The following is a 225,654-nucleotide window of genomic DNA, read 5'->3' on the forward strand; positions in this document are numbered from 1 at the left end:
GCTGGCCCGCCCGGACTCGGTCATCCCGCTGGCCGCCGACGACCAGCACCCGGTCTCCGCCTGGGCGGACGGTGTCGAGCTGCAGGTGCACGCCTTCGCCGACGGCGCCGAGCACACCGTGGTCATCCCGAGCACCGACGGCCCCGGTGAGACGGCCCGCTTCCACCTGAGCCGCCGGGGCGACCGCCTGCACGTGACCACCGACAGCCCGCACCCGTGGCAGCTGCGGGTCGGCGGCCCGGACGCAGCCGTGCACACCCAGCCCGCCGGCACCAAGGATGCCGACGTGCCGTACCCGGCCTGAATCGGACAGCCAGGGCGGGGTCCCGCGTCCGGTGCACGTCCGGGCGGCGGGGGTCCCTGACGGCGGACGCACCCGCCGAGGCCGGTGGCTCTCCCGTACGGGCGGGGGCCACCGGTCAGGCGGATCTCGGCGTCGTCGGGCGGCGGCGCCCGCCGGGACGCGCCGTGGGACGCGCGGTGGGTGCTTCGGCGGAACGCAGGTGTTCCCGCAGCCACCTCTCCGTGTTGCTGACGTGCAGCAGAGCGGCCGCCTGGCTCAGGGCCGCGTCGCGATTGGACAGCGCCGTGAAGATCGCCTCGTGCTCGGCGAGCGTGCGGTCCGCGACCAGATCGTCGCCCCGGCCCCGCCAGATGCGGGCGCGCAGGGTGCGCCCGGAGACGCCTTCCAGGAGCGTGAGCAGCGACTCGTTGCCGGTGGCCGAGACGACGGCTCGGTGGAACGCGGCGTCATGTGCGTTGAGCAGCTCGACGTTCTCCCGGGCCGCACGCATCGCGTCCAAGTGCCGCTCGACCTCGGCCAGTTGACCGTCCGAGATCCGGGTGGCGGCGAGCGCGGTGGCGACCGGTTCGAGCAGCCGCCGCACCTCCATCAGGTCCAACAGCGCGCCAGGGTCGCTCTGCAGGAGTTCCACCGCGCCGCCGAGCCCCTCGAACAGCAGACTCGGCGCGAGGCTGGTCACGTACGTGTGGAACCGTCGACAACGAGCCAGTCCCCGGCGGCCCCGTCCACAAGTCCTCCCGACCGGCCCGGGCACGACGTAACGCCACCCGCATCGCTGAGCAGGCGCTCACGACACTCGCCGGAGACCACGACGGAGACATAGCCGCGCAGCTCGTCGGAGTCGGTGAGCTCCTCGACGCCGTCGCCCAGACGGCTCCGGCCTCCACCCGCAAGGAACTCTCCGAAGCGGCCCGCTCCTTCGAGCGCGCCACCCGCTCCCACGTCCGTGCCGAGCACGCCGACCATCGCGCTCTACAGCGCGCAGGTGTTGGGCAGCTTGCCGGGCGGCAGCGGCCTGTTGAGCGTGTCCGCGGGCGGAGTGCCAGCGGATGGCGGCGATGGTGTCGAGGACCATGGTGGACAAGAGCGGCCCGCTCATGACCGAGCGAGCCGGAGAGTGCGCGGATCGCTTCGCACACTGCCGGCCGCCCTTCTCAAGACGGGAGCGGTGGCCCATTCGGTGAGTGCGACATCTTCCTCGGCGCGATGTGACGTCCCCGGCCGAGCAGCCGGCGGTGTCCACCCGCCAGCCGCGGCGCGCCCCGTCCACGAGCCACCCGGGAACGTGCTGGGCCAAGTTGAGCGTCAGCCATGCCTTTCGGTCTCTCCTCGCCCGCCCTCGGTGAGGCCCGCTTGCGGCGGGCCAGAGGTCACCGCCAACACCAACACGGGTGAGCGGGCGGCAATGATGCTGTACGGGTTGCTCCGCCACCAGCATGCGAAAGGCGCCCGGTACCCGGATTGACCGAGGTCCCCTCCGCTAACCGCTCCCCGCGCTCGTACGGCCCGCTACCCAAAGGGGGGCGGGCCGGGGGCGCCGGGGGCCGGTTCTTCGTCACGGGCAGGGCTCTCGGACGAGTACGGGGAAGCTGCTGCGGAACGTCCCCTGCCGGGCGCGGGAGTGTCGGCGAAGACGCCGGGTGGCGGCATCGCGGCCGGTGACCTCCTCAGCGATCAGCAGCCGCAGGACCTCGGCGGGATCCCAGCGTTGCGCGCGGGCGGTGGCCAGCGCGTCGGGGGCGGCTTTGTGCATATAGGGCAGGCGCCTCCGGCGCATCAGTCTGTCCAACTCCTCGGGCAGAGCTGGGGCCTGGGGAACGTCACGGTCGTATATTCCTTCGCTGGTCGGGGTGCTCGCCGATAGGCTCGGCGGGTGATCAATCTGGCGGTGCGTGGTGACAGCGGGGACGTCGTGGCTCGCGCTGAGGCCGGTGTGGAGTGGACCGCTGCCTTCGCGGATCTGGACCCGATGGGCTTCGCGATGCTCTGGGCGCTGACTCCGTATGGGGACGCGGTGTTCAACCAGCGGCAGGTGCCGCTGCTGCTGGCGGAACTCGACCGGCTTCCCGCCGCCTGTGGTGGTGACTGGGTCGCGCAGGCCCGCGAGTTGTGCCAGGTCGTCCAGCGGGGGATTCATCTGTATCTGTGGTTTATCGGCGACTGACCGCGCCTGGTCGGCCATCACCTTCGGTGGACTCGCTACTGGCCCAGGGCCTGCCAGCCGATGGTGCCGCTCTGGACGGAGTGGGCCTCATCGGCCCGCACTACCTCGCCTGCGGGCTTGCTCGCGGCGACGCGCTCCAGGATGGAGAGCAGATCGTCGTCGGCGAAGCGTCCGGCCGCGGCGGCCAGTCCCAGGGCGTGGTCGACCCTGCCGCTGCCCAGGACGGTGGCCAGCTCGACCGCGCGCGCCATCTTGGCGCGGATGCGGACCGCGCCGGCGGGTCCGGCCTCCTTGAGCCAGCGCCCAGCTTCGGGGCCGATGTCCACAAACGGGATCTCGGCTTCCGAGCGCGGTTGCAGTCGGGGCTGGTGGACGCCGCGGCCGTCCGGGTATTGCGTATCGATGATCTGCGGAACCCCTGGGACCGACAGCTGGTGGCGCCAGATCTCAGACAGGTCACCGGAGTTGGTGCGAGCGGTGATGGACAGTTCCTCGCCGACCACCCGGCACCAGACCCGGGCGCCGGTATAGCCCGGCGGGCTCGAGTAGCGCACCGCGTTGAAGCTGATCGTGCGGTCCCGTTGACCTCAACCACGGCGGCGTTCAGCGAGTCTCGAGCCGATACGATCCGGATACCAGCACGATGGGCTGGCCGGCCTTGCGGTGCTTAGCGAGAGCCGGCCCGCCCGCGCGCCGGGGCTTCGCTGCCGGTCGGACGCTTGCGAGCTGCGGGTGCTGCAGGTGTTCGTGGGCACCTCGTCGTTCCGGTCCGGCGCTGGACTACTCCCGCACCGAGGACCCGGCTGCATGGTGATCGCCGAGGCGCCCGGCAACTCGTCCTGTTCGCAACCCTCGACATCCGGGGCACCCAGGACCACGTCGCCCGAGCCGTACGACGTCCTGGTCGTCGGGGCCGGACTTTCCGCAGCAGCTCAGTCCGGTGTGTCTGCCGCAGAACGAGACCGAGCGGATCCTGCACCAGACGGCGAGGTTGGGACGTAGGTACCCGAACGGCCGCCTCGCTCGGCAGCTGATGAGTGGCCGGGGCCGGCAGAGCGTGCCTACGTTCGTCTCATGGGTACCGAAGGATCGACCGATGCGCGGACCACGGCAGCGGTGGAAGATGTCGCGCACCTGTTGGTGCGCTGTCTGCGGGCCGAAGGCGTGGACTACGTCTTCGGAATCCCCGGTGAGGAGAACATCCGGTTCGTCGACGCGCTGAACGACTCCGGGATCCGGTACGTCCTGGTGCGCCACGAGCAGGCTGCCTCGTTCATGGCGGAGATCTACGGCCGGCTGACCGGCCGCGCCGGGGTGTGCTCAGCCACGCTGGGACCCGGCGCAATCAATCTGCTCCTCGGTACCGCGGACGCCATGACCAACAGCGCGCCGATGGTGGCCCTGGCCGCCCAGGGGTCGCTGCGGCGCACCCACAAGGAGTCACACCAGATCATCGACCTGGTGTCCATGTTCGCTCCCGTCACCCAGTGGGCGGCCCAGATCGAGTGTCCGGACGCGGTGCCGGAGATGACGCGCAAGGCCTTCAAGACCGCTCAGAGCGAGCGTCCCGGCGCCGTGTTCCTGGCGGTGCCGGAGGACATCGAAGCGGAGCGTCCCACCGAGCCGCTGGCACCCCTACAGATCGATGCGGTGCGCGCCGACGCGCCGTCCCCCTCCCAGATCGCGCGGGCGGTCGAGGTGCTCACCGCCGCGCGGCACCCCGTGGTGCTGGCGGGCCACGGCGCCGCCAGAGCCGGGGCCTCGGCCGCCCTGGTGCGGTTCGCCGAACGGCTGGACATCCCGGTCGCGACCACGTTCCACGGCAAGGGCGTCTTCCCCGACGACCACCCGAATGCCCTCGGCACCGTCGGCTTCATGCGCCACGACTACGGCAATTTCGGCTTCGACGCGGCCGACGTACTGATCTGCGTGGGCTACGAGATCCAGGAGTTCGACCCGGCCAAGATCAACCCGAACGGCGACAAGCGGATCCTTCACCTGCACCGCTTCCCCGCTGAGGTCGACGCCCACTACCCGGTGGCAGTGGGTGTCAAAGGGGACCCCTCACAGGCCCTGGACGCGCTGGCCGCAGCACTGCCCGACGGACTCACCTACGACTCGGGAAGCAGCGAGAAGATCCGTACACTGCTCGACGAAGAATTCCAGTACGGACGCGACAACGACGCTTTCCCCCTGGTGCCGCAGCGCGTGGTGCACGATGTCCGCACCGCGCTGGACCGCGACGACATCGTGCTCGCCGACACCGGCGCCGGAAAGATGTGGATGGCCCGCCTCTACCCGACCTACGAACCGGACACCTGCCTGGTCTCCAACGGCCTGTCCACCATGGGCTTCGCGCTGCCGGGTGCCATCGCCGCCAAGCTGGCCCGGCCGGACCGGCGAGTCCTGGCGATGATGGGCGACGGCTCGTTCCTGATGAACTCCCAGGAACTGGAGACCGCCGTCCGCGAGCGCGTCCCGCTGGTCGTCCTCGTCCTGCTGGACCAGGAATACGGCCTGATCACCTGGAAGATGGAACTCGAACTCGGCCGCCACAGCCACACCCGGTTCACCAACCCGGACCTGGTCGCCTACGCCGCAAGCTTCGGCGCACGCGGCTACGCGATCGAAGCCGCCGACCAGCTGCTGCCCGTACTGCGCCGCGCCCTCGACGACGACACGGTTTCCGTGATCGCATGTCCCGTCGACTACTCCGAGAACCTGCGCCTGACCGACAGACTCGGCAGTCTCCACGGCCCCTTCTGACGCATCATCACGTGCAGTCGTCACCCTCTTTCCATCCGTCCCAGACGCCGGGCGAGTTCGATCAGCCGACTGAGTCCCCGAAGGCGGGTGTACATCAGCAACCTGACCAGGTCGACCATGTGGTGCCAGTCACCGTAGACGTTCAGCGATCCCGTCACCGGCAGGTAGCGCACCGCGACGTCCTCGTGGCGGGCCAGGCCGATGACTTCAGCATCGCCTCCTCCAGACGGCCACCCGACGCTCCCCGGACAAAGGGCCTAGAACCGCAGACGGGGCGGGCCGGCATGCCACGCATGGCGTAATAAGCCACTGCGGTGACTTCCCAGGTCACCTTGTGCGGAGGCGGTGACCGGCACGGGGCGGGAAAGAGGTGACGAGCCGGGCCATGGGCGAGGAGATTACGGAGGATCGGTCGGAGGTTTCGGCGTACACATACGCGCCTTCCTCCACGGCGAGGCGCCCGTAGTACTTCTGCTTCGCGCTGGTCTCGGGATCCTGCTCCATCACCTTCTTCGCGCACCCGGCGAGGTCCTTGCGCAGCAGCGCTGCGAACGCCTTGGCGCGCAGGACACTGCGCTCGACGACCGTCACCTGCAGCGCGCCGGTGTCGTAGTCGGTGCGGTACGTGCGGTGCACCGAGGTCGACGGCAGTGCCTCGCGCACACACATGGGCAGCGGGTCCGGCGGCAACTCGAATGGTGCCAATATGCGCGGGGTACCGGCCGCGGCGGCCGGCGAAGTCGCTCTGGCCTGCGGTGCTCGCGCAGCCGCGGTTCAGGAGACCACCTTGTCGAAGACCTCGTTGAGGGCTTCGGTGGAACTCGGGTGGGTGTAGATCGAATCGCGCAGTTCCGTTGCCGTGACGTGATGCCGGATGGCCAGTGCGACGGTGTTGATGATCTCCTGCGCGTCGATGCTCAGCAGTGCGGCCCCGAGGATGAGGTCGGTGTCCGCGTCCACGATGAATTTCATGACGCCGCGGGTCTCCTCGACCGTGTAGGCACGAGGCATGGCGATGATGTCGGCGACCGTCTCCCGCGCGACTTTGATGTTCAGTCCCTGGGCGCGTGCCCGGCTCTCGGTCAGCCCGACGGTGGCGAGCGGCGGCGTGATGAACAGGGTGTGGGGCACGCCCGTGCGGTCGGTCGTGGTGCGCTTGCCTTCGCCCAGGAGCTGGTCCAGCACGATGCGCGCGTCGTCGAGGGAGATGTAGGTGAACTGCTCTCCGCCGTTGACGTCGCCGAGGGCGTAGATGTGCGGCTGGCTGCTGCGGAGGTACTCGTCCACCTCGATCGCACCGTTCAGCGCGGTCTGGACACCGGCGGCGTCGAGCCGGAGGTTGGCGGTCACGGGCCGGCGTCCGGTGGCGGGCAGCAGGGCGCCGGCTTCGACGGTGTGGGTCTGTCCGTCCTTCTCGTACACGATCGTCGAGACGGCACCGCTGTCCCGCACCTCGGTGATCTTTGCGCCGGTGATGATGCGGATACCGTCGCCGGCGAGGACCTCCGTGACGACCTCGGCGATGTCTTCGTCTTCCCTCGCAAGTAGCCGATCGGCTGCTTCGAGGACGGTGACGTGCGTACCGAAGCGCTGGTAGATGGCCGCGAATTCGAGTCCGAGGTACCCGCCGCCGAGGACCACGAGACGCTCGGGCAGATTGACCGTGCGGGTGAGCTCCGTGCTGCTGACCAGGTGTGAGCTCTTGGCGAGACCGGGAATCGCCGGCACGACCGGCTCGGAGCCGGTGTTGATCAGGATCGTCGGGGCAGTGAGGGTGATGCAGTCGCTTCCTTCGCCGACGGCGACGGTGTGCGGATCGATGAAGCGGGCGGCACCGGTAATGACCGTCGCGGTGTCCTTGCCGTCCAGTGCCTCGAAGTTGCCGGCCCGGAAAGCACTGGTAAGGGCGCGGACGCCGGCGGTCGAGTTGGCGAAGAACTCCTGCGCGTCGTCCTCGAGGCGCCTGGAGTTCGCGTAGTGGACGAGCATCTTGGTCGGAACACAGCCGACGTTCGGGCAGGTTCCGCCGTACATGTTCTCGGACTGCTCGATCAGGACGACCCGCTTGCCGGCATCGGTGAGCGCGTGCGCGGCGGTCTTACCGCCCTTGCCGAAGCCGACGACCAGGACATCCGCGGTAAGAGCTGTGGTGGTTTCCATGCACTGAAGTGTGCGGAATCGCGAGTGATACAACTAGACTTGCCAGTCTCATTTTCCAGCCCGAAAGTCTCACGATGGACTCGGTCAGTCGTCTGCTGCGCATGGCGCAGCTCAGGGCCAGTCTCGACAGGCGCTGCCTGCTGGGCGGGTCCACCGGCATGGAGGTCGCCCGGCACCGCGAGCTGGAGGCGCCTTTCCATGTCCTGCTGGAGGGCGAGTGCCAGCTGCAGGTCGGCACGGTCCTGCTCGACCTGGGACCCGGAGACGTCGTGATGATCCCGAGCGGGGCTCCGCACCGGGTGATCACGTCCGGGCGAGGCAGCCCACGGGGCACGACAGAGACCGCCGGTGATGCGTTCGTGACCACGCGCAGCGAGCGTGGCGGAGCCGCAGTCATCGACCTGTTCTGCGGGCACTACACGTTCGATGCGGGCGCAGGCTCGCTGCTGTTCAGGAGCTTGCCCGATCCGGTGCACGTCTCTTTCGGGCAGTCGGCCGAAAGCGACGAGGTGCTGCGGATGTTGAGCGCCCTGATGCGCGGCGAGGCGCGACGCGAGGGGGAAGGCACCGCGGCAATCCTTTCGGCCCTGTGCACGGTGCTGCTGGCGATGGTGCTGCGGACCTCGCGGGGCGACACCACGACGACCACTTTGTGGACCGCGGCGACCGACGGCCGCATCGCGGAGGCCATCGAAGGCGTGCTGAACGACCCCGGAGCCGACTGGACAATCGACCGGCTTTGTCGCGCGGCGGCCATGTCGCGTGCGACCTTCCTGCGGCATTTCGGCCAGGACACGGGGATGACCGTGGGCGCCTTCCTCGCCCGGGCCCGGCTCATGGCTGCGGCGGAACTGCTCGGCTCCACCGACTCGACGGTTGCCACCATCGCCGGCCAGGTCGGCTACCAGTCCGAGTCCGCTTTCTCACGGGCGTTCCGAGCCGAGGTAGGCACGACACCAGCCCGCTTCCGGCGCGATCAGGCACAGCGAAGGAAAGCGGGCACCCCGGCAGACGGCGGACCCCACGACTGAACTCGCATGCGTGTTCAGGCTCTGTCGCGGCGCGGAATGCCACGACGAGGACGGTCAGTGCCGAGGACAGGGCGACGACCGCCCCTGTGATCGCCTGCCACCCCGGCACGGGCACAACGCTCACCCAAAGGGGACTTCACCAACCGCTCGTGCACGTGACGACGACATCGCGATGGTGTGGGCGACATACGATTTCCTCGTTGACGGCCGGGTGCATCACTGGGTGACCAACATCCTTGGTCTGCTGTAGCAGGAAGGCAGTTGGCGGATCTCCGCGATCGCGGACAACGGCCGCATCGGCTGGCGACCCGACGGGTGGGGAAGGCTGCGACGGTCGCCGACTCGGGCGTGTTGTGAGAGTGGATCATGATCGTTGATGAGCAAGGGCTGTGGGGCGTGGAGATCTGACGGATGGTCAGTGGGATCGGCTTGAGCGGTTGCTACCGGTCGGCATGAAGCCGGGCCGACTGCCGGTGCGGACGCGGCGGCAGCTGATCGACGGGCATACGCCGGCGGACCAGGACTGGTGCGCGGTGGCGGGATGTGCCCGAGGGGTACGGGCCCCTGAGGCCGGGTCTACGGCTTGTTTCGGCGCTGGCGGCGCGAGCACGTGGGAGCGGATTTTTCGGCAGTTGCAGGCCCAGGCCGATGAAAAGGGCCTGCTCACGTGGGATGTCGGCGTGGATTCCACCATTGCCCGGGCCCACCGGCACGCAGCCGGGGCGCGGGGAAAGAGGCGCTGCAGAAGGAGCCTCCCGGTGCGTCGAGGTCGAACCCGACGACCACGGCCTCGGACGATCGCGCGCCGGGCTGGCCACCAAGTTGCACCTGGCGGTCGAGCAGGGGCAAAGCCCGCGGTCCGATACGAAGCGACCGTGCTGGGCGCAGCCATAGTGGAGGAATCACGGCCGGGAATTCAAGCCCGGAGTCCGCGAAGAACTCCTGGGCGTCATCGGTCTTTTCCTTCGCTCGGCTCGCGTCGAGGCGAGCCTCGATGAGCGCTGTCTCGTGGGAGCTGTGTGCGTCAGTTCTTCGGGAGGCCGGGTTGCGCGGCCAGCCCGTCTGTAGCCCCGGTCGGTGTCTTGCAGGCGGCAGGTCCCGCCGCCTGCGCTGCGCCGGCGAAGTGTGACCACACCACCTTGCCTATGGGAGATGGAACGACGCCCCAGTCGTCCGACAGGAGTTGAACTATGAGCATTCCCCGTCCGTCCGTCGCGTCGGCGTCCTGATGGTCCGCCAGTACGGGTGCCGTGTCGCGGGCCTGGTCGTGAACTTCCAGGCGGACGCATCCGTGCTGGTCGGTCGAGATCCGGACGACGAAGGGGCTGCCGCTGTCTCCGGTATGAAGGATGGCGTTGCTGGCCAGCTCGGAGACACAGCTGCGGATGTCGTCGCATCGCGGGGGGTCCACATGGCAGCCGATGGCGAAGGTGACAAACCCCCGTGCCTGGCCGACGGATTGCGGTATCGGATCGAAAGTGCGCTGCAGGTGGTACATGTCCTGTCCTGGACAGTGGGCTGGAAATGCTGTGGGGTGGCGGACCGGCCAGTGACTCACCTGCTGACCGGCCGCCGGGGCCACGCGGATCGGGTGTGTCAGGAGGTGACGCGGGCGAGGAAGTCGCGGATGTAGCCGGTGATCTCCTCCAGGTGGCTCTCCAGGGCGAAGTGCCCGGAGTCGAGGAGGTGGATCTCGGCGTCGGGCAGGTCGCGCTGGAAGGCGCGGGCTCCGTCGGGGCCGAAGATCTCGTCGTTGGCTCCCCACACGGCCAGCAGCGGCACCTGGCTGTCGCGGAAGTACTGCTGCAGCTCGGGGTAGAGAGCGACGTTGGTCGGATAGTTGCGGAACAGTGCGAGCTGGATGTCGTCGTTGCCCGCGCGGTCGAGCAGCGCCTGGTCGATGGTCCAGTTGTCCGGGCTGACGATGCTCGGATCTGCGACCCCGTTCAGGTACTGCCAGCGGGTCACGTCGAGGCTCAGGGCTCCACGGACGGGGGCTTCGGTCTCGGGCGTCGGGTTCTCGGTGTAGGCGAACAGCCCGTCCCAGAAGGCCTTGACGAACCCGTCGGTGTAGGCGTTGCCGTTCTGCGTGATGATCGCGGTGATGCTCTGCGGAGAGCGCGTGGCGAGCCGCCAGGCGATGGGCGCTCCGTAGTCCTGCGCGTAGACCGCGAACCGGTCGACACCGAGCTGCTCCAGCAGGCCGGCAGTCACGTCGGTGAGGGCGTCGAAGGTGTAGTCGAACTCGTCGACCGTCGGCATGGCCGACTGCCCGAATCCGATCATGTCAGGCGCGATGACGCGGTAGGTGTCTGCGAGTGCCGGGATGAGGTTCCGGAACATGTGCGAGCTCGTGGGGAAGCCGTGCAGCAGCACGAGCGCCGGTGCCTGCGGGGCTCCGGCCTCCCGATAGAAGACATTCATGCCGTTGACCGTGGCCGTGCGGTGATGCACAACGCTGCTCATGCCAACCTCCAAGATTGCTTTGAGCGGTTAGTTACAGTCCAGCACGCGGGAACTAACCTGTCAAGTCAGTTTTAATGGTTAGGTTTGCTCGATGGCTGCCCGCAAACTGCCGAGCCCGCATGTATGCCTGTGGGCTCGGCAGGCGGCAGGCGGCAGGCGGACCGGATCCCGGGGTATGGGACGGCTGTCCGCCTCGCGTAGCCGGCCTTGGGATCCCGGCGTGCCCGGACCGTCTCTCCTGCTTGTCCGGTCTGGGTACTCCGGCTTCCCCGGGGGCTCATCCCGCGAAGGGCTTGTCGGTCATGGGGGCGACGGGTCTTGCGGCCTTTTCGCGCCGGCCCCGGCGGAAGAAGGTGCAATGGACGGGATCCGCAGCCGTATGCGTGCGGATCTACGAGCGAAAGCGAAGCCCCCTCTCTCAGAAGGTCTGCAATACCGCCATCGCCGTTACCGGGATCGTTGCGAAACGTCGCACTGCCCGGCCATGACGGGGCCCGACCGTGTGGCTGGCTTCCCCCTCGCGCAGGCTTCCGCAGCTGCCGTACTCCTGCCCTCGGCCGCTTCACCGGCCGGGAAGGTGCTTCGTGGCACTGTGTGTGCAGCCTGACGCAGAATCACGCGCGAGTGCGCAAGTGCCGCATGACATCGAGCTGCTGGGGCGGCGGGGTGGTGCGCGTGCCGGGCCTCCTCGATCGCCTCGGACAGGGCTTCCGCGCCATAAGGCCCGTGATGCCGCTTGCCGTTGAGGAAGAACGTGGGGGTGCCGGTGACGCCGTTGGTGTCGGCGGACGTGATGTGGTGGTCGACCGACGCCCGGTGGGTGCCGCTGAGAAGCTCGCGTTCGAAGCGGTCGGTGTCGAGCCCCAGTTCGTCGGCATGAGCGAGCAGGTCTGGGAGGTCCAACCGGTCCTGGCGTTCCAGCAGGAGCGTGTGCATGGGCCAGAACGCGCCCTGAGATGCTGCTGCTTCGGCTGCTTCGGCAGCGAGCCGGGCATGGGGATGCACATCGCTGAGGGGCAGATGCCGCCAGACATAACGGACATCGGGATGCGATGCCAGCAGTTCGCGGGTGGCGGGCTCGGTCTGGCTGCAGTAGGGGCATTCGAAGTCGCCGTACTCGACGATTGTGATGGGTGCGTGCAGCGGTCCCTGGATGTGGTCCCGTGCGGGGTCCACCGCATCGACCAGATCGTGCAACTGTGTGCTGTCGCCGAGCAGGGCGCGCCGGCGTCGGGCGCTGGGCAGCAGTGCGATGCCCCGGTAGACCGCCCAGCTGGTCACGGTCGAGATCACGGCGGCGCCGAGAATGCCGATCTTGGCCTGGTCGAGCTGATGCCCGCTGAAGGCGAGAGTGGCGATCAGCAGCGAGACGGTGAAGCCGACGCCGGCCAGGGTGCCGCTGCCCAGAACGGCCCCCCAGCCCACCGGCGCGCGTAGGCGGCCGCGGCTGGAGCGTGCGACAGCCCAGGATCCCGCCAGGACAGCGAGGGGCTTGCCGAGAACGTAGCCGAGGAAGATGCCGATGGTCACCGGGGCCGCCGCTGCGTGCGTGAGCAGATCCGCGTTGATGCGGATACCCGCGTTGGCGAGGGCGAACAGCGGCACGATCAGGAACGTGGTCCACGGATGAAGCAGGTGCTGCAGACGTGCGTTGGCCGACAGTGACGCACTCAGCCCCACGGTCGCCGACCGGGCCCGCGCGGGGCTCGGCTGTTCGCGGAAGAGCCGCACCAGGCCGGTGGCGTGCTCCAGGTCGGAGCGCAGCGGAGCACGGGCCGTCGTGGCCAGCCCAATGGCCAGACCGGCCACACCCGGCTCGATCCCGCTGAACATCAGCGCGCCCCACGTGCCCACCCCGAACACGACGTCGGTCGTACGGCTGCCCGTCGGCCGCCTGCTGCGTGCGACCAGCAGCGCGCCGAACGAGGCGAGGGCGAAGGCCAGCGGGCCTAGGCTGACGTGCTCTCCGTAGGCGAAGGCGACCACCACGAGCGCCACCAGGTCGTCGGCCACGAACAAGGCGAGAAGGAACGCCCTGACCCGAACCGGCACCCCACGGGCCACCATGGCGAATGCTCCCAGCGCCAGCGCACTGTCCGTTGACATCGCCACCCCCCAGCCGTGGACGGCCGGGCTTCCCTGGTTCACGGCGAGATAGATCCCCACCGGTACGGCCATGGCGATGAGACTTGCCGTGACGGGCAGAACCAGTCGGCGCCGTTCGCGCAGGTCGCCGAGATCGAACTCCTTGCGCGCCTCCAGTCCGACCACCAGGAAGAACAGCGTCATCAGGCCACTGTCCACCCAGGTCCGCAGGCTCCATCCCACGTGGAGAGCGCCGAGTCCGACCTCCAGCTGCGTCTCCCAGAACCCCTCGTACGACGCAGGCTGCGCGTTCGACCAGATCAGCGCCCCCAGCACGGCGAGGACGGTGACTACGGCGCCGCCCGAGGGGCCGTGCAGGATGGCGCGCACCCTGCCCGTCGCCGGGCTCCGCCTCGCGGCCGAGGGCGCGGACTTAGGCCTCGCCCTCCGGGGACGGGTCTGTCCCGGGGGTGCCGTGCGTGTGCACTGGGGTGCTGCTGTCTGCATGGAACTCCGCCTGTCTGTGGCCGATGGACGCGAAAGTCGTCCGGGGGAGGCGAGTGGCCGATGGACGCTGGGGCGGGAGCGGGGTGCCCCGCCACTCGCGCATAACCTATATGGCGACTTTTGATGGTTAGATTAGACAGTGAGGTGAGGTAACCTGTCAACAGCGGAAAAAAGGTTAGGAGCCGGGTGTGGTGATAGACAGGATTCAAGAAGACACGCTGCTGGAGCTGCTCAACACGACCCCCGTGGTCGAGGGCTCGACGCGCGATGCTCTCGGCACGCTTTCCGCAGGCCGCGCGTGGGCGCGCCAGCACGGGGGGAGCGGGTCGAGCGAGGAACTCAGCTGCCTCGTTGCCGCACGCGACGCCCTTCAGGACGTCGTGAGAGGAGAGCGGGAACCGGCGTGCCTGGGTGAATTCCTCAACGGGGTCAGCAGTGTTCCCGACGTCTCGGGAGGGAAGCTCGAATGGTCCCTGGAGGTACCCGCTACGCGACGCATGGCCGTTGAGTCGGTGCTGACCTGGGCCGGCCTCCAGGAGACCAGGCCGGGACGGCTCAGGCCCTGCGCGAACCCGCAGTGCCAACGCTTCCTTCTCGACCGAAGCAAGCCCAACAGCGCCCGATGGTGCTCCATGGCCGAGTGCGGCAACCGGATGAAGGCCCGACGCCACTATCAGCGCACAAAAGAAGCCCAAAACTCCTAGTAGACCGTCGTAGCTAATTTTTGGGATAAAGGTGACGTAGTTTGGTGCGTGCGTCGTGGGTGGTGAACTGCCAGTTCACCTGGCGTTGGTCGGTGTTGGTGGCGTTCTGCCAGGCTGTGAGTTCGGTGTTGAGGATGTCGAGGTCGTTGATGCGGCGGTCGAGGCATTGGCGGGTCAGCGCGGAGAGTTCGATTTCGGCGATGTTGAGCCATGACCCGTGCTTGGGCGTGTGGTGGATCTCGAGGCGCTGGGCCAGGGCGAAGGCTTTGTCGGGGGTGAATGCCTCGTTGAAGTTCCCCCAAGGCCGGGTAGTTAGCGTTTCCGCTGGTCACGCAAGGGGGGCGGCATCGTGATTGCCGCGTAGCGGCCCGTGCGGACTCTCTTGATCATTCCTCTCTCGGCCCAGCGGGCGAGTTGGCGATAGGTGGCGACGAGGGTGACGTCGCCGAGGAGCTCGGCGATCTCTCTTGATCGCCACAGCCGTTCGGGCTCTGCCTGCAGGATGGTCAGGACACGTGCCATGCGGTTGCCGGTGTTCTCCCGGTCGGTCGTCGCGGGCAGTGCGGGCTGTGGCGGTGGGGGCGGCAGGAGAGTGATCGTCGTCGAGGTCACGACCTTGCTGCCGTCGGGTCGGCCGTCCAGTTTTCTTTCCGCGTAACGGGAGATGGGGGACTTCACCTTGCGGGTGCTGACACGGGACCGCCGCGCGGGCGACAGCGCCGACAGGACTCGTCGGCCGATCTCCCCGATGCCCTGCTCGAAGACTCCTTCCGCGCATACCAGCAGGTCGCGAGCGGTTTGGAAGGCGACGGTGAAGCCACAGCGGTCTGGGTCGGTGCCTGGCCTGGACTCCGCTGCCTCGACCATGGTGCGGCGCAGAAGCTGGTAGAGAGTGAGCAGAGCCCACATCTCCTGCTCGACGCCGGCCGGATCGTGAGAGCGCAGGACCCGTGCGTGCAGGATGGTGTGGCGGAGCGCGTAGTAGGCGCTCTCGTGCTCCCAACGCTCGTGATAGAGGTGCACGAGGCGGTCGGCGGGGTAGCGGCGGGCATCCAGCAACGTGGTTGCCAGACGGTAGGAGCCCTCGAAGGTGCTGCCGTCCGTGCAGATGACGCTCACTCGGGCCTCGATGATGCGTACCCGGACGCCGCCGATGACCGAGAGGTAGGAAGAGTCGGCGAGTGCCTTCAGAACCGGTGGACGGCGGCGCTGATTGATGCGGCCCAAGACCCGTGCGCCGGTGGCGTGCACGGCGGCGAGGAAGTCGTTGCTGTCGAAGCCCCGGTCCCACAAGACAAGCATTTCGGGGACCAGATGCGGCAACAACCTGGTGGCGTACGAGGTCTCGCCCTCCCGGGTAGGGCCGAAGACCGCCCCGACCACGGCCCGGGTACCGGTCTCCACCAGCGTCATCAGCTCGACCTGGGGATAACCGCCGTGCGGGCACCGCCGCAGCCAGCTCCGATTGCGCTCACTGTCGGGCACTTTGATCGAGCTGCAGCCGTCGAACGACACCGTCCGATACGGGCCGAACCGTACCCCCGGCGTGGTTGGCTGGGCCAACGGCCCGGCCAGCACCTCGAACAACGCCCGCACCGGCGCGCTGCCGAGCCGGCGACGCAGATCACGTAACGCTTTCGTGCTCGGGCAGACGATCGGCATCCCCGACAGGCCGGCGGTCAGCTTGTCCCAGACCAGCCGGTAGCCGACCTCGGGGAACAAGCACATCGCCAGGAGGAAGTAGACGCCGACCCGCGAGGGCAGATCACGCAACCGCCGCTGCACGGTCCCGGTCTCCGACAAGACCGCGTCGACCAGCTCGAACGGCATGATCGGCGTCAGTTCCCCCAGATGTCCGGGAGCGAACCGGCCCGCGGCCACCGTGACCGTTCGGGTGATGGCCGTCAGTGCAGGCGGCAGGACACAATGAGAAGGCAACGGAGCTCCTTGCGGGACAAGCTGTCTTGGACGACTGCCTGTACCAACGAGCTCCGTTGCTCCATATCGGAAACTCGTCAACACCCCTTGCATGACCTGCGAGTTCGCTAACTACCCGGCCTTGGAAGTTCCCCCTCTGAGCTGGACAGCCTGATACTGGGACGACAGGTCCCGGAGGAAGCAGTTCCAGGTAGTGAGTAAGAAGAGCAACACGAGTAAGCGGTACACGGTCGAGTTCAAGCGGGACGCGGTCGCGCTGGTCTCCTCGTCGGGGAAGACGGTGACCCAGGTCGCCCGGGAGCTCGGGGTGAGCCCGGAGGGTCTGCGGAACTGGGTGAACCAGGACAAGGCCGACCGGGGCGAGGGGCCGGCTGGTGCGCTGACCAGCGACGAGAAGGAAGAACTGCGTCGTCTGCGGCGGGAGAACAGGGAACAGCAGCAGACGATCGAGGTCCTGAAAAAAGCCGCGGCCTTCTTCGCGAGGGAGTCGACGAAGTAGCCGTGCGCTACGCATTCATCGATGCGGAGAGGGCCGCCGAGACGAACCCCGGTGGTCACAGTGTCGCCCTGCTGTGCCGGGTGCTGGGCGTGTCCCGCTCGGGCTATTACGCCTATCTGTCCGGGCGTTTGGCAGCCGAGAAACGAGCCTGCCACGAGGAGCGGCTGATCGCCGAGATCCGGCACGTCCACGACGTGTCGCGGCGGGCCTACGGAGCCCCGAGGGTCACAGCCGCGCTCCGCAGGGGCGGGCACCGTGTCAATCACAAGCGTGTCGAGCGGCTGATGCGTGAGCACGGCATCAGCGGCATCACCCGCAGACGGCGTCGCGGCCTGACCCGGGCGGACCGCAACGCGATCGCGTCGCCGGATCTGGTGGGCCGGGACTTCACGGCCGCTGAGCCGGGCACGAAGCTGGTCGGCGACATCACCTACCTGCCCACGCTGGCCGGCTGGTGGTATCTGGCCACGGTGATCGACCTGGCTACCCGCGAGGTCGTCGGCTACGCGATGGCCGACCACCACCGGGCCGGCCTCGTCGTCGACGCCCTGCGGATGGCCGCCGGACGGGGCGCCCTGAAGGAGGGCTGCATCACACACTCGGACCGCGGAGCGGAATACACCTCACGTGAATACCGCGCCGTCATAAAGGAGTTGGGTCTGCGGCAGAGTATGGGCAGAACGGGCTCCTGCTACGATAACGCCGCAGCTGAGAGCTTCTTCGGGCTGCTGAAGGCGGAGATCGGGACCACGGTCTGGGAATCCCACGAGGCGGCTCGCGCTGATGTCTTTCGCTTCATCGAGGTCGAGTACAACCGCACCCGCCTGCGGAAGCATCCCGTCTACGGATACGTCACCCCGATCGAAACCCGGGCCCTGACGGCACAAGCTCTCGCCCCCGCAGCGTAACCACACGCTGTCCATGCTCAGGGGGGAACTTCCAAGGCCGGGTAGTTAGCGAACTCGCAGGTCATGCAAGGGGTGTTGACGAGTTTCCGATATGGAGCAACGGAGCTCGTTGGTACAGGCAGTCGTCCAAGACAGCTTGTCCCGCAAGGAGCTCCGTTGCCTTCTCATTGTGTCCTGCCGCCTGCACTGACGGCCATCACCCGAACGGTCACGGTGGCCGCGGGCCGGTTCGCTCCCGGACATCTGGGGGAACTGACGCCGATCATGCCGTTCGAGCTGGTCGACGCGGTCTTGTCGGAGACCGGGACCGTGCAGCGGCGGTTGCGTGATCTGCCCTCGCGGGTCGGCGTCTACTTCCTCCTGGCGATGTGCTTGTTCCCCGAGGTCGGCTACCGGCTGGTCTGGGACAAGCTGACCGCCGGCCTGTCGGGGATGCCGATCGTCTGCCCGAGCACGAAAGCGTTACGTGATCTGCGTCGCCGGCTCGGCAGCGCGCCGGTGCGGGCGTTGTTCGAGGTGCTGGCCGGGCCGTTGGCCCAGCCAACCACGCCGGGGGTACGGTTCGGCCCGTATCGGACGGTGTCGTTCGACGGCTGCAGCTCGATCAAAGTGCCCGACAGTGAGCGCAATCGGAGCTGGCTGCGGCGGTGCCCGCACGGCGGTTATCCCCAGGTCGAGCTGATGACGCTGGTGGAGACCGGTACCCGGGCCGTGGTCGGGGCGGTCTTCGGCCCTACCCGGGAGGGCGAGACCTCGTACGCCACCAGGTTGTTGCCGCATCTGGTCCCCGAAATGCTTGTCTTGTGGGACCGGGGCTTCGACAGCAACGACTTCCTCGCCGCCGTGCACGCCACCGGCGCACGGGTCTTGGGCCGCATCAATCAGCGCCGCCGTCCACCGGTTCTGAAGGCACTCGCCGACTCTTCCTACCTCTCGGTCATCGGCGGCGTCCGGGTACGCATCATCGAGGCCCGAGTGAGCGTCATCTGCACGGACGGCAGCACCTTCGAGGGCTCCTACCGTCTGGCAACCACGTTGCTGGATGCCCGCCGCTACCCCGCCGACCGCCTCGTGCACCTCTATCACGAGCGTTGGGAGCACGAGAGCGCCTACTACGCGCTCCGCCACACCATCCTGCACGCACGGGTCCTGCGCTCTCACGATCCGGCCGGCGTCGAGCAGGAGATGTGGGCTCTGCTCACTCTCTACCAGCTTCTGCGCCGCACCATGGTCGAGGCAGCGGAGTCCAGGCCAGGCACCGACCCAGACCGCTGTGGCTTCACCGTCGCCTTCCAAACCGCTCGCGACCTGCTGGTATGCGCGGAAGGAGTCTTCGAGCAGGGCATCGGGGAGATCGGCCGACGAGTCCTGTCGGCGCTGTCGCCCGCGCGGCGGTCCCGTGTCAGCACCCGCAAGGTGAAGTCCCCCATCTCCCGTTACGCGGAAAGAAAACTGGACGGCCGACCCGACGGCAGCAAGGTCGTGACCTCGACGACGATCACTCTCCTGCCGCCCCCACCGCCACAGCCCGCACTGCCCGCGACGACCGACCGGGAGAACACCGGCAACCGCATGGCACGTGTCCTGACCATCCTGCAGGCAGAGCCCGAACGGCTGTGGCGATCAAGAGAGATCGCCGAGCTCCTCGGCGACGTCACCCTCGTCGCCACCTATCGCCAACTCGCCCGCTGGGCCGAGAGAGGAATGATCAAGAGAGTCCGCACGGGCCGCTACGCGGCAATCACGATGCCGCCCCCCTTGCGTGACCAGCGGAAACGCTAACTACCCGGCCTTGGGGGAACTTCATGTGCCCTGGGGGCCGAGCGGTTGGTGAGCGTGTCCCTGCCCGTGGCGGACTCGGTTTCAGCGGGAGAGGACCTCATCGGTCCCCAGGCCCCGGTCGACCCCGTGGGGCACGACCTGCTGGCCCGGTTCGAGGTGCAGCCGCTCACCGTCGAGGTAGATCTCGACCTTGTCGGGTTCAAAGGAGACCAGGTCGTCAACCCTCCCGACCTCGGTGTAGGCCTCGTGGTAGTACCAGGCCGCCTTCTTGGACTCGCCGATGTCGTAGTAGCTGGCCAGCCCCTTGTAGGGGCAGAACGTCTGGCCCTCGACCGGCGTCAGTTCCTTCTCCTGGATGTCCTCGCGCGGCACGTACCACCGCGGTGCGAACCCGGATTCGTAGAGCACCACCGGCCGAGTGGTCCGCGCGATCACCGTGTCCCCCGAGCGCACCTCCAGCGTGCGGGACGTGTCGCGGATGTCGATGCGGTGATAGGGGTCCGCCGCGTGCCCGAGAATCCGCTCGTCCTCCTCGTAGAAGGCGTCCATGGCCCGCCATGCGAAGGCGACACGCCCCTCCAGCTCGCCGGCGTACGAGGGGAGCCCCGTGAGCTGCCACGCCGCGCGTTCAGTGCGATGGCCTGCGGCGTCCACGGTGAACCAGGACGTCTCGCCGAGCTCGCGGTGCTGGGTGGTGCGCCCGCTGGCTTCGAGAACGTCGGGACGTACCGACGAGAGTGGGAAGTAGGCGACCGGATAGCGTCCCGGCTCGTGCAGCAGCACGATGTCCTCGCTGTCCGCGATCCATTCCCCGCCGAACTTCACTTTCATCCGGCGGCGCAGCCGCTCCGCGAAGAGCAGCCTTTCCGGCAGGGGCTCGGGGGTGAGGAACCTTCCGAGCGCAGTAGAGGAGAGCGGTCCCTGCTGCCATGACAGTCCCATGGCCGGTTCCTTTCATCGAACGCGGGGTGAACTGCGTAGGCGTCAGCTGGATCCAGTGTGATCCAGACTTCCTCGAGCCGAACCCGCGATTAATGGGTAATGCGAGCGTAGGGCCATTAGGGGTAGTCCGCAAGGGGTCGCCTGTATCCCTGTACACGCAACCTATCTGTCGGCTGGACCACGGTGTTCTTCTGGGATGCTAATGGGTATAGTGGCATCGTGCGCATTCGAATTGGTGTAGATGAGCTACAGGAGGCGGGCTTCCCCATGGGGGGTGAGCCCCTTGTTGCGCTGGACCTGGCCGACACGCTGATCACGGTCACCGAACCGGCCACAGATCTCATTGGCACACAAGACGCTTCCGCAACATGGTGGGCCCTGCAATCCGGAAGCCTGCCGTCCGGGCCCGTTCCCGACATCACGGCCATGCGCCGACTGCGCGTGGCGATCCGGGACGTCCTGGACGCTCATCTGGAGGGTCGGGACGTCCGGCCCACCTCGCTGGACGACATCAATGCCGCCGCGGCCTCGGCCCCCATGAGCCCTCGGCTGGTCATGACGGCCGGTGGTATCCGCAGCGAGGAACGCTGGCACACCGAACACGGCGGGAATGCGGCGCTGGCCGCCATCGCTGCGGAGGCCATCGGCCTGCTCGCCGACCCCGAACGCCTGGGGCTCCTGCGCCGCTGCGCCAACCCGGCCTGCTCGATGCTCTTCCTTGCCGAGAACAAGCGGCGCAAGTGGTGCACCAGCAATATCTGCGGCAACCGCACACGGGTCGCCCGCCATTACGAACGAACGCACACCGACCGAACCGGCGACACCTGACACGCCGGCCGACCGCCGCAAGGCGCACGGCGGGCGCGGACGGAAATGACCCGACAGGAGCGACGATGAGCAGCGTGGGATTTCACGAAGGCGAACGCGACGTCCAGCAGCGGGCGGGAGTCGAGGTCGAAGCGGCCCGGCTCGAAGGCATGCTCCTGCCTCCGCGACTGGACGGAGGCATCACCCGGTTCCTCGCTGAACGCACCCTCGCCGTTCTGACCGCCCGTGACGGCACGGGCCGCCTGTGGACCTCCCCATTGCAGGGAGAGGCAGGCTTCCTGGATGCACACGGCACCACCCTCACGGTCCACACAGCCCCGCAGGAGGGCGACCCGCTCCAGAACATGCCCGCCGGACAGGAAGCCGGTCTGCTCACCATCGACTTCGCCATCCGGCGAAGGGTCCGCGTCAACGGAACACTTACCGCCGGCGGGCGCCACACACTGCAGATCGACGCCGATCAGGCATTCGGGAACTGCCCCTCCTACATCCAGCAGCGCACTCTCACCCCGGCCCCGGCCGATCCAGCCGCAGCGAGCGGAGAAGCCTCGGGGGACGGGCTCCTCACCGCCGGGCATGAGCGCATGATCCGGCAGGCTGACACGTTCTTCCTCGGCACCACCCACCCCACCCGGGGAACCGACACGTCACACAAGGGCGGCAACCCTGGATTCGTCCGGGTCGAGGACGGCGTGATCTGGTGGCCCGACTACGCGGGCAACAACCTCTTCAACAGCCTGGGCAACATCGCCGTCGACCCAGAAGCCGCCCTGCTCTTCGTCGACTTCGCCACCGGCACCCTGGTACAGCTGTCGGGCGTGGCTCAGCTGGAATGGGTCACCCCCGGATCGTGCGGTGACGACGGCGGCACAGGCCGCCGCGTCCGGTTCCGCCCCCAGCAGATCCGCACCGGCAGGATGCCCCTGCGCGCCCAGGCCGTGAACTTCTCGCCCCACAACCCCGAACTCGCCGCATGACGCCGGCAGGCCCTGGCATGATGCCGGCACAACCAGCTGCCGCGCGCATCAGGGTGCGGGGACGTGCGAGCAGATCATCGTGCGCCAGGTCCTGACCGGCGCAGCGCGGGACGACGCCCAGGTGGTCGCCGTCCGCCCACTAGCCGGCTCAGGGGGCACGGTCAGCTCCCTGTATTTCCGCGTCCAGCCGGCATGAGGGAACGCTGCCACCTGGCCCAGGACACAGACGCGGTGACCACAAGCGTGACGCTCATGACGATGCCCCAGTTGAGCGGGTAACTCAGCGGCAGCACGGTCGCGTTGGCGGACTTCCCCGCACGCAGCACCATCGGCAACGCGATCAGTGACAGGCAGCCTGCGCTCAGGAGTCCGCCGCGCAGCACCGTACGGGCGGCCGAGTCGGCGAGGGGCTGTCCCGCAACCAGGACCGCGGGGACCAGGAACCCGTCGTGCACAACGACGGCACCGGCCAGCCACTCCAGGACCTCGGCCACGTCTCCCGGGCCGGGAGCCGTGCGGTCGACGAACTGGAACACGCCGAAGCCGCACAGCCCAAGCCCCAGCACGACCAGGAGTATTCGCAGGGCAGTCAGGGATCTCATGCCAGCACCTCCAGCCGGGTGACCCACTTGGTCTGCAGAACGCCAGGCCTGTTCGGTGCGATGATGCGGGCCGGGTAGCCGTGGTCCGGCGCCAGCACCTCACCATTGAGGCGCAGCGCGAGCAGGGTGAGGTCGTCCCGTGTGTAAGGGCGGTCCATCTCACTCACGCCGTAGCCGCCGTGGCGTTGCAGGGACACGATGCGCAGGCGGGCGCCGTCTTCGACGCCGGCGCGGGCCAGGAGGTCTTTGATCCGCACCCCGTCCCAGTGCGCCGACTTCGACCACCCCTCTACACAGGCGATCGGCAGTTCCACCCGATGCTGAGGCATCGTCCTCAGCTCGTCCAGGGTCAACGTGTAGGGCCGCGGTCCGTGCACCTGCAGCTTCCAGTTGCTGACGGCGTGAGTCGTGATGCCCGCGGCCTTCGCCGTCCGGTTGACCGGAAGTCCCTGGGGTCCGACATCGGGATCCCGGGGAGCCAGCAGGTCGGCATCCTTCAGCGGGGCCACGGACTGTCCCGCCGTGACGACGGTGACCGCTCCGACGGCGACGGCCACCCCTCGCAGCAGCGAACGCCTGTCCAGCTCGTCGCGCCCGGCAACGGTCGCACTTACGGCCTGGTCGGGCTTGAGCCCAGGCTGCGGCCTCGTGGGTCGGCGCCAATGCTCAATGATCAGGGGGGCCTTCACCGCGAGGTGGACCAGCAAGGAGCCGATGATGATCCACGCCAAGGCCCAGTGGACTTGGCGGAAGGAGAACGGCCATACGTACCACTGCACGGTGTTCAACAGTCCCATGAACACTTCGAGCAGCGTGCAGGACACCAGCGCGGCGATCGACAGCCGCTCCGCGGCGTGGGCGGGGGACTTGACGGGCGGCCACACGAACAGCTGCGGATAGACGGTCCACAGTTTCACCAGGAGCAGCGGCACCGCGGCGATTCCGCTGATTACATGTAGTCCCTGGCTGAACCGGTATCCCCAGACGGGCCGCGTCGGCAGGTGCCCGGACAGCCACCTGGGGGGCTCTTGCAGGTAGTGGCTGAGCACGCCCGTCACGAAGCAGACGAAGACCGCCAGGCCCAGCAGGCGCCCGACCATGGTGGCGGTTCTCGGATCGTGGAGTCTGCCGCCGAAGCGCGGCCGAAAAAGCGCAATTCGCATACGCCTATTCCATGGTCATCGCTCCTTCGCGGGGAAGGCTTTCCCGCCTTACGAAACCCTGACGTCCCGGCCCCGGAACGCTTGAACGGCGCACACCGGCTACCTGCCGGGGTCAGCGGCGCGCAGCCGGTGCTGGGCCGCCTTGGCGCTGTTGCCGCAGCGCTGCATCGAGCACCATTTGCGGGGCTTGCCGTGCGCGGAGTCGAGATAGATCATCCGGCAGCTCTCGGAGTCGCAGGCCCGCAGACACCCCCGCAGCCTCGTCACTCATGATGGCGATCAGGTCCCGCGCGACGAGAGCCCGCAGCCCGGCCCCCGAGAGCTGACGGCCTGCCTCTGCCGCCTCCACACCGGTGGGAGTCAGCCGCAGTTGGGTTACTGGGGGTTCGACCAGGGCCACCCGGTTGAGCAGTTCCACCGCCTCTGCCGACGGGCGCCGGGCGTACACGGCCGCGGCAGCGATCTCGTAGGCCGCATCGCGCAGTTCGTGCAGCAACGCCAGGACCTCGGCCAGATCCTCGCCGCCGTCCAGAGCGGTTCCTACGCCTCGGCACCAGGCCTGCAGCCGCTCCACATTGCCGAGCCGTTCGATGGGCGTGTCGGGGCGGCGGCCGACGGTGGCCACCCACCGGGCGGCGCGCGCAGCGATCGGTACCACGATCGAGCGATCACGAACTGAGGAAGGGATCGGGCTTAACGCCCTCTCAGGGCCGACTGCTCGCGTCGGTTGCGCACCGGAGCGGTGCGCAACCGACGCGAGGCGGCCGGATCAGCTGTTCACGGTGATGTTGGAACTGCCGCTGCTCTGGTACCCCTCGGTCGCCAGCATCATGTAGTAACTGAAGCTGCCCAGAGGCATGCCGGCGCGTGCCCACGCGTCAAAGTGGTTTCCGGTGGTGATGGCACCGCCGGTGCGCTTCGACTGCCGCACGCTCCAGTACTGGTTGAAGGTCTTTGTGCCCTCGACGGACGGCGCGTTGTACCGCGTCGTCTGGTAGATGTCGTAGGTGCCGCCGTCGCTGGTCACCGCTCCCTTGTAGGTGCCGGTGGGCCGGTAGGTGCCCCAGTTGTCGACGATGTAGTACTCGACGAGCGGGTTCGACGTCCAGCCGTAGAGGGCCAGGTAGCCGTTGCCGGACGGGCTGAAGCTCCCCGAGTACTGGACGGTCCTGCGGCTGCCGTTGCTCCAGCCCTTTCCACAGACGAAGTTGCCGCAATTCGTCCAGGACGTGCGGTAGTTGCCGCCTGAGGCCAGGGTCATGGAGACGGAGCCGCCGCCGTCGGTCCAGAACGAGTAGTAGAACCCGTTGTTGGTGCCGGTCTGGTTCGTCGTGATGGTCGTGTCCGCATGTGCCGAAGCGGGGAGCAGCAGGCCGGACGCGGCGCCGAGCGCCAGTGCGCCGACGCCGCCGATGACGCCTCTGCGGCTGATCCGGGTGCGGGTGTCGTCCTCGTGCACGCATCCTCCTCGTGAAGGTGATGGCCGAGCACAGGAGAGCACAGGGCCATCTGTTGCCGGGATCGGTGCGGCACATGCTGGCCTTGAGGTTCGGTCGAGTCAATAGTTTCGGAACTTGACGCGAAAGATTTTGCTGTCATGGGTGAGTGGAAAAGGCGCCGTGACCTCGGGAAGTAACTGCCTGACCCAGGTTCTCGCGCCATCGGTTGTTAGCTGTGAGGGAGTTGGGGCTTCCAGGTGAACCGGGGCGACTGAAAAGTTTCGGTCTGTCGGATCTATGGTTCGACAGTGAACGCGAAGTGCGCGTGAAGGCGGCGCCCTGGTAGATCAGCGTGTGCAGCGGCGTGAACTGCCAGGTGCTGACGAAGACGAGGACGCCGATGGCGCTGGCCTGATGCCCGAACAGGTTGCCGTCGCCGAACAGCCAGGGGGCCTGACACCGAGCGCGGTCAGCAGGACGCTCAGCCAGAGGCTCTCGATCAGCACGGGGTCGTCGAAGAGCTTCTTCCAGTTGTCGAGCCCGGTGAACTCCGGGTCGCTCAGGCCGTTCCACGTCGCGAACGACAGAACGGCGACCAGCACGAGGGGCACGAGGGCGAACAGGCCGAAGAAGACCGCGGCGGGGACCGCCCAGCCGACGCCGGGACGGGCCCACGCCCACGCCCACGCCGGCGCCGCGCCCGCGGCGATCGGCGGGCTTCGCGGGCGCGGCGGCCCGGTCGCGCTTGACGAGGGTCTCGGTGCTCATGAGGTCGGCAGGGCCTGCATCACCTTGATGAAACCGCCCTCGTCCAGCTGCCCGTTGAAGAACTGCTGGACCGCCTGGTACATCGAGGTCGCCGCGGACTGCGGGTAGGCCTGGTCCCACGACAGCTGGAACGAGGGCGCCTTCTTCACCAGGTCGTACTGGAACTTCGCGAAGCCGGGGCTCGCCGCCTCGTCCAGGAAGTCCTGGGTGTTGGTCGTGGTGGGCAGATTGCCGATACCGAGCTGCGCCTTCACGAACTCGTCGGAGTACTGGAGCTTCAGGAAGTCGCGACGGCCTCGGGGCGCGCGGTCTTTTTCAGGACCGAGTAGAAGTTGTTGGTGTTGCCGACGAGGTCGCCCGCGTCGCCCTTGCCGCCTGCGACGGTCGGGAAGTCGCTGTAGCCGAAGTCCTCCTTCGCGGAATCGGGGTGTGCGTCCTGCTGCGTCGCGTACTCCCACGAACCCATCAGCTCGAAGCCGGGCTTGCCGGTGGCGAGCAGCGTGGGGGAGCCCCGGTCGGTGAACTTCACGCAGTCGAAGTTCGAACCGAACGCGCCCGCGTCCACCAGGTCCCTGATCACGCCGAGCGCCTTCTTGCTGTCGGTGCTCTCCCAGGCGGACTTGTCCCCGTCGAGGGCCTTCTGGAACAGGCCCGGCCCGGCGACACGGTCGAAGAGGTACTCGAACCACATCAGGGTCGGCCACCGGTCCCCGCCGCCGAGCGCGATGGGCGTGACGCCCGTCGCCTTCAACGCCTTGACCGCGTCGAGGAGTTCATCCCAGGTCTTCGGCGGCTGCACACCAGCGTCGGCGAGGACCTTCTCGTTGTGAAAGAACAGCACCGGCCGGAGGGCAGGAACTTCGACTTCAGGGCGGGATCGTCGGCGATGAAGTCGTCCAGCGGCATCAGCAGGTCCGCGTCGACGAACGGCTTGATGCTGCCACCGCCCCAGTTGAAGAACACGTCGGGCGCCTGCTTGCTGTTGATGATCGTCTGCAGCTTCGCCTGGTAGTCCGCGCCGGGGATGGTGTCCAGGGCCGCCTTCAGCTTCGACTGCTTGTTGAAGGTGGCGATCAGCTGCTTCTCGACCTTGTTCGCCGCGTCCCCATAGACCAGGACGTGGATCTTCCCGTCGTCGCCGCCTGCCGCGGATGAGCCGCCGCCGCACCCGGACAGGGACAGCAGCAGGGCCAGGGCAGCACCGCCAGCTGCGACCGATCTCGGCAACCGTGCGCGTAGAGTCATCGCCTCGGTGCTCTCGAAACTGTTTCGGTACTATCGCCGAAAGTTCACGAGTCGGGCTAGGTTGCGCCCGGCGGGCGGTCAAGCCCGATTCGTCGAGTTATCAAAGCGTTACGATGCCGAGGGGTCTGACCGTGCCTTATGCTCCAAGACATGCGTGATGACGAGGACTTGGGCCGCATCACCCTCGCCGAGGTGGCCCAAAAGGCAGGCGTCTCCATTTCGACAGTTTCGAAGGTGCTCAACGGGCGGCAGGATGTGGCCGCCCCGACCCGGGTCAAGGTGGAGCGCCTTCTGGAGACGCACTCCTACCGGCGCACGACGCGGGCCGCCCGCGAGGCGCCCCTCATCGAGTTGGTCTTCCACGAGCTGGACAGCATCTGGGCGATGGAGCTGATCCGTGGCGTGGAGAACGTCGCCAAGGCGCACCAGGCAAGCGTCGTGCTGACCGAGAGCGGCACCCGCCACGCACCCGCCCCCGACTGGATCGAAGGCGTCATGCAGCGCAGGCCGCGCGGCGTGGTGCTCGTCTTCTCTGCGCTGCCCGCCGAGGTCAAGCAGCGGCTGCAGTCGCGCTCCATCCCGTTCGTCATCGTCGACCCGGCCGGCGACCCCGACCCGGACGTACCCTCGGTCGGCTCGGCGAACTGGACCGGGGGGCGGGTCGCCACCCGGCACCTGGTGGAACTCGGCCATCGCCGCATCGGGATCATCACGGGGCCAGACGACATGCTCTGCTCCCACGCCCGCCTCGACGGCTACCGCTCCGCGCTCGGCATGGCGGGCATCGAAGCCGACCCCGCCCTCGTCCGCTACGGCGACTTCCATGTCGAGGGCGGCTTCGAGCGCGCCCTCGAACTCCTCGATCTGTCCGAGCCGCCCACCGCGATCTTCGCGGGCAGCGACCTGCAGGCACTCGGCGTCCTGGAGGCGGCCCGAGTCCGCGGTCTCCGGGTGCCGCAGGACCTGTCGGTGGTCGGCTACGACGACGTGCCGGTGGCTCGCTGGTCGAGCCCGGCCCTGACGACGGTGCACCAGCCATTGCGGGAGATGGCCGAGGAAGCGGTGCAGATGATCATGCGGTTGCGTGACCAGGAACCGGTGACCACGCGTCTCGAACTGGCGACGAGCCTCGTCGTCCGCAAGAGCACGGCGGCACCTGCTTCTTGAGGGGCGCCGCCGTGCGGCACCGCTCACGGTTGACCTTGGCGACATCGTTTTGGGCTCGCCGCGCCTGACGCACGGCAGCGGTGCCGTCCACGCCACGGTGGAGCGAGGGTGGTCCCGAAGCGCCCGGTGCTTGTCCTGATCTCGTTGGCCGGTCTCCAGGACGCGCCGCGCGAGCTCCTTCAAGCCGCCCGAGTCGGGGGTGTGATCCCGATGCTGTCGCGCGTTCTGGCTTTTCGTTCCGCCAGCTCTTCGCCGGGCTGCCCCGCGACCTGGAGGAGGCGGTCCATGTACGTCGTCCCGATGCCGCCTTCCTGGTGGCGCGGCGCGACTTCATCGCGGGGACGTGGGCATCCGGGCCCAAGCGGCGTGGTGACGCGAGCGTCCACGGCAGCGACTGTCGTGCCGTCCGTCAGCCCCGGATCGCGCGGGGGCGCAGTCCAGCCGGAATCCCGCGAAGTCGGCGGTGAACGCCGCGTCCACGAGGTCGTCCGCGTGGATCCCGGTAAGCGATCCGGTGAAGCGGAGCCGCCCGCCGTGGTCGTCGGAGAGGCGGCTGAAGTACAGCGCGGGGCCGACGCGGACTCGTACTCCGTCGGCAGCCCGGAACCAGACCTGTGCCGACGCGCGGTCGATGTCCGCGCCCAGGACCACAGGCGTGTCAGGGTCGAGCGGCACGAGGGCGACCTGATGGGTGCCGTCGAGGGTGCGCTCCACGAGGCTGAGCACACGGCGGCCCGAGCCCTGCCACTGCTGGCCGCGCTGCGGTTCGCCCTCGGGTTCGGCCCAGGTCACGTCCAGAGTGAGGTAGGAGAGGGAGCCGTAGCGCAGGACCAGCCCGGCGGACTGGGTGAACGTGGCCGGGCGCGCGTTGACGGTTACCTCGACGCGCGCCCGGTGCTCCGTGATCCGCTGCGCCAACAGGCTGTGCTCCCAGAGGGATTCAGGACCCTGACGGCCGCGCAGCCTGATCCGTCCGGGGCGGCTCGTGGTGTCCGCCCACGAGGAGTCGACCGGTGCGCGCAGGGTGCTCTAGGGCTACCCCAACGGTCCTGAGTTCAGAGGGGGTTGGGGCAGCGCGGCGGCATCCGGGACCTCGACCTCGACGGCCGGACGGTGTCCTCCGTGCCGCAACCGCGGCCATCCGTCCGCGTCCCAGGCCACCGCCTGGAGCGCCGTCTCCCGGCCCAGCGTGCAGCGCGGCCCGTCCGGTAGCCGATGCCGTGCCAGGTCAGCAGGTTGCCGATGGACGGCCACACCATGGACGGCGCGAAGAAGTCCCAGGCGAAGCCGAAGGCGTCACCGATCGAGGTGAGCGGGCCGACCGCCGGGCTGTAGAGGTTGATCCAGACGATGGCGGCGACCACGCCCGGGATCATGTACGAGACCAGGAGCAGGAGGCGGAACCGGTTCGCAGCGCGCGCTGTGGCCGCGTCGAGGAGCAGCGCGAGGACCAGGCTGATGCAGAGCATGACGGGGATCTGCTGCACGCGAACAGGAACACCCGCAGTACGGAGCCCGTGAACACGCCGTCCGTCAGGCCCTGTTGGTAGTTGTCGAGGCCGACGAACTTCTGCGTCGCACCGCCGAGACCGAGACCGGACTGCTGCTCGTGGAAGAGGGACTGGTAGACGGCGTAGCCGATCGGCACCACGAACAGGAAGAGGAAACCGAGCTGGAAGGGCACCGTGAACGCGGCACCCTTCCAGCGCTGGGAGCGGATCATCGCGGCAGCCTCAGCCCTTCACCTTGATGCCGCGGGACTTGAGGTCCTTGACCGTCCACTCCTGCATGTGCGCGAGCAGATCCGACAAGTACGCGCGACCAGGCACCTTCACGGTCGCCGGCACCGCGGCCGGACGCGCGGTGAAGGCAACGGTCACCGTGGTCCGTCCCCACGAACAACCTCATCGAGGGCATGGGCCTGCGCACCGTCTCCACCAAGGCGCAAACGTCTCAGGCGGACCGGGGACGGATGGCGGAACCACATCAGAGGGACTCCTTGAGGGGCGAGGGCGAGGTGGCCCCCGATGAACCGCGGAGCGGCCACGCCGGGGGTAGGGGGACAGGGGCGATCCCGAAAACTTTTCGGAAAGTTCCCGGATTCATTGACGCCACAAGCTAGGAATGAGAGGCCCTCCGGTCAAGGCCTGTCGCCGATCTGTCTACAAACGGCGCCACCCCGTTGGGCTCGACAGGCTGTCGTGCCGACTGAAAATACCGTGCACAACACCCCGAACCGGCCTTACGGCGTCCACCGGTCGTGGCGTCAGGAGTTCGCCGCTGACTCGCTGGGATTTCGGAAAGTTTCGGGCGAGGAACGGAAACTTCTTCTGCGGGGAGTATTGACGAGCCATCGTCAATACCTCAATCATCCCTGTCTGAGACACCGGCCATAGTCCGGGATTCGAACCATGTTGACCCTGGAGGCTCTGTTCTGCACGGCAGATCCACGTCCACGCACAGCCGCGCGGCAGATCCGCGCACCACAGCACCTGCGCCACCCCGTTTCGTTCCGGTGAGGTTCGCACCCACGCATCCTGGCTCTTCGCGTAGTTGGAGAGGTACGCGACGCCGCGTGGTGGTTCCCCGGCTGAGCCGCGATGGAGTCCTTTCGTGCCGGTCGACCCCTGCGCTTCAGTCCTTCCGTGATTTCTACCTTGGAGGCACAGTCATGGGCTCGTACGCCCTTTCCAGACCCGATATCCGCCGGAAGACCCGCGGGCTGCTGTTGGCGCTGGTCGTCGGCGTCCTCGGTGCGGCCGGCGCACTGGTCGCGCCGCCGACCGCACACGCCGCCGAGAGCACGCTCGGCGCCGCGGCGGCGCAGAGCGGCCGCTACTTCGGCACCGCCATCGCCTCCGGCAGACTGGGCGACTCGGCGTACACGTCGTTAGCGGGCCGTGAGTTCAACATGGTGACGCCCGAGAACGAGATGAAGATCGACGCCACCGAACCGCAGCGCGGCCAGTTCAACTTCACCGCCGGTGACCGCGTCTACAACTGGGCGGTGCAGAACGGCAAGAAGGTGCGCGGCCACACCCTGGCCTGGCACTCCCAGCAGCCCGGCTGGATGCAGAGCCTCAGTGGCAGCACACTGCGCCAGGCGATGATCGACCACATCAACGGAGTGATGGGCCACTACAAGGGCAAGATCGCCCAGTGGGACGTCGTGAACGAGGCCTTCGCCGACGGCAGTTCGGGGGCCCGGCGCGACTCCAACCTGCAGCGCACCGGCAACGACTGGATCGAGGTCGCCTTCCGCACCGCGCGCGCCGCCGACCCGGCCGCCAAGCTCTGCTACAACGACTACAACGTCGAGAACTGGACCTGGGCCAAGACCCAGGCCATGTACGCCATGGTCAAGGACTTCAAGCAGCGCGGTGTGCCGATCGACTGCGTCGGCTTCCAGTCGCACTTCAACAGCGGCAGCCCCTACAACAGCAACTTCCGCACCACCCTGCAGAACTTCGCCGCCCTCGGCGTCGACGTGGCCATCACCGAACTCGACATCCAGGGCGCTCCGTCCTCGACCTACGCCAACGTGACGAACGACTGCCTGGCCGTCGCGCGCTGCCTCGGCATCACCGTCTGGGGTGTACGCGACACCGACTCCTGGCGCTCGCAGGACACGCCGCTTCTGTTCAACGGCGACGGCAGCAAGAAGCCCGCCTACACCGCCGTCCTCAACGCGCTCAACGGCGGCTCCACCACGCCCCCTTCGGACGGCGGACAGATCAAGGGCGTCGGGTCGGGCCGCTGCCTGGACGTACCCAATTCCAGCACCACCGACGGCACCCAGGTCCAGCTGTGGGACTGCTCGGGCGGCACCAACCAGCAGTGGACGTACACCTCCGCCGGTGAGCTCAGGGTCTATGGCAACAAGTGCCTGGACGCCGCGGGCACCGGTAACGGCGCCAAGGTCCAGATCTACAGCTGCTGGGGCGGCGACAACCAGAAATGGCGCCTCAACTCCGACGGCTCCATCGTCGGCGTCCAGTCCGGCCTCTGCCTCGACGCCGTCTCGGCCGGTACTGCCAACGGCACCCTGATCCAGCTCTACACCTGCTCGAACGGCAGCAACCAACGCTGGACCCGCACCTGATGAAGACCTACGGTGCGGCTCCCGCCCCTCCACGAAGACATCGCTGATGGTCCCGGGTCGCCGCCATGGTGGTGACGACCCTCGGGATCGGCCTGCTCACCGCGGTCAACGCCGGCCGCCACGCGTTTCACCCGAGTGTCAGGCTCACTTGCACCGGCAGGTGATCGCTGGGGTACTGGCCGCGCGGCTCGTACGTGTTGATGGTGGCGGAGTGCACGGTCACGCCGGCCGTGGCGACTGCGCGTCCCACAGGACTTGAGCGTGGTCGGCTTCGACGACCTGCCGGTCGCGGTCTGGGCCGATCCCCCGCTGACGACGGTGCATCAGCCGTTCAGTGAAATGGCCGCCTCCGCCACTGAGTTGGCCCTCGCACTCGGCCGCGGCGAGAGGGTGCCGCAGCTTGGCCTGGAGATCGCCACGCAACTCGTGGTCCGCCAGAGCACGGCCCCGCCGAAGAGCTGAGCACAGCGCCACCAAGGGCTGAGCGCGGCTCCACCGGCGAACCGAGCGCGGCCTCAGGCGCGCCCACGTGTGCCCCGGAGCCCTCTAAGTCGCCAGCTCACCGCAGGTGTTGAAATTTTCGCGCAAGACTTTCAAGTAAAGGGCGAAAGTATTGCGCACTGAGCATTGACCGGGCTCCGTCAAGCGCCCCATCATTCCCACGTCCGACGATCCGGCTGCCGTTCGGTATATCGACCAAGCCTCGGGCTGGTCCGGCCTGGGCCGGGCAGTCGGCCGACATCAGCCACGGCGAGCTGATCCGCGCCACCAACGACCAGACCATGACCATCGACCCCTGCCGGCTCCGGCTCCTCTACCAGGGCCGGAACCCCAACTCCAGCGGTGAGTACTCGCAGTTGCCCTACCGGCTCGGCCTGGCCACCCAGACCAACCCCACCTGCTGAGACCTCCCTTTCCCCCACGCAAGGAGTCACACATGTCGTTCAGTCGACGCACCTTCCTCGGACTGACCGCGGCCGCGACAGCGGGTCTGAGCACCCCCCTGCTCAGCTCCGCACTGCACCCCGCCTCCGGTGCCGAACTGTCGGCGCCCGCCGGTGAGTTCGCCGTCGGAGTACGCCAGTTCAACTGGAACCGCGGCGCCCGCTCACTGTTCACCAAAGTCTTCTACCCCACCCCTGGTACCCCCGGCGGCGCCCCCATTCCCGACGCCCCGCTCGCCGACGGTGTGTTCCCCGTCGCCGAGTGGAGCCACGGCATGGGCGGCAACTCCGACTCGTACGCCTCGCAGACCCACGCGATAGCCTCCGCCGGTTTCATCTGCCCGGCCCCCTCGTTCTCCGACAACACCAACCTCGGCTCCGTGTACGGAGGCGAATGGTCGAGGGACGTCTCCGAGGTCATCACTCGGACCCTGGCGCTGAACGCGGGCGGCCCGTTCGCCGGGCACATCGACACCGCGGCCGGCGTCGGCGTCTCCGGGCACTCGATGGGCGGCATGACCACCCACGGACTGGTGACCGCCTGGCCCGACGACCGCATCGTCGCCGCGGTCCCCGTCGCCTGCGTGGACATGGGCACCCCCGCCGCCTCGGTCCATGCCGGCGTGCTGTTCATCCACGGCGACAAGGACCCGACCTGCCGATACGACCTGGCCCGGCAGGCGTACGCGGAACTGCCCGCGCCCAAGGCGTTCCTCACCCACGTCGGCGCGGACCACGCCGCGTACCTGAATCCGGGGTACCCCACCTTCGGCCAGACCCAGAACACCCTCGTGGACTGGTTCCGCTGGCGTCTCTACGACGACACCGCCGCCCGCGACCGCCTCCCCGCCGACGCCACCGGCGCCGGCACCCGCTGGGAAGCCGCCCTGGCCTGACGGTCGACGGCCGCAGCAGTCCTGGCCCTGTACTGCCACCCGCACCCATCAGAGAGAGACACACAATGACCGACAGGTCCTCCAGCAGGCGCACCCCGCAACGCACTCGCTCGGCGATCACCGTCGCGGCGACCGGCGCCCTGGCGGCAGCGACCGTCCTGGCGTTTTCACCCACCGCTCAGGCCGCCGACACCCTCGGAGGCGCGGCAGCCCAGAGCGGCCGGTACTTCGGCGCCGCGGTCGCCCCCCACTACGGTGAGACGGACTACGAGTCCACTCTCAACCGGGAGTTCTCCAGCGTCGTCGCCGAGAACGCGATGAAGTGGGACGCCACCGAGCCGAGCCCGAACCAGTTCAACTTCAGCGGCGGCGACCAACTCGTCGCCTATGCCCAGCAGCGCAGCAAGTGGATACGCGGCCACGCCCTGGTCTGGCACGCACAGCAGCCCGGCTGGGTACAGGGGCTGACCGGCGACGCCCTGCGCCAGGCGATGCGCAACCACATCACCAAGGTCGCCGGCCACTACGTGGGCAAGATCGACTCCTGGGACGTGGTCAACGAGGCGTTCGAGTGGGACGGCAGCCGGCGCCAGTCCAACCTCCAGAAGCAGCTCGGCAACGGCTGGATCGAGGACGCCTTCCGCACCGCGAGGGCAGCCGACCCCAAGGCCAAGCTCTGCTACAACGACTACGGCACCGACGGCATCAACGCCAAGAGCGACGCCATCTACCGGATGGTCCAGGACTTCCGCTCCCGGGGCGTACCGATCGACTGCGTCGGCTTCCAGAGCCACCTGGCCTCGAACGAAAACCTCAGCACCTACCGGCAGAACCTCCAGCGCTTCGCCGACCTCGGCGTGAACGTGCAGATCACCGAGCTCGACGTCGGCGGCTCCGGCGCGGCACAGGCCAATGTGTACCGGCAGGTCACCCAGGCGTGCGTGGCCGTCGCCCGGTGCAACGGCATCACCGTGTGGGGCGTCACCGACAAGTACTCCTGGCGCGCTCAGGAGACCCCGCTGCTCTTCAACGGCAGCTACCAGAAGAAGGAGGCATACGGCGCGGTCCTCGCGGTGCTGAACAGCGCGGCGAGCTGAAACCGGCCGGGGCCCGGCGACCCTTTTGCCGGGCCCCGCATCCGTACGCAACGCGCGGCCGTTCGTGGTCCGCACACGATCGATGGCACCCACGGGGTGCCATCGGCACGCGGGCGGGGCCCGGCAAAAGGGCCCCGGCCGGTCGGCCGAGCTGTCATCCCACAGCCCGCCGACAGGTCGGACACCGGCTGCGGCGAGGAGGTACGGGAGGACGTCCACCAGGCTTTGACTCCGAGAAGTACAAGCAGTGCAACACAGTTGAGCGGTGCATCAATCGCATCAAGCAGTGGCGCGGCCGGGCCATGCGACCGGCACCTCGGTGCTGCCGTCGTCGTGCACCCTTCGGCCGCCCTCGCCCAGCGGGTCCTGGTTCACCGCCAGTTCAGACGCGGGTTGCGCAGGATCGCGCTCACGTCGCCGGACATGGTGCGGATGTCGTTGCCGGCCATGAGCGGGGCGCCCAGCAGTGCCCAGAGGGCGAAGTGGGAGCGGGACTCGGTTGGAGGAACACCAGTCGTACCTGAGGTAGTCCAGACCCCACGAGGCGAACGTGGCGGCGTCCTGATCTGCGTGCCCTCTGCTGCCGGTGGACCACGGGTAGCCGCCCGTGGCCTGCGCGCAGGTGCGCTCGCCCGGCACCTGGTAGATGCCGAACTTCAGGCCCTTGCCGTGGATGTACTCCCCGAGCGCCTTCATCCCGCTGGGGAACTTGGCCGGATTGGCCCGCAGGTTGCCCGCCGCGTCACGCTGCGGGTCGAACCAGCAGTTGTGACGCGAAGATCGATATCGCGGCCATGACACTGACAGAAGATGGAAAAGGATTCGAAAGATTTTATCAGTCATTCGGAAGCTATCGGAAATCAAGGGCCTCACGGAGACTAGGGAAGCGATCGAACATGTCAACACCCATCGTCGAGCCGCCACCACGATGCAGCCGCGCAGATCGCAGTAGATGGCTGATCTGCGTCATTCGGGCAACTGGCCTGTGGGGACACGGAATCAGGTCTATGAAAGTTTCGTAGATACGAGCGATTCTTGCGAGAGGTATTGACGGGGTTCACCGTCCCTCTATCATCCAGAATGCTCGACAAGCCGATCGATGTTCGGTATTTCGCACACGGCAGTCGCTCAGCGCGAACCGAGCAGGGCACCCCCGGGCAACTCCAACCACCAACGGCTGGGCCACAGAAGGGGAACACCACACGTGCATATGTCATGGACCCATCACGCCCAGTCCCGTCGCCGCGTACTGACGGGCGCCACCGGCCTAGCCGCCGGTGCCCTGCTTTCTCCGACAACGGTCCCCGCCTCCGCCTCCGTCCAGGGATCGGCCCTCGCCGCCGCGGCGACCTACACGAACCCGGTGATCTGGCAGGACTTCGCGGACATCGACGTCATCCGCGTCGGTGACACCTTCTATGCCTCGGCCTCAACCATGCACTATTCGCCGGGCGCGCCCGTCCTGCGGTCGTACGACCTCGTGAACTGGGAGATCGCCGGTCACTCCGTGCCCGTGCTCGACTTCGGAGCCAAGTACGACCTGAACGGTGCCCGCGGTTATGTCAGAGGTATCTGGGCGTCGTCGCTGGCCTACCGGCCGAGCAACAGGACGTTCTACTGGCTCGGCCAGATCGACTTCGCCAGGACGTACGTCTACACGGCCACCGCCGTCGAGGGGCCGTGGAGCAGGCTTACGACGATCAGCACCCCTTACTACGACGCGGGGCTGCTCGTCGACAGCGACGACACCCTGTACGTGGCGTACGGGAACACCACGATCAACGTGGCCCAGCTCTCGCCCGACGGCCGCAACCAGGTCCGCACGCAGCAGGTGTTCACGACACCGTCGAGCGTGGGCACCCTCGAGGGCTCCCGCTTCTACAAGATCAACGGGCATTACTACATCTTCCTGACCCGCCCCGCGAACGGGCAGTACATCCTGAAGTCGTCGAGCGGCCCCTTCGGTCCGTACACGATGCGGCAGGTCCTTCTCGACCTGCGCGGGCCGATCCCCGGCGGCGGGGTCCCACACCAGGGCGGCCTTGTACAGACGCAGAGCGGTGCCTGGTACTACCTGGCCTTCGTGGACGCGTACCCCGGTGGCCGGATGCCCGCCCTGGCCCCGGTGACCTGGACCGCGGACGGCTGGCCCGTCGTGCAACTCGTGGACGGCGCATGGGGCACCTCGTATCCCGGCCCGGCCGTCCCGCCTCCGCCCCGCCAGGTCACCCCCATGATCGGTGTCGACACCTTCGACGGCACGGCCCTCAAACCGAGATGGGAGTGGAACCACAACCCGGACAACACCAAGTGGTCGGTCGGCGACGGGCTGACCCTGAGGACAGCGACCGTCACCAACGACCTCTACTCGGCCCGCAACACCCTCACGCACCGCATCCAGGGGCCCACCTCCACCGCCACGGTCCAGCTCGACCACTCCGCGATGCGCGACGGCGACCGGGCAGGACTCGCACTGCTGCGCGACTCCTCCGCCTGGATCGGCGTCAAGCGCGACGGCGGTACGACGCGGGTGGTGATGGTCAACGGGCTGACCATGGACGGCAACTGGAACACCACCGGCACCGGCACCGAGGTCGCTAGCGCGGCCATCTCCGGCGGCCGCGTCTGGCTGCGCGCGGCCGCAGACATCCGCCCCGGCGCGGCACGCCCCGCAACCTTCTCCTACAGCACCGACGGCACCACCTTCGCCCGCCTCGGACCCGCCATCTCCCTGGGCAACGACTGGCGGTTCTTCATGGGCTACCGATTCGCCCTCTTCAACCACGCCACGCAGGCACTCGGCGGCGCGGTCCGCGTCCCGCGGTTCGAGCTGACCACGCCCTGAAGAGGTCCACCGATCGCACCACGCAACCCCCCACCCACCGCCCCCAAGGAGAACCATGAACCCAATCAAACGGTTCGGCCGCGGCCGAGCCTCGCTCATGGGTCTGCTGGCCGCGACCGTCCTCGTGACAGGCGGGATCGCGACCGGCGCGCCCGATGCCGACGCCGTCCAGGCCACCACCCTGGGCGCTCAGGCGGCCCAGTCCGGGCGCTACTTCGGAACCGCCGTGGCCGCCGGAAAGCTCGGGGACGGCACGTACACCGGCATCCTGGGCCGAGAGTTCAACTCGGTCACGCCCGAGAACGAGATGAAGTGGGACGCGACCGAGCCGTCCCGCGGCTCGTTCAACTTCGGCCCTGCCGACCAGATCGTCAACGGCGCCACGGCACGCGGCCAGAAGGTGCGCGGCCACACCCTGGTCTGGCACTCCCAACTGCCTGGCTGGGTCAGCTCCATCAGGGACGCGAACACCCTGCGCGGCGTGATGAACAACCACATCAGCACCGTGATGAACCGCTACAAGGGCAAGATCCACTCCTGGGACGTGGTGAACGAGGCGTTCGCCGACGGCACCAGCGGCCAGCTTCGCAGCTCGGTCTTCCGGGACGTGCTCGGCGACGGCTTCATCGAGCAGGCGTTCCGGACCGCCCGGTCCACCGACCCGTCGGCCAAGCTCTGCTACAACGACTACAACATCGAGGACTGGAACGTCGCGAAGACCCAGGGCGCCTACCGCATGGTGCGCGACTTCAAGGCGCGGGGCGTACCCATCGACTGCGTGGGCCTCCAGGCCCACTTCGGCGCCGGCGGCCCGCCCGCCAGTTTCCAGACGACGCTGGCGAACTTCGCCGCCCTCGGCGTGGACGTACAGATCACCGAACTGGACATCGCGCAGGCCTCGCCGACCGCGTACGCGAACACGGTCAGGGCCTGCATGAACGTCGCACGCTGCACCGGCATCACCGTCTGGGGCATCCGTGACGGCGACTCCTGGCGCGCCTCGGAGAACCCGCTGCTCTTCGACCGCAACGGCAACAAGAAGCCGGCGTACAACGCGGTCCTGACGACGCTGGGCGGCGCGCCCGCCACCACCCGCGGCGCCCCCTGACATCGCCGCCCTGACCAGCAGTCACTCGTGGGCTGAGCCCCAACGGCCGCGCGCCGCACAACTTCTGCTCGTCGATGCCGGACATCATCCGGCAGAACATCGGCAACGGCTACTGGGTCGACATGTGGGTGAACTGCGACAGCGCCAACTGCCTCCTGTTCTCCTCCGACGACCCCTCCCGTGGCGGCTCTGCCCCCTGTTCCAGACCAACTCGACCTGCTGACTGACCATGCAGTGGGGAGCGCTTCCTGTGGGAGCGCTCCCCACACTCACCGCCGACCATCCGACGCATCCCTGTCAGAAATCTGAGGTACCGTCATGCGCCGCAGACTGCTCACCCTGGTGGCAGCGCTCTCCTGGCTGCCGCTGGCGCTCGCCGCCGCACCGTCCGCCCACGCGGCGGACCCGACGACCATGACCAACGGGTTCTACGTGGACCCCGACTCCAGCGCGAAGCGGTGGGTCGCCGCCAACCCCGGTGACGGACGGGCACCCGCGATCAACGCCTCCATCGCCAACACCCCGACGGCCCGCTGGTTCGGCTCCTGGAGCGGCACCATCGGCACCGCCACCGGCGCGTACGTGGGCGCCGCGGACGCCCGGGACAAGCTGCCCGTCCTCGTCGCCTACAACATCTACAACCGCGACTACTGCGGCGGGCACTCCGCGGGCGGAGCCTCCTCGCCGTCCGCCTACACGGACTGGATCGCCCAGTTCGCGGGCGGGATCGCCGACCGCCCGGCGGTAGTCGTCCTCGAACCGGACTCCCTCGGGGACTACGACTGCATGACCCAGGACCAGATCGACGAACGCGAAGGCATGCTCACCGGCGCGCTCGCAGAGTTCAACCGCCAGGCTCCCAACACCTGGGTCTATCTCGACGCCGGCAACCCGGCCTGGACGAGCGCGGCGACCATGGCCCGGCGCCTCCACGAAGCCGGTCTCCGACAGGCCCACGGCTTCTCGCTCAACGTCTCCAACTACCTGACCACGGCCGAGAACACCGCGTACGGCAATGCCGTCAAGAGCGAACTCAACGCCCGGTACGGCTACACCAAGCCGTTTGTCGTGGACACCAGCCGCAACGGCAATGGTTCCAATGGCCAGTGGTGCAATCCCTCAGGCCGCCGAATCGGCACCCCCACTCAGCTGGGCGGAGGCGCCGAGATGCTCCTGTGGATCAAGGTCCCGGGTGAGTCCGACGGCGACTGCGGTGCCGGAACCGGCACCTCGGCAGGACAGTTCCTCCCCGAGCTCGCCTACAAGATGATCTACGGCTACTGATCCAGGTGCCGGATCGTGCCGTAATCGACCGTGGTTCTCCACCTTGACGGGAACGCCTGGGGCACGGCACCGCGAAGCGCGAGGGACCGTGACACTCGTACGGACGATGCCCACTTTTCGGAGCCCGCGGGATGTCCTGGGCGAACATCCCGCGGGCCTGCCGTAAGGGGGCCTGCGCCACGGCGGCGCTACTCGGCCGTGTGGCCCACCCGTGCGAACGGTTCGGTGAAGGTGTCGTAGTCCTCCTTCTCGGCCGAGGTGGACGTGTCCGCGCTGTACGGCTCGGTCGCGTTGTCGATCACCGTCGGGTCCTGCGGGAGTGCGCCGATGGCCGACTGGCCGAAGGTCGAGACGAGCATGACGCCCAGGCCCTGGCTCTCCAGGGTGTCCTGGGTGATCCCCAGCGTCGTGAGCGGGATGCCGATCTCGTACGTCGTGTCCTGCGCGCTGTCGTGTCCTGCCGCGAGGAGATCCTCGTAGAGGTCTTCGTTCTCGAGGTCCGCGGGTACGTAACCGGCGTTTCCGGTGTCGTTGATTCCGACGACCTCGGAGGCGGTGAGGCCGTCGGCGTACGCGTAGGTGATGCCGCTCGCCGCGAAGCCGTGGACGTTCTCCGTCTCGTAGTCGAAGGCGCCCTCCGAGTTCAGGGTGAACAGCGCGGGTTGGCCCACCCCCGGTTTGCTGGAGAACATGGCCAGATGGTCGACCTCGGCGTTGCCGAACGTGTCGCGTATGCCCCAGACCCCGTCCGGGGCGTCGGCCTCGACGACTCCGTCGCTGCCCGCCGCGGGGTCCACGTCCAGGGCGATGGACATCGGGATGTCGGCGTTGTACGGCTTGCCGTTGTCGCTGGTCGGGTACCCCTGGGCGGGGTCGGTCACGTCCGTGACGTTGGTGAACTGCCACATCAGGTAGAGGTTCTCGTCGTCCCACGCGGCGGACAGCGAGTACAGGTCGTAGACCGGTCCCTCGTGACTGCCCCGGAAGATCCGCGGATCGTCGTTGGCCACGCCCTGCGCGACGATCAGATTCTGCGCCCACTCCGTGGCGTCCCCGTCGACGGTGATGGCCGCGGCCGCTCCCAGTTGGCCGCTCGGGTTGGTCGCGTAGTACGAACTCGGGGCCGCTGAAGTTGAAGCCGTTGCCGCGGGGTCCGCGGCGCTCGCGTACCCGGGGGCGAGGACGAGGGCGGCGCCGAGACAGCCGGCCGCGAGCGTCAGCGTGGCTGTACGGGGGCGAACTCGGAGGTGGGGGTGGGGCGTTGGGGGTGCTCGCATGAAGATTGATCCCTTCCTGGTGCGCATTACCGGCGAGGAACGCGCCACCCGCGACCGGGACTTGCGCAAGAATCGGAAATGTCTTGCTGATGCCGGGCCCCGTTGGGGGGAGGCTCGCCGGGCCCGGCATCAACGCGGGGGGCCGGTCAGCCGGCCTGCGCCCCGGTGTGCAGCGCCAGCGCGCTGCGGGCGGGCAGGGTGGTCTCGATCTTCCCGTCGTCTCCGACGGTGACCGTGTTGCCGTCGCAGCTGTCCGCAGGGGCCGCGGCGACATTGCAGTACGTACCGCCGGGCAGGGAAGTCGCGAACGTCTGGGCCAGTTCGCCGTCGCCGTTGTTGAGGGCGACGAACCCTGCCTGGCCACGGCCGAAGGCGATGGCGCTGCCGCCGTTGTCCCACCAGTCGGTCAGCTCCGCGGAGCCCACCTCGTTGCGGAACCCGACAAGGCCGGTGATCGCCTGCTCGGCGTGCATGTCGGTCCAGCCGTCGGTGCCGCTGGGCGGCCCCGCGTCCGTGTCGGAGAACTCGTAGCCGGAGTACACGTTCGGCGAGCCGTAGGGCGAGGCGAGCATGAAGACGTTGGCGAGTGTGTAGAGGTCGCCGTCCTTGTAGGTGAGCGTCGAGCCGTTGCGCTCGGTGTCCCAGTTGTCGACGAACGTACGGGCCGATCCGCTGCTCAGCTTGCCGTCCGCGATCGACTCCAACTGGGCGATGTCGCCGCCCTGGAAGGCGCTCTTGAGGTGCCCGCCGTAACGGAACTCGTCGACGTCGCCGATGCCGGTGTACTCGTCGGGCTGAACGGCCTCGCCGCCGCCGTAGATGACCTCCGACACCCAGAAGCCGGGGTCGCTCATCTTGCCCTTGATGGCGGCGATGTCGTCGGCCGCCATGTGCTTGGCGCCGTCGATACGGAAGCCGTCCACGCCCAGCGACCGCAGATCGCTGAGATAGGCGGCGATGGTGGTGCGTACCGAGTCGCTGCCGGTGTCGAGGTCGGCCAGGCCCACCAGTTCGCAGTTCTGGACGTTGTCACGGCTGGTGTAGTCACTGATGCTGGTGCGGCAGGTGTGGAAGTCCGCGTCCTGGAAGTAGCCCGGGTAGTTGTACTTGGTGTACTCCGTGCCGCCCGTGCCCGTGCCCGTCCCCGAGCCGGCCGACATGTGGTTGATGACGGCGTCCGCGATGACCTGGACGCCCGCCGCGTGGCAGGCGTCGACCATGGCGGCGAACGCGTCGCGGTCGCCGAGTCGGCCCGCGATCTGGTAGCTGACGGGCTGGTACGAGGTCCACCACTGGTCGCCCTGGATGTGCTCGGAGGCGGGCGACACCTCGACATAGCCGTAACCGGCCGGGCCGAGCTGGTCGGTGCAGGCCGTGGCCACATCGGCGTACTGCCGCTCGAACATGGTGACGGTGACGGCCTTCTCGCCGGGCGGTGTCGCCTGCGACTGCGCGGGCGCGAACGTGGCGAGGCCGGCCGCGGTCAGAACTCCGGCCAACGTCCCGCCCAGTAAACGGAATCGGTGTTGCATGGTGCGGCTCCTTCGGCATTTGGGCACCTCTGCGCCCAAGAAGGCAGCTACTCGTGGGGGGGAAAGCTGCCGTGGGGGGATTCCGCGTCGGAGCCTGCCGTCCATCCATGTACGCGTCAAGACTTCCTGCAAGAGTTTTCAATTTCTTGCGCAAGGCTGTGCCGGAGCTGTGTTGCGGCAGCGGCCTTTGCACAGGCGACTTGACTGAAGCTGCTCGCAAGTCGGTCGGTGACGGCGCAGATCACGTGGTTTACCCCACTGAGAGGCCGGATGTGCCGCAGCCGCACCTCGTAGTCGTGGGCCTCGTGCGTGCAGCTCGGCGCGTGGTGGCAGCAGTCCGGCCGCGTGGCGACGAAAGGTGCGTGCGTGAGGGGGCGCCGGGGCGCGGCAGGCTCCCCTTCGGGTGCGTCCTTCCCGCGCTGCCCGACGAGACGACGTGAGCTGTACTTCCCCGTCCTCGAAGTGCTGTTCCGCGGTCCGCGGAAAGTCCTCGACAACGTGTCCGGCGGTCAGCGTCGGTCGGACATGACTCCTGGCCGCGGGAGCGGCCTTTCTTGGTGTGCTCACGGTAATCCTGACAAACCTCAAAGTGGTTCGACGTCGGCGGCGAGTAGCGGCAAGCGGCCTGTCACGTTGATTGGCTTGCCTGTCAATCAAGCTGGTGGGCCCAAAGGTGGCCAACGGTCGTTGCTTCGCTACTGGCGTTCGTCCTCATCAGGGCAGAACTCCCCGAGCCTGCGGCCGTCGTCATTGCCGCACACCAGCCTCAACCGGCTGCTGGAGACAACGCATAGAGCGTTCACCGATCCCGGAGCGGTTCCAGCCGCGTAAGAGACCATGACCCGAGAGATGACGACCGCCGCCAGTGCCGCCCCGGCGATCCTGATCGATATCGGCGGGGTACTCGTCCCGGACCACTTGACCACAGCCGCCGCCGAGTGGAGCAACCGGCTCGGCGTTTCTCAACGCGCCTTCATGGCTGCTCTGTTCGGTGGGCATGACGATCAGGTACTCATTGGCCGTACCAGCGAAGCGGCCTGGTGGAGGATCGTCCAAGCCCGGCTCCGGATCAGCCGGGATCTGATGGCGGAGATCCGCTGCGACCTGGCGACCAGGGAGACCTGGGACAACGCCCTCGTGACGTGCCTGCGCCGCCTCCGTGGTTCGGCGAAGACCGCCATCGTCAGCAACACATGGCCGCAGATGCGCACCAGAATGGCGAACGCCGGGCTTCTGGACATCGTGGACGCCATTGTGCTGTCCTGCGAAGTTGGATGCGCCAAACCCGACGCTCGCATCTACGCGGCCGCGCTCCACCTCATCGATGCCGACCCCACCGGCGCCCTGTTCATCGACGACACCCCGGGCCACGTCTCCGCGGCCCGATCACTCGGCATGACCGGTCACGTCCATACGAATACTGAGGACACCCTCATCCGAATCGAGGGTTTCCTGCGGCTTCCGGACTGAGAACGACACGCGCCCACGCGGCTTCATCGGCCCCCGCCAACGCAGATCTTGGTCCACAAGTCTCTCTATTGCTCATCGCCGCGGCCCTGCTGCTGCACTGGTCCACCTGGCGCAGACACCACCAGGCAACAGCCCGACGCAGCCACTGCCGACGACGCTCCGTCGGCGAACCCACCGGATAGAAAGAGTGGTCAGGACGCTGAGGCGGTATATGGAGACATCCGCGCTACCACTTCTCCGGACGTCCTACCGGTCGATCGGGAAGCGGTAGACCGTCGAATGCCGGGCCTGGAAGCCGAGCCCTTCATAGAGGCGGTTTGCTGCCGCACGATCCGGCCGGGATGTGAGATCAATCGTCCGGGCGCCTGCCTCACTGGCAATCCGCAAGGCCTCCTGCATGAGGAGGCCCGCGATTCCCCGGCCGCGCGCGTCACTGTGAACGACCACGTCTTCGATACGGGCCCGCAGTCCGGACGGCAACGGCAACAGCACCAGAGTCAAGGTGCCGACGATCGCATCGGACGCCCGAGCGACGAGCACCGTGTTCGCATCCCACGTCACCATCCGCTCGACCGCTTCGTAGTCGAGGGGCTTCGCCGTCGAAGACAGCTGCGGCAGCAGTCGACTGAAGGCGTCGACGAGTTCGTGACTCGCTTCCCGGGCGATCTCTACATGGACGTCCATGTAGAGATCCTATTCATCGCCCGGGTACACGTCGGGCTCGAATTTGGGCGGCTACTCCTCGGTGGCCTCCGGCGCAGGGGCGATACCCGTGGGGCACGACGCCCCCCAGTTCGTCTCGAACGGGGTACTTAGCTTGACCCTCGTCCCCTGCTGCACTACAAGGGCCAGGGCGCCGTCGAGCGCCGATACAGCCACGTCAAGGGCCCCTTCGCGATCGCGCCGAGGTTCCTGCAGAACAACCGCCGCATCGCCGCCCTGATCGCCGTGATCTGCCTGGCCCTGCTGGTCTTCTCCCTGATCGAGCGCCAGGTCCGCCAGGCCCTGGGCGGCCAGCGCACCATGCGCGGACTCCAGCCCGGCAGCAACCAGGCCCTGCGGCCCGCCGGCGAACTGATCCTGACCGCCCTGTCCGACCTACGGATGCGCAGCGGCACCGCCACCAGCCCACCGGTCGTCCTGGTCACCGAGGGCATCCAAGCCCGACTCCTCGACATACTCGAAGTCGACCCAACCCGCCCCCGCTGGCTCGACACACGTTTCCCCATGTGCGAAGGACACTGCTAGGCCATCGCGAGTACGTCGTGGACCAGTCGATCCGCGTAGTCCCGGTCGGCGGCGAGGCCGAAGACGACGTGGTGGTACATCGGTGCGATCACATGATCGAGGACCTGTTGCTCGGTCGGCGCCCGCTCCCCGCGCGCCCTTGCCCGGTCCAGCATCGCCTGGGCCTGCGTGCGGCGCTGCTCCCAGCACGGGCAGGTGATCACCTCGTCCCGGGCGGCGGTCATGGCGCGCAGATAGCGGGTCCGGCGCGGTTGGGTGATGTCGTCGATCACGATCCGGGCCCACGCCGACAGGTCACCGCGCAATGACCCGGTGTCGGGCAGTTCGTCGCCGTCCTTGGTGAGCGCGGCGACAGCGACCTCCTCCAGCAGCGTGTCCAGGTCGCCCCAGCGGCGATAGATGCTGGTCGGATTGACGCCTGCCCGGTTGGCCAGCAGGGGGATGGTGATGCGGTCCGCCTTGCCCTCGCCCATGAGCTGGCCGACGGCGGTGTAGACGGCGTCCCGGACCTTCGCGCTGCGCCCGCCCGGCCGCCGGGCTGGTGTGGTCGACATACGTCCATTATTGCAGAAGCCTTTGCTTTAAGGCCCGCCCCCGCGTACCGTTAGCTAAAGCAGCAGTCTTTGCTTTAATTGATGTGGGGGTACTCCATGCTGATGGCTCCGGCCACCCGGCGCATGTCGTCCGGGCTGGCCACCGTCCTGCCCGCGGCGACCATGCTGACGTTTCTCGCCGCGTCCAGCGCGCCGACCCCGCTCTACCGCGTCTACCAGGCGCGCTGGGCGTTCTCCTCGGGCATGCTGACGGTGATCTTCGGCGTCTACGCGGTGTGCCTGTTGCTGGCGCTGCTGACCGTCGGATCGCTCTCCGACCACGTGGGACGCCGCCCGGTGATTCTCGGCGCCATCGCGCTCGACGCGGTGGCCATGGTGGTGTTCACCGCCGCGGACGGCGTTCCGTTGCTGATCGCGGCGCGCATGGTGCAGGGCATCGCGACCGGCGCGGCAACCGGCGCGCTGGCCGCCGCGATCCTGGATGCGGAGCGACCACACGGCCCGATCGTGAACAGCGTCGCTCCGGTGGCGGGTCTCGCCGTCGGCGGACTTGGAGCCGCGGTGCTCGTCCAGTTCCTGCCGTGGCCGCGCCAGAGCGTGTACCTGGTGCTGATCGTGTTGTTCGCCCTCGAAGCGATCGGCGCGATCGTGGGGAGCGAGACCTCGCCGATGATGCCCGGCGCGCGGCAGGCGATCCGGCCGCATGTCGGCGTCCCGGCCGCGGCGCGCTCCGCGTTCGCCGCCATCGCGATGCTGGACATCGCGGCGTGGGCGCTGGGCGGCTTCTACCTCTCGCTCGGCCCGAGCCTGGTCCGTGTAGTCACCGGCTCGGACTCGATCCTGCGCGGCGGGTTGCTGGTGTTCGCCCTGGCCGGGGCGGGTGCGGCGGCGATCTGGCTGCTGCGCACGGTCGCGGCGGGCCGGGTGATGCGCTTCGGCGCGGCCGCGCTGGCCATCGGGGTCGCGGTGACCATCGCGGCCGCCCAGGCCGGCTCGCAGACGCTGCTGTTCGTGGGCACGGTGATCGCCGGGACCGGCTTCGGTGCGAGCTTTCAGGGCGTCACCCGCACCGTCTTCCCGCTCGCACCGGCCACCGAACGCGGCAAGCTCGTCGCCGCGTTCTACGTGCTCAGCTACCTCGCGTTCTGCATCCCGGCCGTCGCGGCGGGCGTCATCGCGACCAGCGTCAGCCTGCTGACCACCGCGACCGGCTACGGCGTCGTCCTGATCGCGCTCGCGCTCACGGCGCTGATTCCCCGGCGTTCGCGGTGAAGAAGGCGAAAGAAGAAAGGTGAAGAAGGGCGCGGGCCTACGGCCAGGACACCACGCACGCGCGGTCGTTCACCTCGATGCCCCGCCGTGCGGCGCGCCGGCTCGCCGCAACCGCCCCACGGGCCCCACCGACGACCACCCCTACGTCAAACTGGTCGCGCTGTGCTGCTCGGCGGACGTCGGCGAGTCCGTGATCACCGTGTCGAGCACCGTACCGACGCACTCGACCCGGATCGCGCCCGATTCTTCACCCGCCTCCTGCACACGCACGGCCTCGACGAGGCCGCCACGTGAAGTTCGACCACGTGGCGATGAAGCCGACCCACCCGGCGCTCACTACCGAGCAGCAGCAGCCTGTATGTGAACTCCTGGAGCAAATCGAGGAGTTGAACCGCACGTCGGCCGCCACCTTCGAGGCGCGCACCCGGCAGCTGCTCGACCCGTTCCTGCTGGCCGTCGGCCTGCTCATGCTCGTCGGAGTCCAGCAGGCACTGGGCGAGTCCCGCGTCCTCGCCGGCCATGTGCCGCTCGGCACGGCCATCTTCGGTATCGGCGCCGCCTTGACGTACTGGTCCTTCTCGTAGGCCCATCAGGGAGACCCCAAGTGACGTCACGGCGCTGGGGGTTGGGCCTGATGGCGGGCGGCGCGGCGGGTCTCGCGGTGCCCGCGGGCGCGGCCGCGTACGCCCACTGGACCGGCGAGAGCACCGGCCGACTGCTGACCAGCCGGATCGCCCTGCCGAAGCCTTTCACGGTCCCGCTGCCGACCCCGCCCCGCGCCCGCCCGGCGCGCAGCACCCGCACCGCCGACCACTACGAGCTGACACAGCGCGAGGCCGCGGTGGAGATCCTGCCCGGCACGAGGACGACCAATCTGGGGCTACGGCGGGACCTTCCCCGGCCCCACGGTCGCCGCCCGCTCAGAACTCCTGACGAAAAGCTTTCTCGGTGTCTTCTGGTTCCTCGTGCCTCGGTCCGGCGGCATAGGCAAGCGGGGGTGCGATTGCTTGGGCATCGGCCCCCTCGCCGATCCACAGCCCGATGAAGAGCGCGGCGGTCGCTTCCAGGAGTCCCGCTCGTTCGAGACCGCCGCCGGCCACGGGCTCGCAGCCGGCATGCCGCACCAACTGGTGTACAAGCGCGAGGGTCGTTTCGTCGTCTCCGCAGACCGGAACGGCCAGTGGCCGCCCGTCGAAGATGGGCGGCGACATGCGCCACACGTCCTCATGGCAGAGATTGAACGCCTTGACCACATGAGTTCCCGGTGCCGCCGCGGCCAATTGCTGTGCGGCCGAGAGGCCGCTCTGCGTCAGCAGCAGGAAGCCCGGACCAACGGGATTGGAACAGTCGATCAACACCTTGCCGTCCAGGACCGCGTGGCGGCGGGCACGGCCCCATGGCGAACGCGCTCGGCGGGTGGCATTGCCGAGCCGCCGCCCTCACCACCTCAACGTACATACGTCCCGAAGTGTCGATACAGCCTCCCCGTGCCCCCGAACTCCTTGAGCACCGGCGCCCAGACCGCCTCGATGTGGGCGACCGCCTGGTCCTCTGTGAGCCACTCGGAGAAGCTCAGCACCTTTGTGCCGTCCATGCTGATGTGAAGATGCGCGGCCACCGCACCCGGGTAGGCGCGGTCCTCGCCCTCCGCGCGTTCCTCCGATGCGAGCAGACCGTCGAGCCAGGTGCGGGCCGCGTCCTCGTCCGCGGTGTCGAAGAACGCGACGGGGAACGACTCGGGTACGGGGGCCGGTTCGGTCAGCGCGGTGCCCCGCACCGTGCGGTAGTGGCGGAAGGGCGTCACCGTTGCCTCTCCCGATCCGACGGCTCCGTCATCGGCGCCGAGTTCGACGCCGATCGGCCACGGAGCCTCGTCCAGGTCCAGGTCCAGGTCCAGGTCCAGGTCCTGTTCCGATGACCATTGCGTGTAGATCAGGACCGTGTCGCCCTGGCTGTCGAGGTAGACCGTCAGGGATGTCAGGCCCCGCGGCCAGGCGTCGGTGTCCTCCCCGTGGCGGGCCACCGCCTCCGCCACGGCCCGCTGTCGCTCGGGTCCGGCGACGGGCACGGTAGTGACGAGCGCGACCGCGCTGTCGGGGCTGTCAAGGACGGGCCGGGCAGCGGCAGCGGCAGTGGTGGGCGACGACGGGTGCGGCATCGGGAATCTGTCTCCTCAGTGCGAGCGAGGCGGAGGGTGGGGTGCGCGACGGATCAAGTCTCCGTGGTCGGACGGTCGCACCCCAAGGGCCGCTGTTTCAGGATTCCGTAAGATCCTCGGAAGCTTCGAAAGGTCTTCGGCAGGATGGCGGCAGGTCTGAGGAAGGCGTCCGGGGGGCGTCAACTCCTCTTCAGGTACTGCTCGGTGAGCGACTCCAGACGGGCGGCCGCCGCGCCGTCGAAGCCGCGCGAGCCGACCCCGATCCGGTGGCCCTCCACGAAGGCGCTCAGTGGTTCGGTGGGCGGGTCGTCGAGGGCGGCGACGATCGGCGGCAGCGCTGCCGAGACGGGTTTCGCGTGGCGCTGCATCGACTTGATGTGCTCCAGCGTCGCGGCGTCGTACTCGCCGGAGAAGCCGGTCGCCGTGACCCCGGGGTGGATGAGCACGTACCGGATGCCGGTGGTGGCGCCGTACCGGTCCGCGAACGCCACCCCCAGCAGGTCGTTGAGCTTTCCGCCCTGGCCGAGCGCGACACCCCCGTGGTAGTCGTGCCGCAATTGCAGGTCGTCCCAGCGCACCACGCCCAGGTCGGCGCCCGGGCCCGCGACGTTCACGACGACGGGCCGCTCGGCCTTGCGCAGCGGCTCCACCAGTCGGTGCCCGAGGAGGTACCGGCTCAGGTAGAAGAGGGCGAAGTTCTCCTCGTACCCTTCCGAGGTCAGGGTGCGGCTCGACCGGTAGTGGCGCGCGCAGAGCACCAGCGCGTCGACCGAGGGTGCCTGGCGCGTGATCTCGTCGATCGCCGCGGAGGTCTGTGCCAGCAGGCTCAGGTCGGCCGTGACGAATCGCGCCCGGTCGCCGACACCGCGCCTGCCGGCCCACTCCAGGTATTCCTCGCCCTTGGCCGGGTCGCGACCGATGACGAAGACTGTGTTGCCCTGCTCCAAGTACCGTTCGGCCAGGGCTTTTCCGATGCCGTCCGTGCCGCCTGCGATGACCAAAGTGCTCACTGCTTCTCTCCTTGCGTCGCCACGGTGGGCCTGGCTTCGTCCGCGTCCTGTACGTCGCCGGGGTGGGAGGCCTGCTTCGCGCGGATCGGCGCCGGGCGGCCGGGCAGTTGCGTGGAGGCGGCCAGGGTCACGACGAGCGCGATGGTCACCGTCCAGGCCGCCGCGTGGAATCCGCGCACGGCGTCGCCGTCACCGCCGGTCTGCACGACGAGCGCGACGGTCGCGATGCCGATCGAGGCGCCGAGCTGGTTGAGCATGTAGAGGACTGAACTGCCCTGTGGCACCAAGGCGGTTGGGAGCGTTCGGTAGAGGGAGGCGATCGTCGGGGCGCCGACCGAGCCGAGCCCGAGGCCCAACGTGAATGCCGCGAGGGCCGTCAGCGCCTCGGGCGTGTGCGCACCGGCCCGGGTGAAGGCGAAGGCGCTCAGGGCGGCCACGCCGGCGCCCGTCAGGACCAGCGAGCGCGACCCGAGACGGTCGGACAGCCGGCCGGTGAGCGGCATGGAGATGGCCGAGCCGACGCCGAGCGGGGCGAGCAGCAGGGCCGCCGCGAACGTGCCGTGCCCGCGGGCCTGTTGGTAGTACAGCGGCAGTGCGAAGAGGCTGGCGAAGGTGGCGAGCCCGACGAGCGCGCCGACCGTGACGCTCGCCGAGAAGCTGCGCCGGGTGAACAGGCGCAGGTCGATGAGGGGAGCCGTGCGCCGGTTGCCGAGGGCGTGCACCGCGTACCCGGCGAGCAGCAGGGCCGCCGCGGCGAGCGGGACGAGGACCTGCCACACGGCGAACGCCGCGCGCTCGGCGGTCTGCGAGAGGGCGAGGACACCGGCGGCGACGCCGGGGCCGATGAGGGCGAGTCCGGTGACGTCGAGGCGTTCGGTCCCGTCCGTGGTGTCCGGCGCGTCCTTCGGTACGACCCGCAGGGCGAGCACGAGGGCGACGATGCCGATCGGGATGTTGACCAGGAACATCCAGCGCCAGGCCAGGCCTTGCAGGATGATGCCGCCGACGACGGGGCCGAGCACGGGACCGCTGGAGCCGACCACGCCCATGAGGCCCATGACGCGTCCGGCCCGCTCCGGGCCCGACGCGCGGGCGAGCAGCGTGAGCATCAGCGGGTCGAGCAGTCCCGCTCCCAGGCCCTGGACGACTCGGAAGACGATGAGGCTCGGCGCGTCCCAGGCGAGGCCCGAACCGATCGACCCGGCGAGGAAGACGACGAGGCCGAGCAGCCACAGGCGCCGGCCGCCGAACCGGTCGACGGCCCAGGTGGTGACGGGGATGGAGACGGTAAGGGCCAGTAAGTAGCTGGTGGAGACCCAGCTGATCGTGGCCAGCGATGTGCCCAGGTCCCGGGCCAGGGTGTCGGCGGCGACGGCGATCATCGAGCCGTCGAGGATCCCCATGATCCCGCCCAGCAGGATGACGCCGATCAGTCGCCGCAGCGCGGGATCGAGGCGTCCGTCGGGTGATTGCGCCATGAAACCTCTCCGAAGGGTCGAGCGGTGAGCGGTGGCCGTCATGCCTGCCCGGACGAGCCCTGGGCAAGTCGGCGGCCAAACTGCACTGGCTGGTGCACTTTAGGGCCCTCTCCGGTTCGATTGCAATGAAGCGACTCATGAATTGCACTTGTTGGTGCAGTCTTCGGGCCGTCCCAGTACTATGGCCAGGTGACCGGAACGAGGGCAGTGACCAAGGCGACCGAAGCGACCAAGGCGGCGAAGCCGTCCGGGCGGGCGACGTCCCGCGGTCGTATCGACAAGCGGGAGGCGATCCTTGGCGCCGCGTTCACGGTGTTCGCCCACCGGGGCTACGCGCGTGCGTGCATGGAGGAGATCGCCGAGGTGGCGGGCGTCGCGAAGCACACCGTCTACAACCACCTCGGCGACAAGGAGAACGTCTTCCGCAGCGCCCTGGAGGCTGCCGCGGACACCGTCATGGCCGAAAACCTCGCTGTGGTCGAGCGGTTGACCGCGGAGGGACCGACCGCGGACGGGAGCGGCGGTCCGTTCGGGCCCGACCAGTTGCGCGAGACGCTGGAGGATGTCGCCCACCGCCTGCTCCTGCAGTGTTGCGACGACCGCTCATGGTCGCTGCGGCGCCTGCTGTACGCGGAGATCGCCCAGTTCCCCGATCTGCTCGAGGTCGTCTGGGGGCGCGGCGCCTGCCGCCTCAAGCAGTCCCTCGCCGACCGGCTCGCCCGCCTGTCCCTCGCCGGGCATCTGCGTTCGTGCGATCCCGCCGAGGCGGCGGAACAGCTGCTCGCGCTCCTGACCGGCCCCATGGAAGCGCGCTCGCGCCTGGGCACCCACCGGGTGACCGAGACCGAACTGCGGGCCGTGGGCGGCTCCGCCGTACGCACCTTCCTCGCGGCGTACGGGCCAACCGCCTGAACTCGCCCTGCGTGCACGGTGTTTGTGAACGCGAGTGAACGCTCCTTTAAAGACAGCCGTCGCACCCTGCCGCGTCCCGGTTTTCGGTGAATCATCAATCAGGCTCAACACGAGCGAGTCGAGCAGGGAGGCGTCGTGCACGTCTTGATGGTGGGGACCCCGGCGGACGGCTCCGGCTCGCCGGCCGCGCGCCTCGAACGGCTCGGCCACGACATCACCTGTGTCGCGACGGGCGGCGAGGCCCTCGGCGTGTACCAGGACGCGGACCTCGTCCTGCTCGACCTGGACCTGCCGGACCTCGACGGCCTGGAGGTGTGCCGGCGGATCCGTGCCTTCACCCGGATCCCGGTGATCGCGTTCACCGACAGCGGCACCGAGCTGGACCGGGTCCTTGGACTACGGGCCGGTGCCGACGACTGCCTCGACAAGCCTTATGAATTCCGGGAATTGGTCGCCCGCATCGAGGCCGTGACCCGCCGAATGCGTCCACGGGAGGTGGCACGGGAATCCCTGACCGTGGTCACCATAGGCGGCCTTCGCGTCGATGCGGCCTCTCGCGAAGTGCTGGTGCGCGGGCAGCCGGTCGATCTGACGCGCAAGGAATTCGACCTCCTCTACTATCTCGCCCGGCACTCCGAGAAGGTGGTCAGCCGGCAGCGCCTGATGAAGGAGATATGGGGTGACCCGCGCTCGCAGGAGATCGGCTCACGCGCCAGCCGTACCGTCGACACCCATGTCAGCTCGCTGCGCGGCAAGTTGGGCGACAGTGCCTGGATCCGAACGGTGCGCGGGGTCGGCTTCCGGCTCGGGCACGGGTGAACGGCCCCCCGCGCGTTTCCGCAATTCCATGTCTGTTGCCTGACCGATTTCTTGACAGTGAATTGTGAATAAGTGGTTGTTCCTCTGACGATCGGCCGGTCCCATTCCGTCTAGAGTCGAGAGACCAGCGTCCGCTCAATTCAGCGACGGAGACCGTCAGATGACGTCCACTGATTCCCGTTCGTCGGCCCGTTCCTCCTGCCCCTTTCTCGCCTCGGACTTCACCTCGCAGCGCCTTGACCTCGACCCGGTGTACACACAGCTGCGGCGCACCGAGCCGGTCAGCCGCGTCACCATGCCGCACGGCGGCGACGCCTGGCTGGTGACCCGCTACGACGACGTCCGCGCGGCACTGTCGGATCCGCGGCTGAGCCGGGCCGCCGCCGTCGGCAAGGACGTGCCCCGCTCCAGCCCGCTCATCCAGCACCCCGAGTCGCTGCTCAGCATGGACCCGCCGGAGCACACCCGGCTGCGACGGCTGGCCGCCAAGGCGTTCACTGTGCGGCAGGTCGACTCCGTACGCCCCCGGGTTCAGGCGATCGTCGACGGTCTCGTCGACCGCCTGGTGGAGACCGGAGCGCCGGGCGACCTGGCCGGCGGACTCGCCTGGCCGATGGGGATCACGGTGATCTGCGAGACGTTCGGTATTCCGGAGGAGGATCGGGCCGACTTCCGGTCCTGGACCGACCGGATGATGGCGCTCACCGTGGCCGATCCGACCGCGATCCAGGACGCGCGGGCCAGTCTCGACGCGTATCTGCGCGAGCTGATAGCCCGGCGCATCGCCGCGCCGGGCGACGATCTGCTCAGCCGCCTGGTCACGGCGCGCGAGGGAGAGGACCAGCTCACCGAGGACGAACTGGCCATCTTCGCCGTGGACTTGCTCACGGCAGGCCACGAGACCACGGCCAACCAGACGAGCAACTTCCTGTTCACGCTGCTGTCCAGGCCCACGCTGTGGGACAGCCTGGTCAAGGACCCGGAGCTGGTGCCCGCAGCCGTGGAGGAACTGCTGCGCATCACACCGCTCGCCACCAGTGTCGCCCCGTTCTCGCGGATCGCCGTCGAGGACTTCGAGTTCGGCGGGGAGCTGATCCGCTCCGGTGACGCCGTCGTCGCGCAGAACGACTCCGCCAACCGCGACGAGAGCATCTTCGAGCGGCCTGAGGAGATCGACTTCACCCGCGACCACAACCCGCACCTCGCCTTCGGACACGGCGCCCACCACTGCCCCGCGGCACCGCTCGCACGCCTCGAACTGCGCATCGCCATCAGCACGTTGGTCCGCAGGCTGCCCGGACTGCGCCTCGCGGTGCCGGTCGACGAGGTGGTGTGGCAGCGCAACCGCGTGATGCGCGGCGTGAAGGAACTGCCCGTGACGTGGTGACCCCGGCGCAGGGAAAACGACGGCGCGGTGCCCCTCTCGCCCGAGGGGCACCGCGCCGTCGCCGTCACTCAGCGGAACGCCGCCGCATGCTCCCGCGCCCACTGCGCGAACGGGACCGCGTCCCGCCCGAGCACCCGCTCCACATCAGGCAGCGGCGCCTGCGGGCGGCCGTCCCGGTCCTTCTGGTAGTCGAGCAGGATGTCCGCGATCGCCTCCGGCAGCACGGCGGTCAGCTGGGCGCGGTGCTCCGCGCGGTCCACCCGCTCCACGGGCACGGGCACCCCGGCGGCCGCCGCGATCAACTCCGCCTGCCGCCGTGCCGACAGCGACTGAGGGCCGGTGATCCGCAGGACCGCCCCGCGATGGGCGCCGTCGAGCAGCGCCCGCGTGCTCACCGCGGCGACATCTGCCTCGTGGACGGGCTCGCTGTAGGTGTCGGGGTAGGCGAGCCGCACGCCCTGACCTGCGCGGATCGGCGCGGCCCACTGCAGCGCGTTGGTGGCGAGCGCACCCGCCCGTACGAACGTCCAGCCGAGCCCCGATGCCCGCAGGACGTCCTCCACGGCCTGGTGCTGCCGGGCGATGGGGCTGTGCTCGGCGCCATCCGCGTCGATCGCCAGAGACGAGAAAAGCACCACCTGCTCGACGCCCGCGGCTGCGGCCTCCTGGACGAACCGCTCGGCGGTGTCGGGCCGCGCGTACAGGAACACCTTGCGGATCGCCTTCAGGGCGTCGGCGAAGGTGTCGGGAGCGGCCAGGTCGAGGTGGGCAGGCGGTTCGCCAGGGAGCGCTCCGGACGTTACGGGGCCGGCGCTGGCGGGCCGCACTTCCTCGCCCGCGTCGTGGAGTCGGCGTACCACGGCGGCTCCGACGCGGCCGCGTACTCCGGTCACCAGGATGGTCATGAGGCGCTCCTGCCATGGTCGGCGACGGACTGTCGCGGGTCGATGCTGTGGTGCAGGTGGAACCGCTTGAAGCCGATCGGGCGCACACCGGGGGTGGCTCCGGTCGCCGCCAGGGTCGCCCGCCGGGTGGCGCCCTCCAAGAACGCCTCGTGGGCGGCGTCGTCCGTCCACTGGGCGTAGTTGAGGACGCGGGTGCCGTCGGTACTGGCGTGGAAGTGGGCGCTCAGCATGCCGCGGTGCTGGCCGACGGGGGCGCCCTCCAGCGCCCCGACCACGGACTCGATGATGCGCTCCTGCCGGTCGGCGCCGTCCACGTCGAAGCTCGCCACCACCCAGCAACCAGCGGGTGCAGCCAGGGAGTTGAGGTGCACGCTGCGGCGCAGCCGGTACTCGACGGGTTCGGCGCGGGCCGCGCCCCGCAGCGTCCGAACGAAGTGCCGGTACGTGTCCGGGCGCTCCGCCTGTACGTAGGTGAGGACCGTGTCGTCGTCGGTGTTGAGGTAGGCGTGGAAGGCGATGACGCCGTCGGGCAGCCCGGCGGCGCGCCACTGGCCCGCGACCTCGTCGAGCAGTCGGGTCCCCTGGGCGCGGTCGGGCACGTACCACTGGGTGACAAAAACGGTGTGTGCGTCGGGGCGGTCGATGTCCGGGCCGGTGGGCACGGGCAGTGTGTCACGTCCCATAGGGGTGCTCCTGCCGCGCGGCCCGCAACGCCCGGCCCCACCAGACGAGTTGGTCGAGCAGCGTCTTCGCCGCAGCGCCCGCCGCGGCATCCTCCCGGACGTCCGACGCGGCGTCGAAATGCTCCCACGCCGCGTGGAAGCTGACAGTCTCGCGCACCGTCACCGCGTGCAGTTCGGCGAAGACCTGGCGCAGATGCTCCACGGCGCGCAGCCCGCCGCCCAGACCTCCGTACGAGACGAACCCGACGGGCTTGGCCGCCCACTCGGTGAGGAACCAGTCGAGGACGTTCTTCAGCGAGGCCGGGAAGCTGTGGTTGTACTCGGGGGTCACCACCACATACGCGTCGGTCCGGTCCAGCACGGCGCGCAGGGCGTCGCGGACGGCGGCAGTCTCCGGAGGCGGCTCGTGGCCCGGTTCGGGCAGTGTCACCGGGAGCGGCACCTCGCGCAGGTCGACGGTGTGCACGGTCAGGTCGGGGCGGGTGCGTGCCCGGGCGGTGAACCAGTCGGCGACGGCCGGGCCGAGCCGTCCGTCGCGGACGCTTGCCGTGATGACGGCCAGGGAGAGGGGCGGGTGCGGTGCGGTCACGTTCGAACCTTTCGTGAGGCGGTGAGCAATCCGGGCAGGGCCGCCGCGAGCCCGACGGCGGCGACGGCGGTGAGCAGGGCGAGCGCGGGCCGGACGCCGTGCCCGTCGGCGATCAGCCGGCCGGTCAGCGGTAGCAGCACCACGGCGCCGAGCTGCACGGCCGCCTGATAGGCGCGGACGGCGGCCGGCCGGTCCTCGGCGGCCGCCGCTGCGGCGGCGCGCATGTTGAGCGCGGCGAAGGACAGTACGAATCCGGCGCCGACGAGCAGGAGCACCGGCAGGACCCCGGTGACGTACGACGTGAAGCGGGGGCGGGCCAGGAGCAGGGCATATCCGGCGAGCGGCGCCGCGGCGCCGAGCGCGATCAGCCGCTCGATGCCCCAGCGTGCCGTCAGCCGCGCGGCGAACGGCACGGTCACGGCGAGCGGCACACACGCGGGCAGCAGCGCGACCGCGTTGAGCCACGGCGACCAGCCGAGGCGCTCCTGCACCTGAAGCGTGATCAGGAACAGCACGCTGTGGTACGTGCCGTTCAGCGTCGCCGCGCCGACCGCCGTCCGCAGTAGTACGCCGCCGCACAGCAGCCGCAGCGCCGGACGGGCGGGCGCCCGTGGGCCCCGGTCGAGCGGCAGCACCCGCAGGCCGAGCACCAGCAGAAGCAGCGCGAGCGGCGCCGGGAACCACAGCGTCCAGCGCCAACTTCCCTGCAGCAGCGCCCCGGACAGGAGCAGGCCCGCGGTGAACCCGGCCGCCCCGCACAACGAGTACACGGACACCGCACGGCGCTGACGGGGCCCGTCCGGGAACGCCGTGGCGATGATGGACAACCCGGCCGGTGCGGTCATCGCCGCGCAGACACCCTTGACGACCCGCGTGGCGATGAGCAGGGCAGGACCGTCGGCCAGCCCGCCGGCCACGGACGCCACGGCGAACCCGAGCATCGCCGCCAGATACACGCGACGCGTCCCGAGCCGCGCGACGAGCCGCGCCCCCAGGACCAGCGCGGCGGCGAACCCGAGGGCGAAACCGCTCATCAGCCACTGCACGGTCCACGCCGACAGGCCCAGATCCGCTCGGATGACCGGCAGGGCCACCAGGACGACCGAGACCTCGATCGCGTCGAGGATCATGTTGGCGGACAGGATCAGCAGGACGGCCCTGTTCCGGACGTCCCAGGCGCCCTGTACCGCCGAAGGGTTGATGGGCGGTGTCGTGATGTCGCCGCTCATCAGGGCGTGGGGGCGAGGAGCGGCGGCAGCTTCTCCGTGATCAGCTCGATGTTCTCGGCGACCAGGTCGTCCGGCATCCCCGCGATGCTCGCCCAGAAGATGAGATGCCGTACCGGCAGCCCCGCCGTGAGCTCCTTGATCCGGACGGCGGCGTTCTCGGGGGTGAGGATGTCGAGCAGGCCGCGAGTGTCCTCGGCGTCCGGGTCGCGCAGATCGTCCAGGGTCAGCGGCGGCGGCCCGTCCTGCCCGGTCCCTTGCAGGGCGCCCTGCCGATAGGAGTTGACCTGGTGCAGCAGGTGAGGGCCGACGCGCCGCCAGGCGGCCTCCGGGTCGTTGGAGAGGATGATCGGCAGCAGGTCGCTGACCTGTGCGGTCTCGGGCGGATGTCCGCCCTCCGCCAGTCCTCGCAGATAGTGTCCGTGGATCGTGCGTGAGATGTGCAGCAGGCCAAGACCGAGCCGCCCGGCGATGCGCGCGCCGCGCGGCCCGTAGAACCCGCCCCACACCGGCGGCGGGTCCTGGATCGGCCCAGGGGTGATCGCCCGCTCCCGCCACAGCCGCAGGATCTCGGCGATGTTCCGCTCGGTGTGATGGAAGCGGCGCCCGAACTCTGCGCCGAACAAGGAGTATTCGGGACGCCGGTACCCTGCCCCGAGACCGAGCTCGAGGCGCCCGCCGCTGATCAGGTCGACCAGCGCGGCCTGTTCGGCGAGGTCCACCGGGTGGTGCAGCGCCGGCAGCACGACGGACGTGCCGATCCGGGCGCGGCGGGTGCGGGCCGCGACCGCGGCAGCGAACGTCAGAGGCTGCGGCAGATAGCCGTCGTCGAAGCGGTGGTGCTCGGTGAACCAGAGACCGCCGACGCCGCGCCGGTCGGCCTCCTCGCACAGCTCCAGGGTGTGCGCGTAGTGATCGGCCCAAGGGCGTTGCCACGCCTGGGGGTTGCGCAGGTCGAAGAGGAGTCCGACGTCCACGGTGTGTGGCTCTTCCTGTGAGGGTTCGGGCGGCGGGGTCATCCGAGGAGGGTCCCGCCGCTGGCGTCGATGAAGGACCCGGTGATCCAGCGGGCCTCGTCGGTGGCGAGGAACGTCACCACGTCGGCGACGTCCCCGGCCTCGCCGACCCGGTTGAACGCGGAGAGCGCCGCCATCTGCTCGACCGCCTCGGGGATGTCGAACACCGCGCTGCCGTTGTTGGTGATGCCGGGCGCCACGCTGTTGATGGTGATGCCGCGCGGCGCCAGATGGCGGGCCAGGTGCAGGGTCAGCTGCTCGATGGCGCCCTTCGTCATCGCGTAGGCGACCTGGTCGGGGTTGGCGACGCGGGTGAGGCCGGAGGAGATGTTGATGACACGGCCACCCTGGGGTATCTGCGGCAGGGCGCGCTGCAGCAGGAAGTAGGGGGCCTTGGCGTTGACGGCGAAGAACCGGTCGAACTGCTCCGGGGTGACGTCTTGCGGGGCGATGCCGCTCTGAGTGGTCTCGCCCGCGTTGTTGACGACGATGTCGAGCGTGGTGGCGCCTGTGCGTTCCTTGAGGCCCGCTTCCAGGCCGAGGAAGAGTTCGTGCACGTCGCCGGGCACGCCGAGTTCGGCGCGGACGGTGAAGCCGCGGCCGCCGTCCTTCTCGATCCGTTGGAGGGTCTCCTCGGCGGCGGCCTCATTGCCGGCGTAGTGCACGGCGACGAGGGCGCCCTCGCGGGCCAGGCGCAGGGCGATGGCGCGGCCGATGCCGCGGCTGGAGCCGGTGACGAGCGCGGTCTTGCCGGTGAGGCGGGTCATGCGGCAACTCCTCGGTCAGTGGAGGTGGTTGGGGGATTCAGGACATCGGCTTCGGCGTCGACGCCGCTGATGGTGCGGGCGAGGTGGCCGATCGCTGTGTCGAGGCCGAGCAGTTCGGCGAGGACCGCTCGCAGCCCTTCCACCTCCGGGCCGCCGAGCAGCAGCCGGGACTGGGCGCGGATGCCGGTGAGGGTGCGGGCGCCGACGCGGTGGCGCAGCCGGTCGTAGTCGTCGAGTGCGGGGCTGTCGGCCCGGCCGGTGAGGTGGTCGGCGAGCCGGTGGCCGAGGGCGGCGGCGTCCTGCAGGCCGAGGTTGAGGGCCTGGCCGCCCACCGGCATCTGGACGTGGGCTGCGTCGCCCGCGAGGATCACGCGGCCCTTGACGTAGCGGGCGGCCTGGCGGCTGGTGTCGTCGAAGGCGTTCAGCCACACGGGTGTGCCGTGCCCGATGTCCTCGCCGGTGACCTTCGCCCAGGCGGCGACGACCTCGTCGAAGGACGGTGGTCCGGTGCGCGGGGCGGGCTCGGCGCCGTGGACGTGCACCATGATGCGGGTCGTGCCGTCGGGCCAGCGGTGGGCGGTGGCGAGGCCGTGGGGGTGGCGCTCGAAGCGGCGGTTGGGTACGCCGATTCCCGCGACGTCGGCGCGGAGCATCTCCACGGTGGGGTCGTCGCCGGGGAAGTCGAACCCGGCCAGCTGGCGCACGGTGCTGCGCTCGCCGTCGCAGCCCACGACGTAAAAGGCCGCCAACTGCCTCGGTCCACCGTCCAGTTCGATGCCGGTGACGACGACCCGGTCCGCGTACTGGCGTAATCCGGTGACCGCGTGGCCGCGCCGGACCCGCGCGCCGAGGTCGGTCGCCCAGGTGTGCAGGGCCGCTTCGAGGCGGGTCTGCGGGCACTTGAACTGGCCGGCGTAGCGGTGGGAGGGGGCGGCGGCCCGCAGGTCGAGCGGGAGGCCGCCGAAGTGTCCGGGGCCGCCGTCGGGGAGCGGACCGAGCCGGGACAGGAGGCCGCGCTCGGCGAGGAGTTCCATGGTGCGGGTGTGCAGCGTGGAGGCTCGTGACTCGGTGGTAGGCGCGGTGAGCTGTTCGAGGACGGTCACCTGGACGCCGGCGCGGCGCAGGTCACCGGCGAGCAGCAGGCCCACCGGTCCGGCGCCGACCACGATCACGTCGGTCCGGTCCGGTGTGCCAGTCGGTAGGGGCGTGACGGCCGTCATGGTCAACGCCGCTCTTCCGCATAGCGCTTGGCGTGGCCGAGCGTGGCGCGGCTGTTGCCCCCGAGGGCCTCGCGGATGAACGCGCGGGCCTCGGGGACGCCGGCGTCGGGGCCGAGCACCTGGGTGATGGCGTCGGCGTTGAGAACGACGGTGTGCTGGGAGGTGGCGGTGGTGGTGCCGTCGGGGGCCTCGTCGAGCTGCCAGTAGCCGGTGTGCAGGGCGAGGAGGGCGGGCAGCGTCGTCTGCTTGTAGGCGATCTTGTGGTGGGGGAAGGCGACGCGTACCGACTCGGTGGTGTGGGTGGAGCCGTCCTTGGCGCGGGTGTCCATGCGCAGGGTCTGCAGTCCCGGCGTGTCCTCGGTGAATTCGACGGAGACGACGTGCGGCAGCCGCTCGGTCCACCGGTCGGCCTCGTTGAGAAAGTCGAACACGTCCTTGGCCGAGCCCTCGACGCGGACGCTGTCCTCGAAGGAGAGGGTGAGCTCGTCCGCGTGCGAAGCCCGCTCCAAGTTGTCTTTGAGGGCGGGCAGTTCGGCCTGGCTGTTGCGGTCGACGGCCTGGTCGATCCAGGCGAGGGAGTCGGGGTCGTCGTCGATGGCCCGGTAGGTGTGAAGGAGGCGCACGCGGGTCTCGTCCGCGGCGGCGGCCTCCAGGATCCAGGTTCCGGTCATCTCCGCGATCGGTGGTGAGGAGACCTCCTGCCAGAAGCGGATGCGCAGCGCGTCGGGGTCGAGGACGCGGCGCGACGTCCAGTTCTTGGCCTCGCCGTTGGCGGTGGCCCAGATCCGGATCCGCTCCTCGTCGCCGTCACGCTCCAGATGGTCGACGTACACGGACGGCGGGAACAGCCGCGGCCAGTTCTCCACCTCGGCCAGCAGCCGGTACACGTCCGCCGCCGCGGCCTGCACGGTGATCTCGTGTTCGGCCTCTCGTACGGTCATGGTGAACTCCTAGGGGAAGTGGGGGTCAGAAGTTGCCGAGGCCGCCGCAGACGTTGAGGGCCTGCGCGGTGATGGAGGCGGCGGTGTCGGAGGCGAGGTAGCCGACGAGGCCGGCGACCTCCTCGGGGGTGGAGTAGCGGCCGAGCGGGATCTTGGCCTGGAACTTGGTGAGGATCGCGTCCTCGCTGGTGTCGTAGGCGGCGGCGTAGCCCTGGCGCACGCGCTGGGCCAGGGGTGTCTCGACGTAGCCGGGGCAGACCGCGTTGACGGTGATGCCGGTCGGCGCGAGTTCGTTGCCGAGGGCTTTGGTGAAGCCGACGACGCCGTGCTTGGAGGCGGAGTAGGGGGCGCCGAGGACGACGCCCTGCTTGCCCGCCGTGGAGGCGATGTTGATGATGCGGCCGCGGTCCTTGGCGCGCAGGCCGCCCGCGTTGAGGACTTCGCGGGTGACGCGGAAGACGCTGTTCAGGTTGGTGTCGATGACGTCGTCCCACAGCTCGTCGGCGAGGTCGGCGGTGACGCCGCCGCCGCTGCGGCCGGCGTTGTTGACCAGCACGTCGACGGGCCCGAAGCGGTCGACCGCGGCGCGCACGAACTCCCGGACGTCGTCGGCGGAGCGCACGTCGAGGACGGTGCCGTCGACGTCGAGGCCGTCGGCGCGCAGTTCCTTGACGGTGGCGCTCACGTTCTCGCCGCTGCGCGCCCCGATGAACACCTGGTGGCCCTGGTCGGCGAGCAGCCGGGCCACGGCGAGGCCGATGCCGCTGGTCGCCCCGGTCACCACGGCCACGCGGGGGCTTGTGGTCTGCTGGGTCATGTCCCGGCCCCCGGTCAGGCGGCCTGGACGGCGGACAGGTGGGCGTTGACGGCGTCGATGAGCGCGCCCGGGGTGCGGGCCTCGGCGAGGGTGTCGTCGTCGAGGGTGATGCCCCACTCGCGTTCGATGCGCCCGCCGGTCTCCAGGAGGGCCAGGGACTCGTAGCCGAGCGCCTCGAAGTCGGCGTCGATGATGTCGCCGTCGAGGTCGACGCCCTCGTCGGCGCCGGCCGCTTCGCGCAGGACACGGCGCAGGTCGTCGAGGGTGAAGGCGGTGGAATGCGTGGACATGGGTGGTGCCTTTCGTGTGGGTGGTGGTGCGGATGCGTCGGGTCAGGTGCTCGCCGCGCGGACGACGAGTGCGGAGTTGAAGCCGCCCTGGCCGCGGGCCAGGACGAGGGCGGTGCGCAGTCGTGCGGGGCGCGGGGATTCGGTGACCAGGTCGATGGCGTGGTCCTCGGCGGGCCGGGTGGCGACGGTGGGCGGGATGACGCCGTCGCGCAGGGCGAGCAGGGCGGCGGCCAGGTCGAGGGGCGCGGCGCCGGAGTAGAGGCGGCCGGTCATCGTCTTGGGCGCGGTGACCGGGACGCCGCGCGGGCCGAACACCTCGGCCAGCGTCTGCGCCTCGATCCGGTCGAGGTCGGGCACGGCGGCAGCGTCGGCGAAGACGACGTCGACATCGTCCGGCTCCAACTCGGCGTCTTTGAGGGCGAGTTCTATGGCGCGGCGCAGGCCGGTGGCGCGGTCGCTGCCCGGCCGGGGATCCATGGTCGAGGCGTGTCCGGCGATCTCCCCGTACACATGCGGGGCTCCACGGCGCTGGGCGTGCTCCGCGTCCTCGACGACGAGCAGCGCGCCGCCCTCGCCCGGAACGTGCCCACTGGCCTCGGCGTCGAACGGCACATAGGCCCGGCCCGGGTCGTCGCGCGTGGTCAGCCGCCCGCCCGCCTGCTGGGCGACCCAGCCCCAGGAGCAGATGGACGCGTCGACGGCGCCGGAGACCACCAGCGAGGTGCCCTTGCGTACCTGGCGGCGGGCCTGCGCCACGGCGTCCAGGCCGCCCGCTTGGTCGCTGACGACGACGCTGCTGGGGCCGCGCAGGCCGTTGCGGATGGAGATCTGGCCGCTGTTGACGGCGTAGAACCAGGCGAAGGACTGGTAGGCGGAGACGTACTGGCCTCCCTTGCTCCACAGTGCCTTCAGCTCGTTCTGGCCGAACTCGAAGCCGCCCGAGTGGCTGGCCGTGATCACGCCCGCGGCGTAGTCGGGGAGTTCGCCGGGCTTCACGCCGGCGTCGGCGAGCGCCCAGTCGGCGCTCACCAGGGCGATCCTGGTCATCCGGTCGGTCTGCGGCAGCAGCCGGCTGGGCAGGTGGTCGGCTGCCTCGAATCCGCTGATCTCGCCCGCGAGCCGTGACGGATAGGACGAGGCGTCGAAGCGGGTGACTTCCTTGATGGCGCTGCGCCCGGCCAGGGTGTTGCGCCAGTACTCCTCGAGGCCGAGCCCGTTGGGCGCGGCGACGCCGAGGCCGGTCACCACGGTGCGTACGCTCATCGCTCGCTCCGATCCGGCCGCGCGAGGACCACGGCGCTCTGGAACCCGCCGAATCCGCTGCCCACCGACAGGACGGCGTCGGTGAGCTGGTCGCGGGCGGTCAGCGGCACGTAGTCCAGGTCGCACTCCGGGTCGGGCGTGTGCAGGTTCGCCGTCGGCGGTACGACGTGGTGCTCCATGGCGAGCGCGGAAGCGGCGATCTCGATCGAACCGATGGCGCCGAGCGAGTGCCCGACCATCGACTTGATGGAGCTGATGGGCGTGCGGTGAGCCTGCTCGCCCAGGCTCGCCTTGAACGCGGCGGTCTCGTGCCGGTCGTTCTGTTTGGTGCCGGAGCCGTGCGCGTTGATGTAGTCGATGTCCTGCGGGTCGAGGCGGGCCTCGTCGAGGGCCACCCGGATCGCCTCGGCCATCTCCTTGCCGTCCGGGCGCAGTCCGGTCATGTGGAAGGCGTTGGAGCGGGTGGCGTACCCCGCGACCTCGGCGTAGATGTGGGCGCCGCGGGCGCGGGCGCGGTCGAGGCGTTCCAGGACGAAGACGGCGCAGCCTTCGCCGAGGACGAAGCCGTTGCGGCTGGCGTCGAAGGGGCGTGAGGCGTGCTCGGGGTCGTCGTTGCGCGCGGTGGTGGCCTTGATGGCGTCGAAGCAGGCCACGGTGATGGGGGAGATGGGGGCGTCGGTCGCGCCGGCGACCATGACGTCGGCGAGCCCGTCGCGGATGACTTCGGTGGCGTAGCCGACGGCGTCGAGCCCGGAGGTGCAGCCGGTGGAGATCACGGTGCTGGGGCCCTCGGCGCCGGCCGCCCAGGCGACCTCGGTGGCGAAGGAGCTGGGGACGAGGAAGTTGTACAGGTGCGGCACCGCGTAGGTGTCGTCCACCACGTCGAGGCGGCCGCCGTCGCTGACCGTGCGGTACTCCTGGTCGAGGCCGGTGGTCGCGCCGACGGCGCTGCCGATGGTGACGCCGGTCCGGGCCGGGTCGAGTGCGTCGAGTTCGAGGCCGCTGTCCTGTACGGCTTCGCGGGCGGTGACGATCGCGAACTGCGCGGCCCGGTCCGTGCGCCGGATCTCGTGCGGGGTCAGACCGGCCAGTTCGGCGTCGAAATCGACCTCGGCGGCGACCTGGGAGCGGAACGGGGAGGGGTCGAAGAAGGAGATGCGGCGGGTCGCGGTGCGGCCGTCGGTGAGCAGCTGCCAGAAGTTCTTGGTGCCGATCGAGCCGGGGGCCGTGACGCCGATGCCGGTGATCACGACCCGGCGGTCCGGGCTGCGGCTCACCGGGCGCTCCAGTCGTAGAAGCGGCGGGCCATGGCGTCGGCGGGGGAGCGCCAGGTGGCCGGGTCGTACGCCTCGATGTGCGGCTTGAGGTCGTCGCTGATGGCAACGAAGCGCGGGTTCGTTTTGGCCTCCTCTATGCGCTCGCCGCCGTCGGCGTCGTCGAAGTCCTGGAGGTGGAAGTACAGGCCGCGGTAGGCGAAGAGCTGGCGCCTGCGGGTGCCCATGAGGTGGGGCATCTCCGTGGAGTCGAACGCGCCGAAGAGCCGGGCGACTTCGTCGTCCGAGCCCGGGTGGATCCGGGCGACGATCAGGGTGCTGTGCATCGTTTACCTCTCTCGGGAACCGGTGCGGTGCTTCGGCCCGAACCAGCGGGCCAGGGCGGTGGGCAGGTCGTCGTGGCTGCCGGGCGCGGCCCATGCCACGTAGCCGTCGGGACGCAGCAGTACGGCGGCGCTGCCGTACGGGACGGGGCCGGCGGGGTCTGCCGTGACCACGTCGACGCGGTCGCGCCAGGGGGCGGAACGGCGGCGCAGCCAGGGGTTGTCGTCGAGGTCGAGCAGGACGCCGCGGCCCTGCCGCAGGAGCGCGGCGCTGCTGGTGGGCCGTCCTGCCACGGTCAGCGGCAGGGCGGGCAGCCGGGCGCCGAGCAGCGGGTGGGGACCCGCGCCGACGTCGTAGCGGATCTCCACGCCGCTCACCTTCGCGGCGAGGTGGCGGGCGACCTGCTCGTACGAGAGGAGCTCCGCCAGCACCTCGCGCAGCGGTTGCACCTCGGCGCCGCCGAGGATGAGCAGGCTCTGCGCCTGGGTGTTGGCGAGCAACTGCCGGCCCACGTGGTGGCGTTCGCGGTGGTAGGTGTCGAGCAGGGTGGCGGGCGCGCGGCCGTGCAGGACGGCGGCCAGCTTCCAGCCGAGGTTCACCGAGTCCTGGATGCCGGTGTTCATGCCCTGGCCGCCGGCCGGCAGATGGATGTGCGCCGCGTCGCCGGTGAGCAGCACCCGGCCCCGCCGGTACTCGGTGACCTGCCGGGCGGCGTCCGTGAAGGCGCTGACCCAGACCGGTTGCGCGTGCGCGATGTCGTGACCGGTCAGGCGCTTGTAGGTGTCGGCGATCTCCTCGAAGCGGGGTGGGCCGGTGCGGCGGCGTGGCGGCGTGCCCCGCTCTCCGACGATGACGCGGTCCACGCCGTCGCCGAGCGGTGCGGACATGACCATGCCGCCGGAGACCAGTTCGCCGGTGGCCCGGGGCGCCACGTCGACGCCCCGCACGTCGGCCAGCAGCAGCTCCGTGGTCGCGTCCGTGCCGGGGAAGTCGAACCCGGCCGCCTTGCGCACGGCACTGCGGCCGCCGTCCGCCCCGACGAGATGCCGCGCCGTCAACGTGCGGTGCCCGTCCGGTCCTTCGGTACGCACCCGGATCGCGCCCTCGTCCTCGTCGAACCCGAGGAACGTGTGCCCGCGCCGGATGTCGGCGCCCAACTCGCCTGCCCACGCCTCCAATACGGTCTCGGTGAGCGACTGCGGGACGGCCTTGGCCGCCTTGTGCGCGCCGTCCAGGACGGCGAAGTCGAGCGGGATGCCGCCGAAGTGGCCCTGGGCGCTCGTCACCGGATCGCCGAAGCGGGGCAGCAGCCCGCGCTGGTCGAACGTCTCCATCGTGCGGATCGTGAGCCCCAGGCCCCGAGACTCGCCGGTGCGCTCCGCCAGCCGCTCCAGCACGACAACGCCGATTCCGGCCAGCCGCAGTTCTCCGGCGAGCATCAGGCCCGCCGGACCCGCTCCCACAATGACGACCGATGCGTCCATACAGCTCTCCTCTCCCGACTGATGAGGATTGGATTGACCAACCGCAAATATCCTCGGCTCGACCGCTTCGCGTTTTCAACCCGTCAATTGCAGGACCCGCAAAAGGTGTTGTGAGGCGATCGTCAACATGACGCGCTCCGCAAGGGATTCGACAAGCGAATGTCAGAGAAAGTGCAAATCTCGAAGATCGGCCGGGGAAATGACCGCCGACCGGGCTTCTTGTGACTCGGGTCACTGCCAGGCCGCACGATGCCTGCCTAGCCTCCACACCTGTGCCCTTCCGGGCCACGGAGCGCCGCCGACGTCGCTCCCCATCGTCTTTACAGGCTTGTGAATTATCCAGGCCCGGGGTTGTAGCGACTTGTCAGGCTCCGACAGACTGCACCGGTCGTACGGCCACGGCATGGAATCGGGGGAATTGATGCATGCGTTGGTGGTCGATTCCGACCTTACCGAAAGCTCTTTCATCACCGCCGAGTTGCAGCGCCACGGGTTCGATGCAATGGAATGCGTGACAGGGGCCGAGGCGCTGGATATCCATGAAAAATTCGACCTGCTGCTGCTCGATCTGCGGTTACCCGACATCGACGGCCTGGAGGTGTGCCGGGCCGTGCGCGCCGCGAGCGACATCCCGCTGATCGCGTTCGCCTCCGCCGATCGTGGCCTCGACCGGGTCCTGTGCCTGCAGGCCGGCGCCGACGACTGCCTCGCGAAGCCGTACGGCCTGCGCGAACTCATCGCCCGCATCGAGGCGGTGCTGCGCCGGTCACAGCCCGCGCAGACCTCGCCCCGCCCGGCGCCCGCCCCACTGGCCCGCGGCTCGCTGTGCATCGACCCGGCCACCCGGGAAGTGCGGCTCAACGGCCGCCTCGTCAAGCTGACCCGCAAGGAGTTCGACCTGCTGCACCGCCTGGCCGCAGAGCCGCACACCGTGCACTCGCGAGCCCGCCTGATGGAAGACCTGTGGGGCTACGGCAGCGGCGGTTACGCGCCGGGCGTACGGGCGAGCCGCACCATCGACACCCATGTCAGCGCGATCCGGGCCAAGTTGGGGGCGCCCGACTGGATCGTGACCGTACGCGGCGTCGGCTTCCGGTTCGGCCGTGCCTGACGCCCCCGCGCGCCGAAATGCGCGCCGCCCCGTGCTCACCCGGCGCCGGCACATCGATCTGCAGCGTGTCGCCGGCGGGCTCTGTCCGCGCTGACCCCTCGCACCTCACGTACGACACGTCGGGCAGGACCGCCCTGGCCCGCCCCGCCACCCGCTCACCCCATCTCCCGCCCACACGACCGGAGTTGCCTCGCCATGTCCGACTTCCGCAAGCCCGCCGACCGCAGACGCCCCGCCGTGCTGGCCTCCTCCGTGCTCTGCCTCGCCCTGCCCCTCACGGCCTGCTCCGCCGCCGGGTCCGACGACGACGGCGCCGCCACGGCGCGCTCCGGAGGGCGGCTCACCTTCGCCCTGTCCTCCGACCCGACCTGCGTCGACCCGCAGCAGGCCGCCACGAACGACGCCATGTACGCGGCGCGCGGGCTCGTGGACTCCCTCACCGACCAGGACCCGAAGACCGGGAAGATCGTGCCCTGGCTCGCCAAGACCTGGGACGTCAGCAAGGACGCCTCCCGCTTCACCTTCCACTTGCGCACCGGCGCCACCTTCAGCGACAAGACCCCCCTGGACGCGCAGGCCGTCAAGAAGAACCTCGACGCCGTCCACGCCCTGGGCGCCCGCTCGATCCTCGGCGCCGGGTACCTCGAGGGCTACCAGGGCACCGAAGTCCTCGACGCCCACACAGCCGAGGTACGGTTCGCCGGGCCCAACGCCCAGTTCCTGCAGGCGACATCGACGCCCACCCTCGGGCTGCTGAGCCCCGCCACTCTGCGCCGCACCGCCGAACAGCGGTGCACCGGACCGCTCGCCGGCTCGGGCCCGTTCACGCTCAAGAACTACACGCCGGACAAGTCCGTCGAGCTGAGCAGGCGGCCGGACTACGCGTGGGGCTCGTCGCTGTGGAAGAGCCGCGGCGCGGCCCGCCTCGACGGCATCACCTTCCAGGTCGTGCCCGAGTCGGGGGTGCGCTCCGGCAGCCTGGCCTCGGGGCAGGTCGACGCCATCGGGGGTGTTGCACCGCAGGACGAGGCGAACCTCAAGGCGCAGCAGGTGTCCGTCGTCGGCCGCGCCAACCCCGGTGTGCCCGTGGCGTTGAGCGTCAACACCGCGAGCCCGGTCGCCAAGGACCTCGCCGTACGGCGAGCGCTGCAGGTCGCCGTCGACCGCAAGGAGGTCGTCGACACTGTCCTGAGCCCCGGCTACCGACCGGCCACCAGCTCCCTCGCCAGCACCACCGACGACTACCGCAACAACGCACGCCTCCTCGTACACGACACCGCGCGCACCAAGTCCCTTCTGAGCAAAGCGGGTTGGCGTATCGGCGCGGACGGCCTCCGTGCCAAGGGCGGCCGAAAGCTCAACCTCAAGGTGATCCTCGGCACGAACTTCGGCCCCAACCAGTCCGCCCTCGAACTCATCCAGCAGCAGGTCAAGAAGGCAGGGATCGGGCTGACCCTCAAGGTTCTGTCCGTCGCCGACTACCAGAAGGCCAGGGGCGCCGGCGACTACGACCTCGCGTGGGGCAACGGCACCCGCCCCGACCCCGACGTCCTGCGCACCGCGTTCTCCTCGAAACTCCTCAACCTCTCCCGCATCCACGACACCACGCTGCAGCGGGAACTCGACGCCCAGGCGTCCGAGGCCGACCCCGTCCGGCGCGCCGGCCACGTCGCCACGGCGCAGCGCCGCGTCCTCGAGCAGGCCTACCAGATTCCGGTCTTCGAGATGACCAGCGTTTTCGCGCTGTCCAAGCGCGTGCACGACGTGAAGTTCGACGCCGCCTCCAGCCTCCAGTTCCACGACACGTGGCTGTCGTGACGGCGCGGCGCGAGGACAGGGGGACGCGGTGAGGAACTACCTCCTGCGCAGAGCGGCCCAGGCGCTGTTCGTCCTGTGGGCCGCGTACACGGTCTCCTTCGGAGTGCTGTACCTGCTGCCGGGCGACCCCGTGACGATCATGGCCGCGGGCGGCGGCGACGCGAGCTCTGTCAGCCCCGCCCAGGTCGCCGAACTGCGCGCCCACTACGGCCTGGACCGGCCGGTGCCCGAGCAGTACGCGACCGGGCTGTGGCACGCCGTGCGCGGCGACTTCGGCGCGTCGGTGCACAGCGGGCAGCCGGTCACCCGGATGATCGCCGACGCGCTGCCCGCGACGATCCAACTCGCGGCGGGCGCCCTGCTGTTGGGCGTGCCGGTCGGCTGCGCCGTGGCCGTGCTCGGCACCTACACACGCCGCCGCTGGCTGCGTCAGCTGGTGCTGTCCCTGCCCGCCGCAGGGGTGTCGGCACCCACCTTCTGGGTCGGGTTGCTCCTCGTTCAACTGGTGTCGTTCCGCTGGGGGTTGCTGCCCGCGTTCGGGAACGAGGGCTGGCGCTCCCTGGTCCTGCCGTCCGTGACCCTGGCCCTGCCCGCCGCCGGGCTCGTCGCGCAGGTCTCGGCGAAGAGCCTGCAGACGGCGCTCGCCGAGCCGTACATCGACGTGGCGCGGGCCAAGGGTGCGGGCCGCGCCCGCGTGCACTTCGGGCATGCGGCGCGCAACGCGCTGGCCCCGCCGCTGACGGTGGCCGGGGTCCTCACGGGCGGGGTGCTGGCCGGTTCGGTAGTGGTGGAAACCGTGTTCTCGCGGACCGGCGTGGGCCGGCTGACGGCGACCGCGGTCACCACGCAGGACATCCCCGTCGTCCAGGGACTCGTGGTCCTGGGCGCCTGTGTGTACGTCGCGGCGAACCTCGCCGTCGATCTCGTCCACCCGCTGCTCGACCCACGGATCGCGGCGGCGGCCCGCCCGGCGGTGGCGTCATGACGGACCTCGCCACCGAAGGGGGGACCGACCCCGAAACGGCCACCCCTTTGGCTGGAGCCCCTGCCTTCAGTCGCCCCACGACCGGTGCACGCGCCCGCCGCGCGGCCGTCTTCTGGCTGAGCAGGCCAGGACTGGCCCTCTCCGTCGCACTGCTCGCACTGGTGATCCTGGCCGCGCTGTTCCCCGCCCTGCTCACGTCCCGCGACCCGCTGGCGGGCATCGCCGGACAGCGCCTCCAACCGCCGGGCACCGCCCACCTGTTCGGCACCGACCAGCTCGGCCGCGACCTGTTCGCGCGCGTCGTGCACGGCTGCGCCCTCACTCTGCGGGCCACCGGTCTCGCGGTCGCCGTGGGACTCGTCGCCGGCTCGCTCGTGGGGCTCCTCGCCGGCTATCTCGGCGGGCGGGCGGACGACGCCCTGATGCGTCTGACCGATGTGCTGCTCGCCGTACCAGGACTGCTCCTGTCCCTGGCCCTGGTGACCGCGCTCGGCTTCGGCACCGTCGAGGTCGCGATCGCCGTCGGCGTCACCAGCGTCGCCATGTTCGCCCGGATCATGCGCACGGAGGTCCAGCGAGTCGCCCGCGCACCGTACGTCGAGGCGGCGCGGGCGGGCGGTGTGCGCTGGTACGCGGTACTGCTGCGACACGTCGTGCCGAACGCGGCCGGCCCCGTCCTCGTCTACGCGGCCGTGGACTTCGGGGCCGTGGTGCTCCAGGTGTCCTCCCTGTCCTTCCTCGGCTACGGGGCCCGCCCGCCCCAGCCCGAGTGGGGCGCGCTGGTCGCCGGAGGACGCGACTACCTGGCATCGGCCTGGTGGCTGACCACGCTGCCCGGCCTCACCATCGCGGCCACCGTCCTGGCCGCCAACCGCATCGCCCGCGCCCTCGACGGCGAGGCGAGGGAGACACCATGACACTCCGCGAGAACCCGCCCCCGCCCAGGGACACACTCCTCGACATCCGCGACCTGACCATCTCGTACGGCACCCGGGCCGGCCCCGTCCCCACGGTACGCGGCATCGACCTGAGCGTGCGCCCCGGCGACGTACTCGCCCTGGTCGGCGAGTCCGGCTCCGGCAAGAGCACCACGGCCCACGCCGTCCTCGGTCTGCTGCCGCCCGGCGCACGGATCGAGCGCGGCACGATCCGCTACGCCGGAACCGATCTCGCGGGCGCCGACGAGGCCGTGCTGCGCGCCCACCGCGGACGCGCGATCGGACTGATCCCGCAGGACCCCATGGTGTCCCTCAACCCGGTGCAGCGCGTGGGCCACCAGGTCGCCGAGGTACTCCTCCTGCACAGACTCGCGACCGACCGGGGCGCCGCCCTCGCACGGGCGGCCGAACTCCTCGGCGAGGCGGGCCTGGACCGGCCCCGGCAGCGGGCCCGCCAGTACCCGCACGAACTGTCCGGCGGCATGCGCCAGCGTGTCCTCATCGCGATCGCCCTCGCCGCACGCCCCCGCCTGCTGGTCGCGGACGAGCCGACCAGCGCGCTGGACGTCACTGTGCAGCGCGCCATCCTCGACCACCTCGACACCCTCACCCGTACGTCCGGCACCGCCGTCCTGCTGATCACCCACGACCTGGGCGTGGCCGCGGACCGGGCCCAGCGGATCGCCGTGATGGCGCAGGGCCGCATCGTGGAGACCGGCGCCGCGCGCGAGGTGCTGACCGCGCCCCGGCACCCGTACACCAAAAGCCTGCTGGAGGCGGCGCCCGCGTCCACCCCGAGGCGCCCCGTGCCGCGTCGCCGCACCGCGGCCCCCGACCTTCTGGTGGCCGAGAACCTGGTCAAGGAGTACGCGCCGCACAGGACCCGGTCCCAGGGCCCGCTGCCGCGCGCCGTGGACGGCGTCAGCCTGCGCATCGCACGCGGTGAAACCCTGGCCCTGGTCGGCGAGTCCGGCTCCGGCAAGTCCACGACGGCCCGGCTGCTTCTGCGCCTGACCACCGCCACGCAAGGCCGGATCACCTTCGACGGCAAGGACATCACGCGGCTACGCGGCCCGGCTCTACGCACTCTGCGCCGCCACCTGCAGATCATCTACCAGAACCCGTACACCTCCCTTGACCCCCGCATGCCGGTCGCCGAGATTGTCGCGGAGCCCCTGCGTGCCTTCCGCGTCGCGGGCCGCGCCGAACGAGCCCGGCGAGCGGCCGTACTCCTGGACCGCGTGCACCTGCCGGCGACCGTGGCCCGTCGCCGCCCCGCGGAACTCTCCGGCGGCCAGCGCCAACGCGTCGCCATCGCCCGCGCCCTGGCCCTGCGCCCGGACCTGGTGGTGTGCGACGAACCGGTCTCCGCCCTCGACGTCTCGGCCCAGGCCCGCGTCCTCGACGTCCTCGCGGAACTCCAGCGCGAGGACGGCGTGAGCTATCTGTTCATCTCCCACGACCTGGCCGTCGTACGACAAGTGGCCCATCGGGTCGCCGTGATGCGCCAGGGCCGAGTCATCGAGTCGGGCCCGGTGGAGTCGGTCTTCACGTCGCCTGAAGACCCCTGGACGCAGCAGCTGCTGGCCGCGATACCGGGCAAGCGCCTTTCACTGTACGAAAGTTGAATCCGACCGACCAAGCGCCGCTGACGGTGGCACCGCACGCACGGTGACCCTATGCGTCCCGTCGGCGGCGCGCAGCGCCGTCGCCGCGGCGTAGCCGGACGGGGCTGCCACGTCGTGCACGCTCCAGCCCGCCGGCCGGGTCGCGACGGTCGCCTCGCCCAGGTAGTCGGCGCGCGGCGGACGGGACAGTCCGGTGCCGAGCCCCTTGAGGTACGCCTCCTTGCGCGCCCAGAGCCGGGTGAACACTTCCGCCCGTTCCTCCGGCACGAGGGCCTCCAGCTCGGCTCGCTCGTACGGGTGGAGGCGCGGCAGACACGCCTCCACCGTGCCCGGCGGGCACAACCGCTGCACGTCGACGCCCACCATGTCCGACGCCACGGCCACAGCGACCAGGCCGTGACTGTGCGACAGCGAGAAGTGCGGAGGCACCGCCAGACCGCGCAGCACCGGACGGCCCTGCGGGCGCTCCCGGCCGAAGCGGAGATCGGCCGCGTCCCGGCCGGTGTACCGGGCAAGGACGAGGCGCAGCGCCAGATGCGCCCGCACGTAGCGGCCGCGCCCGCCCGGTGTCGCGAAGCCCCGGGCCCGGCGCCGCTCGGTATCGTCGAGCACCGCGTACGCCCACGTCGGCACCGGCGCCGCCGCCCGGGGCGGCACAGTCAGCAGCCACAGGTCCACGGTCCGCTGCCTGGGCAGTTCCCTCACGGCCACGCTCGCCTTCCGGACGGCTCCCGGCCCCGCGCCGCCGGCGCCACCGGCGCGGCCCGCGTCCCGCTCCGCCGCCCGACGGCCGCGGCCACGAGCCCCGCGGCGAGCGACACCAGGCCGCCGACCACGAACCCGGACTGAGCGCCCCAGCGCTCGGTGAGCCAGCCGACCAGCAGCGCTCCCAGCGGCGTGGACCCCTGCAGGATCAGCGTGTACAGAGCGAGAACCCGACCGCGAAACTCGGGTGAACTGCCCAACTGAATACGGTGGTTGGCGGCCTGAACGAAGAAGATCGACGTCCCACCGGTGAGGAACAGGAGCACGACCGACGCCGCGTACGACGACGCATGTCCCACCCCCGCCTCCAGCCCCCCGAAGACCACGGCGGCCCCGGCCACCAGCCGCGCCGAGGGACGCCCGCGCCGCGCCGTCGTCACCAGAGCGGCCGTCAGCGACCCCGCCGCGAACACGGTCGTCACCAGTCCGAACGACGACGCGTCTGCGCGCAGGACCTGCTTCGCCAGCAGGGGAAGCGTCAGCTGGAAGTTGAGGCCGAACAGCCCGACGACCGCGACCAGCCCCATCGGCACCAGCAGGTCGGGCCGGCTTGCCGTGTGCCGCAGCCCGTCCACGACCCGGGCCCGGTCGTCACCCTCTCGCCTCCGCCGGGACCCGCCGCTCCGCATCAGGCGCAGCGCGACCACGGTGGCGGCATAGCTCACCGCGTTCAGCAGCATCACCCAGCCGACGCCTACGACCGAAATGAGCAGCCCGGACAGGGCCGGGCCCACAACCCGGCCGATGTTGAAGTAGGCGGCGCTCAACGCCGAGGCGTTGGGCAGCAGTTCGGGCCCGACGAGCTCACCGACGAACGCCATGCGCGTGGGCACCTCGACGGAGTTGACCACGCCCAGACCGAACGCGAACGTGTACACGTGCCACAGTCCGGCCGCGCCCGCAAGCACCAGCACCGCCAGCACAAGGGCGAGCACTCCGGACACGAGGTTGGCGGCGGTCAGCAGGTCCCGCTTGTCGTGCCGGTCCGCGAGCCGCCCACCGTACAGCGTGAACAGCAGCAGCGGCGCGAACTGCAACGCCGTCACCGTGCTCAGCGCGGTGGCCGAGTCGTCGGTGAGGCCGAGGACGAGCCAGTCCTGGGCGACGACCATCATCCAGGTGCCCGCGACCGACACGACCTGGCCGAGCGCGAAGAGCCGGAAGTCACGCACGCGCAAGGCGCGGAAGACGCCGGTCGCGGCGCCGCTCACGAGGCCCGGTCCGCCCTTGCCCTGTCCGCCTCCAGGCACTCCTCCAGGAAGGCGTAGACGCTGAGGTGGTACGCGCGGGCCACCCACCCCAGACTGATGTTGTGCCCGGCTCGCGCCAGGCGGTCCACCACGACGCGCGGCGCCTGGGTCAACCGGCCCGTCAGCTCCGCGACTTCGTCCGGCCCGTGCCGCCACCATGCCTCGTGCTCGGCGAACGTGAACCGCACGGGCACGTGTACGCGTCCGAGCACATCGGCGCCCCACTCCGTCCAGTCGCCCACCGAGTCCGCTTCCCGCTGGGGCATCGGTGCCACCACCGACTGGCTCGCACGGAACGTGCCCGGAGGATAGAGGTCGAAGGATGGGCCCCAGTTGAGCCGCCGTGACGCGAACCTCGCAGACCGACCGACTTGCTCGGGCGACACGGCCGGGCGGAGCCCGATCCCGGAGACGTCCACGCCGAGCAGTCCATGCGGCGGCCGGTCCCCGGCCAGGGCGAGCGCCACCTTCGCCCCGTAGGAGTGTCCAAGGAGCAGCACACCGACTTCGCCGCCGGGAGCAGCCCCGCCGCCGACGAACTCCTCCAAGGCCGGGCCGATGTCGTCGACCTGCTCGTGCACGGTCCGCCCCGCGGGCAGTATCCCGGCGTGCTGACCGTAACCGGGCCGGTCCAGCGCGAGCACGGTGTAACCGAGCCGCGCCCCGAGCGCCAGCAGGGATACATCCGGGTGAGCCTGCCCGTCGAAGTAGCCCGCGCTCATGCCGCCGCCGTGCAAGGCGACCACGAGGGCGCGCGAGGGACCGTGGGCCGGCTCCGGTTCGGCGAGCAGCCCTGTAAGGGGAGTGGAGTGGTCGTCGGCGGTGAGGGTTACTCGGCGAACGCCGGACGAGGCGCTTGACGGCATGGACAACACGCGGCTTCACTCCTCGGGCAAGGGCAGTAATCGATCTCGCCTCTCAGGATCGATCCCGCCTGCCCGGCGGATCAAGGTCCTCCGATTCAGGACTTGGTGAGTTTGCTGGATGCCCGCACACGGATGTTCAGAGTCTGCAAGGCGCAGGTCAGGAAGGCGTGATGCGAACCCCGGGCCATCAAGGAGTTGGGCAGTGGACAGATGGTGTCCTAGGTGTTGGTGTAGCCGATCAAGATGTGGCAGTGGTCGAGCGGATGCTGCAGATGAGCTGTCCCGAGTTTCGTAGAGTCCGATGATGTTGGTTCAGGCGGACTGCGGGACTGGTTCCAGGCTCTGCCAGAAGTCCCGTTCGTACTCGCTGGGCGGTACGTAGTCGAGGGCGGAGTGGAGGCGTTCTTCGTTGTACCACGTGACCCACTGGAAGATCGCCCGTTCGACCTGGTCGACGTCCCGCCAGGGGCCCTGCATCTCAATCAACTCAGCTTTGAAGGTGCCGTTCAGCGCCTCGGCCATGGCGTCATAGGAGTCCGCGACGGAGCCGACCGACGCGGAGGCACCGATGTCTGACAGCCGTTCGGTGTAGCGAATTGACACGTATTGCCCAGGTTCAACCGGTCGTCGCAACACCGCCTTGTTGGATCAACAGTAGCTGCTCGTTGAGGGCCTCTGCGGGTGTCTTCCAGTCGAGTGTCTTTCGGGGCCTGGAGTTCAGGGCGGTGGCAACGGCATCGATCTCGTGTGCGTCCCAGCGGGACAGATCGGTGCCCTTCGGGAAGTACTGCCGCAGCAGGCCGTTGGTGTTCTCGTTGGTGCCGCGCTGCCATGGGCTGCGCGGGTCGGCGAAGTAGACCGGCAGCCCGGTGTCGATAGTCAACTGGGCGTGCTGAGCCAGTTCCTTGCCCCGGTCCCAGGTCAGCGAGCGGCGCAACTGCTCAGGCAGGGTGGTGATCCTGACCGCGAGTGCGTCCTTCATCGCCTCCGCGCCGTATCCGCCCAGCGCCGGCCCGTTCTTCGTTCGAGGCTCGATCCCGTGGCCCTCCATCCGTGGCAGGTGCAGCAGCATCGTGAACCTGGTCGTGCGTTCCACGAGTGTGCCGATCGCGGACCGGTCAGTGCCGATGATGAGGTCACCCTCCCAGTGGCCGGGCACCGCACGGTCCTCCGCCTCGGCCGGCCGCTCGCTGATCACGACGTCCGGGGTGACGTGCCCGCCAGGCCGTCGCCGTGAGCGTGCCCGCGGGACGCGCAACGCCCGCCCGGTGCGCAGGCAGGCGACCAGCTCACGCTTGAGCGCGCCTCGGCCCTGGACATAGAGCGCCTGATAGATCGCCTCATGCGAGATCCGCATCGTCATGTCCTCGGGGAAGTCGAACTTGAGCCGGTGGGCGATCTGCTCCGGGCTCCAGGCCGTCGCCCACCGGCGGTCTTGGCGTCGTGGCTTGTTCCGCCCCTTCCACGCCCGCGTCTGCGGCCCCGACACCGTCGTTCCGTCCGGGGCCCGGACCTCTCCGGCCAGCCGTCCCTGCACATAGTCGCGCAGCCGGTCGTTCTCGACGAGCTTGGCCGGCTTGGGGCGTCGCGCCATCAGCTCAGCCTTCCACTGCGCGACCGACGCTCGATAGTCGAGCTTGCCTCCGCGAGTGGCCGCGTTGCGGCGCAGCTCCCGGGAGACGGTCGAGGGATCGCGACCGAGTCGGCGGGCGATCTCCCTCACCCCGGCGTCCTGAGCCTTCAGCAGGGCGATCTCCTCCCGCTCTTCAAACGACAAGTAGCGCCCCGTGACCGGGACATGCAGGAACGTCGGCATGCCGCCACGCTCCCGGAACCAACGACCGCCAGCCGCTTGCGACGCGCCGACCGCGACCGCGGCCTCCTCGCTGGTGAGCCCCTTGCCGACCTCACGCCAGAACAGCCGCTCCACGTCGCGTCGCAGTGACGGCTTGCCCGGCGATTTCATCGGTGACCTGCCGGTCAACTCCTTCATCCAGCCCGCTGGCCTGCCCATCAACACCTCCACGATCAAGGTGTTGCGACGACCGATTGAATCCGCCTTGCGACCCCCTGTCGGAGTGATGGACCAGGCCGGATCCCTTCTTGGTCCGCCGAGGCCAGGGCGCCATCTCAAGTGTGTCCAGGGGGAGTTCGGTCCGCATATGGTTCGCGATCTGCCAGCCGACGATCATGCGGGAGAACACGTCCAGGACGAAGGCGACGTAAGCCCAACCGGACCAGGTCCTGACATAGGTGATGTCGGCGACCCAGAGCCGGTCGGGGGCCGTCGGCAGTGAAGTCCCGGTCGACCAGGTCCGGCGGTCTGGGCGCCGATGGTTCGGACACCGTGGTCCGGCTGCGCTGGCCGCGGATGACGCCCTCGACGCCGAGCTCGGCCATCAGCCGCTCGACAGTGCAGCGGGCCACCTCGACTCCCTTGCGCCGCAGGGCGCGGGTGATCCGGCGGGCTCCGTAGGTGCCGCCGGACTCGGCGTGGATCTGCTCGATCATGGGCATGAGCTGTTCGTCGCGGAGCCGCCGGGCGGACTTCGGGCGCTTCTTGCGGGCGGAGTACGTCGACGGCGACAGGTCCAGCTCCCGGCAGACGGGATCGACTCCGAGGCCCTTCGCTCGCAGGTGGTCGATCACCTGCTCGGCCTCGTCCGGGGACGGTCGATCTCCTGGGCAAAAGACACCGATGCGGCCTTCAGGATTTCATTGGCCGGCATCAACTCAGCGTTTTCCTTGCGGAGTTGCTTGAGTTCGTCGAGCTCGGCTGTGCTCAGCCGGTCGTCACGTTCGCCGGCATCGGCCTCAGCCTGGCGGACCCAGCCGCGCAGGGCTTCCTTGTGGATGCCCAGGTCTTTCGCGACGTGCGCGACGGGTCGTCCGGTGGTCCGGACTTCGCGGATCGCGCGCTCAAGTGGTTCATCGGGGTATTTCCGTGGTGCTGGCACTGATGTGGTTCTCCTTCGCCAGGATCGTAACCCTGGCATCAGGGACTCCACGAATCTCAGTACAGCTCAGTGTCTCGGGTTGCCCGTCGCCATGCCTCGATCCGTTGGCTGCGCCGCAGCCGCCGCCTGTGCCGCTTAAACCCCGAGGCCGAGTGCGTTGAACTGCCTCTTTGCGGCGTGAACTACGCGGGGCCGGGCAGATGGCGAAGTCGACTTGCCCGGCTTCCCGTCACCGCGATCACAAATCGTTCCTCGGGGACTTTGACTCCACGTCGCGAGTCGCAGGTCTCGTCACCCGTGGGCAGCTCTCATCAGACTGATGCTGACCCAATGCTGACTTTCCTGACGTCACATCAGGTTCCTGTCGGCACAGAGTCCCGGTCGACGCCCGACCATCTGAGCTGCCGTTTCAGGGGCCCCCGGCCGGGGGCCCCAACGCAGGGCGCAGGCGCTCATCCCCATGAAATGCGATTCCTTGCGGAGCGTTGCCGACTCGAAGGGGCGTTTGTGCGGCTCCCACAGATCGCCGGACCTCCATCCCGCTCCGTCGGCACTCTCTCAGTGGCTCAGGCAGACGCCAGCTTCCGGATGCGCGGATGGTTCTCCAGCGCCCACCGCACGGTCTTCGGCGGGCGCCCGAGCAGGGTTTCCAGTTGGTCGGTGATACCGCGGTAGCCCCCGCCGCCCATCAGCCGGGTGAGGGTCTTGATGTGCTCCGCAGTGTGCGGCAGCGCGGCCAGGGCGCTGTCCACGTAGGTCTCGTTCCAGGTTTCGATGTCTTCGGGAATGTACGTGACCGGGCGTCCCAGCACGGCGGCGTAGTCCTCCGCGAACCCGTGCATGTCCTTCAGTTCCGGACCGGTGAGGTCGTAGGACTTCGAGATGTGCGGCGCCGGGTCGACCAGGATCTTCACGCACAGCTCCGCCACGTCGTAACCCGTGATGGGCGCGAGCTGCTGGTGGCCGAAGGGCAGGCGCAGTTCACCGTTGCTCAGCGGCTCCAGCGCCAGCCAGGTCAGGATGGGGTTCTCGACGAACATGGCCGCCCGTACGTTGACGGTCGGGACGCCGGACCAGTCCAGCACCTGCTCGGCGATCCAGTGGGCCCGTTGCTGCGGCGACCAGTCCGCGACGAGTCCGCCGAGCCACGCACGCCGTTCTTCCACTGGTGCGGTCATCTTCTCGAACGTCATGAACGACTGCTCGTACTCGGAGATGTTGACGAAGACCTCGATGTCACCCTGGGCCCGTGCCGCCGCGGCCATCAGGCTGACAGCGTCGGTGTAGTACGGCGACAAGCTCATGCTGAAGTAGATGCGGCGGCAGCCCTTCAACGCTGCGGTCACGTCGGCGATGTTGAGCAGGTCCCCAATGAAGACCTCGGCGCCGGCCTGCCGGAGCGAGTGCGCGCGTTCGTCGTCCTGCCGCACGAACGCGCGCACCGGGTGCCCTTGTTCAAGCAGCATGTCGACCATCGTTCGGCTCACACCACCGATTTCGCCGGCAGCACCGGTGATCAGGATGGGATTGCGCTCTGTCATTTGTGTGTCCTCTGTCTGGTTGGGGTGAGTCAGCTGTTCGGAAAGCCCAGGACGTGGTCGGCGACCGCGTTGGGCTGCTTTAGGTGCGAGGACTGCCCTGCACGGGGTGCGGCGGTCTGCTGGAAGCCGTTCTTGAACTGGCTGCCATGCCGTCGCTCAGTGCGGCAACAGGCCAGGGTGTCGGTCAGGACGCCTGGTCCGTGGAGGGCTTCCCTGAGAGCCGAAGGCTCCGCTTCCGGCAGCTCGTGGGCGGGTGGCCCTTCCCGCCGGAGCCGGTCGATGAAGGCGAAGTCATTGAGCTCCGTGGCCGCTTCCGCGTGAGCTGTGGGCTCTGCTCCAGCCGGACGGTGCCGGCCAAGCGGATTCTGCGTAGCGGAACCTGTCAAAGCAATCAAGGCAGGTAGATCGTTCTAACGCTGTGCTGGGATCAGTGGGCCGTCTGGTGCCGGCTGGTTGATCCAGGCCGTTGCGGGGACCTTCGGGGGCTCCGGTGGCTTGCGGACGAAGCGTTCGGGGTGCTTCGCGTAGACCGCCTGGAGGACGTCGGCACGCATCTCGCGGAGCTGCTCGGCGAGACCGAAGTGCACGTCGTAGGGCGTGTGCAGGCCGATCCCGGAGTGCCGATGCTCCTCGTTGTACCAGGTGAAGAACTGGGTGCACCACGCCCGGGCATCCTCGAGGGATCCGAAACGCTCGGGAAAGTCGTGCCGGTATTTCAGGGTCTTGTACTGGCTCTCGCTGTACGGGTTGTCGTTCGACGTCTTCGGCCGCGAATGCGACTTGGTGACGCCGAGACCGGCCATCATCTGGGCGACGTTCTGCGCGATCATCGGGGAACCGCGGTCCGAGTGGATCGTCAACTGCCCTGGTTCGATGCCGTACTTGGTGATCGTCTCGGACAGGAACCGCTCGGCGAGGTCCTTGTTCTCGTGGGCGGCGATCATCCAGCCGACCGTGTAGCGGCTGAAGATGTCGATGATCGTGTAGAGGCAGTAGTAGACGCCCTTGACCGGCCCCTTCAGCTTCGTGATGTCCCAGCTCCAGACCCGGTTCGGGCCCTCGGCGACCAGCTCGGGAACGGTCCGGGGTGGGTGGACGGCCTGGCGGCGGCGTTCACGGACCTCGCCGTGCCGTCGCAGGAGCCGGTACATCGTCGACTCCGAGCACAGGTAGACACCCCGGTCCAGGAGGACCGCGTAGATCTCGGCGGGCGCCATGTCGGCGAACTCCGGGGAATGGAGCACATCGAGGACCCGTATCTCCTCCTCGGGTGCGAGAGCGCGCGGATGTCGACGCCGTTCCCGCCGCGGCTTGGCCGGGGCGGGGCTTCGGCGGTGTTGGCGGTAGTAGGTGGCACGGCTCACGCCGAGCGCAGCGCATGCCTGGACGCGTCCGACCAGCCCGGTGAGCTCTTCAAGGGCCTGATTGCGGGCGGTGTTGAACGCCACGGCCGCGAACTGGGCCCCGGTCACTGGTTCTTCTCGCCGTTCCTGTTCGGGGCGCTGTCCGTGGCGAACTGGTCGAGCAGCGCGGAGAGTTTTCCCTGGACCTCGATGACGGTGCGGGCCTTCGCGAGGTCGGCTTCCAGGCGGGCCTTCTCCGCCTTCAGCTTCGCGATCTCCTTGTCCCTGGGGTCCGCCTTCGGCTGTCCGGCCGACGCGGCGAGCGCGTCCAGGGCGCCCTTGTCCCGCTGCTGCCGCCACGTCGTGATCAACGACGAGTACAGGCCCTCCCGCCGCAGCAGAGCGCCCTTGCCCTTCTTGTCCAACGTCTCGTACTCCGCGAGGATCCTCGCCTTGTACTCCGCGGTATACCGGCGCGGACCGGTCGAACGGGCTTCTACCTGCGGATCAGGGGTCCCGTGGTCATTCGTGCTGGCCACCCGGGCACTACTCCTTCTCCGCCCTCGACTCAATGAATCATCCAGTATGCCCGACTCGATCTACTTTGACAGAGAGGGTAGTGTCATCGGGGTGCCGAGCCGTCGATGCGGGCGAGGAAGTCGAGGAGTGCGGCGTTGACCTCGGCGGGACGCTCCTGCTGTGTCCAGTGCCCGCAGCCCGGCAGTACCACCGGGCCGTGCAGTTGAGGCGCGACAGCGGTCAGCGGGTTGTCCGACCCGCCCTGGCCACGGAAGATTTCGCCCAGCGAGCTGCCCCCGTCCGGGCCACGCAGTGCGGTGACCATGTCGCGGTCTCCCACCGCGTACAGGGCCGGGACGTCGATCCCGCGCCCCCGGAAAGGAGCGAGCAGTTCGTGGTTGCGTTCGATGTTTCGGTACCAGTTGAAGGCTCCGGTGAAGGCATGCTCGCCGTGCAAGGAAAAGTCCTCGGCATACGCCTGAATGTCCTCCTCCGTCAGCCAGGCCGGGAGAGCAGGTGACTCCGGCATGGTGTCCAGGAGGCCCAGACCGTCGGGTATGACCAACGGGCGGGGCTCCCTGCCGAGCGGGTTGTCTCCCGAGGCACCGACCAGGAGGCGGCGGAAGGAGTCCGGGATGTCCTTGGCGAACTCCGCGTCGGCGACTCCCGGCTGCTGGAAGTAAATCTGGTAGAAGCCCTCGCCGTACTGGGTGCGGGTGATGGATGGCGGGACCATCCCGCCGGGCAGAATGGGCGGAATGCTGAGCCCGGCCACCGCGCGGACCTTGTCCGGGCGCAGCATCGCCGCGGTCCAGGCGACGGGTGCGCCCCAGTCGTGGCCCACGACTACCGCCTGCTCCTCCCCGAGCTCCTCGATCAGGGCGATCACGTCGCCGACGAGGTGGAGCAGGGTGTACGAGGTGACGTCCGGCGGCTGCTCGCTGCGGGCATAGCCGCGCTGGTCAGGAGCGACAACTCGGTACCCGGCCGCCGCCAGGGCCCCGAACTGGTGACGCCAGGAGTACCAGCTTTCCGGCCAGCCGTGCAGCAGCAGGACCAGCGGGCCCTGCCCCTGCTCGGCGATGTGCAGCCGGACCCCGTTCACGTCGACGAAGCGGTGGGTGAGCGAGCTTTCCATGAGGATGTCCCTTAAATCGGAGGGTGCGTGCTACTTGTTCAACTGCGCGTACACGGCTTCTGGGTCGGCGGACAACTACGACTGTCTTCGGGCAGCGCCGTTCTCGTCGACATCGCAGGCGTGCCACCCAGTTGGTCACGGGGGCCGTCCGCGGACGCGAAGAGAACTGCCAGGACCTGGCCGTTCACCTCGACGTCCTCGGCGAGCGGTTCGGTGGCGAAGACCAGGAGGTCCTCGCGCGCCTGCACGACCCTCTGCTCGAGCGGCCCGGGACGGAACTCGTCGGTCATGAGGAGCGCGCCGCCGGTGGTGGGTGCCGGTTCCATGGGGTTGTAACGGAGCTCCTCGGGCGGTTCGGCGGTGGACGGCGGCTCCTGCGTCAAAACACCGGTCACAGTCCCGCCGGGCCAGTAGACGTCCGTGCGCAGCGCGTTGCTGTCACGCATCTCCACCGGAATGTCGAACTCGAGCTGGATCTCTGCCATGTGCCGCTCCATACACGGCCTCTTCTTGCGGGTCAGATTGAGCGCGGGCGTCAGCCGGCCAACCGGTTCAGCTTGCGGATCTGCTTGTCGAAGGCGCGGGCGGGAGCGACGCGGTGCAGGATGCGAGCGCGTCCGGCCAAAGGGCCGGCGGCGTAGCGCACCTTCGGGTTCGCGTCGGTCGCTGCCGCGACGATCACCTTGGCGACGAGGGTGGGGTCGTCGCCGTCCCTGATCGACTCCGCCATCACGCGGTCGACGGTGTGCCGCTGCTTCGCGTAGACCTCCAGGGGTGTGTCGGGCTTCGCGCTGTTGGCCTCGAATCCGGTCCTGCTGTAGGCGGGTTGGACGAGAAGCGCCCGGACACCCTGGTCGCGGATCTCGTGGTCCAGGGACTCGGTGTAGCCCTCGATCGCGTGCTTGGAGGCGGCGTAAGCGGCCATGTACGGCTGGGGCATGAACCCGAGTACGGACGAGAGGTTGATGATGCGCCCGCGCCCCTGGGCGCGCATGTGCGGCAGTACCTCATTCACCATGCGCATGACTCCGAAGACGTTGGTGTCGAAGAGGCCCTGAGCCTGCGCGATGGAGGTTTCCTCGGCCGCGCCCATCGAGCCGATGCCGGCGTTGTTCACCAGGACGTCAATCCGTCCGAACCTCTCGATCACCTGCCGGATCGCGGTGCTGACCGAGGCATCACTGGCCACGTCGAGGTCGAGGAACGTCACACCACTGAGCGGGGTGACGCGTGAGGTGTCGCGGCTTGTGCCGACCACGTCGAAACCCGCTGCGACCAGCGCGAGCGCGGTTTCCTTCCCGATGCCGGATGACGCACCCGTCACGAGTGCCACCGGCCGGTTTGTCGTCATCATGGAATCCTGACTCGTTGAGAAACTGATCGGTTTCCCTAACCGTAAACCGATCGGTTTCCATCTGCAAGTGCAAGCGTCACCCCGATCCGGGTCGCGTCACCGTCTGCGCTGAGGCCGATTCCGTCATCAGAGGGTCGGCGGTCGGCCGCCGTCGGGGCCGGTCGCGTCCGCCCATACGCTGCGAGCCGCGCGGCGCGGGGCTTCGCGGTGCCTGCGGCGTCTCGCTCAAGGCGGGGCGGAGTCCTGTCGTGACGCGCGACAATCCGAAGCGCCGTCTCAGGACGGTCGGCATTCTGTGGTGTCGAAACAGGAGCCCGGGCCCTGCGGGCCCGCTTCCCTTCGGGTGGCTTGCCGCCCGACGCGAAACCGGCCAGCGCCTGCCAAGATGACGGCATGGCCAGGATGGGCGCGCAGGAGAGACGCGAGAGCGTCATCCGCACATAGGGCGATCTTCGTCGCCGTCTTGGCGGGGGTATGGAAGGCACCCGCCTGGCGTTCGAGCGGGCGGCCGCAGGGGCGGAGGGTGGCGAGCAGACCCTCCATGTATTGGCGAACGCTTACACGCGGCTGAGCGACACACCCCGAAATGCTCAGATGCAGATGCAGATGCAGGGATACGCCCTCGGGGAAGCCGCTGAAGCGCGAAGCGATGACCAAATCGGCGAGCTCGTCCGGTCCGGGCCAGCTGGATGAGGCCGTTGGAAACCGTGCACGCGCCGTTTGGTGGCGATGATGAACGAGACGACGGTCTTCCGCGCGCGGCATGCTGATCGACACCCTTACAGCCACCGGGCTTTGCTCCGAGTGCCGGGAAGCAGCGGCGTGAAGCCGTGAGCGCTGCTCCGGCTGCCGGACGCGGGCATCAACCCGGAGAGCGCATCGGTCACCGAGCCTGCTCGAGGAGGGGTGCGTCAGTGCATGTCTGCCGCGTCGAGCAGGGTGGCCACAGTGGGGGCGATGAGCCCTGTCAGGTTGTCGGCCTGGATTCCCGCGCGGGCGCTCGCGCCGTCGAAGACCAGGCTGAGCTGCCGGGCCAGCAGGTCGGGATCGTTCGCGCCACCCTGTTCGGCCTCGGAACGGAAAAAGGCCGTCAGGTTCGCCTTGACCTCGTGGGCCACCCGGCTCGCAGGGTGGCTCTGATCCTTGAGTTCGATCTGCACAGCCAGGTACCGGCAGCCTCGGAACTCGGGCGCACCCGCCTGCGACTCCACCTGCTCGAAGACGTGCAGGATCCGCTCGCGGGGTGAACGGCCATCGTCCGACCCGGGCAGGAGACCGGCTACGAAGGCAAAGGCACGCTCCTTCAGGCTTGCTGCCAGCAGTTCGTCCTTGCTCTCGAACAGCTGGTACATGGAGCGCTTCGACACCCCCGCCGCCTTGCACAGCGCCTCGATACCGATACCGACACCGTCTCGGTAGGTGAGTGTGGCTGCTGCCTCCAGCAGTCGCTCTCTGGGGCTTGGCTTCACTTCGGTGGTCATGCAGCGAGGTTAACTCGAATCGGCCGAAATGGAAACCGATCGGTTTCTTGGGGGTGCCGGGGTGGTGCCGGGTGCCGTTCGGACACCTGAAGTCCGCTCAGAGGCTCGGAGGCGTCATTTGGGGGAGAGGCCGTCGCCGTGCTCTGATGGCGTGCGCGCTTCTTGTTCCTACGAGGGCGACACACACCGGGGCCACTCCGAGTAGTGGCCCAGTCCTGGGCGAGTCGCGTTCCGCTACGCCGGGGCGGCGGTCTTCTCAGGCTTCGTCTCGGCGGGGACGCGGTGCAGCCCCTTGCGGTCGTACCAGCCCGTCATGCCGAAGCCGAACAGTGCGGCCAGTGCAAGGCCGACGGCCATCATGACCCATCCCCGGGTCAGGCCGGCGTCGGCCTGGGCGTCGTAGTAGAGGATCGAGCGGATACCGCCGGTGATCTGCCGCAGCGGCTCGAACTCCGCGAGGAAGTGGTAGAAGCCGGGGAGCGCCTCAAGGGGGGTGGCGGCGCCGGCCGTCGTCCGCGTCCCGGCTGTCGGCCACGGTCTGCGCCCAGTCGGTGAACCCGCTCATGAACTCACGGTAGTTGTGCGTGGTGCAGGCCAGAGCGCGTCGAATGCTCCGTCCTTGTCGATGGCGCCGACCGGGCAGGCGGCGACGCACAACTTGCAGTCGATGCACGGGTTGTAGTCCAGAGCCTGCCCGTAGCCGCTCACTTCCGCGTCCAACAGGACGGTGGCCAGCAGCACGAAGTTGCCGAACTTCGGGTGGATGACGTTGCGGTGCAGGCCCATCACGCCGAGCCCCGCGGCCACGGCGACCGTCTTGTGCGCCACCACCCAGATCCGCTCACTGGGGAAGCGGTCCATCTCCTGAGGGAAGCCGACCGACGGATTGAGGGCGCGGTAGCCGGCGTCCTGCAGGGCCTGGGTGACACTGCGGGCGGCGTGGTTGGCCTGCTCGTCGGTCTGGTGGAACTCCTGGTTGGCCACGCTGCGGGCGGGGGAGCGGCAGTTGTCGCGGTTCATCCGAACCGCCATCGCGATCAGGGTGCGGGTGCCGGGCAGGGCGGACTGTGCGTGCTCGCGCTCGCCGGCCAGGTCGGGGTGCTCCAGGCTGACCGCGGCCGCGTCGTCCGCGCCGGCCGCCAGGCACAGTTCGCGCAGCCAGGCCGCGTCGATCACTGCTGGCGGCCTCGCGACGTCACCCGCCGCACGCCGGGCGAGCACGGCCTGCACCGACGGATGGACGGCCGGCTTCGCCGGAGGACTGAGGTCCGCCGACTCGACCTCGGCACCGCTCGCGGTAGTCATCCAACACTCCTAGAAGTCTCGTTATGAGACTCGCCTCCACGGCGGCGAGAAGTCCGCGAACCCCTGAGCCTTCCCCTCGCTCTCTCGCTACCCCGCCACCGGTGGCCGCACTGAGCGAGGCGAACGCAGCCTGGAATAGAGCCCGTTGGAGATCCTTGTTACCCCCGTGGGGCGGGCAGTCGCCGCGAATGGAGGTGCCCGAGCCGTGGATGGCGGAGGTCAGGCGCCCGCGTGGGCGGCCAGGCACGCTGGAGAGGCAACGCTGAAGGAGCGCTCAATGCGCAGCGATGTCGTCGCAGACGTGGATACGAGGCACACCTCGGACGACCGCACTCCCGCATGTCCGGTCGGGGTCGCCCTGCCGCGACGCGGGCGATACGGCGAGCGGGGTGCCGACGCTGCATAGTCGCGTCTCGGTCAGCCCGTCGGCCGCTCACGCTGACTGCAAGCACGGCGATGATGGCGGCGGTGGTTGGCGTCCTCCTGGGCCAGCCGCCGCAGAAGCCTGACGACGGGCTCGAACAGCACGGTGAGGACCACCGCTCGTTCGGCGAGGGCGATGCGGTCTTCGATTCCGTCGAGTTGCGCGAAATCCAGGTCAGCGGTGGATGTGGCGAGCCGTGCGTAGGGGATGAGGTCGTCGGCTGTGTAGCCGGCGCCGAGGTGACCCAGCGCTGCGAGACTTTCGGCAAGCGCCGGGCGGTGCGGCGACTCGTCGGAGATCTGCCAGCCCATGCTCTCGATGAGAGCGTCGACCCTCGCGGCGGCTCCTTCGCCTGACATCGCTTCGTCAACAGCAATGTCTGGCCCGGCGTCGTCCTTGGCGCCCTTCGCGTTCTTGCCCGCGGAGGGCACGGGCAGTGCATGGTGGACGACGCCCAGGGTCTCAAACGCATCCAGCGGACGGTCGACGGCATCGAGGACTTCACGGGTACGCGCGACGGACAGTCCGCCGAGCTGGATGAGGGAACGGATCAGCCGGAGCCGCTGGATGTGCTCCTCGCCGTACTCGACCGCTGTCGGGTTTAGCGCGCGCCCCTCAGGAAGCAGCTCTTCCCGTCGGTAGTACTTGATGGTCGCCACCGGCACCCCGGACCGGCGACTGAGCTCTGAAATCCTCATGCGCTCCCTCACGCTCAACTGTCCCCCCAGTATCGCGTTTACTGGGGGTTGCCCACCGACCTCGATAGTGCCACTATCAGGTACTCGGTAGTAACACTATCGAGCGCCTCTTCGGTGTGCCCGCTTCCTGTGTGCGCGTGGACAACATGCTCCTGCGGAAGCCGACTGGCATCGCCACGGTCGAACCCAGCCGTAGTTCTTCCCCCGCCCCGCCCCGCCCCGCCCCGTGCCGGGCCAGTCAGTCCTGGACCCGGTCGTCTCATACGCCTCGACAACGGAGGACCGCCTCATGTCCCAGCGAATCGGCAAGACCCACTGGAAGCGTTTCGCCGTCGGTGCGGTGCCGACGGTGGCCGCCACGGCGGCTGTCGCCGTCTCCATGGCCCAGGGCGCGCTGGCCGCTTCGTTCAGCATCTCCGGTTCCGCTTTCCAGGTCTCGGCCGGCAAGTTGAGCGGCACCGGATTCGCCAACTACGCCACGGTGGACGTCGCCAAGAACGGCAAGCACGTGCCCGTCTCCGTCTCGTCCATCAAGAACGCGACGGTCACCGACATGTGCCAGTCCGTCCCGGTGGACATTCCCGTCCTCGGGACCTACACGATGTCGCTCAAGGCCGGAGGGTCGGGTACGCCGGTCAAGGCCAAGGACCTGTACATCGACATGACCGATCTCCAGGCGAAGAAGGGCACCTTCACCAACGTCGACATCGGCGTCGCCACTGGTTCCATGACCAAGGGTCAGGTCAACCCGAAGGACCACGTCGATCCCAACGGCTACGCCCAGCAGGCGGACGCGGTCGAAATCATTGATGCCCACCAGAAGGTCTGGGCCACGTCTGCAGGAACGTTCGAACTGGCGGGCCTGCACATGAACATCGCGGCCGGCCGTCACGACTGCTTCTGACCTCGCCCCGCCCCGTCGTCGCCAGTGCGCGGAAGCGACCGGCGACGGTCCGGGGCGCCGGCGTCCCCACCCCCTCACGGACACCATGACTCGCTCACGATTTGGGAGCTGCCACATGACGAGCGTCGGCGCACCCGCGCACCCCCACAGTGACAGCGGCTTCAGCCGCGCTCGCCGGGACTTCCGGGCCTGGCGGCGCACCCGCCCCTTCTGGGCGGGCCTGCTGGTACTCGTTGCCGCTGCGCCCATCATCTACTTCCCGTACTTCAACCTCTCCCTGGGCGCCCTGTCCGTGGCGATGTCCACCACCGCGGGGGCCGGATCCCTGGTCATCGGCCTGACACTGATCGTCCTTGGCGGGCTCCTCTGGTTCCAGCCGATCATCAGGATCTTCGCCGGTTGCGTCGCGATCTTCCTCGGTGTGCTGTCGCTTCCCATCTCCAATTTCGGCGGGTTCCTCATCGGCACGCTGCTCGCGGCCGCGGGCGGACTCCTGGCTCTGGCGTGGGGTCCGGTGGACGTGCATCCGGAGGGCGTATCCGGCGGTACAGAGGAGTCGTCAGCCATCGTCAGCTCGAAGGGTGGGCCGGTGAATGACTGACCAGGCACCCCACACCCGCGGCGAGGCCGCACAACCCGGCTTCGCCCGGTCACCGGGAGGCCGGCACGCCATCCCCCGTAGGTCTGCACTGACACGCCTGCGCCTGCCGGTCGGGAAAGCTCTTGCGCTGACCGCACTGCCGACCGCCCTCGTCCTGGGAAGCCAACGCCTGCCTGCCGCCGATACAAGCGCCACCGCGCCTGTCGCCGTTTCCGAACAGGAGTCAGGCGGACCTGAAACCAGCGGTCTCGACTGTGCCCGTCCCGACGAGACATCAGCCTCTGCGGCGAGCGCTCCAGCAAGCCCCGCCCCGTCCGCTGATCCCCACACGTCCAGCGCTCACCCGAGCGGGGAGCCCGTCAAGCCGCCGAAGCACACGGACGACGACGGGGCGGGCCCGCCGCCGGCGCCGACCGCCGCCCCCTCGGCCGGCGCGACCTCCGCCACAACAGACCTTGCGGACATCCTCGGCCCCCTCCTCCGCGACGACACCGGGCAGCAAAGCCCGTCACCCCACGCGAGCCCCTCACCGAGCTCGGCCGCTCCGACGCCAAAGGCCACAGCACGATCCGAGCCCCAACTGCCCACGACAACCGCATCACCTGCACCCAGCCACCAGACTGCCGGGCCGTCGCCCCAACCGGAGTCCACCGGGGAAACCGCCCGCACCTGCGACATCAGTGATCTCAAGGCCCCCGAGGACCATCGGGCCGGCCGATTCTCCGCCGAGTCATGGAAGATGAAGGGGAGCCGCCTCCAACTCCACGACGTCATCTTCCATGGCGTGGTGACCGTGAACACGGCCGCCGGACCCAAGCGGGTACTCAAGTTCTCTGCAGCGGCCGTGACGATCCGCGACCTGAAGATGGCGGTACCCGACGGCCCGCAGATCCAGCACATCGACGGAGCGCCCGGTTCCACATCCACGCTCCGGGGCGACAACATCACCATGTACGTCGAAAGCCTGACAGGCACACTCTCCGGCGTCGAAAACATTCCCACACCGCCCGTCCTCCGCCTGCACCTCACCCCCGACACCGTGCCGGAGTGGCTCTACGACACGATCGGGAAACTCGGCCTCAAGCTCCAACTCAGCCTGAACGACGCCGACATCGACCAGGCCGGACAGACAGGCGGAAAACTCGTCATCCCGGGGATTCACGGGTACGGAACGCCACGCTGAAGTCGGGCGCAAGCGGCTACGGCCGGTCGTGGCCATGGATGGCGGCACCGGACCACGGCTGTGTCGCGCGTACGGTGGTCCGTTTGGTCCGTTTGGTCGGGCGGCGAAAGCGACGGCCAGGGGCGAGCGGGCGGCGCGGTGTGGTGCCCGGTCGGTGTGACCGCCAGGGCGGTCGCCGCGTCCTGGCAACCCACGTCACGCCCCGCCGAGCGTGGTCGGCCACAGGATCGCGAAGGCCCGGACAGGCACCGAATCGTCGGTGATCGTGCAGGTGTAGGCAGCCACCGCGAGTATGGCTACCACGGTTGGACGTGGCAGCCATACCGCGCCGCGCAGGGCGTGCATCCCGTTGCGCGAACGAATACAGCGGGAGCCCTGCGGCCCGTTCAGCCTCCTGGTCCCGGTCTCCGCGGCCGGCCACGAGCGTGGCGCATGCAGTGCTCACCGCTCTCGGGCGCTGGCGGCCCCGTCCGCCGGCCCAACCGGTGCCCAACTCTCCGCCACCGACCACGACCTGCACTCGTCACGGGCAGCCGGTGAAAGCGACCTGGCTCCGGAGCGCCCTGGGCCGGCCACCGGCGTCAGAGCGCCATGCTCCCCATCTTCCAGACGGTCAAAGACGTGACGGTGCTGCCTTCGCCGAAGAGCTGCAGGCCCAGGGAGTCCTTGCGGGCGGGGTACGCCCGGGTTGTGATGGAGCGGTGCGCGTTCGCGTACGCCTCGATGATCGAACGGTCGACGAACATGTCCAACGTCAGCTTGCCATCGTCCAGGGCGAGTTGGCCCTTCTGGATTCCGAGGTCCGGCACGGCGCTGGAGACGTTGCCGGAGCGGGTTCGGTCCACTCCCAGCTCTGAGGTATCCGTGTCGTGGAAGAGGCGGGTGCGTTCTTCGTCGCCCGGGCTGCGCAGCACGTCGAGGCCGAACGTGGCGGCGCTGCCCGCCTCCATCACCAGCTTGACGTGGAGCAAGTCTCCCTTGACCGCGGCCAGGGCGGTGTTCGCGTCCGCAACGGACGTAGGCCTGTCGATGGCCAGGAGGGCCTCGCCGGCGTGGAGGTTCGCAACCTCGGCCACGGGCTCGAATGCGAGGTCTCCGTCCTCCCGCATGGTCAGCGCGATCGGGAGTCCCGCGTTGTGCGCCCATCCGGAGTCGTAGTGCCCCTGTTCGGAGCGTCGGTCCTGGGCGATGGTGAAGACGAGGGAGCGGCCCTTGTCGTCGACCATGCCGCTGGGGCCGGTGAAGTGGTCGCCGTAGTCGAGCAGGCGCGGCTCGGTGTCGTCGGGCGTCCAGGTGCGGGAGCGGCCGTCCCAGGTGCCGACCCAGTAGAAGACGTACTTGCTGCTGTACTCGCCCGGTCCTGCGGGGAAGGCGGGGTTGACGAGCAGTGCACGGCGCTCGCGGCCTTGTGCGTCCTTCCCGATCGGCAGGAAGGTGGGCAGTTCCCATACCTGCCCTGTCTTGGGGTGGGCGGCGACGTCCCCGACCATCAACGGTCCCACGTACGTCCAGTCGGTGAGGTTCGTGGAGGTGTAGAGGAGTGCCGTGCCGCCGACGTCGGTGCCCGAGGAGGTCTGGACGCCGGAGCCCACCAGTTGGAACCAGGTGTCGCCCTCCTTCCAGACGAACGGGTCACGGAAGTCTCCGAAGCGGACCTTGCGATCCGCGCCGACGTCAAGATCGGCCCGCTGGCTGATCACGAGCGTGGGGTGCATGGTCCACTCCACGAAGTCGGGATCGCCCGCGTCGACGGGGCGGGCGAGGCCAACGGCCTGGTTGGGGCGCTGGGAGTCGTTGCCGGCGGTGAACAGCAAGGCCGGGACGCCGTTCGCGTCGAGGGTCGAAGCCCCGGACCAGACGCCGTCCGGAGCCACGCTGTCGGCCGTGGCTGCGAGTGCGACGGGCAGGTCGCGCCAGTGCACCAGGTCCTCGCTGACCGCGTGCCCCCAGCAGATGTTGTGCCAGTAAGGGCCGTGCGAGTTGTGCTGGTAGAAGAGGTGGTACCGGCCGTCGACCTGGATGGGGGCATGCGGTTCGTTCATCCAGTGGTTGGGCGCGGTGAAGTGGTAGGCGGGGCGGTAGCGGTCGCCGTCGTAGCGTGAACGGTCCATCGCCATGCCGGCCTCGGGGATCGTTCCGTCGGAGAAGGTATTGAGGTCCGCAGCGTGGCTGGCCCTGACTTCGGCGTCAGTCAGGGCGCCGCCGTGAAGCTTCAGTTCGTCGATCAGACCGTTGAACATGTTCACCGCGAACGTGCCGTTGATGACGGCGGGTTGGTTGTGCCGTCCGACGAGCAGCGGAACGTCCGCCTTGCTCAGCCGGGCGGTCGCCGGGATCGCTGTCTGGGCGACCGGTTCACCGTTGAGGTACAGCCTGAGCGCACCGTCGCCGGGGGAGAACACCGCCGCGATATGCGCCCACTTGCCCGCGGCCAGTGCGGCGGACTTCGGCACGGTTACCTCGTACCAGACGTCTCCCGTGCCGATCCCGAACTGCCACACGCCATGCCTGCCGACGCCCAGGCAGAAGCCGCGCTGTGCACCCTTGTCCTGCTGGTTGATGACGACGGAGGGCTTGCCCTCGTCTCCCCACTCGAAGGCGCGCGGCGCGACCCAGGCTTCGACGGTCAGCCCGTCAGTGGGAAGCGTGGTCTCTGCAGCCCCGCGCGCGATCCAGGTGGAGTAGCCATCGAAGAGCAGTGCCCCGGAGAGGACTCCGTCCGCGTCCCGCTTCGCGCTCCACAGCGGATCGCTGTCCGGCTTGTAGACAGCGTCATTGAAGACGTAGTTGACCGGGTTCGTGGTGTGTGTGATCTCTTCCTGAGTTGTCGTGCCGGTCCCCTCCGGGAAGTCCCAGTAGGCGGCGAGGCCGGCGGCCAGGCGGTGGGGTGCGCGTGCCGAGGCCTGGGCCGGCCGGGAGAGCGGGACGAGCGCGCCGCCGGCGGCGACGGACAGGACGCGCAGGACTGTTCTTCTCTTCATGGCGACTCCTGAGCAGTCAGTGATGCCAAATCGGTTTACCACTGCGGACCGGAGGCATCGTTTGGCGGCTGAAGCTGCTAACGCAAGAGCTAACGCAACACGGGTTACATCAACGTGTCATCAATTCAGAAGCAACTGCCCATAGCGGCGGCGTTTGTTGATTCCGGATGTCCGAGGCATTGACAGGCCGCGGCACGGGCAGCATCCTCATCGGCACTTGCTAATCCGATTTAACAGAGGTTGAGAAGTCGATGCCCGGGAACCGAGTGACCATGGCCGACGTGGCACGACGCGCGGGGGTGTCCCCGACGACGGCGTCCTTTGCGCTGTCGGGCCGTACCGACATGCGGATCTCGGATGCGGCCCGGGACAAGGTCCTGGCCGCGGCTGCCGACTTGGGCTATCGCCCCAATGTCACCGCGCGCAGCCTGCGGACGAAGTCGAGCCAGACCATCGGATTCGTCTCCGACACCATCACCACCACGCCCTTCGCCGGAGAGGTGATCCGCGGCGCGCTGGACGCGGCGCGGGAGAAGGACCATCTGCTCTTCATCACGGAGACGGGTGGAGACCGGGCAGTGGAGTCCGGCCTGGTCAACGGCCTGTTGGACCGGCAGGTCGACGCCGTCATCTACGCGGCGATGTACACGCACTACGTCACCCCGCCCCCCGAGCTGCACGGCCGACGCGTGGTGCTGCTCAATTGCCTGGCCCCGGGCTTCGACGCACCGTCGGTGATCCCCGACGAGCTCGAGGCCGGTCGGACGGCGGGGCGCGCGCTGCTGGCCGCGGGGCACACCGCGGGCGTCTGGGCCATCGGTGGCCATCAAGCGATCCCTGTCACTCCGGACGGCGTGTTCGCCGGCCTCGAGCGCATGCGTGGCCTGCAGGAGGTCCTGCGGGACGCGGGGGTCGGCCTCGACGGTGTGGCCGAGTGCGACTGGGGGGCCGAGGACGGCTACCGGGAAGTGCGTGGATTGCTCGCCGCCGGGCAGCGTCCGCGCGCACTGGTGTGCTCCACCGACCGGGTGTCCTTCGGTGCCTACCAGGCTCTGGCCGAGGCCGGACTCTCTGTCCCGCAGGACGTATCCGTCGTGTCGTTCGACGACCAGGACATCGCCGGCTGGCTCAAGCCGGCTCTCACCACGGTCGCCCTGCCCCACCACGAACTCGGCCGCCGGGCCGTCGAGTTGATTCTCGGCGACGGGCCGCTCGGCGCGTCGACCCACCGCGTTCCCATGCCCCTGCGGGAACGCGAGTCCATCGGGCCTTCCCGCCAAGTGGACTGACCTCAGCACATCCGGTGGGACCGGGGTGCCACCCGGCCCCACCGCAGGCCATCCGTGTCCTCAACTCAAGAACGGACGAACTTCAATGCGCAGAACCATCGTAGTCGCGGCCTGCGCCGCCCTGGGCCTGACAGTCAGCGGTTGCTCAGGATCAGGCGGTACTGCCTCCTCCGGAGGCTCGTCGTGCGACGGGAAAATCGACGGAAAGCGGACGATCAGCACCTTCTACCACGGCGGAGGTGCTGAAAAGAAGACGTTCCTCAACGTGGTCAAGAACTTCAACAAGAGTCAGCGCCAGGTCACGGTGAAGGTGCAGAGCGTTCCCGAGGGCACGTACAACGACGCCGTCCAGGCCGCCTCGGCGTCCGACAAGCTGCCTGACGTCCTCGACTTCGACGGGCCCAACCTCTACAACTACGCCTGGAACGGCGACCTGATACCGCTGGGCGACTGCCTCAAGGCCTCTACCCGCAAGGATCTGCTGCCGTCGATCGTCCAACAGGGCACCTACAACGACAAGTTGTACGGTGTCGGCGCGTTCGACTCCGGCGTCGTCCTCTACGCATACAAGTCCGCCCTCAAGAAGGTCGGTGCCCGCGTCCCCACCGGCGCCGACGACGCCTGGACCGCTGCCGAATTCACCGACGTCCTCGGCAAGTTGAAGAAGGCGGGCTACTCCCGGCCCCTCGACATGCACATGTGGTACGGGCGTCAGGGGGAGTGGTTCTCCTACGCCTTCAGCCCCATCGTGCAGTCCGCGGGCGGCGACCTGATCAACCGGGACGGATACACGACGGCGGCGGGAGCGCTGGACAAGCCCGAGGTCGTCAAGGCGATGAAGACCTTCCAGTCCTGGTACACGCAGAAGTACGTGGACACCGAGGCTCAGGACGACACCCCGTTCCTGAAGAAGACGAGCCCGATCGCCTGGAACGGCATGTGGGCCTACAAGAACGGCTACAAGAAGGCGGCCGGCGACGACCTCGCCGTCATCCCCCTTCCCGACTTCGGCACCGGCTCGAAGACGGGCATGGGTTCCTGGCAGTTCGGCATCACGCGGAAGGCCGAGGACCCTGACGCGGCAGCCGCGTTCCTGGAGTACCTGCTCACCAAGAAGAGCCTGCTCACCATGTACGACTCCGTCGGCGCCCCGCCCTCGACCACGACGGCGCTCAAGGCCACCGACATCTACGCACCCGGCGGCCCGATGAGCCTGGTGACGGACAGCCTCAACAAGGCACCCAAGGTAGCGGTGCCCCGTCCCCAGACCCCGGCCTATCCCGCGATCACGCAGGCGTTCTCCCAGGCCATCGACGACATCAGCCTCGGCAAGGACGTCCCGGGCGCGCTGAAGAAGGCGGTCGACACGATCGACCAGGACATCAAGGACAACGACGGCTACCCCGCCCAGTAAAGCCGTCCCGGTGCGGCGGCATGCCCCGAACTGCCGCCGCACCGGGCGCTCCACGCTCCATCACCGCCCCATGTCCTGCGCCTTGAGGTGACGCACCATGTCCCACACCACCCTCGACAAGCCCGCCCAGGGGGCGCCGCCGCCCCCGGTGGCTCGACGCCGCACACCATCCCGGGCGAGCAGCCGAGGCCGCTTCGCCGCGATCCTGTTCTCCGCCCCGGCAGTTGCCCTGTTGGCCGTCTTCCTGATCTTCCCGTTCGCTTCCGCCGCCGTCCTGTCGTTCACCAACCAACGGCTGTCCTCGCCGCTCCCGGTGGAGTTCACCGGTCTGGAGAACTACCAGCGCATCTTCACCGACGTGCAGTTCTGGCGGTCGTTCGGCAACAACACACTGTTCGCGATCATCGTCGTACCCGTACAGACGGCCGCCGCCCTGGCTCTGGCCGTCCTGGTCAACCGACGTCTGCCGATGCGGCTCTTCTTCCGCACGGTCTATTTCCTGCCCACCGTGACAGTGATGGCCGTCGCCTCCGTCGTGTGGAAGGTGCTCCTGCTCCCCGACTCGGGCCTCGTGAACGGGGTATTGGGCACGCTGACCTTCGGACATCTGCACCCCGGCTGGCTCTCCAGCACGAGTTGGGCGATGCCGGCGATCGTGGTGACCTCGGTCTGGCAGGGCGTCGGATTCCAGATGGTGATCTTCCTGGCCGGTCTCCAGGCCATCCCCGCGTCTCTCTACGAGGCGGCCCGAGTCGACGGAGCCAACGCGTGGCAGCAGTTCCGCCACGTCACGCTGCCGGGCCTGCGCAACACCCTGGTGTTCGTGATCAATGTGACGGCGATCTTCGCCTTCCGCCTCTTCGATCAGGTCTACATGATGCCGCAGTTCCCAGGCGGGCCCACGGACTCCACTCGCACGATGATGCTGCAACTGCTGCAGACCGGATACACCCGACGCATGATCGGTCAGGCTTCCGCGATCGCCGTCGTCTTCTTCCTGTTCGTTCTCGCCGTCACGCTTGTCCAGCGCCGGCTCGGCCGTGAGGAGCGCGCCGTCCGATGACCCTTTCCACCGCCCCCGGACGCCGCTCCGCGAAGCGCCCCCGCCGCCGCACCCACAACCTGCCGATCCACTACCTCATCTGCGGACTCATCGCGCTGGTCATGCTGCTCCCGCTGGCCTTCATGTTCGCGGGCGCACTCAAACCCAACGCGGACGTCCTGGCCGACGGAGGCAGTTGGCGCGCCCTGATCCCTCTCCACCCGACGCTCGACAACTTCAGCAGTGCCTGGGAACGTTCGAACTTCGGGCGGCTGCTGCTCAATTCCCTCATCGTGTGCGGCGCCACCGTCGGACTCGGCCTCATCGTCAACAGCATGTTCGGCTACGCGCTCGCCCGGCTGCGCTGGACCGGCCGCAACGTCGTGCTCGCGGCCGTGGTCGCGCTCATCATCATCCCGTTCGAGGCGCTCGCCATCCCGCTCCTGCTGATGATGACGGAGCTGGGCTGGCTGGACAGCTACCAAGCGCAGATCGTGCCCTTCATCGCCAACCCGTTCTTCATCTACCTCTTCTACTCGTTCTTCCTTGCACTGCCCCGAGAGCTGGAGGAGGCCGCGCGGGTGGATGGAGCCGGGCCCTGGCGAACCTTCCGCAGCATCATCGTGCCGCTCTCGAAGCCGGCCTACGCGTCGGTGGCGATCCTGAGCTTCCTGATGACCTGGGGGCAGTTGCTGTGGCCGGTCATGGCCACGCGAAGCGAGGGCGTACGGCCGCTGCCGGTGGGGATGGCAGTCTTCCAGACACTGCCGCCCCTGCAGTGGGGCGACATCATGGCCTTCGCCGCGATGATGACCGTCCCGACCCTCGTGGTGTTCCTGATCTTCCAGCGTGCCTTCGTCCAGGGCGTGGCGGCACAGGCGGTCAAGGAGTGACCCCACGTGCTCGCTCTCCCCTCGCTGTACCGGGCGGCGTCCCATCCCCTCCTCCCTCTCACATCGAAAGGCGGCCCATGGGCGACGACCGCATACGGGACCCGCACCTCCCCGAGGTGCACCTCCGGCCGCCGGCCAACTGGATCAACGATCCCAACGGCCTCGTCCACCACGATGGCTGGTACCACGTCTTCTTCCAGCACAACCCCCAGGCACCCACGCACGACCACGTCCACTGGGGCCACTACCGCAGCCGGGACCTGCTGCGGTGGGAACCACAACCGCTCGCGCTCGCTCCCGACTTCGGGCGGCCCGACGAAGACGGGTGCTTCTCCGGGAACGCCGTCTCGCACAACGGCAGGATCACCGCCTTCTACTCGGCACATCGGGTCGGCGACCCCTGGCAGCCCGTCGCCGCGGCCGATTCCGGTCCGGACGGGAGCACCTTCGTCAAGCGGCCCGAACTCCTGGTACCGGAAGCCCCGTTGGGGGTGACCACGTTCCGCGATCCGTACGTATGGCGAGACGGTGACCGCTGGCGCATGCTCGTCGGCGCCGGCTACGCCGACGGTGATGGTGCCGCACTGTCGTACACGTCGTCCGACCTCACCGCCTGGGCCTACGACGGCGCTCTCCACCGACGGGCGGACACGACGCCGAACGGCTCCGCGATCCGCACGGGCGAGGCGTGGGAGTGTCCCCAGCTTGCCGTCTACGACGACGGGCGTGTCCTGCTGCTCACGAGCGCCTGGTACCAGCGCACGGGCCCGTCCCACGTCGTGGCCTGGAGCGGTCGTCGCGACGACGGCGGCATTCGGTTCCAGGACGGGACCCGCTTCGATCACGGGCCCGACTTCTACGCTCCCGCCTTGATGCGCGCTCCAGGGGGGCGGTGGCTTCTGTGGGGCTGGTCCTGGGAGGCGCGCGCCGATTCGTGTGCCAAGGAAGCTGGCTGGGCCGGAGTCCTGACTGTCCCGCGGGAACTGACCCTGCGGCGTGACGGCAGCCCTCACCAGGCGCCGGCGCGCGAGTTGACCGATCTGCGCACGCATACGTGGCAGCAGACCCGCCGAGCAGAGCCGGAATCCACATCCGTGCTCGGCACAGTCAGCGCCGCAGCCGACATCTGTGTCCGCCTCGGCTTCGCCCGGGACCCGGCTTGGGGACTGCGGATCATGTGGGGGCCGGAAGCCGGCTACCTCGACCTGGAGATCCGGGACGGTGCGTTGACCGTCGACCGCGGGCTCGCCTCAGCCGACACCCGGGCGCATGTGGGCGCTTACAGGATGCCACTGCCCGAGCTGGTCCCGGGAGGGGAGATCGAGCTGCGGATCATCCTGGACCATTCCATCGCGGAGATCTTCAGCGGCGCCGGAGAGGCCATGACGATCCGCTTCTACCCCGCAGAGTGCGATACATGGACCTTGGTGTCCCGTGGCATCGCGACCGACGAGGTCGATGTGACCGTGGAAGCGCATGCGCTGCGGTCACCGGACGCCGCTCCTGCGTGAGCGGTGGGGCGTGGCTGGGACCGTACGTATCGCGCCACCTGTGTGCGTACGGTCTTGCGGCCTGCCCTCAGTCGCGGCAGCGCGAGGTTCCTCGACGCCAACTCATTGACACTCCCAGAGCGCCGGAGCACAATCGAGGAAAACGTTTCGCGCAAACGTTTTACATCGCGGCATCGCTGCCGTGACCCAGAGGTTTGCGAAGGAGAGGTATCCAGTTCGTGGCGACCATCGTGGACGTGGCGGAAAGGGCCGGGGTGTCGATCTCGACCGTCTCCCACGTGGTGAACGGGACCCGGCGGGTGGCCGAAAAGACGCGCGCCAGCGTGCTGAAGGCCATCGAGGAGACGGGCTACCGTCAGGACACGCTCGCCCGGTCGCTGCGTCGCTCGCTCACGGACTCCATCGGCCTGGTCGTCTCAGACACCGGGCAGCCGGCCTTCGCGGACATGGTGCGCGGTGTCGAGGCCGAAGCCACGAAAGCGGGGTACACCCTGCTCCTGGCCAACTCCGGCGAGGACCCCGAGCGGGAGGCGCGGACGCTGGATGTGCTCAGCGCACGCAGGGTGGACGGCCTGATCGTGGCGCCGTCCGCGGGTTCTTCGGGGCAGGAGATCGACGCGATCCGGAACTCGGGCACCCCGGTGGTGCTGATGGACCGTGTCGGCAGTGGCGAGTCCGGCGACCAGGTCGGCGTGGAGAACCTCGCGCCGGTACGGGAGTTGGTCTCCCACCTCGTCGGACACGGTTGTCGTGCGATCGCCGTGGCCGCGGGAAATCTCGACGTGTCCACGGTCTCGGAGCGTTACCTCGGCTACGCCCAGGCTGTGACGGAGGCCGGATTCACGGTGGATCCGGGCTATGTCATCACCGGGTCCGGGCTCTCGCAGGAGACGCGCGCCGCCGCACTCGACATGCTCCGGGGGAGTGGCTCGCTCGCGCCGCCCGACGCGGTGGTGTGCTCCAGTACGGAAACGGCGATCGGGGTCCTGGAGGCCGCTGCCCGTCTGGGGCTGCGCATCCCGGACGACCTCAAGATCGCCGTGTTCGACGGGTTCCCGCACGCCGACCTGTTCGAGCCGCGCCTGACGACGGTCGAGCAGCCGGCCTTCGAGATCGGGGCCACCGCGATGCGACTGCTGCAGAAGCGGATCACAGAGAAACCCGGTGACGGAGAGGAGCGGGGGAGCGAGGTCATCCGCCTCAAGCCCCGCATCGTCTACCGCACTTCGTGCGGCTGCCCCTCCTGAGTCTGCGCCCGGCAGCGCACCCATAGGCAAGAAGAAGGCGGTGGTGGGGGAGGTCCAGTCCCCCACCACCGGAATTCAGTGACAGCATCACCGAAAGGCGCAGTCTATGCCGTCCCTCGACCACCTCACCCAGGCGAAGAAGGCGCGCACCGTACGCGTCTCCAGCTGGGACCAGCGCGGCCGCAACCAGGACTACTGGACGACACCCGCGCACTCCACTCGCGTACTGGCCGACATCGAGGGCCCCGGCCGGATCACGCACCTGTGGATGACCCAGTTCTGCCGCCGGACCTTCGGGGCCGGCCTCATCGACCCGCTCGAGGCGGACACCGTCGCTCCGGTCATGGAGATCCACAACGCTCTGGGCGTGAACTGGGAGGAGCCGGACCCGGACTACTACCGCAAGGTCCTGCTCCGCATCACCTGGGACGACGAAGAGCAGCCCGCCGTCCTCGTGCCGCTCGGCGACTTCTTCGGCGTCGGCCACTCCATGCCCAACAGCTATGAGTCGGCGCTGTTCACCGTCTCCGCCAAGCCCGAGGAGTCACTGATCTTCGGCGGCAGCGCGGCCCTGAACTGCTGGGCGCCGATGCCGTTCAACAAGCGCGCGAAGATCGAGATCGTCAACGAGAACGACCTGCCGCTCCAGCAGTACTTCTACGTCGACTATGAGCTCTACCCCGAGGAACTCCCGGCGGACACCCTCTACTTCCACGCGAAGTGGAACCGCAGCAACCCCTGCAACGGCTGGGCACCGGACCTGCAGACCAACAGCCCTGAGGTCAACATCGTCGACGACACCGGCGAGGACAACTACGTCGTGCTCGACGTCGAGGGAAGGGGCCATTACGTCGGCTGCAACCTCTCCGTCTTCCACCGCCAGGGCAGTTGGTGGGGCGAGGGCAACGACATGATCTGGATCGACGACGACTTCCGCGAGGACGGCACCACCGTCTTCCCGCCCTCCCTGCACGGCACCGGCACCGAGGACTACTTCAACCACGCCTGGGGAATGCAGAAGAACGCATACCTCTACCACGGCGCGATCGTCCACGAGGGCGACGTCCCGGGCTACGCGGTCAACTACCGCCAGCACGTGGTCGATCCGGTCCGCTTCGAGGACCGCATCAAGGTGTCCATCGAACACGGCCACGGCAACCACCTCTCCGACGACTGGGCCTCGACCGCGTACTGGTACCAGGCACTGCCGTCCCCGCCGGCCGCCATCCTGCCGCTGGAGGACCGACTCCCGGTCCGCCCGGCCGCCCATCCGCGGCCCGAGCCCTCGCCCCGCCACGGGACGACCGCCGAGGAGATCGCCGAGATGCGCGCCGCGTACGAGGTGCGGTGGCAGCGCTACCAGGAGCGCCTCGCCGAGCGCACCCGGCAGCGCGGTGAGCGCTCGCTGGCGGAGTCGCAGGCGAACGCGCGGCACTCCGCCGACCTGCGCCGCCGCTACGACGCGCACAACTCCCTTACCAGCAGCGAGAACTGACCCGCGCCCACCGAATCCCCGAGAAAGGCACAGTGACGTGACCTCACCTGCGCGGGACCCTCATTTCCCCGCATTCCACCTGCGCCCACCGCGCAACTGGGTCAACGACCCCAACGGCCTTGTCTTCCACGACGGCCACTACCACGTGTTCTTCCAGTACAACCCGCACAGCGCCCGCCACGCCACCATGCACTGGGGCCACTTCCGCAGCACCGACCTCGTGCACTGGCAGCTGCTGCCGACCGCGCTCGCGCCCACCCCGGGCGGTGAGGACACCGACGGCGTCTGGTCCGGAAACGCCGTCACCGCCCCCGACGGCGATCTCGTCGCCTTCTACTCGGCCAAGCGCGACGACCGCTGGTACCAGCCGGTCACCGCTGCCCGCTCCGGCGACGGCGGCCTCACGTTCGCCAAGCGCGACGACCTGCTGATCGCCGAACCGCCCACCGGCACCAGCATGTTCCGCGACCCCTACGTATGGCGGGACGGTGAGCGCTGGCGGATGCTCGTCGGCGCCGCCCTGGACGACGGCCGGGGCGCGGCCCTCCAGTACGAGTCGCACGACCTGGAGGACTGGGCGTACAAGGGCGTCTTCCTGGCCCGGTCACCGGAGCCACTGCCGGGCGGCCGGGACACCGAGGAAGGCTGGGAGTGCGCGCAGTATGCACCCTTCGGCGACGGGCGCGGCGCGGTCCTGGTCAGCGCCTGGGACCCGGCCGAGGGAGCGCTGTGCACGGCGGCCTGGCCGGGGCACGAGGAAGGCGGCGCGTTCGTCGCGGGATCCCCGCAGCGCCTCGACCACGGCCCCGACTTCTACGCCCCGGCCCTGCTGCCCGCCCCTGACGGGCGGATGCTGATGTGGGCCTGGATCTGGGAGGCCCGCGACGAGGAACGGGTCGGCGCGCCCGGCGAGTGGATCGACCAGGCCGGCTGGGCGGGGATGCTGAGCGTGCCGCGCGAGGTGAGCCTGGATGCGGCCGGAACGCTGCGCCAGCGCCCGGCAGCCGAGATAGACCACCTGCGCGGCGCGCACCGTATGCACACGGAGGGCGTCGGTGCGGCCCCGCTCGGCGAGATCGGCCGCAGCACCGACCTGGTGGTGCGCCTCGGCGCGAACTCCGGGATGCGCGTGGTCACTTCACCCGGCGGGGACGAGTTCCTGGACGTACGACGTGACCCCGAGACCGGCGAGGTGATCGTCGACCGCGCGAGCGCGTCGCTCGACTCCCGGGCAAAGAGCGGGAGTTGGCGCCTCCCGGCCGCGCCGGGACCTGTCGAGCTGCGCATCCTCTTCGACCACTCGGTGGCCGAGGTCTTCACTGCCGACGGGCAGGCGCTGACCGTCCGTTTCTACCCGGTGGGCGGCGCCACCGCGTGGAGTCTGGTCACGACCGGACCGGACGCCTACGCGGTCGACGCCTGGGACATCGACATGCCCGACGTCGAGGACAAGCGTCCTGCCCCCGAGAGCACAGCGGAGGCACGGCCATGACCGCTCTCGTCATCGGTGAGGTGCTTGTCGACCTGGTGTGGCGCGCGGGCGCCGACGCCGTCGTGCCACTGGCCGGCGGCAGCCCCGCCAACGTCGCCGTAGGACTCCAGCGCCTCGGCCGCCCTGTCCGGCTGGCGACCACCTGGGGCGACGACGTGCCCGGTGAACTCGTCGCCGCACACCTCGCCGCCACCGGCGTCACCATCGACCGGGCCGCCACCGCCTCCGGCCGTACCACCGTGGCCCTCGCCTACGTGGACAAGGACTCGGGCGCCGCCACCTACGACTTCCTGGCGGCCTGGGACCCGGTCCGCATCGACGTACCGCCCGAAGTGACACTCCTGCACACCGGGTCGCTCGCCGTCGTCGTCGAACCCGGCGCCTCGCGGGTGCGGGAGGCCGCGCGCACCGTACGCGGCCGCCCCGGCGGCGCGGTGGCCGTCGACCTCAACGTACGGCCTGCGGCCCAGCCCGACCGCACGGCGTACCTCGAAGCCGTGCACGCAATGGTGAGGGAGGCCGACGTGGTCAAGGCCAGCGACGAGGACCTCGCCTGGCTCTACCCGGAGCTGACGCCCGAGCGGGCCGCGCGGGAACTGCTCGCGCGCGGGCCCGGCCTGGTCGTGGTCACCTCCGGCGCAGCCGGGGCGTACGGCGTCATCGAGGGCGCCGAGGCCAGGTGCCCCGCGCCCACCGTGGACATCGTCGACACCATCGGCGCCGGCGACTCCTTCCAAGCGGCACTGCTCGCGGCTGTGTTGCAGCCGAACCACGACGGAAGCCACACCGTGGCCCTGCCCACGGACGAGAAGGACCTGGCGAGCGTGTTGCGCCGGGCCGTCACCGCCGGAGCGCTCGCCTGTCAGCAGGCGGGTGCCCAGCCACCCACCCGTGCGCGGCTCGAAGCCGCCCTCGCCGCCTAGCCCGGACCTGTTCCGGACGGGCGTTCCTACCGCGGCCGGCTGCCTGGGACGGGCGGCCCGCCGCGCGGAGGGAGATCTCATGCACCACCCCAATCCATCGGGCCGTTCCACGTCGGCCAGCCGCCGGACGGTCCTGCGTTCCGGAGCCGCACTCGTCGGCGCGGGCGCCCTGGCCCCGGCACTCGCCGCCTGCTCCGGCTCGGCCTCAGCGGCCACCGCACCCCTCGACTTCTGGCAGTGGTACGCACCGCAGTCGGGCGGCGGCTACGCGGTCGGCAAGCAGAACCAGTGGTTCGAGAAGCTGCTCAAGGACTGGAAGGGACAGAGCGGCACGGACCTCGACCTCACCTACATCCCGGTGTCGCAGTACACCGAGGGCACCCAGCTGCAGGCCGCGTTCTCCGCGGACCAGGCACCGGACCTGTTCATCATCAGCCCCGGCGACTTCCTGCGGTACTACAACGGTGGCGTCCTCTACGACCTCACCGACGAACTCGGCGACCAGGCGAACGACTTCTACGCCTCGGCCCTGTCCACCCGCACCGTCGACGGCCGCGTCTACGCCCTGCCCATGGAGAACGAACCGCTCGCCATGTTCTACGGCGTGGACGCCTTCGAGAAGGCGGGCCTGTCGGAGGGCGACCTACCCACGACATGGGACCAACTCCTCGCCGTCGCCGACAAGTTGCGCACGCGACGTCAGTACGGCCTGATGCTGGAGACCAACCCGACCGTCTACCAGGTCTTCTGCTGGTACCCGTTCCTGTGGCAGGCCGGGGGAGAGGTCACCGAAGGCACCCGCTCGGCCTTCGATTCGACGGCCACGGTCAAGGCTTTGCGGCTGTGGCACGACGCCATACGCACCGGCGTCGCACCCCGCACCACACAAGGAGGCGGAGGCGGCGACCTCGTCGCCAACCTGGCCTCCGGCTACACCGCGATGCAGCAGATGACGATCCCCGGCAGCGCCTTCCTCGACGAGGGCGCCAAGGGATTCCGATACGACATGTTCCCGCTGCCCGCGCCGCAGACCGGAGCCAAAGCGCTTACCTGCATGGGTGGTTGGGCGATCTGCGTGAACAAGAAGAGCCCACGCGCCAAGCTCGCCGCGCAGTTCGCGGTGTGGGCGGTCGCGGGCAAGGACAGCCGCTCCCGCATGGTCGACTGGGCCTTCGACGCCAAGAAGACGCTGCCGGCGCGCCGTTCGGTGATGGAGCAGGCGATCTCGCATGGCCGGCTCGCCGACGACAAGGTGATGAAGTTCGCGGCGTACGACGTCGTGGGCCTGCCCAAGAGCGACCCCGGCAGCGCCACCACCCCGCTCGGCCGGGGTGAGCCGCGCTTCCCACCGGAAGTCGCCAAGGCAGTGATGGACGCCCTGCAGTCCGTGATGCTCTCCGGCACCGATCCGCGCACCGCCGCGGGCCGGGCGAGCGACCAGATCGACTCGGCCCTGACCGGTTACGACGGCGCACCGATGGGATCCTGACATGGCCGATACCACCAACGTCCCCCGCGTGCGGGGCACGGCCACCCGCCGACCTGCTCCTCCGGTCGCCGAGAGCCGCAACCGCCCCGGCCTGCGCGCCCGCCGCGAGGAGATCGCCGGGTGGCTCTTCGTCACCCCCGCCTCCCTCGGCATCGCCTTGTTCGTCCTCGCGCCGATGGCGCTCGCCCTGGTCTTCGGCTTCACCGACGCCGACGGCTTCGGCAACCTGCGCTTCGTCGGCCTGGAGAACTATCAACGGGCCCTTTCCGACCCGCTGTTCTGGAGCAGCCTGCGCACCACAGTGCTGTACGTCGTGGTGTTCGTGCCCGGCGTCTACGTCGTGGCCCTGGTGATGGCGCTGCTCGTCAACGGCAAACTCCCGGCACGCGCCTTCTTCCGCACCGCGTTCTTCGCCCCGTACGCCGTGAGCCTCGTCGTGGTCGGCCTCGTCTGGAAGTACATCCTGGCCGACTCCACCGGCATCCTCACCCAGACCCTGACCTGGCTCGGCGTCGACGACCCACCCTCATTCCTGGGCGACCCCGACTGGGCTCTGTGGTGCGTGGCCTTCATCAGCATCTGGTTCTTCGTCGGCTTCTACATGATCATCCTGCTCGGGGGACTTCAGGAGATCCCCGGGGAAATCCTCGAGGCCGCCCGCATGGACGGCGCCGGCCCCTGGCGCACCCTGTGGAGCGTCATCCTGCCGATGCTGCGCCCCACTACCTTCTTCGTGCTGGTCCTCGCCTCGATCGCGGGCCTCGCCGGCCTGCAGGCCTTCGACCTGATCTACGTCATGACGCAGGGCGGGCCCGCCAACTCCACCAGCATGGGCGTCTTCTACATCTACCAACAGGCGTTCAAGTTCAACAACGTCGGCTACGCATCGGCCATGGCCACCGTCTACGCGCTCGCGCTGCTCGCCATGACGGCCGTCGCCTTCCGCGTCACCCGAGGAGGCCGCTTTGAGTACGACAGCTGAACTCCCAGGCACCGACGGCCGGTTGGACGTCGGCAAGGCTCTCCGGCTCACTCTGGCGGCCGCCCTCGCCCTCGTCCAGCTGTTCCCGCTGCTGTGGATGGTCTCGGGAGCGTTCAAGAGTACCGAGGACGCCCGCGGCGCCTCACTCATCCCCGAACACCCGACGTTCCACAACATCACCGACGTCTTCACCCGCATCCCGTACGCGAAGTACCTCTTCAACTCCCTGCTCACCTCAGTGATCGTGACGCTGCTCCTGGTCTTCTTCGGCTCCATGGCGGCCTACGCGCTGGCCCGGCTGAAGTTCCGCGGCCGCGAACCGCTGTTCGCGGTGATCTTCTCCACGCTGATGGTGGCGATGCCGGTCATCCTCGTACCACTGTTCATGGTCGTGGCTGAGGTGGGCCTGGTGAACAGCTACGCGGGCCTGATCCTGCCGGTCGCCTTCACCGCGTTCCCGATCTTCCTGATGCGGCAGTTCTACCTCCAGTTCCCGCGCGAACTGGAAGAGGCCGCCGACCTCGACGGCTGCGGCTACCTACGGCGCTTCGTCACCATCGTGCTGCCGCTGAGCCGATCCATGCTGGCCGCGCTCGCCGTGACGACGTTCCTGTCGACGTGGAACAGCTTCCTGTGGCCGCTGACCGTGGCCAAGGACTCCGACCTGTGGGTGGTCCAGGTCGGCATGTCCCAGTTCCAGAACCAGTACGGCGGCGACTGGAGTCTGATCATGGCCGGTTCACTCGTCGCGGCCGTCCCCACCCTGCTCCTCTTCCTGATCCTGCAACGCCAGATCGTCGAGTCCGTCAAGGCTTCCGGCCTGAAGGGCTGACCTCAACATCCGTTCCCCGTACGGCATTTCCACACGCTGAAAGGCCCCGCACCGTGCCCACCCCCTCCTTCTCCCTCGGCGACGACCTCCTCGGGCGCGCCGCACAGCATCGCCGCGCCCGCTCTGCCCGCGTCGCCAGCTGGGACCACTCCGGCCTCAACGAGGACGCGTTCACGGTGATGCCCGGTGAGACGGCCGTCCTCGCCGACCTCGAAGGACCCGGCGCCATCACCCACCTGTGGTTCGTGCAGGGCTGCCGCGTGGTCCTCGGCCCCGGCCTCTTCGACGCCCGCGAGGCGGGTACGGCCATGGTCGAGTTCAACAACGCACTCGGCTACAACTGGGAGGTCAACGACCCCGACTTCTACCGCAACGTCCTGATCAAGATGTACTGGGACGACCAGGATCAGCCCAGCGTCGTCGCCCCGCTCGGCGACTTCTTCGGCGTCGGCAACTCCATGCCGGCCGCCTTCCAGTCCATGCCGTTCACGGTCTCGGTCAAGGACGACTCGGAGAAGAAGTACGGCGGCCCCGCCGCGTTCAACTGCTTCCTGCCGATGCCCTTCAACCGGCGCGCCCGCATCGAGGTCGAGAACCAGGGCGACCACCCGTACATGCAGTACTTCTACATCGACTACGAACTGTTCGCCGAGGACCTGCCCGAGGACACCCTCTACTTCCACACCCAGTGGCGCCGCAACAACCCCTGCGACGGTTGGGGCCCCGACCTGCAGGTCAACAGCCTCGAGACCCAGGTCCCCAACCTCGACGGCAAGGACAACTACGTCATCCTGGAGACCGAGGGTGCCGGCAACTTCATCGGCTGCGTCCAGACCGTCAACCACTTCACCGAGACCTGGTGGGGCGAGGGCGACGACATGATCTGGATCGACGAGGACTTCAACGCCGACGGCACCACCAGCTGGCCGCCGTCCATGCACGGCACCGGCGGCGAGGACTACTTCAGCCACGGCTGGGGGATGCAGAAGATCAACTATCCCTTCCAGGGCACGATCATCCACGAAGAGGACGTGCCAGGGCTCCAGGTCCACTACCGCTTCCACCTCGCCGACCCGGTCCGCTTCAACGAGCGCATCAAGGTCACGATGGAGCACGGCCACGCCAACCACCTCGCCGACGACTGGTCCACGACCGCGTACTGGTACCAGACACTGCCCTCGCCCCGCTTCGACATCCTCCCCGCCGAACAGCGCCTGCCGCGCCGCGCGGAGGGCCCCTCGATGAAGGACCTCCCGGTCGTGGACCGCTCCCGCCTCGACGACCGGCGCCAGGCGATGTACGCGCAACGGGACGCGCGCATGGCCGAGTTCACCGAGCAGCGCCGGGAATGGTTCGAGCGGCGCGCGGTCGAGTCACGTGAACGGGCTGTGAGGAACGCGGAGTTGGCGGCGCGGGTGAGGGAGCGGTTTCTGAGCGGTGTGCGCCGGCCGACGACATAGGCGTGCGGAGGGCGTTGTTGCACAAGGCTTCACGGGGACTTGGTGCCGCTAAGCCATATGGCACGGCGCTGGCCTGCCGTGGTTCCGGTGGCGAGTGCTGTCACCGGAACCACCGTGGTCCCGACAGTGGGCCTGTCGGACGACGGGTCTCAGACGGTGGCGTTGTCGATCACGAACCGGTAGCGCACGTCGCTGGCTTCCATCCGCGTGAACGCCTCGTTGATCTCGGACGCGGCGATGAGTTCGATCTCGGCGCCGAGGCCGTGCTGGGTGCAGAAGTCGAGCATCTCCTGGGTCTCGGGGATGCCACCCATCGCCGAGCCGGCAAGGGTCTTGTTGCCGGCGATGAGAGAGAAGAGGTTCAGCGAGATCGGCGCCTCGGGGACGCCGACGTTGACCAGCGCGCCGTCCGTCTTGAGCAGGCTGAGGTAGGCGTCGAAGTTCAGCGGTGCGGAGACGGTGGAGACGATGAGGTCGAAGCTGCCCGCCAGTTCCTGGAAGGTGGCCGGGTCGCTGGTCGCGTAGTAGTGGTCGGCGCCCATCGCTGGACCGCGACATAGGCGAGCTAGACCGACGAGACCGCCGAGGAATAGACGGGAGCCTCCTGCCCACTCGAAAGGCATGGCTCGGTCCAACGACGAGGTCGCGGCGCTGTTCCAGGAGTACGCAGACCTGATCTCGATCACCGGCGGGGACGCGTACAAGACGCGCGTCTACGAGAAGGCGGCTCGCGCGATCGGCGGCTACCACGCCGACGTCTCCACACTCGACACCAAGGGGCTGCAGGAGATCCCCGGCGTCGGCAAGGCGATCGCGGAGAAGGTCGCCGAGTACTTCCGCACCGGCAGTGTGTCCGCGGTCGACGAGCTGCGCGCCAAGATCCCGGCCGGCGTACGGCGACTGACGGCCATCCCCACGCTCGGCCCCAAGAAGGCGCAGGCAGTCTACGAAGAGCTGGGCGTCTCCTCGGTGGACGAGCTGGTCGACGCGATCCATGCCGAAAAGCTGCGCGACCTGAAGGGCTTCGGGCCCAAGACCGAGGAGAACATCCTGCACGGCGTCGAACTGCTGCAGTCCTCCGGCGACCGTGTCCTGCTGGACGTCGCCATGGACTTCGCCGAGGACATCGTCCGGGAACTGTCGGGCGTGACCGGCTGCCGCCGCTGCACCTACGCCGGGTCGCTGCGCCGTGTGCGGGAGACGATCGGCGACATCGACGTCCTCGTCGCGGCGGAAAGGTCGGGGCCGCTGATGAAAGCCTTCACCGAGCTGCCGTACGTCACCGAGGTCACCGCGCGCGGCCGGGCGAAGACCTCGGTACGCACCGACAAGGGGCTCGCCGTCGATCTGCGGGTCGTGCCGCCGGATTCCTGGGGCGCGGCCATGCAATATTTCACCGGTTCGAAGGCGCACAACATCCGCACCCGGGAGCTGGCCGCGCGTGAGGGGCTGAAGCTGTCGGAGTACGGCCTCTTCGACGTCGAAACCGGAGAAAAGGTGGTCTCCGAGACCGAGGAGGAGGTCTACGCCCGGCTCGGGCTGCCCTGGATCGCGCCTCCGCTGCGGGAGGACCGCGGGGAGATAGAGGCCGGGCTGGGCGACGGGTTGCCCGAGCTGATTCAGGAGTCGGACCTCCGGGGCGACCTGCACACGCACACCGACCTGACCGACGGACTCGCGCCGCTGGAGGAGATGGCGGAGGCGGCTGCGGAGCGCGGCTACGCCTATTACGCGATCACCGACCACGGGCCGAACCTGTACATGCAGCAGATGACCGAGGAACGGATGCTGGCCCAGCGCGAGCAGGTACGAGAGCTCGACGGCACGTACGGCAAGGGCGGTAAGCGGCGCGGCATGCGGCTGCTGCACGGTGTGGAGCTGAACATCGACCCGGACGGCGACGTCGACTGGCCCGAGGAGTTCCTGGCCGGCTTCGACATATGCGTGGCCTCGGTGCACTCGCACTTCAACCAGACCCGCGAGGCACTGACCCGGCGGATCGTACGGGCCTGCGAGAACCCCTATGTCAACGTCATCGGCCACCCCACTACCCGCATCATCGGCAAGCGGCCGCCCATCGACGCTGACCTCGACGAGATCTTCGACGCCTGCGCGCGCACCGGCACGGCCCTGGAGATCAACGCCCACCCGGACCGGCTGGACCTGCGCGACGAGGACATCCTGCGGGCCCGGCGGCACGGCGTCAGGTTCGCCGTGGACAGCGACGCCCACTCGGTCATCCACCTCGCCAACATGCGCTACGGCGTGGGTACGGCGCAGCGCGGCTGGCTCACCAAGGACGACGTGATCAATGCCTGGCCGCAGACCCGGCTGCGACGCTTCCTGCGCAAGGGGCGCACGGGGCGGAAACCCTCCGGCTGACCGAGAGCACGCGGCTTCGGGTCCGCTCCCGCGGCTCCTGTTACTGCTCGTGCGCGATCACTGCGCGTACGCGAGGGACGCGATGGTGCCTCCGGCCAGTACCGTGCGGCGGCGGCCGTCGGAGAGACGGTGGCGGACTCCCAACTTCCGAGGCCGGCGGCGTGATGCGCTGTCGCCTCATCCGGTCCGAATTGGCTCAGCCCTCTCTGCCATGCCCGAGGCGGCGATCCGATTCGCCATGCCCGAGGCGGGGGTCCGATTCGCCATGCCCGAGGCGGGGATCCGATTCGGGTCGAGGCGGTCCGGCGACCTCCACGTGGGCCGGACGCAGCAGGTGGTCACCGACGCGGTACCCGAGGCGGAGGATCTGCGTGCAGGTCAGCCGGTCGGCGTCCGAAGAGACATGATGGGCCACGGCGTCGTGGAAGGTGGGGTCGAACGCGTCGCCCTTCTCGCCGAACGACTGAAGGCCCAGCGCGCCGAGCTGGGTGTGCAGGGTGTCGGTGATGTCGTTCAGTCCCGGCGTGATCGGTTCGTGCTCGCACATGCGCTCTACGGCATCGAGCACGGGAAGCAGCGCGCGGAGCACGTTGGCGACGGCGATCTCCCGCACGGCCATACGATCCCGCCGTACTTGCTTGCGGTAGTTGTCGTACTCCGCCTTCACTCGCTGCAGGTCGGCCGTGCGCTCCTCGAGCAGGTGCCGCAGTGCCGGCTCTGTGATCTCCAGGCGTTCCTTCTTCATGGTCAGCCCGCCTCGGGTTTGTCGTCATCGACGATCTCGGCGTCGACGACGTCGTCATCAGCGGCCTTGTGCTCGTCGCCCGGGGCTGCGGCCTCGGGACCGCCCGCGGCCTGCGCGCCCTGGGCCTGGGCGTACATGGCCTGGCCCAGCTTCTGCGAGACGGCGGCGACCTTCTCGGTGGCGGTGCGGATCTCGGCGGTGTCCTCGCCCTTGAGCTTCTCCTTCAGCTCGGCGATGGACTCCTCGACCTCGGTCTTCACCTCGCCGGGGACCTTGTCCTCGTTGTCCTTGAGGAACTTCTCCGTCTGGTAGACGAGCTGCTCGCCCTGGTTACGGGTCTCGGCGGCCTCGCGGCGTCGGCGGTCTTCCTCGGCGTGCTTTTCGGCTTCTTGGACCATGCGGTTGATGTCGTCCTTCGGCAGGGCGGAGCCGCCGGTGACGGTCATCTTCTGCTCCTTGCCCGTGCCCAGGTCCTTCGCGGTCACGTGCATGATGCCGTTGGCGTCGATGTCGAAGGCGACCTCGATCTGCGGGACACCACGCGGGGCGGGCGGCAGACCGGTGAGCTCGAACATCCCGAGCTTCTTGTTGTACGCCGCGATCTCGCGCTCGCCCTGGTAGACCTGGATCTGCACGGACGGCTGGTTGTCCTCGGCCGTAGTGAAGATCTCGGAACGCTTGGTCGGGATCGTGGTGTTGCGCTCGATGAGCTTCGTCATGATCCCTCCCTTGGTCTCGATACCGAGGGACAGCGGGGTCACGTCCAGGAGCAGGACGTCCTTGACCTCACCCTTGAGGACACCGGCCTGCAGGGTGGCACCGACGGCGACGACCTCGTCCGGGTTCACGCCCTTGTTCGGGTCTTTGCCAGAGAGCTCGCGGACCAGCTCGCTCACGGCCGGCATACGCGTCGAGCCACCCACAAGGATCACGTGGTTGATGTCCGACATCTTGACGCCGGCATCCTTGATCGCATTGTGGAACGGCGTCTTGCAGCGCTCCAGAAGGTCGGACGTGAGCTGCTGGAACTGGGCGCGCGTGAGCTTCTCGTCCAGGTGCAGCGGGCCCTCGGCGGACGCCGTGATGTAGGGCAGGTTGATCGTGGTCTCGGTCGAGGACGAGAGCTCGATCTTGGCCTTCTCGGCGGTCTCGCGCAGGCGCTGGAGCGCCATCTTGTCCTTGGACAGATCGACGCCGTAGCCATTCTTGAACTGCTTGACCAAGTGATCCACGACGCGCTGGTCCCAGTCGTCACCACCGAGGTGGGTGTCACCGTTGGTGGACTTCACCTCGATGACGCCCTCGCCCATCTCGAGGATCGAGACGTCGAAGGTGCCGCCACCCAGGTCGAAGACCAGCACCGTCTGGTCGTTCTCCTTGTCCAATCCGTACGCCAGTGCCGCGGCTGTCGGCTCGTTGACGATACGCAGGACGTTCAGACCGGCAATCTCGCCGGCTTCCTTGGTCGCCTGCCTCTGAGCGTCGTCGAAGTACGCCGGGACGGTGACCACCGCGTCGGTGACGTCCTCACCCAGGTAGGACTCGGCGTCTCGCTTCAGCTTCTGCAGCACACGCGCGGAGACCTCTTGCGCGCTGTACCGCTTGCCGTCGATGTCTGCGTCTTCCGGAAACCGCCAGCCGTGGTCTCCCATGTGCCGTTTCACGGAGCGCGCGGTGCGCTCCACGTTCGTCACGGCCTGTCGTTTGGCCACCTCGCCTACGAGTACTTCACCGCTCTTGGTGAAGGCCACGACTGACGGAGTGGTCCTGGCCCCTTCCGTGTTGGTGATGACGGTGGGCTCACCGCCCTCGAGGACCGAGACCACCGAGTTCGTCGTGCCGAGATCGATACCGACCGAGCGAGCCATCTGCCTCTCCCTCCGCTGTCATGGCTGCCAGCGTCCCGTCACACTCTGTTCTCACCGGGCCGGCCCGTTCGCAGCAGGAGCTCGGGCGTGCGCATACCACCTGTTTTATGTCTTTAGTACCCATGCCTGGGAGGGTCACACGGCCCGCCCGGATGTGAGGGCACAGGCCCCGGCGCTCGCCGTGCCGACTCAGTAGGAGTCGGGCAGGTATGTATGGGGGGCTCCAGGTCTTGCGGTCCAGGCTCTGGCCTGAACACTGACCGCCACCGACTGCGCCGGCAGGGTGCACCGTCAGTGGCCGTCAGTGCGCACGCGGACGCGTGCTCCCAGGGCCGGAGGACCCGGGGGCGCGCTACGTTGGCTGGAGTTCGGCGACACTCGCGGCAATTTGTTGCCGGATCGGGCTCGGGAGGGCTTCTCCTGTGACAGAGCGTACGAGGCCGTCGGCCACCGTGTGGAGTTTGGTGTTGGTGTTCTGGGACGCCGAGACCAGGACGGACCACGCGTCCTCGGGCGACAGCCCGAAGGAGGCCATCAGGACGCCCCGGGCAAGGTCGATGACAGGCCGGGTCTTCATGGCCCGCCGGAGCTGGACGAGTTCGATCCGCTCAGCCCGGTCTGTGTCGGCGGGCGCCCGATCGGCCACGTCCGATGAGGCCGCCTCGTGCCCGCGGTCTGCGTGGTCCGTATCCGGGGCCTGGCCCGGTCCGTCCTGCCGGCCCGCGGTAGTGAAGAGAGGGAGTGTGCCAGTACTCGAGAGGATTCGGTGTACTGCAGGACTGCAGGCTTGAAGAGAGATGCTCTTGCCTTCTTCCAGAGCACGACGTTGCACACCCAGCAGGACGTAGAGTCCGGAACCATCACAGAAATCCACGTTGCTGAGATCGAGATCGATGCCGCGGGCCGACTGTATGAGGGCTCCGCACAGACCGTCCCGCAAGGCGTACTCGCTCACGGTGTCGGCGACTCCGGAGATCATCACGTGCATCCGCTCCGGCGCAGCGTCAATCTTGATCGTGAGAGGTCGCTGGTGATCGTTCGGCGGGAGGGCGGCCGCATGCGGCCGGACACTGTCTCCTGGTATGAGCTTCGTGAGGCCTGCGCGTCCTGGCATGACACCACTCCATCGCGAATCCTGCACTGTCCTCACAACAGCGTCCGCCCGGCGCAGCGCACACGTCAAGAGATACACGAAATGCGTTTCACCCTTTTGAATGCGTGAATCGCCCCCTATCCTTGGCGCTATGCGTGGAGTACCGGAACCGCACACTGGCTGGACGTTCCTCACCAACCACGCTCGTGTGCTGGCGGCGATCGCTGAGGACCCCACCACCCGTATCCGCGACATAGCAGCCAGATGTCGGCTCACCGAGCGTGCAGTCCAGAAGATCGTCTCGGACTTGGAACGGGACGGCTATCTCACGCACACCCGTCAGGGACGATCCAATACGTATCGCGTCGAGGCCGGGACCATTCTGCGTCATCCGGCCGAGTCCGGGTTGAGTGTGGCGGATCTCCTGGCCCTGCTTGTCGAGCACGACACGGAACACCGTGACGCGCCACCGGGCGTGCAGGCGACTGTCCGGATGCAGAGCGCTGAGGCCGGGCCTGCGTAGGGCAGGTGTGCGGCGAGCCGGATGATTCACTTCCTGGACTTGGGTACTCGCCGACCATGAACCCGACATACTTCGAAACGACCGCAGCAACCACAGGGCTCTCCGCTGTCGGTGCCTTCGTCGGAGGTCTCTTCATCGCCGGAATGCTGGTGTGGGCCGTCCGACTGGGCATCAGGGTGCGCAGGGAGGAGCTCAGGCCGCCCAGGCCCGATGAGCAGCCCCATCTGCCCGAAGGTGGCGCGGTCCACGAGATCCGGGAAATGCGGGAGCCTGATGAGCTCCCACTGGCCAAGGACGAGAGTGAGCGGCTCATGCCGTACGAACTCCACCAATTCGGCACTAAGCGCAGCGAGGACCAGAAACCTCGGCGCTGGACCCCCGGATCCAGCGGCTCGTTCGGCGGCGGGGGCCCCGGCCGGACATGAGCCTCAGCGGCGCCACCCGCACGAAGGCAGGTGCAGGACGGGCGACCAGCGGCGGGGCCTTCTGTGGGGATCGTGACGTAGAGCCGGGTGCTGTCGACCACGGCCCCCGCTTCGTGCAGTTGGTCGACCCGGAGGGCGGCGCGTTCGCGCAGTTCGTCGAGCGGGCCGAACTGGATGGACTCCGTCGGGCAGGCTTTGGCGCAGGCCGGTTCCTGGCCGGAGGCCCTCCCCATCGACTGAAGCCGGCCGACGGCGCCTGACTGGCGGCGCCGACCGATCGGACGTGCACTGGTAGGGCCCTGGCAGACCCTGGCAAGTGCGAAAGGGATGAGGAACTGTGCCTGCAGGATCAAGCAAGAAGCGTGAACGGCAGTACGAGCACATCAAGGAACAGGCCGAGGATCGCGGCACATCGGAGAAGCGGGCCAAGGAAATCGCTGCTCGCACCGTCAACAAGGAACGCGCGCGCACCGGGGAGGCCGATACCGCCAGCAAATCCTCCACGCGCGATCCGAAATCCGCCTCCCAACGCGGTGGGGAACGCTCCCACAGCGGGCCCGGCGGCCCGACCAAGGACCAGCTGTACGAAGAGGCGAAGAAGAAGAACGTCGAAGGCCGCTCGACCATGAACAAGCAGGAACTGCGCAAGGCCCTCGGGCGCTGACTCCCGGCCGCCGCCTGGCCGCGCGGCAAGGCTGGAGCGGCCATGTCGTTCTCTGAACGCGTCCGACGGACTCAGTGGAGGCAGAGACAGAACGGATGGCCGGCCGGGTCCGCGTAGACCCGCCAGTTGACCCCCGGGCGGAGCTGGTCCGTCCGCTCCAGCACGGTCGCCCCGAGGGCGAGCACCCGCTCCTCCTCTGCGTCGAGGTCGTCCACGTCGAAGTCCAGGTGGAACTGCTGCGGGCGCTCCTGGCCGGGCCATTGGGGCGGTTGGTAGCCGTCCACCCGCTGGCAGGCCAGCGGTGTTCCCTCAAATCCGTTCACCTCGACCCAGTCGACATCCTCAGGGTCCGCTGCCGCCCGGCCGCCGAGCAGGTCCGCGTAGAACTCGGCGAGCCGTACCGGATCAGCGCAGTCCAGCACGACCGCCTGCAGCTTTCGAATCACTTCCGACACTCCTCGCTCTTCGGCGGGATCCGCCATCTACTACGCGAACATCGCCCGCTCCCTCCTCGCATCGCTACCCCGAACAACACTCGTCCCCACCACCCGACACGACGAGTTCGGCTCATTACTCAAACCCCACCCACGCCCGTGATCAACTGCACACCCCGGCGCACCATGTGCCCGATGCCGGCTGCTAGGCGATCAGCCGGGTGCATAGCTGGGAGGGGCACCTACCATCTGACACCGCGTATGGCCCGACCTCCTGAAGCCGCGGCGGGGCAGGCCATGGCGATGTCTGACACTCACTATCAGGACAGCGACGAGCAGTCCGTCGAGTCCGCCGCCGGCACGTCCGCAATCCGGAACTCCGTCTCGTTCAGCACGCGTTCTTCTCCCCGTTCTGCGCCCGTAAGAGGATCAAACACGTCGACGACAAACGTCCGATGGACGGAGATCCGGGTGTCACCTGGGGCGAGGCAGATGTGCGTGCCAGGCCCCGCGAGCCCAGCCTGATCCGCCGGACACCCTAGTAGACCGTCGTAGCTAATTTTTGGGATAAAGGTGACGTAGTTTGGTGCGTGCGTCGTGGGTGGTGAACTGCCAGTTCACCTGGCGTTGGTCGGTGTTGGTGGCGTTCTGCCAGGCTGTGAGTTCGGTGTTGAGGATGTCGAGGTCGTTGATGCGGCGGTCGAGGCATTGGCGGGTCAGCGCGGAGAGTTCGATTTCGGCGATGTTGAGCCATGACCCGTGCTTGGGCGTGTGGTGGATCTCGAGGCGCTGGGCCAGGGCGAAGGCTTTGTCGGGGGTGAATGCCTCGTAGAGCGAGGCGATGGTGTGGGTGTTGAGGTTGTCCATCACCAGTACCACCGTGTCGGCGTCGGGGTAGTTGACGGTCAGGAGCTGCTCGACCTGGCCGGCCCAGTCGGTCCGGGTGCGCCGGGGCAGGGCCTGGACGCGGCGCCACCCGGCCAGGGGCTCGACCCAGCAGAAGATCGAGCAGGTGCCGCAGCGGATGTACTCGCTGTCCTGGCGGGCGTCGTGGCCAGGGAGGGCCGGGAGCGGGGCGCGGGCATGACCCAGGAGCTGGTAGGGCTTCTCGTCCATGCACACGACCGGACGTGCCGGGTCATGGGGGCGGGCATAGACGGCCAGTACGTCTTCCATCCGGGCCGCGAACTGCGCGTTCGCCTTCGGCGGGATGGTCCAGCACTTCTTCAGATGAGGACGCAGTTCCGTTTTTTTAAGACCCGCCCGATGGTGGAGTGATCCAGGTTCGGGATGTCCTCGACCAGCGCGACATGCTTCTCCAGCAAGCGCAGCGACCACCGGGTATAGCCCTGGGGTGGCTGTGAGCACGCCATCGCGATCAGCCGGGCTTCGACCTCACCGGTCACCGGCGAGGGCACCGGCGGCAGCTCGCGCTTCTTCCGCGTGACCGTGGCGTGAACATCGCCACCGGTCTCGGCGAACCGCTTGGCCACCAGCCGCAGTGTCTCGCCCGAGACTCCGGCCCGGGCCGCGACCGCGTCCTGCGAGCCGATCGCGCCTGCAGAGGTGTCGAGCGCGAGCAGCACCCGCGCCCTCCTGATCACCGAGGCTGGATGGATACCCGTCGTGGTTACCCGAACCAGCTCTTCACGATCAGCCGCGGTCAGCACCACCGGCCTCTTCTTCTGCGAACCCATCACCCCAACTCCCGTCCGGCAGAAGGGAAGCAACATCTGCCGGACCCCACCATCCCAACCAAACAACCCAGAACTAAGCAACGACACGCTACTAGGCTTCACGAGGCACAGGCACCGACCTCAGGAGCGCGCACCGTGTACGACCCCGCACCGGCCCACCCGTACCCCGACAGCACCAGCCCGGACGGGGCTCCCGTCCCGCACCCGCAGTTGGCGCCCGTGCTGGGCCTTCTGGGCATCTGGCGCGGACGCGGACAGGGCGGATATCCCACGATCGAGGGGGACTTCACGTACGCGCAGGAGATCACCTTCAGCCACGACGGCCGGCCGTTCCTCCGCTTCGAGGCGCGAGCCTGGCTGCTCGACGCCGACGGAGCGCCGCTGCGGCCGTCGGCGCGGGAGAGCGGCTGGTGGCGGCTCCAGCCCGAGGGCCGGGTGGAGTCACTGATCACGCAGCCGACCGGGATCGCGGAGATCTCCGTCGGCACCGCGGACGGCAACACGGTCGACCTCTCCACCGACCAGGTGGCGCTCGCCCCCACGGCCAAGGAGGTCAAGGCCACGCGCCGCCGCTACGCGCTGACCGACGACGGCACGCTCACGTTCACCCACGACCTGGAGGCCGTCGGGATGCCGCTCCAGCATCACCTGTCGGCACGGCTGCGGCGCGTGGGCTAGCGCCGGGCTAGCGCCGGGCTAGCCCACGGGGGTAAAGGGATTGGCGGAAAGTGGCACCCGGTGGTTACCCGGAAGTAACCGTGGCTGCTTTGATGTGGCGTGCTCACGTCCCTCACAGCTCCCCCACAAGAAACGGGAGGCCACGTGTCCCGCGTTGCCCGCCGCACGACCGGTTCCGCCCTCGCCGTCACCCTTGCCGCCGCCTCCGCGGTCCTGACCGCCCCGCAGGCGTCGGCGGCGACAGCGGCCGATACGCCGAGGCTCAAGGTCCTGACGTACAACACGTTCCTGATGAGCACGAACCTCTACCCCAACTGGGGTCAGGCGCACCGGGCGGCGGCCATCCCGGCCGCGCCGTTCTTCCAGGGCAACGACGTCGTCGTGCTCCAGGAGGCGTTCGACAACACCACGTCGGACGCGCTGAAGAGCAACGCGGCGGCGCAGTACCCGTACCAGACCCCCGTCGTCGGGCGGTCCAAGGACGGCTGGGACGCCACCGGCGGCTCGTACTCGTCGACGACGCCTGAGGACGGTGGCGTGACGCTGCTCAGCAAGTGGCCGATCGTGCACAAGGAGCAGTACGTCTACAAGGACGCGTGCGGTTCCGACTGGTGGTCCAACAAGGGCTTCGTCTACGCCGTCCTCGATGTGAACGGCGCAAAGGTGCATGTGGTCGGGACGCACACCCAGTCCACGGACTCCGGGTGCGGGGCCGGTGAGGCGGTCAAGGACCGCAGCCTCCAGTTCAAGGCCATCAAGTCCTTCCTGGACGCCAAGCACATCCCGGCCGGCGAGCAGGTCATGGTGGCGGGCGACCTGAACGTCGACTCGCACGGCACGGAGTACGCCTCCATGCTCGCCGACGGCGGATTGGTCGGGGCCGACTCGCGGACCGGGCACCCGTACTCGTTCGACACCGAGACCAACTCGATCGCGAGCTACCGCTACCCGGGCGAGCCCAAGGAGGACCTGGACTACGTCCTGCACGTCCAGGGTCACGCGCGGCCGACGGGGTGGGTCAACGACGTGGTCAAGGAGACCACCGCGCCCTGGACCGTGAGCAGTTGGGGCACGAGCTACACGTACACCAACCTGTCGGACCACTACCCGCTCCAGGCCGGACGCTGAGCGACCCGCGCCCGGCGCCGGGCCGTGGAGGTCCGGCGCCGGGAAGCGGGTTCGCGGGTCTGAGGAGGGTGGGCCGCTCCCAGTCCTCGGGCAGCGCGGGCCCCCGGCGCGGACCCTCTCCTGTGGCGCCCCGCGACCCCCTCCGCAACGCTGGAGCAGGGGGCCGCCGCACGCAGCATCGGGAAGGGCCCGCATGCCGGACGCGCAGGACGCCGCACCGCACTCCGCCTCGGCGCAAGGGGTACGCGTGTCGGAGAACGGGCCGTACCTCGTCACCGGCGGCGTCCCTCTCATCCAGCTGGTCATCGTCACCGACGCGCGGGGCCAGTCCGTCGGGTGGTGGCAGCAGCGCACGTACGACACCGAGGAGACGTACGCGCTCTGCCGCTGTGGGCAGTCCGCGAACAAGCCGTTCTGCGACCGCAGCCATGAGCGGGCCGGGTTCGACGGCACCGAGACCGCGAGCCGGCTGCCCTATCTGGAGCAGGCCGAGGAGCAGGACGGACCCGAGCTCACCCTCACCGACGCCCAGCCGCTGTGTGCCTTCGCGCGGTTCTGCGACGCCGACGGGCAGGTGTGGAACCTCGTCGAGGAAAAGGGCAACTCCGAGGTGGTGGAACGCGAGACGGGCGACTGTCCTTCAGGGCGCCTCGTCGCCTGGAACCTCGCCGAGCGCCGCCCCGTCGAGCCCGGACTCCCGCCGTCCATCGGCATCATCGAGGACCCCCAGGAAGGCGTCAGCGGAGGAATCTGGGTGCGCGGCCGCATCCCGGTGACCGGCGCCGACGGCGCGCCGTACGAGGTCCGCAACCGCGTGACCCTGTGCCGCTGCGGAGCCTCGCGCAATAAGCCGTTCTGCGACGGCACCCACGCGTCGATCGGCTTCAAGGACACCTGAGCGGGGCGCACTCCGTTTCGAGGGCCGCCCGACCGCGCCCGTCTCCGGCACCGGTGGCCGTACGCCGTACGGGGCATCCCAGCGCGCCGTCGCCCGCGCCTGCCACTGGAATGGACGAGTGCCCCCATGGAACGGACCCCTCACCCAGAGCCCCGGCAGCTCGCCCGACGACTGTCTGGCGCGCAACGACTGGATCTGCGGCGAGTACCTGAGCACCCGCCGTCACATCCTCCTCGACGCGGTCGTCCAGCACCTCCAGCTCACCGCGCTCGCCGTCCTGATCGCGCTGGTGCTCGCCGTGCCGCTGGCCGTCCTCGCGCGCCGCTGGTCCCTCGCGTCGGGACCGGTCCTCGCCCTGACGACGATCCTCTACACGATCCCGTCGCTCGCGATGTTCTCGCTGCTGCTGCCCGCGTACGGCCTGTCCGCGTCCCTCGTCGTCGCGGGCCTCGTCCTGTACTCGCTCACGCTCCTCGTACGCAACATCCTCGCGGGCCTGCGCGCGGTCCCCGAAGGCACCCGGCAGGCCGCGCGCGGCATGGGATACGGGCCGGTCAGGCTGCTGCTGACCGTTGAGCTGCCGCTCGCGCTGCCCGCCGCGATGGCGGGCCTGCGCATCGCCATGGTCTCCGCCGTCTCCCTCGTCACGGTGGGCGCCATCGTCGGCTACGGCGGCCTCGGCAATCTCATCTACGCGGGCATGAACACGTTCTTCAAGGCCCAGGTCCTCACCGCGTCCGTGCTGTGCGTCGTCATCGCGGTCGCCGCCGACCTGCTGCTGCTCGGGGTGCAGAGGATCCTCACTCCCTGGACGAGAGCGAGCCACGCGTGAAGACCCTCACCGACGCCTGGGACTGGCTCGCCGACGCCTCGCACTGGTCCGGCGACGACGGCATCTGGCACCGGCTCGCCCAGCACCTCGTCCTGACCGTCGTCTGCCTCGTCATCAGCTGCCTGATCGCCCTGCCCGTCGCGCTCGTCCTCGGCCACCTCGGCAAGGGCGGCGCGCTCGCCGTGAACATCTCCAACGTCGGCCGCGCCGTCCCCACCTTCGCGGTCCTCGTGCTGCTCCTGCTCACTCCGCTCGGCAAGTTCGGAGAGGGGCCCACGGTCGTCGCCCTGGTCCTCTTCGCGGTCCCGCCGCTGCTTACGAACGCCTACGTCGGGATGCGCGGAGTCGACCGTGACATCGTCCAGGCCGCCCGCGGCATGGGGATGACGGGACGACAGATGCTGTTCCAGGTGGAGGCGCCCCTGGCCCTGCCGATGATCATGAACGGGGTGCGGATCGCCGCCGTGCAGCTCGTCGCCACCGCGACGATCGCGGCCCTCGCGGGCGGCGGCGGCCTCGGCCGCATCATCACCGCCGGGTTCAACCTGGCGAGCACCCCGCAGGTCGTCGCGGGCGCCGTCCTCGTCGCCGTCTTCGCGCTGCTCGTCGAGGGGGTCTTCGAGCTCGCCGAACGGTTCGCGCCCGCCCTCGCCCGGGGGAGGGCCTGATGAGGGCCTTACGGCGACGGGCCGCGGCAACAGCCGTACTCCTCACGCTCCTCCCTCTGTTTCTGGTCGGCGCATGCTCCGCCGGACCCTCCCTGGAGAACCAGGGCGCGGTCACCGCCCCGCCCGGCGACAGCAAGCACCTCACCATCGGCACGGCCGGCTTCACCGAGAGCGACGTGCTCGCCCAGATGTACGCCCTGCTCCTGAAGCAGGCCGGATACAGCACCAAGATCCTGTCCGTCGCCAACCGCGAACTGTACGAACCCGCCCTGGAATCCGGTCAGATCGACGTCGTGCCCGAGTACGCGGCGACCTTCGCCGACTGGCTCAACGCCAAGACGAACGGCGCCAAGGCCCCGCCCGTCGGATCGCCCGACCTCGACGCCACCATGAAGGCGCTGCGCGGCCTCGCCACCCCGCGCGGGCTCACCGTCCTCTACCCGGGCAGGGCAGTCGACCAGAACGCCTTCGCCGTGACCACCGCCTTCGCGAAGCAGCACCGCCTCAAGACGCTCAGCGACCTCGGCGCGTCCGGCCTGAAGGTACGGCTCGCGGCGGGCGACGAGTGCGTCCAACGGCCGTACTGCGAGCCGGGCCTGAAGAAGACGTACGGCATCGACGTCACCGGCGTCGACCCCAAGGGCGTCGGCACCACCCAGTCGAAGAAGGCGGTCCAGGCGGGCAAGGACCAGATGGTGCTCACCACGACGACCGACGCGACCCTGTCCGACTTCGGCCTCGTGCTGCTCGCCGATGACAAGCATCTGCAGAACGCCGACTACATCGTGCCGGTCGTCAACCGGTCGCGGGCGGGCAGCGAGCGCGTCGCCAAGGTCCTCGGCTCGCTGAACTCCGTACTGACCACGCAGGACCTGGCGTCCATGAACCAGCAGGTGGACAGCTGGCGCAGGCTTCCGCAGGACGTGGCGCGCTCGTACCTGGAGTCGAAGGGTCTGCTCGAGCACTGAACTTAGAGATCATCTCAATTGGTGAGTCTGCGGTAGCAGATGAGGGTGCAGGCGATGCTGGTGAAGGCCAGGAAGTGGATGGCCTGCCGCTCGTAGCGACGGTGGAGACGTCGGCAGCCGGCGAGCCAGGCCATGGTGCGTTCGATGGTCCACCGGTGGCGCCCCAGCTTCTGTGACGTCTCAACTCCCTTGCGGGCGATGCGCGGTGTTATGTGGCGTAGGCGGAGCCATTGCCGCAGGTGACGGTTGTCGTAGGCTTTGTCGGCGTGAAGCTTGGCGGGGCGCCGACGGCGTGGACCGCGCCGGGATCTGATCGGTGGGATGCCGCGCACGAGCGGTTCGAGGGCCTGGCTGTCATGAAGGTTGGCGCCGGAGATGCCGACGGAAAGCGGCAGTCCGGTCCGCTCGGTGATCAAGTGGATCTTCGAGCCGTACTTGCCCCGATCTACAGACATCCGATGCGGTTTATCTGTCAAGCGGCCCCGGTGAGAACGGGTTCGGTGAGCGTGGGAAAGGCCGCCGATTCGTTGTAGTCGGTTCGGCTGGTGAGGCAGTGATGGAGACATCCCAGGAAGCGGTTGAAGAGATTTCTCTGGGCGGCGGTGTGCCGGTCTCCGGCCTCCTTTCGGCGGTCGTAGTGGGCTCTGGCGCCGGGTGAGGCGGTCAGAGCGGCGAATGCCCAGACGTAGCCGACGGCGGCCAAGCGCTGGTTCTTGACCCGGCGAGCCATGACCGCCACGCTCTTGCCGGACGCCCGGGTGACCGGTGCGGCCCCGGCGAAGGCTTTGAGGCCCTTGGCGTCGGTGAAACGGGATCGGTCGTCGCCGATCTCGGCGAGCACCCGGGCGCCGGTGAGTGACCCGAGCCCTGGAAAGCTGGTGATGATCTGTGCGTCCGGGTGCTTGTCAAATGACTCCACCGCGGCTGCGGCGAGGTCGTCTGCGCTGGTGCAGGCAATCTCTAGTTTCCGCACCAGCGTGACGGTCTGGCGGCCCATCGCCTCCTCCACGAGCGGCAGTTGACGCATATGGGGGCGTCGGAAGAATTCGCGGAGCCGCTCGGCCTCCGCGTCGATGCCGCGCTGGCGGCCGGCCTTCTTCAGTAGCGCTCGCAACTGGGTGCGGGTGAGCTTGGCGGCCTGCCCCGGAGTGGGGGCGGCAGTCAGAATGACCAGGGCCGCGGGGACGCACAGCCCCTCGCGAGTGCTGAAGGCTTGCAGGGCGGCGGGGAAGTATTCGTGCAGGTGGGAGCGGAGTTTGTTGCCGGCCTGGGTGCGGTCCCAGACGGCGTCCTGCTGGGCGCGGACCAGGACCCCAATGGCCTGGGCCAGTTCGGAATCACGCGGCAACTGCCGATGGGCCGAGGCGTCGGTCCGCAACACGTTGGCCAGGACCATGGCGTCCAGGTGGTCAGATTTGCGGCGGGCGACCGCCCGGCGGTCGCGATAGCGGGCGGCGGCCATCGGGTTGATCGCATAGACCGGCCGTCCGGTCGCGCGCAGGCAAGCGACCAGCAGGCCGCGGGAGGTCTCGATCGAGACCGGGATGGGGGTGTCCTGGCTGTCGCCGTGGGCAGCCAGGAGGTCCAGGAGCTGTTGCAGGCCCGTGGCGTCGTCGCCGATCCGGGCCTTGGCTAACAGAGCTCCGTCGTGGTCGACCAGCGCGACGTCGTGGTGGTCACTGGCCCAGTCGATCCCGCAGTACACGTGCATGATGTGCTCTCGCGTCCTCTCGGTTCAGGGTGCATTGCTGCTGGTCACAGCCGTGCAGGGACACGCGTCTCCCTAATGGAAGGGCTCTATGGCCCAGCATCCGATTAGCCGTTCGTGACCCCAGCTCCCCGCAGGGCCCTCAGTCTTGGCGAGCGCTCGAAGGCCCCGGGCGTCGTGAGAGGTGGTCCCTGCGGATGGCTCGGACCACGAACAACAACGATCCGATCATCGGACCGGATGCGACGTGGTGGTGGGAAGGCGGGGCCTGCCCGTCACTGCAGAGGGCTCAGAGGGCCTCAACTTCGGACATGGCTCCGACCCATCAGAGCGTGGTGACGGCGCACGGTGCCGGGGACCGACTCTTCAAATAGGGATCCGCTCCCTGGGCTTCTATGCGGTTCTCCCGGCACCGGCCGCTACGAACCGAGCCTCGCGGTCTGTCGAAAGAGCTATCACTCGGGATTCGGATAGCGATGACTCGCTTCGCCGCCCATTAGGATTCGGACCCGTCAGGTCCCCTTTTTCAGGGCCCGCATGTTCACCGAGTCGATTGCGCATCGTGACCAGTCCAGCTCGCCTCGCGCCCCCAGCTCGTCCAGGACCAGACGATGCAGTTTCGCCCAGACCCGTTGTCGGCTCCACTCCATGAACCGGCGGTGAGCCGTGGCCCCCGATGGCCCGAACACGGGCGGGACCTGCGACCACGTGCACCCGGTCGTGGCCACGAAGACAATCGCCGCCAACACCTCACGGTCCCCATGACGGCGCCGGCCACCACCCTGCGGCCGAGTCGGCGCCTCCGGCACCACCCGCTGGAACAACTCCCACAGCCCATCTGGGACCAGACGCTCAGTCAGCAACACAGCACCAGACTACCGGCATCACCAATTGAGATGATCTCTTATATGGGTTCCAACTGACTTCTACAGGTACAGGTTCTGGAGGGCGACGGGTCGCTCACGCGTCGGCGACCGATTCGAATTCCACCTCGTCCCGCGCCACGCCCTGCGCGTCCGCGTCCACCGAGCGGCGCAGCGCCTCGTGGAGTTTCGCCGGGGTCAGCACGCCGAGGAAGCGGGCGCCGTCGAGGACGGCGACCCAGCCCGCGTCGTGCTGGAGCATCACGCCGAACGCCTGCTTGAGCGGGGCGCCGACGGGGACCCAGGCGTTCATGTGGTGGGCCAGGTCGCCGACCAGCCGCCCGTCCCCGCACGCGAGCGACACCTCGTCGATGCCCACCCAGCCGTGCAGATCGCCATCCGTGTCCAGGACGACGGCCCAGCGCGCGTCCTCGTCACGCAGCCGGGCGGCGGCGTCGCGGGCGGGCTCGCCGGCGCGGGCCACCGCGGGCTGGTCCAGGTCGTCCGGCTCGATCTCGGTCACGGAGAGCCGCTTCAGACCACGGTCGGCGCCGACGAACTCGGCGACATACGGGGTCGCGGGCGTGCCGAGCACCGCGCCCGGAGTGTCGAACTGCTCGATACGGCCCTGCCCGTACACGGCGATCCGGTCGCCGAGCCTGACGGCCTCCTCGATGTCGTGCGTGACCAGGAGAACCGTCTTGCGCACGGCGGCCTGCATCCGCAGGAACTCGTCCTGCAACTGCTCGCGGACCACCGGGTCGACCGCGCCGAACGGCTCGTCCATCAGGAGCACCGGCGGGTCGGCGGCGAGCGCGCGGGCCACGCCGACGCGCTGGCGCTGGCCGCCCGACAGCTGTTCCGGGTAGCGGGACCCGTACTGATGCGAGTCGAGTCCGACCAGGTCGAGCAGCTCGGCGGCCCGGGCGCGCGCCTTGGACTTCTTCCAGCCGATCAGCGCGGGCACGGTCGCCGTGTTGTCGAGGATCGTGCGGTGCGGGAAGAGGCCGACCTGCTGGATGACGTATCCGATGCGGCGGCGCAGCTTGACCGGGTCGACCTTGGAGATGTCCTCGCCGTCGACGAAGATCCGGCCGGATGTGGGTTCGATGAGCCGGTTGACCATCATCATCGTGGTGGTCTTCCCGCAGCCCGACGGGCCGACCAGGGTGACCAGTTCGCCCTCGCCGACCTCGAAGGACAGATCGTCCACGGCCATGGTGCCGTCCGCGTACCGCTTGCTGACTTGGTCGAACCGGATCATTCCCTCACGCTAGCCGCGTCCGTCACTCCCCGCTCACCAGCACCACCTCCAGGGTGCGCGGGCCGTGCACGCCCTCGACCCGGTCGAGTTCGATGTCGCTCGTGGCGGACGGACCGGAGATCCACGTCAGGGGACGCGTGGGGTCGAGCCGTTCAAGGGCCTGCGGGACGGAGGAGACGACCTGGTCCGGGACGCGGACGACGCAGATGTGGTGATCGGGGATCAGCGTGATGCGCCTGCGGCCCTGGTCGGGCGAGCCGTCGAGCACGATCGTCCCGGTCTCGGCGATGGCGACCGCGCAGCCGGTGACGACGGCCCCGGACCGGTCCAGCTCCGCGGCGGTGCTGACCGCGCGGTCGTGGATACGCGGCGGGTCGGCGGCCGACATCCACTCGGGCGGCAGCCCCGGGGGCACCAGCACGGTGTCAGGCCACCGCTCGCTGAGCAGCCGCATGATCAGATTGGGCAGCTCCTCCGGGTCCGTGCGGTGCACGATCGCCCGGTAGTCCGCCAGGTTCTCCGCGAGCAGGTCGACGGTCTCCTCGGCGGTCCGGGCGCCGTGCTCGCGCCGGTACTCCCGGTCCACGGCCGTCTCGTACGACTCCCGCGCATCGCCCCGGGGCGCATCGCCCAGCGCGCGCCGCACCCGGCCCAGGATGATGTCCCTGCTGCTCACTTGCCGCTCTCCTTCTTGCCGTGCGTGCGCTGCCACCAGTCCCTGAACGGCTCCGCCGGCACCGGCGGCAGATCCCGCGTCGCGCTCCAGGCCCGGCCGGGACCGGGGAGCGTACGGGGATGGAAGCGGCGCGTGCGCGAGGCCACGCGCTGGCCCGCGCGCAGCGCCCCGGGGCGGGTGAACGCCCAGCCGGCCGCGCGCATGGCCGCCCGCTCAGCCGCGTGCCCCTTCGCCGGCTTCAGGACCACCCTGTTGCCGTGCAGGGTGGCCGGCCCGCCCTGCACGATCCGCTCGCGCAGGTGGACGAGGACTTCGGGGATGTCGATGGCGACCGGGCAGACCTCGTAGCAGGCTCCGCAGAGGCTGGAGGCGTAGGGGAGGGATGCGTCGATCTCGCTTGCTGTGCCGCGGAGTTGAGGGCTGAGGATGGCGCCGATGGGGCCGGGGTAGACGGAGCCGTACGCGTGGCCGCCGGCCCGCTCGTACACCGGGCACACATTCAGGCAGGCGGAGCAGCGGATGCAGCGCAGGGCTTGGCGGCCGACTTCGTCGGCGAGGGTGTCGGTGCGGCCGTTGTCGAGGAGGACGAGGTGGAAGGCGCGTGGGCCGTCCGCGGTGTTGGTGTCGGTGGTGCCGGTCCACATCGAGGTGTATGGGTTCATGCGCTCGGCCGTGGAGGAGCGGGGGAGGGTCTGGAGGAAGACTTCGAGGTCGCGCCAGGTGGGGATGATCTTCTCGATGCCGACGACGGAGATCAGGGTCTCGGGGAGGGTGAGGCACATGCGGCCGTTGCCCTCGGACTCGACGACGACGAGGGTGCCGGTCTCGGCGACCATGAAGTTGGCGCCGGAGATGCCGACCTTGGCGCGCAGGAATTTCTCGCGCAGGTGGAGGCGGGCGGCCTCGGCCAGCTCCGCGGGGGTGTCGGTGAGGCCTTCGGGGGCCGGACGCCCCCAACTGCCCATCTCCTTCGCGAAGATGTCGCGGATTTCGCTGCGGTTGCGGTGGATGGCGGGGACGAGGATGTGGGAGGGGCGGTCGTGGCCGAGTTGCACGATGAGTTCGGCGAGGTCGGTTTCGTAGGCGTGGATCCCGGCTTCTTCGAGTGCTTCGTTGAGGCCGATCTCCTGGGTGGCCATCGATTTGACCTTGACGACCTCGGACTCGCCGGTCTCCTTGACCAGGCGGGTCACGATCCGGTTGGCCTCGTCGGCGTCGGCGGCCCAGTGGACGATGCCGCCGGCCGCGGTGACGGACTCCTCCAACTGCACGAGGTAGGTGTCGAGATGGCGGAGCGTGTGGTCCTTGATCTGCTTGCCGGCCTCGCGCAGGAGCGCCCAGTCGTCGAGTTCGGCGACGGCTTTGGCGCGCTTGTCGCGGATGGTGTGGGTGGCGTGGCGGAGGTTGGCGCGCAGGGTGGTGTTGCCGACGGCCTCATGGGCGGCTTTGGGGAAGGCGGGCATGCCGACGAAGGTGCTGCCGCTCATGACAGGGGCTCCTCTTCCGTACTCGCCAGGATCTCCGCGATGTGGACGGGGCGCATCGCGGTGTGCAGGCGGGACATCGTGCCGCCGAGGTGCATCAGGCAGGAGTTGTCCGCCGCGCACAGGACGTCGGCGCCGGACGACGCGGCGTTGCGGACCTTGTCCTCGCCCATCGCCGCCGAGACATCGGAGTTCTTCACCGCGAACGTGCCGCCGAACCCGCAGCACTCCTGCGCACCCGGCAGCTCCTTGAGCTCAAGTCCCTTGACCGCCTTGAGCAGTTGGTAGGGCCGGTCGCCGAGCCCGAGGGAGCGCAGCCCGTGGCACGTCGGGTGGTACGTCACCGTGTGCGGGTAGTACGCGCCCACGTCCGTCACCCCGAGCACGTCCACCAGGAACTCGGTGAGCTCGTACGTCTTCGGCACGACCGGCGCCACAGTGGCCGCGAGCCCGCCGCCGCGGCCTTCCGCGCGGGCCCGCTCGCCCATCCGCGGGTACAGCTCGCGCACCATCGCCCCGCAGGACCCCGACGGCGTCACGATCGCGTCGTATTCACCGAATACATCGGAGAACTTCCGGGCGAGCGGCTCCGCCTCATGGCGATAGCCGGTGTTGTAGTGCGCCTGCCCGCAACAGGTCTGCCCCATCGGGAAGTCGATGTCGACACCCAGTCTGGTCAGCAGTTTCACCACCGCACGGCCGGTGTCCGGATAGAGCGTGTCGTTGACACACGTCAGGAACAGTGCGACGCGCATCGCGGCCCCTTCGTATCGATCATCGGATGGGTGCAGGGTACGCGGCAGGCGGCCCGGAGGGGAGACATCTGGCGTCACCGTTCGGCGAGACGCCGCTCGGCGGCCCGCCACGGGGTGCGGTTCCCTCGCGGTTCGTACCCCGTCAGGGACTGGGTGCGGGCGAGAAGTTCGCGTATCGCCTCCCGGTCGCCGACGAGGCCGTGGGCGCGCGCCTGCACGAGTACGTTACCCAGGGCCGCCGCCTCGGCCGGGCCCGCCACGACCGGGAGACCGCACGCGTCGGCGGTCAGCTGGCACAGCAGGGCGTTACGCGCGCCGCCGCCCACGATGTGCACGACGTCGACGGCGTGGCCGGCCAGGCGTGCCGCGTCGGCGATCGCCCGCCGGTGCGCGAGCGCCAGGGAGTCGAGGATGCACCATGTGCGACACGTGCCGCCGTGCGTTCCAGGCCGGTCCGCGCCATCACACCCTCCAGGAGGAACGACAGGTGTTCAGCAATGGAGCCGGCCTGCTCGGGACGTCCTGGCAGCAGCTGCCCGAAGATCGCGAGGACGCCGTCCCGCCCGCCCTCGGCCTGCAGCCGGTCGAGGTACAGGCCCGACCACTCCTGATGCCGCTCATCGAGGTAGCCGAGGACGGTCGATGGATTGCTGTGACGAGTAGAGTCCCCCGTACCCGAGACTGCTATCAGGGGGTGGGGACGATGCTCGACGGGCTGGACTCGTATGCGATCGGCGTTCTGATCACGGCGGTCCCTGTGCTGGTGGGCGCGCTGCTCTTCATCTGGCGGGACGTGAACCTGCGGCGCAGGGGAGTGGTTGTCCGGGCCAAATGCGTGGAATCGAAGCGCACCGACAAGGGGACGGTCAGGCTCCGCCTGCTCTATGAGGTGGAGGGCGTGCAGTACTACTGCGACAGCCTGCCCTTCCCGTCTCCACCGGTCGGCGTCGGACAGCGACTGGACGTGATCTACGATGCCAAAACCCCTGGCTACTCAGAGGTCGTGCACCAGAGAACCAGTGGTTGGGTGCCAAAAATCGTCGGCACAGTCGCTGTCGTGCTGCTTCTGCTGACCGGGATTTCCTACCTCTGACAGCGGTGATGCGCTGACCGCTTGAGCTCACCATCGTTTGACGACAGGCGGCCGACGCGTCCAATGAACCCGTGCAATCCGGGGGTTCGCGGCGCTCGAATCCAATCAGATCCAGTGGTGATTGCTGACAGGGTTTGACGACAGGTAGGGTCCGATCCTCCGTCCGGAAGGGGCCCTCGGTGGCGAACCTGGTCTACAAGCGGGTCTCGACGGACCAGCAGTCGACCGCCCGGCAGAACCTGGTCCTGGACGAGGCCGGGATCGAGGACCCGGTCGTCTTCGAGGAGGACCCGGGCACCTCCAGCCGCCTCCATCCCGCTCCAGCGACCGAAGGTCGGTGAACTGCTGGCGGACGCGCGGCCGGGCGACACCGTGCACATCTCCGAGATGTTCCGCCTCGTGTCCAGCGTGATCCTGAGATAGCGGAAGCCGTGCAAGCCGTCCGCGTACACCTTGTCGCCGCCCGAGGCGTAGCCCTTCTTGTCCGTCCACTGGGCGCCGCCCGCGGGGACTGCGTACTGGTCCGTTCCCTTCGAGGCGCCTCCCGCCTGGTCGTTGCGGGTGAAGTCGGAGCGGTCGGTGAGGAACTGGAGCGTCTCGGAGAAGGCGAGGCGCACCCCGGGGTTGTTGTCGGACGCCGAGGCGAAGTCGACCTTCGGGTAGCCGACGACGACCTTGCCGAAGTCGAGCGTCACGCTCGGCGCCACGACCGGGTCCACGGCCTCGGGCCAGACCTCATTGATCCGCGTGAACACGCCGCGCCCGAGGTCCTGGGCCGACGTGACCGTGATCCGCACGCGCGCCGTGGACACCGGCGCGTCGAAGCGGACGGCGCGCTGCACTGCGCTGTTGCCGGTGACGGCGGCGAGCTTCCGCCAGTCCGAGTCCACCCAGGCGTCCACCGTGAAGTCGGTGGGGACGCCGTCCGTGTCGGACACCACGGTCAGGCCCGCGAGCGTGAGCGCTTCGGGCGCCGTCACCGTCAGGGTGTCGGGGAAGGCGCGCTCGGTGTCGTCGTTCCAGAAGGTGTCGAGGTCGCCGTCGACGGCGTGCTGCGCGTCGTACGTGTGCGGTTGGCCGTCCCCTCCGTTGTTGCCGGCGTGGGTGGTGGAGCCCTCCGCGGTGGTTCCGTCGGGCCAGCGCGGCGGCGCAGGAGGCTCGGGGCGGCGCAGGACGGTGACCTGGCCGCCGGGCTTGAGGAGCGCGTCGGGACGCGTCACGTCACCGGCCGACCGGACGATCCGCACTGGCCGCACCGTACGGCTGGACGGCGCCTGGACGTAGCGGTGCCAGGCCCATCCGCCACCGGCCCGGCGGCCGGTCCCTGAACCGGCGTCGCTGCCGCGGCTGTTCCTGAGCTCAGGAGGGGCAGCCGGGCCGCGGCCAGCACCGCCCCGCCCACACCCGCTCCGAGCACGGCGCGCCGGTCGGGCCGCTGTGCTGTCTTCACGTCATCCGTCACGTCTGTGTGCCTCCGTCCGCCCGCGCCGGGACGGGGCAGGAGTGAATCGATTTAGGCATGGGCTCATCTCAGCCTCGCGGTCCGTCAGGTGGAGAAGCGGTAGGTGCCGGACGCCGCCGCGAAGACGGCACAGCCGTCGTCCATGCGGAGGAACGTCGCCGCGCCGTGGGCGACCTTGGCCGCGTCGGACGCGGGGATCCACACCTCGGCGGACGTGTTGGCCGGCACGGTGAGCTTGAGGCGGAAGCCGCCCGAGTCCACCGACCACTTGGTGCTGATCGGCCCCTGGACGGAGTCGTAGCGCCCCTCCGCCCGCGTGATCCCGCCACCGGGCCGTGGCCGCACGAGGATCTTGCGGAAGCCCGGCTCGGCCGGTGCGATACCGGCGATGTTCGCGTACATCCACTCGCCGACCGAGCCGTACGCATAGTGGTTGAAGGAGTTCATCCCGGCGTCCTGGAAGCTGCCGTCCGGCTTGATGGAGTCCCAGCGCTCCCACATCGTCGTCGCGCCCTTGTCGATCTGGTAGCCCCAGCTGGGGAAGGACCGCTGGACGAGCAGCCGGTAGGCGACGTCGGTGTGACCGGCCGCGGTGAGGACCGGCAGCAGGCGCGGAGTGCCGAGGAACCCCGTCGACAGGTGCCAGTCCTTCGCCTTGATGAGAGCGACGAGACGGTTGGCGGCGGGACCCCGGTCGGCCTCCGTCAGCAGGTCCATCGACAGCGCGAGCACGTACGCGGTCTGCGTGTCGCCCTTCACCTTGCCGCCGTCCGAGACGTAGGCCGCGCGGAACGCGTCGCGCACACTGCCGAACAGCGACGTGTACGGCGCCGGGTCCTTGCCCAGCGCCTTCGCCGCCCGGGCGACGAGGTCGGCGGCGTGGGCGAAGTAGGCCGTCCCGATGACGTCCTTGGGCGTCTCGTCCTGGAGGTTGAGCCAGTCGCCGAAGCCCTCGGCGGGGCGCAGGAAACCGCTGCTGTGCTTCTCCAGGTAGTCGAGCCACTTCAGCATCGAGGACCAGGACTCTTCGAGGACACGCGTGTCGCCGTACGCCTGGTACAGCGCCCACGGGACGGTCACGCCCGCGTCGCCCCAGCCCGCGACGCCGTTGCCGACGCCGGGCATGTCGGGGGCCACGTTCGTGAACGCGCCCTCGTCGCTCTGGCCGTCGCGCAGGTCGCCCAGCCACTTGGTGAGGAAGCGGGCCGACTCCATGTTGTAGGCGGCCGTCGGCGCGAAGACGTTGATGTCGCCGGTCCAGCCGAGCCGCTCGTCGCGCGCCGGAGTGTCGGTGGGGATCGAGACGAAGTTTCCGCGCTGTCCCCAAGTGATGTTCTGGTGCAGCTGGTTGAGCATCGGCACGTTCGTCGAGAAGTCCATGGTGAAGGGCGCCGATGTGTGGATGACCCGCCCCACGACAGCGTTGAGTGGGGGCTTGCCGGGGTAGCCGGTCACCTCGACGTAGCGGAAGCCGTGGAAGGTGAAGCGAGGCTCGTACGTCTCCTTGCCACCGCCCTTGAGGGTGTACGTGTCCGTGGCCTTCGCCGTCCGGAGGTTGGCGGTGTAGATCGTGCCGTCCGGGTTGAGGACCTCGGCGTGCCGCAGCCGTACGGTGGTGCCGGCCTTCCCGGCGACGGTGAGGCGGACCGCGCCGACCATGTTCTGGCCGAGGTCGTAGACGAACACGCCGGGCTTCGGCTCGGTCAACTTCCGTGCGGGCAGCTCGCGTTCGAGGCGGGTGGGACCGCCTGCCTCGGCCACGAGGGCGGCGCTCACCTTGTCGACGGCGGTGGCCGCGACCCAGCCGGAGTCGTCGAACCCGGCGCGCGTCCAGCCGTCGGTCTCCAGACGCGCGTCGTACTCCTCGCCCGCCATCAGGTCGGCCTCGGAGACGGGCCCGGTCGAGGCGCGCCAGTCCGTGCCGGACAGCACCCGCTCGGTCGAACCGTCGGTGTACGTGACCTCCAACTGGGCCAGGAACGCGGGCCGTTCGCCGTACTGATGCGGACCGAACCAGGCGATGTTCCCGGCGTACCAGCCCGCGGCGACCGTCGCCCCGAGCGCGTTGGCCCCGGACTTCACCAGCTTGGTCACGTCGTACGTCTGGTACTGGACGCGCTTGCGGTAGTCCGTCCAGCCCGGCGCGAGCCGGTCCTCGCCGACCCGCTCGCCGTTGATGTGGGCCTCGTACAGGCCGAGCGCCGACGCGTAGAGGCGCGCCCGCTCGACGGACCTGCCCTTGAGCTGGAACTCGTGGCGCAGCTGGGCGGCGGGGGAGTGTGATGGCGCGACCTTGCCCCAGGGGCCCGACCCCCACTTCGCGAGCGCCTTCGCCGCCTTCCACGAGGAGTCGTCGAACCCGGCCGATTTCCAGTCACCGGCTGGCTCCTGGTCGGCGGCCTTCCAGTCGGCGCCGGTGACGAAGGTCTTCACCCCGTCCTCCGTCGTCAGCTCCAGGAGGCCGAGGAGGCCGGCGGGGCTATCCGTGGCGTTGACGGCAGAGACGGCCAACACGGCGGTACCGGCACGGAGTTGGGCGGTGACGTCGACGACGGCGGGGCGGCGCCAGTTCTCCGCCGGGCCGTCCGGGTCGGCGTGCGCCACTTCGGTCCCGTTCACGTACGCGGTGTAGCCGTCGTCGGCGGTCATCACCAGGCGGGCCCGGGTCAGGCCTTCGGGTACGTCGGCACGGCCGCGGAAGTAGCGGGTTCCCGCCGGGGCGCCGGCGGCCGGGTCGCCCTCGGGGAACCAGGTCCAGGAGGCGTCGTCGAGCGAGGGCGTCCCGATCAGCGCCGCGGGCGCGCCGATCCACCGGGCCGACCAGTCCGACGCGTCGGTCAGGCCGGTCTCCCACCAGGACGGCTCGCTCCACTCGGAGGCCCTGCCCGTGGTGTCCCAGACCCGGACCGACCAGTAGTAGCGGGTACGCGCGGCCAGGGCGGGGCCCGCATAGGGGACGAGGGTGGACTCGGGGGAGTCGACCTTGCCGCTGTCCCACACGTCGGGATCGCCGATGCGGTCCGCGGTGGTGGCGACGCGTATTTGATAGGCGCTCTGGGCCCGGCCCGGTTCGTCCGACTCCAGGGGCCAACTCAGCCTGGGATGGGGCACGTCGAGGCCGAGCGGGTGCCTCACGTACTCGACGGTGGGCGCGCTCACGCGCACGGCCTTCGTGGCTCGAGCCCCTGCGGCGGCTCCCGAGGCGGGCGCGGCCTGCGCGGCTCCCGGTGCGGCGGAGGCGATGGCCGTCCCCAGGGCGGCTGTAGCGGTCGTGCTGAGCAGTCGTCTTCTGCTGATCACACTCGGCTCCTACGACTCGGGTCTGAATCGTTTCAGGGATGGAAGCTAGAGTGACGAAAGTGGCCTGTCAAGGGTTTGTCGCGGTGCGGCAGAGGGATCAGAGATTTCCACGTCCTCACCATTGACGCCGCTGTTGGTGCGGGACTAGCTTCCGTGCAGTCTGGTTGAAACCTTTCATAGTCAGCTCCTCAGACCCGATCGGTGCCATTCCCATCCTTCTTCGTCGGAGGGGATCCCCGCCTTCAGGCGGGGAGGGATACGATCCCTGGCCCTGCGGCGCGGAGCGTCGCAGCGTCGCTCCGGAATGCTGCGCCAGCGGCCCGTGCTCAGTCGGGCCGCTTCTGGTTCTCGATGTAGTCCTTGACCACCTGGAGTGGTGCACCACCACAGGATCCGGCGAAGTAGGAGCCGGACCAGAACCGGCCGGGCATGATCGCCCGGTTCGTGCGTCCGGTGAACTCCTGCCGCAGGCGGCGTGAGCTGACGCCCTTGAGTGAGTTGACCAGGTTGGAGAGGGCGACTTTCGGCGGGTAGTGCACGAGCAGGTGCCGCCGTCCTACGAGTCCCCCGTCCCCGCAGCCACCAGCGCGTTCACGGGTAACCTGAATCATTCCCGTCGCTCATCGCCCCATGGAGGTCCTCGCCCGATGGCCCAGTCGGTGGGTATCAAGGACGTCGCCCGCGCCGCCGGAGTCTCCGTCGGCACGGTCTCGAACGTCATCAACCGCCCGGACTCCGTCGCCTCCGACACCAGGGCCCGGGTCCTGTCAGCAATCGACCGGCTCGGCTACGTACGCAGCGAGTCGGCGCGCCAGCTGCGCGCCGGCCGCAGCCGCATCATGGGGCTGCTCGTCCTCGACATGGGCAACCCGTTCTTCGTGGACGTCGCGCGCGGCGCCGAGCGTGCCGCACGCGAGGCCGGGCTCGGCGTCATGGTGTGCAACAGCGCGCAGGACCCCTCCGAGGAGGCCGAGTACCTCTCCCTGTTCGCCGAGCAGCGCGTGCGGGGCGTGCTCCTCACCCCGGCCGAGGCGAGCGGCCGCAACATCGAGAGCTTCCGCCGGCACGGCATCCCGTTCGTGCTCGTCGACCGCGTAGCCGAGGGCACCTCGGAGTGCTCCGTGTCCGTGGACGACGTCACCGGCGGCGCTCTCGCCGTGCGCCACCTCGTCGACGCCGGACACCGCAGCATCGCCTACGTCAGCGGTCCGCCCGCGCTCAACCAGGTCAAGGACCGCCGCACCGGCGCCCTCCAGGCCCTGGCCGAGGCGGGACTCCCGGCCGGAGCGCTGCGCGAACTGCCCACGGAGCGGCTCGACGTCGCGGCGGGACGCGACGCCGGGGCCCGCCTGCTCGGCCTCGCCGAGCGCCCCACCGCCGCGTTCTGCGCAAACGACCTGCTCGCCCTCGGCGTCCTCCAGGCGATGTACGCGGCCGGGGTACGGGTCCCCGAGGACATGGCGATCGTCGGCTACGACGACATCGAGTTCGCGTCGGCCGCCACCGTGCCACTGACCTCGGTGCGCCAGCCCGCCGTCACCATGGGAGCGATGGCCGCCGAACTCCTCCTGGAGGAGACGGAACCCGCGAGCGGCGAGCCCCACCGCCACCGCAGGGTCGTCCTCCAGCCCGAGCTGGTCGTACGGGGGTCGAGTCTGGGCTCGCGCTGACATGTGCTGAACTGAGCGGACACCGCACACCGTATTCCGAACGCCGCCCAGGAGCCTCCTTGACGACCGCCACATACCGCCAGCCCGGTGTCGTCCTCACCGACCGCCGCTTCTCAGTGCCGCTCGACCACGACCACCCCGAGGGCGAGAGCATCGAGCTGTTCGCCCGCGAGGCGGTGGCCATCGGCAAGGAACACGCGAACCTTCCGTGGCTCCTCTACCTCCAGGGCGGCCCCGGATTCGGTGCCAACCGCTTCTCCGGCAAGCAGGCCTGGCTCGGCCGGGCGCTCCAGGACCACCGGGTGCTCCTCCTCGACCAGCGCGGCACCGGCAGCTCCACCCCGGCCAACCGGCAGACGCTTCCGCTGCGCGGCGGCCCGCGCGAACAGGCCGACTACCTCGCGCACTTCCGCGCCGACTCGATCGTCCGCGACTGCGAGGCGATCCGCGGCGAGGTGACCGGCGGCGCCCCCTGGACCGTTCTCGGCCAGAGCTTCGGCGGGTTCTGCGCCACCCGCTATCTGTCGACGGCCCCCGAGGGCCTCGCCGCCGCCGTCATCACCGGCGGCCTGCCCACGCTCGACGGCCACGCGGACGACGTCTACCGCGCCGCGTACCCGCGCATCGAACGCAAGGTCGCCGCCCACTACGCGCGCTACCCGCAGGACGTCGAACGCGCTCGCCGCATCGCCGAGTACCTCGCCGAGCACGAGCCCGTACTGAACGGCGGCTACAAGCTGACCGTCGAGGCTTTCCAGTCCCTCGGCATCCTGCTCGGCGGGACCGGCGGCAGCGACCGCCTGCACTACCTCCTCGAGGATGCCTTCGTCCGCACGCCGGGCGGCGTCGAACTGTCCGACGCCTTCCAGGAGGACGTACAAGCCACGCTCTCCTACGCCGGACACCCGCTCTACGCGGTCATGCACGAGGCCGTCTACGGGCAGGACGACCGGCCCACGAACTGGTCCGCCGAGCGCGTACGCACAGAGTTCCCCCAGTTCGACGCCGCGAAGACCCTCGACGGTGACGGGCCCCTGCTCTTCACCGGCGAGTCCGTGCACCCGTGGATGTTCGACTGCGACCCGGCCCTGCGCCCCCTGCGCGAGACCGCCGAACTCCTCGCCGCCCGCACCGACTGGGCCCCGCTCTACGACCCCACGCGCCTGGCTGCCAACGAGGTGCCGGCCGTCGCCGTCGTCTACCACGACGACATGTACGTAGACACGGACCACGCCATGCGCACGGCACGCACCATCAAGGGCCTGCGCACATGGGTCACCGACGAGTTCGAGCACGACGGTCTGCGGGCCGGTGCGCCGCGCGTCCTCGACCGGCTGCTCGCGATGGTGCGCGGAGACGTCTGAGAGGGCAGGGGCGGGGGAGGTGAGACGGCCTTCCCCGCCCGGCGAATACCCCGCACCGCGGACGGCGCCGCATTAGTGTGCGGCCCATGACCGAGCCGAAGATCCAGACCGCCGCCCCCGGCCAGCTGCAGCCCATGCCCGAGGACTGGCAGCGCGCCCTCGCTGTCGTGGCGCACCCGGACGACCTCGAATACGGCTGCTCCGCGGCGATCGCCGCCTGGACCGACGGCGGACGCGAGGTCGCGTACGTCCTCGCCACCCGCGGAGAGGCCGGCATCGACACCCTCGAACCCGCCAAGTGCGCACCCCTGCGCGAACAGGAGCAGCGAGCGAGCGCCGCCGTCGTCGGCGTGGACACCGTCGAGTTCCTCGACCACAAGGACGGCGTCGTCGAGTACGGGACCGCGCTGCGCCGCGACATCGCCGCCGCGATCCGCAGGCACCGGCCCGAACTCCTCATCACCCTCAACCACCGTGACACGTGGGGCGGCGTCGCCTGGAACACCCCCGACCATGTCGCCGTCGGCCGGGCCACCCTCGACGCGGCGGCGGACGCGGGCAACCGCTGGATCTTCCCCGAGCTGATCGAGCAGGGCCTGGAGCCGTGGAACGGCGTGCGCTGGGTCGCCGTCGCGGGCTCGTCGTCGCCCACGCACGCGGTCGACGCGGCGCCCGGTATCGAACGGGCCGTGCGCTCCCTGCTCGAACACCGCACGTACATCGAGGTGTTGACGGACGAGGACCCCGAGGCCTACTGCCGCTCGTTCCTCACCGGCAACGTCCAGGCCGCCGCGGAGCGCTTCGGCGGCACACCGGCCGTACCGTTCGAACTCTTCAGTCGGTAGGGCCCGTCGCCTACTCTGCGCCTTCTGATGACTCGTCAGGATGGTGGGGGTGGTGGCGGGATGATCGACACGACGAGCAACGAACTTCCCGACGAAGGCGAGGGCGAAGGCGGGGGTGGGGGTGACGGTGCGCGGCGGCTCCGGCTGCACGTCGAGGAGGGCGGCATCGGCGTCCTCACCCTGTGCCGGCCGGAGAAGCTGAACGCCTGGAGCTGGGAGTCGAGCCGTCAACTCGGCCTGCTCGCCGACCGGATCCGCTTCGACGACAGGATCCGGGTGGTGCTGCTGCGGGCCGAGGGGCGGGCCTTCTGCGCGGGCATCGACATCAAGGCGCCCGGCGGCGGGATCACCGGGCGCTCGGGGTCCGAGCTGACGCGCAACTACTACGAGGGCATTCGCTGGGTCCATGAGCGGTTCCGTGCGTTCGCCGGCCTGCCACAGCCCGTCGTCGCGGCCGTCCAGGGCTACTGCCTCGGCGTCGGGTTCGAGCTGGCGCTGATGGCCGATGTGCGGATCGCGGCCGACGACGCGGTGTTCGCGCTGCCGGAGGCACAGCTCGGGGTCGCCGTCGACGCGGGCGGCGATCTGCGGATCGCGCGCGAGGCGGGCGCGGGCTGGGCCAAGTACCTCGCGCTGACGGGCCGCCGCATCGACGCGCGGACGGCGCACAGGCTGAACCTGATCCAACAGGTCACCGGTGCGGGCGAGTTGGAGGAGTCCGCCCATGCGCTGGCCGCGGAGATCGCGGCCAACGCGCCTCTCGCCGTGCAAGCCGTCAAGCGCGACATCGACGCGTTCGCGGACGCGGGCCTCGCGGCCGCACTCGACCGCGTGGCGATGAGCGCGGCGTTCACCCTCACGTCGGAGGACATCAGGGAGGGGTACACGGCGAAGACGGAGCGGCGCGAGCCGCGCTTCGACGGAATGTAGCGATCGAAGGTGACGGTCGCCCTTCACGGTCCCTCCTGGAACGGCCCCCTCCCCATCTGCTCCCGCACGGTCACCACAGGCGGGCTCACCAGCCCGCGTCGCTGCCAGTTCGCCCCGTCCACGACGAGCGTGTGACCGCTGATGAAGCGGGCGTAGGGGGAGGCGAGGAAGGTGGCCGCCCAGCCCAGCTCACGGGGCGCGCCGACACGCAGGGCGGGCTGCCGGGCGTCATGCTCACCGAGACCCGCCTCCAGGCTGAGGTTGGCGCGGATGTCCCCCGTCATGTCCTCGTGCGGCATGAGCCCCGGCACGAGGCCGTTGACCTGGATCCCGTACGGGCCCCACTCCACGGCCAGCGTTTCCACCAGGTTCTTCACGCCCGCCTTGGCCGCCGCGCTGTGGGCGAAGCCGGGGCCGCCCGTCCACGCGTAGGAGGCGCCTACGGCGATCACTGAGCCCGGCGTGCCCGCCGCGAGGTGTCTGCGGCCGAACTCGCGGGTCATGTAGAAGGTGCCGTTGAGGGTGATGTCGACGACGGTGCGCCACGCGTTCGGGCTCATGTCCTCGGCGGGTACGGGGAAGTTGGCGGCCGCGTTGTTGACGAGTACGTCGGGGGTGCGCCCGTGCGCCGCCTCCGCCGTGTCGAAGACCTCGGCGATGCGGTCCGGGTCCCTGATGTCGCAGACCGCGGCCGTCACCGTGCCGCCGTCGCGGCTCACCTCCGCCAGTTCCTCCAGCGTGGGCTCCAGATGCGCGGCCCGGCGGCTCGCGATCATCACGTCGGCGCCGAGCCGCGCGAACTCGGCGGCGACGGCCTTCCCGAGACCCGTCCCGCCGCCCGTGACCAGGACCAGGCTTCCCCGGTACGTTCCCGGGGGGAGCGCCGTCGTGCCGGCCGGGGGAGGAGCAGGCAGCCCCCGCGGTGTCGTCGCGCGGGCGGGGCCGGTCGAGTCCGTCATGCCGTATCGATACCGCGTGGACGCCGAAAGCTCCATGCCTGCGACAGCGCCTGCGGCAGCGTCTGGGACAAGCCCGCGACGGCGTGCGCGAAAAAGGGTCCCAAGCCTGTTCCCAGATATCCAAGCGACCGCTTAGTATGCGAGCGAGCCCGGTAAGACGAAGAAGTCCCGTGGAGGCCCCGCATGCAGGCATGGCAAGTGCACCGGAACGGCGAGCCGAGCGAGGTGATGGAGCTCGCCGACGTCGAGCGGCCCGTCCCCGGGGACGGCCAGGTCCTGCTCAGGGTGCGCGCGGCGAACATCAACTTCCCGGACGCGCTGATGTGCCGGGGCCAGTACCAGGTGCGGCCGCCGATGCCGTTCACGCCCGGCGTGGAGATCTGCGGCGAGACCGAGGACGGCCGACGCGTGCTGGCCAACCCCGCGCTGCCGCACGGCGGCTTCGCCGAGTACGCCGTGGCGGACGCCGCCGCCCTGCTGCCCGCGCCCGACGCGCTCGACGACGCCGAGGCCGCGGCCCTGCACATCGGCTATCAGACCGGCTGGTTCGGCCTGCACCGCAGGGCGCACCTCCAGGCGGGCGAGACGCTCCTCGTGCACGCGGCGGCCGGCGGCGTCGGCAGCGCCGCCGTCCAGCTCGGCAAGGCGGCCGGCGCCACCGTCATCGGCGTCGTCGGCGGCGAGGAGAAGGCGAAGGCGGCCCGCGATCTCGGCTGCGACGTCGTCATCGACCGTCGCGCGCAGGACGTCATCGCCGCCGTGAAGGAGGCCACCGGCGGCCGGGGGGCAGACGTCATCTACGACCCGGTCGGCGGCGAGGCGTACACGCAGTCCACGAAGGTCGTCGCCTTCGAGGGCCGGATCGTCGTCGTCGGATTCGCGAGCGGCACGATCCCGAGCCCCGCCCTCAACCACGCCCTGGTGAAGAACTACGCGATCCTCGGCCTGCACTGGGGCCTGTACAACACCAAGGACCCGAAGCTGGTCGCGCACTGCCACGAGCAGCTCACCGAGCTCGCGGCGCGCGGCGCGATCAAGCCGCTGATCAGTGAGCGCGTGCCGCTCAGTGGCGCGGCAGCGGCCGTGCAGCGCGTCGCCGACGGCGTCACCACCGGCCGTGTCGCCGTGGTGCCCGGTCACGAGGGGGCGGGCGCATGACCGACGCCGCCGAACTGCGCCGCCGCACCCAGGAGTTGCTGGCCGCGTATCCGCCCGCGATCACGGACCGTACCGACTTCCTGAAGGCCCGCTTCGACGCCGGGCTCGCGTGGGTGCACTACCCGCAGGGCCTCGGCGGGCTGGGTCTGCCGCGCTCGCTCCAGGCCGTCGTGGACGCCGAACTCGCCGTGGCGGACGCCCCGGACAATGATCCGCGCCGCATCGGCATCGGCCTCGGCATGGCCGCCCCGACGGTGCTCGGCTTCGGCACCGACGAGCAGAAGCGGCGCTTCCTGCGCCCGCTGTGGATCGGCGAGGAGGTGTGGTGCCAGCTGTTCAGCGAGCCCGGCGCAGGCTCCGACCTCGCGGCCCTCGGCACCCGCGCCGTGCGCGACGAGGCCACCGGCGACTGGGTGATCAACGGCCAGAAGGTGTGGACGTCCGGCGCGCACGCCGCCCGCTGGGCCATCCTCATCGCCCGCACCGACCCGGACGTGCCCAAGCACCGCGGCATCACGTACTTCATCTGCGACATGACCGACCCGGGCGTCGAGGTGCGGCCGCTGCGGCAGATCACCGGCGAGGCAGAGTTCAACGAGGTGTTCCTCACCGATGTCCGCATCCCGGACGCGCACCGCCTCGGCGAGATCGGCGACGGCTGGAAGGTTGCGCAGACCACGCTCATGAACGAGCGCGTGTCGATCGGCGGCTCCCGTATCCCGCGCGAGGGCGGCATGATCTCCGCGGTCGCGAAGACCTGGCGGGAACGCCCCGAGGTGCGCACCCACGACCTGCACCAGCGGCTCCTGAAGCTGTGGGTCGAGGCCGAGGTCGCCCGCCTCACCGGCGAGCGCCTGCGCCAGCAGCTCGTCGCGGGCCAGCCGGGCCCGGAGGGCTCCGGCATGAAGCTCGGCTTCGCCCGCCTCAACCAGGAGATCAGCGGCCTGGAGATCGAACTCCTCGGCGATGAGGGCCTGTTGTACGACGACTGGACCATGCGCCGGCCGGCCGTCGTCGACTTCCTGGCCCGAGACGCCGGATACCGCTATCTGCGCGCGAAGGGCAACAGCATCGAGGGCGGGACGAGCGAGGTCCTGCTCAACATCGTCGCCGAACGCGTCCTCGGACTGCCGTCCGAGCCGCGCACCGACAAGGACGTCGCCTGGAAGGACCTCGCGCGATGAGCGATCTGCTGTACACGGACGAGGAAGAGGCGCTGCGGTCCGCTGTGCGCGCCCTCCTTGCCGCCCACTGCGACGCCGCGTCGGTGCTCGCCCGCGTCGAGACGGACGAGCCGCACGACCGCGCGCTGTGGAAGTCCCTCGCCGAGGGCATGGGGCTCGCGGGTCTGCTGATCCCCGAGGAGCTCGGCGGCCAGGGCGCGACGCACCGCGAAGTGGCCGTGGTACTTGAGGAGTTGGGGCGCTCCGTCGCCCCCGTTCCCTATCTCACCAGCGCCGTCGTCGCGACCGAGGCGCTCCTCGACTGCGCGGGCGACGTGGCCTCCGCGCTGCTCGGCGCGCTCGCGTCGGGCCGCACGGTGGGTGTGCTCGCCGTGCCCCTGTCGGCCGCGCCCGGCCAGGCCTTCACCGGTGTACGGGAAGAGGGTGGCCGGCTGGAAGGGCAGGTCACCGGCGTCGCCGACGCGGCGGCGGCCGATGTGCTCCTCGTACCGACGAGCAGCGGCCTGTACGCGGTCGATGTCACCGACGACGGCGTCACCGTCGAGGCACGGACGTCCCTCGACCCCACCCGGCCCGTCGCCACGGTGACCTTCACCGGTGCACGCGCGCGTGTGCTGACCGACAACGCCGTTCCGGCCGTCCGCCGCGCGCTGCGGGCCGGAGCGGGACTTCTCGCGTCCGAGCAACTCGGCCTCGCCGACTGGTGCTTGACGGAGACGGTCCGCTACACGCGCGAGCGCCACCAGTTCAACCGGCCCGTCGGTTCCTTCCAGGCGGTGAAGCACCGGCTCGCCCAGGTGTGGCTGGAGGTTGTCGGCGTCCGCGCCGCGGCCCGCAGCGCGGCGGACACCCTCGCCGCCGGGAGCGATGACTCGGACGTCGCGGTGGCCGTCGCCCAGGCGTACGCGGGACCCGCGGCTGTCCACGCGGCGGAGGAGGCGCTCCAGCTGCACGGCGGCATCGGCATGACCTGGGAGCACCCCGTCCACCTCTACCTCAAGCGGGCCAAGGCCGACTCGATCGCGCTGGGTTCCGCGGGCAGGCACCGGGAGGAGCTGGCCGAGCTGGTCGACCTCCGGGCGCCCTGACGCCGGGTCCGACGCCGGGTCTGACCCCCCGGGGATTTGCCTTCCCTTGACGAGATGACGTTATCGCGCCCGTTCGCAATATGAGTTGATCTTCAAGAGGGGTGGGCATGGTGGTCAGGCCGGCGCGGTGGCGGCGGCCGCCCCGGCCTGTTCGGCGCCCGGCGGGCGGCTGCTGCCCGCGCTTGCCGCCGCCCTGCCGAAGGTGAGCGCCGGCGGCCGCACGTACACGTACCAGCTGCGCGACGGCGTGCGGTCGGTGGAGTGGGACGCGCTGGGCTCCGCCGGAGAAGACAGGTGAACGAGGGGCGGTCCGACCCCCCGCCCGGCAGCCCGTCGTTCACCCTGAGCACACAGGTGAACGCGGCATGCAGGTCCGGCCAACTCCCTCCCCGGTAGCTCCCATTGAGACGTACGGGACCTCATACTCGCTGAGGCCCGTACGGCACTCCCCGGGAGGAACACATGGCCCACCTCACCCGTCGCAGAGCCCTCGCGACCCTTGCCGCGGCGGTCACCGCGACCGTCGCCGTGCCCGGGTACGCACAGGCGTCCGAGCGGGGACGCGGCCCCCGCCCCCTGCTGCGCGCCCACGCACACAACGACTACGAGCACCCCCGGCCCCTCCTCGACGCCCTCGACCACCGCTTCGCCAGCGTCGAGGCGGACATCTACCTCGTCGACGGCGAGCTCCTCGTCGCGCACGACCCGATCGACCTCGACCCGAAGCGCACCCTCGCGGCGCTTTACCTGAAACCGCTGGCAGCCCGAGTCAGGGCCAACCACGGGTCCGTGTACCGGGGTTACCGCACGCCGCTCCAGCTCCTCGTCGACATCAAGACCGAAGGCGCGGCCACCTACCTCGAACTGGACCGCCAACTGCGCGGCTACCGCAACCTGTTCACCACGTACGCCCACGGCCGCGTGCGCACCGGCGCGGTCACCGCGGTGATCTCCGGGGACCGCGCCGCCCGCGAGCCCATGGAGCGGCAGCAAGCGCGCAGCGCGTTCTACGACGGCCGCCTCACCGACCTCGGCGCCGCCGCGCCCGCCTCCTTCACTCCGCTCATCAGCGACAACTGGGCCAACAACTTCACCTGGCAGGGCGCGGGACCGATCCCGGCCGCGGAGCGCGAGAAGCTGCGTTCCCTCGTGTCGGCCGCCCACCAGGAGGGCCGCCGCGTCCGCTTCTGGGCGACGCCCGACGTCGCGGGACCCGAGCGCGACGCCGTGTGGGGCGAGTTGCTCGCTGCCGGCGTGGACCACCTCAACACGGACGACCTCGCGGGTCTCGAAGCGTTCCTCGACGCCCACGAGAAGTAGGCGCCCGCCGCCACATCACTCGTTCGGCGGACACGTCACTCGCCCGGACGCAGCCTCCACTACGCCACACTTGCGGCCGAAGGCCGCGGTGTTGGCGTGGCGGAGGAGGTTCGGCGATGTCCCTGTCGATTTCGGTCGTGCTGCTGCTTCTGATCCTGGCGGTGGTCTTTCTGCGCAACGGCGCAATGAAGATCTCGCACGCGATGGTCTGCGTGCTGCTGGGATTCCTGCTGGCCGGCACGAGTATGGCGCCCACATTGCACAACGGCCTGACGGCTACGGCGGAGATCGTGAGCAGTCTGCATCCTTGATCCATCGGCGTTGCCCACGGGTCCGTTGATCGTTTCGGGTTCGTGAACAACGCCCGTGTGCGCACGGACACTTCAAGGGTGTGGCCTTAGCTTCGCGCCATGACGAGCAGAGCTCTGAGCCGTGCCCTCGCCCTGACCATGACGATCGCCGCGGCCGTGTCGCGTACCCCGCCCAGGCGGACGACACCCCCAAGGCGCCCGGCGGCGGAGGGCTCCGAGTAGCCCTCCGGGACGTGATCCTGTCCGTGTGAGCGTGGGCTCAGCGTCGAGAGAAGACCCCGATCCCGTTCGCCACGGCGCGCTCCGGGGGGTCCGTCGGGTGGTTTCTCACGGTGGTCGTCGCGGCGCCCGGGTCCCTCGTGACCAGGGTGGACGATCCGCCGCCGTCCAGGCTGAACGCGTCGTCCGCGCCCAACCTGCGCATCGCGTCCGCCACTTCCGCGATGGTCAGGCCGGTGCGGTACTGCGGGGCGCCGTCCAGGGCCAGGAGGAAGAGGTGGCGGCCGTCTGCCGTGGCGCCCGCGGCGGTGCGGACCGCGGCCGTCTTCGCGTCGAGGCCAGGCAGCGGTGCGCCGTCCCGCAGTACGGGGTAGCCGCCGACCGCGAACTGGTAGGGAACGTGCGATGTCGCCGCCACCAGGCGGTGCCTGATCTGGACGCGATCGCCCGTCGACAGCTTCCGCAGCTCCTGCGCGCCCGCCTCGCGCCCGACGAGGACGGTGGTGCCGGACGCAATGGACCCGCTGCCGGGTGTGTCGGCCGATGACACGACACGGCCGTGCCGCACCGTCACCTCGTACGTGTCCGTGCTGCACGGCGCGGCCCGGTTCGTGTCGGTGCCGCACGTGGCGCGCACCCGCGACACGGCGCCCCAGTCGGAGGTGAACGCGCCGACCGAACCGACGGGCAGCGCGTACTGGTTGAGGCCGCCGAGCGGCAGCCGTCGCCCGTCAGCGCTGACCGAGCCGTCGAGGGCCATGCGGTCGAGCCGGACGCGGTGGTCGACGCCCACGCCGAGCACGTCCTCGGTAGTGGTGCCGGGCGGGAGCGCGGGACCGAAGCGCTGGCCGTTCGGTACGGCGGCCTTGAGTGTCCGGCCGCTCGCGACGGCCGGACCGACGGAGGCACCGGTGGCCTCTACGCCGGGGTGCTGGGACTCGGTGATGTTGAAGAAGTCGCCGTTGACGCCGCCGACCGCGCCGCTCTCGTCGGCCAGCGAGGAGACGGTGGCCCGTCCGCCGACCGCGTCCGGGTGCAGCAGATCGACCCGTACGCGTGCGTCGCGCAGATCGACGCTCAGTACATGCGCGTGCGTCAGGCCCTTTGCAGCGGGGATGTCGAACTCCTCGTACGTGACGCCCGGGGCGATCGAAGTGCCGCCGCCCTCCGCGCCACTGGCCGGCGCCGCCCCAGCGAGGACGGTGCCGGCCAGCGCGCCGAATGCGGCACAGGCCGCGAGGGCCGATCTGTAGCGTCCGTCGCGATGTCTCACGTGACCCCCAGCTGTCCGCGTAACTCACCCCTGTCACAAGGGAGTTCACCAGACGCAAAGGGTCGCGTCGATGGCTAGGAGCCGACCAGCCGGGAACGGATCAGGAAACGTACACCTTCGGGTGCTTCCAGGGAGAAGCCGCTGCCACGGCCCTCGACGACGTCGACGATCAGCCGCGTGTGGCTCCACACCTCGAACTGGCTCTTCGACATCCAGAACGCGACCGGCTCCGCGACACCCTCCACGGTCAGGGACGCGAGCCGCACATCGCTGCCACCCGTGCGGAACTCGCCCTCCGGGTAGCACATGGGGGCACTGCCGTCGCAGCACCCGCCGGACTGATGGAACATCAGGGGCCCATGGGCCGTACGCAGCCGCCGCAGCAGATCGGCGGCCGCCGGGGTCAGCTCCACACGCGGGGCCTCGTCACTCACGGCAGGCTCCTTCCGTAGTCTCCGTAGTCCGGTGTCGCGGAGCCACAGTCAACTCCGCGCTACGTTGCAGGAAGGTTGCGCCGCGCGTCACTCCCCGCGTCACGCTCCGCTGCATCTATGAAGCCTCTGAAACCAGCCGTTCGCGAAGGAAGGACACGACGCGTTCGCGGGCGGTGAGCGCCGGGTTGCCCGGCCCTTCGCGCACCTCCGCGGTGAGCACCGCGTACGCGGCCTTGGCGAAACCGCCCGCGTTGCCCGGCGACGAGTCCAGTTCGATGACCTCGAACGCGTCACCGAGATGCTCGCGTAGCGTGCGGAACCGCTGGGCGGGCACCGCCCTGTCCTCGCTGAAGCGCAGGCCGAGCACGCACAGGCCGGATTCCTTGGAACGGCTGACCACCGTGTCGAACTCGGCGCGGGACAGGCCCGGGTCGACCCGCCGCGCCCCGCTGACAGGGAACGGGACCGACGGCTGGCTGAGCACCGGCGCGAGCACGACGTCGTCCACCGCGGCGGCGAGCGCGAAGCCTCCCGTGAAGCACATGCCGATGACGCCGACCCCCGGCCCTGGAGTGCGCGCCGCGAGGTCGCGGGCCAGCGCGCGCAGATAGTCCGCGATCGGCCGGCGCGCGTTCGTGGCGAAGGCGCGGAACTCGGAGGCGACACAGAGCCGGGTCAGGACCTTGAGGGCGTAGCCGACGGACTCCTCGCGGCCCGGCTCGCCGAACGGGGACGGGATCGCGACCGTGAACCCCTGCTCCACCAGATGGTCGGCGAGGCCGAGCACGGCGGGCGTGATGCCGGGGACCTCGGGATCAGTACGACGCCGGGGCCGCTGCCCTTCTCGTACACGTCGTACGTCAGCCCGCCGCCCGTGAACGGAGCCTTCTGCCAGCCGGTGAGATCAGAGGTCGGCGCCGAACCGGTCACGAGGCTTCTCCTTGGGCTCGAGTGAGTAACGAGCGGGCGTGGCCCACGATCTCACGCGGCGAACGCCGAGATCTTCAGGGTGTCCGCAAGGACCTGCCACACCGCCAGAGCGACGAGCCCGCTCACCACACTGCAGCCGTTGGTGCACATCGTCGCCTCGTCGTACCAGGCGCGCACGGTCAGGAAATGCATGCCGAGGGTCCGCGAGAAGGAGAACCGGATGTGGAGACCGTCCCCGAGGCTGTGTCCCGGCAGCGTGGTGATCTGGAAGTAGGTCCTCCCGACGCGCTCGACGGACACGGGGTTGTGGCCCACCAGCGAACACTGATCGCCCTGCCGCACCGAACCCCGGCAGCCGCCGCTCACCGGGAACAGCCAGAAGTGGTGCGTGAGCTGGGACCGGACGTCGTGCGGGGTGGTGAAGGGATGCAGCCCGAGGGCGAAGTTGTACTCGTACAGCCAGTTCACCCCGGAGCACGGGTACGCGTCAGTGCCGCACTCCGCGCGGCGGCTCTCGGCGTGGGCGGCGGGCACCTGCGGTCCTGTGACGAGGACGCTCCCCAGGACGACCGCCAGCACGGCCCGCGCCCACGTGCGACGCCGCATGCGCACTCCCTATGTCCTCACGGCCTGATCATCCTCGTAAAGCACCATAAGTCGGAGGATATAGAGGCGGGCGACGCGCTGTGCCAGTCGGCCCAAGGGGCGCGGCGGTCGGCGCAAGGCCCGCTCGCTCAGGAGTCCGTCAGTTGTCCGGGCCGGCCCAGGCGGATCGCGCGAGGTGTGGCGCCCCACCAGTGACGGCAGCGGCGGTTGAGGGCCGACTGCTCGGAGAGGCCGAGGAGCAGGGCGACCTGGCCGAGGGGGAGGTCGGTGCTGGTGAGGTAGCGGTGGGCGGCGGTGCGCCGCTCCTCGTCGATGACCTAAGCGGCCGCCGGACTGGCGGCATCGGCCTGCGGAGCGCCGGTAAGACCAGAACCCGTTCTGGCGCAGCGCAAAGAAACAGGAAGTCACGGAATCCCGGCCCCAACGGCGGAAACAAGATCCCACCGACCATTGCCTGGCATTTGGTATACCGGTTAGCTCATCGTCCTCGCGGCAGGCATCTACATCGATCGCCCTGCGCATCCGCAACAGGGGACCCGCAACGCTACGCCCGGCTGACCAACACATCGACGTCGAGAAGGACTGACATCGAGGTCCCGGTAGTGAGCCACGCGGGCGGTGCGGACGCCCGCCTACCTCACCCGTCGGGCGATGAGCCCCGGCGGCGTGCCCGGTCTATGTATGTACGGCGGAGGCCAGAAGCCCTCGCGGCACATATCGGAACACCTGGGAGAAGTGATGGGCACCGTAGTGATGCACAACGTCGTCTCCGTGGACGGCTTCATCGCCGACTCGGAGGATCAGGTCGGCCCCCTTTTCGACTGGTACGCGAATGGCGACGCCGAGATCGGCGCGAACGACAAAGTGTCGGTGTCCAAGGTCTCGGCCGAGTACGTCCGGCCGATGTGGGCGAGCATCGGGTCGATGGTGATCGGGCGGCACCTCTTCGACATCACCAACGGCTGGGAGGGGGCGCCGCCGGCGGGGGAGCACGTGGTCGTGGTGTCCCACCGGCCCAAGCCCGAGGGCTGGCATCCCGAGGCGTCCTACTACTTCGTGGACGACGTGGCGCAAGCGGTCGCCAAGGCCAGGGAACTCGCGGGGGACCGCACCGTCGCCGTCGCCGCCGGCGAGGTGGGCGGGCAGGCGCTCGCCCTGGGTGTGGTGGACGAGGTGGCCATGGACGTCGTGCCCGTCGTCTTCGGCTCGGGCAAGCGGTACTTCGGCGCCGTCGACACCCAGCATCTCCTCGAGGACCCCCACGTGGTGATCCAGGGCGACCGCGTACTGCACCTCCGTTACAAGGTCCGCCGCCAGGGTCTCAAGAGGTGAGGACGGAAACGACTCGGTTGGTTCCTCCTGCGACGCCAGCGGGGTCTGGGTGTACGCGAGCACCCAGCGGAGCCGCTGATCGCGCGTGGAGAGCATGCGCGTCCGGATGAGGGGGAGGAGTCACCAGGGATGGCCCCCACGCGTCGGTCGCTCTCGCGCACCCTGATTGATCCCGGAGCCCTGGTCCGACGCCCCTGCGAGGAAGCGTCGCCGGTCGACGATCGCCCGGTCGATCTCACCCGTCGCGACCAGCTTCCCCGTACTGTCCAGGGCCCGCACGAGGAAGGTGAGTCGTCGGCCTTCCGCCTCTGCGGGCGGTTCCGCGAGGACGTCGACCCAGGTACCGACCCGTGTGGCACGAAGGTGCTTGATGCGGACACCGGTTCCTACCGTCGTCCGGCCCGGCGTCGTGAAGGGCGCAGCGGCCCGGACGGTGGCCGCCTCCATCCACGCGATCAACCACGGCGTGGCGAGAACGGGCAGGTCACCGCTCCCCACCGCCAACGCGGTATGGGCATCGGACACCTCGTGGCGCATCACACCACGCTAGCCCGAGGTCAGAGGCTCGCGCGCGTCGGGCGTCAGTCGTCAGCGCTCGTGGTGGAGGCGCTCCAGCAGGACGTAGGCACGTTGCTCGGCGGCGGCGAGTTCGGCGGGATCGATCCCCGCCGGCCACAGTTCTCCCGCGGCGGCGTCGTCGGCATCACGCAACTCGACCACTGCGAGCACCAGTTGGACCTGCACCTCGGGGAGCTGGGGTCCCGATCCTTCGGCCAGCGACAGTTCCGCGTGATCGGATGCCTGTGTGCAGGCGGCCAGCGCACACTCGACACGCAGCGCGGCATGGTCGTGGACGACCAGAAGCGCGCAGACGAGCCCGACGACGATGCCGAGCACGCTGCCCAGCACACGGTCGGCGACGAGTTCCCCGGCAGGGGCGGGCGCGGCCAGGTCGCTCATCAGCAGGGCCAGCGGGGTGAGAAAGACCACGCCCAGCCCGTAGTTGCGCGGGACGAAGTATTCAAGGAGGAATTCGAGCAGCACGATCACGCAGGCGAGTGCCACCGGCCTCGGGTCTGTGGCGAGCACACTGAGTGCGAGGAGCAGGCCGATGACCGTGCCGAGGGTGCGCTGGACGGCGCGCTGGGCCGTGGTGCGGAGGTTGACGGAGTGCAGCACGGCGGCGGCGGAGATCGACGCCCAGTAGCTGTGCTCAAGCCCCCCGGCCACGGCCAGCCCGCCCGCGATCCCGGTGCCCAGGACCATCCGCACCGCGGGAACGGCGAGGACAGCCCGGTGTTCGGGGCCGCCGGCGCGTCGCCCCATCAGAAGTTCGGTGGCACGCCAGGCGACAGGTTGGCCCGGTCCGGTGGCGGGGGCCATGGGAGTCATGGGCGGGTCCTCGCTGCCCTGCGCCGCCGAAGACGGGAGCGACAGCTCGGGCAGAAGTGCCGGCGGTCGCCGGCGTCGCTCGGTGAGGACACGAGCCTGCCTGAGCAACTGCTCCGCCGTCGCGGCGGGGTCGACTGGCGCTCTGCGCGCCGAGCTGATCAGCGCTCGGTGAGGACACGAGCCTGCCTGAGCAACTGCTCCGCCGTCGCGGCGGGGTCGACTGGCGCTCTGCGCGCCGAGCTGATCAGCAGCGACCACGACAGGTCGGTGAGGCGTACGAAGACTCCGTCCCGGCCGGCCTGGTGCCCCTGCGACGGAGGCGCGATACCGAGGGAGTGGTACGCCTGCAGCACCGCAACCGTCGTACGGTGTCGCGTCTGCCGTGCGTCTCCGCCCGGTCCTCCGGGTCCGGTCAGCAGGCCCGCGAGCTCACGCAGGGACCTGGCGACGGCGAATCTCTGCGGCCGGTCCGGGTGCACCAGCCAGCCGGACACCCCGAGTACCCAGGCGACCGCAGCCCCGGCCGCGGCAAGCCCGGTCTGCGGGAGAACGTCGGCGGTGGTGGGCGAGCCGTTGGCCGCCACCGCGAAGGAGAACAACAGCAGTACCGCGCCGAGCCCGCTCAACCGGGTCGCGTCACACGCCAGCTTCGCCAGCCCGGCGACCACCGCCGTCGCCGCGACCACGACGGCGGCGCCCCAGCCACCGGCTCCCGGACGAACCCACGCGGCGAGCGCCGATCCGCAGCCCACGCACGCCGTCATGGCCACCGCGACCAGCGCGAGAACGCGAGCACGGCGCGGGTACGGCAGGTTGCGCCCGAACGTCGTCGTGAAGGCGCCCAGCATGGCGTACACGGAGAGATCGGGCCGACCTGCGATCGCCACCGGCAGTGCCACCAGCGCCATCGCCAAGGCGCCGCGTACGGCGAAGAGAAGTGCCCCGTCCGCCCGCTGGAGCGCGAGTGAGCCGTGCGGGGAGAGCAGGCGCACCGCGCTGGCCACGGCAGGCCGCCAACCGTGCCTGGTCACGGTGGCGAGTGGGCGGCGGGAGGAAGGCATGTCCGGTATATACCACCGGCTCCGAGCGGGGTTTCTGATCTGAACGCAGCTGAGTCGAGCTGAGTCGAGCTGATTCGAGCTGATTCGGGCAGAGTCGGGCCGACTCGGGCAAAATCGAGCTGAATTCAGTCTGTGTCCCCGCAGCGGGCTTCGCCAGACTGGGCGGCGGCGGAAAGACTAGTGTGCGGATCTATGAGCACATGGTTGCCCTTGTCCGCGGTTCCCCGGCTCGGTGCCTCCGTGATTGCCGGTGGCGTGGTCGGGGCGATCGTCGGGGTGGCGAACAACGCTGCGCTGGGTGTTCTCGCCGGTATCGCCGCGACCGAACTGGTCTTCGTGCTGGCGGGCTGGGTGGTGCTGTGGCCGATGGATGCCAAAGCCACCCGGGCCAATGTCCGACGGGAGGACTTCCAGCCCATCACCGACGAGCTCGTGATCGTCGGTGTCGCCCTGTGTGGCCTGGTCGCCACCGTGCTGCTGCTCCTGCTCGGCAAATCGGAAAGCGGCCACGCCGCGGCGGCCGTCGCGCTGGGCGGCGTGTTCATGGCCTGGGCGGCGCTCCATCTGATGTACGCCACGCGCTACGCGTACCTGTACTACACGGCCTCCGGCGGGATCGACTTCAACAACGACGACCCGCCCGCCTACCGCGACTTCCTCTACTTCAGCTACAACCTGGGCATGACCTACCAGGTGTCCGACACCAACGTCTCGACCTCGACGATCCGCTCGGTGGTGCTGCGGCACTCGCTGCTGTCGTACGTGTTCGGCACCAGCATCCTCGCCACGACCATCAACCTCGTCACGGGAATCGTCACCGGCTGACATCCGCACGGCAGGACGTCTCCGCACGACAGAACGTTCTCCGCACGGGAGGACGTCTCCGCCGACAGGACGTCCGGAGCGGGCGGGGGGACACTGAGAGGGGACGGGCGCCGCTCGGCCCCTATTTTGCGTTGCCTTCGGCGCGGATTTCGATCGTTCGCCGCGTCACCGCCGCGGTTTTCGGCAGGCGCAACGTCAGGATGCCGTCCGCGATATCCGCCTGGATACGACCGATATCGATATCGATGTCGCCGGGGACGCGAACTCCATGGGAAAAGGTGCCGGACCGGCGACGCAGCGCATTTCCGTCCGTGGTTTAGTCGACGGCGCCGGAGATGTGGAGTTCCCTTCCGTCCACCTCTACGTTCACCCGCTCACGAGGGACACCGGGCAGTTCCGCGCGCACCACACAGGCGACACCTGAGTCCGCTTCCTCCACCACGGGCAATCCAGTGCCGCGAAGGCCCGGCCGGCTGCGAGGAGCGCTCCAGCAGACGACTCACCCCGCCCCACAGGTGCTGAAGCTCCGTTGCCGGATCGGCCCCTGCCCACCAGGCAGTTCGTGCGGGATTCGACCGTGTGACGTCTGCGCGTTCAACCATGATGTGCTCTCCCGCTCCGTCGACTCTCCCGGCGCTCACCCGCCGGATTCTGTCGGCGACAGCCTGCGTCCCCGTCCGGCCGCCCGCAGTCAGGCCCGTGCCATTGGGTTGCATTCCCCTCCGCACCTGATGACTCTGCTGAATTCCGGCGCTCAGGTGCGCCGATTTCGCTGCTGTTGCGGCCCAGCTGACATCGCGCTTGAGTTGAACCAACCTCTCTCCGTCAGGAGCAGCATGTCGATGTCCTTCGGTTCGGGGTTCGGCTCGCCCGACCCCTTCAGCGACTTGTTCAACCGGTTCTTCGGAATGTCGCCGGCATCCTCACCGCCGGCCGTCCAACGCGTGCCGATCGGACGGCTCTTGACGGATTCGTCGCAGGAACTCCTTGGTCTCGCCGCCCAGAAGGCGATGGGGGACGGAACCGCCGATCTCGATACCGAGCACCTGCTCTGGGCGACCACGAAGATCGCTCCGACCCGGAAGCTGCTCTCCCAGATCGGTGTGGACCCCGACGCGCTGTCGACGGAAGTCGCGGCAGTCCTTCCGCAGGAGTCAGGCCAGCCGTCGGCGGAGCCCGGACTCACCCCGGCGGCCAAGCGCACGCTCCAGGCCGCCTACTCGCACTCGCAGGCGGCCGGGGCCTCGTACATCGGCCCCGAGCACATCCTCGCCGCGCTCCTGAGCGACTCCGACAGCGGCGCCGCCCGGCTGCTGCGCGCGCAGGGCTTCAGCCCGGACCGGTTGGAGAGCCTCGCGGATCAGGCGTCCCGTACGGAAGGGCCCGCGGAGGCCAAGAAGCCGGCGACGACGCTCGACGAGTACGGCCGGGACCTGACGGAGGACGCGAAGGCGGGAATGCTCGACCCGGTCGTGGGGCGGGCCGACGAGATCGAGGAGACCGTCGAGATCCTCTCGCGGCGCTCCAAGAACAACCCTGTGCTCATCGGTGAGCCCGGCGTCGGAAAGACCGCCATCGTGGAGGGTCTGGCCCAGCGCATCGTGGCGGGTGAGGTCCCGGAAACCCTGAAGGACAAGCGAGTTGTCTCGCTCGACCTCTCCGGCATGGTGGCCGGCGCGCAGTACCGCGGGCAGTTCGAGGAGCGCCTGAAGAAGGTCATCGAGGACGTCCAGGAGGCCAGCGGCAGCATCATCCTGTTCATCGACGAGTTGCACACCGTCGTGGGCGCGGGAGCGACCGGCGAGGGCTCCATGGACGCGGGCAACATGCTGAAGCCCGCCCTCGCCCGTGGTGAGCTGCAGCTCGTGGGCGCGACGACCATCGACGAGTACCGCAAGCACATCGAGAAGGACGCCGCTCTGGAGCGCCGCTTCCAGCCCGTCCTGATTCCGGAGCCGACCGTCGAGCAGACCGTGCAGATCCTGGAGGGGCTGCGGGACGCGTACGAGGCCCACCACCAGGTCCGCTTCGCCGACGGCGCCCTTGCGGCGGCGGCCGAGCTCTCCGACCGCTACATCAGCGACCGGTTCCTGCCGGACAAGGCCATCGACCTCATGGACCAGGCAGGCGCGCGCGTGCGGCTGCGCAGCGCCGGGCGCTCCACCGAGGTCGTCAGCCGCGAGGACCGCATCGCCAAGCTGCGGCGTGAGCAGCAACAGGCTGTGGCCGGTGAGGACTTCGAGAAGGCCTCCGAGTACAAGCGGCAGATCGCCGAGCTGGAGGGCGAACTCGCGGGCATCGAGGAGCGGCGCGAGGGCGTCGTCTCGGTCACCGAGGCGGACATCGCCGACGTCGTCTCCCGCCGCACCGGCATCCCTGTCTCCCAGCTCACCGCGAACGAGAAGGAGAAGCTCCTCAACCTCGAGGCGGAGATGCACTCGCGGATCGTCGGCCAGGACGAGGCGGTCACCGCGGTCTCCGAGGCCGTGCGGCGCAACCGCGCGGGCATGGGCGACCCCAACCGCCCCGTGGGCTCCTTCCTCTTCCTGGGTCCCACCGGCGTCGGCAAGACCGAACTCGCGAAGACCCTCGCCGACCTGCTGTTCGGCGACGAGGATCACATGATCCGCTTCGACATGAGCGAGTTCCAGGAGAAGCACACGGTCGCCCGCCTCGTCGGCGCCCCTCCTGGATACGTCGGTTACGAGGAGGCCGGCCAGCTCACCGAGAAGGTCCGCCGGCAGCCGTACAGCGTCGTGCTGTTCGACGAGGTGGAGAAGGCACACCCCGACGTCTTCAACACCCTGCTCCAGATCCTCGACGACGGACGTCTCACCGACGGCCAGGGCCGTACGGTCGACTTCCGCCACTGCGTCATCATCATGACGTCGAACATCGGCGCCCACCGGATCCTCGCGCACCACGGCGACGTGTCCGAGATCAAGGGCGAGCTGATGGAGGACCTGCACTCCCGGTTCCTGCCCGAGTTCCTCAACCGCATCGACGACATCATCATCTTCCACGCCCTCACCGAGGACGACCTGTCGCAGATCGTGGACCACCTCCTGGACCGGAGCAAGCGCCGGGTGCTCGGACAGGGCATGACCCTGGACGTCACCGAGGCGGCCAAGAAGCTGCTCGTCGCCCACGGTCACCAGCCGGAGTTCGGCGCGCGTCCGCTGCGGCGCACGATCCAGGCCGAACTCGACAACCGCATCGCGTCGATCTTGCTGAGCGGTGACGCGGAGCCCGGGGACACCATCGTCGCGGACGTGGAGAACGACACCATCCACTGCACCGTGCACAAGGACGGCGCTGGGGAGAAGGCGAAGGCCGAAGGGGCCGCGGAGGACCCGCCCGCGGCCGGGGCGCAGCAGACTCCCGATGCCTGATCCGGTCGGGCGCGCCTGACGGCGCCTGAACCAAGGAGGACACATGGTCCATCACCACAAGTCCAACCGAGCCGTCGAGGGCAACCCCGACGACCGGCGCGGGATGCCCCTTCGCCCCAACGTGGATGCACTCGAAAGGCGCACCCAGGAGGGCCTGCGGGACGTCGGGCTGCGCGTGAAGGAGCCCGAGCGGCCCGCGAAGCAGTACGAGGCGATCCATAGGGAGGTCGACCGCGAGGTCGGCAGCGGCGAGATGCCCAGCGGCAAGATGTCCCGGGCGGAGCGGGAGGCCTTCCCGCCGACCCGCTACGACAGGTGACCTTCCCGCAGACGCAGACGCAGACGCAGACGCAGCCGCAGCCGCAGCCGCAGCCGCAGCCGCAGACGCGGGCGCAGACGCAGACGCGGACGAAGACGCGGACGCAGCCGCGGAGGCAGACCGGCCACTCCACGTGAAGGGAGCAGGTATGAGCGGAGAGCCCGAACCGATGAGCGCCACCGAGCGCCGCGCGCTCGAGCAGGAACTCGCCGACGTGACGGCCGAACGCGACGCGGACGCCGCCACGTTGCAGGACACCACCGAGGTGGGCGACGACGCCGACCAGGCCGACGAGTTGATCCGCTCCGACGAGACCCACCGCCTCGACGCCCGCATCGACGAGATCAAGGTGCGCCTGCGCGGCGCCGCCGACGCGGGCTCACCCAGCACGGACGTGGTGGGCGTGGGCAGCACGCTCAAGGTGCGGTACTCGGACGGCTCGGTGGCGACCGTGCAGATCGGCGAGGGCGCGGCGGTGCTCGACCAGACGCTGGTCACCGCCGACAGTCCGCTCGGCAGCGCGCTGCTCGGCCACCGGGCCGGCGACAGCGTCAGCTATGACGCGCCCGACGGGCAGGCGACGGTGACGGTCGTGTCCGTCGGCGAGTAGCCGGACGCGTCCAGGGGATGTCCTAGGAGACCCCGGGACCACCGGGGAGGCGTTCCAGCGCGGCCGCCACATCGGTGTGCCGGGCGACTTCCGTCAGCGCGCGGGCCATGACCGAACCCGGCTCGCGGGCCGTGACCACCAGTCCGACCGGCACGGTCCGGGAGGGTTCGACGAGTGGCACCGCGCGCATGCCGTGCGGGACGCCGAAGACATGCAGCCACGCGTGCGGCACGATGCTGGCCCACCGGCCCGTCCTGACATGAGCGAACAGCGCGCCCACCGAGTCGGTCTCGACCCGGGGCGACGGCCGGGTCCCGGCCTCGGCGAACACCTCGTCCAGCACGCGGCGCCCCTGCATGGAGTCGGTCAGCAGGCACAGCGACAGCCGTGACGCCTCCGTCCACGTGGCCGTCGTGCGATGCGCCAGGGCATCGGCGGCCGTGATCAGGAGCACGTACCGCTCCTCGTACAGCGGGACGGAGTGGAAGTTCTCCGCAAGGTCCTTGTGCAGATAGGTGATTCCGGCGTCGATCTCGAAATTCTGCAGCTGGCGGAGGATGTCCCGCGACTGGAGGTCCGCAATCACCTCCACCGTCACCAGCGGGTGCTCCGCGCAGAACGGGCCGGTCAGCAGGGAGACGGCGCCGGACGCGGTCGGGACCGAGCCGATCCGGATCCGGCCGCTCAGTCCGGTGCGCAGCGCGCCGACCTCGTCCTTGAGCGCGTCACGATCGGCGAGGATCCGCTGCGCCCACACCACGATGCGTTCGCCCTCGGGTGTGAGGCCCTCGTACTTGCGGCCGCGCCGGACCAGCGGCACGTCCAGCTCCTCCTCCAGCTTGCGGATCGCCTCGGAGAGGGCGGGCTGGGAGACGTAACAGGCCTGGGCGGCGCGGGCGAAGTGGCGCTCCCGCGAGAGGGCCACCAGGTATTCGAGTTGGCGAAACAGCACGCCACGGGTCTACCCGACGGCCCAGGGGAAAGCCAATCGGGCTCACTGGCCGCCGGACGAGGCACCGGTCAGGACATCAGGCCACGGGCACCTGTTCCAGCCGCTCGGCGCCGGTGTAGACATTCATCGAGGTGCCGCGAAGGAAGCCGATCAGGGTCAGTCCGCTCTCGGCCGCGAGGTCCACGGCGAGCGAGGACGGCGCGGAGACGGCCGCCAGCATCGGGATTCCGGCCATCAGCGCCTTCTGCACCAGCTCGAAGGAGGCCCGGCCGCTCACCATCAGAACGGTCTCGCGCAGCGGCAGCAGCCCCTCGCGCAGAGCGAACCCGACCACCTTGTCGACGGCGTTGTGCCGGCCGACGTCCTCGCGCAGGCACAGCAGTTCGCCATCGGCGGTGAACAGGCCGGCGGCGTGCAGGCCGCCCGTGCTGTCGAACACCTTCTGGGCCGCCCGCAGCCGGTCCGGCAGCGCCGTCACCAGCTCCGGACCGACGCGCAGCGGATCCTCGGAGACGGTCCACGCCGCAGTGGTGCGCACCGCGTCCAGGCTGGCCTTGCCGCACAGCCCGCACGAGGACGTGGTGTAGAAGTTCCGCTCCAGAGAGGCGTCGGGCGCGGCCACGCCGGGGGCCAGGGCCACGTCCACCACGTTGTACGTATTGCCGCCGTCAGCCGTCGCGCCCGCGCAGTAACGGATCCCCGACACATCATCGCCGGCGTGCACCACGCCCTCGCTCACCAGAAACCCGGCCGCGAGATCGAAGTCGTCGCCCGGTGTCCGCATGGTCACCGTGAGCGGACGCCCGCCCACCCTGATCTCCATCGGCTCCTCGACGGCCATGGTGTCCGGCCGGTACGAGGACACCCCGTCCCGAACTCGCAGCACACGACGGCGCGCGGTCACGCGTCCCATGATGGTGCTCCTCTCCTCGGAGCAGTACTCCGATGTTGTCGACGATATGACGCGTGGCGGACCTCGTCCTGCGGCCGCGCCATCAAGGAAGACACCGGCGGGTGTACCCGGCTGCACTCGGCTGTACCCGGCTGTGACGGCCAGGCACAGCAGGCCCGCAGCCAGCGTGAGCCCGTATCCGGCGCCGAGCAGGGCCGCCGCGACCGTCACGAGACCGGCGGAGTGCCGGGTGTGGGGTCAGCTCGGAGTGCCGACGGGCTCCAGACGCACCACAACTCCCTTGGAAGTCGGGCAGTTGCTGATGTCGGCGACGCTGTCCAGCGGGACCAGGACGTTCGTCTCGGGGTAGTAGGCCGCGGCGGAGCCGGGACTGGCCGGGTAGGCGACGACCTTGAAGTTCTCGGCGCGCCGCTCCCGCTCGTCGTGCCAGACGCTGACCAGGTCGACCATGTCGCCGTCCTCGATGCCGAGCAGCTTGAGGTCGGCGGGGTTCACCATCACGACACGGCGGGCGTTGTGGATGCCGCGGTAGCGGTCGTTGGGGGCGTACCAGACGGTGTTCCACTGGTCGTGCGAGCGCAGCGTCTGGAGCAGCAGGTGACCCTCCGGCACGTGCGGCATCGTGAACTCGTTCTGCGTGAACACGGCCTTGCTGCTGGGAGTGTTGAAGACGCCGTGGTTGGCCGGGTTGGGCAGGTTGAAGCCACCCGGCTCGGACACACGCTCGTTGAAGTCCTCGAAACCCGGGACGACGCGTGAGATCCGGTCGCGGACGGTGCCGTAGTCGTCCTCGAAGCCCTGCCACGGGATGCCGTACCTGTCGCCGATGGTCGCGAGGGCCATGCGGCTGATGATGGCGACCTCGCTGAGCAGGCGCGGGGAGGCCGGCGGCAGCTTGCCGCGGGAGGCGTGCACGTCGCTCATCGAGTCCTCGACGGTGATGAACTGCTCGCCGGTGGCCTGGAAGTCCTTGTCGCTGCGGCCCAGGGTGGGCAGGATCAGCGCGGTCTCACCACACACGGTGTGGGAACGGTTGAGCTTCGTCGAGACGTGGGCCGTCAGGCTGCAGTTGCGCATCGCCTGCTCGGTGACCTCACTGTCGGGGGTTGCCCGTACGAAGTTGCCTGCGACGCCGAGGAAGAACCTGGCGCGCTTCTCGTACATGGCGCGGATGCCGTGGACGGCGTCCAGGCCGTGGTGGCTGGGCGGCGTGAAGCCGAACTCCTTGCCCAGGGAGTCCAGGAACTTCTGCGGCATCCTCTCCCACACGCCCATCGTGCGGTCGCCCTGCACGTTGCTGTGGCCGCGCACCGGGCACGCGCCCGCGCCGGGCTTGCCTATGTTGCCGCGCAGCATCAGGAAGTTGATGACTTCGCGGATGGAGGGGACGCCGTGCTTGTGCTGGGTGAGACCCATCGCCCAGCACACGATGACCGACTTGGCCTTCAGGACGCGCTCGAAGACCTCGTCGATCTCCTCACGGGAGAGGCCGGTGGCGTCGTAGATGTGCTCCCACGTGACCTGGCGCGCGTGCTTCTCGAAGGCCTCGAAGCCGATGGTGTTCTTCTCGATGAAGGCGTGGTCGATCACCGTGCCCGGGTTGGCGTCCTCGGCCTCCAGGAGCAGCAGGTTCAGGGCCTGGAACAGGGCGAGGTCGCCGCCGGCCCTGATGTGCAGGAACTGGTCGGCGATCTGCGTGCCCTTGCCGACGATGCCGCGCGGGCGCTGCGGGTGCTTGAAGCGGAGCAGGCCGGCCTCGGGGAGCGTGTTGACGGCGACGATCTTGCCGCCGTTGCGCTTGGTCTCCTCCAGCGAGGACAGCATGCGCGGGTGGTTGGTGCCCGGGTTCTGGCCCACGACGAAGACCAGATCGGAGTTCTCCAGGTCGTCGAGCGAGACCGTGCCCTTGCCGACTCCCAGGGTCTCCGACATCGCGGAGCCGCTGGACTCGTGGCACATGTTGGAGCAGTCCGGCAGGTTGTTGGTGCCGTACGCGCGGGCGAAGAGCTGGAGGAGGAACGCGGCCTCGTTGCTGAGGCGCCCCGAGACGTAGAACAGGGCCTCGTCGGGCGAGGTGAGCTGCTTGAGCTCCTCGGCGAGGATGCCGAACGCCTCGTCCCAGCCGATGGGCTCGTAGTGGGTCGCGCCGGGGCGCTTGACCATCGGCTCGGTCAGCCGGCCCTGCTGGTTGAGCCAGTAGTCGGACTTGGAGTCCAGCTCGGCGATCGAGTGCTCGCGGAAGAAGTCACGGGTGACGCGGCGTGAGGTGGCCTCGTCGTTGATGTGCTTGGCGCCGTTCTCGCAGTACTCGTTCATGTGCCGCTTGCCCGGCGCGGGCTCGGGCCAGGCACAGCCGGGGCAGTCGATGCCCTTGGCCTGGTTGATGTTCAGCAGCGTCAGCATGGTGCGGCGCGGGGACGTCTGGCCGAGCGAGTACTCCAGCGCGTGCGTCACGGCGGGCAGACCCGTCGCCCAGGTCTTGGGAGGCGTGACCGTCAGGTCGTCGATCGGGTCCTCGATGCTGCTGCTCATGATCTGGTCTGCCTCTTTCTTCCGTGCACCTGGGCGGACGGGTCCCCGGGAAACGGCGGCCTGCTCTCGATGTTCACTTCTGCCGCGGTTTACTCATGCGCGCCGGATACGTTTACGCGTCATCGCCGCGAGAGAAGCTTCCTGCAATCCGCGTGGCACGTCAAAGAGGCATTTCCGATCACCTGATAGGCACCGCTTATCAAGGCGCCTACCCTTGTCCTGCCTGGCGTCCGAGGCTCGAGAACCCCGACCGATCATGCCATCGAGAACCCCGCTTTGACTTCTTGGGGAAACCTTTCCATGATGATCGATAAGCGAGGGAAGGTGGAGTGGGAAAAGGCTTCGGATTCCGACCCCTGGATAATTTCGCGAACCTTGGTCTCTAATGATTCACCAACCCCGGCTACCGGGATTCATTCGCAGTGCATCGGCGTTTACGCCGGTGGTGAAGCGAATCGGGTCGTAGCGACGCGGAGCGTTGCGGTGTTGTTCCTGCGGGGCTGGACGTGGCGGTGGTCCCCGTACGGTGATGGCTCGTACGGATGTTCTCTCTGGTGAACGGGTGAGCGGTGTTCGTACGATCACCCGTATGCAGCTCCGGTACGCCTTCAGGTTGTACCCGGAGTCCGGCCAGCAGGGTGCGCTGGCGCGGGCGTTCGGGTGTGCGCGGGTCGTGTTCAACGACGCCGTGCGCGCCCGCCGTGACGCCCATGCCGCCAAGGAGTCCTACCCGACATCGAAGGTGCTGTCCCGCTCGCTGGTCACGCGGGGCAAGCTGCGCCGGGAGCGGTACTGGCTGGGTGAGGTCTCCTCGGTCGTCCTCCAGCAGGCGCTGCGGGATGCGGATACCGCGTATGCGAACTTCTTCGCCTCCCTCAAGGGCGAGCGCAAGGGCCCGCCGGTGGGCGAGCCGCGGTTCAGGTCGCGGAAGGATGCCAGGCAGGCGATCCGGTTCACCGCGAACGCCCGCTGGAAGATCACCGGAGCGGGGCGGCTGCTCCTGCCGAAGATCGGCGAAGTGCGGGTGACGTGGTCGCGCCCGCTGCCGACGGTGCCGTCCTCGGTCACCGTCATCAAGGACTCCTCGGGCCGGTACTTCGCCAGCTTCGGTGCGACACGAGGTCGCTCCATTCAAGTGGGGGCAGCCCACAGAGAGGAGATATACGGGCTGCTTCTCTGATCAGTGTCCATGGTCAGTCCCCGGGTCCGCATGCGTTGCCGGTAACGGCGGGGTGTGAAGCCGGACCGTAAAGCCCAAGAGTCTTCGAACCGTCCGGAGACAACAGGCGAGGGGAAGACTGGACAGGGTGAACTCGCGTGAACCTCCGGCTATGCCTCGTGAGCGAAACGGTCAGACGACGGGATGTACAACTGGCCGACAGGCCCTCGGCGTTGGAAAGCGCCAGGTGACCTCCCTGGACGAATGCGGGGAGGCAGGACACCACCGGGCCCGGGGTAAAGGAGGCACCCTCCCCAGTCGCAGCTTGATGGTGCGGAACGTGGAAACCCCGTTGTGATCTGCGTGCAGTAGGCGAACCGCAAGGGCAGCCGATGTCGCAGCGGGAACAGGATGATCCAAGAAGCGAATGCCGACCGGCCGAAAGGCCGGGGGAAAGCGCGACCGTCTGCTCTGAGACGACGCGTATAACCCGTCGGATACGGGCGCTGCCCGGCCCGAAAGGGAGCTGACGTGGATCAGGTGGAACCTTGAAGAGATAGTGGGGAGGGACCAGAACTGACGGGCAAGTTGGACGCCGCACGGGGTGTGGTGAACGGACCTGATGGCGGACCCGAACTTGACTGGCACGGCATCGACTGGGCCAGCGAGGAAGAGAGCGTACGGCGACTTCGCCAACGGATCTTCAAGGCGTCGCAGGAAGGGGACCTGCAGAAGGTCCGCAACCTGCAGAAGCTCATGCTGCGGTCACGAAGCAACACGCTGGTCAGCGTGCGGCGGGTCACCCAGCAGAGTTCTGGCCGCAAGACCGCCGGCGTCGACGGACAGGTGATCCTCACTCCACAAGGACGAGCAAGGCTCGTGGTGGAGATCCAGGAAACACCAATTCGTCGGCCACATCCGGTCAAGCGGGTGTACATCCCGAAGAGCAACGGGAAGCAACGTCCGCTCGGGATCCCGGTGATCAAGGACCGCGTCATGCAGGCGCGTGCCAAGAATGCCTTGGAGCCTGAGTGGGAGGCCCGGTTCGAAGCCCGATCGTTCGGTTTTCGACCGGGGCGGAGCTGCCACGACGCGATTCAGAGCATCTTCTCGATGACACGGGGCAAGTCCCCCGAGCGGATGTGGGTTCTGGATGCGGACTTGTCGGCGGCCTTTGACCGAATCCACCACGACCGCCTGATGGAGTCCGTCGGCTCGTTCCCCGGACGGGGCATGATCCGTGGATGGCTGAAGGCGGGGGTGCTGGAGAATGGAAGATGGGCTCCGACAGAGGAAGGCACCCCGCAAGGGGGCGTGATCAGCCCTCTGCTGCTGAACATCGCTCTGCACGGAATGGAGAGCGCCGTAGGGGTCAAATACCGGATTCGCAAGGGGCAAGAACCTGGCGCGAAGTCCGGGACCCCGGTCCTGGTGCGGTACGCGGACGACTTTGTGGTGCTTACGCACTCGAAGGAGGAGGCGGAACGGATGAAGCAGGAGCTGTCGTTGTGGCTGGAGCCGAGAGGGCTCCGCTTCAACGAGGAGAAGACCCAAGTGACCAATCTCGACAGGGGATTTGACTTCCTCGGGTTCAACATCCGGCGGAACAGCAATCGCATGGTCATCATCCGGCCGAGCAAGGAAGCGGTGAAGAGGATCCGGGAACGGCTGCGGATAGAGGTCAAGGAGCTGAATGGCTCCAACGCCGCAGCGGTACTGAGACGGCTCACACCGATCGTGCGTGGGTGGGCAACGTACTACCGGGGGGTGGTGTCCTCGAAGATCTTTCAATCGCTGGATACTTACGTCTGGAAACTCACCTACAAGTGGGCCAGACGGAGCCACCCCAACAAGCCGAAGGACTGGGTGGTGAAGCGGTACTTCGGTACGTTCAACAAGTCCCGGGCGGACAAGTGGGTGTTTGGCGACCGGATCTCTGGTGCCTACCTCTACAAGTTCGCCTGGACCCCGATCGTCCGGCACGTCATGGTCAAAGGCGCGGCATCCATGGATGACCCTGCCCTCCAGGACTACTGGGCGAAACGGCGCCGGAAGAAGGCGCCTCCCGTCATGGACAAGACCAGCCTGCACCTGGCGTTCCGCCAGCAAGGGGTGTGTCCGCTCTGCGGCGGGACCCTGATCACCGGAGCGGAATACGAACCGGACAATCCACGGGAGTGGATCGAGTGGTTCGCAGCCGTAGCGAAGAAGCTGCACAAGCATCACTTCGTGTTCCGGCGGGTAGGGGGCGGGAACGAGTTGAACAACCTCCGCCTTGTACACGCGGATTGTCATCGGCGGCACCACGAAGCCGGTGACCGAGCAACCGCACGGAAGAGCAAACGCCCTCGGGTTCTGCTTGAGCCGTGTGCGGCGTGAGTCGCACGCACGGTTCTGAGGGGGCCGGGGCGCGGTGACGCGCTCCGGCTACCCGACTCATCTACACCGACCCCGTCGCTGATGCCGCGGCGCTGCCGGACCCCGCCCCCGGCTCGGCGGTCGGCATCGACCTCGGCCTCACCCACTTCGCCGTCCTGGACGACGGCACGAAGATCGACTCCCCGAGGTTCCTGCGCCGCGCGGAGAAGAAACTCAAGAAGGCCCAGCGTGAACTGTCCCGCAAGCAGAAGGGATCGAAAAACCGGGCCAAGGCCCGGCTGAAGTTTCCCCGTGATCTTGGGCACGTTGTTGTTACGCCGCGAGGGCTTGGTCTTGCCGGTAGCGCAGGCGTGTTTCGTGGGGCGCGAGGTAGCCCCAGTGGATGTGCTTGCGCAGGCGGCGTCTGTTGTAGAAGGTCTCGATGACCCTGTTGCCCAATTGGCTCATGCGGTGAGTTCGAGGGCAGCGAGCCGGGATGTTCTGGTTCGGGCGAGGGGTGTGCCGTTCCACCAGGCGTCGAGCCGAATCAGGTTGACGGCAGTGGCTGTCAGCACGTGCCCCAGGTGCGTCTTGGTGAGGCCTCGGTAGCGGGTGCGGCGCATGCCGCTGACTGCGATGGCCTGGTGGATGGTTCCCTCGATCCCGGCCCTGGCCGCGTAGCGTTCCTTCCACGCCTCGGTGGTCTGCTCGGCGCGAACACGCTCGAGCAGGGCGTCCTGCTCCTGGGGTCGGACGGTGAGTTGACGGCCGTACTGCGTGGAGCGGGTGCACTGATCACGGACGGGACATGGAGCGCAGGTCGCGGTCGCGAAGCGGATTCTGATCGCGTCGCGGCCGTTGTTGTCGACGCCGGCGGTCCAGTAGCGGCTTCTCTGGCCGGACGGGCAGGTGGCCTTCTGGGCCTGCCAGTCGATGGTGAAGGCGCTCTTGCCAAACCCAGCGGACCGGACCTGTTGCGGAGTGGAGTTCGGCCGGACTGGCGCGACCACGCAGATCCCGCGCTCGGTGGGGGCGGTCAAGAGTAGTTCGGCGGAGGAGTATCCCGAGTCCATGAGGTGTTCGGCGGGCTTGAGGTCTTTGGAGGTGAGCGCGTCGTGCACCGTGTCGACGACGGTCGCGTCGTTGGCGGTGGCGTCGGTGGTCACCACCTGCGTGATGAGTTGCGGCTGCCCTGCGCCGCTGCAGTTCTCGCTCAAGTGGACCTTGTATCCCGTCCAGGGTGACCCGCGCTTCTGTGAATAGCGGGCCTCGGGGTCATACGGCGAGGCGATCAGTGCCCGCCCGGCGGGGAGGTCCTCCTTTCCGCGCCAGCACACCGTCTGGACTTCGTCGATGATGGTGCGGGTGAACTGCTGGATCCAGACTGTTCGCAGCACGCTCACCGCGGGGATGTCACGCAGCCAGGCCGGTGCCTTGGCGACGTGCACGGCTTCAAGCAGCCGATAGCCGTCGGCCGCGATGTGCTGGGCGAGTGTGTCGCGATCGGACCTGCTGGAGGGGAGTCGGTATGCGTCGGTCCGGGCGCCGTACCGCTCCTGCCATGACGGTTCGATCCAGGCCGCCAGCCACTGTGGATCGGCCGTGGCCAGCGCTTCCAGACAGGCCCGGAGCGTTTCCCCGATGAACTCCAGGCGGTTCAAACGACGAACCGCCGCCAGGACGTGCGTGGAATCGGTGCGTTGCCGCCCTCCGGCGCACACCAGCCCCTGACCGGCGAGGCGTTCCAGCAGCAGATCCAGCACGCGTTCCTCCAGACTGTGGTCCACCAGCCGTTGCCGGAAGCCGGTCAGCACCGTGAAATCGAAACCGGTGTCGGCGAGTTCCAGCCCCAGCAGGTACTTCACATCGATCCTGGCCCGCACTGCGTGCGCTGCCTGCCGGTCCGTCAGGTTCTCCACGTACTGCAGGACGCTCACCAGAGCAAGCTGTCCAGGCGAGATGCCCGGACGGCCACGGTCCCCGAACGCCTCACGGAACTCCTCGTCCGAGAACACCGTCCTAAGATGATCGCGGATCCGCATCGCGAGACACCCCTTCGGGAACACCGCTCGAGCAATCTGACGCGTCCCAGAGGGAACACCGTCACCAGAAGCCAATCCCATCGACACAACGACCACCTCGCCCCCGGGACGACTCCCCTCACGCGCCCCTGATCAGCAGGATCGGCTATGCCGTCGTCTTACGACCGACTGATCACAACGGCATCACCTGAATTGGGCAACAGGGTTCCCTCGATGAAGTCGAAGATCGCGGTGCGGGCGGCGGCCCGGTCGGGCCAGAAGCGGGTGCCGATCTCCTCTTTGAGTACGGGCCCAGAAGCTCTCCGCGGCGGCGTTGTCGAAGCAGCTCCCGGTCCGGCCCATGCTCTGCCGGTGTCCCAACTTGCTTATCTTGCCGCGGAGTTGTCCGGAGGTGTATTCCGATCCGCGGTCGCTGTGGATCACGCAGCCGGGTTCCAGGCGGCCCAGTGCGGCGGCCATGTCCAGGGCGTCGACGACGAGTTCAGCGCGATGATGGTCGGCCATCGAGTACCCGATGATCTCGCGCGTGGCCAGGTCCAGCCACGATGCGAGGTAGAGCCAGCCCTCGGCCGTGGGGATGTAGACATCCGATGCAGAGGAACCGTCAAGCGGGTGAGTGAAGTTGAGGGTCGAGTGGTGCGGGGAACGCGCTGCTTTCGTTGTGGTGGACGCGCCGGGTTAGGCAGTGATGGAGGCAGCCGACCATGCGGTTGAACAGGTTGCGCTGGGCGGCGGTGTGGCGGTCTCCAGTCGCGCGACGGCGGTCGTAGTGGGCTCTGGCGCCGTCGGAATGGGTCAGGGAGGCGAAGGCCCAGACGTAGCCGACGGCGGCCAGTCGCTGGTTCTTGACCCGACGGGCCAGGACCGCCACGCTCTTGCCGGAGGCCCTGGTGATCGGGGCCGATCCGGCGTATGCCTTCATGCCTTTGGCGTCGCCGAAGCGGGATCGATCGTCTTCGCCTGCTCGGCGGTCAGCTTCCGCAGCCGCTTCAGCTCCTCGTCCCGGTCGGCGGCACTCTGCCCGGCCTGCCCGGCGGCGGGGACTGATCCGGTGTCCTGGGCGGCGCGGGCCTTCTTCACCCAGCCCCGCAGGGACTCCGAACTGATCCCCAGCTCCCGGGCGACCTCGGTCACCGTCCGGCCCGACGACCGCACGAGCTCGATCGCGTCCCGCTTGTACTCGTCCGAGTACCGATTCGTGTACTTGCTTCCCACCTAATCCGTGGTGAAGGACGTTCAGATGGAGCGTGTGCTTCTCGGGACGTTCGAGTGCCGGATCCGCCATTCATGGCATGGCCAAGATCCCGGTGCTCTTCGTGGTGGCGGCAGTGTGGATGCCGGACGGACGTCTACTTCCCACTGGACCGTTCAGGTCTCGTGCCAGGCTGACGGCGCCCTGTGTCGCATTGCCGCCACCGCGGCGGGCCGTTGGCGCTTCGTCGGTGCCGGGCGGATGCCTGAACTTCCCCTGGAGTTCGACCCCTCACTGCAGAGCGGCGGCGCCCGGCATCGCCGAGCGTCAACACCCGCCGCTTGATCACTCGTTGGTGTTGGTGGTGCGAGCCCGCCGCACGGTGACCTCTTGATGCGCCTGAGCCGCCAGAGCTCTCGCACAGACCGAGGCCCGTGGGGTGCGCTGGTGCCACGAACGGCTAGTGAGGTGGAGGCACAACCGCAGCGCGGCTGATGCCTGGGATTAGGTCGCTCGCGTGGCCCGCATGCGCTCGTGACCAGCGCAAACACCAGCACTTCGAGGAGGGGAACCTTGCTCTACTGCGGAATCGACTGGGCCGAACGCACCCACGACGTCGCCCTGGTCGACGACTCCGGCGTGTTAGTAGCCAAACGACACATTACCGACGATGCAGTCGGATACGCACTGCTGATGGAGCTGCTCGCCGAGCACGGCGACACCAAGGAGACCCCGATCCCCGTGGCGATCGAGACCTCCCGCGGACTGCTGGTCGCGGTGCTGCGGACCGGCAAGCGCAGGGTGTACGCCATCAACCCACTGGCCGCGGCCCGCTACCGCGACCGGCACAGCGTCTCGCGCAAGAAGTCCGACCCCGGCGACGCCCTCGTCCTGGCGAACATCTTGCGCACCGACATGCACGCTCACCGTCCCCTGCCAGACGACTCCGATCTCGGACGCGCGATCGCCGTCCTCGCCCGCGCCCAGCAGGACGCGCTCTGGAACCGGCAGCAACTCGCCAACCAGCTGCGTTCTCTGCTGCGGGAGTACTACCCAGCCGCCCTGGAAGCCTTCACCACCTGGGCCAACGGGCTGTGTCGCCCCGAGGCCCGCGAACTCCTGAAGACCGCACCGACCCCCACGCAGGCAGCGAGGCTCACCCGCACTCAGCTCCAGGCCGCCCTCAAGCGTGCCGGCCGCAAACGTGGCATCGCTACCGAGGCCGACCGCCTGCGCGACGTCTTCCGCGTCGATGGGGCGCATCAGCCGCTGCTTATCGAGAATGCTCTTGGCAAGCAGATGCTCGCTCTCCTCCTCCAGCTGGAAGCTGCCTGCACGGCAACCGACGACCTCGCGAAGGCGGTGGAGGAGGCATTTCCCCAGCACTCGGACGCCGAAATCCTCCTGAGCTTCCCCGGACTCGGCATCCAGCTCGCCGCCCGCATCCTCGCTGAAATCGGGGACGACCGAAACCGCTTCGCCGACGCTCGCGGCCTGAAGTCGTACGCGGGCTCCTCGCCCATCACCAGGGCGTCTGGCAAGAAGTCGTCCATCACGCGACGCTGGGTGAAGAACGACCGTCTCAACCATGCCGGCTACCTCTGGAGCTTCGCCTCCCTGCGGAACTCACCCGGAGCCGACGCCCACTACCGGCGACGTCGCGAACGCGGCGACTGGCACGCGGCCGCCCAGCGAAACCTCTTCAACCGCATGCTCGGACAGCTCTACCACTGCCTCCAGCACCGCAAGCCGTTCGACGAGGAAACGGCCTTCCCCACCGAACTCGCTTCCTCGGCTTGACGCGTTGGCATCGTGAGGTGTCTGGCACTGCTCCCTCTGGGCTCTCACGTCCCAGTCTCCAGGTGTCCACGATCAAGGGGAAGCTTCAGTAATGCCGGACAACCGCCTGCGACCAACACGAGGATACGACCAACGACCCAAACCAGCCCCGCGACCAGCAACTTCGAGATGGCGGATCTTTTGTTGTTGTTCGGTTGTCCGTCCCCTTTGCCCGCACTCAGAGGTCGCCCACGTCGACCAGCCCGTCCTGGATGGCACGGGCGACCAGGCTTGCCTTGGTCCGCGCGGGGCGGCCGACGTTCGCGTACTTGATCCGCACCCGGTCCAGATACGAGTTGACCGTCCGTACGGAGATGCCGAGACGCTGCGCGACCAACTCCTTCGACTCCGACTGGAACCATTCGATGAGCACGTTCTCCTCGCGTACGGAGAGCTGGGGGCGGTCGGCGCGGGTGTTCGTTCCCAGCGCGCCGGCCAGCGCGGGCGGCATGTAGGGCCGCTCATCGGCTGCTGCCAGCGTTGCCTCGACCAGGTGCTGTCGGCCCTCGCTCTTGGTCAGAAAGGTCGCGGCTCCCAGGTCCAGGCAGTTGAGCGCTGTCTTCTCGTCGTCCCGCATCGAATAGACGACCACCTGCCGCCCGGCGTCGACGAGTCTTCGAAGGCTGCCGAAGGCGGGGCCACCCTCGCCCAGTTGCAGGTCGAGGATGACGACATCGGCCGTGCTGCCCGGCGCGGTCCAGGCTTCCCGTTCGGAGCCGCCGGCCGCGACCACCGTGATGGGCCGCCGCGATGCGGTGTACCACATCTCCACGCCCGAGAGGATGGCGGGATGATCGTCAACGACGACCACGCTGACTGGTGCGCTGTTACTCATGTCCGGTCAACTTCTGCGGCCGCCGATTTGCTCCAACTGGCCTCCACCCACACACTTCCGCCGCGCGTAGTTCTCGCCACGGACACCTTCGCGTCCGTGGCACGGCCGTGCGACGGGACAGCCACTCCCGTGTTGCGGCCGTCGGCGCAGTCCACGCCGACCACGCTCACACGGACCGTGCGGGGTGTCCATACGACGGTCACCCGCGCGGTCGAGCGGGTATAGCCCAGAATCACCGCCACCGGGTCGATCAGCTTCCTGCGTACCTCCAGAGGCACCTCACCCCCCTGGCCTCGTACGGCCAGGCTCACCGTCACCCCCTGGCGCTCGGCCACCTCGACGCACGCCCGCAACTCGTTCAGCAGCGGGTCGGAGACGACATCGCTCTCCGCGAACAGGCGGCGCATACGGGCGGCTTCCACCCCGCACCGCAGCCTGACCTCCTCATCGTGCGGGCTCAGCACACCGTGGCCAAGGCCCACAAGCAGCGGCACCGTCGTCGCCGTCAGAGCGCGGTAGCGGTCCTTGTGATCACGCTGCATGTCCTCGTGGATGCGTTCCCGGGTGCGCAGTTCCTCCTCTCGTGCGGCCGCGGTCCCCGCTGCCGGCGCCGTACCGTGGAGCAGGTGCGTCAGTAGTACACCGACGGAGAGCTGGAAGCCGCAGGTGGATATCGCGGAGATCCCCATGGTGGCCGACTCCGCGGCGGTTGGCGCACCCGACAGGAACACAACAGTCGCATTGAGCCCGATATGCACCCCGAGGAATGCCGCGAACGCTCTGACCCGCAGGTCTGCCAGCAGGAACAGCGCATGCCAGCCGACCAGTCCGAACGCCCAGTCCTCCGCACCTGTCAACCGCTCCGGCGGGAGCGTGAACGCGCATGTCGCCGAAACGGTCAGCACCGCGCTCAGGCTCCACCAGCGCACCCGCGGCGGGATCTGCCTGCCACGCAGCAGATAGGTAGCGCCCATCGCCGCGACGGCGGCGAGGCAGACGAAGGCCGCCGTCTGTGCCCACCCGGGGCGGTACACGCCCTGGTAGGCCGTGAGCTGGTGCAGCGAGATGGTGAACTGCGACAGCAGGCTGATCAGTAGCGCGGCCAGTTGGGCCCCGTAAAGCAGCTGCCCGCGGATGAGGCGGACGACAGCCGTGTGCTGTGCCTGGGCGCGGGGCGGGCGCGGTATGCCCGTCGCCTGCGCTCCGTCCCCTGCCGGTGACGCACGGGCCCGGCCCTGCCAGCGCCACTGCACGCGGGTCCCGGTGCCCGGATGCGAGGTGACCGTGGCGGAGCCTCCGACCGCGTGCATCCTGCCGATGACGGAACCGGAGATGCCCCGGCGCCGTGCGGGGACGGACTCCGGGTCGAAGCCCCGTCCCGCGTCGGACAGTTCGACGACGGCGCCGTCCCCCTCTGGCCATGCCCTGAGCTCCGCTTCCCGCACCCCGGCATGGCGTGCCACATTGGTGACGGCCTCCCGGACCCCGTTGAATATCGCCAGCCCAGGGCCGGACGGGACCGCGAGCGGGCCCTCGATGTGCATCTTGAGCCGCACCCTGGCCTGTCCCTCACCCTCGGGCACGCAGCCGAGAAGCGCCGCGAGGTCGACGCTCCCCGTCTCGAATCCGGGCACGGCGGACAACGCCTCCAGATCCTGTCTGGCGCGCGGAGGCAGCCACGACCAGTCCCGGCCGTCCCCCTGGGAGACCATCAGCAGCGTCGCGCTCGCCGTATCGTGCAGGGTCGCCAGGTACTCACGCTCGGCTGCTCTCCGTGCGGCGGCTACCTCGGCCTCCCGGCGCGCCGCCGCCCTGACCGCGGCCGACCGGTCAGCCGCCCTGGCCCGCGCCCGAACCATGAGGTAGGCGGCCCTCGACAGGCCCGCCAGGAAAAGTATGCGCACCAGGGGTATCAACTCCGGGCTGTGCCCGGGCGAGGAGAGGACGTCGCCGAGCGCACAGGCGACAGCCCCAAGCGCGGCCAGGGCAGCCCCGGGTAGAGGGCGCGTCGCCCACTCGTGCTGGAAAGTGATGACGCAGATGCCGACAATCGCCTCCACCATCACATCCGCGCCGTCGCCGCTGAGCACCGGCTGAGACAGCCCCGCCAGCACCAGCACGGCCGCGTCCAACGTCCACAGCGGGGCGAGCGGGAGCGGGCGGCGCAGCGCGTAGAGGCGCACACCGCAGGCGAGGAGAGCGGGCACCAGCAGAGTCATCGCCAGGGGAATGTCCGCCGCATCCGCCGAGACGACGCCCAGCGCACTGCACAGGCAGACCACGGTGGACCGGAGCCACACCCCGTACCGCTCGAGGGTCAGGATCACCAGGCGCTCACTGGACCTGGGGCCGTCTATCAGCTCAGCGGCTCTATCCCCGTTCCCCTCGTATCCCCCATGCCGCATAGAAACAAGGGTAGTTGACTCACGATCAAGGTAGAACGCCCATTCGCCTCCGACCTCGGTGCGATGAAGGCGTCGGGTCAGCCTTCTGATGCCAGCTGCCGAACGACAACTGCTTCACCAGGGACACGCTCCTGAGCCGGGGTGCAGGAGTCTGGGACGGCGCGGCGACCGCCTGCCACTTCATCCGCGTCATCGCAAACGGTGGAGTCCAGCGCCGACGGTGTTGCCCTTGATCGCCGCGGTGCTTGCCACCATCCTCTTGACCTGAGTGAACAGTCGGTCCGGATCCAGTGAGCGCTGCAGGCGGCGCCGAGTAGGTGGTCAGCAGCGACGGGCCGAAGGCCGTATCGAGCAGTCCGAGCCCGCAGGCGGCCTTCCACCGCAGATCACAGCCCAGCTCCAGCACCGTCTCGAAGTCCGACAGGCCGTGAAGGCTCTGCAGCGGCCGGCACTTGCGGCGGCATACTCGGCCGGCTGTTCGCCGGTCGAGCTCAACAAGGTCACGGCTGCAAACCAGAAGCGGTCTCATCCGCTGCCTTGCGCGTATTCAGGTGCGTGCGGCGGCCGTTCCTTGTGGGGCAAACGACCGGCACACTCAGCGACCAGGCCGGGCTACCGTGCCCGTCGTACAGGGCTGACGCTAGCCGTGGCGTGCGCCCATGACCTCACTTTCAACCCCTTTCACTGCCAGCCTTCCCACCGAAAACTGATACGTCCGGCACGTGGCGTGCCGAAGATCCCGGGAGTCCCGCATGAGAGTCCTCGCAAGACTCAGGAACACGTTGACGACAGGCGCACTGCTCATAGCGGCAGGCTCGCTGGGCCTGGCTACCGCACCGTCGGCCTCCGCGAACGAGCCGATCGCCAACCCCAGCCTCACCGTGACCGGCGGCTGCGCCGGAGCGCGGTCCCTGGTCCAGATCTACTGGCACAGCCCGAACGAGGCCAGCATCCACTGGACGCTGACCGACACCGACCGGGGCGACGGCAAGCCGCCCGTCCTCAGGATGAACGCGGTCGGTGCCGACGGCACCCAGCCGTTCGTGTTCAGCACCGGAGAAACCGCGGCCGTCCTCTATGGCGACACCGTCTCGGGCGGCGAGGACACCTGGAACCCCTCGGACATCGCCCAGTTCCGGCGCCTGCAGATCATCACCCAGAACGGCAACACGGCGTCGGGCGTCGAGTGCTCGACGACCAAGAGTGTGTACAACTTCTCCCGCGTGGCCTACCACTACTCGCTCGACCAGATCGACAAGCAGTACGAGTGGGGCGCTGCGGGGCCGGACACCTTCGACTGCTCCGGCCTGGTGTACCACTCATACAGCCGGGTGCCCGACCTGCCCTCGGACTGGACCCGCAAGTCAGCGAACAGCTACTACAGTTGGGCGGTAGGGGAGGCCGCGAACAACGCCTCCGACAACAGCAACCTCGAACCTCTCGACGTCCTCAGGGTCGACGCGTCCGACCGGCAGGTCGGCGATCTCGTCTTCTATGACGGCCACGTCGGCTTCTACGCGGGCGATGGCCGCCTCTACTCCGCCCTCAACGAGAGTGCCGACATCGGCTACACCAGCGTCGACATCCTGACCAGGCAGGACCAGTACTACTACCGAATCGTCGGCGTCAGGTCGACCACTTCCTCGTAGCGACGCTCCCTGATGCCCCGGAGCCCTGAACCGTGCCAGAACGATCGTGGCGATCCGTCCGGGCGGCAGCTTGCGCCACCGTGAGCGGATCTTCTTCAGATGGCCGCGCAGCAGGTAGCTGACGAAGGTCAAGGTGGCCGTGGACAGCTGAAGATTGGACTGGTAAGGCAACCCTTTCAGTGCCCCCGGCGGGGCTGGTTTTGTTCGACATGCACTATCAACTGCCGCCGGGGGCACCGGCATTACGGCCCGCGCCGCATGCCGCGAGCGTGGGAAGCTCACTCACGGCGCGGTGGTGAACTTCCCGTCGGCCGGCTTGCGCAGCCAGCCCCGCTCGGCGAGCCGGTTCAGCTTCGAACGCATCGCCTCCGTGTGGGCGGGCTCGGTGGACATTCCCAGTTCACCGCAGACCTGCTTGACCATGACCGGCGTATCCGCCCGCCGCACCACGTCCATGATCCGCTGGTAGTTCGCGGGCGGCACCGCTTCGTCGGTGCCGCGCTCGCGCGGCGGCATCAGCAGCACCACACGGCCCGCGACCTGGCCAGCGACTCTCGGCAGCATCCCCTCCCGCTCCCCGTCCACTTGCTCGGCCAGCCGGCGCGCAACCCGCTCGGCGACAGCGAGTTCCTCCAGTTCATCGCGTAGCTCCTGAAGCTGTTGGCTCAACTTCTCCGCCCACACCTCCAGTTCGGCCTTGCGGACCGTGATCAGCTCACAAACGTCCGGTCCCACATCCCTGGCTTCCACCTGACGTACCTCCCGCCCGGATCGTGTGGACGGGCACCTTGCTCACGCCGGGGAATCCTCGGAACCGCGATCACCGACATGGCAGACGATCTTGTGTTCCGATAACCGCCTGCGACCAGCACGAGGACACGACCAGCAACTCACACCAGCCCTGTGACCAGCAACTTCAGGATGGCGGATCTTCATTGAGGCGCGACTCCGGCGGCAGCTTCTCCGCGACTTCCTGATCGACCGGATAGTTGTCCTTGCCGCCCAGCAGCCAGTCGTAGACACGCGCCGGGTGGGCCCTGCTCGTGTCGATGCGGCTTCCGGAGGACTGTGCCGTCATGCGTGACTCCAGCGTCAACTCGGTTGTGAGGGCGGACCGTTGGGGGCATCGGGGAAGCCGGGATCGGTACGGCGGAGGGGCACCTCCGGCGCCGTACCGAGCCCGGCTCCTCTCAGTACGCCGGTCAGGCCGTGGTCAGGGTCAGACCGTACCTGTTGAGGATCTCGTTGACGGGCTGGTACCAGGTCTCACCGCCGCCGGAGCAGTTGCCCCAGCCGCCCGAGGTGACACCCTGGGCCTGGTCGCCGCTGATGAACGAGCCGCCCGAGTCGCCCGGTTCGGCGCACACGTTCGTCTTGGTCATCTCGTGCACCGCGCCCTGGCTGTAGTTCACGGTCTCGTTCTTGGCCAGCACATTGCCGCAGTGCCAGTGCGAGGTGGAGCCCGAGCGGCAGATGGACGCGCCGATCGGGGCTTCGGCCGAGCCGCGCACCAGCTGGTCCGGGACAGTGCCCCAGCCGAGGACGACGGGGACGGTCCACCAGCCGCTGCCCACGTTGACCCAGGCGTAGTCGTTGTCCGGGAACGACGACCCCTGGAAGTTGCCGATGTACGAACCGTCCCAGCCGTTCACTGCGGCGCCGGCGCCGCTGCAGTGGCCGGCCGTGACGAATCCGCCGTTCACCGAGAAGCCGATCGAGCAGCGGACGTTGCCCGTGTAGTAGGGGTCGCCTCCGACCGTGCCGGCGGCGAGGGTGCGGGGTGCGTGGGCCGTCTTCTCGACGGTGACAGGGCCGGCCTCACGGGCCTGCGCGAGGAAGTGCTTGACATCGTTGTCGCCCTGCCGTCCGGTCAGGGTCTCGATCACGATCCGGTTGGACGCCGGATCGACGTGCCAACTTGCAACTCCCTTGGGTGCCTTGAGGGCGTCGATGCGTTCCTTGGCCGCGTCGAGCTGCTTGGCGCTGTACTTCACCAGCTTGGCCTCGGCGCCCGTCGACCGTACGGCCGCGGCCTTGTGCCGGTCGGTGACGGCCACGGTCAGGCGGCCGCTCTCCGGTGTGAACCAGGCACCGCCGTAGGACGATCCGGCGGCTCGCCGTGCCTTTCCTTCGACGGCCGTGGCCTTCTTCTCCGCGCTCAGCCGAGCCTCGGCCTGGCTCTTGGTGAGGCCGAAGTCGCGCTGCATGGCGGCGAGCATGGGCCCGGAGGCCGGTGCCTTCTCGTCCGCGGGGGTGGCGGCCCCGGCGGAGGCCGGTATGGATCCGGCGGACACTCCGGCGACCAGTAATGCGGACAGGGTGATGCGCAGGGATTTCGTGCGTCTCATGGGGTTGGCCCTTCGTTGTTCCAGCATCGTGGGGGTGGAACAGCAAAGCCTGGGAGCGCTCCCAGGAAATGCCCGTGGGGAGCGTACCGAAGGATCACGGGCAGGTCCATGCCAATGGCGCCCTGCTGACACGCCCTACTGACACGCCCTACTGACACGCCCTGCTGGCACGCCCTGATGCGACCGGACTGGTGCGGGGCTCAGCCCTCCGTCTCGCGGAACAAGTGCACGGCCGCGCTGGACCAGTCGCCGGGCGGCAGGTCGAGCTGCATTCCGTACTCGGTGAGTACGGCGGCATGGTGCACCGCACCGGTGCGTGCGTCGCGGTAGCGGGCCGTGGGGGTCAATCCCCTGAGCCGGACGGGCGGTTGGGGGCTCCCGTGGCGGGAGACGCGCCGCCACCCGAGCAGTAGCGTCTCCGTGGCGTCGGGGGAGGTGTACTGCACCACCAAGTGTGCTTCGTCGGAGGGAGGCGACAGACGGTACAGCCTGCCGTGCTGCACCAGATGGCGCACGTGCTTGTACTCGGCCACCAACGCGGCCCCCTCACGGAGTTCGTCCTCCGGCCACCGGGTGAGGTCGCCGCCGACGCCCAGCGCTCCGGCCATGGCGACATGGAAGCGGAACCTCAACGGGACCGTGCGCCCCGTGAGCTGGTTCGGCACGTCGGTCACCCAGGAGCCCATGGTGCGCGCGGGGTAGACCTGGCCGTAGCCGTGCTGGATCCGCATGCGGTCGGCGGCATCGGTGTTGTCCGACGCCCACGCCTGGTCCGTACGGGACAGAATGCCCAGGTCGACCCGGCCGCCACCACCGCTGCACGACTCGATCCGGAGTGCGGGATGGTCCGCGCGCAGGCGGTCGATCACGTCGTAGAGGTTGTGTACGTACTGGGGTCCGAGGCGGTCGGTGCCGTCCTGCCGGCCGGGCCAGCCCGCCTCGCTGAAAGCGCGGTTCATGTCCCACTTGAGGAAGTCGATGCCGTGGTCGCCGACGAGGCGGGTGAGCCAACCGTGGGCCCAGTCGGCGACGTCTCGGCGGGCGAAGTTGAGGACCAGCTGGTTGCGCAGCTCGGAGCGGGGGCGGCCGGGGAAGTGTAGGACCCAGTCGGGGTGTTGGCGGTACAGGTCGCTGTCCGGGTTCACCATCTCGGGCTCCACCCACAGGCCGAAGCGCATCCCGAGCCGGTGCACCGCCTCGACCAGCGGCCCGAGCCCGTCCGGGAAACGGTCGCGCGCCGGGGTCCAGTCGCCGAGCCCCGCGCGGTCGCTCCGGCGGGCGCCGAACCAGCCGTCGTCCACGACGTACAGCTCGGCCCCGAGCGCGGCGGCCCGCTCGGCAAGCGCCTGCTGGCCGGCCTCGTCGATGTCGAAGCCCGTGGCCTCCCAGGAGTTGTAGAGGACCGGCGCGACTTCGTCCGGATGCGGCAGGACGTGGGCCAGGGTGTGGGCGTGCCACGCGCGGCTCGCGCCGCCGAAGCCGCCGTCGGTGAACAGGCCCAGGAACGGGGGAGTGGTGAACTCCTCGCCCGGGTCGACCGGCACGCTCGTGCCGTCGTGCCCGAGACCCCCGGTGAGTCCGGCCCGCCCGTCGGGGGTGCGCTGCGCGGTGATGCGCCAACTCCCGCTCCATGCCAGGGCTGTGCTCCAGACGCGGCCGTACTCCTCCGTCGCCGTGCCGTCGTCGAGCATCACCCAGGGGTTCGCGTGGTGGCTGGTGATGCCGCGGCGGCTGGTCAACACGGTCTCACCGTGCGGGAGTTGCTCGCGTCGCAGCTGGCTCTCGGCGGACCACTGCCCGGTGACGTGGCTCAGGCGATAGTCGCGTAGCGGCGGGAGTGTCCAGGCGGCGGAGTCGGCGCGCAGCAGAGTGACGGGCTCGTCGCCGGCATTGTGCATGCGGGTCCAGCGTTCGATGACGTCGGCGCCGGCGCGTACGCGGTAGTGGAGTGCTACGTGAAGGGCGTAGCGGCGGTCGCGGAACTCGAGGACGAGCTCCCCTGCTTCGGGGGAGCTCTCGTCCACACGGTGGCCCGTGGGCTCCCACTCGAACGCACGGGACCCGTCGCCGAATTGGACCTGGAGCGAGGGAGGCCCATAGCGCGTCCCGCCGTCGACGGGAAACTCCTCACCCACGGCCGGTCTTCCTTCGAAGCTGCTGGTCGCGGACGGCTGCGGGGCGGTGAGATCCTCGGCCTCCTCCAGTGTCAGCCGTGGACCCCATGCGAGGTGGCAGGGCGCTCCGGACTCGTCGACGCGTAGCGCGTACGACGTGTCCGGTGTGGCCAGCAGCCAGACCCCGGTCCGCGGGGCGAAGGAGATCAGCGACATGGATCCTCACGTTCCTGTGGTGCCACGAGACGAGGGGAACCCAATCGCGGCCTTGGATCACGTGTCAATACCCCCCGTAGATCTGGAATTTGGAGGATTCTCCCCTCTCGATGGGGGTGCTCAGGCGATTCCTGTTTCTTTCATTGACAGCGGAAAATAAGGGGCCTAGGTTCCCGGCCATGCGCTCGACTTCCCTCACCGAGGCGTTCCCGGCCCACACGCCGGCCGCTTCCCAGATCTTCACCACCGTGCTGTCCCACGGCCCGCTCACCCGGTCGGAGATCGCCGGGCGGACCCGTCTCTCGGCGGCTGCGGTGACGAAGGCGGTTCGGCCGCTGATCGAGTCCGGCTACCTCCTGGAGGACGTCGACGAGGACGCGCGGCAGCCGTCTCTCGGGCGGCCCGCCAACCCGGTGCGGGTCGACGGCGGACGGGCGCTGTTCATCGGGGTCAAGGTGACGGGCGACGAACTCATCGCCGTACTCACCGACTTGTGCTGCCGCATCAGGGTCGCCCGGCACGTCTCGCTCACCTCCCGTGACCCCAGGTCGGTCCTCGCCTCGATCGCGGGACTCGTGCAGGAGCTGCTGACAGAGGCGGACGGCTTCGGCGTGCGGGTGCAGGGCCTGGGCATCGCGGTCTCCGGTGACGTCGACCGGGCGGCCGGCGCGGTGCGTTACTCGCCCTTCCTGGAGTGGCGCGACGTCGGCCTCGCCGAACTGGCCGGGATGACAACAGGGTTGCCGGTCACCGTCGACAACGACGTCCGGGCGCTGACCGTCGCCGAGCAGTGGTTCGGAGCCGGCGTGGGCCTGTCCGACTTCGCGGTGGTGACCGTCGGCGCCGGTATCGGCTGCGGCCTCGTGGTACACGGCCAGGTGGTGGCGGGGGCGAACGGAGTGGCCGGCGAGATCGGGCACGTGGCGATCGACCCGGCCGGGCCCCTGTGCCACTGCGGAAACCGTGGCTGCGTCGAGGCGATCGCCGCGGACTCCGCCATCGTCAGCCAGGTCCGGGAGGTGACGGGTGTGCACGTAGCCGACGCGGCCGAGGCCCTGGAACTGGCCCACGGCGGTGACCCCGGAGTGCGGGAGGTGTACGCGCGAGCGGGCGAGGCGATCGGACGCGGCATCGCCACGGTGGCCAACCTCCTGGGCCCCGAGCGCGTGATCATCTCCGGCGAGGGCCTGGCCGCGTACGACCTCTTCGCCGAGCAGATCCGCGAGGCGTTCACCGCGGCGGCCTTCGGCTCCGCCGCCCGCTGCGACGTGCGGACCCACGCCCTTCCCTTTGAGGAGTGGGCGCGCGGCGCCGCGGCGACCGCGATCCAGTCCTTCATCACAGCGGACACGCACTGAAGTCCAGGCAAGCACTTAGATCCAGACGCGTACGGAAGTTCAGGCACGTACTGAAGATCAACAACTGCCCACAGCACGGCCCCAGCCGCCCCCGCTGACACCCTCCCTGGAGGTCCGACCCATGCGGTCATCCTCGTACTCCGTCATGCCCGGAGCGGCCCGCTCCGGTCGCCGCGCCACCCTCAGAGCCGTGATCGTCCTCGCCTTCTCCGCAGGCCTCGTGACGACCGTCCCGGACGCCCGGGCTGACACCGCCACTCCCACTGAACCGGCCGCCAAGCCGTACATGGGCTGGTCGAGCTGGAGCATGCAGTCGTCGAAGTACCCGGGCCTCAACCCGGACGGCGACTACAGCTACCTCACCGAGGCGAACATCCTCAAGCAGACCGACGCCATGGCGTCGAAGCTCAAGAAGTACGGCTACGAGTACATCAACATCGACGCCGGCTGGTGGCGCGACAAGACCTGGAAGCCCGAGTTCGACGAGAACGCGCGCCACAAGGCCGACCCGGACCGCTTCCCGCACGGCATGAAGTCCGTCGCCGACCACATCCACGCCAAGGGCCTCAAGGCGGGCATCTATCTCCCGGCCGGCCTGGAGAAGGAGGCGTACGGCGAGGGCAAGACCCCCATCGCGAACGCCGGCGACTGCACCACCGCCGACATCGTCTACAGCGACCTGCGCACCACCAACGGCTGGGACAGCGCCTACAAGCTGGACTTCTCGAAGCCGTGCGCGCAGAAGTACGTCGACTCCCAGGCGCAGCTCGTCGCGGACTGGGGCTACGACTTCCTCAAGCTCGACGGCGTCGGCCCCGGCTCCGGCAAGAGCGGGGACCAGTACGACAACCTCGCCGACGTGGCCGCCTGGAACAAGGCCATCGCCGCCGCCGGACGCCCGGTCCACCTGGAGATCTCCTGGTCCCTCGACATCGGGCACGCAGCCGACTGGAAGAAGTACTCCAACGGCTGGCGCATCGACACGGACGTCGAGTGCTACTGCAACACGCTGGTCAGCTGGGAGAACTCCGTCGACGACCGCTGGGACGACGCTCCCGGCTGGACGCGGCACGCCGGTCCCGGCGGCTGGAACGACCTCGACTCGCTCGACGTCGGCAACGGCGAGATGGACGGGCTCACCAAGGCGGAGCGACAGAGCTACGCGACCCTGTGGGCCATCGCGAAGTCCCCGCTCTACACCGGTGACGACCTGACCGAGCTGGACAGCTACGGCGTCTCCCTGCTGACCAACCGCGAGGTCATCGCCCTGAACCAGGGGAGTACGCCTCCTGCCCGGCCGGTCACGCCCTCGGACCCTCAGCAGGTGTGGGCCGCGAAGAACGCGAACGGCAGTTACACGGTCGCCCTCTTCAACCTCTCCGACGCCCCGGCCTCCGTCACCGCCGACTGGACGTCCCTTGGCTTCACCGGCAGGGCCGACGTCCGGGACCTGTGGAACCACGAGAACCTCGGCACGTACAAGAACAGGGTGGCGCAGGCCCTGCCCGCGCACGGCTCGCGCCTGTTCACCATCACCCCGAACGGCGCCGCCGTGACCTGGAAGGGTTACGAGGCCGAGGCCCCGGCCAACGCCCTCAGCGGCAACGCCTCCGTGGGGGACTGCGGCGCCTGCTCCGGCGACCACAAGGTCGGCAACCTCTACGGCGGCGGCAAGCTCCGCTTCAACGACATCGACGTGGACCAGGCCGGCACGTACATGGTCAAGGTCGCGTACATCAGCGGTGACGCCCGCTCGGCCGACGTCTCCGCGAACGGCAACGGCGCCACACGACACAAGTTCCCGTCCACCGGGGACTGGGGGAGCGTCGAGACCGTCAGCGTGCCCGTCACCCTCAAGGCCGGCAGCAACACGATCACCTTCGACAGCGGCTCCGGCTACGCACCGGACATCGACCGCATCGACGTACCCAAGTCGTCCTGACCCGCCCGCCCTTCCCTTGGAGCCGCACGATGGACACCACCCTCCCGACCGATCCACCGGACAGACGCCCCGGCAGACGCGGCCTGCTCTCCCTCGCCGCGGCGGCCGGAGCCGTCACCGCACTCGGCGGCCTGCCCGCCTTCACCGCCTCTGCCGCCCCGCAGCGCCCCACCGCGTCCCCCGCACTGCCGGCGAGTCCGCAGGATCAGCTCTGGTGGCAGGCGCCCGCCGACGACCACTCGATGATCGAACAAGGCCTGCCCGTCGGCAACGGCCGTCTGGGCGCGCTGGCGAGCAACGACCCCGGGCGCGAACTCCTCCTCATCACCGACGCCACCCTGTGGACCGGAGGACTCAACGACAAGCTCGACGCGGACGGCCAATTCCCTTACACACGCGAGGACTTCGGCTCGTTCACACTCCTCGGCCGCCTCGCCGTCGACATACCCGACCACGACATAGCGGCCGTCAACGACTACCGCAGGGGCCTCGATCTCGCCCAGGGCCTGGTCACCACCTCGTATGTGCGCTCCGGAGTGACGTATCAGCGCCGTGTCTTCGCCAGCCGCCCCGACGACGCCATCGTCCTGCACTTCACCCAGAGCGGCGGCGGACGCTACACCGGCACCGTGACCCTGGAGGGCACCCACGGCGAGACCACGACCGGGGACCGGACCGGGAAGTACGCCTCCTTCGGCGCCACGTTCCCCAACGGCCTGCGTTACGGGGCAGCGGTGACGGCGCGTGCCACCGGCGGCAGCGTCACCGTCGACGGCTCCCGGATCGACTTCTCCGGCTGCAAGGAACTCACGGTCGTGGTGAGCGGTGGCACGAACTACGCGCCCGACGCCTCCCAGCACTATCGCGACCCCTCCGCCCAGCCCGAGCGGCTGGCGCGCACGAAGGTCCTCGACGCGGCCGGGCACTCGGCGAGCACGTTGCTGCGCACCCATGTCGCCGACTACCGGGACCTGTTCGGGCAGATGGACATCTCGCTCGGCACGTCGTCCTCCGAACAGCGCGCTCTGAACACCTGGGAGCGCATCAAGGCGCGCTCCAGGGATGGGCGGCCCGACCCCCAACTGGAGGCTGCCTACCTGCAGTTCGGGCGGTATCTGATGATCTCCGGGTCCCGGGGAAGCCTGCCGCTCAACCTTCAGGGGCTGTGGCTCGACGGCAACGACCCGGACTGGATGGGTGACTACCACACCGACATCAACATCCAGATGAACTACTGGATGGCCGACCGGGCCGGCCTCTCGCAGTGCTTCGACGCCCTCACCGACTACTGCCTCGCCCAGCTGCCGTCCTGGACCGAACTCACCCACACCCTCTTCAATGACCCGCGCAACCGCTACCGCAACTCCAGCGCAGAGGTCGCGGGCTGGACGGTCGGTATCTCGACCAACGTCCACGGCGGGATGGGCTGGTGGTGGCATCCGGCGGGCAACGCGTGGCTGTGCAACACGCTCTGGGAACACTACGAATTCACGTACTCCTCCTCCTACTTGGAGAGGATCTACCCGCTTCTCAAGGGTGCTTGTGAGTTCTGGGAGGCCCGGCTCGTCACCACGACGGTCACCGACCCGGACACCGGCGCCGAAGAAGAGGTGCTCATCGCCGACAGTGACTGGTCGCCGGAACACGGCCCGCTGGACGCCAAGGGCATCACGTACGCCCAGGAACTGGTGTGGGCCCTGTTCGCCAACTACCGCACCGCATCCAAGGAGTTGAACAAGGACGTCGCTTACGCCTACAAGATGGCCGCGCTCCAGAAGCAGCTCTACCTGCCGCGGGTGAGCCCCAAGACGGGCTGGCTGGAGGAGTGGATGTCTCCCGACAACCTCGGGGAGACAACCCATCGGCATCTGTCCCCGCTGGTCGGACTCTTCCCCGGAGACCGCATCCGCCCGGACGACTCCACCCCGGCGGCCCTGCTCGACGGCGCCACCGCCCTGCTCGCCGCCCGCGGCACACAGAGCTTCGGCTGGGCCAACGCCTGGCGCAGCCTGTGCTGGGCGAGGCTCAAGAACGCGGACAAGGCCTACGAGGTGTTCGTGAACAACCTCAAACCGTCGACCGGCGGGAGCAACGGCACCGCCCCGAACCTCTTCGACATCTACGAGGTGGACAAGGGCCGCGGCATCTTCCAGATCGACGCCAACTTCGGCACCCCTGCCGCGGCGATCGAGATGCTCCTGTACTCCCGGCCGGGCCATCTGGAACTCCTCCCCGCTCTCCCAAAGGCATGGTCGAAGTCCGGTGCGGTCACCGGCATGGGGGCGCGCGGTGGCTTCGTCGTCGATCTGCGCTGGCGTGACGGCAGGCCGACGGAGGCCAGGATCCGTAGCGTCGGAGGACGCACCACGACGGTGTCGTACGGCGGGATGTCACGGAAGATCAGCCTGAAGCCGGGCGAGGCCACGGTCCTGAGGGAGTTCGGCCGGTGAGGGCCGGAAGGGGACAATGGGCCGTGCCCAGTGGGCTACTTGACCGTTGGCGTCGCCTCGCCGCCATCACGGTCACGCTACTGATCGCCGCCGCATGGGCACCCGCGGCAGCCCATGCCGGCCCGGCGGCCGCCCGCCATGACGTGATCACCTGGGGCGCGAGCGCCGACCGCATGGGCGACGCAGTGCCCGATCACAGCTACCGCCTGATCGTGCACACCAGCGTCGGCGGGGACGGCCTGCGCATCCGGCTCTCCAACGCCTTCGGCGACCAACCGGTGACCTTCGACAGCACCTACGCCGGCCTCCAGCGCGAAGGTGCGGAACTGGTCCCCGGCAGCAACCGGCATCTGGCCTTCGGCGGGGCGCGATCCGTCACCGTGCCGGCGGGCGGCATCACATACAGCGACCCGCTGCCCGGGCGGCTGCCCGCCGCGGCCACGTTGGTCGTCAGCCTGCACACCGCGCAGGCGGCGGGTGCGGCGACGGGCCATTCCATGGCCATGCAGACGTCGTTCGCGGCCACCGGCGACCACGCGTCCGAGGAAGGCGCGGACAACTGGACCGAGCGGATCGGCTCCTGGTTCTACCTCGACTCCGTCACCGTACGGACCGGTGTGGACACGGGCGCCGTCGTGGCGCTCGGCGACTCCATCACCGACGGCTGGCAGTCGACCACCGACCTCAACCGGCGCTGGCCCGACTACCTGTCCCGCCGGTTGCAGTCGGCGGACGACCCGTCGGTCAAGGGGGTCGCCAACGAAGGGATTTCGGGCAACAGGGTGCTTGTGGACGGCGCCGGGCAGAGCGCGCTGAACCGACTCGATCGCGATGTGCTCTCGCACCCCGGAGTGCGCACCGTGTTCCTCTTCGAGGGCGTCAACGACATCAAGGCCCACACGGGCGTCACGGCCCAGGATATGATCGACGGCTATCGCGAGATCGCCGAACGGGCCCATGCGGCAGGGAAGTGCGTCGTCGGCGCCACCATCGCGCCGTTCAAGGGCTGGTCCGAGTGGGACCCCGCGGCCGAGTCCGTACGCCTCGAGGTCAATGAATTCATCAGGGACAGCGGCGAGTTCGACGCGGTCACCGACTTCGACCGCACCCTGCGCAGCCCGTACGACCGCGAGCGGATCCTCCCGTTCTTTGACGGCGGCGACCACTTGCACCCCAATGACAAGGGCATGCAGGCGATGGCCGACTCGGTCAACATCAGGGACCTGACCGCCTGTTGACGACGGCACGGGCGACGGCACCGACTCTTCATCACTGCGCCACACAGCTGGGGTTCGCTGGGCAACCGAGGCGCGGATGATGACGAGGGCATGCCAGATTCGGTCGCGTGTGTCCCACACCCCCCACGGTTCATCAGGAGGACGCAGTGAAGAAGAGCTCGCGGATCCGCAGAGCGGCACTCACCCTCGGCAGCGCGTTCGCGCTGGTCATCGTTTTCCCGGGCATCGCGCTCGCGGACCCGCCCCCGGCGCTGCCCGCCAACGCGGACGGCCTCGAGCAGACGTTCCAGCCGGCCTACGACTACGACGGTGACGGCTGCTACTCGACGCCCGCCATCGGCCCCGACGGCACCATCAACCCCGGCCTCAACCCGTCCGGGGCCGTCAACGGCCAGTGCCACGACTCCTGGGACCTCGACAGCACCAACGGATACTCCCGCTCCAAGTGCAACAACGGCTGGTGCGCCATCATGTACGGCCTGTACTTCGAGAAGGACCAGGCCGTCGCGGGCAGCGGTCTCGGCGGGCACCGCAACGACTGGGAGCACGTCGTGGTGTGGGTGCAGGACAACGAGGCCAAGTACGTCTCCACCTCGGCGCACGGCAACTTCAATGTCTACGGCCGTGACCAGATCCGCTGGGACGGCACCCACCCCAAGGCCGTCTACCACAAGGACGGCCTGGGCACGCACTGCTTCCGCCCCGCGACAGCCAACGACGAGCCGCCGGAGAACCACCGCCACACCTGGCAGTTCCCGACCCTCGTCGGCTGGAACGGCTACCCCTCGGGCCTGCGGGAGAAGCTCAGCCAGGCCGACTTCGGCAGCGCCGTCTTCGGCCTCAAGGACGGCAACTTCAACTACCACCTCGAGAAGGCCGAGCCGGCCGGCATACCTTTCGACCCCAACGCCTGAGCGGACGGCCGAAAACAGGTTGGGCCCTACAGCGGCCCGTTGGTAACGTGCCGCGCAGGCCGTGACGTCGTGCGAGGAGGTGAGACCCATGAACGCTGTATCTGTATGGGTGCTCCCCTCCTCGCCACGGTCGTGCGGCTGACGTAGGTCTCGCCGGGAGCGCCTCCTCCACAAGGCACTCCCGAAGGGCAATACCTATGAACTCTGTTCAATTCACCGCGCAGACATCGTCGAACGGTGTCGTGGAGCGCGACTTCACCGTGGGTGAGGTCACCGGCGCGCTCTGGTCGCCGGCCCCCGGCTCCGACCGCGCGCCGCTCGTGCTGATGGGCCACGGCGGCGGCAACCACAGGAAGTCAGCGGCCATGACCGGCCGGGCCCAGCGGCTCGTGGCGGGCGGCGGCTTCCACGTCGCCACCATCGACGCACCCGGGCACGGCGGCCGCCCCCGTACGGCACACGACGAGCGCGAGATCGCCGTGATGCAGCAGGCGATGGCGGCGGGCGAACCGGTCGGCCCGATCGTCCAGCGCTACAACGCCCACCTGGCGGAGCGCGCCGTGCCGGAGTGGCAGGCGACCCTTGACGCCCTCCAGGAACTCCCGGAGATCGGCACTGGCGGGCCGGTCGGCTACTTCGGCCTGAACATGGGCACCGCGATCGGGGTGCCGCTGACGGCGGTCGAACCCAGGATCACCGCCGCGGTCTTCGGTCTCTTCTGGCCCGAGACCCTGGCCGGGGCGGCGAAGAAGATCACCGTTCCGATCGAGTTCGCGCTCCAGTGGGACGACGAACACATCCCGCGCGCGTCCGGTCTCGCGCTGTTCGACGCCTTCGCCTCGAAGGACAAGACGCTGCACGCGAACGCGGGCCGGCACAAGGAACTGCCCAGGTTCGAGGCCGACAGCGCGGTGCACTTCTTCGTCCGGCATCTCAGTGGGTCGCTCGCGTCGCAGGCGTGACCTGAGCTGACGGCAGCGGCGTCGTCCGGGCGCCGCTGCCCACCGGGGGACCCAGGGGGAGGTGGCGGGTCCCGGCGCCGGGACGTTACCGCGCGCTGCGGCGCTGATCGGCGGAGATTGGCCGCCGATCCCATGGGAGGTCATTCGTGGACGTGTCACCTCCGGTCCTCCTGGAGGACCACCCGGTCGTCGCCAGTGTCATCGACGACGACGGGCTGCACGCCGTCATGGACTCCGAGTGCAAGGTCGTCTTCCTGCTCTACGGGTCCCTGCTGAACCTCCCCGCGATCGTGCGGCAGCTCAAGGGCAGCGGCAAGGTCGTCCTGGTCAATGTGGACCTGCTCGAAGGGTTCAGCGGCAAGGACCGGGTCAGACGGAGCCGAGGTCGGCCGACAGCCAGTGCTCCGGCCGGATGTGGAAGGTGACCTGCGCGCCGTGCTCGGCGGTGGCCGTCTTCACGTATTCCTCGAGCTTGTCGGCGGGCAGATAGCGGGCCGCGAGATCGGTCAACTCTTTGGCTGTGGAGGGGACTTCGGATGTCACCGGGCCCTCCACGGTCACGTAGCGGACCGTGGGTTCGACACGTTCGGTCATGAGCGAGATGCGGCCCGCGGCCCTGATGGCCTTTGCTTTTGCGGAATCCCGGCCGGTCATGATCCAGAAGGTGCCGCCGGGCTCGTACCAGTACCAGATGGGGACCGTCAGCGGCGCACGGCCGGCCTCCGCGCGGGCGACGGCCAGGGCGCCGATGTGGGGTTCGGCCAGGAACGCCTCGCGCTCGTCGAGCGGAAGGGGCATAGCGTCTCCTCGTGTATGTCGATCACGTCGGGCATGTCGAGATGCAGTCTTCAACGCCGGTCGAGGGAGAGAACGGTGGACACACCGGCGGGTATTCCGTCGCGGGGATGAGACAGGTCGACTGTCAGTGGTGGGAGTCACGACGGCGCGTATGGTTCCTCCGACGTGGAACGACCGGGAGCGGGTCGAGGAGTACGCCGAGCAGATGGAGTGGGGGATGGTGCCGACGGCTGTGGCGGTGTCGACGCTGGATGTGTGCCTGCCCGCGCTGGACCGGTCGGCCGACTACTACACGCACTGGGGGCTGACGCATTTCCTGCTCGACGGCCACCACAAGCTGGAGCAGCGGCTTCCGCAGGGCGTCCCGTACAGCTCTTGTCGCTCCTGGCCCTGGGCGACTGCCTGGCCGAGGCCGGTGACAAGGACCGGTTGGCAGCCCTGCGCTCTCAGCCTTCCTTGATCCGCGGAACTCGACTGGCGCAGTGACGGTCGGGCCAGGCTCCGAGTCGGCACCCCTCGCGCTTGGTCCTGTGGCCAAGGCCGTTCAGCGTGCTCTTGCAAGGAACCCACAGGTTGTGAACATCGCGACCACCTCGGACGGTCAGATCATGGCCGGGCGCCGGCTGAACCGCGGGCGCCTGCGCGAGCGCACCCTGCGTACGAAACTCCAGCGCGACCTTCGCCGCACCCGCCAGCTGCTCCCGCGCCACTGTCCTGGGTGCCACGTCCCGAACCGCCTCCCTGCCTCCGCCTCGACAACCCGCGCAACCTACGGGATCAGCGACGTGGAGGCGATTGGTTTGTGGGTGCGGGGGGCTCAGAACGACCAGCGCGTGTGGGAGTAGACCCCGTCGTCCCGGCCGAAGCCGTACGCCGTGGCCGGGGACACCGCGAACACCATCGCGTCGCCCTTCCGGAACGCGTCCCCGATCCCGTGGAAAGTGCCCTCGGGGGAGGTGATGTGCGCCCCGTACTTCGCCTCGTATGCCGCGATCACCTCCTCCAGCACCGCCGGATCGGCGACCGGCTCCGCCTTGCCCTCGACCACGACGTCGAGCCCTTCGGTGAGCGAGTTCCGGCCGGTGGTCAGCGCGCAGTGCCCGTCATGAGCGAGGTTCCTCGCCTTCTGCTCGCCCGGGCCGGTAGAGAAGTACAGCACCCCGTCGTGCCAGGCGGCGATCACTGGAGTGACGTGCATACGACCGTCGGGGCGCACCGTGGACACCCAGAAGATCTCGGCGGCCTCCAACTGCCGCTGGGCTTGTGCCCATTCGGTGGCAGTGACGTCGGCGTCACCCGGGCGTGGGTTGAGTGCCGAGCTGTAGCGGGCGTCGAGCTCGGTCGTGGGCTGCTGCGCAGGTCCCTGTGTCGGCATGGTGGATCTCCCTTCCTCTCCCCGTACAACGATCCGCCGCCCGCGCGGACATCGCGTGCCGTGGGTCAGCCCCGTATGGCGGTCACGGCGTGGCGCGGGAGGCGTAGGCACGGATGTCCGCGTCGGAGTCGGTGGTCGCGGTGGCGAGGGCCGCGCGTGCGACAGGGTCGGCGCGGTGGGTGAGGAGTGAGAGGACAGCGGCCTTGCGGACGTCCGCGTTCGGGTCCGCCGACGCCTTGGCGAGGGCGGGAACTGCCGTGCTGGGAAGGGACGTCCGGAGGGCGGTCGCGGCGCCGGCCCGGACCTGCCACGCGGGGTCGTCAAGCGCGGCCACCGCTCGTTCGGCATACGGGGACGGGCAGCCCGTTGCGGCCAGCGCGGTGAGCGCGGCCGCCCTGACCAGCGGGTCGGAGTCGTCGAGGAGCGGGTCGAGCGGGGCCGGTGCCGGGTCGCGCACCGCCGCGAGCCCGCGGGCCACCGCGACCCTGACCTCGCGGGCGGGGTCGGCCGTGGCTGCCGAGAGCTGAGCGGTCGCGTCCACCGAGACCAGGGCCCGGACGGCATGGATGCGGACATCGATGTCGGTGTCGGCGAGCGCGGTGGCGTACACCGATGCGTCGCCGAGCCGCAGCTCCCGTAGGACGTCAAGCGCGGCGCCCCGCACTGCCGGGTCCGGCACGCCGAGTGCCGCCCGCAGGCCGGTTCCCAGCTCCGGCTCGCCGGGCAGGACTTCGACCAGCTCACGCAGGGCGCCCGCCGCGGCCTCCCGGACCTGGGGCGCGGCATCCCGCAGCCGTGCGGCGAGCGCGGGGCCGGCCCCGGCGGGCACGGTCTCGGCGAGGACGTTCACGGCGGCCGCCCGCACCGCCGGGTCGGGGTCCGCAAGGTAGAGGGAGAGGGCGTCCAGGTCGGGGGACTCCTCGGCCAGGGAGAGGAGAGCGAGGAGGGTGGGGCTCGATGAGGGGGCCTGGGCCGCCGAGGGCGGGGGAGCCGCCGCGGCGGACGCGGCCGGGCGGGCGGCCGGAGCCACGTCCCGTTGCCCCGCCGTCGCCACCGGCACCAGCGCGACCTCGCCCAGCACCCGCTCCGCCCCGGCCGCCACCGGCTCGAACTCCGGCACCGCAACGACATACGGCTCGACCGGCCGGGCCCTGAACTCCATAGCCCCCGCACGGGACTTGTAGACGTCGAGATGGTGCAGCCACCCCGCGTCGTCCCGCTCCGGGTGGTCGAGCCGCTCGTGGTAGAGACCCCAGCGCGACTCGGTCCTGGCCAGCGAGGCGCGCGCCGCCATCTCCGCGCAGTCCCGGATGAACGACACTTCCGCACACCGCATCAGCTCATGGGCGGTCCGCGCCCCCATCCCGGCGATCTCACCCCTCATCCGCTCGAACGCCTCCACGGCCAGGGACAACTTCGCCCCGGCCTTCGGCGGCGCCACGTAGTCGTTCACGAACCGCCGCAGTTTGTACTCGACCTGTGGCTGCGGCGGCCCGTCGGGGTTGCGCAGCGGCCGGTAGACGAGTTCGTGAGCGGCAGCCAGCTGGTCGCCGGGCAACTCACCCTCGTAGGCGCAAAATTGGGACGCGTCCACACCTGCCAGGTCCCCGAAGACGAATGCGCCGATCATGTAGTTGTGCGGTACGCAGGCCAGGTCGCCGGCCGCGTACAGGCGGGGGACGGTGGTGCGGGCGTGGGCGTCGACCCGTACGCCGGACGCCGAGTGGCCGCCGCACAGGCCGATCTCCGAGATGTGCATCTCGATGTCATGCGTGCGGTAGTCATGGCCGCGGCCCTCGTGAAACGTGGCGCGTGTGGGCCGCTCCGTCGTGTGCAGGATCGACTCGACGGCGGTGATGGTCTCCTCCGGCAGATGGCTGAGCTTGAGGTACACCGGGGCGCGGTCGGAGGCGAGTTCGGCCGCGAACTCGGCCATCATCTGCCCCGACCAGTAGTCAGACTCCACGAACCGCTCGCCGTGCCGGTTCACTTGATAGCCGCCGAACGGGTTCGCGACGTACGCGCACGCCGGGCCATTGTAGTCCTTGATCAGCGGGTTGATCTGGAAGCACTCGATCCCGGTGAGGGCGGCCCCGGCGTGGTACGCCATCGCGTAACCGTCGCCCGCGTTCGTCGGGTTCTCGTAGGTCCCGTAGAGATAGCCCGAGGCGGGCAGGCCGAGGCGGCCGCAGGCGCCGGTGGCCAGGATCACCGCCCCCGCCCGTACGGCGACGAACTCGCCTGTACGGGTGTTGAATCCGGCCGCACCGACGGCCCGGCCGTCCTCGGGACGCGTGAGCACCCGTACCGGCATCACCCGGTTCTCGATGCGGATCCGCTCGCGCATCTCGCGGCGCCGCAACTGCCGGTAGAGGACCTTCTTGACGTCTTTGCCCTCCGGCATCGGCAGCACGTACGAGCCGGAGCGGTGCACCTGGCGGACCGCGTACTCGCCGTGCTCGTCCTTCTCGAACTTCACGCCGTACGACTCCAGGCGCTTGACCATCGCGAAGCCTCGGGTCGCCGTCTGGCGCACGGTGGACTGGTCGACGATGCCGTCGTTGGCGCGGGTGATCTCGGCGACGTAGTCGTCCGGTTCGGCCCGGCCCGGGATGACCGCGTTGTTGACGCCGTCCATGCCCATGGCGAGCGCGCCGGAGTGCCGTACGTGTGCTTTCTCCAGGAGAAGTACGCTAGCGCCGCGTTCGGCGGCGGTCAGGGCGGCCATGGTGCCCGCGGTGCCGCCGCCGATGACGAGGACGTCGCAGGAGAGTTCGGTCGCGTCGCAGAGGGCGGGAATGGCCAGGGGGGTGTCCACAGGCGGGCCTTTCACAGGGGTGCGGGTGGTCAGAGGGACGTGAGGATGCGGCGGCGCAGGCCGGTGGTGGCCGGCGCGTTGCGTGCGTCGCGCTGCCGGGGGTGCGGGACGTCCAAGACCTCGCCGGAGGAGAGCAATGCGATCCGGTCGCCGAGGTATAGGGCCTCGTCCACGTCGTGGGTGACGAAGACGACGGTCGCGCCGGTGCCGTGCAGGATGTCCACGAGCAGGTCCTGCATACTGGCGCGGGTGTGCGGGTCGAGTGCGCCGAACGGCTCGTCCATGAGGACCGCGCGGGGCCGCCCGGCGAGCGCACGGGCCAGCTGGACGCGCTGCCGTTGCCCGCCGGAGAGCCGGCGCGGCAGCTTGCGGGCATGCCCGGCGAGGCCGACCCGCTCCAGCCACTGAGCGGCGATGCGTTGCCGCTCCTCGCGCCCCAACCCCCTTATCGCCAGGGGCAGTTCTACATTGGCGTGGACGCTCCGCCACGGCAGCAGGGCGTCCTCCTGGAAGACCAGCGCCCGGTCGGCCTCGGGCCCGCGGATCGGCGCCCCGTCCTGGGTGACCTGCCCCTCCAGCGGGGGCAGCAGCCCGGCGAGGGTGCGAAGGAGCGTGGACTTGCCGCAGCCGGACGGGCCGAGAACGGACACGAGTTCGCCCGGCGCGATCCGAAGGCGCACGGTGCCGGGCAGGGGCCGGCCCTCGCGATGGCCGAGTCGCACGTCATCCAGGGCGAGTTCGGCACCTTGGCGCACGGGAGCAGTGCTCGTGGGACTCATGAGACGGGCTCCTTCTCCAGGGCCGGAGCGGGGGACGGGACTGCCGGGGGAGCGGCGGCGCGGCGTACGGCACGCGACGGTGCCCGCTCCGGCGGCCGCGGCAGCCAGGCGGTGGCGCGGCGGCCGACGAACTCCACCGCCGTGGAGGTGAGCCAGCCGAGGGCGCCGATGGTGGCCATGCCGACGAAGACGCCGGGATAGTCGACGACGGTGTAGTCCTGCCAGGTGCGGTAGCCGACCCCGTACTCTCCGGAGATCATCTCCGCGGAGATCACACAGATCCACGCGACGCCGATGCCCACCGAGAGTCCGCCGAAGATGCCCGGCAGCGCGCCCGGCAGCACCACCGAGAACAGCACCCGCAGCCGGCCGCCGCCCATGGTGAGCACGGCCTCCTCCCACACCGGCGTCAGCGCGCGCACCGCGTGCCGCGTAGACACCAGCACCGGGAAGAAGGCCGCGGTGAAGGTGATAAACACGATGCCCTGCTCGTTGCTGGGCAGTAGCAGGATCGCGACCGGGACCAGGGCGATCGCCGGGACCGGCCGTGCCACTTCCACCAGCGGGCCGAGCAGATCTGCGGCCCACCGCGACCGCGCGATCGCCGTGCCCGCCGCCACCCCGAGCACCGCGGCGAGCAGGAAACCGATCACGATGCGGCGCAGGCTGTGGCCCAGGTCCTGCCAGTACGGGGCGGTGCCCAGCCGGTCGCCGAAGGCGGACGCCACCTCGCCGACCGTGGGGAACTGGCCGAACCGCAGCCACAGTTCGACGTCCAGAGAGGTCAGCAGCTGCCACAGCCCGAGGGCCACGGCAAGCGACGCGGCCCGGATCAGCCAGCGGCCCGCGCTCATGACGCGAGCCCCACGGCGTCCGCGTAGCTGACGACGCGGGCGCCGGCGTGCCGCTCCACGTACCTCCTCGCGTGGCTCGCGGTGACGAAGGCGCGCAGGTCGGAGCCGTCCGCGACCCACACCGCCTTGTCGGCGAACCAGGGGGTGCCGGTCAGCGCGTCCGGAACGAATGCGGCCCGCACCTCGGCGCCCTTCGCGGCCTTCAGGAGCTGCTTCGGACTGTCGAAGGTGCGCGTGGAGCCCTGTCCCTTCAGCCACAGCTCGGACTTGGCGCCGCCCGCCTTCGGATACGGGGGTGTGTGCCCGGCACGCTTCAGCGGCTCCGGGTCGACGAAGGAGTCCACGTCGACGTCGCCCACCAGCTTGGCCGCCTTCAGGATCGGTACGTCCTTCTTCAGCGCGGCGATCAGCTCCGGCCGCAGCGCCGGGTCGAACGTGGCGATGCCGTGGGCGCCGTTGTAGAGATAGACCGCCTCGGCCGGCAGCCCGGTCTCCTTGGCCACCGACTCGGCGGCGGCCACCGGCCGTTTGCGGAGATAGTCGGTGGCCCGCCGCTGAGCCTGGAGGAAGTCGTCGAGGACCCCGGCGCGCTCCTCGGCGAACTTCTCCCGGACGGTGACACCGTGGAACGTCGGCAGATTCAGGTCGGCCCCGTCGTACAGGGCCTGCGCCTTGCCCTCGTACGCCAACTGGCCGGGCCACGCGACGAATTGGGACAGCGCGTCAACGCTGCCCCCGGTCAGGGCGGACGCGCCCACGCTGGGCTGCTGGTTGAGCTTGCTGATGCCCTTCTCCGGGTCGATCCCGGCCTTCTGCAGGGCCCGTACCAGCGTGCCGTCGGCGGCCGATCCGACGCTGGTGGACACCTTCTTGCCGCGCAGGTCGCCCAGTGACCGTAGGGGTGAACCAGGCGCGGTGACAACAGTGTTGAGGCCGCCGCGCAGGTTGTATCCGGTGACCGAGACCAGTCGCGTCGGCTGGCCCAGCTGCTTGCCCCGGGCCGCGTTGATCAGGAGCGGAAAGTCACCCATCGACCCGATGTCGATCTTCCCGGCGGTCATCTGGGCGGTGATCGGGGCGCCGGTCGCGTAGTCCTGCCATTTCACTTTGTAGGTCTTGCCGTCTTTCCTCCCCCGGGCCGCGAGTTCCTCCTCGAAGTAGCCGAGCGAGCGCAGCAGCGTTCCGGCGGTGACGGTGTTGATGGTCTTCGACTGGTATCCGACGGTCACCGTGACGGTGGGGGAGTCCTCGGCCCCGGCCGCGCCACCGCACGCCGTGGCAAGGGGCAGCAGGAGGGCGAGCGGCAGCAGCCGGGCGAGTGGAGCAACGGACTGATGTGGCACGGGAGTTGGGCCTTTCACCGGAGCAGGTAGGGCATGTTGACGGTGACCGCGCCGGTGGGGCACCGGGCCGCGCACGGGCCGCAGTACCAGCACTCGTCGACGTGCATGTACGCCTTGCCGCTGTCCTCGTGGATCGCGAGCGAGTCGAGCGGACACATGTCTACGCAGAGCGTGCAGCCGTCGATACAGCGCGACTCGTCGATGGTCACGGGTACGTCGGCGCGCTGCGGGACAACGGGCATGACTGTCTCCAGGGAGGGCGGTAGCGGGAAGGTGGGGTGGGTCAGGCCGAGTGGCGGCGCAGGACGCCGCTCATGGTGATGCGGTCGCCGCGGAAGCGGATGAACTCCAGGTCCACGGGCCGCCCGTCGGGCAGATGAGTGAGCCGCTCCAGCATCAGAACGGCACTCCCGCGCGGTGCCTCGAGGACCGCGGCGGAGTGCGCGTCGGCGTTCACGGCTTCGAGAGTGATCTCGGCATGCCCCAGCGGGCCGCCGGTCAGCGTCTCCAGGAGCCGGAACACGTCGGTGTTCTCCAGATCGCAGCCGAGCAGCTCGCCGCCCACATCCATGGGCAGATACGACAGGTCCAGCGAGAGCGGCAGCCCGTTGAGGCGCCGCAACCGCTCGACACAGAGCACGTCGGTGTGGTCGGGCAGACCGAGCCGGTGCGCCACGGGGCCGGGAGCGCTGACCGGTCCGACGGTCCGGACCTCGTTGGTGACCCGGCCGTGCTCGTGCAGGGTCTCGGCCAGGCCTTGCAGCCGGTCGAGGCCGTGCGGGTACTTCTCGCAGACCACAACGGTGCCGACGCCGGCCTTCCGCTCGACGAGCTGCTCTCCGCGCAACAGGTCGAGGGCCTGCCGGACGGTGTTGCGGCTGGCCCGGTAGTCGGCGGCGATGACGTCCTCCAGAGGGAGGACGCCGCGCGGGAACCCGCCCGACAGGATCTGGTGGCGCAGCAGATCCGCGAGCTGCCGGGCCTGGTCCGCACGCAGCCGCCTACGGCGCGCGGCGGCGACCGGAAGCGAGGCGGGGATACGTTCGGCTGGCATGGCAGGGAACGTACCGGCGCCGCGGCTCCGATGGTGTTGCGGCAGCATTGCGCCACCTGACGGCTCCAGTCGCACCGCGCTGACCTGCTGAATCGCCGGTCGACGACCAAGATCTGCCACTTGACCGACCAACACGTGGACAGCGGTCCGTCGCGCAGGGCATGGACGGAGTGGGCGCCCGGCTCGCCCCCGGCGCGGCGGCGGCCCTGTCCGAGTACCTGGCGGAGCTGTCGCCACCGACGTGATCACCACCGTCACTCGACCGCTCCTGATTGAGTAGCCGTACTCAGGCCAGCGGGCTTCTGGGCCGCCACGATGAGGCGACCGAGAAGAAGGAGCGCCCCGATGTCGCTGATCGCAGCTGCCCGTCGCCGGGCGGCGAACACTCCGGCCCCCTCCCTGGCCCCGTCGCCGGTGCTGCCCCGTGTCTGCGTCGCCGTCGTGGTCGTGGGGCTCGCCGTCTCCGCCTGGGAACCGCACGACCGGACGACCTGGCTGCTGGAAGTGGTGTGGGTACTGATCGGACTGCCGCTGGTCGTCCTGACCTGGCGACGCTTCCCGCTGTCGAGGATGCTGTGCTGTCTCCTCGCGGCGCACGCGCTGGTGCTCGCGCTGGGCGGGCACTACACGTACGCCCAGGTGCCGTTGGGCGAATGGGTACAGGACGGACTGGGGCTGTCCCGGAATCCGTACGACCGGTTCGGGCACCTGATGCAGGGCTTCGTGCCGGCCATCCTGGTCAGGGAGTTGCTGGTCCGGACGTCTCCGCTGCGCGGCAGCCGATGGCTGGCTCCGCTGACGGTCTGCGCGTGCCTGGCGTTCAGCGCGGTCTTCGAGATGTTCGAGTGGGTGGCGGCGGTCATCGGCGGGCAGGCGGCGGACGCATTCCTGGCCACGCAGGGCGATGTGTGGGACACCCAATGGGACATGTTCTGCGCGCTGATCGGCGCCACGGTCTCGTTGCTGCTGCTCAGCAAGTGGCACGACCGGCAGCTGACCCGTCTGGCCGGCTGATGTCGGAGCGCCTCGTCAGCGTCGTCAAGCGCTTGAGAGACACCTGAGCCGGTCCGGATCGAAGGATCCGGGACCGGCTCGGACGCACCTGCTGATCAGTTCGCGATGGTGGCGAGGTTGCCGGGCTCGTAGGAGCCGCCCTGGTTGTTCCGGATCACGCCGAGCCGGTTGGTCGCGTTGATCATCGCGATCAGTGAGACCAGCGCGACGGCCTGGTCCTCGTCGTAGTGCTTGCGCACCTGGGCCCACGTCTCGTCGGACACACCACGGCCGGTTTCGGCGATGCGCGTGCCCTCCTCGGTGAGCGCCAGCGCGACCCGCTCGGCCTCGGTGAACACCGAGGAGTGGCGCCAGGCCGCGACCAGGTTCAGGCGGGCCGGGGTCTCGCCGCCGGCCGCGGCGTCCTTGCCGTGGATGTCGACGCAGAAACCGCAGCCGTTGATCTGGTGGCGCGCAGCTGCACCAGCTCCTGGGTGGTCTTCGGCAGCGGCGACTCCTGGATCACCTGGCTGACGGCGTAGATCCACTTGCCGATCCTGGTACCTATCTCGTTGCCGGGTGCGCAACCGCGAGAAGCTGTCGCGCGTCGACCGCGAAACCGCCGTGAGCCGCTGACCCCGTGGGCAAATTCCGGCCGCGTCGGACTGGTCGCCCGTAGGTCACGCGGGCTCGGACGCGGACTCGGACGCGGGCGGCCGGATGGTGCCGGGGAGCTGGGCGGGGCGTGCGTGTTCGTACTGGTCGGCTTGGAGGCGGTACATCTGGGCGTACCGGCTGGCGGGTTCGGCGGCGAACAGCTCGGCGTGACTGCCCTCCTCGATCAGCCGGCCCTCGTCCAGCACGAAGATGCGGTCGACGCGGCGCACCGCGGCCATGCGGTGGGTGACCAGGACGATGATGCGGTCCGGGCCCGCGAGGCCGAGGATCTGGTCGAAGGCGCGCCGCTCCGCGTCCGGGTCCAGGGCGGACGTCGGCTCGTCGACGATGACCATGCAGGCGTCGCGGAAGTGGGCGCGGGCCAGGCCGATCTTCTGCCACTGTCCGCCGCTCAGGTCACTGGCGCCGCGGAAGTTCTTGCCGAGCAAGGTGTTCATGCCGTGGGGGAGTCCGGCGATGTCGCGGTCCGCTCCGGCGTATGCGGCGGAGGTGCGCAGGTCTTCGTCGGTGACGTCGCGGTCCGGCTGGCCGATGCGGATGTTGGCCGCGGCGGTGAAGGGCCAGCGCTCGAAGGTCTGGGTGAGCAGGCTGACGTGGCCGAAGAGCTGCCGGCGGTCGGCTTCGGCGATGTCCAGGTCGTCCCAGTGGATCTGGCCCTCTCCGGGTATGTGCAGGCCGGACAGCAGGCGCACGAGGGTCGACTTGCCGGAGCCGTTGGGGCCCACGAGGGCGATGACGCTGCCGAGTTCGATGCTGAAGGAGACGCTGTCGACAGCCGGTTCGTCCCGGCCGGGGTAGCGGAAGGAGACGTTGTCGAGGCGGATGGACCGCGGGCGGGCAGGGCGAGGCCGCCCTCGGGGATCGCCAGGTCCTCGGCCTTCTTCAGGAAGTCGGTGAGGTCATGCACGTACAGGGACTGCTCGTGCAGCTGGCTCATGGTGTTCACAAGCGCACCGATGCTGGCGGAGCCCGCGTTGATGGCCATGATCGCCGTGCCGAGGACGGCGACGCTCATGCGGCCGGTCAGGCATCGCCCGATCATCACCGTGAAGGTGAGCGCGTATCCGAGCCCGGACAGTGCGGACGCGGCCAGTTCGGTACGGGCCTTGTCCTTGGCCAATCGCTCCTGTTCGCTCTCGGCCGTGTGCGCCATGATCCGGTAGTGGCGCAGCAGGAACGCACCCACGTGGTGCACTCGCACTTCCAGGGCCGCTGTCACCGAGGTGAGGAGATTGGACAGCACCCGGCTGGCCCGCAGGTGTTCGATCCAGGTCATCGTCGAGAAGTAGCGCTGCTGGGCCACGCGCATCACACTCCGCCGCGCGGCGCGACGATCAGGAACAGCATGGGCAGCAGGGCCGGATTAGTCGTTGCAGACACCGTGTCCCCCGCAGGTTGTGTCGCATTCCGGAGGGCCAGCGCCCCGGCCTGTGACGCGCTGCGGTGCATAGGTGTGTGCCTTTCGCGGTGTTACGAGTAACCAGCATCCCAGTCGGAGGGGCCGCCGCGCGGCTGCTTGAGAAGGCGGCATGCGCAAGGCGCGCTTGACGTTGCCGAGAACGCAGTGTGAGGCGATGACGCCGACTCGCGGTCCTCGGAGACTGCGTGCTCACCCTGACGCCATTGCGGCAACTCGACGCAACTGCCCTTCTGGCCTTGGCGGTTATAGTTTCAGGCAGCGTCGCGTGCCGGTGGCGGATGGATCGTCAGGCATGGAGGCGTCGTCTCGAAAGGTGGCTCCGGCCATTCCCACCCCAATTTCACAGAAGATCACGCTTTACCCCGCCGAGGACCGGTTCTTCGGCTCCCGACCCGCCGTCCTCGTCCTGCCCGGCGGCGGCTTCCGGGAACTTCCACCGCACGAGGGCGAAGGCTACGCGCGCTGGCTGTCCGGCCTCGGCTTCCACGCCTTCGTCCTGTCCTACCGGCTGCTGCCGGACCGGTTCCCGGCCCCGCTCGAAGACGCCCGGGCCGGGTTGGACCACATCCGCAACGGCGACCACGGCCTCGACGTCGGCCGGGTCGGCGTCATCGGATCAAGCGCGGGCGGCCAACTCGCCGGCCTGCTCATGACCGGCCGGGTCCTGTCCATCGAGGAGGGCGTCGCCGACCCGCCCCGACCGGACTTCGCGATCCTGGCCTATGCGCTGGCCGACCTCGACCTGCTGCCGCCGTCGGTGGTCGAGAACCTGCTCGGCGACCTGCTGCCCATCAAGGACGAGCTATCCCCGGCCAAGCATGTGGACGCGTCGGTGTGCCCGACCTTCGTATGGGCCACCGCTCAGGACCCGCCGGGCCTGCCCAACGCCCTGGAGTGGACCCGGGCACTGGCGGCGGCCGCGGTACCGGTGGAGTTGCACGTCTACCCCGGCGGCAGCCACGGTATCGGCCTGGCCGACGGCGTGGAATACGGCGGCGAGCCGCATAAGTTCATTGCGCGCGAGCCGCACACCGCGTCCTGGACGACCGCGTGTGTGGCCTGGCTGCGACGGGAGGGCGTTCTTGCCGACTGACCGCGTCACCGCCTGGGGCGGGGAGCTGCAGCGGGTGCACGGCAAGCTGCGCAATGCGTTGGCGCTGGCGCGGGCGGGACTGGACGGCGGCGATCCCGCCGACGCCGCCACCGACCTGCTGTTGTTCTGTCACGGGTTCTGCGCTGCCCTGTCCGGCCACCATCGCGCCGAGGACGGTTCGCTGTTCCCGGAACTTGTGCGGGCGCGACCCGACCTGGCGCCGGTGGTCGCGAAGCTGACTCAGGACCACAACATGATCGAGCACCTCATCGGTGGATTGCAGAAGGCGGTGGCCGACTCGACCGACCCGGAGGTGGCACACCGCCACCTGGACGGGATCGAGGCGGTCATGGAGACGCACTTCAAGTACGAGGAGAAGCAACTGGGAGCGGTGCTGGACGGCATGGATGCCGACTTCGACCGCACCGAGATCTTCGGCCCGATTAGCTGAGCCACGTCCCGGTCGCGCCGCCCGCCGACGGCGCGACCGGGAATCCACCTGAGCTCGAGCTGAACCGCCACCGCCTCGCCCGGGTCCTGTAACCGCGACCGCCGAGGTTTCGGTGAAGCGGTGAACCGGACTTATGTCACGAACCGCGACCGGCCCTAACTACACGAGCCGAAGGGCGCGATGTGGTTCGTGGCTTCTGGCAGCCGTCGTACGACGCCGTTGTTGGTGACTTGCCTGCGCAGACGCTCGATCTCGTCGTGCTGAGCGGCAAGGCGAGAGATCGCCAGATTTCTGAACTCGGTGAGCTGCGCGATCTGCTCGTCGCGGGTGACGATGCGCGATTTGAGCTCGGCATTTTGTGCCTTGAGTCGTTCAATCTACGCGATCCGGGGATCGACGATCTCTCCGGCGTCGCGGAGTTCGTTCAACCTACGTTCGAACTCCTTGGCGAGGTGCTGGTAGGCACCGGGCCGGGCCGCCCGACTTCGAAACCCCGCTGCCGGACAGCCATCCCGGACCGCAGGCCCTGCGTGACAACGGCTGGCTGCCGACGCCCAGCGCCACGCTGCCCTTCCCCAGCGTCGTGGCGGCGAGCACGAACGACCCCCTGGCCCGCTTCGACCGGGTCGCCGCACTGGTCGACGCATGGGGGAGCCGTCTGGTGGACCTCGGCCCGGTGGGACACCTCAACCCCGCCTCCGGGTACGGCGAGTGGCCCCGCGCCCTGGAATTCCTCCATGCCTTCGGCTTCCCTACGACGCCGGACCCGAAGGTGTCGGCATGATTGCGCGGCCGTCCTGGAGGGCCTGCTGCGCGTCATGCCTCAACTCCTCCCGCAGGAAGTCGTGGTGCTCGCCCGCAAGCTGGCGATCGTCATGACGAGCTGCGACGAGCGGCAGTTCGGGCAGTGGGAGCACCTGAACTGGCTGAAGTTCATCGAGGCGGCGGGCAAGTCCGACTTCTACCAGGTGATGTGGGGCGGCTCGGCGAAGGTGATCCGGGCGCTGCGCCCCGAGACGGCCAGCACGCGCACCTGCGGGCAGGGCATCAGCAAGATTCTCTACTCGATACTCGGCATGGGCCCCGACGGTCCTTTCGACCGGATCCTCGACGGCCCCACCAGCGAACGCTTCATCGGCCCATGGGTGCGACATCTGACCTCGCTCGGCGTCCGGTTCGTGACCGGACATCTCGTCGAGTCCCTCGAACTCGGCTCCGACGGGCGCATCACCGCCGCCCACGCCCGCACGGCGGCCGGGCCCGCGCGCATCGACGCCGACTGGTTCGTGGCGGCTCTCCCGGTCGACCGGGTACGGCAGTTGTGGTCCGAGGGCATCCGCTGTGCGGATCCGCGGCTCGCCGCGATGGACAAGCTGCGCACGGCCTGGTGCCAGGGCATCGTGTTCTGGCTCAAGGAGAGGTTCCGCGGGCCGCTCGCCCATCTCAGTCTCATGGACTCGCCGTGGGCGCTGTGCCCGGTGGCGCAGTCCCGGTTCTGGTCGGAGCCGTTCGCCGGTACCTGGGGCGACGGGGTGGCCGCCGAGTCCCCCTCCGTCGTCATCTCCGACTGGGAGACACCGGGCCGGATCCACGGAAAGCCCGCGCGGCAGTGCACGCCGAAGGAGATCGCCGAGGAAGTCTGGGCGCAGATGAAGGCGGGCCTGGAGGACAACGGCGATGTCGTCCTGCCCGACGGGATCGTGCACTCCTGGTTCCTCGACCCGGCGGTCACCCGGGCCGCGGGCGGTGGGCTCACCAACGACGACGAGTACTTCCTCAACGACGTCTCGTCCTGGGAACTGCGCTCCGAGGCGGTCACCGCGATCCCGAACCTCTTCCTCGCGGGCGACCACGTCCGCGCCCACAGCAACACCGACTTCACGAGCATGGAGACCGCGAACGAGACGGGCCGGCGCGCCGCGAACGGCGTCCTCGCGGCCGCGGGAGCCGACGGCGCGGACGAGGTCCGCCTCTTCACCGGCGCCGAGCCGCCCGGCTTCGACGTACTCAAGACCGCCGACCGGACGCGCTACCGCCTCGGGCTGCCACACGTACTGGACTTCTGAGGGCCCGGGAATCCCCGCGAGTCAGCAGGGGCAGGCACTTCCGCCGGGTGGGCCGGGGGCCCCTCGAATACTCCGCAGGAAACGAACGACCTAGTAGGGCACCGTGGTGCACCAGGTCTCCGCCCAGGCAGAGGCTCCGTACTTGTTGGCCGCGCGTACCGAAAGGCAGATCTCGTCACCGGAGTACGGCCCAGTGACCGTGTAGCTGGTGTTGCCGGTCGCATGGATGGTGTCGACGTTCTTCTCGGTGTACTGGCTGCCCTTGTTCGTGTAGTGGATGTCGTAGCGGGTCGCTCGGGGGATCGCCGACCAGCTCACGAGGACCGGCATGGAGCATGCGCCGACGCAGGAATTCGTGTATTTGACGCTGTAGCTCTTCATAGCGGGCGGCGGGGAGCCGGTGGACGAGCCGCCGGCGCCGGACGAACCTCCGCCGTCCGAGCCCGACGAGCCGGACCCGCTACTACTGGTGGCGCCGTCGTTGGAGCCGCTGTCTGTGCCGGAGCCATTGGCGCCGCCGGTCGACGTCGAACTCCCGGCGCTCTCCTTGGGCTTCGCCCCGGCCTGCTCGCCTTTGTCGCCCTGCTGCTCCTCGCTGTTTCTCCCGTCTTTCCCGTCTCCTTTCTTGGAAGGTGAACTGCTCGCTTCGCTCGGCGTCCCGCTCCCGCCAGGAGTGACGCCGGCGCTGCTCTGGGGCGACCTGGCATGGGGTCCGTCCCCGCTGCCCCCGAACTGCTGGAGCAGGACAACGGTGCCGCCGCCGACGGTGATGACGGCGACGATGGGCAGGACCAGCAGCGTGCGGCGCCGACGGGCAGGCCGCCGTTCCCGCTTCGGCGTCGTGGCGTCACCCGCCGCGGGGACGGGTTCCGGCGGTTCGGGCTGCGGCCGCAGCCCGACGGTCGACCGGTCCGCGGGCTCCGCCCGACGCGGCGTCGCCTCGGCGTCGAGCAGCCGCGCGGACTGCTGCGCGAGGTGCGCGACGACGTCGGCTGGCAGCCGGGCGTCCTTGGCGGCGACCGACTCGACCCGTTCCGGATCCGCCAACAGCGTGTCCACGTCGGGCCGGCGCCCGACGTCTTTGGTCAGGCACCGCGAGATGAGCGCCCGCAGCGCGGGGTCGTCGACGCCGTCCAGGTCGGGCTCGTCCTGCACGATCTGGAACATGACCGCGTGCTGATTGCTGGCCTCGGACCCGAAGGGCAGCCGCCCTGTGGCCGCGTACGTGAGCACGCTCCCCAGGGTGAACACATCACTCTTCGGCCCGATGCTCTGTGCCCGGATCTGCTCCGGCGACATGAAGCCGGGCGAGCCCACGACCATCCCCGTACTGGTCAGCAGCGACTCCGCGGACGTCTCCAGAGCCCGCGCGATGCCGAAGTCGATGACCTTTGTCCCGTCCACGGTCAGCATCACGTTGGACGGCTTCAGATCGCGGTGCACGATCCCCGCGTCGTGGATGTCCTTGAGGGCGCGCAGCAGTCCGTCCGCGACGGCGCGCACGGACGCGGTGGGCAACGGCCCGTACCGGCGCACGACTTGTTCGAGCGAGAGCCCGGGAACATACCCGGTGGCGACCCACGGCGGATCGTCGTCGGGACCGGAGTCCAGGACGGGAGCGGTGTAGCGCTCCCCGACGCGCCGCGCCGCGTCGATCTCCCGCCGGAACCGTGCGCGAAACCGCTCGTCGGACACATGCTCTTCGTGCACCACTTTGACGGCGACGGTGCGCCCGCTCTCGGAACGGGCGAGGAAGACCCGCCCCATGCCACCCGCACCGAGCCGCCCGAGCAGGAGATACGGCCCGATACGCGCCGGATCGAAGGCCGCGAGGGGTTTGATACCCCCATCGACAGAGTCGTCCTGCCCGTCCTTGTCGGTGCTGCTCATGGCGATCCGGCTCCCCAGCTCTTCTGCCTGACAATGGGTGTAACTCAGGTGAGAATAAAGGTTGTTGATGCACCCGGTGCAGAGGAGGACGCGCCGGGCGACCGGGACGGTTCTGGTTCCACGAACGATGCGTGGCGGTGACACCCGAAAGGGTGGCGAATGCGGCATCACGAGTGTTGCGGTGCGCGGGAGCGGACACGGAGGCGAAAACGGTTCGACGGCTCTGCGCTGTCCTGACACGGTGGCGCACCATGACGAACTCCGAGCTTGTGACCGCCGCGGATGTGTGGCTCATGCAGAGTCTGGCGCGGCGTGTCACCGCCACCCGACCGGACCTGGTCAACGCCGACGCGTCGCTCGGCGAGCTGGCCTGGAACTGGGGCAAGGGGCACGCCGCCGACGGCGCGAGCCGGTCGCGCCGGCTGTGGTTCTCCGGAGGGGATCTGGTGGCGTGGAGCTGGGCTCAACTTCCGCACCGGGTGAGGCGGAGCGACGGCTCGGTGATGATCGCCTGCCTGGGCGCGCCGCGGCATCCCCAGGCGCGCGGGCTGTACTACGGCGTCGGGTTCCGGGAGTTGACACGGGACGCGCCGCTCATCAAGACCAGGACGGCAGCCTGAGTCGCCGGGAGCCGTGCCTCACCCTCGGCTCACCGTCGTGGGCACACTGACTCAGGCGATGGGTCGGGTCAGGGACCGTTCTCAGTAGCCGCGCCAGACGTTGTCGTACGCCGCGTCCTCGATCGCCCTGCGCTGTCGTACGGCCTGAAGCTCCTGGACGGCGTTCCCGACGGCGGCCAGTACCGCCGCGACCGCGTCCCCGGAGAGCTCGGGCGCGTCCTCGGCCGGCTCGTCCCGGATTCCGGCGGCGGCCGCCAGCGCGGCGAGCACGGGTTCACCCGACGTCAAGCGCTCCTCTGCCCGGTTCCGGTCCGCCGAGTCGACCGGCTCCGACCGCCCGGTCCGCAGTGGATTGCGCAGCCCCCGCGGCCGGGTCGTCAGCCCCTCCCGCTCCAGCTCGTCGGCGTACGCCGACGAGAGCCCGCGGCCCCGGCGCCACAGCCAGTCCTCGACCGACTCGTACGGCTCCTGTCGCGCGAGAGCCCCGGTGGCTTCGTCCAGCAGGCGGTCCCCTGTCGGTGCTTGAGCGCTGGGCAGGATGCGGTCGCCGTCCAAGACCAGGGCCTTGGCCTCGATGAGGTCGAACACCTCGGCCCCCGCGAGCGCCAGCGACAGCTCGCCCTGCTCGACGGGGTGGTCGGGTGTCACACCCAGGGCAACGATCGCGAGGTCACGTGCGGTGGTCATCAGCGGCTCCACATGAGTTGGCCGAGTGCGGGCGAGAGCGTCGGCGGCTCTCCGGTCGATTGTCGCCGCAGCTCGGGCAATGTGTGCGCTGTTACGACCATGTCGCGCGGGAATTCGACCCGCAGCATGGAGGGGGGCGGGCCAGAAGATCGTCATCTGCGCGGTCGAGAGCTCCGTATGGAGCAATCCCCGACGAGCTGCCTGGCCGCCGGTGCTCTCGTCGTCGTGCGCACCGAAGGGTTCGAAGCCGGCTTCGAACCCTGCGTCGCTCGGCCCTCGGGGCCCGCAGCAGCCCGTGCTGGTACGCACCGAATTGCCCGCGGTGAACGGACGGCCCGGTGTGGTGGGCACCCGTCAGGCCGGCCCCTGACCGACCAGTTCACCTGCATCCCGGACGGCGAGAGAGTCGTCCTGGAAGAGTGCGACTTCCGTGCATATCCTGAGCAGTTGGACCGGCACGAGAGGGGCTGAGAAGCAGCACATGAGGGTCGAACTTCCGCCGGAACCGGCGCACTTCGTCGACCGCGACGAGCAACGTGGGCGCGTACTGCAGGCGGTGGAGGAGTGGCGGGGGCGTTCCCGGCCCTTGGTCGTGACGCTGAGCGGGCCGGGAGGTGTGGGCAAGACGGAGCTGGCCCACCTGGTCGCACGGGTTCTGCGCGACCGTTTCCCGGATGGCGTCCTGTCGGTCGACCTCGACGACTTCCGGCTGAGCGGCATCGTGGACACCGGCGATGTACTGGCGCAGCTGCTTGAGTCCCTCGGCACGGATCCGACCCTCTTGGCGGCGCAGTTCAAGGCGCGGTGCAAGCAGTACTGGTCGAAGACCGCCGACGCGAGACTGATCCTGTTCGTCGACAACGCGCGGTACGCCTCGGAGATCGTCCCGCTGCTCCCGGCGTCGGGCGGCAGTCTCGTGATCGTCGCCAGTCACGGCCCGCTCCATGACCTGGAGGACGGTGCCGCAGTAGGTCTGCCGCTGCCGCCACTGGAGGAATGGGCTGCAACGGAGCTGCTGGGGCTCGTGGTTCAGGACCCCCGGCTTGCCGCCGACCCCGAGACCGTACGGACACTGGTGCGGTTGTGCGACGGGATGCCGGCTGCCCTGCACGTGGCCGGGCGGTGGGTGCGCAGGCATCGGCTGCGGCCGGGCTGGACGACGACGGTGCCTCTCCCTACGGATCTCGCCCGGAGTAGTAGCAGCAACCCGGCCCTAGACGGGCTCCGCGCCCTCGCCGTTCGTCGCCGGGCGCAGCAGGATGCCGAAGGTTCGCTCGCCGATCAAGCAGGTCAGGCGCGTCGGCACGGCCGGTTGTGTGCGACCGGCGAGGAGCCAGGCGTGGACGGCAGAGGCAAGCGTGGCCGGGTCGGCGCGGACGACCCGGCCGCCCTCGTTCCTCGGCTCGACCTGGACGGCGTATGCAGGGGCATGGCCGCGGAATCGGAACAGGCAGACCCCCGACGGCAGAATCGCGGCGGCCGAACGGCACCCGGGGTAGGCGGACAACGCCTGCCTGGCCCACGCGTCCGCCGTCCACGAGAGGTCCGCCCGGGTGGCCGGTGAAGGGTGCGCTCGGCGGTACAACAGGCCTGCGGAGCTGGCGAGGTGATCGCCCGAGGTGTTCTGTTCCACGGCCAGATGGTGACCGGGCCGGCCGATGCCTGCGGGGCGCCGTGCGATGCGGATGCCGTCCGTGGTGACCTCGGCGTCCACGTCGAACGCCGTGGGTGTGCGTCCGGCGGGACGGGGAGGGGGCAGGAGCCGAGGCGGACTGGCCACGGCTGGGGGAGTGAGGCCGAGCAGGGCGTACAGCTCGGTCCGCAGCCTGCTCAGCGCGCGGCCTTGGTGGGCGAAGGCCGCCTGCGCGGCTTGACGCCCGACACCCGGCCGGTACGCGTTGAGTGCGTCCTCCACGGCTTCGACGGCTCCCAGCCGAGGGACTCGGCGCAGCAGCGAGTCCATCGGGCTGCCGGGGATCAGCTCGGAGCCGCCCTGGTAGGCGCTGATGACGGGCCGGTCCTCGGCGGCGCAGTAGTACAGAGCCGTCGATCCATGGTCGGTGATCAGCGCATCGGCCGCGATCAGAACGGAGGCCCACTCTTCGTGGGGGTATGCGAGCACCATGCCCGCATCAAGAGCTGGCGCGAGTCGCTCGGCCAGGTCGTAGCTGCCGAGAAGGCTTCGCTCATTGGGGTGCACCACCAGCGCCAACTGGTAGTCGTCCTGGGTGAGTTGAGCGGCGAGCCGGGCCGGCAGGTCGGGGGTCTGCCGCAGGAGCGACTCGGGTCCCCACGTGGAGGCGAGGACGAGAAGCCTGCGTGGGCCCGTGTGGAGTGCTGCCCGGTACTGCTCGCGCAGCGGGCGGGAGGCGAGGATGCGCTCCAGAGTGGGGTCGCCGATCACCTTGGCCTGCTGGGCGGCACGCTCGTCGGATGCGGCGAGCCGAGTCACTTGATCGGGATGAGCCACCGCGTGCAGCGCTATCGGCGCGTCACTGTCGTTGCGCCGGAGGAGGTTCGCGGCGTCGAGCCCGGTCGCCGAATCCGAACCCTCGCCAGGGATCCACTTGTTGTATCCGGCGCCGTGCGGCAACAGCACATGCCGCCCGCGCAGCAGATGAAGGTCGCCCTTGGGGCTGGCCGTGAGGACCAGATCGTACGAGCGTCGGCACGCCTCGCCCCACGGCACCGTCCGGCCGCCGACACTCTCGATGGCCGCGAGAACGTCGACACCGAATGCGGAACCCGGCACCAGTGTGAACAGGCGTGTGATCCGATCGTCGCCGGAGAGTGCGGGGAGTGCGTCGAGAAGGCGGTACAGGGCCACCGCTGAGCGAGCGGCAAGAAGCACCGTCGCCCGTCGCCCGTCGCCCGTCGCCCGTCGCCCGTCGCCCGTCGCCCGTCGCCCGTCGCCCGTCGCCCGTCGCCCGTCGCCCGTCGCCCGTCGCCCGCAATTCTCCGATTCTAGTGGAGAGCGGACGGCGGAAGTCGTTGTTTCCGCAGGTGGGGGCTGGTTCGTTGGCGTCCTCCGGCGACATGATGCGATCGTACCGTTCGTGGTGTCCGGGGCAGACGGTGACGTGGGACGCACCTGCGCCAGGAGCTGTACGCCGCGTAAGGGGCATGGGGGAGGATCTGAGCATGGGTGAGTGGGGCATTGCGTTGGTCGCCGCGGGGGCGGCGATCGCCGGCAGCATCGTCACGGGCTGGTACACCCGCAACGCGGGCATCCAACAGGCCGCTGCGGCACGCCACGCGGGTGATCGACAGGCGGACGCGCTGCTCGACTCGGTGCGGCTCACGCTGCGGGGCGAGGCCGATCAGCGTGGGTTCGCCCGTCGGCGCCAGGTCTACGCGGAGTTCCTCGGAGCCGCTGAGGCCCGGATCCTGACCGAACGGACCGGGCGCGGTCAGGCCGACGACGAGATCTTGCTGCAACGGGCCCTCGGCGGAGTCGTGTTGGAGGGTCCGGCAGAGGTGGCGGACGCCGCGACCGTCTTCGTGGACGGCCTGCGCCGGCACCTGGCGCCGGACGACCTCAATCGAGCGAAGCTGGCCTTTGTCGCCGAGGCCCGGCGGACCCTGAACTCCCCCTGACGGGCGGCGCGGCAGCCACGTGCGCAGGCTCGGGCGGCTCGCCCAGGCTCCCCGTCCCCCCGTACGGCGGGCCGACAGAGCCGAAAGACGGCGGCCCTGGGACAACTTTCCCAGGTGGGGAGGGGCTCTACGAGGAGGGCCGGTCGGTCAGCCCGAGAAGCGAGCCGGCCTGCGCCGCACCGGACTCCGCGACCACCTCGGCCACCGTCTGTGCGGGCCTGACCGGAGCGAACGTCACAACCCCCGCATCGGATACGGCATATCCGTACACGGCGGGACGCGGCAGGCTGTTGTAGTGGAAATGGGTTGAGAAGTAGTAGGCCCCGGTGTCGTACAGCGCGACCAGATCACCGGGCGCCAGCTCGGGCAGCTCCCGCTCCCGCGCGACCAGGTCCCCGGCGAAGCAGCACGGCCCGGCGACGTCCTGTACCAGCGGCTCGGTCGCCCTGGGCCGCCCGGCGGGGTCGTACGCGCCCACGCGCAGCGGCCACGACTCGGGCGCGAACACGGTGCGGGTGGCCACCTGCGCGCCGGCGTGTGTGACGGCGATCCGCCGGCCGCCGGAGGTCTTGGTGTACTCGACGTGCGCCACGATCAGCCCCTGCTTGGCCAGCAGCGAACGGCCGAACTCGGTGACGAGCGTGTAGCGCCCGTCGAACAGGCCGGGCACGGTCTCCCGCAGCAGCCGCGCGTACTGCGCGAACGTCGGGGTCACCTCGTCCGAGGCGAAGTTCACCGGCAGGCCGCCACCGATGTCGAGGGTGTCGATCTGCTGCCCGCCGACATGCGCGTTGATCTTCTCCGCCAGCTCGTACGCGGCCCGCACCCCTTCGGCCATCAGATCCAGGGCGACCCCCTGGGAGCCGGTGTGGGTGTGCAGCCGGGTCATCCACGGGCGCAGCCGGTAGGCGTCGAGCACCCACTGTTCCGCGCCCTCGTCGCGCAGCGCCACACCGAACTTGGACGTGGCCGTCGCCGTACTCATCGCCCTGATCGAACCGCTGCCGACCTGCGGGTTGACCCGTAGGCCCACGGGCGCACAGCCGGCCCCGAGATCGGCGACGACGGCGTCGACACGGTCCAGCTCCTGCGGGTTGTCGGCGTTGACCGCGATGCCGTGGGCGAGAGCGTCGCGCAGCTCGTCCATCGTCTTGGCCGGGGAGTCGAAGACGATCCGCTCGGCGGGGACGCCCGCGGCGCGGGCCAGTGCCAGCTCACCGGCGCTGGCCACCTCCGCGCCGATGCCCTCCTCGTTCAGCAGCGCGAGGACCGGCACCAGCGAGGCGGCCTTCACCGCGAACGTGTGCTGCACCGAGACCCCGTCGAAGGCGAAGGCCTCGCGCAGCTCGCGGGCGGCGCCACGGATCCCGTCCACATCGAGCAGGCCGAGAACCGGCGCCTGCGCGCCGACCAGGCCCTGCTCGGCGGCGGCGCGCACGGCCGCCTCCCTGCGGAGGGCGGAGTCCGGGGCCATGGTCATGAGGTTCCTGCCTTCTCGCTGCGCACTGCCGGCTACGTGCCCGGCGGATCGTTCGCCGGGCGGGCCGCCGACTGCGGCGGCCGCGGGCGTGTCCACGCCACCGGCTCGTCGCCCGTGCGCTCCGCCCCGGTTCACTGTGCAGCCCCGAGCCCCGCATTGTCTGCGTGCTCCGGCACGAAGTCCGGGCCGCTCCCGTCGTGGACGTGCACAAGCGTCGGGCCCCGCCCACGTCTCCATGGTGCGCCCGCACGATGCGGAGGGGGAGGTCGTGGTGTGCCCGCACCACACCCGTTCAGGGCAGCGGGATCAGCCCGGCCCGCCGCAGCCCCAGCTCCACCAGCAGCCGTACGTCGGGATCGGTGAGGTCGATGCCGCACAGCTCCCCGGCCCGGCGCAGCCGGTATCGCAGCGTATTGGTGTGGACCCCTACATAGCGGGCGGTGGCCGCCGCGTCGCCGAAGAACACCAGGTGCGCGGCGACGGTGCGCGGCAGGTCCGTTCCGTGCTGCTCGTCGTGCTCGAGCAGCGCCGCCACCGCGTCCGCGGCCGAAGGCACGTGCTCGGCGACCGCATCGGTCACCCGCAGCGCGTCCATGGCGAACCGGACATCCTCGGCGCAGGCCGTCTCGGGCCCGCCGCGCTCGCGCAGTACTCGCAACACCTCGGCGGCCCCAGCGCGCGAGGCGGCGGCGTCGCCGAGCCCCCCGACGGCGGGCCCTGTCGCGACCAGCGGCTGCGCCCCGGCGCCGCGCAGCACGCCGGCCAGGTCGCGGGCCAGCCGGTCCACGCCGTCCCCCGCCCCGGTACCGGCCACCAGGACGTCGAGCCGGTCGCCGTCGCGGTGCGCGAAGGCCGGGGTGTGATGCGCGGCGACGCGCAGGGAGGCCAGGTGGAAGGCCCGGTCCAGTACGTCCGGTGCGATCGGCACCGCGACGGCCGCCGTGAGTACGGTGCATGGCTGTCCGGCCTCGACCCCGAGTACGGCCGCCGCCGCGGACACGTCCGGCGGGCGCTCCTCGAACAGGGCCCGCACCGCGTACCGGCGACGGCTGGCGGCGGACCGGGACCGCAGCCGGTGGTGCAGCAGATGCGGTACGGCGATGGCGGCCGCCTGCCGCAGCGCTTCCCGGGCCCCGGGCGGCAGCGGTTCACCGTCGGCGGCCGCCCACAGCGAGCCGAGGATCTCGTCGCCGGCCCGCACGGCGATGGCAAGGCGTTCGGGAAACCGCGCGTCCGCGGGCCGGTGCACCACGTCGCCGCTCGACCACAGCGTGGTGAGGAACCCGCTCTCGGCGAGTTCGGTCACCCGCCAGCTCGGCACCCGGCGGCCCAGGATCGTCAGCCTGCGCAGCGGGTCGGCGGTGTCGGCGGTCGGCGAGTACGCCAGCACGTTCGACTCGGGGTCCTCGACGGTGATCGCGCCGCCCACCAGCGCGGCAAGCGCCAGGGCGAGCCCCGGCAGATCACCGAGCGCCACATCGGCCGACCCCTCGGCAGGCGCCGCCGTTCCGCTGCGGGCGATGGCCGCCCGCAGCAGCCCGATCAGCTCGCCCCACTCGATCCACGGGGCCCGGGAGAGCAGGGCGGTCGACACCTCGTCGGCCGCCTCGGCGAGCGACGGCGCGATGCCCTGAGCGCCACGTCGCAGCACCACGGCCGCCGCCCCGGCGCGGTCCGCCGCGCGCAGCACGCCCGCGGCGCCCGGCGCGGACGTGTCGACGCCGGGTGCGATGAGAATCCGCCCCCGTGCCTGCAGCGTCTCGCCCTCGTCGAACACCCCGGCCCCGCTCACCGGCACGTCCGTCCCGCACGGCGCCCGCAGCACCTCCACCACGTCGGGCCCGACCACACCGACGGCCTGCCCCAGCGTGGGCGCACCACCGCCGTGCGCGGCGGCGGCATCGGGCGAGGGGGGAGGGCCGGGCGGGGAAAGCTGCATGCCTCAAGTGTCACCGATGCCGGCCGACGGCCGCCCCCGGCCGCGCGTGCGTCAGCCGGACCAGGGTGTGCCCTGATCAGACGACCGGTTCGCCGATGCCCAGCAGGTTTCCCTTGCTGTCACGGAACCAGGCGGCGCGTTCTCCCCGTGCGCCCTTGCTCGGGTAGTTTCCGTCGATCTCGGCGATCCCGTCCTTCGTCCGCAACCCGGGCAGGTCGAACGGTAGTTGTGTCGTCCAGATCACCTATCAGGACGGAGGTGACGTAAGTGGGCAGGCCGTCGGTGCCTCGCTCGACGTCTTGTGAGGTCTGGCGGCTGAAGCCGAGGGATTCCCCGGGGATCACCGGGTACTCAGGCTGTGATGTGTCGACCTCGGGGTTGCCGGTGCCGGCAGCCGGAGAACTCCCGCCGTCGCAGGTCAGAGCCACGTCTTCGTCATCAAGGCACCGCGCATGGTCACCGGCCCGTGCACCCAGCTTCAAATCTTGAGCACAAATTCCACACATCCCTCTCTCCAGATGGGCACCGATGGTCTAGATTGACCGTGCTTCACATGGTGGGACACCAGGCGACAAATGATGATCTATAGGTCAGGTGTTACGGACGGCCAGCAGTTGCGTCTCCGGCGCCGGGCGTGGGGGTGATCAATTCTTGGCGCCTGCGAGGGGTTTTGGGTGGGGGAGCACCCGAGGTTTCGACGGGTTCGCACGCACAGCGAGGGCCTGGCAGGACACGCAACTCTGTGGCCACCAGGGTGGGTTGCTCAAGTGGCGCTGAAATAGCCGGGATGTCGTGCGCGGGAGGCGGGGGTCTCCCGGGGGAGGAACAGCGCGGTGCGGGGGGCGGGGGCCTCCCGAGGGGAAGGGTTGTGCGGGGCGGGGGCCTTCTGGGGGAGGGGCAGTGTTGGGCGACCATGTCGAACGACTGGGGACCGGGGTGGGTTCTGTGCGGCAGGGGGAATTAGCCGGCCCTTTACCGACGGCGCGCGAGCGTCTGACGAACGGGGCAATCAACCAGCTGACCAACGACTGGGAGCAGCGGTACCGCCGTACCGTGATCACCAGCGATACCGTGGCCACCGCCTTGGTGGTGGCGGCGATCGGCAACTTTTTCGGGGCCCGGGACGCGGCCAACTGGCACGAGAAGTGGGGAATTCTCGCATTCGGCACCGAGCTCCTGGTGCTGGGAGCGCTTGCGGTGAGCCGGTCGTGGGCTCCGGCCGTGCTCGGCCAGGGCGCCGAGGAATTCCGCCGGCTCGGACGCTCGCTGTTCATGGCGACCGTCGTGCTGGCGCTCGGCGGGATCGCCCTCACCTCGCGCAACATCAAGCTCTGGATCTTCGTCGCGATCCCCGCGATCGCGCTCGTCACCATGACGGAGCGGTATCTGCTCCGCCTCTCGCTGCACAGACAGCGCAAGGAAGGACGGAGCCTGAGACCGGTGCTTGCTGCCGGGAGCGTGGCCACCGTGCGCGACCTGATCGCCCGAACCCGCAAGTTACCGCACCTCGGCTGGCGGGTGGATGCGGTGTGCACGACGGACGGTCTCGGGCTCGACGGTGACCAACTGGACGGAGTGCCGGTCGTCGGCCGACTGTCGGACGTCGCGGGCCACGTACGCCGCGACGGCTACCGTGTCGTCGCGGTCACACCGGACCCGCACTGGTCACCGGACCGGCTGCAGCGGCTGGCCTGGAACCTCGAAGGCAGCGACGCCGAGATGGTCGTGGCCCCCGTGCTGATGGAGGTGGCAGGACCGCGGCTGCACGTCGACGCGGTGCTCGGGATCCCGCTGCTGCGGGTCAGCATGCCGACCTTCACCGGGGGCCGCCGGGCGGTCAAAGGGGTCGTCGACCGGATGGGCGCGGCGATCCTGCTGCTCCTGTTCGCGCCGCTGATGGTGCTCGTCGGGCTGCTCGTACTGGTGGACAGCCGGGGCGGGGCGGTCTATCGCCAGCGCAGAGTCGGCAAGGACGGCCGCGAGTTCACCATTTTCAAGTTCCGCACCATGGTCGCCGGGGCTGACGGGGCCCGGGCCGCGCTGGCCGACCGCAACGAGGGCGCAGGCCTGCTGTTCAAGCTTCGCCGGGATCCGCGGGTGACCCGGGTGGGAGCAGTGCTGCGCCGGTACTCGATCGACGAGCTCCCGCAGCTTTTCAACGTGCTCACCGGATCGATGTCGCTCGTCGGTCCGAGGCCTCCGCTGCCGGAGGAGTCCGCCGCGTACGGCCCGGACATCCGGCGGCGGCTGCTGGTCAAGCCCGGGCTCACCGGTCTGTGGCAGATCAGCGGACGCAGCGACCTGCCGTGGGAGGAGGCGGTCCGGCTCGACCTGCGGTACGTGGAGGACTGGTCGCTCGCCCTGGACGCAGTGATCTTGTGGAAGACGCTGCGTGCGGTGCTGCAGGGCCAGGGGGCTTACTGATGCGCGAGGGCCATCGTCCGGCCGGCGCGCGGACCGCAGGCCGAAAAGGCCTGCCTGGGGGGAGGAACGGGTCATGAGAGTAAGCGTTTTCGGACTCGGCTACGTGGGCTGCGTGTCGGCCGCCTGCTTGGCCAGCCTGGGCCACGAGGTCATCGGCGTGGACGTGAACCAGGTCAAGGTCGACCTGGTCAACGACGGCAAGGCGCCGGTGGTCGAGGAGCGGATCGGCGAGCTCATCGCCGAGGCCGTGCGGACCGGAGCGTTGCGCGCCACCGCCGACGTCCACGAGGCGATCAAGGGCAGCGAGGTGTCGCTGGTCTGCGTGGGCACGCCGTCGGAGCCCAACGGCAGCCTGTGCACCACGTACTTGGAGCGGGTCACCGAGCAGATTGGCGCCGCGCTGGCCGAGCGGAACGGTCGGCATACCGTCGTGCTCCGCAGCACCATGCTCCCGGGCACCTGCCTGAACCTCCTGGTACCGATCCTGGAGAAGTACGTCGGCGGCACGGCCGGGGTGGACTTCGGGGTCGCGGTCAACCCGGAGTTCCTGCGCGAGGGCACGAGCGTGCGGGACTTCTTCGACCCGCCGAAGACCGTCATCGGCGAGCTCGATCCGGCAAGCGGCGACACGGTGGCGGCGCTGTACGAAGGCGTGCCCGGCGAGCTGTTCCGGGTGCCGATCTCGACGGCCGAGGCGATCAAGTACGCGGACAACGCGTTCCACGGCCTGAAGATCGGCTTCGCGAACGAGCTGGGCGCGGTGTGCCAGGCGCTCGGGGTGGACTCGCACCAGGTGATGGACGTGTTCCTGGCCGACCGCAAGCTGAACATCAGCCCCGCCTATCTGCGGCCCGGCTTCGCCTTCGGCGGTTCCTGCCTGCCCAAGGACCTGCGCAGCCTGGTCCACGCGGCGCAGCGGGCCGATGTCTCGGTGCCCATACTCGCCCACGTGCTGACCTCCAACTCCGCACATCTGCAACGCGCGGTGGAGCTGGTCGAGCGCACCGGCAAGCGCCGGGCGGGCCTGTTCGGGCTGTCCTTCAAACCCGGCACCGACGACCTCCGCGAGAGCCCGCTCGTCGAGCTGGCGGAGCGGCTCATCGGCAAGGGATACGACCTGCGGATCTATGACGCCAACGTGAACCTGTCACGACTGCTCGGCGCCAACCGCGAGTACATCGAGACCCGGCTGCCGCACATCGCGCAGCTGCTCGTGGACTCCGTCGACGAGGTGCTCGAGCACGCCGAGGTGTGCCTGGTCGGGACCAAGGATCCGGCCGTGCTGTCGGCGCTGCCCCATGACGACGGCACGCTGCTCGTCGACCTCATCCGCATTCCCGACGCCGACGCGCGCCGGGCCGAACCGGGATACATGGGCCTTGTCTGGTGACATACGCGGCGGCGCCGGGCCGGCCCGGCGCGCGCTGATCCTGGTGGAGAACCTGTCGGTGCCGTTCGACCGGCGGGTGTGGCAGGAGTGCACGACACTGCGCGACGCGGGCTGGACGGTGCACGTCATCTGTCCTCAAGGGGAGAAGCGGGACACGGAGTTGGAGGCTTCGATCGACGGGGTGCGGATCCACCGCTACCCGTTGCGCGCGGCCACCGGCGGTCCGGCCGGCTACCTGCGGGAGTACGGAACGGCGTTGTGGCATACGGTCCGGCTGGCCCGCAAAGTCGGCCCGGTCGACGTGGTGCACGCCTGCAACCCGCCCGACCTGCTGTTCCTGCCGGCACTGTGGATGAAGCGGCACGGGGCGCGGTTCATCTTCGACCAGCACGACCTGGTACCCGAGCTGTACCTCTCCCGGTTCGACCGCGGCGAGGACCTGCTCTACCGCGCCGTGTGCGCGCTGGAACGGCGGACCTACCGGGCCGCGGACATCGTGCTCGCCACGAACGAGAGCTACCGGGACGTCGCGGTGAGCCGTGGCGGTCGGCGGCCTGCGGACGTGTTCGTGGTGCGCAGCGCACCCGACATCGACCGGTTCCATCCGGTGCCGCCCGAGCCGGAGTTGAAGCGCGGCAAGCCTCATCTGCTGTGCTACCTCGGCGTCATGGGCCCGCAGGACGGCGTCGACTACGCCTTGCGGGCCCTCGCGAAACTGCGCGACGAACTCGGGCGGACCGACTGGCACGCGGTGTTCGTCGGCGCCGGCGACGCATTCGACGCGATGGTGGAGCTGTCCCGGCAGCTCGGACTCTCGGAGCAGGTGCAGTTCACCGGGCGCGTTCCGGACGCCGACCTCGCGCGCTACTTGTCCACCGCGGACGTGTGCCTTTCCCCCGACCCGCGCAATCCGCTCAACGACGTCTCGACCATGAACAAGGTCCTGGAGTACATGGTGATGGGCCGTCCGATCGTCTCCTTCGACCTCCGCGAGGCGCGCGTCTCCGCCGGTGACGCCGCCGTCTACGCGCCCGCCAACGACGAGGCCGAATTCGCCAGGCTCATCGCGCTGCTGCTTGACGATCCGGAGCAGCGGGCCCGGATGGGCAAGATCGGCCAGGAGCGGATCAGCGGACAGCTTTCCTGGAAGAACTCGCAAGC

198 protein-coding genes and 29 pseudogenes (2 of these 227 cut by a window edge) are annotated in these 225,654 nt (G+C 69.3%); 101 read left to right on the forward strand and 126 right to left on the reverse strand.

The genetic code is table 11. The features are described 5' to 3' along the window. Positions 1–304: the end of an alpha-xylosidase gene (gene yicI / locus ACY0PA_RS38195; protein ID WP_473081956.1), read on the forward strand. 1,979 nt of this gene lie to the left of the window's left edge; the window shows 304 of its 2,283 coding nt (coding positions 1,980–2,283); the start codon falls outside the window, past its left edge; the stop codon is at positions 302–304. A 115-nt stretch (positions 305–419) separates the two neighbouring features. Here the strand turns inward: yicI and ACY0PA_RS38200 are convergent. The 3 genes and pseudogenes from ACY0PA_RS38200 to ACY0PA_RS38210 all read right to left on the reverse strand — a co-directional run. Then, a pseudogene (locus tag ACY0PA_RS38200) lies at positions 420–989 on the reverse strand (FadR/GntR family transcriptional regulator); the annotation flags it as partial. Further along, positions 980–1,261 carry a hypothetical protein gene (locus tag ACY0PA_RS38205; RefSeq protein WP_473086632.1) on the reverse strand — a complete coding sequence of 94 codons (282 nt, stop codon included), beginning with the start codon at positions 1,259–1,261 and terminating at the stop codon, positions 980–982. The gene ACY0PA_RS38205 and the pseudogene ACY0PA_RS38200, both read right to left, overlap by 10 nt. Positions 1,262–1,859: 598 nt before the next feature. Beyond that, positions 1,860–2,081 (reverse strand): hypothetical protein, encoded by a 222-nt coding sequence (locus ACY0PA_RS38210; RefSeq protein ID WP_473081957.1) that lies wholly within the window; start codon positions 2,079–2,081, stop codon positions 1,860–1,862. A gap of 96 nt (positions 2,082–2,177) precedes the next feature. Between ACY0PA_RS38210 and ACY0PA_RS38215 the strand changes: the two genes are divergently transcribed. Continuing rightward, positions 2,178–2,468 (forward strand): hypothetical protein, encoded by a 291-nt coding sequence (locus ACY0PA_RS38215; protein WP_473081958.1) that lies wholly within the window; start codon positions 2,178–2,180, stop codon positions 2,466–2,468. Between the two features lie 35 nt (positions 2,469–2,503). Here ACY0PA_RS38215 and ACY0PA_RS38220 read toward each other — a convergent pair whose 3' ends face one another. After that, entirely contained in the window at positions 2,504–3,022 is a 519-nt protein-coding gene (locus tag ACY0PA_RS38220; protein ID WP_473081959.1) for a hypothetical protein, read from the reverse strand. 520 nt (positions 3,023–3,542) lie between these two features. Between ACY0PA_RS38220 and ACY0PA_RS38225 the strand changes: the two genes are divergently transcribed. Continuing rightward, the gene (locus tag ACY0PA_RS38225; RefSeq protein ID WP_473081960.1) at positions 3,543–5,234 is read left to right on the forward strand and encodes an acetolactate synthase large subunit; all 1,692 of its coding nucleotides are present in this window, start codon (positions 3,543–3,545) and stop codon (positions 5,232–5,234) included. 20 nt (positions 5,235–5,254) lie between these two features. Here ACY0PA_RS38225 and ACY0PA_RS38230 read toward each other — a convergent pair whose 3' ends face one another. The 3 genes from ACY0PA_RS38230 to ACY0PA_RS38240 form a co-directional block, all read right to left on the reverse strand. After that, positions 5,255–5,407 carry a hypothetical protein gene (locus ACY0PA_RS38230; RefSeq protein ID WP_473086633.1) on the reverse strand — a complete coding sequence of 51 codons (153 nt, stop codon included), beginning with the start codon at positions 5,405–5,407 and terminating at the stop codon, positions 5,255–5,257. 154 nt (positions 5,408–5,561) lie between these two features. Further along, complete coding sequence (locus tag ACY0PA_RS38235; RefSeq protein WP_473081961.1) at positions 5,562–5,939, reverse strand: hypothetical protein; 378 nt, start codon at positions 5,937–5,939, stop codon at positions 5,562–5,564. Positions 5,940–6,008: 69 nt separating this feature from the next. Continuing rightward, positions 6,009–7,394 (reverse strand): FAD-dependent oxidoreductase, encoded by a 1,386-nt coding sequence (locus ACY0PA_RS38240; protein ID WP_473081962.1) that lies wholly within the window; start codon positions 7,392–7,394, stop codon positions 6,009–6,011. 74 nt (positions 7,395–7,468) lie between these two features. Here ACY0PA_RS38240 and ACY0PA_RS38245 point away from each other — a divergent pair, with 74 nt between their 5' ends. Then, entirely contained in the window at positions 7,469–8,425 is a 957-nt protein-coding gene (locus tag ACY0PA_RS38245) for a cupin domain-containing protein (protein WP_473081963.1), read from the forward strand. Positions 8,426–9,449: 1,024 nt separating this feature from the next. Here ACY0PA_RS38245 and ACY0PA_RS38250 read toward each other — a convergent pair. The 3 genes from ACY0PA_RS38250 to ACY0PA_RS38260 all read right to left on the reverse strand — a co-directional run bounded on the left by ACY0PA_RS38250 (position 9,450) and on the right by ACY0PA_RS38260 (position 13,366). Beyond that, positions 9,450–9,923 (reverse strand): ATP-binding protein, encoded by a 474-nt coding sequence (locus ACY0PA_RS38250; RefSeq protein WP_473081964.1) that lies wholly within the window; start codon positions 9,921–9,923, stop codon positions 9,450–9,452. Between the two features lie 98 nt (positions 9,924–10,021). Further along, complete coding sequence (locus ACY0PA_RS38255; protein ID WP_473081965.1) at positions 10,022–10,891, reverse strand: alpha/beta fold hydrolase; 870 nt, start codon at positions 10,889–10,891, stop codon at positions 10,022–10,024. A gap of 447 nt (positions 10,892–11,338) precedes the next feature. After that, the gene (locus tag ACY0PA_RS38260) at positions 11,339–13,366 is read right to left on the reverse strand and encodes a Na+/H+ antiporter NhaA (protein WP_473081966.1); all 2,028 of its coding nucleotides are present in this window, start codon (positions 13,364–13,366) and stop codon (positions 11,339–11,341) included. Positions 13,367–13,674: 308 nt separating this feature from the next. Here ACY0PA_RS38260 and ACY0PA_RS38265 point away from each other — a divergent pair, with 308 nt between their 5' ends. Next, entirely contained in the window at positions 13,675–14,187 is a 513-nt protein-coding gene (locus ACY0PA_RS38265; protein WP_473086559.1) for a CGNR zinc finger domain-containing protein, read from the forward strand. 144 nt (positions 14,188–14,331) lie between these two features. Here ACY0PA_RS38265 and ACY0PA_RS38270 read toward each other — a convergent pair. After that, positions 14,332–14,452: pseudogene (locus ACY0PA_RS38270) on the reverse strand (IS630-like element ISMae25 family transposase); the annotation flags it as partial. Between the two features lie 47 nt (positions 14,453–14,499). Further along, a complete protein-coding gene (locus ACY0PA_RS38275) occupies positions 14,500–16,125 on the reverse strand; it encodes an IS4 family transposase (RefSeq protein ID WP_266569606.1) in 1,626 nt (541 codons plus the stop codon). A 193-nt stretch (positions 16,126–16,318) separates the two neighbouring features. Between ACY0PA_RS38275 and ACY0PA_RS38280 the strand changes: the two genes are divergently transcribed. The 3 genes from ACY0PA_RS38280 (at position 16,319) to ACY0PA_RS38290 (ending at position 19,314) form a co-directional block, all read left to right on the forward strand. Then, positions 16,319–16,624, forward strand: coding sequence for a transposase (locus ACY0PA_RS38280; protein WP_473081967.1), 306 nt, complete (start codon positions 16,319–16,321; stop codon positions 16,622–16,624). 2 nt (positions 16,625–16,626) lie between these two features. Next, the gene (locus tag ACY0PA_RS38285) at positions 16,627–17,532 is read left to right on the forward strand and encodes an IS3 family transposase (protein ID WP_385883375.1); all 906 of its coding nucleotides are present in this window, start codon (positions 16,627–16,629) and stop codon (positions 17,530–17,532) included. 156 nt (positions 17,533–17,688) lie between these two features. Continuing rightward, positions 17,689–19,314: an IS4 family transposase gene (locus ACY0PA_RS38290; protein ID WP_266569606.1), complete on the forward strand. Its 1,626-nt coding sequence runs from the start codon at positions 17,689–17,691 to the stop codon at positions 19,312–19,314. Between the two features lie 81 nt (positions 19,315–19,395). On the opposite strand, the gene ACY0PA_RS38295 is transcribed toward ACY0PA_RS38290, so the two are convergent. Continuing rightward, on the reverse strand, positions 19,396–20,256 hold the full coding sequence (locus tag ACY0PA_RS38295) for a DUF427 domain-containing protein (RefSeq protein ID WP_473081968.1): 861 nt from the start codon (positions 20,254–20,256) through the stop codon (positions 19,396–19,398). Positions 20,257–20,439: 183 nt separating this feature from the next. Between ACY0PA_RS38295 and ACY0PA_RS38300 the strand changes: the two genes are divergently transcribed. After that, positions 20,440–21,084 carry a CGNR zinc finger domain-containing protein gene (locus tag ACY0PA_RS38300; protein WP_473081969.1) on the forward strand — a complete coding sequence of 215 codons (645 nt, stop codon included), beginning with the start codon at positions 20,440–20,442 and terminating at the stop codon, positions 21,082–21,084. A gap of 65 nt (positions 21,085–21,149) precedes the next feature. Then, positions 21,150–22,061: a pyridoxamine 5'-phosphate oxidase family protein gene (locus ACY0PA_RS38305; protein WP_473081970.1), complete on the forward strand. Its 912-nt coding sequence runs from the start codon at positions 21,150–21,152 to the stop codon at positions 22,059–22,061. 161 nt (positions 22,062–22,222) lie between these two features. Here the strand turns inward: ACY0PA_RS38305 and ACY0PA_RS38310 are convergent, their stop codons facing one another. The 7 genes and pseudogenes from ACY0PA_RS38310 to ACY0PA_RS38340 form a co-directional block, all read right to left on the reverse strand. Then, positions 22,223–22,663 (reverse strand): hypothetical protein, encoded by a 441-nt coding sequence (locus ACY0PA_RS38310; RefSeq protein WP_473081971.1) that lies wholly within the window; start codon positions 22,661–22,663, stop codon positions 22,223–22,225. After that, positions 22,660–23,826 carry a molybdopterin-dependent oxidoreductase gene (locus ACY0PA_RS38315; protein ID WP_473081972.1) on the reverse strand — a complete coding sequence of 389 codons (1,167 nt, stop codon included), beginning with the start codon at positions 23,824–23,826 and terminating at the stop codon, positions 22,660–22,662. Before ACY0PA_RS38315 ends, ACY0PA_RS38310 begins: the two co-directional genes overlap by 4 nt. Positions 23,827–23,925: 99 nt before the next feature. Continuing rightward, complete coding sequence (locus ACY0PA_RS38320; protein WP_473081973.1) at positions 23,926–24,042, reverse strand: CGNR zinc finger domain-containing protein; 117 nt, start codon at positions 24,040–24,042, stop codon at positions 23,926–23,928. A gap of 106 nt (positions 24,043–24,148) precedes the next feature. Further along, a pseudogene (locus ACY0PA_RS38325) lies at positions 24,149–24,484 on the reverse strand (ABATE domain-containing protein); the annotation flags it as partial. Positions 24,485–24,595: 111 nt separating this feature from the next. Then, positions 24,596–25,285, reverse strand: coding sequence for a glycoside hydrolase family 11 protein (locus ACY0PA_RS38330; RefSeq protein WP_406375448.1), 690 nt, complete (start codon positions 25,283–25,285; stop codon positions 24,596–24,598). A 310-nt stretch (positions 25,286–25,595) separates the two neighbouring features. Next, a pseudogene (locus ACY0PA_RS38335) lies at positions 25,596–25,975 on the reverse strand (sugar ABC transporter permease); the annotation flags it as partial. Between the two features lie 54 nt (positions 25,976–26,029). Further along, positions 26,030–27,278 (reverse strand): annotated as a pseudogene (locus tag ACY0PA_RS38340) (extracellular solute-binding protein). Positions 27,279–27,416: 138 nt separating this feature from the next. Here ACY0PA_RS38340 and ACY0PA_RS38345 point away from each other — a divergent pair. Beyond that, complete coding sequence (locus ACY0PA_RS38345) at positions 27,417–28,445, forward strand: LacI family DNA-binding transcriptional regulator (RefSeq protein WP_473081974.1); 1,029 nt, start codon at positions 27,417–27,419, stop codon at positions 28,443–28,445. Between the two features lie 330 nt (positions 28,446–28,775). Here the strand turns inward: ACY0PA_RS38345 and ACY0PA_RS38350 are convergent, their stop codons facing one another. The 3 genes and pseudogenes from ACY0PA_RS38350 to ACY0PA_RS38360 all read right to left on the reverse strand — a co-directional run bounded on the left by ACY0PA_RS38350 (position 28,776) and on the right by ACY0PA_RS38360 (position 30,325). Further along, positions 28,776–29,468, reverse strand: a complete 693-nt coding sequence (locus ACY0PA_RS38350; RefSeq protein WP_473086560.1) for a beta-xylosidase family glycoside hydrolase — start codon at positions 29,466–29,468, stop codon at positions 28,776–28,778. 185 nt (positions 29,469–29,653) lie between these two features. Beyond that, a pseudogene (locus ACY0PA_RS38355) lies at positions 29,654–30,168 on the reverse strand (carbohydrate ABC transporter permease); the annotation flags it as partial. 10 nt (positions 30,169–30,178) lie between these two features. Beyond that, a complete protein-coding gene (locus ACY0PA_RS38360; RefSeq protein ID WP_473086634.1) occupies positions 30,179–30,325 on the reverse strand; it encodes a hypothetical protein in 147 nt (48 codons plus the stop codon). A gap of 791 nt (positions 30,326–31,116) precedes the next feature. On the opposite strand from ACY0PA_RS38360, the gene ACY0PA_RS38365 reads away from it, so the two are divergent. Next, positions 31,117–32,547 carry an endo-1,4-beta-xylanase gene (locus tag ACY0PA_RS38365; RefSeq protein ID WP_473081975.1) on the forward strand — a complete coding sequence of 477 codons (1,431 nt, stop codon included), beginning with the start codon at positions 31,117–31,119 and terminating at the stop codon, positions 32,545–32,547. 127 nt (positions 32,548–32,674) lie between these two features. On the opposite strand, the gene ACY0PA_RS38370 is transcribed toward ACY0PA_RS38365, so the two are convergent. Then, entirely contained in the window at positions 32,675–32,797 is a 123-nt protein-coding gene (locus ACY0PA_RS38370) for a hypothetical protein (protein WP_473081976.1), read from the reverse strand. On the opposite strand from ACY0PA_RS38370, the pseudogene ACY0PA_RS38375 reads away from it, so the two are divergent. The 5 genes and pseudogenes from ACY0PA_RS38375 to ACY0PA_RS38395 all read left to right on the forward strand — a co-directional run. Further along, a pseudogene (locus ACY0PA_RS38375) lies at positions 32,785–33,009 on the forward strand (substrate-binding domain-containing protein); the annotation flags it as partial. The gene ACY0PA_RS38370 and the pseudogene ACY0PA_RS38375 sit on opposite strands and share 13 nt — an antisense overlap. Positions 33,010–33,236: 227 nt before the next feature. After that, positions 33,237–33,452, forward strand: a complete 216-nt coding sequence (locus tag ACY0PA_RS38380; RefSeq protein WP_473086561.1) for a non-reducing end alpha-L-arabinofuranosidase family hydrolase — start codon at positions 33,237–33,239, stop codon at positions 33,450–33,452. 32 nt (positions 33,453–33,484) lie between these two features. Beyond that, positions 33,485–34,387 (forward strand): alpha/beta hydrolase family protein, encoded by a 903-nt coding sequence (locus ACY0PA_RS38385; RefSeq protein WP_473081977.1) that lies wholly within the window; start codon positions 33,485–33,487, stop codon positions 34,385–34,387. Positions 34,388–34,452: 65 nt separating this feature from the next. Then, positions 34,453–35,484, forward strand: a complete 1,032-nt coding sequence (locus ACY0PA_RS38390) for an endo-1,4-beta-xylanase (RefSeq protein WP_473081978.1) — start codon at positions 34,453–34,455, stop codon at positions 35,482–35,484. A gap of 144 nt (positions 35,485–35,628) precedes the next feature. Beyond that, positions 35,629–35,792, forward strand: a pseudogene (locus tag ACY0PA_RS38395) (IS5/IS1182 family transposase); the annotation flags it as partial. A gap of 4 nt (positions 35,793–35,796) precedes the next feature. Here ACY0PA_RS38395 and ACY0PA_RS38400 read toward each other — a convergent pair. After that, positions 35,797–36,252 (reverse strand): annotated as a pseudogene (locus tag ACY0PA_RS38400) (alpha-amylase family protein); the annotation flags it as partial. Positions 36,253–36,694: 442 nt separating this feature from the next. Between ACY0PA_RS38400 and ACY0PA_RS38405 the strand changes: the two are divergent. The 3 genes and pseudogenes from ACY0PA_RS38405 (at position 36,695) to ACY0PA_RS38415 (ending at position 40,721) form a co-directional block, all read left to right on the forward strand. After that, a complete protein-coding gene (locus ACY0PA_RS38405; protein WP_473081979.1) occupies positions 36,695–38,329 on the forward strand; it encodes a glycoside hydrolase family 43 protein in 1,635 nt (544 codons plus the stop codon). Positions 38,330–38,384: 55 nt separating this feature from the next. Next, positions 38,385–39,610 (forward strand): annotated as a pseudogene (locus tag ACY0PA_RS38410) (glycoside hydrolase family 10 protein); the annotation flags it as partial. A gap of 145 nt (positions 39,611–39,755) precedes the next feature. Next, positions 39,756–40,721: a glycoside hydrolase family 6 protein gene (locus tag ACY0PA_RS38415; protein WP_473081980.1), complete on the forward strand. Its 966-nt coding sequence runs from the start codon at positions 39,756–39,758 to the stop codon at positions 40,719–40,721. Between the two features lie 188 nt (positions 40,722–40,909). Here ACY0PA_RS38415 and ACY0PA_RS38420 read toward each other — a convergent pair whose 3' ends face one another. Continuing rightward, positions 40,910–41,998, reverse strand: a complete 1,089-nt coding sequence (locus ACY0PA_RS38420) for a hypothetical protein (RefSeq protein WP_473081981.1) — start codon at positions 41,996–41,998, stop codon at positions 40,910–40,912. A 146-nt stretch (positions 41,999–42,144) separates the two neighbouring features. Continuing rightward, the gene (locus ACY0PA_RS38425; protein WP_473081982.1) at positions 42,145–43,530 is read right to left on the reverse strand and encodes an alpha-amylase; all 1,386 of its coding nucleotides are present in this window, start codon (positions 43,528–43,530) and stop codon (positions 42,145–42,147) included. A gap of 849 nt (positions 43,531–44,379) precedes the next feature. On the opposite strand from ACY0PA_RS38425, the gene ACY0PA_RS38430 reads away from it, so the two are divergent. Further along, on the forward strand, positions 44,380–45,000 hold the full coding sequence (locus tag ACY0PA_RS38430; protein WP_473081983.1) for an HAD-IA family hydrolase: 621 nt from the start codon (positions 44,380–44,382) through the stop codon (positions 44,998–45,000). A gap of 246 nt (positions 45,001–45,246) precedes the next feature. Here the strand turns inward: ACY0PA_RS38430 and ACY0PA_RS38435 are convergent, their stop codons facing one another. Then, entirely contained in the window at positions 45,247–45,684 is a 438-nt protein-coding gene (locus tag ACY0PA_RS38435) for a GNAT family N-acetyltransferase (protein ID WP_473081984.1), read from the reverse strand. Positions 45,685–45,948: 264 nt separating this feature from the next. Between ACY0PA_RS38435 and ACY0PA_RS38440 the strand changes: the two genes are divergently transcribed. Beyond that, positions 45,949–46,248 carry a hypothetical protein gene (locus ACY0PA_RS38440; RefSeq protein WP_473081985.1) on the forward strand — a complete coding sequence of 100 codons (300 nt, stop codon included), beginning with the start codon at positions 45,949–45,951 and terminating at the stop codon, positions 46,246–46,248. Here ACY0PA_RS38440 and ACY0PA_RS38445 read toward each other — a convergent pair. Beyond that, positions 46,245–46,802, reverse strand: a complete 558-nt coding sequence (locus tag ACY0PA_RS38445; protein WP_473081986.1) for a TetR/AcrR family transcriptional regulator — start codon at positions 46,800–46,802, stop codon at positions 46,245–46,247. The genes ACY0PA_RS38440 and ACY0PA_RS38445 overlap by 4 nt on opposite strands. A 102-nt stretch (positions 46,803–46,904) precedes the next feature. On the opposite strand from ACY0PA_RS38445, the gene ACY0PA_RS38450 reads away from it, so the two are divergent. Next, positions 46,905–48,074 carry an MFS transporter gene (locus ACY0PA_RS38450; protein ID WP_473081987.1) on the forward strand — a complete coding sequence of 390 codons (1,170 nt, stop codon included), beginning with the start codon at positions 46,905–46,907 and terminating at the stop codon, positions 48,072–48,074. 141 nt (positions 48,075–48,215) lie between these two features. Here the strand turns inward: ACY0PA_RS38450 and ACY0PA_RS38455 are convergent, their stop codons facing one another. Next, a complete protein-coding gene (locus tag ACY0PA_RS38455) occupies positions 48,216–48,344 on the reverse strand; it encodes a hypothetical protein (protein WP_473081988.1) in 129 nt (42 codons plus the stop codon). 20 nt (positions 48,345–48,364) lie between these two features. Here ACY0PA_RS38455 and ACY0PA_RS38460 point away from each other — a divergent pair, with 20 nt between their 5' ends. Beyond that, positions 48,365–48,658 (forward strand): hypothetical protein, encoded by a 294-nt coding sequence (locus ACY0PA_RS38460; RefSeq protein ID WP_473081989.1) that lies wholly within the window; start codon positions 48,365–48,367, stop codon positions 48,656–48,658. A gap of 336 nt (positions 48,659–48,994) precedes the next feature. Here the strand turns inward: ACY0PA_RS38460 and ACY0PA_RS38465 are convergent. From ACY0PA_RS38465 to ACY0PA_RS38480, 4 genes and pseudogenes are all read right to left on the reverse strand, one after another. Further along, positions 48,995–49,450, reverse strand: a pseudogene (locus tag ACY0PA_RS38465) (NADPH-dependent F420 reductase); the annotation flags it as partial. 71 nt (positions 49,451–49,521) lie between these two features. Continuing rightward, positions 49,522–50,232: a hypothetical protein gene (locus ACY0PA_RS38470; RefSeq protein WP_473081990.1), complete on the reverse strand. Its 711-nt coding sequence runs from the start codon at positions 50,230–50,232 to the stop codon at positions 49,522–49,524. Between the two features lie 179 nt (positions 50,233–50,411). Then, on the reverse strand, positions 50,412–51,242 hold the full coding sequence (locus ACY0PA_RS38475; protein ID WP_473081991.1) for an SDR family NAD(P)-dependent oxidoreductase: 831 nt from the start codon (positions 51,240–51,242) through the stop codon (positions 50,412–50,414). Beyond that, positions 51,239–52,720 (reverse strand): DHA2 family efflux MFS transporter permease subunit, encoded by a 1,482-nt coding sequence (locus tag ACY0PA_RS38480; protein WP_473081992.1) that lies wholly within the window; start codon positions 52,718–52,720, stop codon positions 51,239–51,241. The genes ACY0PA_RS38475 and ACY0PA_RS38480 overlap by 4 nt, the downstream gene beginning before the upstream one ends. Positions 52,721–52,927: 207 nt before the next feature. Between ACY0PA_RS38480 and ACY0PA_RS38485 the strand changes: the two genes are divergently transcribed. The 3 genes from ACY0PA_RS38485 to ACY0PA_RS38495 all read left to right on the forward strand — a co-directional run bounded on the left by ACY0PA_RS38485 (position 52,928) and on the right by ACY0PA_RS38495 (position 55,838). Then, positions 52,928–53,632 carry a TetR/AcrR family transcriptional regulator gene (locus ACY0PA_RS38485; protein ID WP_473086562.1) on the forward strand — a complete coding sequence of 235 codons (705 nt, stop codon included), beginning with the start codon at positions 52,928–52,930 and terminating at the stop codon, positions 53,630–53,632. A gap of 135 nt (positions 53,633–53,767) precedes the next feature. Then, positions 53,768–54,451, forward strand: coding sequence for a response regulator transcription factor (locus ACY0PA_RS38490; protein WP_473081993.1), 684 nt, complete (start codon positions 53,768–53,770; stop codon positions 54,449–54,451). Between the two features lie 160 nt (positions 54,452–54,611). Next, complete coding sequence (locus tag ACY0PA_RS38495; RefSeq protein WP_473081994.1) at positions 54,612–55,838, forward strand: cytochrome P450; 1,227 nt, start codon at positions 54,612–54,614, stop codon at positions 55,836–55,838. Between the two features lie 68 nt (positions 55,839–55,906). Here ACY0PA_RS38495 and ACY0PA_RS38500 read toward each other — a convergent pair whose 3' ends face one another. The 13 genes and pseudogenes from ACY0PA_RS38500 to ACY0PA_RS38560 all read right to left on the reverse strand — a co-directional run bounded on the left by ACY0PA_RS38500 (position 55,907) and on the right by ACY0PA_RS38560 (position 68,637). Next, a complete protein-coding gene (locus ACY0PA_RS38500; protein WP_473081995.1) occupies positions 55,907–56,743 on the reverse strand; it encodes an NAD(P)H-binding protein in 837 nt (278 codons plus the stop codon). Continuing rightward, on the reverse strand, positions 56,740–57,426 hold the full coding sequence (locus ACY0PA_RS38505) for an antibiotic biosynthesis monooxygenase (protein WP_473081996.1): 687 nt from the start codon (positions 57,424–57,426) through the stop codon (positions 56,740–56,742). Before ACY0PA_RS38505 ends, ACY0PA_RS38500 begins: the two co-directional genes overlap by 4 nt. Further along, positions 57,416–58,015: an NADPH-dependent FMN reductase gene (locus tag ACY0PA_RS38510; RefSeq protein WP_473081997.1), complete on the reverse strand. Its 600-nt coding sequence runs from the start codon at positions 58,013–58,015 to the stop codon at positions 57,416–57,418. The genes ACY0PA_RS38505 and ACY0PA_RS38510 overlap by 11 nt, the downstream gene beginning before the upstream one ends. Then, positions 58,012–59,244 (reverse strand): MFS transporter, encoded by a 1,233-nt coding sequence (locus ACY0PA_RS38515; RefSeq protein ID WP_473081998.1) that lies wholly within the window; start codon positions 59,242–59,244, stop codon positions 58,012–58,014. The genes ACY0PA_RS38510 and ACY0PA_RS38515 overlap by 4 nt, the downstream gene beginning before the upstream one ends. After that, the gene (locus tag ACY0PA_RS38520) at positions 59,244–60,218 is read right to left on the reverse strand and encodes an LLM class flavin-dependent oxidoreductase (RefSeq protein ID WP_473081999.1); all 975 of its coding nucleotides are present in this window, start codon (positions 60,216–60,218) and stop codon (positions 59,244–59,246) included. The genes ACY0PA_RS38515 and ACY0PA_RS38520 overlap by 1 nt, the downstream gene beginning before the upstream one ends. A 38-nt stretch (positions 60,219–60,256) precedes the next feature. Continuing rightward, positions 60,257–62,244, reverse strand: a pseudogene (locus ACY0PA_RS38525) (SDR family oxidoreductase). 2 nt (positions 62,245–62,246) lie between these two features. Continuing rightward, positions 62,247–63,185: an aromatase/cyclase gene (locus ACY0PA_RS38530; RefSeq protein WP_473082000.1), complete on the reverse strand. Its 939-nt coding sequence runs from the start codon at positions 63,183–63,185 to the stop codon at positions 62,247–62,249. Between the two features lie 25 nt (positions 63,186–63,210). Continuing rightward, entirely contained in the window at positions 63,211–64,002 is a 792-nt protein-coding gene (gene fabG / locus ACY0PA_RS38535) for a 3-oxoacyl-ACP reductase FabG (protein ID WP_473082001.1), read from the reverse strand. Between the two features lie 14 nt (positions 64,003–64,016). After that, positions 64,017–64,292: an acyl carrier protein gene (locus tag ACY0PA_RS38540; protein WP_473082002.1), complete on the reverse strand. Its 276-nt coding sequence runs from the start codon at positions 64,290–64,292 to the stop codon at positions 64,017–64,019. Positions 64,293–64,334: 42 nt separating this feature from the next. Beyond that, positions 64,335–65,555 carry a ketosynthase chain-length factor gene (locus ACY0PA_RS38545; protein WP_473082003.1) on the reverse strand — a complete coding sequence of 407 codons (1,221 nt, stop codon included), beginning with the start codon at positions 65,553–65,555 and terminating at the stop codon, positions 64,335–64,337. After that, positions 65,552–66,832 carry a beta-ketoacyl-[acyl-carrier-protein] synthase family protein gene (locus ACY0PA_RS38550; RefSeq protein WP_473082004.1) on the reverse strand — a complete coding sequence of 427 codons (1,281 nt, stop codon included), beginning with the start codon at positions 66,830–66,832 and terminating at the stop codon, positions 65,552–65,554. Before ACY0PA_RS38550 ends, ACY0PA_RS38545 begins: the two co-directional genes overlap by 4 nt. Next, complete coding sequence (locus ACY0PA_RS38555; RefSeq protein ID WP_473082005.1) at positions 66,829–67,155, reverse strand: TcmI family type II polyketide cyclase; 327 nt, start codon at positions 67,153–67,155, stop codon at positions 66,829–66,831. The genes ACY0PA_RS38550 and ACY0PA_RS38555 overlap by 4 nt, the downstream gene beginning before the upstream one ends. A gap of 3 nt (positions 67,156–67,158) precedes the next feature. Then, positions 67,159–68,637 (reverse strand): FAD-dependent monooxygenase, encoded by a 1,479-nt coding sequence (locus ACY0PA_RS38560; RefSeq protein ID WP_473082006.1) that lies wholly within the window; start codon positions 68,635–68,637, stop codon positions 67,159–67,161. A gap of 403 nt (positions 68,638–69,040) precedes the next feature. On the opposite strand from ACY0PA_RS38560, the gene ACY0PA_RS38565 reads away from it, so the two are divergent. From ACY0PA_RS38565 to ACY0PA_RS38590, 6 genes are all read left to right on the forward strand, one after another. Next, positions 69,041–69,748, forward strand: a complete 708-nt coding sequence (locus ACY0PA_RS38565) for a response regulator transcription factor (protein WP_473082007.1) — start codon at positions 69,041–69,043, stop codon at positions 69,746–69,748. A gap of 31 nt (positions 69,749–69,779) precedes the next feature. After that, positions 69,780–69,842 (forward strand): putative leader peptide, encoded by a 63-nt coding sequence (locus ACY0PA_RS38570; protein ID WP_473086563.1) that lies wholly within the window; start codon positions 69,780–69,782, stop codon positions 69,840–69,842. Positions 69,843–69,943: 101 nt separating this feature from the next. After that, on the forward strand, positions 69,944–71,566 hold the full coding sequence (locus ACY0PA_RS38575; RefSeq protein WP_473082008.1) for an ABC transporter substrate-binding protein: 1,623 nt from the start codon (positions 69,944–69,946) through the stop codon (positions 71,564–71,566). A gap of 28 nt (positions 71,567–71,594) precedes the next feature. Beyond that, complete coding sequence (locus tag ACY0PA_RS38580; RefSeq protein WP_473082009.1) at positions 71,595–72,551, forward strand: ABC transporter permease; 957 nt, start codon at positions 71,595–71,597, stop codon at positions 72,549–72,551. After that, entirely contained in the window at positions 72,548–73,468 is a 921-nt protein-coding gene (locus ACY0PA_RS38585; RefSeq protein ID WP_473082010.1) for an ABC transporter permease, read from the forward strand. Before ACY0PA_RS38580 ends, ACY0PA_RS38585 begins: the two co-directional genes overlap by 4 nt. Then, a complete protein-coding gene (locus tag ACY0PA_RS38590) occupies positions 73,465–75,117 on the forward strand; it encodes a dipeptide ABC transporter ATP-binding protein (protein ID WP_473082011.1) in 1,653 nt (550 codons plus the stop codon). The genes ACY0PA_RS38585 and ACY0PA_RS38590 overlap by 4 nt, the downstream gene beginning before the upstream one ends. Here the strand turns inward: ACY0PA_RS38590 and ACY0PA_RS38595 are convergent. The 17 genes and pseudogenes from ACY0PA_RS38595 to ACY0PA_RS38675 form a co-directional block, all read right to left on the reverse strand. Next, positions 75,100–75,822 (reverse strand): 4'-phosphopantetheinyl transferase family protein, encoded by a 723-nt coding sequence (locus ACY0PA_RS38595; protein ID WP_473082012.1) that lies wholly within the window; start codon positions 75,820–75,822, stop codon positions 75,100–75,102. The genes ACY0PA_RS38590 and ACY0PA_RS38595 overlap by 18 nt on opposite strands. Beyond that, positions 75,819–77,093: an MFS transporter gene (locus ACY0PA_RS38600; RefSeq protein WP_473082013.1), complete on the reverse strand. Its 1,275-nt coding sequence runs from the start codon at positions 77,091–77,093 to the stop codon at positions 75,819–75,821. The genes ACY0PA_RS38595 and ACY0PA_RS38600 overlap by 4 nt, the downstream gene beginning before the upstream one ends. After that, a complete protein-coding gene (locus ACY0PA_RS38605; RefSeq protein WP_473086564.1) occupies positions 77,090–77,998 on the reverse strand; it encodes an alpha/beta fold hydrolase in 909 nt (302 codons plus the stop codon). The genes ACY0PA_RS38600 and ACY0PA_RS38605 overlap by 4 nt, the downstream gene beginning before the upstream one ends. A 312-nt stretch (positions 77,999–78,310) precedes the next feature. Beyond that, positions 78,311–78,601, reverse strand: a complete 291-nt coding sequence (locus ACY0PA_RS38610) for an integrase core domain-containing protein (RefSeq protein WP_473082014.1) — start codon at positions 78,599–78,601, stop codon at positions 78,311–78,313. Between the two features lie 13 nt (positions 78,602–78,614). Continuing rightward, a complete protein-coding gene (locus ACY0PA_RS38615) occupies positions 78,615–79,991 on the reverse strand; it encodes an IS30 family transposase (RefSeq protein WP_473086565.1) in 1,377 nt (458 codons plus the stop codon). Continuing rightward, entirely contained in the window at positions 79,906–80,292 is a 387-nt protein-coding gene (locus tag ACY0PA_RS38620; protein ID WP_473086566.1) for a transposase, read from the reverse strand. The genes ACY0PA_RS38615 and ACY0PA_RS38620 overlap by 86 nt, the downstream gene beginning before the upstream one ends. Before the next feature lie 76 nt (positions 80,293–80,368). Continuing rightward, positions 80,369–80,647, reverse strand: a pseudogene (locus tag ACY0PA_RS38625) (IS3 family transposase); the annotation flags it as partial. Further along, positions 80,644–80,955: a transposase gene (locus tag ACY0PA_RS38630; protein WP_473082015.1), complete on the reverse strand. Its 312-nt coding sequence runs from the start codon at positions 80,953–80,955 to the stop codon at positions 80,644–80,646. The gene ACY0PA_RS38630 and the pseudogene ACY0PA_RS38625, both read right to left, overlap by 4 nt. A 566-nt stretch (positions 80,956–81,521) precedes the next feature. Beyond that, positions 81,522–82,496, reverse strand: a complete 975-nt coding sequence (locus ACY0PA_RS38635) for an NmrA family NAD(P)-binding protein (RefSeq protein WP_473082016.1) — start codon at positions 82,494–82,496, stop codon at positions 81,522–81,524. Between the two features lie 410 nt (positions 82,497–82,906). Then, positions 82,907–84,378, reverse strand: a pseudogene (locus ACY0PA_RS38640) (IS3 family transposase). Positions 84,379–84,461: 83 nt separating this feature from the next. Next, positions 84,462–85,496, reverse strand: coding sequence for an alpha/beta fold hydrolase (locus ACY0PA_RS38645; protein ID WP_473082017.1), 1,035 nt, complete (start codon positions 85,494–85,496; stop codon positions 84,462–84,464). A gap of 38 nt (positions 85,497–85,534) precedes the next feature. Next, complete coding sequence (locus ACY0PA_RS38650; protein ID WP_473082018.1) at positions 85,535–85,981, reverse strand: CocE/NonD family hydrolase C-terminal non-catalytic domain-containing protein; 447 nt, start codon at positions 85,979–85,981, stop codon at positions 85,535–85,537. Between the two features lie 50 nt (positions 85,982–86,031). Further along, positions 86,032–86,847: an oxidoreductase gene (locus ACY0PA_RS38655; protein ID WP_473086567.1), complete on the reverse strand. Its 816-nt coding sequence runs from the start codon at positions 86,845–86,847 to the stop codon at positions 86,032–86,034. A gap of 914 nt (positions 86,848–87,761) precedes the next feature. After that, positions 87,762–88,331, reverse strand: coding sequence for a TetR/AcrR family transcriptional regulator (locus ACY0PA_RS38660; protein ID WP_473082019.1), 570 nt, complete (start codon positions 88,329–88,331; stop codon positions 87,762–87,764). Between the two features lie 234 nt (positions 88,332–88,565). Then, a pseudogene (locus tag ACY0PA_RS38665) lies at positions 88,566–88,841 on the reverse strand (DUF3533 domain-containing protein); the annotation flags it as partial. Positions 88,842–88,892: 51 nt separating this feature from the next. Next, positions 88,893–89,636: a 4Fe-4S binding protein gene (locus ACY0PA_RS38670; RefSeq protein WP_473082020.1), complete on the reverse strand. Its 744-nt coding sequence runs from the start codon at positions 89,634–89,636 to the stop codon at positions 88,893–88,895. 417 nt (positions 89,637–90,053) lie between these two features. Further along, complete coding sequence (locus ACY0PA_RS38675) at positions 90,054–90,758, reverse strand: MerR family transcriptional regulator (protein WP_473082021.1); 705 nt, start codon at positions 90,756–90,758, stop codon at positions 90,054–90,056. A 289-nt stretch (positions 90,759–91,047) separates the two neighbouring features. Between ACY0PA_RS38675 and ACY0PA_RS38680 the strand changes: the two genes are divergently transcribed. Both ACY0PA_RS38680 and ACY0PA_RS38685 read left to right on the forward strand, forming a co-directional pair. Further along, positions 91,048–91,662, forward strand: coding sequence for a DUF6230 family protein (locus ACY0PA_RS38680; protein ID WP_473082022.1), 615 nt, complete (start codon positions 91,048–91,050; stop codon positions 91,660–91,662). 115 nt (positions 91,663–91,777) lie between these two features. After that, complete coding sequence (locus ACY0PA_RS38685) at positions 91,778–92,263, forward strand: DUF6114 domain-containing protein (RefSeq protein WP_473082023.1); 486 nt, start codon at positions 91,778–91,780, stop codon at positions 92,261–92,263. A 339-nt stretch (positions 92,264–92,602) separates the two neighbouring features. On the opposite strand, the gene ACY0PA_RS38690 is transcribed toward ACY0PA_RS38685, so the two are convergent. Further along, positions 92,603–92,728, reverse strand: a complete 126-nt coding sequence (locus tag ACY0PA_RS38690; RefSeq protein WP_473082024.1) for a hypothetical protein — start codon at positions 92,726–92,728, stop codon at positions 92,603–92,605. Positions 92,729–93,002: 274 nt separating this feature from the next. Between ACY0PA_RS38690 and ACY0PA_RS38695 the strand changes: the two genes are divergently transcribed. After that, the gene (locus ACY0PA_RS38695) at positions 93,003–93,446 is read left to right on the forward strand and encodes a hypothetical protein (RefSeq protein ID WP_473082025.1); all 444 of its coding nucleotides are present in this window, start codon (positions 93,003–93,005) and stop codon (positions 93,444–93,446) included. Positions 93,447–94,027: 581 nt separating this feature from the next. Here ACY0PA_RS38695 and ACY0PA_RS38700 read toward each other — a convergent pair. Continuing rightward, positions 94,028–96,427 carry a GH32 C-terminal domain-containing protein gene (locus ACY0PA_RS38700; protein WP_473082026.1) on the reverse strand — a complete coding sequence of 800 codons (2,400 nt, stop codon included), beginning with the start codon at positions 96,425–96,427 and terminating at the stop codon, positions 94,028–94,030. Between the two features lie 272 nt (positions 96,428–96,699). On the opposite strand from ACY0PA_RS38700, the gene ACY0PA_RS38705 reads away from it, so the two are divergent. The 13 genes from ACY0PA_RS38705 (at position 96,700) to ACY0PA_RS38765 (ending at position 112,496) form a co-directional block, all read left to right on the forward strand. Then, a complete protein-coding gene (locus ACY0PA_RS38705) occupies positions 96,700–97,716 on the forward strand; it encodes a LacI family DNA-binding transcriptional regulator (RefSeq protein ID WP_473086568.1) in 1,017 nt (338 codons plus the stop codon). Between the two features lie 85 nt (positions 97,717–97,801). Next, positions 97,802–99,130: an ABC transporter substrate-binding protein gene (locus ACY0PA_RS38710; RefSeq protein WP_473082027.1), complete on the forward strand. Its 1,329-nt coding sequence runs from the start codon at positions 97,802–97,804 to the stop codon at positions 99,128–99,130. A gap of 97 nt (positions 99,131–99,227) precedes the next feature. Next, a complete protein-coding gene (locus ACY0PA_RS38715) occupies positions 99,228–100,193 on the forward strand; it encodes a carbohydrate ABC transporter permease (protein WP_473082028.1) in 966 nt (321 codons plus the stop codon). Further along, complete coding sequence (locus ACY0PA_RS38720; RefSeq protein WP_473082029.1) at positions 100,190–101,065, forward strand: carbohydrate ABC transporter permease; 876 nt, start codon at positions 100,190–100,192, stop codon at positions 101,063–101,065. The genes ACY0PA_RS38715 and ACY0PA_RS38720 overlap by 4 nt, the downstream gene beginning before the upstream one ends. Positions 101,066–101,142: 77 nt before the next feature. Further along, positions 101,143–102,576, forward strand: coding sequence for a glycoside hydrolase family 32 protein (locus ACY0PA_RS38725; RefSeq protein ID WP_473082030.1), 1,434 nt, complete (start codon positions 101,143–101,145; stop codon positions 102,574–102,576). Between the two features lie 218 nt (positions 102,577–102,794). Then, complete coding sequence (locus ACY0PA_RS38730; protein WP_473082031.1) at positions 102,795–103,823, forward strand: LacI family DNA-binding transcriptional regulator; 1,029 nt, start codon at positions 102,795–102,797, stop codon at positions 103,821–103,823. Positions 103,824–103,929: 106 nt separating this feature from the next. Further along, entirely contained in the window at positions 103,930–105,318 is a 1,389-nt protein-coding gene (locus ACY0PA_RS38735) for a glycoside hydrolase family 172 protein (RefSeq protein WP_473082032.1), read from the forward strand. 37 nt (positions 105,319–105,355) lie between these two features. Further along, on the forward strand, positions 105,356–106,810 hold the full coding sequence (locus ACY0PA_RS38740; protein ID WP_473082033.1) for a glycoside hydrolase family 32 protein: 1,455 nt from the start codon (positions 105,356–105,358) through the stop codon (positions 106,808–106,810). After that, positions 106,807–107,733, forward strand: a complete 927-nt coding sequence (locus ACY0PA_RS38745) for a carbohydrate kinase family protein (RefSeq protein WP_473082034.1) — start codon at positions 106,807–106,809, stop codon at positions 107,731–107,733. Before ACY0PA_RS38740 ends, ACY0PA_RS38745 begins: the two co-directional genes overlap by 4 nt. 79 nt (positions 107,734–107,812) lie before the next feature. Next, complete coding sequence (locus ACY0PA_RS38750) at positions 107,813–109,222, forward strand: ABC transporter substrate-binding protein (protein ID WP_473082035.1); 1,410 nt, start codon at positions 107,813–107,815, stop codon at positions 109,220–109,222. Between the two features lies 1 nt (position 109,223). Continuing rightward, positions 109,224–110,204: a carbohydrate ABC transporter permease gene (locus ACY0PA_RS38755; RefSeq protein ID WP_473082036.1), complete on the forward strand. Its 981-nt coding sequence runs from the start codon at positions 109,224–109,226 to the stop codon at positions 110,202–110,204. Further along, positions 110,188–111,036 (forward strand): carbohydrate ABC transporter permease, encoded by an 849-nt coding sequence (locus ACY0PA_RS38760; protein WP_473082037.1) that lies wholly within the window; start codon positions 110,188–110,190, stop codon positions 111,034–111,036. Before ACY0PA_RS38755 ends, ACY0PA_RS38760 begins: the two co-directional genes overlap by 17 nt. A gap of 53 nt (positions 111,037–111,089) precedes the next feature. After that, the gene (locus ACY0PA_RS38765) at positions 111,090–112,496 is read left to right on the forward strand and encodes a glycoside hydrolase family 172 protein (RefSeq protein ID WP_473082038.1); all 1,407 of its coding nucleotides are present in this window, start codon (positions 111,090–111,092) and stop codon (positions 112,494–112,496) included. A gap of 149 nt (positions 112,497–112,645) precedes the next feature. Here the strand turns inward: ACY0PA_RS38765 and ACY0PA_RS38770 are convergent. Next, positions 112,646–113,047 (reverse strand): annotated as a pseudogene (locus tag ACY0PA_RS38770) (zinc-binding dehydrogenase); the annotation flags it as partial. Between the two features lie 70 nt (positions 113,048–113,117). Here ACY0PA_RS38770 and polX point away from each other — a divergent pair. Next, entirely contained in the window at positions 113,118–114,878 is a 1,761-nt protein-coding gene (polX, locus tag ACY0PA_RS38775; RefSeq protein WP_473082039.1) for a DNA polymerase/3'-5' exonuclease PolX, read from the forward strand. Between the two features lie 196 nt (positions 114,879–115,074). Here polX and grpE read toward each other — a convergent pair whose 3' ends face one another. From grpE to ACY0PA_RS38795, 4 genes and pseudogenes are all read right to left on the reverse strand, one after another. Beyond that, positions 115,075–115,623: a nucleotide exchange factor GrpE gene (grpE, locus tag ACY0PA_RS38780; protein WP_473082040.1), complete on the reverse strand. Its 549-nt coding sequence runs from the start codon at positions 115,621–115,623 to the stop codon at positions 115,075–115,077. A 2-nt stretch (positions 115,624–115,625) separates the two neighbouring features. Beyond that, entirely contained in the window at positions 115,626–117,491 is a 1,866-nt protein-coding gene (dnaK, locus tag ACY0PA_RS38785; protein WP_473082041.1) for a molecular chaperone DnaK, read from the reverse strand. Positions 117,492–117,843: 352 nt separating this feature from the next. Continuing rightward, complete coding sequence (locus ACY0PA_RS38790) at positions 117,844–118,137, reverse strand: ANTAR domain-containing protein (protein ID WP_473086569.1); 294 nt, start codon at positions 118,135–118,137, stop codon at positions 117,844–117,846. A gap of 138 nt (positions 118,138–118,275) precedes the next feature. Further along, positions 118,276–118,839 (reverse strand): annotated as a pseudogene (locus ACY0PA_RS38795) (STAS domain-containing protein); the annotation flags it as partial. Here ACY0PA_RS38795 and ACY0PA_RS38800 point away from each other — a divergent pair. Together ACY0PA_RS38800 and ACY0PA_RS38805 are read left to right on the forward strand one after the other, a co-directional pair. Beyond that, the gene (locus ACY0PA_RS38800) at positions 118,736–119,107 is read left to right on the forward strand and encodes a helix-turn-helix transcriptional regulator (protein ID WP_473082042.1); all 372 of its coding nucleotides are present in this window, start codon (positions 118,736–118,738) and stop codon (positions 119,105–119,107) included. The pseudogene ACY0PA_RS38795 and the gene ACY0PA_RS38800 overlap by 104 nt on opposite strands. A 56-nt stretch (positions 119,108–119,163) precedes the next feature. Continuing rightward, positions 119,164–119,532 (forward strand): DUF6479 family protein, encoded by a 369-nt coding sequence (locus tag ACY0PA_RS38805; RefSeq protein ID WP_473082043.1) that lies wholly within the window; start codon positions 119,164–119,166, stop codon positions 119,530–119,532. Between the two features lie 56 nt (positions 119,533–119,588). Here ACY0PA_RS38805 and ACY0PA_RS38810 read toward each other — a convergent pair. Further along, positions 119,589–119,753: pseudogene (locus tag ACY0PA_RS38810) on the reverse strand (4Fe-4S dicluster domain-containing protein); the annotation flags it as partial. Positions 119,754–119,869: 116 nt separating this feature from the next. Between ACY0PA_RS38810 and ACY0PA_RS38815 the strand changes: the two are divergent. Then, entirely contained in the window at positions 119,870–120,196 is a 327-nt protein-coding gene (locus ACY0PA_RS38815) for a plasmid stabilization protein (RefSeq protein ID WP_473082044.1), read from the forward strand. Positions 120,197–120,267: 71 nt separating this feature from the next. Here the strand turns inward: ACY0PA_RS38815 and ACY0PA_RS38820 are convergent, their stop codons facing one another. From ACY0PA_RS38820 to ACY0PA_RS38830, 3 genes are all read right to left on the reverse strand, one after another. Further along, complete coding sequence (locus ACY0PA_RS38820; protein WP_473082045.1) at positions 120,268–120,642, reverse strand: VOC family protein; 375 nt, start codon at positions 120,640–120,642, stop codon at positions 120,268–120,270. Between the two features lie 543 nt (positions 120,643–121,185). Further along, on the reverse strand, positions 121,186–121,968 hold the full coding sequence (locus tag ACY0PA_RS38825) for an IS630 family transposase (RefSeq protein WP_473082046.1): 783 nt from the start codon (positions 121,966–121,968) through the stop codon (positions 121,186–121,188). Beyond that, on the reverse strand, positions 121,857–122,327 hold the full coding sequence (locus tag ACY0PA_RS38830) for a helix-turn-helix domain-containing protein (protein ID WP_331719947.1): 471 nt from the start codon (positions 122,325–122,327) through the stop codon (positions 121,857–121,859). Before ACY0PA_RS38830 ends, ACY0PA_RS38825 begins: the two co-directional genes overlap by 112 nt. Positions 122,328–122,462: 135 nt before the next feature. Here ACY0PA_RS38830 and ACY0PA_RS38835 point away from each other — a divergent pair, with 135 nt between their 5' ends. The 6 genes from ACY0PA_RS38835 (at position 122,463) to ACY0PA_RS38860 (ending at position 127,499) form a co-directional block, all read left to right on the forward strand. Then, complete coding sequence (locus ACY0PA_RS38835; RefSeq protein WP_473082047.1) at positions 122,463–123,005, forward strand: nitrobindin family protein; 543 nt, start codon at positions 122,463–122,465, stop codon at positions 123,003–123,005. A 144-nt stretch (positions 123,006–123,149) separates the two neighbouring features. Beyond that, the gene (sph, locus tag ACY0PA_RS38840) at positions 123,150–124,133 is read left to right on the forward strand and encodes a sphingomyelin phosphodiesterase (protein ID WP_473082048.1); all 984 of its coding nucleotides are present in this window, start codon (positions 123,150–123,152) and stop codon (positions 124,131–124,133) included. Between the two features lie 193 nt (positions 124,134–124,326). Then, a complete protein-coding gene (locus tag ACY0PA_RS38845; RefSeq protein WP_473082049.1) occupies positions 124,327–125,031 on the forward strand; it encodes a CDGSH iron-sulfur domain-containing protein in 705 nt (234 codons plus the stop codon). Between the two features lie 118 nt (positions 125,032–125,149). Then, entirely contained in the window at positions 125,150–125,863 is a 714-nt protein-coding gene (locus tag ACY0PA_RS38850) for an ABC transporter permease (protein WP_473082050.1), read from the forward strand. Continuing rightward, complete coding sequence (locus ACY0PA_RS38855) at positions 125,860–126,531, forward strand: ABC transporter permease (protein WP_473082051.1); 672 nt, start codon at positions 125,860–125,862, stop codon at positions 126,529–126,531. Before ACY0PA_RS38850 ends, ACY0PA_RS38855 begins: the two co-directional genes overlap by 4 nt. Further along, positions 126,531–127,499 carry an ABC transporter substrate-binding protein gene (locus ACY0PA_RS38860; RefSeq protein ID WP_473082052.1) on the forward strand — a complete coding sequence of 323 codons (969 nt, stop codon included), beginning with the start codon at positions 126,531–126,533 and terminating at the stop codon, positions 127,497–127,499. The genes ACY0PA_RS38855 and ACY0PA_RS38860 overlap by 1 nt, the downstream gene beginning before the upstream one ends. Positions 127,500–127,513: 14 nt before the next feature. Here the strand turns inward: ACY0PA_RS38860 and ACY0PA_RS38865 are convergent. From ACY0PA_RS38865 to ACY0PA_RS38900, 8 genes and pseudogenes are all read right to left on the reverse strand, one after another. Beyond that, a pseudogene (locus ACY0PA_RS38865) lies at positions 127,514–127,993 on the reverse strand (IS5 family transposase); the annotation flags it as partial. Next, entirely contained in the window at positions 127,972–129,210 is a 1,239-nt protein-coding gene (locus ACY0PA_RS38870) for an IS110 family RNA-guided transposase (RefSeq protein WP_473082053.1), read from the reverse strand. The gene ACY0PA_RS38870 and the pseudogene ACY0PA_RS38865, both read right to left, overlap by 22 nt. A 471-nt stretch (positions 129,211–129,681) precedes the next feature. Next, positions 129,682–130,073 (reverse strand): annotated as a pseudogene (locus ACY0PA_RS38875) (transposase); the annotation flags it as partial. A 94-nt stretch (positions 130,074–130,167) separates the two neighbouring features. Beyond that, positions 130,168–131,334, reverse strand: coding sequence for an ABC transporter ATP-binding protein (locus ACY0PA_RS38880; RefSeq protein WP_473082054.1), 1,167 nt, complete (start codon positions 131,332–131,334; stop codon positions 130,168–130,170). Between the two features lie 22 nt (positions 131,335–131,356). Continuing rightward, positions 131,357–132,010: a LutC/YkgG family protein gene (locus ACY0PA_RS38885; RefSeq protein ID WP_473082055.1), complete on the reverse strand. Its 654-nt coding sequence runs from the start codon at positions 132,008–132,010 to the stop codon at positions 131,357–131,359. Beyond that, positions 132,007–133,497 carry a LutB/LldF family L-lactate oxidation iron-sulfur protein gene (locus ACY0PA_RS38890; protein WP_473082056.1) on the reverse strand — a complete coding sequence of 497 codons (1,491 nt, stop codon included), beginning with the start codon at positions 133,495–133,497 and terminating at the stop codon, positions 132,007–132,009. Before ACY0PA_RS38890 ends, ACY0PA_RS38885 begins: the two co-directional genes overlap by 4 nt. Continuing rightward, positions 133,494–134,249, reverse strand: a complete 756-nt coding sequence (locus tag ACY0PA_RS38895; RefSeq protein WP_473082057.1) for a (Fe-S)-binding protein — start codon at positions 134,247–134,249, stop codon at positions 133,494–133,496. Before ACY0PA_RS38895 ends, ACY0PA_RS38890 begins: the two co-directional genes overlap by 4 nt. A gap of 74 nt (positions 134,250–134,323) precedes the next feature. Further along, a pseudogene (locus ACY0PA_RS38900) lies at positions 134,324–134,671 on the reverse strand (FGGY-family carbohydrate kinase); the annotation flags it as partial. A 65-nt stretch (positions 134,672–134,736) separates the two neighbouring features. On the opposite strand from ACY0PA_RS38900, the gene ACY0PA_RS38905 reads away from it, so the two are divergent. Beyond that, a complete protein-coding gene (locus tag ACY0PA_RS38905) occupies positions 134,737–135,342 on the forward strand; it encodes a DUF3592 domain-containing protein (RefSeq protein WP_473082058.1) in 606 nt (201 codons plus the stop codon). Here ACY0PA_RS38905 and ACY0PA_RS38910 read toward each other — a convergent pair. The 3 genes and pseudogenes from ACY0PA_RS38910 to tnpA form a co-directional block, all read right to left on the reverse strand. Further along, on the reverse strand, positions 135,333–136,589 hold the full coding sequence (locus tag ACY0PA_RS38910; protein ID WP_473082059.1) for a discoidin domain-containing protein: 1,257 nt from the start codon (positions 136,587–136,589) through the stop codon (positions 135,333–135,335). The two genes, ACY0PA_RS38905 and ACY0PA_RS38910, sit on opposite strands and share 10 nt — an antisense overlap. A 299-nt stretch (positions 136,590–136,888) precedes the next feature. Continuing rightward, the gene (locus tag ACY0PA_RS38915) at positions 136,889–140,104 is read right to left on the reverse strand and encodes an alpha-L-rhamnosidase (protein WP_473082060.1); all 3,216 of its coding nucleotides are present in this window, start codon (positions 140,102–140,104) and stop codon (positions 136,889–136,891) included. Positions 140,105–140,430: 326 nt separating this feature from the next. Then, positions 140,431–140,652 (reverse strand): annotated as a pseudogene (gene tnpA / locus ACY0PA_RS38920) (IS200/IS605 family transposase); the annotation flags it as partial. Between the two features lie 99 nt (positions 140,653–140,751). Here tnpA and ACY0PA_RS38925 point away from each other — a divergent pair. From ACY0PA_RS38925 to ACY0PA_RS38940, 4 genes are all read left to right on the forward strand, one after another. After that, positions 140,752–141,774, forward strand: a complete 1,023-nt coding sequence (locus ACY0PA_RS38925; protein ID WP_473082061.1) for a LacI family DNA-binding transcriptional regulator — start codon at positions 140,752–140,754, stop codon at positions 141,772–141,774. A gap of 59 nt (positions 141,775–141,833) precedes the next feature. Beyond that, positions 141,834–143,138, forward strand: coding sequence for an alpha/beta fold hydrolase (locus tag ACY0PA_RS38930; RefSeq protein ID WP_473082062.1), 1,305 nt, complete (start codon positions 141,834–141,836; stop codon positions 143,136–143,138). Positions 143,139–143,224: 86 nt separating this feature from the next. Then, positions 143,225–143,983 carry a PIG-L deacetylase family protein gene (locus ACY0PA_RS38935; RefSeq protein WP_473082063.1) on the forward strand — a complete coding sequence of 253 codons (759 nt, stop codon included), beginning with the start codon at positions 143,225–143,227 and terminating at the stop codon, positions 143,981–143,983. A 60-nt stretch (positions 143,984–144,043) separates the two neighbouring features. Continuing rightward, on the forward strand, positions 144,044–144,913 hold the full coding sequence (locus ACY0PA_RS38940) for an enoyl-CoA hydratase/isomerase family protein (protein ID WP_473082064.1): 870 nt from the start codon (positions 144,044–144,046) through the stop codon (positions 144,911–144,913). Positions 144,914–144,936: 23 nt separating this feature from the next. Here ACY0PA_RS38940 and ACY0PA_RS38945 read toward each other — a convergent pair whose 3' ends face one another. After that, positions 144,937–145,872, reverse strand: a complete 936-nt coding sequence (locus tag ACY0PA_RS38945; RefSeq protein ID WP_473082065.1) for an SDR family oxidoreductase — start codon at positions 145,870–145,872, stop codon at positions 144,937–144,939. Between the two features lie 183 nt (positions 145,873–146,055). On the opposite strand from ACY0PA_RS38945, the gene ACY0PA_RS38950 reads away from it, so the two are divergent. From ACY0PA_RS38950 to ACY0PA_RS38980, 7 genes are all read left to right on the forward strand, one after another. Then, positions 146,056–147,030, forward strand: coding sequence for an NADPH:quinone oxidoreductase family protein (locus ACY0PA_RS38950; protein ID WP_473082066.1), 975 nt, complete (start codon positions 146,056–146,058; stop codon positions 147,028–147,030). Continuing rightward, positions 147,027–148,214, forward strand: a complete 1,188-nt coding sequence (locus tag ACY0PA_RS38955) for an acyl-CoA dehydrogenase family protein (RefSeq protein ID WP_473082067.1) — start codon at positions 147,027–147,029, stop codon at positions 148,212–148,214. Before ACY0PA_RS38950 ends, ACY0PA_RS38955 begins: the two co-directional genes overlap by 4 nt. After that, a complete protein-coding gene (locus ACY0PA_RS38960; RefSeq protein WP_473082068.1) occupies positions 148,211–149,302 on the forward strand; it encodes an acyl-CoA dehydrogenase family protein in 1,092 nt (363 codons plus the stop codon). Before ACY0PA_RS38955 ends, ACY0PA_RS38960 begins: the two co-directional genes overlap by 4 nt. 85 nt (positions 149,303–149,387) lie before the next feature. Further along, entirely contained in the window at positions 149,388–149,600 is a 213-nt protein-coding gene (locus ACY0PA_RS38965) for a hypothetical protein (RefSeq protein ID WP_473082069.1), read from the forward strand. A gap of 164 nt (positions 149,601–149,764) precedes the next feature. Continuing rightward, positions 149,765–150,622, forward strand: coding sequence for a phosphatidylinositol-specific phospholipase C/glycerophosphodiester phosphodiesterase family protein (locus ACY0PA_RS38970; protein ID WP_473082070.1), 858 nt, complete (start codon positions 149,765–149,767; stop codon positions 150,620–150,622). Positions 150,623–150,738: 116 nt separating this feature from the next. After that, positions 150,739–150,933 carry a hypothetical protein gene (locus ACY0PA_RS38975; RefSeq protein WP_473082071.1) on the forward strand — a complete coding sequence of 65 codons (195 nt, stop codon included), beginning with the start codon at positions 150,739–150,741 and terminating at the stop codon, positions 150,931–150,933. Positions 150,934–151,032: 99 nt separating this feature from the next. Continuing rightward, positions 151,033–151,155 (forward strand): hypothetical protein, encoded by a 123-nt coding sequence (locus ACY0PA_RS38980; RefSeq protein ID WP_473082072.1) that lies wholly within the window; start codon positions 151,033–151,035, stop codon positions 151,153–151,155. 37 nt (positions 151,156–151,192) lie between these two features. On the opposite strand, the gene ACY0PA_RS38985 is transcribed toward ACY0PA_RS38980, so the two are convergent. The 5 genes from ACY0PA_RS38985 to ACY0PA_RS39005 all read right to left on the reverse strand — a co-directional run bounded on the left by ACY0PA_RS38985 (position 151,193) and on the right by ACY0PA_RS39005 (position 154,709). Next, complete coding sequence (locus ACY0PA_RS38985) at positions 151,193–152,425, reverse strand: phosphodiester glycosidase family protein (protein ID WP_473082073.1); 1,233 nt, start codon at positions 152,423–152,425, stop codon at positions 151,193–151,195. Between the two features lie 74 nt (positions 152,426–152,499). Continuing rightward, the gene (locus ACY0PA_RS38990; RefSeq protein WP_473082074.1) at positions 152,500–152,859 is read right to left on the reverse strand and encodes a DUF779 domain-containing protein; all 360 of its coding nucleotides are present in this window, start codon (positions 152,857–152,859) and stop codon (positions 152,500–152,502) included. A 115-nt stretch (positions 152,860–152,974) separates the two neighbouring features. Beyond that, a complete protein-coding gene (locus ACY0PA_RS38995; protein WP_473082075.1) occupies positions 152,975–153,646 on the reverse strand; it encodes a dienelactone hydrolase family protein in 672 nt (223 codons plus the stop codon). 194 nt (positions 153,647–153,840) lie between these two features. Beyond that, positions 153,841–154,395 carry a hypothetical protein gene (locus ACY0PA_RS39000; RefSeq protein ID WP_473082076.1) on the reverse strand — a complete coding sequence of 185 codons (555 nt, stop codon included), beginning with the start codon at positions 154,393–154,395 and terminating at the stop codon, positions 153,841–153,843. Between the two features lie 128 nt (positions 154,396–154,523). Continuing rightward, positions 154,524–154,709: a helix-turn-helix domain-containing protein gene (locus ACY0PA_RS39005; RefSeq protein ID WP_473086570.1), complete on the reverse strand. Its 186-nt coding sequence runs from the start codon at positions 154,707–154,709 to the stop codon at positions 154,524–154,526. A gap of 424 nt (positions 154,710–155,133) precedes the next feature. Between ACY0PA_RS39005 and ACY0PA_RS39010 the strand changes: the two genes are divergently transcribed. Continuing rightward, positions 155,134–155,727, forward strand: a complete 594-nt coding sequence (locus tag ACY0PA_RS39010; RefSeq protein ID WP_473082077.1) for a dihydrofolate reductase family protein — start codon at positions 155,134–155,136, stop codon at positions 155,725–155,727. A 120-nt stretch (positions 155,728–155,847) separates the two neighbouring features. Here the strand turns inward: ACY0PA_RS39010 and ACY0PA_RS39015 are convergent, their stop codons facing one another. From ACY0PA_RS39015 to ACY0PA_RS39025, 3 genes are all read right to left on the reverse strand, one after another. Continuing rightward, positions 155,848–156,264, reverse strand: coding sequence for a thioesterase family protein (locus tag ACY0PA_RS39015; protein ID WP_473082078.1), 417 nt, complete (start codon positions 156,262–156,264; stop codon positions 155,848–155,850). 51 nt (positions 156,265–156,315) lie between these two features. Continuing rightward, a complete protein-coding gene (locus tag ACY0PA_RS39020) occupies positions 156,316–157,119 on the reverse strand; it encodes an FUSC family protein (protein ID WP_473082079.1) in 804 nt (267 codons plus the stop codon). Between the two features lie 158 nt (positions 157,120–157,277). Beyond that, positions 157,278–158,150 (reverse strand): hypothetical protein, encoded by an 873-nt coding sequence (locus tag ACY0PA_RS39025; RefSeq protein WP_473082080.1) that lies wholly within the window; start codon positions 158,148–158,150, stop codon positions 157,278–157,280. A gap of 222 nt (positions 158,151–158,372) precedes the next feature. Here ACY0PA_RS39025 and ACY0PA_RS39030 point away from each other — a divergent pair, with 222 nt between their 5' ends. Continuing rightward, complete coding sequence (locus ACY0PA_RS39030; RefSeq protein ID WP_473082081.1) at positions 158,373–159,005, forward strand: DUF1345 domain-containing protein; 633 nt, start codon at positions 158,373–158,375, stop codon at positions 159,003–159,005. A 121-nt stretch (positions 159,006–159,126) separates the two neighbouring features. Here ACY0PA_RS39030 and ACY0PA_RS39035 read toward each other — a convergent pair whose 3' ends face one another. Then, positions 159,127–159,303, reverse strand: a complete 177-nt coding sequence (locus tag ACY0PA_RS39035; RefSeq protein ID WP_473086571.1) for an Hsp20/alpha crystallin family protein — start codon at positions 159,301–159,303, stop codon at positions 159,127–159,129. A 538-nt stretch (positions 159,304–159,841) separates the two neighbouring features. On the opposite strand from ACY0PA_RS39035, the gene ACY0PA_RS39040 reads away from it, so the two are divergent. From ACY0PA_RS39040 to ACY0PA_RS39050, 3 genes are all read left to right on the forward strand, one after another. Continuing rightward, entirely contained in the window at positions 159,842–162,397 is a 2,556-nt protein-coding gene (locus ACY0PA_RS39040; RefSeq protein WP_473082082.1) for an ATP-dependent Clp protease ATP-binding subunit, read from the forward strand. Positions 162,398–162,440: 43 nt separating this feature from the next. Next, entirely contained in the window at positions 162,441–162,716 is a 276-nt protein-coding gene (locus ACY0PA_RS39045) for a hypothetical protein (protein WP_473082083.1), read from the forward strand. 148 nt (positions 162,717–162,864) lie between these two features. Then, the gene (locus ACY0PA_RS39050) at positions 162,865–163,326 is read left to right on the forward strand and encodes a GreA/GreB family elongation factor (RefSeq protein ID WP_473082084.1); all 462 of its coding nucleotides are present in this window, start codon (positions 162,865–162,867) and stop codon (positions 163,324–163,326) included. A gap of 22 nt (positions 163,327–163,348) precedes the next feature. Here the strand turns inward: ACY0PA_RS39050 and ACY0PA_RS39055 are convergent, their stop codons facing one another. From ACY0PA_RS39055 to ACY0PA_RS39065, 3 genes are all read right to left on the reverse strand, one after another. Further along, a complete protein-coding gene (locus ACY0PA_RS39055; RefSeq protein WP_473082085.1) occupies positions 163,349–164,278 on the reverse strand; it encodes a LysR family transcriptional regulator in 930 nt (309 codons plus the stop codon). A gap of 76 nt (positions 164,279–164,354) precedes the next feature. After that, the gene (gene fdhD, locus ACY0PA_RS39060; RefSeq protein WP_473082086.1) at positions 164,355–165,191 is read right to left on the reverse strand and encodes a formate dehydrogenase accessory sulfurtransferase FdhD; all 837 of its coding nucleotides are present in this window, start codon (positions 165,189–165,191) and stop codon (positions 164,355–164,357) included. Positions 165,192–165,428: 237 nt separating this feature from the next. Continuing rightward, complete coding sequence (locus tag ACY0PA_RS39065) at positions 165,429–167,723, reverse strand: FdhF/YdeP family oxidoreductase (RefSeq protein ID WP_473082087.1); 2,295 nt, start codon at positions 167,721–167,723, stop codon at positions 165,429–165,431. 589 nt (positions 167,724–168,312) lie between these two features. Here ACY0PA_RS39065 and ACY0PA_RS39070 point away from each other — a divergent pair. The 3 genes and pseudogenes from ACY0PA_RS39070 to ACY0PA_RS39080 all read left to right on the forward strand — a co-directional run. Continuing rightward, positions 168,313–168,831, forward strand: a pseudogene (locus ACY0PA_RS39070) (RNA-guided endonuclease InsQ/TnpB family protein); the annotation flags it as partial. Positions 168,832–169,491: 660 nt separating this feature from the next. After that, positions 169,492–171,261 carry a group II intron reverse transcriptase/maturase gene (ltrA, locus tag ACY0PA_RS39075; protein ID WP_473082088.1) on the forward strand — a complete coding sequence of 590 codons (1,770 nt, stop codon included), beginning with the start codon at positions 169,492–169,494 and terminating at the stop codon, positions 171,259–171,261. Positions 171,262–171,353: 92 nt separating this feature from the next. Beyond that, positions 171,354–171,554: pseudogene (locus tag ACY0PA_RS39080) on the forward strand (transposase); the annotation flags it as partial. A gap of 19 nt (positions 171,555–171,573) precedes the next feature. Here ACY0PA_RS39080 and ACY0PA_RS39085 read toward each other — a convergent pair. The 5 genes and pseudogenes from ACY0PA_RS39085 to ACY0PA_RS39105 all read right to left on the reverse strand — a co-directional run bounded on the left by ACY0PA_RS39085 (position 171,574) and on the right by ACY0PA_RS39105 (position 174,497). Further along, positions 171,574–171,708 carry a hypothetical protein gene (locus ACY0PA_RS39085; protein ID WP_473082089.1) on the reverse strand — a complete coding sequence of 45 codons (135 nt, stop codon included), beginning with the start codon at positions 171,706–171,708 and terminating at the stop codon, positions 171,574–171,576. Further along, a complete protein-coding gene (locus ACY0PA_RS39090) occupies positions 171,705–173,378 on the reverse strand; it encodes an IS1182 family transposase (protein ID WP_473082090.1) in 1,674 nt (557 codons plus the stop codon). Before ACY0PA_RS39090 ends, ACY0PA_RS39085 begins: the two co-directional genes overlap by 4 nt. An 87-nt stretch (positions 173,379–173,465) precedes the next feature. After that, entirely contained in the window at positions 173,466–173,861 is a 396-nt protein-coding gene (locus tag ACY0PA_RS39095) for a DDE-type integrase/transposase/recombinase (RefSeq protein WP_473086572.1), read from the reverse strand. Positions 173,862–173,886: 25 nt separating this feature from the next. Further along, positions 173,887–174,288 (reverse strand): annotated as a pseudogene (locus ACY0PA_RS39100) (transposase); the annotation flags it as partial. Then, a complete protein-coding gene (locus tag ACY0PA_RS39105) occupies positions 174,201–174,497 on the reverse strand; it encodes a transposase (protein WP_473082091.1) in 297 nt (98 codons plus the stop codon). The pseudogene ACY0PA_RS39100 and the gene ACY0PA_RS39105, both read right to left, overlap by 88 nt. A 550-nt stretch (positions 174,498–175,047) precedes the next feature. Here ACY0PA_RS39105 and ACY0PA_RS39110 point away from each other — a divergent pair. Further along, positions 175,048–176,274, forward strand: coding sequence for an IS110 family RNA-guided transposase (locus ACY0PA_RS39110; RefSeq protein ID WP_473082092.1), 1,227 nt, complete (start codon positions 175,048–175,050; stop codon positions 176,272–176,274). Positions 176,275–176,491: 217 nt separating this feature from the next. Here the strand turns inward: ACY0PA_RS39110 and ACY0PA_RS39115 are convergent, their stop codons facing one another. Together ACY0PA_RS39115 and ACY0PA_RS39120 are read right to left on the reverse strand one after the other, a co-directional pair. Further along, complete coding sequence (locus tag ACY0PA_RS39115) at positions 176,492–177,148, reverse strand: response regulator (RefSeq protein WP_473082093.1); 657 nt, start codon at positions 177,146–177,148, stop codon at positions 176,492–176,494. Further along, positions 177,145–179,475, reverse strand: a complete 2,331-nt coding sequence (locus ACY0PA_RS39120; protein WP_473082094.1) for a sensor histidine kinase — start codon at positions 179,473–179,475, stop codon at positions 177,145–177,147. The genes ACY0PA_RS39115 and ACY0PA_RS39120 overlap by 4 nt, the downstream gene beginning before the upstream one ends. A gap of 860 nt (positions 179,476–180,335) precedes the next feature. Between ACY0PA_RS39120 and ACY0PA_RS39125 the strand changes: the two genes are divergently transcribed. Beyond that, complete coding sequence (locus ACY0PA_RS39125; RefSeq protein ID WP_473082095.1) at positions 180,336–181,202, forward strand: C40 family peptidase; 867 nt, start codon at positions 180,336–180,338, stop codon at positions 181,200–181,202. A gap of 282 nt (positions 181,203–181,484) precedes the next feature. On the opposite strand, the gene ACY0PA_RS39130 is transcribed toward ACY0PA_RS39125, so the two are convergent. From ACY0PA_RS39130 to ACY0PA_RS39145, 4 genes and pseudogenes are all read right to left on the reverse strand, one after another. Beyond that, positions 181,485–181,937: a hypothetical protein gene (locus tag ACY0PA_RS39130; RefSeq protein ID WP_473082096.1), complete on the reverse strand. Its 453-nt coding sequence runs from the start codon at positions 181,935–181,937 to the stop codon at positions 181,485–181,487. 205 nt (positions 181,938–182,142) lie between these two features. Continuing rightward, a pseudogene (locus ACY0PA_RS39135) lies at positions 182,143–182,280 on the reverse strand (SAM-dependent methyltransferase); the annotation flags it as partial. 124 nt (positions 182,281–182,404) lie between these two features. Then, positions 182,405–183,550 (reverse strand): S1 family peptidase, encoded by a 1,146-nt coding sequence (locus ACY0PA_RS39140; protein WP_473082097.1) that lies wholly within the window; start codon positions 183,548–183,550, stop codon positions 182,405–182,407. 200 nt (positions 183,551–183,750) lie between these two features. Then, complete coding sequence (locus ACY0PA_RS39145; RefSeq protein ID WP_473082098.1) at positions 183,751–185,880, reverse strand: alpha-galactosidase; 2,130 nt, start codon at positions 185,878–185,880, stop codon at positions 183,751–183,753. 179 nt (positions 185,881–186,059) lie between these two features. On the opposite strand from ACY0PA_RS39145, the gene ACY0PA_RS39150 reads away from it, so the two are divergent. The 7 genes from ACY0PA_RS39150 (at position 186,060) to ACY0PA_RS39180 (ending at position 195,169) form a co-directional block, all read left to right on the forward strand. Further along, on the forward strand, positions 186,060–187,238 hold the full coding sequence (locus ACY0PA_RS39150; RefSeq protein WP_473082099.1) for an ROK family protein: 1,179 nt from the start codon (positions 186,060–186,062) through the stop codon (positions 187,236–187,238). Positions 187,239–187,359: 121 nt separating this feature from the next. After that, positions 187,360–189,180 carry an alpha-galactosidase D gene (locus ACY0PA_RS39155; protein ID WP_473082100.1) on the forward strand — a complete coding sequence of 607 codons (1,821 nt, stop codon included), beginning with the start codon at positions 187,360–187,362 and terminating at the stop codon, positions 189,178–189,180. Between the two features lie 29 nt (positions 189,181–189,209). Further along, positions 189,210–191,630: a glycosyl hydrolase family 95 catalytic domain-containing protein gene (locus ACY0PA_RS39160; RefSeq protein ID WP_473082101.1), complete on the forward strand. Its 2,421-nt coding sequence runs from the start codon at positions 189,210–189,212 to the stop codon at positions 191,628–191,630. Positions 191,631–191,653: 23 nt separating this feature from the next. Next, positions 191,654–192,868, forward strand: coding sequence for an SGNH/GDSL hydrolase family protein (locus tag ACY0PA_RS39165; RefSeq protein ID WP_473082102.1), 1,215 nt, complete (start codon positions 191,654–191,656; stop codon positions 192,866–192,868). 146 nt (positions 192,869–193,014) lie between these two features. Beyond that, complete coding sequence (locus tag ACY0PA_RS39170; protein ID WP_473082103.1) at positions 193,015–193,782, forward strand: NPP1 family protein; 768 nt, start codon at positions 193,015–193,017, stop codon at positions 193,780–193,782. Between the two features lie 197 nt (positions 193,783–193,979). Further along, positions 193,980–194,744 (forward strand): alpha/beta fold hydrolase, encoded by a 765-nt coding sequence (locus ACY0PA_RS39175; RefSeq protein ID WP_473082104.1) that lies wholly within the window; start codon positions 193,980–193,982, stop codon positions 194,742–194,744. A gap of 146 nt (positions 194,745–194,890) precedes the next feature. Continuing rightward, the gene (locus ACY0PA_RS39180; protein WP_473082105.1) at positions 194,891–195,169 is read left to right on the forward strand and encodes a glycerol-3-phosphate responsive antiterminator; all 279 of its coding nucleotides are present in this window, start codon (positions 194,891–194,893) and stop codon (positions 195,167–195,169) included. Here the strand turns inward: ACY0PA_RS39180 and ACY0PA_RS39185 are convergent. Beyond that, positions 195,114–195,542, reverse strand: a complete 429-nt coding sequence (locus ACY0PA_RS39185; protein ID WP_473082106.1) for a pyridoxamine 5'-phosphate oxidase family protein — start codon at positions 195,540–195,542, stop codon at positions 195,114–195,116. The two genes, ACY0PA_RS39180 and ACY0PA_RS39185, sit on opposite strands and share 56 nt — an antisense overlap. A 151-nt stretch (positions 195,543–195,693) precedes the next feature. Between ACY0PA_RS39185 and ACY0PA_RS39190 the strand changes: the two genes are divergently transcribed. Together ACY0PA_RS39190 and ACY0PA_RS39195 are read left to right on the forward strand one after the other, a co-directional pair. Next, the gene (locus ACY0PA_RS39190) at positions 195,694–196,002 is read left to right on the forward strand and encodes a hypothetical protein (protein WP_473082107.1); all 309 of its coding nucleotides are present in this window, start codon (positions 195,694–195,696) and stop codon (positions 196,000–196,002) included. A gap of 115 nt (positions 196,003–196,117) precedes the next feature. Further along, on the forward strand, positions 196,118–196,387 hold the full coding sequence (locus ACY0PA_RS39195) for a hypothetical protein (protein WP_473082108.1): 270 nt from the start codon (positions 196,118–196,120) through the stop codon (positions 196,385–196,387). Here the strand turns inward: ACY0PA_RS39195 and ACY0PA_RS39200 are convergent. The 7 genes from ACY0PA_RS39200 to ACY0PA_RS39230 form a co-directional block, all read right to left on the reverse strand. Continuing rightward, positions 196,360–196,917: a pyridoxamine 5'-phosphate oxidase family protein gene (locus tag ACY0PA_RS39200; protein ID WP_473082109.1), complete on the reverse strand. Its 558-nt coding sequence runs from the start codon at positions 196,915–196,917 to the stop codon at positions 196,360–196,362. The genes ACY0PA_RS39195 and ACY0PA_RS39200 overlap by 28 nt on opposite strands. 82 nt (positions 196,918–196,999) lie before the next feature. Then, a complete protein-coding gene (locus ACY0PA_RS39205) occupies positions 197,000–199,735 on the reverse strand; it encodes a fumarate reductase/succinate dehydrogenase flavoprotein subunit (protein WP_473082110.1) in 2,736 nt (911 codons plus the stop codon). Between the two features lie 29 nt (positions 199,736–199,764). After that, positions 199,765–200,514 carry an ABC transporter ATP-binding protein gene (locus ACY0PA_RS39210; protein ID WP_473082111.1) on the reverse strand — a complete coding sequence of 250 codons (750 nt, stop codon included), beginning with the start codon at positions 200,512–200,514 and terminating at the stop codon, positions 199,765–199,767. After that, positions 200,511–201,368, reverse strand: coding sequence for an ABC transporter permease (locus tag ACY0PA_RS39215; protein ID WP_473082112.1), 858 nt, complete (start codon positions 201,366–201,368; stop codon positions 200,511–200,513). Before ACY0PA_RS39215 ends, ACY0PA_RS39210 begins: the two co-directional genes overlap by 4 nt. Further along, complete coding sequence (locus ACY0PA_RS39220) at positions 201,365–202,711, reverse strand: ABC transporter substrate-binding protein (protein ID WP_473082113.1); 1,347 nt, start codon at positions 202,709–202,711, stop codon at positions 201,365–201,367. The genes ACY0PA_RS39215 and ACY0PA_RS39220 overlap by 4 nt, the downstream gene beginning before the upstream one ends. A 14-nt stretch (positions 202,712–202,725) precedes the next feature. Then, the gene (locus ACY0PA_RS39225; protein WP_266555939.1) at positions 202,726–202,953 is read right to left on the reverse strand and encodes a 4Fe-4S dicluster domain-containing protein; all 228 of its coding nucleotides are present in this window, start codon (positions 202,951–202,953) and stop codon (positions 202,726–202,728) included. Between the two features lie 41 nt (positions 202,954–202,994). After that, entirely contained in the window at positions 202,995–203,765 is a 771-nt protein-coding gene (locus ACY0PA_RS39230; RefSeq protein WP_473082114.1) for a GntR family transcriptional regulator, read from the reverse strand. Between the two features lie 345 nt (positions 203,766–204,110). On the opposite strand from ACY0PA_RS39230, the gene ACY0PA_RS39235 reads away from it, so the two are divergent. Then, complete coding sequence (locus tag ACY0PA_RS39235; protein ID WP_473082115.1) at positions 204,111–204,779, forward strand: DUF2238 domain-containing protein; 669 nt, start codon at positions 204,111–204,113, stop codon at positions 204,777–204,779. 95 nt (positions 204,780–204,874) lie between these two features. Here ACY0PA_RS39235 and ACY0PA_RS39240 read toward each other — a convergent pair. Both ACY0PA_RS39240 and ACY0PA_RS39245 read right to left on the reverse strand, forming a co-directional pair. Then, positions 204,875–205,326 (reverse strand): annotated as a pseudogene (locus ACY0PA_RS39240) (carboxymuconolactone decarboxylase family protein). A gap of 112 nt (positions 205,327–205,438) precedes the next feature. Next, complete coding sequence (locus tag ACY0PA_RS39245) at positions 205,439–206,161, reverse strand: ATP-binding cassette domain-containing protein (RefSeq protein ID WP_473082116.1); 723 nt, start codon at positions 206,159–206,161, stop codon at positions 205,439–205,441. Between the two features lie 1,008 nt (positions 206,162–207,169). Between ACY0PA_RS39245 and ACY0PA_RS39250 the strand changes: the two genes are divergently transcribed. The 4 genes from ACY0PA_RS39250 (at position 207,170) to ACY0PA_RS39265 (ending at position 210,466) form a co-directional block, all read left to right on the forward strand. Then, positions 207,170–207,949, forward strand: coding sequence for an alpha/beta hydrolase (locus tag ACY0PA_RS39250; RefSeq protein ID WP_473082117.1), 780 nt, complete (start codon positions 207,170–207,172; stop codon positions 207,947–207,949). Next, complete coding sequence (locus ACY0PA_RS39255; protein ID WP_382870784.1) at positions 207,939–208,400, forward strand: hemerythrin domain-containing protein; 462 nt, start codon at positions 207,939–207,941, stop codon at positions 208,398–208,400. Before ACY0PA_RS39250 ends, ACY0PA_RS39255 begins: the two co-directional genes overlap by 11 nt. Before the next feature lie 544 nt (positions 208,401–208,944). After that, entirely contained in the window at positions 208,945–209,184 is a 240-nt protein-coding gene (locus tag ACY0PA_RS39260) for an RBBP9/YdeN family alpha/beta hydrolase (RefSeq protein ID WP_473086573.1), read from the forward strand. 34 nt (positions 209,185–209,218) lie between these two features. After that, positions 209,219–210,466, forward strand: a complete 1,248-nt coding sequence (locus tag ACY0PA_RS39265) for an FAD-dependent oxidoreductase (RefSeq protein ID WP_473082118.1) — start codon at positions 209,219–209,221, stop codon at positions 210,464–210,466. A gap of 90 nt (positions 210,467–210,556) precedes the next feature. On the opposite strand, the gene ACY0PA_RS39270 is transcribed toward ACY0PA_RS39265, so the two are convergent. Continuing rightward, on the reverse strand, positions 210,557–212,356 hold the full coding sequence (locus ACY0PA_RS39270) for a protein kinase domain-containing protein (protein ID WP_473082119.1): 1,800 nt from the start codon (positions 212,354–212,356) through the stop codon (positions 210,557–210,559). A 251-nt stretch (positions 212,357–212,607) separates the two neighbouring features. Between ACY0PA_RS39270 and ACY0PA_RS39275 the strand changes: the two genes are divergently transcribed. Continuing rightward, positions 212,608–212,976: a hypothetical protein gene (locus ACY0PA_RS39275; RefSeq protein WP_473082120.1), complete on the forward strand. Its 369-nt coding sequence runs from the start codon at positions 212,608–212,610 to the stop codon at positions 212,974–212,976. A gap of 81 nt (positions 212,977–213,057) precedes the next feature. On the opposite strand, the gene ACY0PA_RS39280 is transcribed toward ACY0PA_RS39275, so the two are convergent. Beyond that, on the reverse strand, positions 213,058–213,663 hold the full coding sequence (locus tag ACY0PA_RS39280; RefSeq protein ID WP_473082121.1) for a GOLPH3/VPS74 family protein: 606 nt from the start codon (positions 213,661–213,663) through the stop codon (positions 213,058–213,060). Between the two features lie 481 nt (positions 213,664–214,144). Here ACY0PA_RS39280 and ACY0PA_RS39285 point away from each other — a divergent pair. Further along, positions 214,145–214,522: pseudogene (locus ACY0PA_RS39285) on the forward strand (AAA family ATPase); the annotation flags it as partial. Positions 214,523–214,876: 354 nt separating this feature from the next. Here ACY0PA_RS39285 and ACY0PA_RS39290 read toward each other — a convergent pair. After that, entirely contained in the window at positions 214,877–216,514 is a 1,638-nt protein-coding gene (locus tag ACY0PA_RS39290) for a translation initiation factor 2 (RefSeq protein ID WP_473082122.1), read from the reverse strand. 290 nt (positions 216,515–216,804) lie between these two features. On the opposite strand from ACY0PA_RS39290, the gene ACY0PA_RS39295 reads away from it, so the two are divergent. Next, a complete protein-coding gene (locus ACY0PA_RS39295; protein ID WP_473082123.1) occupies positions 216,805–217,260 on the forward strand; it encodes a hypothetical protein in 456 nt (151 codons plus the stop codon). A gap of 127 nt (positions 217,261–217,387) precedes the next feature. Here the strand turns inward: ACY0PA_RS39295 and ACY0PA_RS39300 are convergent, their stop codons facing one another. The 3 genes and pseudogenes from ACY0PA_RS39300 to ACY0PA_RS39310 all read right to left on the reverse strand — a co-directional run. After that, a complete protein-coding gene (locus ACY0PA_RS39300; RefSeq protein WP_473086574.1) occupies positions 217,388–218,734 on the reverse strand; it encodes a type III PLP-dependent enzyme domain-containing protein in 1,347 nt (448 codons plus the stop codon). 298 nt (positions 218,735–219,032) lie between these two features. After that, positions 219,033–220,679 carry a PucR family transcriptional regulator gene (locus tag ACY0PA_RS39305; RefSeq protein WP_473082124.1) on the reverse strand — a complete coding sequence of 549 codons (1,647 nt, stop codon included), beginning with the start codon at positions 220,677–220,679 and terminating at the stop codon, positions 219,033–219,035. Between the two features lie 76 nt (positions 220,680–220,755). Next, positions 220,756–220,896: pseudogene (locus tag ACY0PA_RS39310) on the reverse strand (VOC family protein); the annotation flags it as partial. 728 nt (positions 220,897–221,624) lie between these two features. On the opposite strand from ACY0PA_RS39310, the gene ACY0PA_RS39315 reads away from it, so the two are divergent. The 3 genes from ACY0PA_RS39315 to ACY0PA_RS39325 all read left to right on the forward strand — a co-directional run. Then, entirely contained in the window at positions 221,625–223,103 is a 1,479-nt protein-coding gene (locus tag ACY0PA_RS39315) for a sugar transferase (protein WP_473086575.1), read from the forward strand. A gap of 73 nt (positions 223,104–223,176) precedes the next feature. Beyond that, positions 223,177–224,493: a nucleotide sugar dehydrogenase gene (locus tag ACY0PA_RS39320; RefSeq protein WP_473082125.1), complete on the forward strand. Its 1,317-nt coding sequence runs from the start codon at positions 223,177–223,179 to the stop codon at positions 224,491–224,493. Continuing rightward, a protein-coding gene (locus tag ACY0PA_RS39325; RefSeq protein ID WP_473082126.1) for a glycosyltransferase family 4 protein crosses the window boundary here: on the forward strand, positions 224,483–225,654 show its 5' portion. The gene runs 94 nt beyond the window's last position; the window shows 1,172 of its 1,266 coding nt (coding positions 1–1,172); it begins with the start codon at positions 224,483–224,485; the stop codon falls past the right edge of the window. Before ACY0PA_RS39320 ends, ACY0PA_RS39325 begins: the two co-directional genes overlap by 11 nt.

This window comes from Streptomyces sp. DS1-CR2 (genome assembly GCF_055760475.1).

Excerpts from the sequence above, each read along its gene's own strand:
- ACY0PA_RS38210 (WP_473081957.1), bottom strand. The coding sequence starts at position 2,081 with ATGCGCCGGAGGCGCCTGCCCTATATGCACAAAGCCGCCCCCGACGCG.
- ACY0PA_RS38225 (WP_473081960.1), top strand. The coding sequence starts at position 3,543 with ATGGGTACCGAAGGATCGACCGATGCGCGGACCACGGCAGCGGTGGAA.
- ACY0PA_RS38240 (WP_473081962.1), bottom strand. The coding sequence starts at position 7,394 with ATGGAAACCACCACAGCTCTTACCGCGGATGTCCTGGTCGTCGGCTTC.
- ACY0PA_RS38245 (WP_473081963.1), top strand. The coding sequence starts at position 7,469 with ATGGACTCGGTCAGTCGTCTGCTGCGCATGGCGCAGCTCAGGGCCAGT.
- ACY0PA_RS38250 (WP_473081964.1), bottom strand. The coding sequence starts at position 9,923 with ATGTACCACCTGCAGCGCACTTTCGATCCGATACCGCAATCCGTCGGC.
- ACY0PA_RS38255 (WP_473081965.1), bottom strand. The coding sequence starts at position 10,891 with ATGAGCAGCGTTGTGCATCACCGCACGGCCACGGTCAACGGCATGAAT.
- ACY0PA_RS38295 (WP_473081968.1), bottom strand. The coding sequence starts at position 20,256 with ATGGGACTGTCATGGCAGCAGGGACCGCTCTCCTCTACTGCGCTCGGA.
- ACY0PA_RS38305 (WP_473081970.1), top strand. The coding sequence starts at position 21,150 with ATGAGCAGCGTGGGATTTCACGAAGGCGAACGCGACGTCCAGCAGCGG.
- ACY0PA_RS38310 (WP_473081971.1), bottom strand. The coding sequence starts at position 22,663 with ATGAGATCCCTGACTGCCCTGCGAATACTCCTGGTCGTGCTGGGGCTT.
- ACY0PA_RS38315 (WP_473081972.1), bottom strand. The coding sequence starts at position 23,826 with ATGCGAATTGCGCTTTTTCGGCCGCGCTTCGGCGGCAGACTCCACGAT.
- ACY0PA_RS38320 (WP_473081973.1), bottom strand. The coding sequence starts at position 24,042 with ATGATCTATCTCGACTCCGCGCACGGCAAGCCCCGCAAATGGTGCTCG.
- ACY0PA_RS38345 (WP_473081974.1), top strand. The coding sequence starts at position 27,417 with ATGCTCCAAGACATGCGTGATGACGAGGACTTGGGCCGCATCACCCTC.
- ACY0PA_RS38365 (WP_473081975.1), top strand. The coding sequence starts at position 31,117 with ATGGGCTCGTACGCCCTTTCCAGACCCGATATCCGCCGGAAGACCCGC.
- ACY0PA_RS38385 (WP_473081977.1), top strand. The coding sequence starts at position 33,485 with ATGTCGTTCAGTCGACGCACCTTCCTCGGACTGACCGCGGCCGCGACA.
- ACY0PA_RS38390 (WP_473081978.1), top strand. The coding sequence starts at position 34,453 with ATGACCGACAGGTCCTCCAGCAGGCGCACCCCGCAACGCACTCGCTCG.
- ACY0PA_RS38405 (WP_473081979.1), top strand. The coding sequence starts at position 36,695 with ATGTCATGGACCCATCACGCCCAGTCCCGTCGCCGCGTACTGACGGGC.
- ACY0PA_RS38415 (WP_473081980.1), top strand. The coding sequence starts at position 39,756 with ATGCGCCGCAGACTGCTCACCCTGGTGGCAGCGCTCTCCTGGCTGCCG.
- ACY0PA_RS38420 (WP_473081981.1), bottom strand. The coding sequence starts at position 41,998 with ATGCGAGCACCCCCAACGCCCCACCCCCACCTCCGAGTTCGCCCCCGT.
- ACY0PA_RS38425 (WP_473081982.1), bottom strand. The coding sequence starts at position 43,530 with ATGCAACACCGATTCCGTTTACTGGGCGGGACGTTGGCCGGAGTTCTG.
- ACY0PA_RS38430 (WP_473081983.1), top strand. The coding sequence starts at position 44,380 with ATGACGACCGCCGCCAGTGCCGCCCCGGCGATCCTGATCGATATCGGC.
- ACY0PA_RS38435 (WP_473081984.1), bottom strand. The coding sequence starts at position 45,684 with ATGGACGTCCATGTAGAGATCGCCCGGGAAGCGAGTCACGAACTCGTC.
- ACY0PA_RS38445 (WP_473081986.1), bottom strand. The coding sequence starts at position 46,802 with ATGTCGACCACACCAGCCCGGCGGCCGGGCGGGCGCAGCGCGAAGGTC.
- ACY0PA_RS38450 (WP_473081987.1), top strand. The coding sequence starts at position 46,905 with ATGGCTCCGGCCACCCGGCGCATGTCGTCCGGGCTGGCCACCGTCCTG.
- ACY0PA_RS38470 (WP_473081990.1), bottom strand. The coding sequence starts at position 50,232 with ATGCCGCACCCGTCGTCGCCCACCACTGCCGCTGCCGCTGCCCGGCCC.
- ACY0PA_RS38480 (WP_473081992.1), bottom strand. The coding sequence starts at position 52,720 with ATGGCGCAATCACCCGACGGACGCCTCGATCCCGCGCTGCGGCGACTG.
- ACY0PA_RS38495 (WP_473081994.1), top strand. The coding sequence starts at position 54,612 with ATGACGTCCACTGATTCCCGTTCGTCGGCCCGTTCCTCCTGCCCCTTT.
- ACY0PA_RS38500 (WP_473081995.1), bottom strand. The coding sequence starts at position 56,743 with ATGACCATCCTGGTGACCGGAGTACGCGGCCGCGTCGGAGCCGCCGTG.
- ACY0PA_RS38505 (WP_473081996.1), bottom strand. The coding sequence starts at position 57,426 with ATGGGACGTGACACACTGCCCGTGCCCACCGGCCCGGACATCGACCGC.
- ACY0PA_RS38515 (WP_473081998.1), bottom strand. The coding sequence starts at position 59,244 with ATGAGCGGCGACATCACGACACCGCCCATCAACCCTTCGGCGGTACAG.
- ACY0PA_RS38530 (WP_473082000.1), bottom strand. The coding sequence starts at position 63,185 with ATGACCGTACGAGAGGCCGAACACGAGATCACCGTGCAGGCCGCGGCG.
- fabG (WP_473082001.1), bottom strand. The coding sequence starts at position 64,002 with ATGACCCAGCAGACCACAAGCCCCCGCGTGGCCGTGGTGACCGGGGCG.
- ACY0PA_RS38540 (WP_473082002.1), bottom strand. The coding sequence starts at position 64,292 with ATGTCCACGCATTCCACCGCCTTCACCCTCGACGACCTGCGCCGTGTC.
- ACY0PA_RS38545 (WP_473082003.1), bottom strand. The coding sequence starts at position 65,555 with ATGAGCGTACGCACCGTGGTGACCGGCCTCGGCGTCGCCGCGCCCAAC.
- ACY0PA_RS38555 (WP_473082005.1), bottom strand. The coding sequence starts at position 67,155 with ATGCACAGCACCCTGATCGTCGCCCGGATCCACCCGGGCTCGGACGAC.
- ACY0PA_RS38560 (WP_473082006.1), bottom strand. The coding sequence starts at position 68,637 with ATGGACGCATCGGTCGTCATTGTGGGAGCGGGTCCGGCGGGCCTGATG.
- ACY0PA_RS38565 (WP_473082007.1), top strand. The coding sequence starts at position 69,041 with ATGGAATCGGGGGAATTGATGCATGCGTTGGTGGTCGATTCCGACCTT.
- ACY0PA_RS38575 (WP_473082008.1), top strand. The coding sequence starts at position 69,944 with ATGTCCGACTTCCGCAAGCCCGCCGACCGCAGACGCCCCGCCGTGCTG.
- ACY0PA_RS38585 (WP_473082010.1), top strand. The coding sequence starts at position 72,548 with ATGACGGACCTCGCCACCGAAGGGGGGACCGACCCCGAAACGGCCACC.
- ACY0PA_RS38590 (WP_473082011.1), top strand. The coding sequence starts at position 73,465 with ATGACACTCCGCGAGAACCCGCCCCCGCCCAGGGACACACTCCTCGAC.
- ACY0PA_RS38605 (WP_473086564.1), bottom strand. The coding sequence starts at position 77,998 with ATGCCGTCAAGCGCCTCGTCCGGCGTTCGCCGAGTAACCCTCACCGCC.
- ACY0PA_RS38615 (WP_473086565.1), bottom strand. The coding sequence starts at position 79,991 with ATGAAGGAGTTGACCGGCAGGTCACCGATGAAATCGCCGGGCAAGCCG.
- ACY0PA_RS38635 (WP_473082016.1), bottom strand. The coding sequence starts at position 82,496 with ATGACAGAGCGCAATCCCATCCTGATCACCGGTGCTGCCGGCGAAATC.
- ACY0PA_RS38645 (WP_473082017.1), bottom strand. The coding sequence starts at position 85,496 with ATGGAAAGCTCGCTCACCCACCGCTTCGTCGACGTGAACGGGGTCCGG.
- ACY0PA_RS38650 (WP_473082018.1), bottom strand. The coding sequence starts at position 85,981 with ATGGCAGAGATCCAGCTCGAGTTCGACATTCCGGTGGAGATGCGTGAC.
- ACY0PA_RS38655 (WP_473086567.1), bottom strand. The coding sequence starts at position 86,847 with ATGACGACAAACCGGCCGGTGGCACTCGTGACGGGTGCGTCATCCGGC.
- ACY0PA_RS38660 (WP_473082019.1), bottom strand. The coding sequence starts at position 88,331 with ATGACCACCGAAGTGAAGCCAAGCCCCAGAGAGCGACTGCTGGAGGCA.
- ACY0PA_RS38670 (WP_473082020.1), bottom strand. The coding sequence starts at position 89,636 with ATGACTACCGCGAGCGGTGCCGAGGTCGAGTCGGCGGACCTCAGTCCT.
- ACY0PA_RS38675 (WP_473082021.1), bottom strand. The coding sequence starts at position 90,758 with ATGAGGATTTCAGAGCTCAGTCGCCGGTCCGGGGTGCCGGTGGCGACC.
- ACY0PA_RS38680 (WP_473082022.1), top strand. The coding sequence starts at position 91,048 with ATGTCCCAGCGAATCGGCAAGACCCACTGGAAGCGTTTCGCCGTCGGT.
- ACY0PA_RS38685 (WP_473082023.1), top strand. The coding sequence starts at position 91,778 with ATGACGAGCGTCGGCGCACCCGCGCACCCCCACAGTGACAGCGGCTTC.
- ACY0PA_RS38690 (WP_473082024.1), bottom strand. The coding sequence starts at position 92,728 with ATGTCCGCAAGGTCTGTTGTGGCGGAGGTCGCGCCGGCCGAGGGGGCG.
- ACY0PA_RS38695 (WP_473082025.1), top strand. The coding sequence starts at position 93,003 with ATGAAGGGGAGCCGCCTCCAACTCCACGACGTCATCTTCCATGGCGTG.
- ACY0PA_RS38700 (WP_473082026.1), bottom strand. The coding sequence starts at position 96,427 with ATGAAGAGAAGAACAGTCCTGCGCGTCCTGTCCGTCGCCGCCGGCGGC.
- ACY0PA_RS38705 (WP_473086568.1), top strand. The coding sequence starts at position 96,700 with ATGGCCGACGTGGCACGACGCGCGGGGGTGTCCCCGACGACGGCGTCC.
- ACY0PA_RS38710 (WP_473082027.1), top strand. The coding sequence starts at position 97,802 with ATGCGCAGAACCATCGTAGTCGCGGCCTGCGCCGCCCTGGGCCTGACA.
- ACY0PA_RS38715 (WP_473082028.1), top strand. The coding sequence starts at position 99,228 with ATGTCCCACACCACCCTCGACAAGCCCGCCCAGGGGGCGCCGCCGCCC.
- ACY0PA_RS38720 (WP_473082029.1), top strand. The coding sequence starts at position 100,190 with ATGACCCTTTCCACCGCCCCCGGACGCCGCTCCGCGAAGCGCCCCCGC.
- ACY0PA_RS38725 (WP_473082030.1), top strand. The coding sequence starts at position 101,143 with ATGGGCGACGACCGCATACGGGACCCGCACCTCCCCGAGGTGCACCTC.
- ACY0PA_RS38735 (WP_473082032.1), top strand. The coding sequence starts at position 103,930 with ATGCCGTCCCTCGACCACCTCACCCAGGCGAAGAAGGCGCGCACCGTA.
- ACY0PA_RS38745 (WP_473082034.1), top strand. The coding sequence starts at position 106,807 with ATGACCGCTCTCGTCATCGGTGAGGTGCTTGTCGACCTGGTGTGGCGC.
- ACY0PA_RS38750 (WP_473082035.1), top strand. The coding sequence starts at position 107,813 with ATGCACCACCCCAATCCATCGGGCCGTTCCACGTCGGCCAGCCGCCGG.
- ACY0PA_RS38755 (WP_473082036.1), top strand. The coding sequence starts at position 109,224 with ATGGCCGATACCACCAACGTCCCCCGCGTGCGGGGCACGGCCACCCGC.
- polX (WP_473082039.1), top strand. The coding sequence starts at position 113,118 with ATGGCTCGGTCCAACGACGAGGTCGCGGCGCTGTTCCAGGAGTACGCA.
- grpE (WP_473082040.1), bottom strand. The coding sequence starts at position 115,623 with ATGAAGAAGGAACGCCTGGAGATCACAGAGCCGGCACTGCGGCACCTG.
- dnaK (WP_473082041.1), bottom strand. The coding sequence starts at position 117,491 with ATGGCTCGCTCGGTCGGTATCGATCTCGGCACGACGAACTCGGTGGTC.
- ACY0PA_RS38800 (WP_473082042.1), top strand. The coding sequence starts at position 118,736 with ATGCGTGGAGTACCGGAACCGCACACTGGCTGGACGTTCCTCACCAAC.
- ACY0PA_RS38805 (WP_473082043.1), top strand. The coding sequence starts at position 119,164 with ATGAACCCGACATACTTCGAAACGACCGCAGCAACCACAGGGCTCTCC.
- ACY0PA_RS38830 (WP_331719947.1), bottom strand. The coding sequence starts at position 122,327 with ATGGGTTCGCAGAAGAAGAGGCCGGTGGTGCTGACCGCGGCTGATCGT.
- ACY0PA_RS38845 (WP_473082049.1), top strand. The coding sequence starts at position 124,327 with ATGCCGGACGCGCAGGACGCCGCACCGCACTCCGCCTCGGCGCAAGGG.
- ACY0PA_RS38860 (WP_473082052.1), top strand. The coding sequence starts at position 126,531 with ATGAGGGCCTTACGGCGACGGGCCGCGGCAACAGCCGTACTCCTCACG.
- ACY0PA_RS38870 (WP_473082053.1), bottom strand. The coding sequence starts at position 129,210 with ATGCACGTGTACTGCGGGATCGACTGGGCCAGTGACCACCACGACGTC.
- ACY0PA_RS38880 (WP_473082054.1), bottom strand. The coding sequence starts at position 131,334 with ATGATCCGGTTCGACCAAGTCAGCAAGCGGTACGCGGACGGCACCATG.
- ACY0PA_RS38890 (WP_473082056.1), bottom strand. The coding sequence starts at position 133,497 with ATGAGCGGCAGCACCTTCGTCGGCATGCCCGCCTTCCCCAAAGCCGCC.
- ACY0PA_RS38895 (WP_473082057.1), bottom strand. The coding sequence starts at position 134,249 with ATGCGCGTCGCACTGTTCCTGACGTGTGTCAACGACACGCTCTATCCG.
- ACY0PA_RS38925 (WP_473082061.1), top strand. The coding sequence starts at position 140,752 with ATGGCCCAGTCGGTGGGTATCAAGGACGTCGCCCGCGCCGCCGGAGTC.
- ACY0PA_RS38935 (WP_473082063.1), top strand. The coding sequence starts at position 143,225 with ATGACCGAGCCGAAGATCCAGACCGCCGCCCCCGGCCAGCTGCAGCCC.
- ACY0PA_RS38940 (WP_473082064.1), top strand. The coding sequence starts at position 144,044 with ATGATCGACACGACGAGCAACGAACTTCCCGACGAAGGCGAGGGCGAA.
- ACY0PA_RS38945 (WP_473082065.1), bottom strand. The coding sequence starts at position 145,872 with ATGACGGACTCGACCGGCCCCGCCCGCGCGACGACACCGCGGGGGCTG.
- ACY0PA_RS38950 (WP_473082066.1), top strand. The coding sequence starts at position 146,056 with ATGCAGGCATGGCAAGTGCACCGGAACGGCGAGCCGAGCGAGGTGATG.
- ACY0PA_RS38955 (WP_473082067.1), top strand. The coding sequence starts at position 147,027 with ATGACCGACGCCGCCGAACTGCGCCGCCGCACCCAGGAGTTGCTGGCC.
- ACY0PA_RS38960 (WP_473082068.1), top strand. The coding sequence starts at position 148,211 with ATGAGCGATCTGCTGTACACGGACGAGGAAGAGGCGCTGCGGTCCGCT.
- ACY0PA_RS38970 (WP_473082070.1), top strand. The coding sequence starts at position 149,765 with ATGGCCCACCTCACCCGTCGCAGAGCCCTCGCGACCCTTGCCGCGGCG.
- ACY0PA_RS38975 (WP_473082071.1), top strand. The coding sequence starts at position 150,739 with ATGTCCCTGTCGATTTCGGTCGTGCTGCTGCTTCTGATCCTGGCGGTG.
- ACY0PA_RS38980 (WP_473082072.1), top strand. The coding sequence starts at position 151,033 with ATGACGAGCAGAGCTCTGAGCCGTGCCCTCGCCCTGACCATGACGATC.
- ACY0PA_RS39000 (WP_473082076.1), bottom strand. The coding sequence starts at position 154,395 with ATGCGGCGTCGCACGTGGGCGCGGGCCGTGCTGGCGGTCGTCCTGGGG.
- ACY0PA_RS39010 (WP_473082077.1), top strand. The coding sequence starts at position 155,134 with ATGGGCACCGTAGTGATGCACAACGTCGTCTCCGTGGACGGCTTCATC.
- ACY0PA_RS39015 (WP_473082078.1), bottom strand. The coding sequence starts at position 156,264 with ATGCGCCACGAGGTGTCCGATGCCCATACCGCGTTGGCGGTGGGGAGC.
- ACY0PA_RS39020 (WP_473082079.1), bottom strand. The coding sequence starts at position 157,119 with ATGACTCCCATGGCCCCCGCCACCGGACCGGGCCAACCTGTCGCCTGG.
- ACY0PA_RS39030 (WP_473082081.1), top strand. The coding sequence starts at position 158,373 with ATGAGCACATGGTTGCCCTTGTCCGCGGTTCCCCGGCTCGGTGCCTCC.
- ACY0PA_RS39040 (WP_473082082.1), top strand. The coding sequence starts at position 159,842 with ATGTCGATGTCCTTCGGTTCGGGGTTCGGCTCGCCCGACCCCTTCAGC.
- ACY0PA_RS39045 (WP_473082083.1), top strand. The coding sequence starts at position 162,441 with ATGGTCCATCACCACAAGTCCAACCGAGCCGTCGAGGGCAACCCCGAC.
- ACY0PA_RS39050 (WP_473082084.1), top strand. The coding sequence starts at position 162,865 with ATGAGCGGAGAGCCCGAACCGATGAGCGCCACCGAGCGCCGCGCGCTC.
- fdhD (WP_473082086.1), bottom strand. The coding sequence starts at position 165,191 with ATGGGACGCGTGACCGCGCGCCGTCGTGTGCTGCGAGTTCGGGACGGG.
- ACY0PA_RS39065 (WP_473082087.1), bottom strand. The coding sequence starts at position 167,723 with ATGAGCAGCAGCATCGAGGACCCGATCGACGACCTGACGGTCACGCCT.
- ACY0PA_RS39085 (WP_473082089.1), bottom strand. The coding sequence starts at position 171,708 with ATGAGCCAATTGGGCAACAGGGTCATCGAGACCTTCTACAACAGACGC.
- ACY0PA_RS39115 (WP_473082093.1), bottom strand. The coding sequence starts at position 177,148 with ATGAGTAACAGCGCACCAGTCAGCGTGGTCGTCGTTGACGATCATCCC.
- ACY0PA_RS39140 (WP_473082097.1), bottom strand. The coding sequence starts at position 183,550 with ATGAGACGCACGAAATCCCTGCGCATCACCCTGTCCGCATTACTGGTC.
- ACY0PA_RS39145 (WP_473082098.1), bottom strand. The coding sequence starts at position 185,880 with ATGTCGCTGATCTCCTTCGCCCCGCGGACCGGGGTCTGGCTGCTGGCC.
- ACY0PA_RS39150 (WP_473082099.1), top strand. The coding sequence starts at position 186,060 with ATGCGCTCGACTTCCCTCACCGAGGCGTTCCCGGCCCACACGCCGGCC.
- ACY0PA_RS39155 (WP_473082100.1), top strand. The coding sequence starts at position 187,360 with ATGCGGTCATCCTCGTACTCCGTCATGCCCGGAGCGGCCCGCTCCGGT.
- ACY0PA_RS39160 (WP_473082101.1), top strand. The coding sequence starts at position 189,210 with ATGGACACCACCCTCCCGACCGATCCACCGGACAGACGCCCCGGCAGA.
- ACY0PA_RS39175 (WP_473082104.1), top strand. The coding sequence starts at position 193,980 with ATGAACTCTGTTCAATTCACCGCGCAGACATCGTCGAACGGTGTCGTG.
- ACY0PA_RS39185 (WP_473082106.1), bottom strand. The coding sequence starts at position 195,542 with ATGCCCCTTCCGCTCGACGAGCGCGAGGCGTTCCTGGCCGAACCCCAC.
- ACY0PA_RS39190 (WP_473082107.1), top strand. The coding sequence starts at position 195,694 with ATGGTTCCTCCGACGTGGAACGACCGGGAGCGGGTCGAGGAGTACGCC.
- ACY0PA_RS39200 (WP_473082109.1), bottom strand. The coding sequence starts at position 196,917 with ATGCCGACACAGGGACCTGCGCAGCAGCCCACGACCGAGCTCGACGCC.
- ACY0PA_RS39210 (WP_473082111.1), bottom strand. The coding sequence starts at position 200,514 with ATGAGTCCCACGAGCACTGCTCCCGTGCGCCAAGGTGCCGAACTCGCC.
- ACY0PA_RS39215 (WP_473082112.1), bottom strand. The coding sequence starts at position 201,368 with ATGAGCGCGGGCCGCTGGCTGATCCGGGCCGCGTCGCTTGCCGTGGCC.
- ACY0PA_RS39225 (WP_266555939.1), bottom strand. The coding sequence starts at position 202,953 with ATGCCCGTTGTCCCGCAGCGCGCCGACGTACCCGTGACCATCGACGAG.
- ACY0PA_RS39230 (WP_473082114.1), bottom strand. The coding sequence starts at position 203,765 with ATGCCAGCCGAACGTATCCCCGCCTCGCTTCCGGTCGCCGCCGCGCGC.
- ACY0PA_RS39235 (WP_473082115.1), top strand. The coding sequence starts at position 204,111 with ATGTCGCTGATCGCAGCTGCCCGTCGCCGGGCGGCGAACACTCCGGCC.
- ACY0PA_RS39265 (WP_473082118.1), top strand. The coding sequence starts at position 209,219 with ATGCCTCAACTCCTCCCGCAGGAAGTCGTGGTGCTCGCCCGCAAGCTG.
- ACY0PA_RS39270 (WP_473082119.1), bottom strand. The coding sequence starts at position 212,356 with ATGAGCAGCACCGACAAGGACGGGCAGGACGACTCTGTCGATGGGGGT.
- ACY0PA_RS39275 (WP_473082120.1), top strand. The coding sequence starts at position 212,608 with ATGACGAACTCCGAGCTTGTGACCGCCGCGGATGTGTGGCTCATGCAG.
- ACY0PA_RS39280 (WP_473082121.1), bottom strand. The coding sequence starts at position 213,663 with ATGACCACCGCACGTGACCTCGCGATCGTTGCCCTGGGTGTGACACCC.
- ACY0PA_RS39295 (WP_473082123.1), top strand. The coding sequence starts at position 216,805 with ATGGGTGAGTGGGGCATTGCGTTGGTCGCCGCGGGGGCGGCGATCGCC.
- ACY0PA_RS39300 (WP_473086574.1), bottom strand. The coding sequence starts at position 218,734 with ATGGCCCCGGACTCCGCCCTCCGCAGGGAGGCGGCCGTGCGCGCCGCC.
- ACY0PA_RS39305 (WP_473082124.1), bottom strand. The coding sequence starts at position 220,679 with ATGCAGCTTTCCCCGCCCGGCCCTCCCCCCTCGCCCGATGCCGCCGCC.
- ACY0PA_RS39320 (WP_473082125.1), top strand. The coding sequence starts at position 223,177 with ATGAGAGTAAGCGTTTTCGGACTCGGCTACGTGGGCTGCGTGTCGGCC.